We start from the raw sequence: 229784 nt of genomic DNA, 5'->3' as shown, positions 1-229784 counted from the left end.
TGCTCACGGAGGCATGCCATGGGTCCGCGACTGGCATTCGACACGTTCGACGACATACGCGGCCGGTGCGACATCGCGCCGGTCCGGCACACCCGTGACGTACCCGGATACGACGACGGCGCTCTCCTCCCCGACGACGACTGGACACTCCTCACCGCGCTCGACGCCGCGACGCTGCGCGCCGATGACACCACACCGGACAGCGTTCTGATCGAACTCGTCCGCCCACCGCTGCCCACCCTCTCCCCGGACGAACTCAACGGCCGCCTCGAACTCGCCGCCGGTCTCGACCCCCTCAACGGCCGCTGGCCGACTCGTCTCCTGGGATGCACAATCAGCCCCGCCCATCGCGCCACCACCACCGAGGACTTCACCACCGGCCGCCGCATCGGCCTGCACATCGACAACTTCGACCGCCTGCCGTACGCCCGCCGCCACGAGAGCCGCCGACGGCTCTGCCTCAACCTCGGCCCCGGGCCGCGCTACCTGCTCATCGGCGACCGCGACATCCAACAGATCTGCCGCACCCTCCACACCGGCACCGCACTGGAACGGCACTACCCCCACACCGACGACGTCCGCCGCTACGCTGCCGCAGGACACCCTCTGCGCTGCCTGCGTATCCGCCTCGAATCCGGCGACGGGTACATCGCCCCGACCGAACTCCTGCCGCACGACGGTTCCACCACCGGAACCGACATGCCGTCGGTCGCCGCCTTCTGGCTGGGCCAGCCACCGAGCGTTACCTGAGCGCAGGCGTTCCTGCTCTCTGTCGCTCGGCGTTCGGCGCCAGCCGGGTGAGCTCTTCTCGCAGACGTACGACGCCGGGAGCGGCCGGTGGAGATTTATCCGTCTCATGGGAACCCGGTCCGGTGCACCACCCTCTCTTCGCTTGATTCGTTTCACTCTCGACCGTGAGAACCCTGTGATGACACGCTCGATCAGCCGCCGCTTACTTCTGGCCGGTGCGACCGCCACGGCACTGCTGACCCTCGGAGCCTTCGCCGGCAGCGCCAGCGCGTCTGCCGCCCCCGCCGCCACCACCTCCACGTCGGCCTCGGCCGCAGACTCCGGCTCCCTGTCCCCCGCCGATGTCGTCAGTCATCCGTTCGTGTTCTACATCAACGGTGTCTTCGCCGAGTACCTCGCGAACATCTCGGCGAGCGGCAACTATCTGACCGTGACACGCGGTGGTGGTGGTCAGGCGTTCACCGACTGGATCAACGTGAACAAGGTCGTGCGCAACCCGAAGAACATCAGCGTCGTGCTGCATGACTACGCCGACAACCCGGTCAGGACGTACAACTTCTACGCCGCGTATCCCGTCAGCACCGCCGGTACCCAAGTCACCCTCTATTTTTCGGCGTCCAGCGTGTCGTAGGCAGGCGGGGAGCGTCACTCCTTGACTTCAAGTGTGGTTGAGCTTCTAGCGTGTTCTTCGGTTGATCGACTGACGACGGGAGAAGGCGCGCATGATCCTCGTGACGGGGGCCACCGGGAACATAGGCGGGGCTCTGGTGAAGGAGCTGCACGGGTACGGTGCCGGGGCGGTTCGGGGACTTACTCGTGAGGTGGCGCGGGCCGCGTTTCCCGAGGGGGTCGAGGCCGTTGAGGGGGACTTCGGTGAGGTCGCTTCCCTGAAGCCGGCGTTGGAGGGGGTGCGCGCGCTGTTTCTCGTGTCGCGTATCGGCTCGGACGCCGACATCCTCGCCGCCGCCCGGCAGGCCGGTGTGGAGCACGTGGTGCTGGTGTCGTCCATCACCGTCCAGACCCACCCCCACCTCGGCCCCGCCGGGGAGAACCTGGACGTCGAGCTGCTGCTCAAGGGCAGCGGCATGGCCTGGACGATTCTGCGGCCGACTCAGTTCGCCTCGAACGCCCTGTGGTGGGCCGCGGCGATCCGCGAGGGCCAAACGGTCCTGGCGCCGCATCCGGGCATCGGCATCCCCACGATCCACCCCGCGGACATCGCGTCCGTGGCGCGCGTGGCGCTGACCGAGCCCGGTCACCAAGGCCGGACGTACGCCCTGACCGGTCCCGAGCTCGTGACCGCCCGGCAGCAGGCGGAGGCCATCGCGGTCGCCCTCGGGCGCGAGGTGCCCTTCGCCGAGATCAGCCGCGAGCAGGCCCACCGGGACCTGGCCGTGTTCATGGGTGACGAGGCCGCTGACGCGGTGCTCGACGTGACGGGCGGGGACGTCAACGACGAGTTGGTGAAGGTACGCGACACGGTTTCGCGGGTCACCGGCTCCCCGGCCCGGCCGTTCCACCAGTGGGTCTCGGAGAACGTCGCCGCCTTCCGCTGAGGCGTTCCCGTGTCTACAGCAGGTGGTCGGCCTTGCCGGCCTTGATGTCGGTGATCAGGGTGCGGAGGGCTTCGCGGGTGTCGGTGAGGGGACGGTCTTCTTGGCCGTTGACGGCTATGTAGCCGTTGCCGTCGGCGTCGGTGCCGAGGCGGAAGCAGGAGCTGCCTTCGCCGCAGAAGGGGGCTTCCCAGGTGATGTCGGGCATCGGGTCTGATCTCCTCAGAGCTGGTGCGCGATCTCGCGGATGAGGTCGCGGGACCGGTCGGCGGACACGGACAACTCTTCCAACAGGTCGAGTTGCGCTCGGTATTTCGCGAGTTGCGCCTCGGCGTGGAGGAAGACCGGTCCGTGGGAGCTGTCGACCTGCACGGTGTCGAGCTGGCTCACGGCGCCTTCGGCGTAGACGACGGTGTGACCCGCGCCGGGGAAGGCCCCGTGGGCGAAGGGGAGGACCAGCACGGTGACGTTGTCCCGCTCGGAGACCTCCAGCAGGTAGTCCAGTTGGGCGCGCGCCACGTCAGGTCCCCCGAACTGCATGCGCAGCGCGGCTTCGTGGATCACCGCGACGTACGGGAGCGTGCTGGTGCCGGTGACCAGTTGCTGGCGCTCCGATCGGTGGGCGAGGCGCAGGGCGACCTCATGCTCCGGGAGCTTGGGCACCACGGCGCGGAAGATGGCTATGGCGTGGTCGGACGTCTGGAGCATGCCCGGGATGTGGACCGTGTTGGCGCCGCGCAGCCGTAACGCGCCTGCCTCCATTTCGGAGATGTCCAGGAACCCCTGGGGCAGGCTGCCCCGATAACGCTCCCACCATCCGGTGCCGCTCGGTTCGGCCATCGCGGCCAAGGCGTTGACGTACCGCTCGTCCGTGCATTCGCAGTTGACGGCCAGCTTGCGCACGCGCTCCGCGCTGATCGCCCGAAGTCCCGACTCCATGTTGGAGATTCGGCTCCGGTCGACGCCCAGGAGTCCCGCCGCGCTCTCGGCGGACATGCCCGCCGCCGTGCGCAGCCTGCGCAACTCGCTTCCCACACGCTTCTGTCGCTCGGTGAGGACCGTCCTCGTCGGCATGCCCTTCCTCCCTGTGCGTGTCTCGACCGCCTGCCACGGTGAGCATAGGCGCATGGCCGGGAGGCCATTTATTTGAAGCGCCTGGCAAAAGTGGCCCCATCCCCCTACCGTAGTAGCGCGCAGCTACGCACAACTACGTCGGAAGCGCACCGCGAGTGACGGCGGCATGCCACCGGCGAACCCTCAAGACGCCACAAGACCCCTTCGACGCAACGGAGTTCGTCATGCCTGAAATCCCCCGCTTACCAGCACTCTGGCGCTTCCCGGCGCGGCCGGAGTCCGTGCGCCGGGCGCGGCACGCCGTCGCGGAGGCGCTCCCTCGTGGAGTGGAGCCCCAACTGGCCGCGGATCTCGGGTTGGTGACCAGTGAGCTGGTCACGAACGCCGTGCGGCACGGGGACCGGTGCGAGGAGGACGCGGTCATCGAGCTGGTGCTGTGGCCCGCCGACGGGCACTACTGGGTGGCGGTGTCCGACGGCGGGCCGGAGAAGCCGGAGTTGGCCGAGGCCGGGCCGGAGAGCGAGGGCGGAAGGGGGCTGGTGCTCATCGACGCGCTCGCGGAGGTCTGGGGAGTCGTGCCGCGCCCGGTGCGCGGGAAGTCGGTGGTCGCCGGGCTCAGCGACGTCAGCCGGTCGAGGCCGGGCGGGGTTCGGACAGGCGGTTGGCCTGGTGGGTGAGCGCGCGGCGCAGGATCGGCGTCAGGGGGCGTTCGACCAGGCGGTAGATGAGGTAGGCGAGCAGCAGCATCGAGCCGATCGCGAGGGCGAGCACGCCGTAGTTCGGTATGCCGGTGTGGGCCTTCAGCTTCTCGATGACGAGCGTGCCCAGGATCTCGTGGACCAGGTAGAAGGGGTACGTCAGGGCGCCCGCCGTGGTCAGCCAGCGCCAGTCGACGTCGGCGACGCGGCGCACGAGCGTCACCGCGGCGATGGCGGCGAAGCCCGCGGCGACTAGGGCGATGACGACGGTCGGCGAGCGGTGGAAGGTGACGGCCACACCGGGCTTGGGGACGAGGCCCAGGACCGCGTAGTGCTGGCCGAGCAGGAAGCCGGTCGCGACGACGCCCCAGGTCAGCAGGTCGTGGCCGAAGCGGCGCAGCAGGTAGAGGCCGATGCCGCCGATGAAGAAGGGCGCGTACTCGGGCATCAGGGCCAGCTTGAGGAACTCCTGGCCGGAGGAGTCCGCGTACAGGGCGCCGATCGTCCACAGGGCGCAGAAGGCCAGGACGCGCTTGCGGGTGGCGCCGCGCCACAGGACGGTGACGGCGAAGAGCACGTAGAAGCGCATCTCGGCCCACAGCGTCCATGAGACGCCCAGGACGCGCTCGGAGCCCGCCGGGGTCTGGAGCATCGTGAAGTTGGTGAGCAGGTCGGTGCGCGAGACGGTCTTGTAGCCGAGGACGAACAGGACGACGGTCACCAGGATCAGCGCCGCCCAGTAGGCCGGGTACAGGCGGCTGATCCGGGAGATCGCGAACGCCTTGACGCTGCGGCCCCAGCCGCTCATGCAGATCACGAAGCCGCTGATGATGAAGAAGAACTGCACGCCCAGCGGTCCGTACGCGGCGGCGTGCGACAGGTGCGGGAAGATCTCCAGCGGCTGTCCGCGCCAGGCTCCGCTGCCCCGGAAGGCCAGGTGGTAGATCGCCACCATGAGCGCGGCCAGCAGCCGCAGCCCGTCCAGCGCCCGCAACCGGCCCTTCCCGCCGCCGCGCGGTGCCGGTGCGGCGGACACCGCCGGTACGTGGCCGGGCGACGTCGGGTCGCCGGGCGCGGTCGGGTCGCCGGGCGACGTCGGATCGTCCGTGGGTGCGGGGAGTTTCAGGCTCATCCCAGTGCTGCCTTTTCGCCGGCGTGAGTGTCAGGGCGCGCGGTCGGCCGTACGATCGCCCGTCACGTAGGCGTTCAGGCTAGGTGGAGGCACCGGCCCCACGGGGCGTTGGAGCGGGCCCAACCGCTCTGTGCGACCAGTGTTTTCCTCCGTTTCACGGCCGGTTCACACGACCGTGACGGATTCGCGTCCGCGGCCGACCCCGCCCCCCGCCGGGCGGTCACCCGATCGACGGGCTCGTCGCCTCGTACAGCTCGAACCAGATGGATTTGCCGTCGCCGCGCGGGTCGACGCCCCAGGCGTCGGCGAGCTCCTCGATGAGCATCAGGCCGCGGCCTGAGGAGGCCATCTCGCCGGGGGAGCGGCGGTGCGGCATGTCGTCGGAGCGGTCGCCGACCTCGACGTGGAGGCGGCGGGTGCCGGGCATGCCGGTGACCATGGCGGTCAGTACGGCGTCCTCGTCGGTGTGCACCAGCACGTTGGTGACGAGTTCGGAGACGAGCAGGACGGCGGACTCGACCTGGTCGGCCGAGGTCCAGTCGTGCAGCAGGGCGCGGATGTCGTCGCGGGTGGCGCGGATGCGGCCCGGGTCGGTCTGCGAGACGGTCAGCACCGCGCGGCGGACCGGGACCGCGCAGGTCGGGCCGTCGGGGTCGCGGCGCAGCAGGACCAGCGCGATGTCGTCCTCGCGGCGGTCGGCCAGCGGCCCGGTGGTGTGGTGGGAGGCGGGCCCGTGCACCGCGCGGATCAGGGAGTCGGCCAGCTCCTCCAGATCGCCCGCGGGCCCGGCCTCCAGCACATCGCGCAGCCGTTGCCAGCCGGTCTCCAGGTCGTGGCCGCCGGTCTCGATCAGGCCGTCGGTGCACAGCAGCAGCACCTCGCCGGGCTCCAGGACCAGCCGGGTCGTCGGGTAGTCGGTGTCCGGCTCGATGCCCAGCGGCAGGCCGCCCGCCGTACGCCGGACGATCGTCGTACCGTCGCCGAGCCGGATCGCGGGCTCCGGGTGCCCGGCGCGCACCACGTCGAGCGTGCCGGTCAGCGGGTCGGCCTCCAGATAGAGGCAGGTCGCGAAGCGTACGTCGGCGGACTCGTCGGCGCTCAGCCCCTCGTGCAGGCCGTCGCGCAGCCCGTCCGCCGGCCCGTCGGGGAGCCCGTCGTGCAGCCCGGCCAGAAAGCGGGAGGTGCGCGAGAGCACCGCGTCCGGGTGGTGGCCCTCGGCCGCGTAGGCGCGCAGCGCGATCCGCAGCTGGCCCATGATCCCCGCGGCCCGTACGTCGTGGCCCTGGACGTCGCCGATGACGATCGCGGTTCGGCCCGACGGCAGCCCGATCACGTCGTACCAGTCGCCGCCGACCTGGAGGCCGCCGCCGGTCGGCACATACCGGGCGGCCACCGCCATGCCCTCGATGCCGGGCCTGCGCGCGGGCAGCATCGTGCGCTGGAGGCCGTCGGTCAGGGCGCGCTCCGACTCGTGCAGATGCGCGCGGGACAGCGCCTGCGCGAGCATCCGGGCCACGGTGGTGAGCACCGAGCGCTCGTCGGGCGTGAAGGCCACCGGGTCGCGGAAGGCCGCCATCCAGGCGCCGATCGTGGACCCGGCCACGACCAGCGGGAGATACGCCCAGGAGGAGCGGCCGAACGGTTTCACCAGCGGCCAGGTGACCGGGAAGCGGTCCTCGTACGCGGCCGGCGACGGCAGATAGACCGCCTGGCCGGTACGGACCACCAGCGCGGCCGGGTAGTCGGTGTCCAGCGGCATGTCGAGGAAGGGGTCCTCGGTGCCCGCCGCCTGCCCGTGGTGCCCGATCACCGACAGCCGGTCGCCGTCCGTGCCGAAGACGGCGAGGCCGTCGGGCGAGAAACCCGGCATCGACAAGGTGGCCGCCACCCGCAGCACCTCGGCGGTGGAGTCGGCCTCGGCCAGCGCGCGCCCCGCGTCCAGCAGGAACGCCTCCCTGGCCCGCCGCCAGCCGCCGCCCGCCTGCGCCGCCGCCCGTGAGGGGCCGCCGCGCACCTCGTGCAGCGTGCCCGCCATCACCGTGCCCTGCGGGCGCACCCTGGCCCGTACCGTCCGCAGGGTCGCGCCGTCGTCGCCCACCACCCGCACCAGCGCCTCGGCGACCGTGCCCTCCGAGTAGGCCAGCGAGACCGCGCCGGCCAGCGACACGTAATCGGCGGCGTGCAGGCACGCCCGAACGGCGGACGTCCGGTGCTCGGCCGGGCCGCCGGACAGCCCGAGCAGGCGCGCGGCGCGGGCGTCGACCGTCACGGTGCCGGTGGCCTCGTGCCACTGCCACAGCCCGGTACCGACTGCGGCCAGGACGTCCTCGGTGCGCATTGTGCCAGTTTATGAGAATTGGGAGTTTATGGCCCAGTAGGGCGGCCTTCGTGGCCTTACGCCCCACCGAATCCGGAGTGAGGCCGGTGTGCGGGCGCCGGTAAGCTGTGCTGGGCCGCTGGCCCGGCCACCCACCCAACATCCAGCGTCGAGGACGAATGATGCACCGGTACCGGTCCCACACCTGCGGCGAGCTGCGCGCCACCGACGTCGACACCGACGTCCGCCTGTCCGGCTGGCTGCACAATCGCCGCGACCTGGGCGGCATCCTCTTCGTCGACCTGCGTGACCACTACGGCTTCACCCAGCTCGTCGTCCGCCCCGGCTCCCCGGTGTACGACCAGCTCAGCGGCCAGTCCAAGGAGTCCGTCGTCCGCGTCGACGGCCGCGTCCTGGCCCGCTCCGCGGAGAACGTCAACCCGGAGCTGCCGACCGGCGAGGTCGAGGTCGACGTGACCGCCCTGGAGGTGCTGGGCGCGGCCGACCCGCTGCCCTTCCCGGTCTTCCCCGAGGACAACGCGAACGAGGAGATGCGGCTCACCAACCGCTTCCTCGACCTGCGCCGCCAGCGCATGCACCGCAACATCATGCTGCGCACCCAGGTCATCTCCTTCCTGCGCCGCGAGATGACCGCGCTCGGCTTCAACGAGATGGCCACCCCGATCCTGTCGGCCACCTCCCCCGAGGGCGCCCGTGACTTCCTGGTGCCCTCCCGCGTGCACGCCGGGAAGTTCTACGCGCTGCCGCAGGCCCCGCAGCAGTTCAAGCAGCTCCTGATGATCTCCGGCTTCGACCGCTACTTCCAGATCGCGCCCTGCTTCCGCGACGAGGACTCGCGCGCCGACCGCTCGCCCGGCGAGTTCTACCAGCTCGACGTCGAGATGAGCTTCGTCGAGCAGGAGGACGTCTTCGGTGTCATCGAGAAGGTCATGACCGACCTCTTCACCGAGCTGGGCGGCGGACGCACGGTCACCTCGCCGTTCCCCCGCATCCCCTTCCGCGAGTCGATGCTCAAGTACGGCAACGACAAGCCGGACCTGCGCACCACGCTCGAACTGGTCGACGTCTCCGACGTGTTCGCCGGGAGCGGCTTCAAGGCGTTCGCCGGCAAGCACGTACGCGCGCTCGCCGTGCCCGACACCGCCGAGCAGCCGCGCAAGTTCTTCGACCAGCTCGGCGAGTACGCGGTCTCGCTCGGCGCCAAGGGTCTGGCCTGGGTCCGGGTCGGCGACGGCAACGCGTTGACCGGCCCGATCGCCAAATTCCTCACCCCCGAGGACGTCACCGCGCTGCTCGCCGCCGTCGGCGCGAAGCCCGGCACCGCCATCTTCTTCGGCGCCGGTGAGTTCGACGAGGTCTCCAAGATCATGGGCCCGGTCCGGGTCGAGGCCGCCAAGCGCACCGGCCAGTTCGAGGAGAACGTCTTCCGCTTCTGCTGGATCGTCGACTTCCCGATGTTCGAGCGCAACGAGGACACCGGGGCCGTGGAGTTCTCGCACAACCCCTTCTCCATGCCGCAGGGCGGCCTCGAAGCCCTCAACACCAAGGACCCGCTGGACATCCTGGCCTGGCAGTACGACATCGTCTGCAACGGCATCGAGCTGTCCTCCGGAGCCATCCGTAACCACGAACCCGCCGTCATGTACCGCGCGTTCGAGATCGCGGGCTACACCCGCGAGACGGTGGAGGCCGAGTTCGGCGGCATGCTCCGCGCCTTCCACTTCGGCGCGCCGCCGCACGGTGGCATCGCGCCGGGCGTCGACCGTATGGTCATGCTCCTCGCCGATGAGCCCAACATCCGCGAGACGATCGCGTTTCCGCTCAACCAGAACGCCCAGGACCTGCTCATGGGCGCGCCCTCCGAGGTCGAGGAGGCGCGGCTGCGCGAGCTCCACATCCAGCTCCGCCCTTCGGCAGGGCGCCCTTCCGCGGGCCGCTAGGACCGCGTCTCGGGAGGGGCGAGCCGGGGGGCAACCCCGGAGGCGGGTCACCGCGTTGAAGGGGTGTGGAGAGGAACAACGGTGTCGCACCCCGGTTTCGAGGAGTTCGTGGCGGCCCGCGGCCCCAGACTGCTGCGGGTCGCGTGGCTGCTGACCGGCGACCCGCACCTCGCAGAGGACCTGCTCCAGACGGTGCTGGCCAGGGTGTGGCCGAAGTGGCACCGGATCGCGGGCGACAGCCCGGAGGCGTACGTACGCAAGGCGCTGGTGCACACCCACGCCTCGTGGTGGCGGCGGCGCTGGCGCGGCGAGGTGCCGCACGGCGAGCTGCCCGACCGCCCGCAGCCGGCGGACCCGTACGGGGACGTGGACCTGGAGCAGGCGCTGGCCGCGGCGATACGGGAACTGCCGGTACGCCAGCGCGCGGTGGTCGTGCTGCGCTACTTCGAGGACCTGAGCGTGGCCGACACCGCGGATGTCCTCGGCTGCACGGAGGGCACCGTCAAGAGCCAGGCGTCCAAGGCGCTGCGGGCGCTGCGCGGACGGCTGCCCGAAGCGGTCGACACGGGCGTCGGAGGTGAACACCATGCCGGATGAGCGTTTCGCGGAGGACGAGCTGCGCGACTTGCTGGAGCGCGCGGTGCCCCAACTGCCCGCCCCCGTACAGCGGTTGGAGCGGGTCAAGGAGCGTGCGCTGCGCCGTCGCAGGCGCCGCGCGGTCGGGATGTCCGCCACCGTCGTGGTGGCGGTCGCGGCGGCCGGGACGGTGCTGCCCGGTCTCGGCGGCGCGGCGAGCGCCCCGGCGCCGCCCGCCGTCGTCACCTCGCTCGCGCCGCCCGCGTCCGGCAGCGGCGGCCCGACGGCGAGCGCTCCGACGGCGACCGGCCCGGTGGACAGCGGTCCGAGCCCGACCCCGAGCCCCGGACAGACCACCCGCGCGACCGAGTCGGCGTCCGCCGCGTCGGCGGCGGTCACGTACCACTTCCCCGAACTGGCCGGTCTCGACCTGCGGTTGCCGCCCGGCTGGACGACGGTCGTCGCGCCCAAGACGGGTGACGTCTTCGCCTCCTCGCAGGCGCTCGGCCTGCCCACCGACGGCTGCGTCAAGCCGCTGGACGGCTTCTGCACCCCGCTGGTCCGCACCCTGACCCGCGGCGGGGCGCTGATGATGCTGACGCTCCGGCACAGCAAGACGACGGTGGACAAGCTCAACGCCGACGGCCACCCGGTGACCTCGTCCGTCGTCGTCAGCGCCTGCCGGGCGGTCGGCGGCACCGCGCAGACCAAGGCCCTGCTCACCGACGCGTCCGGCTCCGACGTCCTGATCGAGGTCTCGGTGTGCCTGGCCGACGCCACCGACGCGCAGCAGTCCCAGATCAACGACGCGCTGAAGAACGCCGTCTTCTCGTGAAGGCTCCCGTGAAAGGCCCCCGCCACGTCATGCGCACCACCCGCCGCCCCCGCCGTCTCCTGGCCGCCGCCGTCCTGACCGCGCTGGCCGCCGCCCCGCTGGTGTCCGGCTGCGTGGCCGGTGGCACGGGCGTGCGGGCGTCGAAGGTCGGCGACGAGGGGCCGCTGAGCACGGTGGTGAGCGGTCCCGCGGGCCGGGCGGGCAGGTCCGCGCCCGAGCCGGTGCGCACGACACCCGCGCCGCCCGCCCAACTGCCGGGCCTGGGGCCGAAGACGCGCTCGCAGATCCCCGCCGACGCGCGGCAGGCCGTCCTGGTCACCGGCGCCGGCCCCGACTCGCCCGACGCGAAGGTCACCTTCTACACCCGCGAGAACACGGCCGGTTGGCGGCCCTCGGGTCCGGTGTGGGCCGCGCACAACGCGCTGCGCGGCTGGACCGACACGCACCGCACCGGCGATCTGCGCTCACCGATCGGCGTCTTCGGCCTCACCGACGCGGGCGGCCACCTCCCCGACCCCGGCACCGAACTCCCCTACGACCACGCGCCGATCGGCTTCAGCGTCTCCGGCACCGGCTTCAGGGGCGAGCCGCTGGCGGGCTCCTTCGACTACGTCATCGCCATCAACTACAACCACCTGCCCGGCACGTCACCGCGCGACTGGACGCGTCCGCTGGGCGCCTCGCGCGGCGGCGGCATCTGGCTGCACGTGGACCACGGCGGCCCGACCCAGGGCTGTGTCTCGCTGCCGCAGCAGGCCATGCGGACGCTGCTGCGCACCCTGGACCCGAAGCTGCACCCGGTGGTGGTGATGGGCGACGGGGCCGCGCTGGCGCGCTGAACGGCCGTACGCACGGCCCCGATCGCGTTCCTCAGGCGGCCGGCGCGTCCGGGTCGCCGCCGAACCGCTCGATGTACGACGCCAGGTCCTCGTCGGAGATCTTCGCGAAGAGCACCGGCGGCACCGTGAAGGGGGTGCCCGCGGGCACCGAGTCCAGCGCGCGGGCCTCGTCGGCGGTGACCCAGCGGGCGTCGTCGGCGGGCAGCGCGAAGGCGGCCCGCATGGCGGCGGCCGAGGCCGGGATGAACGGCTCGGACACCACCGCGTAGAGGTGGATGAGATTCATCGCGGTACGCAGCGTGAGCGCGGCGCCGTCCTGGTCGGTCTTGATCTCCATCCAGGGGGCCTTCTCCTCCAGGTAGGAGTTGCCCGCACTCCACAGCGCCCGCAACGACTGCGCGGCCTTGCGGAATTGCAGCGTCTCCATGTGGCCCTCGTATTCGGCGAGCAGCGCGGCGATCTGCTCGCCGAGCTTCGCCTCGGCGGCGCCGGCCGCCGAACCCGCGGGCACTTCGTCGCCGAATCGCTTGCGCGAGAAGGACAGGACGCGGTTGACGAAATTGCCGAGGGTGTCGGCGAGGTCCTTGTTGACGCCCGCCGCGAACAGCTCCCAGGTGAAGGAGGTGTCGTCGGACTCCGGCGCGTTCGCGATGAGGAAGTAGCGCCAGTAGTCGGCGGGCAGCAACTCGAGGGCGGCGTCGGTGAAGACACCGCGGCGCTGCGAGGTGGAGAACTTGCCGCCGTAGTAGTTCAGCCAGTTGAAAGCCTTGACGTAGTCGACCTTCTTCCACGGTTCACGGGTGCCCAGTTGGGTCGCCGGGAACATCACGGTGTGGAAGGGCACATTGTCCTTGGCCATGAACTCGGTGTAACGGACCGTGTCGTCGGCCTCGTACCACCACGACTTCCAGTCCCGTACTTCACCCTCGGACGCGGCGTCGGCCCACTCCTTGGTGGAACCGATGTACTCGATGGGTGCGTCGAACCAGACGTAGAACACCTTTCCGTCCGCGGCCAGCTCCGGCCAGGTGTCGGCCGGTACGGGAACGCCCCAATCCAGGTCACGGGTGATCGCCCGGTCCTGGAGTCCCTCGGTGAGCCATTTCCGCGCGATGGACGAGGCCAGGGTGGGCCAGTCGGCGCCGTTCGCGTCGATCCACGCCTCGACCTCGCCGGCGAGCTTGGACTGGAGGAGGAACAGGTGCTTGGTCTCGCGGACCTCCAGCGCGCTGCTGCCGCTGATCGCGGAGCGCGCGTCGATGAGGTCGGTCGGGTCGAGCACCCGCGTGCAGTTCTCGCACTGGTCGCCGCGGGCCTTGTCGTACCCGCAGTACGGGCACGTGCCGACGATGTAGCGGTCGGGCAGGAAGCGTTCGTCGGCGAGCGAGTAGACCTGCCGGACGGCCCGCTCCTCGATGAAGCCGTTCTCGTTGAGCCTGCGCGCGAAGTGCTGGGTGATGTCGCGGTTCTCCGCCGAGGAGCTGCGGCCGAAGTGGTCGAAGGACAGCTCGAAGCCGTCGTAGATCGCCTTCTGCGCGAGGTGTGCCTGGCCGCAGAAGACGTCGACCGGCAGGCCCGCCTCCTTGGCGGCCAGCTCGGCGGGGGTGCCGTGCTCGTCGGTGGCGCAGATGTAGAGGACGTCGTGGCCGCGCTGCCGCAGATACCGCGAGTAGACGTCGGCCGGGAGCATGGACCCCACCATGTTGCCCAGATGCTTGATCCCGTTGATATAGGGGAGGGCTGAGGTGATGAGGTGACGCGCCATTGCGGGCTGCTCCCAATTCGTTGCGGGGAGTGAGTAATTCCTCTACGGACGGTCAATATCGTATCGGACGACCGGGGGGCATCCGCCGCCCCTTTTCCGGGTAGCCGGGCTGTGAAGGGCTGTGAACAGCCCCGGGGGGTCGAGCCCTGAAGATCACAGCGAGTGACTGCACGTGCACATGCACGTGCACATGCACGTGCCTGCCCAACGAGTTATGATCTGCCGTACCAGACATGGCACTTATGGGGAGTGGCTGATGCGCCGGACGCACAACGGAATGGCTGCAGAAGACCTACGTGGAGTGGTCTGGCAGAAGAGCCGTCACAGTAATGCCAATGGAACGTGCGTCGAGTTCGCCGCCCTGCCCGACGGCGAGGTCGCCGTACGGAATTCGCGCTTCCCCGAGGGTCCGGCGCTGATATACACACGTGCGGAGATCGAATCGATGATCATCGGCGTGAAAGCCGGTGAATTCGACCACCTGGTCCCGTAATGCGCCGGTTGCGCCGCGACCCGCGTGGAACCGGCGGAACTAACAGGGTCCGCCCGGTGTGAGAAAAAGCGCCCAGACGACCTTTCCCGTGCCGCTCAGCGGGTGCCATCCCCAGTTCTCGCTGAACGAGTCCACCAGATGAAGTCCGCGGCCGGTCTCGGCCACGAAATCAGGGTCCTTGGCGACGGGCGCCACCCCGCTGGGGTCACGCACCGCACACACCACGCGCGAGGTCCAGCGCACCAGGCTCAGCCGTACCGGGGCGCCGGGCGCGCCGATCGGCACCGCGTACCGCAGCGCGTTGGTCACCAGCTCGGACGCGACCAGTTCGACCGAGTCGCGGAGCGTGGACAGATCCCATCGTTGGAGCGTCGCGCGCGTGAAGTGACGTGCCTCACCCACTGACTCCAGGGCGGCGGGCAGCTCACAGGTGGCTCCGTTACCCGAGGCCACGCGCTCAGGCGCGAGCACTCCCTGCCATAACGGCTCCAGCACGGCGACTGCCTCTGCCTTCATACGTGCCCCCGGGGTATCTGCACGTCCACCATGCTCATGGATCAGCACCCTCCGATGCAAGAGCGTCTGCACGTGCATCTGCAAGGAATTGATGCACGTGTCGGTGGAGAGTGACCGAACGGGTACACCGCGCAGTCCGTTAGTGGCAGACTGCTGATGAACCAAGGGCGGAGCGTGACCTATGAGCGCAGGGCAGCCGGGAGGCGGGTCCATCGTGCGACGAATGCTGCTCGGAGCGCAGCTGCGGCGGCTGCGTGAGTCCAAGGGCATCACCCGCGAGCTGGCGGGCTACTCGATCCGGGCCTCCGAATCGAAGATCAGCCGCATGGAGCTGGGAAGAGTCAGTTTCAAGGAGCGTGACGTCGCCGATCTGCTGACCCTCTACGAGGTCACGGACGAAGCCGAGCGGGCGGCCATGCTGGGCCTGGTCCGCGAGGCCAACGCGGCCGGCTGGTGGCACGGATACGGCGAGGTCATGCCGACGTGGTTCCAGACGTACGTGGGCCTGGAGGAGTCGGCCGCGCTGATCCGCACCTTCGAAGTGCAGTTCGTGCACGGCCTGTTGCAGACCGAGGACTACATAAGATCGGTGATCCGGCTTGGTCACCCCGAGGCAGCCGTGCCCTGGGTGGAAAGACGAGTCGGTCTACGCCTGGAGCGGCAAAAGCTTCTCGTCTCCGAGCAGGCGCCCCACTTCGTCGCCGTCATGGACGAGGGCGCGCTGCGCCGTCCGTTCGGCGGCCGGCAGGTGATGATCGACCAGGTGCGGCACATCCTGGAAGCCGCCGAGCGGCCCAACGTCGACGTCCGCATCCTGCCGTTCGCCACGGGCGGGCACGCGGCGGGCGGCGGCGCCTTCACGCTGCTGAGCTTCCCGGAGTCCGATCTGCCGGACCTGGTCTACCTGGAGCAGCTCACCGGGGCGCTCTACATCGACAAGCCCGACGAAGTGGTCGAGTACCAGAAGGCGATGAACGCGCTGAGTGATGTCGCGCTGACGCCCACCGCTTCCCTGGACTGGCTGAACTCCTTCCAGCGCGAACTGTGAGTCGTGCGCCCGGGGCCGACTTCCGCCGATGACGGCGGGAGCCGGCCCTTCGCGTGCGCCCCGGCCCTTTGCGTGCGCCCCGAGCCCTTCGCGTGCGCGCCGCGCCACGGACAGCCGCGGATGCGGAGCTTCCGCTCCCGATTCCGTCACCCTCCCCGCATTGACGATTACCGAAATGCGCACCACGTACAGTGTCTCGCCGGGCAATTCCCCCGAGGCGGAGCCGGTGTGACGCGCGTCATACGAGCGGGATGGTTCAAGTGGTAAACGTTGGGGCTTCGTCGTGTGCGTGCGAGCCACCGGACTGAAGGTGTGGGAATGGGCGTTCGTGGGCGCAAGCGAGAACCCAAGCGCAGTCGCAAGCGCTGGATCATCGCGATATCCGTCGCCTTCGTGGTGCTGCTGGCCGGCGGCGCCGGCGCGATCTACCTGAAGCTCAACGCCAATATCTCGACGTTCGACTCGGCGGGGCTGAGCAAGAACCGGCCCAAGGCCGGGCCCGCGGACGCCAACGGCCACACCGCCGTCAACGTCCTGCTGATCGGCTCCGACACCCGCTCCGGCGCGAACGGCAAGCTGGGCGGCTCCGCCTCCGGCGACATCGGCCGCTCGGACACCACGATCCTGCTGCACGTCTACCCCGACCACAAACACGCGGTGGGCATCTCCGTACCGCGTGACTCGATGGTCGACATACCCCCGTGCCTGCTGCCCGACGGCAAGTGGTCGCCGGACCAGCCCAGGGCGCAGTTCAACTCGGCGTTCTCGATGGGCGACACGGCCAAGGGCAATCCGGCGTGTACGCAGAACACCATCGAGAAGCTGTCCGGGCTGCGCGTGGACCACACCATGGTGGTCGACTTCGAGGGCTTCGCGTCCATGACCTCCGCCGTGCACGGCGTCGAGGTCTGCGTGCCGAACAAGATCTACCAGGGGGACATGAACCCCAACCGCGGCAGCAAGGGCAAGGTCGTCCTCGACGCGGGCATGCAGAATCTCCAGGGCCAGCAGGCACTGGACTACGTCCGCGTACGGCACGGGGTCGGCGACAACTCCGACGTCGGCCGCATGCTGCGGCAGCAGGCGTTCCTGTCCGCCCTGATCGCCAAGATCAAGGGGCAGGGCATGAACCCGACGACGCTGCTGCCGCTGGCCGACGCCGCCACCAAGTCGCTCACCGTGGACCCGGGGCTCGGCAGCGCCACCAAGCTGATGTCCTTCGGGCTGTCGCTGAAGAACATCGACCTCAAGAACATCCAGTTCATCACCGCGCCGTGGAAGTACGACGGGCCGCGCATCGACCTCGTCCACCCCGACGTGGACGACCTCTTCGCGGAGCTGCGGGCCAACCGGACCCTGGAAGGCGTCGACGCCTCGGGCAAGCCGAAGTCGACGGCCTCCCCGACGCCCGCCGCCACGGTCGACGGCACCGGCGTCTCGGTCGGCGTCTTCAACGGCACCACCGTGGACGGGCTCGGCGGCAAGGCCGCCGACAAGCTCAAGGGCTCCGGCTACACCGTCACCGGGACCTCCACCGCCAAGTCCCAGGACCACGCCACCACCCGTATCGAGTACGGGCCCGCCGACAAGGCGCACGCCACCGAGCTCGCCAAGCTCTTTCCCGGCGCGGAGCTCGCTCCGCTCGCCATCTCGGGCATCAATCTCGTCGTCGGCCAGGATTTCGCCTCGGCGGCGAGCAAGCCGAAGCCGTTGCCGACCAATCTCACGCAGCAGGCTCGCGCCGCGGACACCGACCCCTGCAAAAAACTCTCCTACGGCTAGCCCCCCGCCGGGCCCCTCCCGGGCAGGGGCGCTCTTCCAGGGGCCCGACCCCTGGGCGGTTCCTCTGCGCTGGTCGGCACGCCGATTTTTTTAGGGGCGCGGCCCCTGGGCGGTTCCTTTGCGCTGGTCGGCACGCCGATTTTTTAGGGGCGCGGGGAACTGCGCGCTCAGCCACGGCGGTGGTGCGCCGTGAAAACCGGCCCCAGTGGGGCAGATGCGGTTGTTTTCGGGCTGAAAGCCCGGTGGGGGCTGGTCGCGCAGTTCCCCGCGCCCCTAAAAAGATCGGCCCACCGTCCGGGCCAGGTGCGGGCACGGGGGCCGGGCCCCGGAAAAGATCCGGCCCACCGTCCCGGCCAGGTGCGGGGGCCGGGGCGGCGCCCCGGGAAAGATCGGCCCACCGTCCGGGCCAGGTGCGGGGACGGGGGCGGGGCCCGGGAAAGATCGGCTCACCGTCCTGGGTGGGGGCGGGGCCCGGGGGCTAGTCGGCTACGGCGGCTTGGGCCGTGACACGGTTGATGCGGCCACGGACGAGATATTCACCGGGAACGGCGTTGCGGGCACCGAATTCGGCCCCCCGGGCGGAGCCCATGTAGCGGGAACCGATCTTGGTGGACCAGTGAAGCAGGGCGGCGGGGTCCTCGACGAGCTCGGCGGTGCACTCGAAGAGGACGTAGGAGTAGGGCGGCTCCTGATCGTCCACGCAGAGCGCGAAGCGGGCGTCGCGGCGCAGGGCCTTGCCCTTGAGCGAGTCGCTGCCGGTGTTGAAGACGACGCGGATGTCGGAGGGGTCGGTGTCGTCGAGCAGGAACCAGACGGGCGTGACGTGGGGACCGCCGTCCTTGCGCTGGACGGCGAGCTTCCCCGTGCGGGTACCGGTGGAGGCGAAGGCGCGCCATTCGGCCTCGGTCATGTGCTGCATGGGGTCAGGTTAGGGCCGGGCGGGTCCGGGGGTCAGGCCGCCCCGCCGTGGGCGCGGGCGGCGGCGCCGCGTACCTCCAGGCCGTCGAGGAGGTCGGCGGTGGCCGCGGCGACGGCGGCCACGGCGGCGTCGAAGACCTCCCGGTTGTGCGCGGCGGGCGCACGGAAACCGGAGATCTTGCGGACGTACTGGAGCGCCGCCGCTTCGATGTCGTCCTCGTCCGGATCGGGCGTCATCGGCGGTCGCAGGGTCTTGATGCTTCTGCACATGCCTCCAGTGTCGCGCGGGGGTACGACATCGCGACCCGAACTCGGTCGCGGCGGCCCCTTGGCGTGCGGCCGTCGCAGTGCTTCAATGCTCTCCATTGGTTAGGAACCTTTCCTAACTGCACAGCAGGCCCCCGCAGTTGGCCGTTCCTCCGACGGCCGGAAACGGAGACGCACGTGCACCGATCCCCCCACTCGCACCGCTCGAACCGGCGCCCCAGCCGCCGGATAGCCATGATCGCCGCCGTCGGCGTACTGGCGGGCGGCGGCGCCTCGCTGGCCCTGGCCACGGCGGGCAACGCGGCCACCGCGCCCGGCGCGCACGCCGCCGCCGTCGCGCCCAAGGCGGCGGCAGCCGGTCTCGCCGACCCGCACAAGAAGGAAATCGCGATGGAGCTGGTCTCCAGCGCGGAGAACTCCTCGCTGGACTGGAAGGCCCAGTACAAGTACATCGAGGACATCGGCGACGGCCGCGGCTACACCGCGGGCATCATCGGCTTCTGTTCCGGCACCGGCGACATGCTGGACCTGGTCAAGCACTACAACGACCTCAAGCCCGGCAACGTCCTGGCCAAGTACCTCCCCGCGCTGGAGAGCGTCAACGGCTCCGACTCGCACTCCGGCCTCGGCTCGGCCTTCGTGAGCGCGTGGAAGACCGCCGCCAAGGACACCGTCTTCCAGACCGCGCAGAACGACGAGCGCGACCGCGTCTACTTCAACCCGTCGGTCAACCAGGCCAAGACGGACGGCCTCGGCACCCTCGGCCAGTTCATCTACTACGACGCCATCGTGATGCACGGCCCCGGCGACGACTCCGTCAGCTTCGGCGGCATCCGCAAGACCGCCATGAAGAAGGCCAAGACCCCGGCCCAGGGCGGCAACGAGACCACGTACCTCAACGCCTTCCTCGACGCCCGCAAGGCCGCGATGAAGACCGAGGACGCCCACGACGACACCAGCCGCGTCGACACCGAGCAGCGCGTCTTCCTCAACGCGGGCAACCTCAACCTGGACCCGCCGCTGAAGTGGAAGACGTACGGGGACTCGTACCAGATCCTGACGCTTCCGTAGCGCCCGACGCTTCCCGCCCCCGGCCCGCCGACCCTTGTGTCGGCGGGCCGGGTACGCTCCCGGGGTCGGATGCAGAGATCGGATGTATCGAAGGAGCCGCCGCCCATGCTGCGCTACGGACTGACCCACCCCGCGATCCTCGCCGCGCTCGCCGCCGCGGGCCACGGCTCCCGCGTCCTGATCAGCGACGGCCACTATCCGCACACCACGGGCGCCAACCCGGCCGCCGAGCGCGTCTACCTCAACCTCAGCCCCGACCGGCTGCTGGTCACCGAGGTACTGGACGCCCTGGTCGACGCGATCCCGATCGAGGCGGCGGCCGTCATGACCCCGCCGCCTGACCGTGACGACACTTCCGAGACGTCCGACACTTCCGACCTTTCCGCGCCGGAGATCTTCGCGGAGTTCCGTGCCGCCCTCCCCGGCCTCACCCTCGACGGCCTCGACCGCTTCGCCTTCTACGACGCGGCCCGCGGCCCCGACACCGCCCTCGTGGTGGCCACCGGCGACCGGCGTACGTACGCCAATCTGCTGCTCACGATCGGAGTGCGGTCGGAGGACCGCTGAGCGGCGGACGGCCTTCGCCCCCTGCCGTCCCGGCCGGGTGGCGGCTTACGCTGGGGCCCACACGCTGTGCACGCTCGACACGGGGGTTCCTTCCGTATGAACTGGCTCTGGTGGGTGATCGCCCTCTTCGCGGTCGGCGGTTTCACCTCGATCGCCGACACCGTCCGCACCGCGCTGCGCACCCGGCACGAGCGCACGATGGAGCGCCTTGAGGCGGACCGCAAGGAGCGCCGCGAGCTGGAGGCGGCGGGGCGCGGCCCCGAGCCGGTCTGCGGCTGCACCCACCACCTGGCCAAGCACGACAAGTCCGGCCGCTGCCACGAGACCGTCGAGGTCCCCACGGCCTGGGACGCGGACAAGAAGCCCACGCACTACGAGCCGGGCACGTGCAACTGCCAGCAGTACGTGGGTCCGCAGCCGCTCACCACGCTCTACGCCCAGGAGATCACCGACCTCTGACGACGCGTCAGCGCGGCTCCCGCGTGACGGTCGGCAGCGCGCGGGCCAGGGCGCGGGCGGTGCGCGCGGCGCGGGACTCCGCGCGGGCGACGGCGTCCGGCGCCGGGCCGAGCAGACCCTCCGCGAGGAAGAGGACCAGGCCGTGCGCGGCCGAGGAGACGTCCAGTATCAACTCCACCGCGCGGTCGCCCGAGGTGAGGCGGCGGGCCGTCGGGAGCACGGCGGTCAGCACCTGGTCGCCCGCCGAAGCCAGGCTCGAATAGCGGGACTTGTCGAGTCCCGCGCTGAACGTGATGTCGAACAGGGCCCGTTCCTCCACCGCGAACCGGACGTAGGCGGCGGCGAAGTCCGCCAACTGCTCGACCGGGTCCGCGGATTGACGGACGGCGGCCGAGAACCGGCGGTGCTGCTCGCGGTACCCGCGCTCGGCCAGCGCCGCCAGCAGCGCGTCCCGGTCGGCGAAGTGCTTGTACGGCGCCGCCGCGCTGACCCCCGCCCGCCGACTGGCCTCCGCGAGCGTGAAGCCGTGCGGCCCGCGCTCGGCGACGAGGCCGAGGGCGGCCCGCTCCAGGGCGTTGCGGAGGTCGCCGTGGTGCTGTCCACTGCGGCGGGCCGGTGCGGTGCGCTCGGCGGGAGGCGTCATATCCGCAGGTTAACACCCGTCACCACAAGGTGAATCGCCGTAACCTCAGGCGTTCATGACCGGCGAGGGGCGCACCATGAACACGTCGACCGCGTCCTCCGTCTCCAGGACGAAGCCCCACCGTTCGTAGAGCCGCCGGGCGGCGCTGCCCTGGAGGACGTTCAGCCGTACGTCCTCGCCGCGCGCGTCGGCGCGGCCCAGCAGTTCCCGCAGCACGGCCGAGCCCAACCCGCGCCCCTGGTAACGGGGTTCCAGATAGAAGTGTTCGAGCAGAGCGCCGCCGGTCTCGGCGGGCCGCAGCGTCACGCACCCGGCGAAGTCCCCCTCGACGGTGACGACCGAGGTGTACCGCGTCGAGAACGAGTCCCGCAGCCGCTGCCGTACCCGGTGCCCGTCGTACCGCCCGAGCCGTTCCAGATCCGCCCGCATCACGACGGCCCGCAGCTCGGCTATCGGCTCCACGTCCCCCGCGACGGCCGCGCGCAGCGCCCACCGCAGGTCAGCGCTCTGTACCGCCCCATTCGTCCGCATCCCCCAAGTATCCGCGAGCGCCCGCGCCGCCCCGCCCCGGCCCCCCTCGCGCCACCGCCCCGGCGGCAGACCGCGGGGCCACCGCCCCGGCAGCAGGGCTCGGGAGAGTCGTCCGCGCCGTCTTCCGCGAGGCGTACGGAGGCGCGGGTCAGGTGCCGGGGGTCCCGACGGGGCTGAGCGCCTGGGTGCCGACGACGCCGAGCAGGGTGAGGCGTTCGGCGTCCTCGGTGCCGGGCTCGGCGGTGTAGACCATGATCCGCAGATCGCTTCCGGCGACGCTGAGGATGTCGCAGTCCAGGGTCAGCGGGCCGACCACCGGGTGGTCGATCGTCTTGCGGGAGGCGTCGTGCCGGGTGACCTCGCCGGATTCCCACAGCTCGGCGAAGCGCGGGCTGCGGGCGCGCAGCTCGGCGACCAGGCGGCGCAGGCGCTGGTCGGCGGGGTAGCGGTTGGCGGTGGCGCGCAACTGGGCGACCTGGGAGATCTCCAGCAGCCGCAGCGACTCGGGGGTGTGGCGGACCCGGGAGCCGGAGCCGAGGAAATTGCGCCAGATCGCGTTGCGGTCGTTGCCCTGCTGCTGCCCCATCAGGGCCACGTACAGGGGGTTGGCCAGCAGCAGCGTCCACGCGGCGTCGCTGACGGCGACCGGCGTCCCGGTCAGCCGGTCGAGCATGCGCTGCACGCTCGGCGTGATGTACGCGGGGACGGTGCCCTGCCCCGGAGGGACGAGTCCGGCGACGTGGAAGAGGTGCTCGCGCTCGGCGGTGGTCAGCCGCAGCGCGCGGCCGAGCGCTTCGACGACCTGCTCGGAGGGGTTGGCCGCGCGGCCCTGTTCGAGCCGGGTGACGTAGTCGACGGAGATCCCGGCGAGCAGGGCCAGCTCCTCGCGGCGCAGCCCGGCCGCCCGCCGGTGGCCCCCGGCGGGCAGCCCGGCCGCCTCGGGGGAGACCCGGTCGCGCCAGCGCCGTACCGTGTGCCCGAACTCCGTGGTCGCCATGGTTCCACTGTGCACCGTGCGGCCCGCGCCGTCCTGGTACCGGCAGTCCCAGGAAGACCGGGCCACTGGCTGCCCCGGCGGGCCTGCCGCACCGTGGACGTATGACAACGACACTGATCACCGGAGCGAACAAGGGCCTCGGCTTCGAGACCGCCCGCCGCCTGCTGGCCGCGGGGCACACCGTCTACGTGGGCAGCCGGGACGCCGACCGCGGGCGGGAGGCCGTCGAGCGGCTGGGCGCGGGCGCGCGGGCGGTCCGGCTCGACGTCACCGACGACGCGTCCGTCGGGGCCGCGGCCGAGGCGATCGCGGCGGACGGCGGCCTCGACGTCCTGGTCAACAACGCGGGCATCGAGAGCAGGACCGCCGAAAACGGCGTCGTCGGCGCCGCCGACCTGACCGCCGACGTCATGCGGGAGACGTTCGAGACGAACGTCTTCGGCCTGGTGCGCGTCACCCACGCGTTCCTGCCGCTGCTGCGCCGCTCGGCCGCGCCGGTCGTGGTCAACCTCAGCAGCGGGCTGGCCTCGCTGTCCCGGCTCAGCGCCCCCGGCACCCCCGCCTACGCGTATCCGGGCGTCGCGTACCCGGCGTCGAAGACCACCGTGAACATGATCACGGTGCAGTACGCGAAGGCGTTCCCCGAGATGCGGATCAACGCCGTCGAGCCCGGTTTCACCAAGACCGATCTGAACGGGAACACCGGGGTCCAGACGGTCGAGCAGGGCGCCGAGATCATCGTCCGGATGGCGCAGGTGCCGGCCGACGGCCCGACCGGCGGGTACTTCGACGCCGAGGGGCCGCTGCCCTGGTAGCCGCGGCCCCTGACGGGGCGGCCCCGACGGCCCCTGTACGCCGGGGCCGCGGGTGCCGCCCGGCTGGGTCTCAGCCGAACATGCCCGGCTCGTAGTCCCCCGCCGGCTGCTGAATGATCACGTTCAGCCGGTTGAAGGCGTTGATCAGGGCGATGCCCGTGACAAGGGCGGCCAGCTCCTCCTCGTTGTAGTGCTTGGCGGCGTTCGCCCACACCTCGTCCGCGACGCCCCCGGCCGCGTCGGCGATACGGGTGCCCTGCTCGGCCAGCTCCAGGGCCGCGCGCTCGGCGTCGGTGAAGACCTTGGCCTCGCGCCACGCGGCCACCAGATTGAGCCGCTGCTGCGTCTCCCCGGCCGCCGCCGCGTCCTTGGTGTGCATGTCGGTGCAGAATCCGCAGCCGTTGATCTGGCTGGCGCGCAGCCGTACCAGTTCCTGGGTGGCGAGCGGCACCGTCGAGTCCGCCAGCACTTTGCCGGCCGCGGTGAGGTGCCGCAGCGACTTCGCGGCGAGCGGGCTCTCGAAAAGGTTCAGACGGGCTTCCATGGCGTTACTACTCCTCGGGCTCGTGCGTTTCCGCGCCGCCGCCGCCCTTCCACGACGTCCCCGGCGCACGCACCTCCCTGACGCCCCGCCCCACCCCGATGTGACCGCCCCCCGAAGTGACCCCCGTCTCCCCTCCGGGGGCGGGGGCGGGCGGGAGGGCGGTTATGTCGCTGAGGGGGAGGCGGGCGGGCGGGTGGGGAGGAGGGGTTTGCAGGTGGTGTAGGCCTTGGCCGTCTTCGGGTCGGAGGTGTTGAGGTCGCCGAAGCCGAAGCCGCCGCGGCGGGTGGTGGGGGAGCCGGAGGCGTTGGGGGAGGGGGTGGGGAGGGTGACGCCGTGGTCCTTGAGGCAGCTCGTGAACGCCTGGAAGGCGGAGCTGTCGCCGCCGGGGCCGCCGCCGCGCTGGCCGTTGAACTGGGGGCGCAGCGAGGCGCATGCCTCCATGGCCTTCTGGGTGGCCGGGTCGGCGGACTCGCCGCCGAAACCGCCGAAGCCGCCTGAGCCCCCGCCGAATCCGCCGCTCGGGCGGCCCGAGGGACGGCCCGAGGGACGGCCCGAGGGGCGGCCGGACGCGCGGTCGGAGGGGCGGCCGGAGAAGGACGGCAGCTTCACGCCGTGCTGGGAGAGGCAGTCGCGGTAGGCCGCCATGTCCTGCGCGCCGCCGGAGGCGCCCTTGGCGGAGGACGACGGCGAGGAGGAGGACGACGCCTTCGCGTCGGCGGACGCCGAGCCCGAGGAGCCCGACGACGAGCAGGCGGTGAGCAGCAGCGCGCCCGAGGCGAGGACGGCGACGCACGCGCCCGCCCGCAGCGCGGAGCGGCGCGCGGACTGCCGGGTGGTGGTCAGGGTCATGACCGTGGTCTCCTCGGATGCGGGGGCGGGGGGCGCCGCTCACCCACGCGCACGCGCGGGACACGAGCACCCATGAGTGGCGGCGCATGAGTGAACCGCCGCGAGTTAGGCACAGCCAGGGCGCGAGCTGTGAGTTCCCGGGGAGCCGGGGCGCGCGAATCGGCCGTCGCGACCCGTACGGGCCCGCCGTACGGTCCGGTTGAGACGTAAAGCGACCGCTTCGTGCCGTGGCGGGGCGGCCTCGCGCACGGCGCCGTTCCCAGGAAACTCCCAGCCTTCTCCCAGGCCATCAAAGGCGTCGGCGGCCAGGATGCGCGCCATGAAGGTGCTCCCACGGCGGCGCAGGGCCGTCCTGATCAACTCGGTGCTCGGCGTGGTGGTCCTCGCGGGCGCAGGCGGCGCCTACGCGGCGGTCAACAACGGTGACAGCGGCAACACCCGTGGTACGGGCGCGCGCGTGGTGACGGTGTCCAAGGGCACGGTGCTGGCGACCGTGTCCGGCTCCGGCACGCTCGCCTCGCCCAGTGACGCCGGTGTGGACTTCACCACGGGCGGCACGCTCACCGAGGTCGACGTGAAGCCGGGCGACAAGGTCACCAAGGGCCAGGTGCTGGCGAAGGTCGATCCGACCGACGCCAAGGAGACGTTGCAGCAGGACCAGGCGACGCTGACGGCGGCGCGGGCCAACCTCACCAAGGTCGAGGCGGGCGAGCTGGTCACCTCCGCCACCGGCTCCGGCACGGGCTCCAACACCGGCTCCGGCGGCTCGCGGGACGCCGCCTCGACGCCCACGCCGTCCCCCACCTACACCGTCGACCCGGCCCAACTCGCCCAGGCGCAGGCCCAGTTGACCCAGGCCCAGAACGCCGTGGACGCCGACCAGCGCGCGGTGGACGGCACCACGCTCAAGGCCCCGGTGTCCGGCACGGTCGCCTCGGTCTCGGCCGCCAAGGGCCAGACGGTGTCGGGCACCGGCGGCACCGGCAGCGGCTCGGGCGGCCAGGGCTCGAACTCCAGCAGCTCCAACTCCACGTCGAGCAGCAGCGGTTCCAGCACCCCGTCCGGCTTCGTCGTCCTGACCAACCCCACCGGCATGCAGGTGACGGCGAACTTCTCCGAGGCCGACTCGCTGAAGGTCAAGGCGGGCCAGCCCGCCACCGTCACCCTCAACGCGCAGTCGAGCACGGTGCTCAACGCCAAGGTGCTGTCGGTCAGTTCGCTCCCGGTGAGCAGCGGAAGCGGCAGCGGCGGCGGGAGCAGCAGCGCCGTGCAGTACGCGGCCACGCTCGCCATCACCAGCCCCACCGCGGATCTGCGGACCGGCCTGAGCGCCAGTATCCAGGTGATCACCGGCTCGGCGTCCGGCGCGCTGAACGTGCCGACCGCCGCGGTCTCCGGTACCGGCGCCAACCGTACGGTCACGGTGGTCAACTCCGACGGCAGCACCACCCGTACGTCCGTGACCGTCGGCGTCGAGGGCGACACCGCCGACCAGATCACCAGCGGTCTGAAGGAGGGCCAGCAGGTGCAGATCGCCACGGTCGCGTCCTCCGGCAACGGCGGTTTCCCGAGCGGCGCCTTCCCCGGCGGCCTCGGCGGCGGCGCGAACCGGATCGGCGGCGGGGGCGGCGGTTTCCGTACCGGCGGTGGCGGCGGTGCCGGCGGTGGCCGCGGATGAGGCCCGCCCTGCGGCAGCGCCTCGGCGGCCTGCGGCCCGGCGCCCGTACCGGTGACGCCGAAGAGAGTCCGGGCGCGGAAGAGACCTCGGGCGCCGAGCAGACCTCGGGCGTCGAGCAGATCTCGGGCCGCGAGGAAACCGCGGGTGTCGGAGAGGACGACGACAGCCCCTGGGGCCGCCCGCCGGTCATCGAGGTGCGGTCGCTGCTGAAGACGTACGGGCACGGCGACGCCGCCGTGCGCGCGCTCGGCGGCGACCCCGACCCCGTCACCGGCGTCTCGCCCGGCGTGAATCTGCTGGTCGAACAGGGCGACATGGTGGCCGTGATGGGCAGTTCCGGGTCCGGCAAGTCGACCCTGATGAACATCCTCGGCTGCCTCGACATCCCCACCGAGGGCCGCTATCTGCTCGACGGCATCGACGTCGGCGGCCTGGACGAGCACCAGCTCTCGCTCGTCCGCAACCGTAAGATCGGCTTCGTCTTCCAGTCGTTCAACCTCGTGCCGCGCACCCCCGCGCTCGCGCAGGTCGAACTCCCCCTGGCCTACGCGGGTGTGCGGTCCGCCGAGCGCAGGAGGCGCGCGCTGGCGGCGCTCGCGCTGGTCGGCCTCGCCGACCGCGTCGACCACCGGCCGAACGAACTCTCCGGCGGCCAGCAGCAACGCGTCGCCGTGGCAAGGGCGTTGGTCACCGCACCGGCCATGCTGCTCGCCGACGAGCCGACCGGAAACCTGGACAGCCACAGCACCGAGGAAGTGCTCGCCATCGTCGACCGGCTCAACGCCTCCGGGCGCACCGTCGTACTGATCACGCACGAGGACGAGGTCGCCCGGCACGCCAAGCGGGTGATCACGCTGGTCGACGGCCAGGTGGTCGAGGACCGGCGCCAGGCACCGGCCGACGGCCCGCCGCCCGCGCTGCGCGACCCTGCGTCCTTCGCCGCGCACCACCCGCAGGACCCGGTAACCGGCGGCCGGCGTCAGGCCCTCACCGGAAGCCGCCACGGCAACGGCAGGACGGGCATTGGCGGTACGGGCAGCGGCGGCACAGGCAACGGCGGTACGGGCGTAGGCAATACGGGCAACGGCTTCGGAAGCGGGGGCACCGCGTGAACCCCTTCGAGACCCTCCGCTTCGCCTTCGGCGGCCTCGCCGCCAACAAGGTCCGCTCCGGACTGACCATGCTCGGCGTCCTGATCGGCGTCGCCGCCGTCATCATCCTGCTCGCGGTCGGCAACGGCTCCTCGCAGTCCGTCAAGGACTCCATCGAGAAGCTGGGCACCAACTCGCTGACCATCTCCTCCGGCGCCGGATTCGGCGGCGGTTCGTCCTCGTCGGCGACCACCGTCAAGCCGCTGACCGTGGACGACGCGCGGGCGCTCGCCGACCCGACGGCCGCGCCCAGCATCGAGTCCGTCGCCCCCGAGGTGACCACGTCCTCGCAGACCGCGCTGTACGAGGGCACCTCGCACGACGTCGCGCAGGTCGTCGGCACCTACCCCGCGTACTTCAAGGCGTCCAACAGCAAGGTCGCCAAGGGCGACTACTTCAGCGCCGACGACGTCCTCAACTCCCGCAAGGTGGCGGTGATCGGCTCGACCACGGCCACCGACCTGTTCGGCACGGCCGACCCGGTCGGCAAGAAGGTGGTGCTCGGCGGGACGCCGTTCACGGTCGTCGGCGTGCTGGAGACCAAGGGCGGCACCGGCTTCCAGGACCCGGACGACATCCTGGTCGCGCCGCTGCCGACCGTGCAGAACGCCTTCACCGGCTTCGGCTCGGTCAACCAGATCCTGGTGGAGGCCACGTCGGCCGACGCGACGACCCCGGCGCAGAACGAGATCACCACGATCCTGATGGGCACGCACGGCATCAAGGACGCCAACGCGCTGGACTTCCGGGTCAGCAGCCAGCAGTCGCTGCTCAGCACCCAGTCCGACACCAACAGGACGTTCACGGTGCTGCTCGGCGCGGTCGCGGCGATCTCGCTGCTGGTCGGCGGGATCGGCATCACCAACATCATGCTGGTGACGGTCACCGAGCGGACCCGCGAGATCGGCATCCGCAAGGCGATCGGCGCGCCCAAGGGCGTCATCCTCGGGCAGTTCCTCGCCGAGTCGACCCTGTTGTCGCTGGTCGGCGGCGGGCTCGGGGTGGTGGCGGGACTGATCGGCTCGCGCTTCACGATCGTCGGCATCAAACCGGTGATCATCCCGGAGTCGGTGTGGGGCGCCTTCGCCATCGCGGTCGCCATCGGCCTGTTCTTCGGCGGCTACCCCGCCAACCGGGCCGCCGCCCTGCGGCCGATCGAGGCCCTGCGCCATGAGTAGGCCGTCCACCACCACACCGCACGACGTACGAGGGACGAGGGAGAACCGGACATGGCGCGACGCCGCACCGAACTCGTGAAGGCCGACGCCGACACGGAGCTGCTGCCGCTCACCGACACGTTCGGCGAGGTGGAGATCGTCGAGCGGCCCGGCGAGGCGGTGCTCACCGAACGGCCGGAGGACGTCCTGTCCGAGCCGCCGGACGCCCGTGACATCTCGGCCGAGCTGGCCGCCCCGCCGCGCCGCAAACTGCCCTGGCTGACGCTGCTGCTGTCCGCGGGCGTCGTCGCCGCGGCGGCCTTCGCGGGCGGCGCGCTGGTGGAGAAGAACCACCTCAACGGCCGTTCGTCCGGCGGCGGTTCGGCAGCGGCCCGCGACTTCGCCTCGGCCTTCGCGGGCGCCAACGGCCGTACGGGCACGGGCTCCGGTACGGGTACGGGCTCCGGTACGGCGCCGGGCGCGGCTCCCGGCGCGGGCGGCGGCACAGGCACCGGCGGCACCGGCTCCGGCGTCACCGTCGGCACCGTCAAGCTGGTGGACGGCGACACCATCTACGTCACCGACGCCCAGGGCAGCATTGTCAAGGTCACCACCGGCGGCTCCACGAAGGTCACCGTCACCAAGGACGGCAAGACCTCGGATCTCCAGCCCGGCCAGAGTGTGACCGTACGCGGCAGCGCGAACTCCTCAGGCGACATCGCCGCCACCACCGTCACCGAGGGCGCGGCCACCGCGGGCGGCTTCGGCGGCGGCTTCGGAGGCTTCGGCGGCCGTGGCGGTGCCGGAGGTGCCGGAGGCGCGGGCGGCGGTACGGGTACGGCGGGCGGCTCGGGCGGCTCGGGCGGCTCGGGCGGCGGTACGGGCAACTGACCCCGCCTTCACAGGACGGGAGCGTACGGTGCGAAACCGCACCGTACGACGGGGGCCAGGAGGACTCCATGGACACGACGCCCGAGGCCAGCCTGCTGGTCGTCGACGACGAGCCCAACATCAGGGAACTGCTCTCCGCGTCCCTGCGCTTCGTCGGCTTCAAGGTGGTCTCCGCCGCCTCGGGCGCCGACGCGCTGGCCGCCGTCGCCCGTGAGCGCCCCGACCTGGTCGTCCTCGACGTGATGCTGCCCGACATGACCGGTTTCGCGGTCGTCCGGCACCTGCGCGAGGAGTCGGGGCCGCACGCGCGCCCCGGCAGCGGTGCCGCCGACCGGCTCCCCGTGCTGTTCCTGACCGCCAAGGACGGCGTGGACGACAAGATCAGCGGCCTGACGGCGGGCGGCGACGACTACGTCACCAAGCCGTTCAGCCTGGAGGAGCTGATCGCCCGCATCCGCGCGATCCTGCGCCGCACCGGCGGCCCCACCGACGAGGGGCGGCTGGTCGCGGGCGACCTGGAGCTGGACCCGGTCGGCCACCAGGTGCTGCGCGCCGGCCGCCCGGTCTCCCTCTCACCCACAGAGTTCAAACTGCTCGCCTACCTCATGGCCAACGCCGACCGCGTCGTGTCCAAGCTCCAGATCCTCGACCACGTGTGGGCGTACGACTTCGGCGGCGACCTCAGCATCGTCGAGTCGTACATCTCGTACGTGCGCCGCAAGGTCGACTCCGGCGCCGACGGCACGGTCAAGCTGATCCATACGGTGCGCGGCGTCGGGTACGTGCTGCGCCGACCGCAGGGCTGACGCCGTGCGCACCGTGCGGTCCCTCAGCTCCCTCAGGTCCCTCCGCTCGTTGCGGCTCTCCGCGCTCTCGCTGCGCTCCCGGCTGGTGCTGCTCTGCCTGGTCCTCGTCCTGCTCGGCCTCGCCGTCAGCGACACCGTCGTCCTCGGCACGGTCCGCGGCCAGCAGGTGCGGCGCGTCGACCAGCAGCTCCAGCGGTACGGCGAACCGCTCGCGCGGCGGCTCGGCACCGACGGGGTGCCCGCGCCGCGCTACGTACGGCCGGGGCCCGGCGCGCCGCGGCCGTGGCTGCCCAGCCAGTTCGTGGTGGCCTTCGCCGCGGCGGACGGGCGGGTCTCCGACCAGTTCCGGCTGCCGGTCTCGGCCGGGGACCCGCGCCCGCTGTGGCCGACGATGGACGCGGGGTCGCTGCGCGAGCGGCTGGGCAAGCCGTTCGACGTCGCCAGCGACCACGGCGGCGGGCGGTGGCGGGTGCTGATCGAACCGGTCGCCGCGGGCACGGCCGCCCCCTCCGCCGACCTGCCCGCGGGCGTCGTGGTCGCCGCGTCCCTGGACGAGGTGTCCTCCACGGCCTCCCACCTGCGCACCGCGTTCCTGCTGATCGGCGCGGTGGTCGCGGCGCTGCTCGGGGTGGCGGGCTGGTTCGCGGTACGGGCCGGGCTGCGGCCGCTGCGGCAGATCGAGGCCACCGCCGCCGAGATAGCCGCCGGGCGCCCGCTGTCGCACCGTATGCCCGCCGCGTCCCCGCGCACCGAGGCCGGGCGGCTGTCCGCCGCGCTCAACGGGATGCTCGCGCAGATCGAGTCGGCCTTCGCGGCGCGCGCGGAGTCCGAGAAGCAGATGCGCCGGTTCGTCGCCGACGCCAGCCACGAACTGCGCACTCCGCTGGCCGGTATCCGGGGCTTCGCGGAGCTGTACCGCATGGGCGCGCTGCCCGACGAGGCCGACGTGAAGCGGACGATGACGCGGATCGAGAGCGAGGCCGTACGGCTCGGCGGCCTGGTCGAGGATCTGCTGACGCTGGTGCGGATGGACGAGCAGCGGCCCGTGCAGCTCGCCCCGATGGACCTGCGCACCCTGGCCGTGGACGCCCTGCACGACACGACCGCCCTCGATCCGTCCCGGCCGGTCTCCCTCACCGGGCCGGGTGGGTCAGGGTCCGGCTCCGGCTCCGGTCCCGGTCCCGGTCCCGCACCCGTGCTCGGTGACGAGGCCCGGCTGCGGCAGGTCGTCGCCAATCTCGTCGGCAACGCCGTCGCCCATACGCCTCCCGGCACGCCCGTCCGGATCGGCGTCGGCACCGTCGGCGGACACGGGGTCCTCGAAGTCGCCGACGCCGGGCCCGGGCTCGGGCCCGACCAGGCCGCGCGGGTCTTCGAACGCTTCTACCGCGTGGACGCCTCCCGCAGCCGGGGCGCCGGGGGCGGCGCCGGTCTCGGGCTCTCCATCTGTGCCGCGTTCGCTGCCGCTCACGGTGGGTACATCGAGCTCGACACGGCTCCCGGCCAAGGCGCCCTCTTCCGCCTCCGCCTCCCCTCCGCTTCCCCGCCCCCACCGGCCGGTGGCCCGGACACCACCGAACTGCCCCTCCGGGGCGGGCGGTGACCTGCGCGGCCAGCCCCCACCGGCCCGGTGGTCCGGGGACAGCCGATCTGCCCCGCTGGGGCGGGTGGTGACCTGCGGCAGCGTCGTGGCTGGTGGCGCAGTTCCCCGCGCCCCTTAAAGGATCGGCTCGCCGCCCGGGCGAAAGACGGTGGGCCCCGTTAGGGGCGCGGTGACCTGCGCGGCCAGCCCCCACCGGCCCGGTGGTCCGGACACCACCGAACTGCCCCGCTGGGGCGGGTGGTGACCTGCGGCAGCGTCGTGGCTGGTGGCGCAGTTCCCCGCGCCCCTTTAAAGATCGGCTCGCCGCCCGGACGAAAGACGGTGCGCCCCTAACGGCACGTGGCTGAGCGCGCCCACGCGGCGGCAGCCGCAGATCAGGAACAGTCCCGCGCCCCTTAAAGGATCGGCTCGCCGTCCGGGCGAAAGGGGGTGGGCCCCGTTAGGGGCGCGGGGAACTGCGCGAGCAACCCACCACCGGCCGGTGGTCCGGGGACAACCGGTCTGCCCCGCTGGGGCGGGTGGTGAGGTGCGGGAGCGTCGTGGCTGGTGGCGCAGTTCCCCGCGCCCCTAAAGGCACGTGGCTGAGCCGCCCGGGCGGCGGCGGCCGGGGCTACCAGGCGAAGGCTTCGGGGGAAGGGCCGGGGCCCGGGAAGATGGCGTCGAGGGCGGCGAGAAGGTCCACGGAGAGGTGGAGATCGAGGGCGCGGAGGGCGCCGTCGAGGTGGGCGGGGGTGCGGGGCCCGATGATGGGCCCGGTCACGGCGGGCCGGGTGAGGAGCCAGGCGAGGGCCACCTCCCCGGGGTCGAGCTCGTGCTCGGCGAGCAGATCCTCGTAGCGCTGAACCTGGTCGCGGACCACCGGATCGGCCAGGCCCCGCGCCGAGCGCCCGGCGTGGGTGCGGGAGCCGCCCCCCTCACGGGACTTGCGGATGGCGCCGCCCAACAGCCCCTGGTGCAGCGGGGACCAGGGCACGACACCGAGCCCGTACGCCTCGGCGGCCGGGAGGACGTCCATCTCGGCGGTGCGCTCGAAGAGGTTGTACAGGCACTGCTCGCTGACGAGCCCGAGCGAACCGCGCCGCGCCGCCGCCTCGTTGGCCTGCGCGATGTGCCAGCCGGCGAAGTTGCTGGAGGCGGCGTAGAGCACCTTGCCCTGCTGGATCAGGACGTCGATCGCCTGCCAGATCTCGTCCCAGGGCGTGGCCCGGTCGATGTGGTGGAACTGGTAGACGTCGATGTGGTCGGTGCCCAGCCGCTTCAGGCTGGCCTCCACCTCGCGGCGGATGTTGAGGGCGCTCAGCCGCTGGTGGTTCGGCCAGGGCTCCTCCTGCCAGGGGTTGCCCTGCGTCATGTTCCCGTACAGCTTGGTGGCCAGCACCACCTTGTCGCGGCGGTCGCCGCCCTGGGCGAACCAGCTTCCGAGGATCTCCTCGGTGCGGCCCTTGCGCTCGTCCACGCCGTAGATGTTCGCCGTGTCGAAGAAGTTGATGCCCGCGTCCAGCGCGGTGTCCATGATCGCGTGGCTGCCGGGCTCGTCGGTCTGCCCGCCGAAGTTCATGGTGCCGAGGACGAGACGGCTGACTTTGAGGCCGGTGCGGCCGAGCTGGGTGTACTTCATGGCTCCACAGCCAACACCTTGGAGTGCGCTCTATCGCAAGGGGCGGGTCTCAGTGATGGACGAGCCTCGGCCGGTCCGGCGGGACGTTCTCGTCGACCGGGCCCGTACGGGCGTCGGGGCCGGTGTCCGGTTCCGCGTGGCCCGCGCCGTCGGTGGCCGTGTCCCCGGCCACGCGGTCGAAGAAGCGCAGGATCTCGACCGGGAACGGCATCACGAGGGTGCTGTTCTTCTCGGCGGAGACGTCCACCACGGTTTGCAGCAGCCGCAGTTGGAGGGCGCCCGGAGTGTTGGCCATCGTGGCGGCGGCATCGGTCAGGCGCTGCGACGCCTGGAATTCGCCCTCGGCCGCGATGACACGGGCCCGCCGTTCACGTTCGGCCTCCGCCTGCTTGGACATCGACCGCATCATCGACTCCGGCAGCGCGATGTCCTTGATCTCCACGCGCTCGATCCGCAGGCCCCAGGGCTCCTCGGTCGGCTCGTCCATCACCGTCTTCAGCTCGGCGTTGACGTGGTCGCGGTCGGACAGCAGCGTGTCGAGGTCGGCGCGGCCGATGACCGACCGGAGCGAGGTCTGCGCGATCTGGGAGACGGCGCTGGGGTAGTCGTGCACGTTGACCAGGGCCTTGACCGGGTCCAGGACCCGGAAGTAGACGACGGCGTCGACGGTCACGGTCACGTTGTCGCCGGTGATGGCGCCCTGCGCCGGGACGCCGAGCACCTCGGTCTGGATGGAGACCTTGCGCATCCGGTCGACGATCGGGCGGATCGTCCGCAGGCCCGGCTGCCGCAGGTTCGGCAGCAGACGTCCGAAGCGGAAGACGACGCCCCGCTCGTACTGCTGCACATCGTGCAGGCTCATGGCGAGCAGGATCAGTCCGATCAGGACGACCACCACCAGCACAGTGATCAGAGCAACCATCGATCTCACGACCTTTCGGCGTGGCCGAAGACAGGCGCGCGCCGCACAGGCACGTGCCGCACCGCCACGCTCACCTGCACTTTCAGCCTACTCCGGCAGCCGCTTCCGGGGGCTGTCACCGGTCGCGGGCCGACTCCTCGGCCGACTGTCGGCCGACTCGAACTTCTGGGGGCCAGGACGTGAGCCGGGTGGTCAGGCCGCCCACGGCGGTACCGGGTCGTGCAGGTGCCGCGCCCGCTCGACGAATTCCACCAGCGCCACGCGCTGCCCCGGGCTCAGCTCCCCCGCGAGCCCCGACTCGCGGATGTGCGCCCGCACCAGCAGGTAGTGGCTGTCGAACATCCCCATGCCCGGCAGCGCCCGCAGCAGCGCCTCCACCCGGATGCCCGCCGCGTCCTCGTCGCCCGCCGCCGCCCTGCGCAGCACTCGCGACAGCCCCACCATCCCCTCCGCCGCCACCTCGCTCAGCACCAGGGCCCTGCGGTGACTGGCCTCCCAATCCTCAGGGTCCGTGGTCCCACGGTGACGCGACCCCATGATCGTCATGGCCACCACCTCGCTCCCTTTAGTCCCTTTTATCCCTCTCCCCGGACGAGCGTACGCCCGTCCCCCCGCCCCGCAAACGGCTCACTCCCCGTGACCGTACCGGGCCCCTGCGTGGGTTTTCCCAAGGCCGGGTCACCGGCGGCGGCCGTCGGTTACTGTGCGCGAATGTCTTACGCGCGGATGGACGGCGGGCGGAGCGCGCGGGGCGGCCCCGCCGGGCAGGGCGGATACGGCGCGTACGGCGGCTATCGGACGGGCCTGCTGTGGCTGGGCGCGGGCGCGGCCTTCGCGGTGCTCGCACTGGGCCTCGCGGTCGCACTGTTCGGCATGATGGAGTTCGACGAGCGGTGCGCGCAGGGGATGACGAAGGGCCCCGGCCCGCTGGTGCGCACCCGGAACCAGGCGTTTCCGCCCGCCACCGTCTGCGAGTTCCGCGACGGCGACGTGACCTCCGTCGGCGGCGGCGCGCTGCTCACCGGACTGCTCTGGGCCGCCTTGCTGTTCATGACCGCGTGCGTGTTCCTCGCGCTGCTCGCCGAGTGCTTCGAGCCGCCGCTTCGCGGAGCCTTCGCCAGCGAGCTGGTCGTGCCGATGTCGCGGGACGAGAAGGTCCGCCGTACGGGGGCGGCGTTCTTCGTCACCGGCTCCTTCTTCCTGATGATCTACGCGCTGGCGGGCTGGAAACTGCTGGCCGGGCCGTCCTCCGCGTGCTCGGCGGGCGCCGACTGGGGCAGCGGCCCGCCGCGCACCGTGACGTACAGCTTCTTTCCGCCGCAGGCCACCTGCCAGTACACCAGCGGCATGACCGACCGGATCAACCCCGACTGGCTGGCCTCGCTGACGGCCGAGATGATCGCCCCCGCGCTCCTGGCGGGGCTCGGGTTCTTCCTCGCGTGCCGCCGCAGGAGCGCGGAGCGCCGGACCGGGCGACCGGCCGGGCGACCGACGGGGCGACCGGCCGGGCGACCGACGGGGCGACCGGCCGGGCGACCGGCGGACGCCACGAGCGCCGACCGGACACCGGCGACGTAGCATCGCCGCATGGAGCAGCGGATTCTTGGCAGGACGGGCCGGAAGGTGTCCGTCGTCGGGCTCGGGACATGGCAGTTGGGTGCCGACTGGGGCGAGGTGCGCGAGGCGGACGCCTTCGCCGTGCTGGACGCGGCCGTCGCCTCGGGCGTGACCTTCTTCGACACGGCCGACGTGTACGGGGACGGCCGCAGCGAGCAGTTCATCGGGCGGTATCTCAAGCAGCGCCCGGACGCCGGGGTGTTCGTGGCCACCAAGATGGGCCGCAGGGCCGAGCAGGTGCCCGAGAACTACGTACTGGCCAACTTCCTCGCCTGGAACGACCGTTCGCGCGCGAACCTCGGCGTCGACACCCTCGACCTGGTGCAGCTCCACTGCCCGCCCACGGCCGTCTACTCCTCGGACGAGATGTACGACGCCCTGGACACGCTGGTGGCGCGGGGGCGCGTCGCGGCGTACGCGGTGAGCGTCGAGACGTGCGAGCAGGCGCTGACCGCCATCGCGCGGCCCGGCGTCGCGAGCGTGCAGATCATCCTGAACCCCTTCCGCCTCAAGCCGCTTGAGGCGGTGCTGCCCGCGGCGGCCGAGGCGGGCGTCGGCATCGTCGCGCGGGTGCCGCTGGCCTCGGGGCTGCTCACCGGCAAGTACACCCGCGACACCGTCTTCGCCGCCGACGACCACCGTACGTACAACCGGCACGGCGAGGCGTTCGACCAGGGCGAGACCTTCTCCGGCGTGGACTTCGAGACCGGCCTCGACGCCGCCGCCGAATTCGCCGCGCTCGCGCCCGAGGGCGCCACGCCCGCGCAGACGGCGCTGCGCTGGATCATCCAGCAGCCGGGCGTCAGCAGCGTCATCCCCGGCGCGCGCGATGTCGCCCAGGCGCGGGCCAACGCCGCCGCTGCCGCGCTGCCGCCGCTGACCGACGCCACGCTGGACGCGGTGCGCGAGCTGTACGACCGCCGCATCAGGGCGCAGGTGCACGGCCGTTGGTGAGGCACGGCTGAGGCACGGCTGAGGCGCGGCTGAGGCGCGGCTGAGGCACGGCTGAGGCACGGGTGCGCCGCCGGGCGGTTCGTGACCGACGGGTGCCGACCCGCTCGCCGGGCCGCCGCCCGCAGGGCCTACCGTCTTGCGGATGACTGCGAATGCTGCCAATGCTGAATTCCCCGGCGCCAGCGGGCCGTACGCCACCACCGAGGCGGAGCCGCGCGAGGTGGGCCGGGTGCGGACGTCGTACGCGCCGGATCACGACGGTGACCCCGACCCCGGGGAAATCGTCTGGACCTGGGTGCCGTTCGAGGAGAACGACGGGCGCGGCAAGGACCGGCCGGTGCTGGTCGTGGCGCGCGAGGCGGGCGGCACGGTGCTCGCCGTCCAGCTCTCCAGCAAGCGCCACGACAACGACCACGAGTGGGTGCCGATCGGCACCGGGCCCTGGGACCGTGAGGGCCGCGAGTCCTGGGTCGCCGTCGACCGCGTCCTGCGCCTGCACGACCAGGGCATGCGGCGCGAGGCGTGCGCCCTGGACCGGGGCAGGTTCAACCTCGTCGTGAACCGGCTCAAGGAGTTGTACGGCTGGGCGTGAGCCCCCGGTCGCGCATGACGCGTCGGGCTGACGCGTCGGGCTGACGCGTCGGGCTGACGCGTCGGGCTGACGCGTCGGGCTGACGCGTCGGGCAGCCGCGTCCACCTCCGCGGCGGTGGACGCGGCTGCCCGTACGTCGACGCGTACGCCGTACGAATGCCGGCCGCGTCGTACGGTTACGGCTGCTCGTTCGACGGACGGGTGCCGCCGCCGAGCTGGTCGTTCAGCTTGTCCTGGACCTGGTCGACCTGGCCGCTGTACTTGTCGCCGGTCTTCTTGTCGACCATGTCACCGGCCTTTTCGACGCCTTGGTGCGCCTGGTCCTCGTGACCCTTCAGCAGGCCCTTGAGCTTGTCGAGCATGGACATGGCTGCCCTCCTTGGGGGAACGCCTTGCTCTCCCCGTTGCCCTCCCAGCATCGGGGCCCCCGAAGGTTTTCGCATTCCGGACAGGTCCGGACGAGTTCGTACGCTCTCCGGGGACGCCTTCCGGAGCGTTTCCGCGGCGTACGGTCCGGTGAACGTATCCGCGTACCGGCGTATTGGCGTGTTGGCTTACTGAAGTACCGGCGTACGGCTCAGGCGGCCTCGGCGGTCGCGCCGTCCAGCGCGGCCAGCAGCCAGTCGTGCGTGCTGCCCGGGGTCGGCTCCGCCGGGCCGAACAGCTCCCCGGCGAGCTGCCAGTAGCGGTCGATCCGGGGGTCCGCGCCGAGCACCCCGCCGAGGCGGCGGCGGAAGGCCGGGGTGTCGCGGGCGCCGCGCGAGCGGGCGTACGCGGCGACGAAGCAGTCCAGCGCCTCGCCCTCTTGCGGTCGCCGCCCGGCCCGCAGGTGCGGGGCGGCGAGCCCGTACGCCTCGATGAGGCCGTCGTACAGGACGGCCGGGCGGTAGCCCTCCTCGGGCCGGTGCGCGGCGGGCTGGGTGGGGTCGCGGCCGTCGCCGGGGCTCGTGCCGGAGGCTTTTCCGGAGATCTTTCCCGCACCGTCGCAGCTCCCCGACACCAGCGCGTGCAGGCGCGCGAAGGCCAGGGCCTGCGCCGGGGTCGGCGCCTCGGGGAGCTGCGGAATCGTCCCGTCGAGGATGGCCGAGACCAGCCGGGCGGGCATCCGCGGCGGCAGCCAGCGCCGCCAGAAGCGGGCCATGGCGGCGGTGCTGGGCGGGCTCGGCAGCGCGCCGACCAGCAGCAGCCGCTCGGCGCGCTCCCCGGGGCCGCAGTCCTGGAGCGCCTGGAGCGCGGCCTCGCGCCAGCGCAGGGCGGCCAGGCCCGCGCCGACCTCGCGCAGTTGCCCGGCGATCAGGCCGTCGAGCACGTCGGCCGCCGCGTCGGCCCCGGCCGCGCTCGCGCGGTCGTCCTCGTCGAGGACCCGGTGGACGTCGGGGACCGCGAGGCCGAGGCCGCGCAGGGAGCGGATCGTGCGGAGCCGGTCGAGCGCGGCGGGGCCGTACCTGCGGTGGCCCCCGCTGCTGCGGCGCGCCTCGGGGAGCAGGCCGCGGTCGGAGTAGTAGCGGACGGTCTTGACGGTGACGCCCGCGCGTTCGGCGAGTTCCCCGATGGTCCACAAACGGTCAGGCGGCACGGCTTGAACCTCCCTCAGGGGGAGTTCCTACGGTACCCGCGGCCGGGAAAGCGGCCGTTCCGCAGGGTGACCGAGGAGATCTCATGACGGCGTACGTACTGGTGGCAGGCGCTCACACCGGCGGCTGGATCTGGCGGGAGACCGCGCGGGCGCTGCGGGAAGCGGGCGCGCGGGCGTATCCGGTGACGCTCACCGGCATGGGCGACGGCGGCCGTCCTGCCGGGCCCGACACCGATCTGGAGACGCACATCCGGGACGTGCTGGAGGTGATCGACGCGGTGGCCGCCGCCGAGGGGCCGGTGGTGCTCGTCGGGCACGACTACGGCATCCACCCGGTGGTCGGCGCCGCCGACCGCCGCCCGGCGCGTACCGCCCGCGTCGTCCATCTGGACACCGGTATCCCGCGGGACGGCGATCCGCCGCTCGCGCTCTACCGCGACCAGGAGCTGCGGGACCGCGCGCAGGAGGGTGACGGGCCGGTCCCGCCGCCGTCCGGCCCTGAGGAGTGGGCACGGCACGGCAGTACGGCCGGGGTCCCGGCGGACGCGCTGGCCCGGCTGACCGACCGCGCCGCTCCGCAGCCGCGCGCCACCCTCACCCGGCCGCTGCGCCTGACGGGCGCGGTCGCGGCGCTGCCGGTGACGGGCGTCTTCTGTACGGCGAACGGTTCGAGCATCGCGCTGGTCGAGACGCTGGTCGGGCTCGGCGACCCCCGGCTCGCCGTGCTCACCGAACCGCGGGTGACCTTCTTCGACCTCGGCACCGGGCACTGGCCGATGCTGTCCGCTCCGCGCGGGCTGGCGGACGTCCTGCTGCGGGCGGTCGCGGGGGAGGGGCGACGGCTCGCGCCCAGGGGTGAACAGGCCCCCCGGCAGCGGCCGTTCCCCCTCCCCGTCCCCGAACTCCCCCGCGAGCGGCACGGTCGCGTCGACCTCCACCTTCCCCGTGCCGAACGCCCGTCCCCCGCCGTCGTGTTCGTCCACGGCGGCCCCGTATCGCCGGACGTCCGCCCGACTCCGCGCGACTGGCCGGCCTTCCTGGGCTACGCCCAACTCCTGTCCTCCCAGGGCGTGGTGGCCGCCACCGTCGACCACCGCTTCCACGACCTCACCGACTTCGACCGCGCGGCCCACGACGTGGCCGAGGCCGTCGCCCTCGTCCGGGCCGACCCCCGCGTGGACCCCGACCGTGTCGCCCTCTGGTTCTTCTCGGCGGGCGGCCTGCTCTGCGCCGACTGGCTCGCGGCCCCGCCGCCGTGGCTGCGCTGCGTCGCCCTGAGCTACCCCGTCCTCGCCCCCCTCCCCAACTGGGGCCTGTACGCCACCCGCTTCCACCCCGCCCCCGCCGCCCTCCCCACCGTCCTCACCCGCGTGGCCCTCGAGGTCCCCGAAATCGCCGCCACGGTCGACCGGTTCATCGCCTCGGCCGCCTCCTCCGGCGCGCCCCTGGAGGTCGTCGAAGCCCCCGAGGCCCACCACGCCTTCGAATCCCGCGACCCCGCCCGCGTCTCCACCCCGCCCCTGCGCGCCGCCGTCTCCGCCGTCCTCGGCCACCTCACGGCGTGAGCGCGGCTCGGAATCCCGGACGCCGGACGCGGGGCATCGCAGTGGCGGTCGCCGGGACGGCCCCGAGCCGAGCTTATTGACAACGACAACCGTTTTCGTATAGTGGACGTCATGGCACGCAACGAAGTACGTCCCGTGATCAAGCTCCGGTCCACCGCCGGTACCGGATTCACCTACGTCACCCGCAAGAACCGTCGCAACGACCCCGACCGCATGGTGCTGCGCAAGTACGACCCGGCGGCGGGCCGGCACGTGGAGTTCCGCGAGGAGCGCTAGGCCCTGACGGGGTCAGAAGAAGGTCGGCTCGCGAGGGGTGTAGGGGGCCTCGAGGGAGTCGACCTCCTCCCGGGTGAGCGTGAGGTCGAGCGCGGCGGCGGCGTCGGCGAGGTGGTGGGGCTTGGTCGCGCCGACGATGGGGGCGGAGACGACCGGGTTCTTCAGCACCCAGGCCATCGCGACCTGGGCCATGGGGACGCCTCGGTTCCGGGCGATCTCCTGGACGGCGTCGACGATGGCCCGGTCGGCGTCGAGGAAGATCGGGCGGTCCTGCGGGTCGACGGTCCGGTTGACGGCCGCGCGCGGCGTGGAGCGCTCGCCCCAGGGCCGGGTGACCAGCCCGCCGGACAGGGGACTCCAGGGGATGCTTCCCACGCCCTGGTGGGCGAGGAGGCCGAACATCTCGCGCTCCTCCTCGCGGTGGAGCAGGCTGTACTGGTCCTGCATGGACACGAACCGGGTCCAGCCGTGGAACTGCGCGGTGTGCTGCATTGTGGCGAACTGCCAGGCCCACATCGACGAGGCGCCGATGTAGCGGACCTTGCCCGCCTTGACCACGTCGTGCAGCGCCTCCATCGTCTCCTCGACCGGCGTCTGGGGGTCGAACCGGTGGATCTGGTACAGGTCGACGTAGTCGGTGTCCAGGCGCCGCAGCGAGGCGTCGATCTGCTCCATGACGGCCCTGCGGGACAGACCGGAACCGCCCGGGCCCTGGTGCATCGGCGCCCACAGCTTGGTGGCCAGGACGATGTCGTCACGCCGGGTGTACTTGCGCAGCGCCCGCCCGACGATCTCCTCCGAGGTGCCCAGGCCGTAGATGTTCGCGGTGTCCCAGAAGGTGATGCCGAGCTCGACGGCCCGGCGGAAGACCGGCTCGGCCGCGTCGTCGTCGAGGGACCAGGTCAGTCTGGTGGCGGGGTCGCCGAAGCTCATACAGCCCAGGGCGATCCGGCTGACCCTGAGCCCTGACGTTCCCAGTCGCGTGTACTCCATGGCCTGTTCCTCCTCGGTGACGCGGAGCCGCTCGCCTGCTCCGGGACGGCGGATCGCCTTCCCTTCCCACCGTGGCATGAACCGCTGCCCATGGCCTCTCACCAGGGGATTCCTGCTGTTACAGGTACTGACGGAGCCTGTCAGGCGGGCGAAAACAGCCGTACGGTTGGACGCATGGACGCCCGCACCGAATTCCGCGACTTCCTCACCTCGCGCCGCGCCGGGATCACCCCGGAACAAGCCGGCCTGCCGGTCGGCGGCGGATTCCGCCGGGTGACCGGGCTGCGCCGCGAGGAGGTCGCGCTGCTGGCGGGCGTCAGCGCCGACTACTACATCAAGCTGGAGCGCGGCAACGCCCGCGGCGTCTCCGACGGCGTCCTGGAAGCCCTCGCGCGCGCCCTCCGCCTCGACGAGGCCGAACGCGCCCACCTGTTCGACCTGGCCCGCGCCGCCGGTTCCGGAGCGCGGACACCCGCCCGCGCCCCGAAGCCTCATGTGCGCCCCAGCATCCAGCGCATCCTGGACTCCATGTCCACGACGACCCCGGCCTACGTACGCGACCGCCGCCTGGACATCCTGGCCACGAACCGACTCGGCAGGGCGCTCCTCGGCCCGGTCCTCGCGACCCCGGGGCGACCGCCCAACGTGGCCCGCTTCATGTTCCTGGACCCCGCGGCCACCGACTTCTACCGCGACTGGGAGCGGATGGCGGCGGGCACCGTCGCGATCCTGCGCGCCGAAGCCGGGCGCGACCCCCACGACAGGGCCCTGAGCGACCTGGTCGGAGAACTCGCCACCCGGAGCGACCTGTTCCGCACCCGCTGGGCCACCCACGACGTCCACCTGCACCGCGGCGGAGTCAAACGCCTCAACCACCCCGTCGTCGGCGAACTCACCCTCGCCTACGACGCCTTGGAGCTGCCCGCCGACACCGGGCTGACCATCATGGCCTACAGCGCGGAACCCGGCACGCCCGCGCGTGACGCCCTTGATCTGCTGGCCAGTTGGGCCGCGACCAACGACCGCGAGGCCGCCGATCACGCGGTCTGAGGCACGCGGGCTGACGCACGCTGACAAACCCGCGCGGTCTGCCCGCGCGGACTAACCCACGTGGACGCGGGGGCGGCGGGAGCGGTCGGGCTCGGCTTCGCGCAGGACCTCGCGGGTGACCGGGGCGACCTCGCCGTGGCCGAAGAGGAAGAAGCGGAGGAAGTTGGTGAAGGGGCTGCCCTCGGTCCACTCGAAGTAGATGTGCGGCTTGGTGCCGGTGGTGTCGCGGACGTGGAGGAGGAGGGCGGCCAGCGCGTTGGGGACGGACGAGCTCTCCAGGGACAGCACGCGGTAACGGCCGTGCAGGACATGCCCGGTGACGCGCAGGGCGGACTCGAACTCGGAGGCGTCGAGGACGGTGACCTCGACGAAGACGAGGTCGTCCTCGGGCGGGATGTCGTTGTCGGCGCGGATCTGGTGCACCTTGTCGCGGTACTCGGCCGCGTCGCGCAGCCCCGGCTCGTTGGCGATGAAGCGAATGCGGCGGCTGGCGATGTCGCGGACGAACCGCGTGGCCATGTCGTCCAACTCCACGCTGGTGACGCGTAGTTCGAAGGCGCGGGCGAGCCGGGACAGCAGCGAGACGAGGATGATCCCGGCGATGAAGCAGGCGCCGATCTTGACGCCGTCGGGCCGCTCCACGACGTTGACGACCGTCGTGTAGAGGAAGACCACCGAGATCACGGCGAAGACGACCGTCCAGCGCCGCTGCCCCGCCTTGCGGGCGGCGATCGTGACGGCCAGCGCGGCCGAGCTCATCAGGACGAGGACGCCGGTCGCGTACGCGCCGCCCTGCTTGTCGACGCTGGCGTCGAAGATCCAGGTGACGAGGAAGGCGACGAGCGTGAAGACCAGCACCATCGGCCGCACCGCGCGCGCCCAGTGCGGGGCCATGCCGTACCGCGGAAGGTAGCGCGGCATCAGGTTGAGCAGGCCCGCCATCGCGGAGGCGCCCGCGAACCAGAGGATGGCGATGGTGGAGAAGTCGTAGACCGTGCCGAAGACCGACCCCAGGTACTCGTGGGCGAGATACGCCAGCGCGCGGCCGTTGGCCTTGCCGCCGGTCTCGAACTCCTTCTTCGGGATCAGCACGGTGGTGATGAAGCTGGTGCAGATCAGGAAGACGCTCATGATCAGCGCGGCCGTCGTGAGCAGCTTCTTCGTGTCGCGAATCCGGCCGACCGGCCGCTCCTCGGTGTCACCGGGGTCGCCCGCGACGTTCGGCATGACGGCGACGCCGGTCTCGAAGCCGGACATGCCGAGCGCGAGCTTGGGGAAGATCAGCAGGGACACGCCGATCATGACGAAGACGTTGCCGCGCTCGGCGGTCAGCGCGTGCGACCAGTCGGTGACGACGTGCCCGGCGGTCGCGACGTGCCAGAAGCCGGCGATGACGACCACCACGTTGAGCGCCAGATAGAGCCCGACCAGGACGACGGCGATCCCGATGGCCTCCAGGAAGCCCTTGAGGAACACCGCGCCCAGCAGCGCGACCAGGACCAGCGTGATCACCATCTGGTGGCTGTGCAGCGCCGTGGCGAAGTGCGGATTCTCCACCAGGTGGGTGGAGGCGTCGGCGGCCGAAAGGGTGATGGTGATCAGGAAGTCGGTGGCGGCGAAGCCCAGCAGCGTCAGGACGAAGAGCTTGCCCTTCCAGAACGACAGCAGCCGCTCCAGCATCGCGATGGAGCCCGCGCCGTGCGGGCTCTCCTCGGCGACCCGCCGGTAGACGGGCAGCGCGCCCGCCAGCGTGACCAGGACCAGCACGACCGTCGCGATCGGCGACAGCAGCCCGGCCGCGAGCGCCGCGATGCCGGGCTGGTAGCCGAGGGTGGAGAAGTAGTCCACGCCGGTCAGGCACATCACCCGCCACCAGCGCTGGCCCTTGTGGGCGGGCGCGGCTTCCCGCTCCGCCGCCCCGCCGCCGCCCGACTGGTGCTTGCCCATGTCGGAGAGACCTTCGAGCAGCCAGGCCCTGAAGCGGCTGCGCGGGGGCGTCGAGGACCGCTCGGGCGGGACGGTCGTGGTCATCCGGAGGGCTCCTGGGGTGCGGCGGATCGGTCGGGCCATCGCGGATGACGGCCCGGCCAGCGTACGCACCCCTGCCCCGCTGACACATGATCGGCCGCCCGGGGTGTTCCGGGCGGCCGACCAGGCATTTCATCGGGACGGTGGGGGCTTTGCCGGGGTCTGTCCCGGCGCGCCGGCCACCGCGGCCCGCGAGTCTTAACGCTTTCTTAGCGGCCCCGCGCGAAACCTGTACGGATCTCCGTATGGACTTCGCGCGAGGCGCTTGTCACGAGGTGTCGCTCAGCGCGCGCTTCTCACCGCGCGCTCCTCACCGCGCGCTCCTCGAAGGGCAGCCGTCACCACGCCGACGGAGCCGGCGGTGCCACGACCGGCGGGCGGTCGTCGCAGGTGATCGTGTTCGGCAGCTCCCACGACGCGAACCACGGCCCGGTCGTACCGCCGCCGGTGTTGCCGCCGAGGTCGGTCAGGGAGAACTCCGAGCCCGCGGGCGTGAAGTTGAAGGAACCGCAGTTGTTGACACCGACGGCGCCGACATTGCGCGCGACCACGTTCTCGAAGGACGCGGAGCCCGCCACCCGGCCGCTGACCACCGAGGTGCCGGTGCCGTCGACCTTGATGTCCTTGAAGTGGACGTTGGTGACCGAGTACAGGTCCTTCACCGGCCAGTCGGCGACGAGCATGATCGCGTTGTACGTGTTGTCGAGGAAGTTGTCCCCGGTCACCCGGATGTCCGCGTCGATGTTCTTCTCCAGCGCGTAGAACCAGATCGCGCCGAGCCCGATGTTCCAGTTCAGTTCGTACGTGCCCGCCCTGACCGTGGTGTTGTCCGTGATCCACAGGTGGCCGGTGAACGCCTCGGAGCCGAAGCGGGAGCCGACCTGGATGGCGCTGCCCTCGCGGATCGGGTCGGCGATCAGGTTGTTGGAGACGGTGTTGTCCGTGCCGCCGTAGAGCGCGATGCCGTTGGCGAGCACCGGCGTCTGCACGGTGTTGTGGTCGATGGTGTTGCGCGCGTCCTCGGTCTTCTCCGACCACAGCGCGAGCGCGTCGTCACCGGTGTTGCGCAGGAAGTTGTTGGAGACCGTCGAATTCGTCACGCCGGTGTGGAAGTTGATGCCGTCGGCGATCTGGTCGACGATCACGTTGTTGGTGATCCTCAGGTTGCTCATCGGCCCGTCGAACCACATGCCGACCTTGGTGTGCTGGATGTACAGGCCGTCGATGGTCGAGTTGCTCAGCGAGCCGCCGATGCCGTTGACCTGGTCGGTGTCGATGCGCTCCCGGACGTCGCCCTGGATCGCGAAGCCGGACAGGTGGACGTTCGAACTCCCGCCCTTCGACGCGTCCTTGCCGTAGAAGCCGACACCGGTGTGGACGCTTCCGTCGGGCGCCGGGGTGGCGAGGTCGACTTGGCGGCCCTTGATGATCGTGTACCAGCTACCCGCGCCCTCGATCGTCACGTTGTCGACGACGATGTGCCGGTTCACCTGGTACGTGCCCGGCGGGATGTACACCTTCAGGTGCGCGAGCTTCGCGAAGGCGATGGCCTTGTCGATGGCGTTCGCCGAGTCGCGGCGGCCGGTCGGATCGGCGCCGAAGGCGAGGACGTTGGCCGCGATCAGGTCGATCTTCGGCGGCGCGACGAGCTGCGAGTCCAGCAGGTCGATCGTGGTGGTCGCGGCGGTGGCGCCCGCCGGGACCTGGAGCCGCACCTTGTCGCCCGCGCGGTACGTCTTCCCCAGCGACAGCCGCTGCTCGTCGTAGAAGTGGTTGGGGCGGAACGGCTTGGCGAACACCGGTGCGGGCGTGGTGTCCTGGGGCACGCAGGCGCACTCGGTCACCCAGTAGTCGGGGTGCAGGACGTCGGCGCCCGGGTCGTTCGAGAACGGGTACAGGTTGTAGAGCCACGCGTACTGCGAGGTGAGCGTCAGGGCCTTGCGGTCCTTGCCGTTCACCGTCACGTCGAGCGGCGAGGTGATGCCGCCGCCGGTCGGCGCGTCCGGGATGCTGTACCGCACGTTGATCGCGTTGGCGGCACTCGGAAGGGTGAACTCGACGTACTGGCCCGGCTTCAGCGACACCGCCTTGCGGCCCGACGCCTCGGCGGGCAGCGTGTACGCGTCCCGGCCGGGGCCGATGACCGTGCCGTTCGTCGCGGCGTTCTCCGCCTCCTGCTCCGCGAAGCCGACGTTCGCGCCGCGGCCGGCGACGAGCGAGGGGTCGAGCGCGGCCCGCGTCACCACCGGGGCCGTACCGCCGCCTGTTCCGCCCGATCCCGTACCCGCCAGGGCGGTCGTACCACCGGCCATGATGCTGAACCCGACGGCTACCGCGGTCGCCGTCGCGACCACGACCGCGGCTCTTCGCCGCGGTCTGCCCGACCACTCCACCACAGCGCCTGTGCTGCTCCGTGACATCGAAAGCTCGTTTCTGTCGAGACCTGCCGAGAGGGTGAGGTGACATTAGGGCGCGCGCGTCCGGTTCCACAAGGCTCATGCGAAATGATTTCGTAACCCTGCTGTCGAACTACGTCTGTTGGTTGACTTCTTGCAATCACCTGCAACTCCTGTTGCAGGCGTCCCCGCCTCCGCGCCGGAGCGATTGCCGGGAAGCGGCCCCGGCGGGGGTGCCAACAGGGGCGGAATCGGGGGGACTTCGGCGCCGCGCGGACGCGCGGGCGCGCAGGCACGAAGAGCGGCACCCGGGGGAGGCGACGAGGCGTGGGGCGGCGACTTGCTCCGCTGATCGCTCCGTACGAGCACGAGCACGAGCACGAGGGCGCGGGGCTGCGGCAGTTGGCCGCGCCGGGGCACGACGCGGAAGCCCTCGTCCTGCTCTACTTCACCGGCCACGGCCTCACGGACGACGCCGGACGGCTGCGCCTGGCGACGGTCGACACCCGCCGCGACCAGGGCCCTGCCGGTGGCGCGTCTCCGTCGGCACCTCGCTCAACGCGTCGCCCGCGGTGGCGTACGGCGCCGGGTACGTCGGCGGTATGCGGTGCCCCGCGCCGGAGGGTGGGAACCGGCGCCGGAGGGTGGGAACCGGCGCCGTCCACGACGGTACGGCTACGCCTCGGCGTCCTCGGTGGCCTTGGCCTTCTTCTCGGCGGCCTTCTCCGTGGCGTCGGCCGTGTCGGTCGTGTCGGCCTCCTCGACCTCTTCCACGTCGTCCGTGGCGTCGGCCGCGTCCGGCTTGTCGTCCTCGAAGTACGTGTCCAGCACCGCGTCCAGCTCGGCCGCCCAGGTCTTGAGCAGCGGCTTGGAGGGCGCCTCGACGTCGGTGTCGAACCAGCGGCGGGTCGAGGTGTAGACGGTGACGGAGAAGCGGCGGCCGAAGCGCGGGGTGTCGATCTCGACGGCGCCGATCTCGTCCCAGCCGAAGTCGGCGGTCTCGCCGTCCAGTTTGAAGGTGATGCCGGTGCGGTCGGCGGTGATCGAGCCGCGGCGGTCGGAGACCGAGAACACCGGGCCGGTGTCCTCCTCCGTCGCGTCCTCGTCGTCCGCCGCGCCCGTGTCCTCGGCCACGGCCTCGACGGCGGCTTGGGGCACGGGCTCGGGCGCCGGTTCCGGCTCGGCCTCGGGCGCGGCCGGGGGCGCGTCCTCCGGGGCGTCGTCGTCCACCACGGGCGCGGGCGCCTCGGCGGCGGACCGCGCGGGGGGCGTCAGGCCGGGTATGTACGCCGGGTCGACTCCGGCGGGCGGTATCGGCGGGGTGTTCGGACCTGTTTTCTGCTCCACGGCGCGAAGTATGGCCGATGAACCTGTGCCCGCGACAGCCGTAACGGCCCCTGGGACCGGGATACGGGCGCGATCGTGATGCGCGCGCGCCCGGCCGCCCCCGCGCCCGGGCGAGGGGCCGACGACACCCCGACGACACCCCCGTCGGCACCCCGACGACACCCCGTGGGGCGCGCCGGGGCGGGGTGTGACGCGTTTTACCCGGCGAAAATCTGGTTCCGTGGTACCGTTGTTTTCAGTTGCAGTTGTGGTTCCCAAAGACTTACAAGTGCTCCTTCATCGGCATACGTGCCGATAGGTGCACTTTTGTATTTCCGCTGTTCTTTCCTGAACGGGGCAATCATTGCGGCGACACGGGGTCCGTAATCCGCGGGCTTCGATGTACTGCCCCTGAAGGAGATTAATATGGCTTCCGGTACCGTGAAGTGGTTCAACGCTGAAAAGGGCTTCGGCTTCATCGAGCAGGACGGCGGCGGCGCCGACGTCTTCGCCCACTACTCGAACATCGCCGCCCAGGGCTTCCGTGAGCTCCAGGAAGGCCAGAAGGTGACCTTCGACGTCACCCAGGGCCAGAAGGGCCCGCAGGCCGAGAACATCGTTCCCGCCTGACGCGTCTGAATACGCCTGACACGTTCAGCGATATAGCTGGGGCCCGCGCCTTGGGGTGCGGGTCCCGGCTTGTTGCGTTGTACGGATTTCCACCGCGTTCCGCCGTTTTCCACGGCTTTTTCATGGCGCGGAAATGTCGAAGCCACGGGAGGAAATGTCCCGACCGGCTTCGTTTCGCTTTTTATCCGGCTCGTTCTTGCGATTGTCCCCGCCGCCTCACGGCCGCCGGGAAATCCTCGATACGTGTCGCATCGAGGAAGGGTTCCTTTGAACCGCACATCTCGCACGAACGACCGTTTCAGCCGCACCCGAACGGGTGGTTCCTCCCGTACGGGCGGCTCCGGCTCGGGCTCCGGCCGCTCCGGCGGCCAGTCCCGTAGCGGCGGCGGCTCCCGCTCCGGCGGCTACGGACGGCGGCCCTCCGCGCCGCAGGGCGAGTTCGCCCTGCCGGTGACGGTCACCCCGCCGCTGCCCGCCGTCGAGTCCTTCGCCGAACTCGACCTGCCCGACGCCGTGTTGAACGCGCTGACCGTACAGGGCGTCACCGTACCGTTCCCGATCCAGGCCGCCACGCTGCCCAACACCCTCGCGGGACGTGACGTGTTGGGCCGCGGGCGCACCGGCTCCGGCAAGACGCTCGCCTTCGGCCTGGCGATGCTGGCCCGTACCGCGGGGCAGCGCGCCGAGTCCCGGCAGCCGCTCGCGCTGGTCCTGGTCCCGACCAGGGAACTCGCCCAGCAGGTCACCGACGCCCTCACCCCGTACGCCCGCACGCTGCGGCTGCGGCTGGCCACCGTCGTGGGCGGCATGTCCATCGGCCGCCAGGCCAGCGCGCTGCGCGGCGGCGCGGAGATCGTCGTGGCGACGCCCGGACGGCTCAAGGACCTCATCGACCGCGGCGAGTGCCGGCTGGACCGGGTCGCGATCACCGTGCTGGACGAGGCCGACCAGATGGCCGACATGGGCTTCATGCCGCAGGTCACCGAGCTGCTCGACCAGGTGCGGCCCGGCGGCCAGCGGATGCTCTTCTCCGCCACGCTCGACCGCAACATCGACCAGCTCGTGCGGCGCTACCTCTCCGACCCGGTGGTCCACTCCGTCGACCCGTCGGCGGGCACGGTCACCGCGATGGAGCACCACGTGCTGCACGTCCACGACGCCGACAAGTACGCGACCGTCACCGAGATCGCGGCGCGCGACGGCCGGGTGCTGATGTTCCTCGACACCAAGCACGCCGTCGACAAGCTCACCCAGCACCTGCTCAAGAGCGGTGTACGGGCGGCGGCGCTGCACGGCGGCAAGTCGCAGCCGCAGCGCACCCGTACCCTCGCGCAGTTCAAGACCGGGCATGTGACGGTGCTGGTCGCCACGAACGTGGCGGCCCGCGGCATCCACGTCGACAACCTCGACCTCGTCGTGAACGTCGACCCGCCGAGCGACCACAAGGACTATCTGCACCGCGGCGGGCGTACCGCGCGGGCGGGCGAGTCCGGCCGGGTCGTCACGCTCGTGGTGCCCAGCCAGCGCCGTGAGATGACCCGTCTGATGGCCAACGCGGGGATCGCGCCGCAGGTGGCCCAGGTGCGGTCGGGCGAGGCCGAGCTGACCCGGATCACCGGCGCCCAGGCGCCGTCCGGCATCCCGGTCACCATCACCAACCCGGTCGCCGACCGCCCGCAGCGCTCCGGCGCGCCGTCCTCCCGCGCCCGCCGCGGCCGTCCGACGTCGCAGTCCCGCCGCCGCTCGTCCCCGATGCGCGGCGCCGCGTAACCCCTCAGGGGCGCGCGACCAGCACGACCGGCGCCACCAGCACGACCGGCACCACACGTACGACGAGGGCCCGAGCCGTTCGACACGGCTCGGGCCCTCGTGCGTCCTGGCCGCGTTCGTCCTCGCGGCCGTGGTGCGCGCGCGTTCGTCGGCGGCGCGCGGAGGACTACTGCCTGGTGCCCGTGCGGGCGCCCACCGGACCCAGGGGGCCCGGCGGGAGCGGGTCGGGGGCCGGGTAGAGGTAGGCGGGGCGGCCGAGCAGCAGGCGCTGGATGAGGAAGCCCAGGGCCAGGGTGAGGGCGCCCGCCACGGCGTCGGCGAGGAAGTGGTTGCCGGTGGCGAGGATGACGGTGAAGGTGAAGAAGGGGTACAGGAAGCCCAGGACCCTGACCCACGTTCTGCGGGCCAGCGCCGCGACCGTCAGACCGCTCCAGGCCGACCACACGATGTGGACGGACGGCATCGCCGCGTACTGGTTCGACAGCGACGACACGTCGTCGTTGTCCCACGAGCCCCACGTATGGTGCGTGACCACCGTGTCGATGAAGCCCTGGCCCTCCATCAGGCGCGGCGGCGCCAGCGCGAAGAAGGTGAAGCCGATCAGGGCCACGAAGGTCGCCGCGTACAGCGCGGTGCGCGCGCTGCGGTAGCTGGCGGGGTGGCGGGCGTAGAGCCAGATCAGGACGCCGAGGGTCACGATGAAGTGCAGCGTCGCGTAGTAGTAGTTCATGCCGACGATCAGCCAGTCGATCTTGTCGATCGCGTGGTTGATCGTCAGCTCGATGTTCACGTGCAGCTTGCGCTCGGCGTTGAGGATGTCCGTGGCGCGGTGCAGCGCGGCCTCGTGGTGCTCGGGCGCGGCGCGGCGGGTCAGCGAGTACGTCTTGTACAGCACCACGCTGAAGACCAGTTCGACCAGCAGGTGCGGGCGGCCGAGGCGGCGCAGCCGGGCGGGCAGGAGCGGGCCGAGGCGGCGGAATCTGCTCCTGGGGGCCTCGGCGGGCGCGGACCCGGACTCGGGCCCGGCCTCGGGCTCCGGGGCCGCGTCCTTGCGGAGGATGTCGGTGCGGGGCTCGTCGCCACGGGGTCCGTCCGCACGGGGTCCGTCCGTCCGCGCGCCGTCCGTACGCGGCGCGTTGCGCGTCGGGGACGTCATCGGCCGCCCTCCGGCGCGGCTGCGGGCAGGACCCGTCCCGGGTGCCGGGCACCTTGTGCGGGACTCGGGGGATACGCCAGCAGCATGAAGGTTTTCACTCTCGCCGTACGGTCCGGCCGTGGCCGGCGGACTCGGACGAGATTACATCGGACACCGAAGTTTCCGTCGTCCGGGTGGCGCCGAAGTGACGAGTCACCGCCCGCCGCGACGGGGTCCCGTCCCGCTCCTGAGAGGCCGCGGACAGGTGGTCCGTGACATGCCAGGGCCTACGCTCAAGGGCATGTCCCCGCACCACCCCGCGGTTTCCCCGCCGCGACCGCTCAGCAAGTCCGCCGACGCCCGGCTGCTCACCGAGGCCGTCACCCGGCTCCGCCGTGCCCTTCGGGTGTCCGTCGGCGGCGACGACCCGTGGGAGGCGCTGCCCATGGCCCAGGTGGAATTGTTGCAGGTCCTGGGCGAGCACTCGCCCGCCCGCATCGGTGATCTGGCCGTCCGGCGACGGCTCGCCGCCAGCACCGTCAGCGGGCTCATCGGGCCCATGATCGCCGCCGGGCTCGTCGCCCGGCAGACCGATCCCGCCGACCGGCGCGCCTCGGTCGTCACGCTCACCGCTGCCGGGCGGGAGCGGCTCGCCGCGTGGACGCTGGCGCACGAGCGGCGGATGGACGCCGCGCTTGAAGCTTTGCCCGATGCTGACCTTCGGGCGGTGCGCGCGGCCCTTCCCGCCCTCTTCCGGCTCGCCGAATTCCTCGACGGCCCCGCCCCCGCCCGGGACGGCTCGCCCCTGTAGGGCCCCGGGCCCGGTCCGTTCACCGTGCGCGGGCGGGCGCTTTGAGGACCGCCGGGCTCACCCACCCGCCTGGAGCCGACACACAGGGGGCCCGGCCCGGAAAAGACCGGGGGACGGGCACGTGGGAACGGGGGCAGCGGCGGGGGCCCTGGAAGGATCAGGGGGTGCCCGCCAGGGCGAACGGTGGGAGAGGCGGCGTGGAGTGGTGAGCGGACCGGTCGAGGGGGAGGCGGAGGGCACGGACGGGGGCCGGTTCGGGGTGGCGGAGGGCACGGACGGGGGCCGGTTCGGGGTGGCGGAGGAGGCGGTCGAGGCCATCGGAAGCACCCTGGACGAGCAGACGACCTGCGCGGAGCTGGTCGGCTTCCTGTGCCGCCGGGTGAGCGACGCGGCGGCCGTGGACCTGCTGCCCGAGGACGTACCGGCGGACCGGCGGCCGGAGGAGCCGGCGCTGACGCGGACGGCGGCGGCGGGCAGGTCGGAGCTGCTGGAGCCGAGGACGCCGCTGAGCGCGCGGTCCCTGTCGGTGCGGGCGCTGGACGAGGGGCATCCGATCACGGCGACGGCGGACGCGGACGGGAGTCTGCCGCGTACGGCGGTGTCGATGCCGCTGCTGGCGCACGGGCGGCTGTACGGCGCGCTGTTGGCGGTACGGGCGGGCCGGCGGGGGTTCACGGCGGAGGAGACGGCGGCCGTGCACTACGCGGCGCGCCTGGCGGCCGTGCACCTGAGCCACGCGCGGCAGCACACGGCGGCGCACAGCACGGCGCTGAATCTCCAGCGGGCGCTGCTGGCCGAGCCCCGGCGCCCGCACCCGAACCTGGACATCGCGACCCGCTATCTCCCGGCGGGCGGCGGGAGCCTGGTGGGCGGCGACTGGTTCGAGACGGTACGGCTCAGCTTCGGCCGGACGCTGCTGGTGATCGGTGACGTGATGGGCCACGGCCTGGACGCGGCCGTGGACATGAACGCGTACCGCTCGATGCTGCGGTACGTGGCCTCGGCGGATCTGCCGCCGCACCGCGTGCTGCGCCAGCTCGACGCGGCCGTGGCCGAGGACGGCACCCGCCGCCCGGCGACATGTCTGCTGGTCCGGGTCGACCCGGCGCGGGGCAGCGTGGCACTGGTCAGCGCGGGACACCTGCCGCCGGTGCTGTTCTCGGCGGACGGCGCGGGCAGCCTGCTGCACCTGCCCGTGGGGCCGCCGCTGGGCACGGGCGTCGGCGGCTACGAGCTGACCACCCGTGACATCACCCCCGACCAGACGCTGGTGATGTTCACCGACGGCCTGGTCGAGCGGCGCAAGGAGGACATCGACGTCTCCCTGGCCCGCCTCGCCGATCTGCGGCTCCCGCCGGGCGCCGCGATCCAGGCCGTCCTGGACGAAGTCCTCACCCGACTGGACGCCACCCGCGCCGAGGACGACGTCGCCGTGCTCGCCGCCCGCCTCCACCCCCGCGCGCGCCGCCTGCCGTCCTGACCCGGTGGCCCCGGGCCCCGCCGCTGTTACAGAACTGTGGCGGTCCCGCCCTCGGGCGGTCCACAACCGGCCTTAGCTTCCGGGGGTGTTGGGGAAAAAGTGGCTGAAGTTAAGGCGGTTGGGCCGAGGCGCGGTACGCGCGGTACGCGTGACCCGTGCGAAACGCGTGGCCCGTGTGTTGCGGCCGCGCTATCCACGGCCGGGGCGGCGCGGGATACGGCGGTGGGTGCCGTCGCTGCGCCAGGCGTCGCTGCTGGCGCTGTGGGTGCTGGTGACGCTGACCGCCGTGGTGGGAGTGGCGTACGCGCGGACCCGGATACCCACCGACCTCAATGAATTCGCCACGCAGCAGGACAACGTCTACTACTGGGCCGACGGCACCGAGATGGCGCGGGTGGGCCCGGTGGACCGGCAGGCGATGCCGCTGGACCGGATACCCACGAGCGTGCAGTGGGCGGTGCTGGCCGCCGAGAACGCCTCCTTCTACTCCGACCACGGCGTCTCGCCGAAGGGCATCGGCCGGGCCGTCGCCACCATGGTGACCGGCGGCGACACCCAGGGCGGCTCCACCATCACCCAGCAGTACGTGAAGAACGTCTACCTCAACCAGAACCAGACGCTCTCCCGCAAGATCACCGAGATGTTCATCTCGGTGAAGCTGGACCAGAAGATGAGCAAGAGGCAGATCCTCGACGGCTACCTCAACACCGCCTGGTTCGGGCGCGGTACGTACGGCGTGCAGCGCGCCGCGAAGGCGTACTACGGCAAGGACGTCTCCCAGCTCAACGCCGGCGAGGGGGCCTTCCTGGCCACGCTGCTCAAGGGCGCCGCGCTCTACGACCCCGCGATCAGCCCGGCCAACCACCAACGGGCGGTGGCCCGTTGGAAGTGGGTGCTGGACCGGATGGTGAAGACCGGTCAGCTCTCGCGCGCCGAGCGCGCCGCGTACACCGTCTTCCCCGAGCCCAAGGCGCCGCCGAAACCCGTGGGGCTGAGCGGGCAGACCGGCTATCTCGTCGACACCGCGCGGGCGTACGTGTCCGCGCACAGCGACATCTCCGACGCGCGCTTCGACCTGGGCGGCTACCAGATCTACACGACCTTCGAGCGCCCGCGCGTCGACGCCCTGGCCGAGGCCGTGCGGCACGAGACCGCGGGCCTCGCACCGAAGGCGAGGACCGCCGACCGGAACGTCCGCGTCGGCGCCGCGTCCGTCGCCACCGACGGCCGGATCGTCGCGCTCTACGGCGGCCCCGACTACATCGAGCAGGGCTTCGACGACGCCAACATCACGATCGTGCCGGTCGGTACGGCCTACGCGCCGTTCGTCTACGCGGCCGGACTGCGGGACGGCGCGCTGCTCACCCGCGGCGCGCCGCGTACGCCCGTCACCCCCGACTCGGTCTACGACGGCGACGACAAGGTGCCGATACGGACGCCCGAGGGGCCGTACTGGAGCCGGGACGGCACGATCGTGAAGAGCCGCAACGACGGCGGGAAGTCCTGGGGGCGGATCAGCCTGCGGCAGGCGGTGGCGGACTCCGTCAACGGCCCGATCACCCAACTCGGCATGGACGTCGGCCTGGACCGGGTGCGGAAGGCGTCCGTCGACGCCGGGCTGCTGCCGCGCGGTTTCGGCGAGCAGGTGCCCGCCTTCGCCACCGGCACCGGCGTCACCCCGAGCCCGATCCGGGTGGCGAGCGCGTACGGCACCTTCGCCGCCGCCGGCGCGCACACCGATCCGTACTCCGTGCTCAAGGTCACCCGCGACGGGCAGCGCGTGGACATCGAACAGCCCGCTGTCACGCACCCGTTCACGCCGAAGGTCGCGGGCGAGGTGGACGACGCGCTCAAGGACGCGGTGACCGGCGGGACCGCGCGCCGCGCGGTGAGGGCGGGCGGCGGGCTCGCGGGCAGGACGGAGCTGGCGGGCAAGACGGGCACGGTGGCCGGGGACCTGTCGGCCTGGTACGTCGGCTACCCACCGAGGGGGGCGCGGGCCGCGGCGGTGGCGACGTCGGTCGCCGTCTTCCGACTCGACCCGAAGACGCAGGAGTTGCTGCCGCTGACCGGGACCGGCGGGCCGTCGAAGGCCACGAAGGAGTTCGGCAGCACGTATCCCGTCGACATCTGGACGCGGTACGTGGCGGCGGCCGGCTGAGCGGGCCGGGCCCCTCGGCGCGGGGCCCGGCCGCCGGTTCCCTGATCTCTCCGCCAGGACCGGCTACTTGGCGGGAAACGTCGTCCAGTCCGGCGACTCGCTCGGGTCGAGGCCGCGCAATTCGGCCAGCACCGCCGGGTCCTGGACGTCCAGCCAGTCGGACAGCTCCTTGAACGACACGCAGCGCACCCCGTCCCGGTGGCAGACGTCCTTCACCACGTCCTCGACGGCCTGCATGTAGATGCCGCCGTTCCACGTCTCGAAGTGGTTGCCGATGAACAGCGGCGCCCGGTTGCCGTTGTAGACGCGCTCGAAGCCGTTCAGATAGCCCTGCCGGGTCTCGCGCTCCCAGGCCGGGAACTTCGCCGGGTCGCCCTGGGTCTGCTCGCCGCCCGACTGGTTGTAGAGGAAGTTGAAGTCCATCGACAGGACCTGGAAGTCCTTGCCGGGGTAGGGCATCAGCTCCAGCGGGAAGTTCCACACCCCGCCCGACTTGGCGGGCCAGAGCTGGAAGTCGCCGGGCGAACTGGCGTCGTACCGCCAGCCCAGCGCCTTGGCTGCGGGCAGCAGATTCTTCTGCCCCTCCAGGCACGGCGCGCGCCCGCCGACCAGCTCACGGCCGTAGTCGAAGGGCAGCGGCGGGAGGTCGGTGAAGCCGGTGTTCGTCTTCCAGTGCTCCACGAACGAGTACGCCTGGGCGATCTCCTTGCGCCAGTCCGCGGTGCTCCACGTGCCGCCGCCGCCCGCGTCGGGCGCGCAGAAGTGCCCGTTGAAGTGCGTCCCGATCTCGTCCCCGTCCTGCCAGGCCAGCCGCAGTTGCTCCAGCGTCTCCTTGATGTGCGCGTCGGTCGGGAAGTCGATCGCGGACGTCCCGGCCGCGTGCCGGGGCGGGTGGTAGAGCGACCGCTTCGCGTCCGGGACCAGGTAGATGCCGGACAGGAAGAACGTCATGTTCGCGTTGTTCTCCTTGGCCAACTCCCGGAAGCGCGAGAACAGATGGTCGTCGTTCTCCAGCGCGCCGTCCCAGGAGAACACCACGAACTGCGGCGGTTTCTCGCCCGGCTTGAGCTTCTCCGGCTTCGGCTGGTGCGGCTGCGGGCCGGTGTACGCGGTGGACCCGTCGCCGATCGGACCCTTCGTCTCGGTGACGGTCGGCGTCGGTGTCGGCGTCCCCGTCGGTGGCCGCGCCGTCCTCGGGCTCGGCGCGCGGCTGGTCGGCGTCGCCCGCGACCGCGCCGCCGCGTCGTCCGCCTTGCCGCCGCCGTCCCCGCCTGCGCCTGCGCCTCCGCCGGTCAGCGTCGCGACCAGCGCGACCGCCACTCCCGCGGCGCCCACCGCCGACGCCCCCGCCACCGCCGCCTTCGGCCGCTGCCTGACCCACGACCGCATCGCCGCTAATTTCACCGTCGCCCCTTGCTCCCCACCGGCACCGCACACGTCCGGCGCCAGTATTGACCGCCTTGCTGTGTAGGCAGACGCGCGTTCGGGGCGTCCTGTCACAGCCGATACGGCGGAATCGGCGGCGGCGGGGAATGCCGAAGGGCCCGGCGGAGGGTCGCTCCGCCGGGCCCTTCGGGAGATCGGTCAGCGGTGGCCGAAGGAGCGGAGGTAGGACAGGGTCGGGGAGCCGACACCGGTCGCGTTGTCGAAGCCGCGGACCGCGTTGAGCGAGGTGTCCTCGCCGAAGGCGGCGAGGCGCACGGCGAGGGTGCCGTTGACCAGGCCGAAGTCGGCGACGTTGCTCAGCGGGGCCTTGTGGTGGTGGGCGGCGTTCTGGTCCACGACGTCCTTGAACAGCCCGGCGCGGGCGTAGATCGCCGGGTTGGCGAAGCCGATGGCGTGGTGCCTGGCCTGGATGGCGTCGGCCTGGACCGCGGCGAATTCCGGCGCCGAGACGCTGGTGCCGCCGTAGCCGCCCTCGCTGTACGGGGCGCCGTCGGAGATGCCGACGAGGACCGAGGTGTACAGGTCACCGTTCATCGAGACGTCCGGCGTGACGCGCTGGGCCGTACGGCTCTTCGCGCCGGTCATCAGCGTGTGCGACAGCGAGCCGGGCACGACGCCGCGCTGGTACGCGGGCTGTGCGAAGTCCTCGCTGGTGCCGCCGCCACCGCCGAAGTAGAACGGGGCCGGGGGAGCGGGGGTCCAGCTCTTGCCGTCGGCCGACAGGTTGGAGCGCAGCGTGCCCATGTCGGTCTCGAAGCCGTACGAGCCGCTCTTGTCCTTCAGACCGAGCGCGGTGCCGCCGACCGAGGTCACCCACGGGTCGGAGTCGGGCCAGTTGGCCTGCGCGCGCGAGGTGTCGGGCTGGCAGTTGACGCCGGTCGCGGCGGCCAGCGGGCTGCTGTCGCCGCAGTCGCCCGCGGAGAAGCCGATGGTGATGCCCTCGACGGCGGCCTGCTTGAAGACCTGCTCGTAGGCGGCGATCAGCGACGAGGTGACGTCGGCGTCGTCCGTGGTGTGCATGATCTCGCCCCACGAGTTGGAGACGACATCGGCCAGGTGGTTGTCGACGATGGTGCTGATGGCGCCCAGCAGGTCGTTGTCGTCGCAGGAGTTGGCGCCCACGTAGACGACCTTGGCGTCGGGCGCGAGGCCGTGCGCCATCTCGACGTCCAGCGCCTCTTCCGGCGCCCAGCCCTCGGGGCCGCCGCACAGGTCCTGGTTGGTCCACTGCGACGGGTCGACGACCTCGCTGTACTGGCCGGACCTGAACGCCTTGTCACCGTGCGCGGTCGCGTACTGGTTGGCGTCCGCCAGCATGGTGGAGCTGCCGTACGCGTCCACGATCGCGATCGTCGCGCCCTTGCCGGTCAGTCCCGAGGCGGTGATGCCGTACGCCTTGCGGAGCTGCGAGGGGTAGAACGAGCACTGGTCGAACGGCACGTCGGACGTGGTGTATCCGGCCGGCGCGCCCTTGGCGATCTTCTGGCCCCAGTAGTCGGAGCAGGTCGCGGTCGTCGGCAGTCCGGCGTCGGGCTTGCCGCTCCTTGCCGGGGTCGCGGCGGAGCGGGCCGCGGTGTCGTCGACGCGGTGCGAGTTCGGCTTGGCGACGTTGGCGCCGGGCGTGGTGAAGCCCGTCACGCCAAGGATCGCGGAGGAGACGGACGCGGGGACCACGACGTCACGGGCCGGGGCGTGCCGCAGCGTGCCCGAGACGCGGTACTGGTGGATGCCGGTGCCGAACGCCTTGGTGACCGCCGCGTTGGTGCCCTTGACGGTGATCGCGTGGTCGGAGGTGCTCACGACCTTCAGGCCGGAGTCGGCCGCCCACTTCCGGACCGCGGAGACCTGCGCCTTGGTGGCGCCGAAGCGCGCCTTGTACGCGGCCGGGCTCAGGAACTCGCCGTAGCTCGCGTTGCTCGGGTCGGACACGGCCGTCGCGTACTTCGTCAGGCCCGCGGCGTCCTGGCCCGCCAGGTACACGGTGCCGGTGATCTCGGTGTTCGCCGCGACCGAGCCCTGGTCGGCGGAGGCGGTGGCCCAGTCCGGGTGGCTCTGCGCGATGGTCTTGGCCGCGGGCGCGGGGCCGCTGGCCTGCGAGGGCATGGCGAGGATCAGGGACCCGGACACCATGGCCAGCGAGGCCGCCGCGACCACCGCTGCGCGGGCCCGTGCGACACGGGGTTTTTGTATGTCGTTGATGACGACTCCAACGTGAGGTCAGGAACAGGACAAGGACGAGACCTGGATCGTGGTGCGATAGCTGCGTGTTGCACGCTTTTGACGGGCGACGGCTGTAGTGTGCACGCCACTTCCGGACGCTGGGAATGCCGAACAGCCGTCCTTAGCTGGACCTTTAACCACCGGGCGGGGATTTCGGCGGGCTTAGGTCATATGCCGGGTCTCGGGCCGCATAAGGGCTGGCGCGATCACGTCGGACGGCCGGGGTATACGCGCGTCCGGCCCGCGGCCCCGCGGGTCCCGGTGCGGCGCGGGTGCGTTCCGCCGTCCCTGTCATCTGTCAGGAGCGGGCCCGCCGGGCCGTGCCTACGGTGGTGGGCGTCCGGCCGGACCCGTCCGCACGGGGGAGCCCCCGCGCCCGAACTCGGCCGTCTCGCCGGGGCCGAGCCGCAGCAGCCTCGGGCGCCGCCCGGCCGGTTCCTCTCCCCACCGTGCCTCGGATTCCTCGGGCAACTGCACAATCACCGTGTCCACGCCCGACCCCCTTCCCACCCCAAGCGTCACACCTGTTGCGCAGGAGGGGACGCCCTTCGGGAAGAGCCGGTTGCGTGACCACCCCAGGATGACCGAGAAGCGTTCACTCGTTCGGGTGATGCCGGGGTCACGTTCCGTGCCCGTCCCCGAGCCGGCGGGGCGGTCCCCTCAGCCCTCCTCGCGGACGACCACGGCGCTCGCGGGCGGCAGGACGGCGCCCTCGGAAGGAAGGGCGCGGGATCTCAGGAGATCGTGGCCCCGCACGGGGACGCGGACCTCGGCCGGGGAGTGGTTGAGGAGGAAGAGGTACGCGCGGCCGTCGTCGCTGTGGCGGCGGACCGCCTCGACGCCCGCCGGAAGACCGGGGAGTTCGGGCTCCGCGCCGCAGGCCCGTATCAAGCCGCCGATCAGCGCGGTGTACGAGGCGGGGGACAGCCGGGTGGAGGCGTACCAGGCGGTGCCCCGGCCGTGGGCGTGCCGGGTGACGGCGGCCCGGCCGGTCAACGGCCCTTCCGCGTAACCGATTTCGGCCGTCGCGCCCTCCAGCAGCAGCGCCTCGGTCCAGGTGGTGCCGGCGCCGCCGTCGGTCAGGGGGACGGCAGCGCCGGACGGCAGGGGGCGGAACTCCTCGGCGCGCAGGCCGAGCAGTGGCCGCAGCGGGCCCGGCGCCCCGCCGGGCCACGCGCGGTAGTGGGGGTCGACGGCGCCGCTGAAGCACTCGACCAGCAGGGTGCCGCCGCCCTCGACGTAGGCGGTGAGCGCGGCGGCGGACTCCTCGGAGACCAGGTGCAGGCTGGGGGCGAGAACGAGCCGGTACGCGGACAGGTCGGCGGACGGGTGCGCGAAGTCGGTGGTGATCCCGGCGTCCCACAGGGCGCGGTGGGCGCGCTTGAGTGCGGGCAGGTACGGGAGTTCCGGCGTGGGCAGGACGGGGGTGTCCAGCGCCCACCACACGTCCGGGTCGTGCAGGACGGCCGCCCGCGCCCGTACGGTCGAGCCGGTCACCTCGGCCAGCGCGGCCACGGCGCGGCCGGTTTCGACGGTCTCGCGGAAGATCCGGGTGTCCGGCCCCGCGTGCGGGACCATCGCGGAGTGCCAGATCTCGGCCCCGGCCGGTGACTGCCGCCACTGGAAGAACAGCACGCCCTCCGAGCCGCGCGCGATGTGGCTCAGCGAGTGCCGCAGGATGTCGCCCGGCTCCTTGGGCAGGACGAGGTCGCCCGCGTAGACGGTGCTGGTGGCCTGCTCGATCAGCAGCCACGGCCTGCCGCCGCCGAAGGAGCGCGCCCGGTCCGCGCCGAAGGCGGTGTCTGCGGCGGCGTCCAGGCCCGGCGCGTCCGGGTAGTGGTCCACGCCCACCAGGTCGACCTCGCGGCCGAACGCCCACAGGTCGAGCACCTGGTAGCCGGGCAGCATCACGTTGGTGGTGACCGGCACCCGGCTGTGCGCCCGGATCGCGTCGCGCTGCTCGCGGTAGGCGGTCAGCGCGAGGTCCGACCAGAACCGCCGGAAGTCCAGCACCTGGCCGGGGTTGGGCCGCCACTGCGTGGCGCGCGGCGGCTGGATCTGCTCCCACGCGCCGTAGCGCTGGCTCCAAAAGGCGGTGCCCCAGGCCCGGTTGACGGCCTCCAGGGTGCCGTACCGCTCGCGCAGCCAGCGCCGGAAGGCGTCGGCGGCGTGCTCGCAGTGGCAGACGGTCGCGTACTCGTTGTGCACGTGCCACAGCGCGACCGCCGGGTGCTCGCCGTACCGGGCCGCCAAAGCCTCGGCGACGGCGCGGGCGGCCTGCCGGTAGGCGGGCGCGGCCAGGCAGTACGTGTCGCGGCTGCCGTGGGTCAGCCGGGTGCCGTCGGGGGTGACGGGCAGCGCGTCGGGGTGCGCGAGGCCGAACCACGGCGGCGGCTGCGCGGTGGGCGTGGCCAGGTCCACGGCCACGCCCGCGGCGTGCAGCCGCTCCAGCCGGGCGTCCAGCGGCGCGAAGTCGTAGCGCCCCGGCTCCGGTTCGAGCTCCGCCCAGCCGAAGACGTTCAGCGTCACCAGATTCACCCCGGCCCGCCGCATCAGCTCCTCGTCCTCGCGCCGTACGGCCGGGTCGTCGGCGAACTGCTCGGGGTTGTAGTCGCCGCCGAAGGCGGGGCCGCCGAGCCGGGCGGTCAGCCAACCGGCCGGATCGGCGCGGGAGTCGGGGACGGTGTTCATGGAAGGGCTCACCTCGGCTCCGCGATCGGCAGCCGCGCGCCGTCCCGCAGGAACAGCGGAATGCGGTCGAGCGGCGCCGCGGCCGTCACCGTACGGCCGCCGTCGTGCTCCTCGCCCGTCCACGCGTCCGTCCACCGCGCGCCCGCCGGGAGGTAGACCTCCCGCGTGACCGCGCCCGCCTCGGTGACCGGCGCCACCAGCAGGTCGGGCCCGAGCAGGAAGGCGTCGCGGATGCCCCACGCGTCCTGGTCGTCGGGGAACTCCAGCAGCAGCGGCCGCATCGGCGGCACCCCGCTGCGGGCCGTCACCCGCATCTGCTCGGCGATGTACGGCCGCAGCCGCTCGCGCAGCCGCAGATACGACGCCAGGACCGCGTACGCCCGCCCGCCGTAGGACCAGACCTCGTTGGGCAGACCGGTCATGCCCGGCTCCAGGACCTGTTCCGGGCCGCGGAAGCCGTGCAGGCGGAACAGCGGGCAGAAGGCGCCGTACTGGAACCAGCGGACCAGCACCTCGCGGTAGGCGGGGTCGTCGGGGTCGCCGCCGTGGAAGCCGCCGATGTCGGTGGTCCACCAGGGGATGCCGGAGAGCATCACATTGAGCCCGGCGGTGATCTGGGCGCGCAGCGACGCGAAGTCGGTGCCGATGTCGCCCGACCACAGGGCGGCGCCGTAGCGCTGGGCGCCCGCCCACGACGAGCGGTTGAGGGTCAGCACCTCGCTGTGCCCGGCCGCGCGCAGCCCGTCGTGCACCATGCGCGCGTGCTCGCGTGGGTAGAGGTTGGCGACTTCGAGCCCGGGCCCCGCGTGGAAGCGCAGATTGGCGGGGTAGTTGGGCTTCAGCTCCGGTTCGTCGGCGTCCAGCCAGAACACCGAGACGCCGTGCGCCAGGTAGTTGGCGGCCAGCTTCTCCCACACGTACGCGCGGGCCTCGGGGTGCGTGGCGTCGTAGAAGGCGACCTGCGCCGCGTACGCGCCGAGGCCCTTGTCCGGCCAGTCGGCGTGCGCGAGCGGGCCGTACTCGGTGCCGATCAGCAGCCCGCGGTCCCACATCGGCGCGTGGTTCTCGCTGGCCGGGCTGACCGACGGCCACACCGAGACCATCAACTTCACGCCCATGGAGTCGAGTTCGCGGACCATCGCGGCCGGGTCCGGCCACTCCGCCGGGTCGAAGCGCCAGTCGCCCAGGTGCGTCCAGTGGAAGAAGTCGCAGACGATGACGGACAGCGGCAGCTCGCGGCGGCGGTACTCGCGGGCGACCTCCAGCAGCTCCTCCTGTGTGCGGTAGCGCAGCTTGCACTGCCAGAAACCCGTGGCCCAGTCCGGGAGTTCGGGACTGTGGCCAGTGGCGTCGGCGTACCGGCGCAGGATCGCGCCGGGGTCGCCCGCGGTGAACCAGTAGTCGATCTGCCGGGCGCTGTCGGCGACCCAGCGGGTGCCGGTGACGCCCAGCTCGACCCGGCCGACCGCCGGGGAGTTCCACAGCAGGCCGTAGCCGCGGCTGGAGATCAGCAGCGGCACGGTCACCTCGCCGTTGCGCTGCACGAGGTCGAGGACCGCGCCCTTCTGGTCGAAGAGTCCGTGTCCGTGCTGGCCCAGGCCGTAGCAGCGCTCGTCCGCGTACGCGCGGAAGCGCTGCTCCAGGCGGTGGTAGCCGTTGCCGGTGGCCGTGTAGAGGCGCGGGCCCGGCCACCAGAAGTGCGGCGGCTCCTCGGCCAGCAGCTCTCCGCCGTCGTCGGTGCGCTCAAAGGTCAACCGGCCCGCCGCGGCGGGCAGTTCCGGGGTCAGCCGGCCCTCGGCGCAGGCGTCGATCCGTACGGTCAGCGCGCCGTTGACGAGGGTCGCCGAGTCGCCGTGCACGGTGATCGCGGTGGTGGCGCCGGGCGGCGGCGCGTCCAGCGCGCCGGGCAGATCCTCGACGATCTCCCCGGCGGGCGCGGACCGCACCCGGACCGCGTCCGGGCCCCACGCCTCGACCCGCAACGTCTCACCCCTGGCCCGCCATTCGAGGGCGTGCTCGCGGATGCGGAAGTGCTCTGCCATGCGGTGGCTCTCCTGACGTGTCTGTACGAGGGCGGAAACGGGCGTGCGGGGGTAGGGAAGCGGCGCTACTGGGAGGAAGCGGGGGGTAGGGAAAGCGGCGCTACTGGGAGGAAGCGGAGGTAGGGAAGCGGCGCTATTGGGGGAAGCGGGGCTCAGTCGCGGTGCGGGGCCGGGCCCGTGCTCTCGCGTGTGGTCAACAGAGGTGTGAGCAGGGCGACTTCGTCGGCGTCCGCGCCCTCGATCCGCCGCATGACCAGCTCCACCGCGCGCCGCCCCAGATCCTGCGCGGGCCCGGTGACGGCGGTCAGCCGCGGCGAGTACTGGTCGGCCAGCGGCTCGGGGCACAGCGCCACCACCGAGGCGTCCTCGGGCACGATCCGCCCGGCCGCCCGCAGCAGGCTCAGCAACGGCCCGATCGCGCCCTCGTTCTGCACGACGAAGCCGGTGGTCTCCGGCCGGTCGGCGAGGACGCGGGTGAAGGCGCCCGCCGTGCTCTCGTACGTCCCGTCGCACGGCCGGTGCACGATCCGCAGCCCGCGCTCGGCCGACCTCGTACGGAAGCCGGTCAGCGTCCGCTCCGCGTAACCGGCGTGCCGCCGGTAGACCGCCGGGCTGTAGCCGATGAAGGCCACGTCGCGGTGGCCGAGGTCGGCCAGGTGGTCGGCGCACAGCGCGCCCGCCGCCGCGAAGTCGTGGTCCACGCACGACAGTCCGGTGGCGTCGGCGGGCAGTCCGATCAGCGCGGCGTGCGTGTTCTGCGCCCGCAGGACGGGGATGCGGTCGTCGTCCAGCTCGACGTCCATCAGAATCACGCCGTCGGCCAGGCCGCTGGCCGCGACCCGCCGCACCCCGTCCGGGCCCTCGTCGTTGGTGATCAGCAGCACGTCGTAGCCGAAGCCGCGCGCGGCCATGGTCACCGCGATGGCGATCTCCATCATGATCGGCACGTAGACGTCGGTGTGCAGCGGCACCATCAGCGCGATGATGTGCGACCGCTTGCCCGCCAGCGCCCGCGCGCCCGCGTTGGGGTGGTAGCCCAACTCCCTGATGGCCGCCTCGACCCGGCGCCTGGTCGCCTCGGAGATCGAGCGCTTGCCGCTGATGACATAGCTGACCGTGCTCGACGACACCCCGGCGTGCTTGGCCACTTCGGCGATGGTCACGGCGGAGGTGCTTCCCATCATGCTGTGCTGCTCCTGTCGTGGTGGCGGCCCCGCGGTCCCCTGCGTACGTTCACCCGTGCCCCGACCGCTCATCCCGTGCCCGCTCATCCCGTGACTGTCCGTCCCCCGACCGCTCATCCCTTGACCGCTCCGGTCAGCACGCCGGTCTTGAAGTGCTTCTGCATGAAGGGGTAGACCATCAGGATCGGTACGAGGGTGAGCACCACGACGGCCATCTGGAGCGACAGCGGCGCGGTCTGCGCGTGCGCGGTGCCGAAGCCGCTGTTCACCGAACCCGGCATGTTCATCCCGTAGTTGACGTACTCCAGCAGCACGTACTGCAACGGCCACTTGGGGCTGTCCGTGGGCATGTAGAGCATGACATTGAAGAAGGAGTTCCAGTATCCGACCGCGTAGAAGAGCGTGACGACGGCGGTCACGGCCCGCGAGGTGGGCAGCACGACCGACCACAGGATGCGCCAGTCGTTCGCGCCGTCCATCCGCGCCGCGTCGATGAGTTCCGCGGAGGTGCCGGAGTAGAAGGCGCGCAGCACGAGGATGTTGAACACGGAGATCGCGCTGGGCAGGATCAGCGCCCAGTACTGGCCGTAGCCGCCGAGGCCGGTGACGACGAGGTACGTCGGGATCAGGCCGCCGCTGACGAACATGGTGACGATCAGCACCATCAGGATCGCCCGGTGGCCGAGCGACCCGGAGCGCGACAGGCCGTACGCGCACAGCACGGAGACCACCATCGAGATCGCGGTGCCGACGCCCGTGACGCCGAGGCTGACCAGCAGGGCGCGGGTGACCGCGCCGTTCTCCAGCATCAGCCGGTAGGCGTTGAGCGTCACCCCGTCCGGCCAGATCACCAGGCCGCCCGCGCGGCCGATCGCGCCCGGCGTGGAGAGGCTGGTCAGCGCCACGATCCACAGCGGCACCAGGACGGCCGCCACGACCAGGGCCAAGGTGGCGCCCTTGAAGGTCTGCCCGGCGACGCCCGGCGCCTCCTCCCACGACGGGCGCTGCGGGCCCTTGCGCGCACGGGGGTTCCGCGTACGGCCGGCGCGGTCGCCGCCCACGGTCAGTGTGTCGGTCATCTGCGGTACAACCCGTCCTCGCCGAAGGAGTGCGCCAGCCGGTTCGCGCCCCAGATCAGCAGCAGCGAGATGACGCTCTTGAACAGACCGGCGGCGGCGCCGTAGCTGTAGTTGTTGGTGGCGATGCCGTAATAGAAGGAGAAGGTGTCCAGGACGTCGGCCGCGTCGTGGCCGACCGCGCCGCGCTGGATCAGGAACTGCTCGAAGCCGACGGTCAGCGCGTTGCCGAGCCGCAGCACGAGCATCAGCACGATCACCCCGCGCATGCCGGGCAGCGTGATGTGCCACATCCGGCGCCACCGGCCCGCGCCGTCGACGGCCGCGGCCTCGTACTGGTTCTGGTCGATGGCCGCGAGCGCCGCGAGGAAGACGATGATGCCCCAGCCCGCCTCCTTCCACACCGCCTGCGAGGTGATGAGCAGCGCGAAGGTGTGCGGGTCGGTCATCACGTCCCAGGTGCCGATCGAGTGCCGGCGCAGGAACTGGTTGAGCACGCCCGCGCCGCCGAGCATCTGCTGGAAGACGGTGATCGTCAGCACCCAGGAGAAGAAGTGCGGCAGATAGACGATGGACTGCACGAAATTCCGCAGCCGTTCGCTGATCACGGTGTTGAGCATCAGGGCGAGCGCGATCGGCACCGGGAAGAAGAGGACGATCTGGACGGAGCTGAGGAAGAGCGTGTTGCGCAACGCGCCCCAGAACAGCGGGTCGTGGAAGAGCTGCCGGAACTGCTCCAGGCCCGCGAAGTCGCTGTTGCGGACGCCGACCAGCGGGTCGTAGTACTCGAAGGCGGTGACCAGGCCGAACAGCGGCGCGTAGTTGAAGACCAGCAGCAGCGCGACGGCCGGAAGGGTCATCAGCAGCAGCGACTTGTCGCGGCGCAGCCGCACGCGCCAGGTCAGGCCGCCGTGCGCCGTGCTCTCGGCTTCGCGTGAGCCCTTCTTGCCGTCGCGTGCGCCCTTGCCGGTGTCCCCGTCCGCGGCGCCCGGCTTCCCCGGTGTCCCGTCCGCCTTCCCGGTGATGATCGCGGCCACCGCCTACTGCCCCGAGCCGTACTTGTCGAGCACGTTCGTCTGCATCCACGTCGTCAACCGCGTGCCGCCGCTGCTCTTCCACGAGGAGATCGCGGCCTGCACGTCGGAGACCTTCTTCTTGCCGTGGTAGCAGTCCTTGATGGTGTCCTCGACGGCCTGGCCCGCGTCGGCGGTCGCGAAGCGCTGCGGCACGGTGATGTTCATGTTCCAGAACACCGGCTTGTACGCGGTCGCCGCCGCTGCCGCCTGCCAGGCCGCGTAGTCCTTGGTCACCTGCGGGGCGCCCGGATTGCTGATCACCGCGGAGCAGGTGGCCAGGAACGGGTACGTCTGCTGCTGGACGTCCTTCTTGCCCTCGTCGGTGAAGGTGGGCGTGCCGTTGTCCATCGTGTAGTGGACGCCCTCGGCGCCGTAGTTCACCATCGTGTACTCGGCGGAACCGTAGGGCGCGGCCAGGTAGTTGGCGACCGCCAGCAGCTCCTTGATCCGGTCCTTCGACAGCTTGATGTTCAGATAGCTCATCAGGCTGGTGGAGTTGCCGAGGAAGATGCCGGGCTTCGACGTGCCGTCGGCGGCGAAGACCTTGAACGCGCCGCGCCGGTACTTCGGATCGGCCGCCGTGCCCGCCTGCGCGTCGGCGAGGTTCCACGCGCCGGTGCCGTCACCGGTGACGACGACCTTGCCCGCGTAGAAGCGGTTCTTGCCGTCGTTGGTGTTGCCCGCGAGCGCGTCCGGGTGCATGTAGCCGGACTTGGCGAGCTTGTAGTGCCAGTCCAGCGCCTCCAGCAGCTCCTGGCCCTCGTACTTGTGGACCAGCTTGCCGTCCTTGACCGTCCACTTGTTGGGCACGCCCCAGAACGGGGAGAGATACGTCCACAGGTCGTCGAAGGCCCACACGCCGCCCTTGGCGTTCGTCAACTCCTTGCCGAGCGCGAGGAGATCGGCGGCGGAGGAGATCTCGTCCGGGTTGATGCCCTTGGCCTGGAGGATGTCGGCCCGGTGATAGGTGGTGCCCGCGACGACGAAGCCGCTGGAGAAGGACGGGATGCCGTAGAGCTTGTCCTCCCACACCCCGGCCTGCCAGGCGCCGGTCGGGATCGCGGCGAGGTTCGGGTAGTCCTTGACCGCGTCGCCCGCCAGGTACGGCGTGAGGTCGGCCAGTTGGGTGCCGGCCAGCTTGCCGACGTTGAAGTTGGCGTTCCACCAGGTGGGGAGCTGGATCCAGTCCGGCAGCTTCTTGGCCGCCGTCATCGTGGGGATGGCGGTGTCGTAGTGGTTGCCGTCGGCGGGCTTCATCGTCAGCGTCACGCCGAGGGCCTTGCTCATGGCCTGGTAGAAGGAGTTGCCCGGCTCCGGGATGGTGCCCCACAGCGGGGTGACGGCGGTGTAGCTGCCGCCCTTGCCCGGCACGCCGTCGACCGTCTTCACCGGGTTCGCCGGGTAGGTCAGGAAGCCGGGGTCGGTGGCGGTGCCCGCGGCGCCCGGCACCGCCGGGATGTCCGCCGTGACCGAGCGGCTCGCGGTGAACTGCGGCAGCGCCGCCTTCAGTCCGCTCTTGCTGCTGGTGCCCCCCTTGCTGCTCGACCCGCTTCCGCAGGCGGTCAGCAGCGGGGACAGCGCCGCGGCTCCGGCTGTCGCCGCCGCCGCGCTCACAAAGGTTCTGCGGTTCAACTGGCTGGTCATGGTGGGTCCTTCGCCGTGTGGGGTGGTCCGATCCGGGGGGACGCCGAGGGTGCGTGCCGTGGGTGCCGTTTTGCCGTGCCGGTGCCGCGTGGAGGGGGCGAGACGCCGGGGAGCGTGTCGAAGAGGACTGTCGAAGCGCTTCGATGTGTCGGCGACAGTAACCACGTGTTTCGGTTCCGACAAGAGTTCTGACGCGACTGTCCGGCGGGCGGATTCCGGCCTCGTACGGTCCTGCGGACATCATCGCCGCCCTGGTCAGGGCGTTCGATGAATTCGACAGCGGTGCGCCGGACGGAGGTTGTGCGCGACCCGTTGACACCCTCGTCGGCGGCGTGTCAGCTTCAGCGAAGCGCTTCACCACGTCACCGGCCCAAGGGGTTTGCCTCAGTGAGTACGACGCCCGTGCACGACCGGCCGTCCTTCCGCGACGCGGAACTGCCGCTGCGCGAACGGGTCGAGGACCTGCTCGGCAGGCTCACCCCCGACGAACGCGTGGCGCTGCTGCACCAGTACGCCCCGGCCGTGCCCCGGCTGGGCATCGCCGCCTTCCGCACCGGCACCGAGGCGCTGCACGGCGTCGCGTGGCTCGGCACCGCCACCACCTTTCCGCAGGCCGTGGGCCTGGGCGCCACCTGGGACGAGGAGCTGACGCACGCGGTCGCGACGGCCGTCTCCGTCGAGCAGCGCGCCTTCCACCACCACAGGGCCGCACCCATCGGCGCCGGGCCGATCAGCCTCCAGGCGTGGGCGCCGGTGGTGAATCTGCTCCGCGACCCGCGCTGGGGGCGCAACGAGGAGGGCTACGCGGAGGACCCGCTGCTCACCGCGCGCCTGGGCGACGCCTACTGCCGGGGCATGGCGGGCGACGACCCCGAGCACCTGCGCACGGCGCCGATCCTCAAGCACTTCCTCGCCTACAACAACGAGGACGACCGCTGCGTCACCTCCTCGGGGCTGCGCCCGCGCGTGCTGCACGAGTACGACCTCGCCGCCTTCCGCCCAGCCGTCGCCTCGGGCGCCGCGACCGGCGCGATGCTCGCGTACAACCTGGTCAACGGCCGTCCCTGCCACGTCAGTCCGCTGATCGAGTCGGAGCTGCGGCGCTGGGCAGCGCCCACCGGGCACGAGCTGTTCGTGGTCAGCGACGCCGAGGCGCCGAGCAATCTGGTCGACCCCGAGCACTACTTCACCGACCACGCCGAGTCGCACGCGGCGGCGCTGCGCGCCGGGGTCGACAGTTTCACCGACCACGGCGAGGACTCCGCCGTCACCGTCGGCCGCCTCCAGGAGGCGCTGCGGCGCGGGCTGATCGACGAGGACGACGTGACGCGCGCGGTACGGCGGCAGCTCGCGATCCGCTTCCGGCTCGGCGAGTTCGACCCGGAGCGCGACCCGTACGCGGCCATCGGCTGGGACGCCGTCGACTCGCCCGCGCACCGCGAACTCGCCCTGCGCGCGGCCACGGAGGCGGTGGTGCTGCTGAAGAACGACGGGACGCTGCCGCTGGAGCCGGTCGCGGGGGTACGGCACAAGGTCGCGGTGATCGGGCCGCTAGCGGGCACCCTCTTCGAGGACTGGTACAGCGGCACGATGCCGTACCGGATCACGGCCGCCGACGGGCTGACGGCCGCGCTGGCCGCGCGCGGCGACGAGGTGACCGCCGTGGTCGAGGGCGTCGACCGGATCGCCCTGCACGCCACCTCGTCGGACGGCGCGCTGTCGGTGCCCGCCGCCGACCCGGCGGGCCCGCTGCTGCTCGCGGCCCCGGCGGCCGAAGTCCCGGCCGACGACTTCTGCTTCGACGTCTTCGACTGGGGCGGCGGTGTGCTGACCCTGCGCAGCGCCCGCACCGGCCGCTATCTGACCGCGCGCGACGGAGGTGTTCCCAGCGACGGCGACGAAAACGCTTCCGAGCAAAGAGTGTTGACGGCGGATCAGACGCTGCCCAACGGCTGGGACGTCCAGGAGACCTTCCGCATCGAGGAGCGGGCGGACGGTACGGAGCTGCTGCGGCATATGCACAGCGGCCGGTACGCGGCCGTGGACGGGGCGACCGGGCGCGTGACGGTGAGCGCCGACACCCCCGCGGAGGCAGAGAGTTGGCGCCGTACGGTCGTACGCGACGGGATCGCGCAGGCGCGGGCCGCCGCCGCGGCGGCCGACACCGCCGTCGTCGTCCTCGGCAACGACCCGCTGATCAACGGCCGTGAGACGCAGGACCGCCCCGACACCGACCTGCCGCCCGCCCAGGACGCGCTGCTGCGGGCGGTCGCCGCCGCGCAGCCGCGCACCGTACTGGTCGTGACCAGCAGTTATCCGTACGCGCTCGACTGGGCGCAGGAGCGGGTGCCCGCGGTGCTGTGGACCGCGCACGGCGGGCAGGAGAGCGGCCGGGCGCTGGCGGCGGTGCTGCTCGGCGCGAGCGAGCCGACCGGGCGGCTGCCGCAGACCTGGTACCGCGGCGGCGACCCGCTCCCGCCGCCGCTGGACTACGACATCATCACGGCGGGCTGGACGTACCAGTACCACCGGGCGCCCGCGCTCTACGGGTTCGGGCACGGCCTGTCGTACACCACGTTCGGCTACGAGGACCTGCGGCTGTCGGCGGCGCGGATCGCGCCGGGCGAGCCGGTGACGGCGACGGTGACCGTCGTCAACACCGGGGAGCGCGCGGGCACCGAGACCGTGCAGCTCTACACCCGTGCGGTGGACGCCCGTTACGACGCGCCGCTGCTGCGGCTCGCCGCCTTCCGCAAGGTGCGGCTCGCGCCGGGCGAGCGGCGCGAGGTGAGCGTCGAGGTGCCCGCCGACGCGCTCGCGCACTGGGACGTCGGGACCGGCGCCTTCACCGTGGACCCGGGCGCGTACGACGTCCTCGTGGCGCGCGGGGTCCAAGACGTCGCCGCGACCGCCCGGCTGGAGGTCACCGGCCCGACTCCCGCTCCCCGTACGGCGGTCGGAGTGCGCGTGGCGGCCGTGGACTTCGACGCCTGTACGGGGCTGCGGCTGCTGGACGCGGGCCCCGTCTCCGGTGACGCGGTCGGCCCCGCGGCGCCGGGGGAACCGGCCACCGCCGTCTTCCGGGACGTCGGCCTGACCGGGGCGCGTACGGTCGCGGTCGAGGTCAGCCGTCCGGCGGCCGAGGGCGGGTCCTGCGCCGTACCGTCCCGGATCGAGCTGCGCTGCGACGGCGCGCCGCTGGCCGCCTTCACCCCGCCGCCGACCGCCGACCGGCACACCTGGACGGAGCTGACCGCGCCGCTGTCCGCCCCGCCCGGCCCCGGCCCGCACACGCTGACCTGGACACTGACCGGAGACGCGCTGCTGGCCGGGTTCACCTTCGCGGAATGAGCCACGGCGCGCATTGAACGGCCGCGCTTCTTAATTCGTTCGCTTTCTTCTATTGGACGACTGCCCGCCCGACGGGTGAAGCTGGAGGTCCGTTGTCGTCGTAGGTGGAATGAGAGAGGCGCGAAACCATGCAGAGCCGTCGTATCGGTGCCGTCGAGGTCAGCGCGATCGGGCTGGGCGGGATGCCCATGTCGATCGAGGGGCGCCCGGAGGAGGCACGTTCCGTCGCGACGATCCACGCGGCGCTCGACGCCGGGGTGACCCTGATCGACACCGCGGACGCGTACCACTGGCACGCCGACGAGGTCGGGCACAACGAGTCGCTGATCGCGAAGGCGCTGGCCTCGTACGGCGGCGACAGCGACGGCGTGCTGGTCGCGACCAAGGGCGGCCACCTGCGGCCGGGCGACGGTTCGTGGACGCTGGACGGCAGGCCCGAGCACATCAAGGCGGCCTGCGAGGCGTCGCTGCGGCGGCTCGGGGTCGAGGCGATCGGCCTCTACCAGTTCCACCGGCCCGACCCCGCCGTGCCGTACGAGGAGTCGGTGGGCGCGCTCGCCGAGCTGCTGGACGCGGGCAAGATCCGGATGGCGGGCATCTCCAACGCGAGCCCGGACCGTATCCGGCTGTCCCAGGAGATCCTGGGCGGGCGCCTGGTGTCGGTGCAGAACCAGTTCTCGCCCGCGTATCGCTCCAGCGAGCCGGAGTTGACGCTCTGCGACGAGCTGGGCATCGCCTTCCTGCCGTGGAGCCCGCTCGGCGGTATCGCCCACGCCGGTGAACTCGGCTCCTCCTACGGGGAGTTCGCCAAGGTCGCCGCCGCGCACGGCGTCAGCCCGCAGCAGGTCTGCCTGGCCTGGCTGCTCGCGCTGTCCCCGGTCGTCGTCCCGATCCCCGGCTCCAGCCGCCCCGAGACCATCCGCGACTCGGTCGCCGCCGCCGAACTCACCCTGGACGCCGACGAGATCGCCCGGCTCAGCGCCGCCGGCTGACGGTCCGCCCGCGCCTTCGCATTCCGCAACCCGAGAAGAGGAAGTCTGTGCGTTACCGCGAACTGGGCCGCAGCGGCCTGTCCGTGTCGGAGATCGGCTACGGCGCCTGGGGCATCGGCGAGGGGGCGTGGGTGGGCGCGACCGAGGACGAGTCGGTGCGCGCCCTGCACCGGGCCGTCGACCTCGGCGTGAACCTCATCGACACCGCCCGCGGCTACGGCGAGAGCGAGCGCATCGTCGGCCGGGTCGTCCGCGAGCGGGCGGCGGCCGGTGACGAGATCCTGGTCGCCACCAAGGTCCCGCCGGGCAACGGCACATGGCCCGCGCCCGCCGGGGTGACCGCGGAAGAGGCGTTCTCCGGCGAGCACATCCGCGCCAGCCTGGAGACCAGCCTGCGCGCCAGCGGCCTCGACCACTTCGACGTGCTCCAGTTCCACGTCTGGCGGGACGAGTGGGTCGGCAGGGGCGACTGGCTGGAGACCGTCGCCGACCTCAAGCAGCAGGGCAAGATCCGGCTGTTCGGCGTCTCGATCAACGACCACGAGACGGACAACTCGCTGGCGCTGGTCCGCAGCGGTGTCGTGGACACCGTCCAGGTCATCTACAACATCTTCGAGCAGACGCCCGCCGAATCGCTGCTGCCCGCCTGCCAGGAGCACGGCGTCGGCGTGATCGTCCGCGTCGCGCTCGACGAGGGCGGTCTGACCGGCGCGGTCACGGCCGGTACGACCTTCCCCGAGGGCGACTTCCGCAACCGCTACTTCCGCGGCGACCGCCCGGCCCAGGTCGAGCAGCGCGTCCGGGCGATCGTGGACGACCTGGGCATCGCCCCCGACGCCATCGCCGAGACCGCCCTGCGCTACGTCCTCAGCGCGCCGGCCGTCTCCACCGTCATCCCCGGCATGCGGTCGGTGCGCAATGTCGAGCGCAACACCGCGGTCAGCGACGGGACGCCGCTGACCGACGAGCAGCTCGCGATCCTCGCCAAGCACCGCTGGCAGCGGAACTTCTACGCGTCGTAGCGGGCTGTCGCCTCACCACGGCGAGCCACCGCGAGCCACGGCGAGCAACCGTGAACCCCGGCGAGCCACCGCGACACACTGCTCATCACCGCTCACCGACTGCTCACCACTCCTCGGCGCCCCGCGCCGCTTCGCGCGCCGCCGTATGCGACGCTGCATGCGTCGCCGTATGCGCCGCCTCCTGGGCGTCGAGGAGTTCGTCGCCGTGGTCGAGGGCCCAGCGGCCGAGCGCCCGCATCGGGCCGTCGACCAGGCTCTCGCCCAGCGCGGTCAGCCCGTACTCGACGCGCGGCGGCGCCTCCGCGTACGCCCGGCGGCCCACCAGGCCGTTCCCGAGCAGTCGGTGCAGCGTCTCGGTCAGGACCTTGTCGCTGATCCCGCCGATCGCGGCGCGCAGCGCGCGGCGGCGGCGCGGGCCCGTGCGCAGCGCCGCGAGCACGACCGGGTCCCAGGTGTGGGCGAACAGGTCGGTGGCCGCGCGCAGCCGGCAGTCGGCGACCCGTTCGTAGCAGTGCGCGCCGGGGCTCTCGCGCGTCTCGTCGGGGCTCTCGTGAGGGCTCATCGCGCCACCCATCATGGTCCGTCCCTCGCGCACCGGCCGGTGCGTATCGGCTTCCCTACCGTATCCGTCAGACGATCGCCGCTGGTCACGGCGCCGGGCGGGGACTGGTCGCAGCGCGGGTCAAGGCGCTGGTCACGGCACAGGCCACGGGCGCGGCGCGGGCCACGGCACAGGGCACGGGCGAGGGAGCGAAGGATGCGGATCGGGATTCTCGGTACGGGAACGCTGGCGCGGGCGCTGGGCGAGGGCTGGCTGCGCGCCGGGCACGAGGTGGTGGTCGCGGGGCGCTCGACGGCCAAGGCGGCGGCGCTCGCCGAGGCGCTGGGCCGCGGCACGCGGGCCGTCGCGCCCCGGACGGCCGTCAGCGGGCGGGACGCGGTGCTGCTCGCCGTCGCCTGGGACGGCGCGGAGGACATGCTGGGCGCGGCGGGCGCGGACGAGGGACTGCTGGCCGGGACGCCGCTGATCGACCCCACGAACGCGGTGGCGCACGGCGCCGGAGTCCTGCTCACGGGGCCCGCCGAGTCCATGGCCGGGCGCGTCGCCGCCCGCGCCCCCGGCGCGCATGTGGTCAAGGCGTTCCACCTCTTCCCCTCCACCCAGTGGACCGACCCCGTCGGGCCCACCGTCACCGTCCCGATCTGCGGCGACGACCCGGCCGCGCTGGACGTGGTCGCCCGCCTCGTCCGGGACGTGGCCGCGACCCCGGCCGTCCTCGGCGGACTGGACCGGGCCCGCCAGGCCGAGGAGGTCGCGGGCTTCGTCATCACCCTGGCCTTCGCGGGCCACGACCCCAACGCGGCCGTCCCGGTCGTCCCGTCCCCGGTCGCGTAACGCCCGCCGAATCCGCGTCCGAAGTGCCCTGATCCTTCTACCAGTTGGTGAAGGCGCCGTCCGGCGTGCGCAGATGGGGCCGCTCGGTCGTCGTGGCGCGGTGGGCGCGGGCGGCGTCGCGGTCGAGGGTGACGCCGAGGCCCGGCGCGTCGGTCGGCGTGACGCGGCCGGGGGAGATGGCCGGGCGGCTGGGGAAGAGCGCGGCGATGGCGGGCTCGGGGTCCGTCTGGTGCTCCTGGATCGCCACATTCGGGCAGGCCAGGTTGAGTTGGAGCGAGGACGCGGCGGTGACCGGGCCCAGCGGATTGTGGGTGGCGAGCTTGATGTGGTGGGTCTCCGCCATCGCGGCGATCTTCTTCGCCTCGGTCAGCCCGGCCGCCACCCCGATGTCGACGCGGGCGTAGTCGATCAGCTCCTCCTCGATCAGGGTCCTGAACTCCCATTTGGAGCCGTACTGTTCGCCCGCCGCCAGCGGTACGCCGGTCCGCGCGCGCAGCATCCGGTAGCTCTCGGGGTTCTCGCTGCGCAGCGGGTCCTCGACGAAGTACGGGCGGGCCGCCTCGATCTCGCGGCACAGGGTGACCGCCTCCGGCGGGTCGAGCCGGGTGTGCACGTCCAGGATCAGCTCGATCTCGTCGCCGAGCGCGTCCCGCACCGCGTGGAACAGGCTCACCGAATCGCGCAGGCAGCGCCGGGCGTCGAGGACGTCGTCCACGTCGTGCGGCGCGGAGAAGCGCACATGCCGCCAGCCCTCGGCGACCAACTCCCGGCAGCGGTCGAGGAATCGCTCGCGGTCGTGGTAGTCGTCGCCGACGTGCACGTACGCCGGGACCCAGTCCCGTACGCGTCCGCCGAGCAGGTCGTGCACCGGCACGCCGAGCGCCTTGCCGCGGATGTCCCACAGGGCGACGTCCACGGCGGCGATGGCGGCGCCGATGATGCGGTCGGCGGGGAAGAAGCCGCGGCGGAACATCACCTGCCACAGGTGCTCTATGCGCCGCGGGTCCTCGCCGACGATCAGCTCCGCGAGGTGTTCGAGGCCGCCCGCGACCGCCCGCTGCCGGGATCTGATGCCGACCTCGCCCAGGCCGTGGATGCCCTCGTCGGTGTCGACCACCACCAGCATCATGCTGTCGCCGTGGTCGGGGAGGGTCAGCACTTCCAGGCCGGTGATCTTCATCCCGCTCCTCCGTGAGTGAGGCCCCCGCGAGTGAGGCACTGTGCGCGGCGCCGTCCGCGGCCGGTGAGCCGCTATGAAAACGTTCCCGCAACTTCATCATGCTTGCTGAGAACGCATCATCCGCAAGGACCGCCCTGATCCGCAAGACCCTGCTGCACTGGAGATTTTCATTGCGGTAACACTCTTGACACCTCCGGGAACGTTCGCAAGGATCCACGGCATCCGGCAGCAGCGACGCGAGGAGGCGGTCCGTGGCAATCACGATCCGGGAGGTGGCGAGCGCCGCGGGCGTATCGGTGTCGACGGTCTCCCGCGCCTTCACGGCGCCCGACCAGGTGCAGCCGAAGACCCGGCAGCGCATCCTGGAGGCCGCGGCGAAGCTCGGTTACGCGCCGAACCCGGCGGCGCGCAGCCTGCGCGGCGGCGGCACGGGCACGCTCGGGCTGATCATCCCCGACATCGCCAACCCGTTCTTCCCGCCGATCGTCAAGGCGATGCAGGCCCGCGCCCGGCGGCTCGGCTACACCGTGCTGGTCGCCGACAGCGACGAGCGCGAGGCCGATGAGCTGGAGACGATCGCGGCGGTCTCCAAGCGGGTCGACGGCCTGGTGCTGTGGGCGTCCACGCTCACCGAGGACCGGCTGGGCGAACTGGCCGACCAGATGCCGCTGGTGGTCGTCAACCGCCATGTGCCCGGCATCCCCGAGGTACGGATCTCGCTGTCGGCCGGGATCGCGCAGGCCGTGGAGCACCTGCGCGCGTACGGCCACCGCCGGTGCGTGTTCATCAACGCCTCACGGGACGAGCTGAGCCGCGGCAAGTCCATCCACGAGTCCTTCGAGGCGCAGGACGTCTCCTTCGTCGAACTCGGGCCCTACGAGCCGCGGTTCGAGACCGGCGTGCTGGCCGCCACGCTGGTCGCCGCGCACGGCGCGACGGCCGTGCTCGCCCACAACGACCTGGTCGCCCTCGGCGTCCTGCACCAGATGGCGAGCCTCGGCGTGAGCGTGCCCGGTGACGTCAGCGTCATCGGCATCGACGACACCCTGCTCGCGTCCGTCTCCACCCCCAGCCTCACCACCATCAGGATCGACCCGGAGGAGGTCGCCACCCGGGCGGCCGACCTGCTCCTGGAGACCATCGCGGGCCACGGCGCGGCGCGTGCCGACGTGCCCGCCGACCCGCGGGCCACCCCCTTCGTGGAGATCGGCTCCCGGCTGGTCCCCCGCGCCTCCACCGGGCCCGCGCCGGGCCGCTGAGTCACCCGCCGTACCCGCGGCCACCGGCCGCCACGGCGCACATCGGCGCGACCCGCCCCGGGAACCGCGTCCCCCCATTCACAGCAAGGCACCCCGCACCGACCTCACCCTGCCCTCCGTGGAGACGAAATGTCCAGACAATCCCGTAACGCGGCCCTGCTCGGCTGCACCGCCATAGCCGTGTCCGTGGCCCTCACGGCCTGTTCCGCCGTCACCCCGAGCAAGTCCGGCGGCGGCGACGGCGGCGACCTCACCCTCCGCGTCCAGGGCATGCCGCCCGCCACCGATAAGGCCGCGCTGACCCTCTTCAAGCAGCAGGTCGCCGACTTCGAGAAGGCCAACCCCGGCATCAAGGTCAAGGGCTCCACCACCGTCTTCGACCCGCTGACCTTCTCCGCCAAGCTCGCCGGCGGCAACGTCGAGGACGTCATCAAGGTCCCGCTCACCGAGCCGCAGCGGCTGATCCAGCAGAAGCAGGTGCAGTCGATCAGCGGCCAGCTCCAGTCGTGGGACCACTTCAAGGAGTTCAACCCGCAGGTCCTCAAGCCGCTGAGCGACAGCGCGGGCCAGGTCTACGGCGTACCGCAGAATCCTTACGCCCAGGGCCTGGTCTACAACCGCGCGCTGTTCAAGGCCGCCGGGCTCGACCCCGACAAGCCGCCCACGACGTGGGACGAGGTCCGCGCCGACGCCAAGGCGATCGCCGCGAAGACCGGCAGGGCGGGCTTCGTCCAGGAGTCCAAGGACAACCAGGGCGGCTGGCAACTCGCCATGCTCTCCTACGCGTTCGGCGGCGACCTCGAACAGCGGCAGGGCGACACGTACACCGCGACCCTCACCGGCGAGGCCACGAAGAAGGCGCTCGGCCTGCTCAAGGACATGCGCTGGAGCGACAATTCGCTCGGCCGGAATCTGCTGAACAACCAGAACGACGTCATCAAGCAGTTCGCGGCCGGACAGGTCGGGATGTTCATGGGCAGCCCCGGCACCTACCGGCTGGCCAAGACGCAGTTCGGCATGGAGAACACCGACGACTTCGGCGTCGCCTCGATGCCGCAGTCCGGCGGCAACGCGACCCTGACCGGCGGCGACATCTACATGGTGCCCAAGTCCGCCGACACCAAGCACGCGGCGGCCGCCGTGAAGTGGCTGACCTTCGCCTACGCCGAGCCGCAGTACAGCACCGAAGCCGCCGCGGGCCAGGCCAAGGCGCTGGCGGCCGACCCCAAGTCGGCGGTCGGCGTACCGACGTTGCCGGTCTTCGACACCGCGCGGCAGACCGAGATCAACGCGGCGATCAAGCCGTACGTGAACGTCGAGCTCGACAACTTCGCGCCGTACACCCAGGGGCTGGGCACGCTCGACCTCAAGCCCGAGCCGCCGTACGAGGCGCAGACGCTGTACACCGCGCTCGACCCGGTCGTGCAGGCGGTGCTCACCGACCGCGGCGCGGACGTCGACGCGCTGCTCGCGAAGGCGGAGAAGGACGTCAACGCCAAGCTCGCCACCGACCAGTCCACCCAGAAGTAGCCGTTCATGAGCCTGCTCACCCACTCCCGGCGCGCCGCGCCCGCACCCGTCGCCCCCGCCAAGGGGAGCGCGGGCCGCCGCCGCGGCGGGACCGCCGCGCGCAAGCAGATCACGGCCTGGCTGTTCCTGCTCCCGGCCGTGCTGGTCTTCGGGCTGTTCGCCTGGTGGCCGATCGTCCGCAGCCTGCTGCTGAGCTTCCAGCGGACCAATCTCGTCGATCCCGCCGTCTGGGTCGGCTTCGACAACTTCCGCGCGGTCTTCGACGATCCGCTGCTCGGCACCGCCGTCGGCAACACCCTGTTCTTCGTCGGCCTCGGTCTGCTGATCGGGTTCCCCGCGCCGCTGATCCTGGCCGCGGTGATGTCGACGGTACGGCGCGGCGCGGGGGTGTACCGCTTCCTGGTCTATCTGCCGGTCGTCATCCCGCCCGTGGTCGCGATCCTGCTGTGGAAGTGGTTCTACGACCCGGGCAGCGGCCTGTTCAATACCGCGCTCGGCAAGGTCGGCCTCGGCCCGTACACCTGGCTGGAGTCCTCCGACACCGCGATGCTCTCGCTGGTCCTGGAGGCCACCTGGGCCGGGATGGGCGGCGCCGTGCTGATCTACCTGGCCGCGATGGTCGGCATCCCCGGCGAGCTGTACGAGGCCGCCGAGGTGGACGGCGCGGGCGTCTGGCGCCGGATCTGGCACATCATGCTGCCCCAACTGCGCTCGGTCATCGGCCTGTTGCTGCTGGTCCAGCTCATCAACACCGTGCAGGTCTTCACCGAGCCGTACGTCTTCACCGGCGGCGGCCCCGACAACGCGACGCTGACCGTACTGCTGCTGATCTTCCGCTACGCCTTCCAGGACGGCGAGTACGGCCAGGCCGCCGCGCTCTCCTTCCTGATGGTGCTCGCGCTGGGCCTGCTGTCCGGGGTGTATCTGCGCGCCACCCGCGGCTGGAGCACGTCATGACCCTGCTGAGCGAATCCCTCACCACCTTCGTCTCCGCCCACGACCGGCGGCGGCCCGGCGTACGGGCGGCCGTCCGCTCCGTCCAGGCGCTAACACTGATCCTGCTGCTGCTCATCGGCATCGGACCGCTGTACTGGATGGTCAAGGGCGCGGTGTCCGCGCCCACCGAACTCACCAACCACCCGCTGGCGTTGTGGCCCGACCGGCCGCGGCCGGGCAACTTCGCCACCGCGTACACCGACCTGAGCGTCGGCCGCTATCTGATGAACACCTTCCTGGTGGTCGGCGGATCGTGGTTCGTACAGCTCTTCGTCTCCGCGACGGCGGGCTTCGCGCTGTCGGTCCTCAAGCCGCGCTTCGGCAAGGCCGTCTACGGCGCGATCCTGGCCACGATGTTCGTGCCGTACACGGTGAACATGGTCAGCCTCTTCATGACCGTCATCGACCTGCCGCTGCTGCACCTCAACCTCGGCGACACGTACTGGGCGATCTGGCTGCCCGCCGGGACCAACGGCTTCACGGTGCTGCTCGCCAAGCAGTTCTTCGACGCGCTGCCGAAGGAACTCTTCGACGCGGCACGGGTCGACGGGGCCAACACCTGGCAACTGCTCACCAGGATCGTGCTGCCGATGAGCAGGCCGGTGCTCGCCGTGATCAGCCTCCTCGCGGTCATGCACAGTTGGAAGGACTTCATCTGGCCGCTGGTCGCGCTCACCGATCCGGAGAAGCAGCCGATCAGCGTCGCCCTCGCCCAACTCGCCACCCAGGCACCGCAGGACCAGCTCATCGCGGCCATGGTGCTCGCCGTCGCGCCGCCGATCCTGTTCTTCGCCGTCGGCCAGAAGTACATCGTCGCCGGGCTCGGCTTCACCGGCGTCAAGGGCTGAGTAGGCCCGCACCCCCCCCGCTTCATCCACGCACCTTCTCTTCGGGACAAGAGAGAGGCACCTCCATGCCAGTCGCACGCCGTACATTCCTCCAGGGCACGGCCGTCGCCACCGGGGCTGCGCTGCTCCCGGCCGTCGCCGCCCAGAACGCGCACGCCGCGGGCGCGGTCACCGTCTCCGCCGACGGCATCACGCTCGTCGGCCAGAGCGACGGCAGCGTCCTGATCAGCGACGGCTCGGGCACCGCCCGCGTCCTGATCAGCCACTTCATGATCAAGGACAGCGTCCTCGGCCAGCAGCGCACCTACGGCGGCACGCCGACGCAGGTCACGCTGCCCGACGGCCGCCCCGCCGTGCGGATCACGTACACCATGGGCAGCGGCGCGTCCGGCGTCACGGTGCGCGGCACCTTCGACGTCACCGCGCACAAGGCCCACATGTCCTGGGAGGTCGGCGGCTCCACCACCCTGACGCCCACCGGCTTCATGGTCGCCCGCACCGTCCAGACGCCGAGCGCGGCCGAGTCGTACGAGGCGCTGACCACCTGGACGAAGGACCCGCGCGGCGGCATCCCGTACGAGGTCAACGCGGGCGCCGCGTACACCGAGACCTGGTCCGACACCCGGGGCTCCTTCTGCCTGGACGCCAGCAACTCCACCTATACGACGGCCACATGGCTGCACACCCCCGGCGCCGCTACGGGCACGGACACCGCCGCCACGACGGTGGACTTCGTCCTCGGCGGGCTGCGCCCGCGCGGCGCCGGGGTGCTGGCGGCGGGCAGGCCGCTGGGCGTGGAGGTGTGGACCGACCAGCCGTTCAACCTCTACAAGACCGCCGGGCAGACGATGACGCTCAAGGCGCAGGTGGTCAACGGCGGTTCGGCGGCCAAGCCGGTCACCGTGACGTGGTGGGCGCGGGACTTCGCGGGCACGCAGATCGCCGGCGGCACCGTCTCGCAGACCGTCGCCGCGGGCACCGCCTGGGACGCCTCCTTCCCGGTCGCCGCCCCCGCGCACGGCATCGTCTTCACCGAGGTCAGCGCCGTGAGCGGCGCCGACTCCGCGCTCGCCAGGACCAACCTGTCGGTGCTGCCCGACTTCGCCTACCAGGCGGGCGGCGAGTCGATGTTCGGCCTCGCCAACTACCCCTGGCTGCTCAAGCCGAGCCAGGCCGACGTGCTGGCGCTGCTGAAGCTGATCGGCGTGAAGCGGATCAGGATCGCCTACGCGGGCGCGCCCGGCATTGACACCGCGACCCTCGACGCCCACGGCATCCACCACAACGTGGAGCTGAGCGGTATCCCGATCGGCGGCAGCGCGGACCAGATCGCCGCCTGGGCCGACACCAACACCGCGAAGGCGACCGCCGCCGCCGCGGAGTACTTCGAGGTCGGCAACGAGGTGAACGCCCCCTGGATGGAGGGCCGGGGCGTCGAGGCGTACATCAGCGACGGGCTGAAGCAGGTCACCGACCGGCTGGCGGCGGCCGGTTCCACGATGAAGGTCATGAACGCGGGCCTCGGCGGCATGGACTACGTGTGGACCGAGAAGTTCCAGCAGGCGGGCGGCTGGGACCTCATCGACGCCTTCGCCTTCCACCCGGGGCGCGGCAACTTCACCCCCGACTACGCCCCTTCGCCCGACGACTGGGTGGAGGGCACCACCGGCACCTACTGGAACTTCCTCGGCGCGCTGCGCAAGGCCAAGGAGATCATCGCCGAGTACGGGCCGAAGGAGCTGTGGATGTCCGAGGCGTACGCCCCCACCAAGCCCAACTCCTGGTGGCAGGACACCTACCGGCACGCCGCCGAGAACGTGCTGCTGAGCCTGGCGCTGGCCAAGTCCGAGGGCGTGCGCGGCGTCAACTGGTACCAGTTGCACGACTCGACGATCCACCACCCGCAGGAGGCCGACCCGGACAACGTCGAGTTCCACTGCGGCATGATGCACCGCGACACCAGCGCCAAGCCGTCGCTGCTGGCGTACGCGACGGCCGCGCGCGTCCTCGACCAGGCCACGTACGTACGGCCGTTGGTCTTCGCCGACGCGGACGTGAAGGGGCTGCTGTTCACCACGCCCTCGGGCCCGGTGTCGATCCTGTGGACCCGCAAGGACGGCTACGTCCTCAACGCCGACCACGGCGCCGACTCCTGGTACGCCTCGCCCGAGCCGTGGACCGACCCGTGGCCGACGAAGACGCAGGTCGTCGCGCACTCCGGGACCGTGGCCGGGACGGTGCGGGAACTCAACTGCGTCGGCGAGGAGCGGACGTTGAACGCGGCCGGCGGGAAGGTCACGCTCACCCTGGACGGAGCGCCGCGCGTCTACTACGGCCTCGCCGCCAACCCCGACTGGAAGTAAGCACGTCATGAGGGGCCGAGAAGAGTCATGAGGACGTCATGAGGAACGACACCGCACGGCACGACATCACCGTCGTCGGCGGCGGCCTGGCCGGGGTCTGCGCGGCCGTCGCCGCCGCCCGGCTGGGCCGGACCGTGGCGCTGGTCAACAACAGGCCGGTGCTCGGCGGCAATTCGAGCAGCGAGGTCCGCGTGTGGGTCTGCGGTGCCACCGGGCACGGCAAGAACCACCACGCCCGCGAGGGCGGCATCATGGGCGAGCTGTTCGTCGAGAACCAGTACCGCAACCCGGACGGGAACCCGTACTACTGGGACACCGTGGTGCTCGACGCCGTGCGCGCCGAGCCCAACATCACGCTGTACCTCAACACCGATGTGCGCGAGGTCGACGCCGAGGGTCCCGACGACGCGCGCCGGATCACCGCGCTGACCGGCTGGACCATGGGCTCCGAGCGGCGCGTCCGCTTCGAGAGCGAGGTGTTCCTCGACTGCACCGGCGACGGCCTGATCGGCTACCTGGCCGGGGCCAGGCACCGCATCGGCCGCGAGGCGCGCGCGGAGTACGACGAGCCGTGGGCGCCCGAGACCGCCGACGACATCACGCTCGGCTCGACGCTGCTGTTCTACACCAAGGACGCCGGCCGCCCCGTCAAGTACGTGCCGCCGGACTTCGCCAAGGACATCACCACGACGTCCATCCCGCAGCGCCGCATCATCAAGGCGGGCGACAACGGCTGCGCGTACTGGTGGATCGAGTTCGGCGGCGAACTGGACACCGTCCACGACAACGAGCGCATCCGCGACGAGCTGTGGTCGGTCATCTACGGCATCTGGGACCACATCAAGAACTCCGGCGAGTTCGACGCCGAGACCATGACGCTGGAGTGGGTCGGCTCGCTGCCCGGCAAGCGCGAATACCGCCGCTTCCTCGGCGACTACGTCCTCCACCAGGGCGACATCCTCGGCCAGACCGAATTCGCCGACCGCGTCGCCTTCGGCGGCTGGTCCATCGACCTGCACCCGCCGCAGGGCATGTACGCCACCGAGGCGGGCGCCAAACAGCGCTACGCGGACGGCATTTACCACATCCCGTACCGCAGCCTGTACTCGGTGAACACCGCCAATCTGCTCTTCGCCGGGCGGAACATCTCCGCCAGCCACGTGGCCTTCGGCTCGACGCGGGTGATGGCCACCTGCGCGACGATCGGGCAGGCGGCGGGCACGGCGGCGGCGCTGTGCGCGGACGCCGGGATCTCCCCGCGCGAGCTGGAAGTGGCGTCGCTGCACCGAGCGTTGCTCCGCGAGGACGCCTCGGTGATCGGGCTGGCCTCCGACGACCCGGACGACCTGGCGCTGCGGGCGACGACGACGGCGTCCAGCACCCTGGCGGACCTGACCGTCGAGACCTCCGACGCCACCTGGCCGCTGACCGCCGACGCGGGCCTCGTCCTCCCGGCCGACCCCGCGCTCACCGGCCTCGAACTGCTGCTGGACGCCGAGCGCGACACCGTGCTGACCGTCGAGCTGTACGACCCGGAGCTGGGGCAGAACTATGTGCCGCGCCGCCTGGTCGGCTCGGTGTCGGTCCCGGTCGCCGCCGGGCGCGGCCAGTGGGTCAAGACCGGCCTGGAGTGGGCGCCGGACACCCCGCGCAACGCCTTCGTCGTCGTCCGCGCCGACCCGGCGCTCGCGCTGCGCGTCGCCGACCGGCCGACGCCCGGCGTGCTGTGCTTCACGCGGGTGCCGCTGCGACCGCAGGACGAGTCGCCGCAGCCGCTGCGCGAGTGGACGGACTCCGGCCTGCTGCGGCGGACCTTCTGCCTGCGGGCGGGGGAGACGGCCGCGTTCGCGCCCGCCAAGGCGGTCGACGGATACGCCCGGCCGTACGCGGGCCCGCACCTGTGGGTCTCGGAGCCGGTGCGCGAAGGCGCGCGGGAATGGCTGGAGTTGGCGTGGGACGAGCCGGTCGCGCTGCGCCGGATCGAGGTCGTCGCGGACGACGACGTCAACGAGGACCTGATCAATCTGCACCACCACAGGACCCCCTTCGACACGCTCCCGACGCTGGTACGGGACTATCGGGTGGAGGTGCGCGACGCGGCCGGGGCCGACTGGCGGGTGGTGGACCGCGTGACGGCCAACCGGCGCCGCCGTCGGGTCCACGTCCTGGAGGAGCCGGTCACCGCCCGCGCGGTACGGATCGTCGTCGAGGCGACCAACGGCGCCGCGTCCGCGCACGTCGTCGCCGTACGGGCCTACAGGTAAGGGAGTTGGCGGTGGTCACAAGGGTGCTGGTCACCGGGGCGGCCGGGCGGATCGGGCGGGCGGTCCTCGCGCTGCTCGCCGAGCGCGGCGTCGAGGCGAACGCGCTGGTCCTCGACGACCCCGGCGACCTGGGCCGGCTCGGCGCGCGGCTGGTCGTGACCGGCGACGCGGCCGACCCGGAGACCGTCCGCAGGTCCCTGGACGGCGCCGACGCGGTCGTCCACCTGGCGGCGATCCCGACGCCCGAACGCAACACGCCGCAGGAGGTGTTCAGCGGCAACACGCTCGCCACCTTCTCCGTACTGGAGGAGGCCGGGCGGGCCGGGGTGCGGCACGTGGCACTGGCCAGTTCGTGGGGGGTCACGGGACTGCCCTGGACCGGCGACCCCGCCCCGCACCCGCCGTACGTCCCCGTGGACGCCGCCATGCCCGGCCAGGTCGAGGACCCGTACGGGCTGTCCAAGCAGGTGGACGAGGTGACCGCCGCCATGATGGCGCGTCGGCACGCCATGAGCGTGGTCTGCCTGCGCTACCCGTACGTCGGCGGCTTCGAGGAGCGGCTGCGGGCGCACGCGGCGCTGGTCACCGAGCAACCGGCGTACGGCGCGCGGGACTTGTGGACGTATCTGGAGGTCGGCGACGCGGCGCGGGCCGCGCTGCTGGCCCTGCGGGTGACGCAACCCGGCGCGCATGTCGTGCACGTGTGCGCGCCCGAGATCCTGGTGCCCTTCCCCACCGAGGAGTTGATGCGCCGCTTCCACCCGACGACCCGCGTACTGCGTCCGCTGCCCGGCCGTACGGCACCGGTCGACACGGCGGCGGCGCGGCGGCTGTTCGGGTTCACGGCGGAACGCCTGATCGACGGGTGAGGTGACACCGGCCGGACGGCCCCCGGGCGGCCCCCGGGCGGCGCCCGGTCGGCCCCGCGGTTGACGGCTGGTGAGGCGGAGGCCGCGCGGGCCGCTACCTTGGCCCGTACAACGCTGCCGTCTGGCCGGAGGAAAAGCACGTGAGCCGTCGCTTCGAGGAGATCGACTGGCGTCCGACGCCGATGGGCGAGATCAGCCTGCGGCGACGGCGGGACGTGGCGACCGGCGAGGACGTGCACGAGGTCAAACTCGGCGACGAGTTCCTGATGTCGAGCCTGTTCACCGCCGGTGAGATCGCGCTGTCCCGGCTCGGCCTGGCCGAACTCCCGGACGGGGACGGGGATGGGGACGGGGACGATGGAGGGGACTCGTACGCGGATGTCGCCGTCGGCGGGCTCGGCCTCGGCTACACCGCGCGCGCGGCGCTGGAGGACGCGCGCGTACGGTCGCTGGTCGTCATCGACGCGCTCGCCGAGGTGATCGGCTGGCACCGGGAGCATCTGGTCCCGCTGGGCGCGGAGTTGACGGCCGACCCGCGCTGCCGCTTCGTGCACGGCGACTTCTTCGCCCTGGCCGCCGACGCCGACGGGCTCGACCCCGAGACGCCCGGCCGCCGCTTCCACGCCGTGCTCCTGGACGTCGACCACTCGCCCGCCCACGTCCTCCACCCCCGGCACGCCGCCCTCTACCGCCCGGACGGCCTGCGGCGGCTGGCCGCCCACCTCCGCCCCGGCGGCGTCTTCGCCCTGTGGTCCAACGACCCGCCGGACGACCCCTTCACCGCCACCCTCCGTGAGACCTTCGCCACGGCCGAGGCCCACGTCGTCACCTTCCCCAACCCGCTCCAGGACGGCGAGGCGACCAACACGATCTACGTGGCGCGCACGGCGTCCTGACGTCGGCGCCGTGCTGACGGACCGTCAAGTGGGCACCGTGGTCGGGAAAGCGCGGGTCTCGGCGACCACACGGTCCTGGAACTCCGGCTCGCGCACCTGCGCGGACCGACGTGCGGGCGCTACGACCTCGGCACCCGCAGAATCCGCAGCATCGTCGTCCGTAGCGCTTCCCCCAGCTCCTCGTCGGAGAGGTCGGCGAGGAGCGGCAGGGTCTCCGGGGCGAGGAGGGCGGTGCTGTAGGCGATGCGTTCGGCGGGTGTCGGCTGCTCGCCGTAGAAGAGGGTGAGGCCGCGCCGGTGCAGTGCGGCCACCTCTTCGTGGTTCTTGGTGGTGTGCCGCGCGTCCGGATCGGTGGAGGCCATCACGGCGTAGTGCCGGTTGGTGACGAGGAATTCTGCGAAGCCGTTGACCACGTGCTCGATGCGCGCCCGCCGGCCGCGCATCGCGTCGGCGTCGTCCAGCAGCGTCTCCATCCGGCGCATGCCGGGCTGCATCGCCGCGTGCAGGATGTCGCCCTTCGCGCGGAAGTGGTAGTAGACGGCGGCCTTCGTCAGGCCCAGCTCGTCGGCGATCATCTGGAGCGAGGTGGCGTTGTAGCCGAGTTCGAGGAAGAGCCGCTGGGCGGTGTCCAGGATCTGCTGCCTGGTCTGCTCGGCCTGCGCCGCACGGGTGGACATGCCCTTGGCAGGCGTCGGCATGGTTCTTGCTCCTCCTTCGTGGGCCGCGAGGACCGCACCGCAGCATACAAGCCGCCGGGGGCCCGGAAGCCGGTCGTCCGGCGGGTCACGGGCCCCTCGCGGGCCGGTCGCGGGCCGGTCGTGGGCGGCCCGTCTCACCGGCCGGGGGCTGGGTCGCGGGCGTGCCGTATCACCGGCCGAGGCCCGGTCACTCGCCAGCCAAAGACTAGTGACTCACCTGCCGATGTCCAGCGACTCACCTTACGTTGGCAAGCGATTTACTTGACCTGCGGCTAGTGAATGCTTAACGTCAGGCTCGGCGTGCGCTACCCGAACCGGCCGTGGAGATATGTACCCATGTCAAGCTATTTGTACCGACTCGCCCGGCTCGCCTTCCGGCGCCGACGGCTGGTCCTGGCGTTGTGGCTGGTGGCGGCCGTGGTCGCCATCGCCGCCGCCCAGATCAGCGGCGGGAAGACCAACGACAACTTCACGATCCCTGGCACCGAGGCGCAGAACGCGTCCGACGTCCTGTCCGCCAAGCTGCCCGCCTTCAGCGGCGGCCAGAGCACGATCGTCTTCGCGACGACCCAGGGCAGCAGGAAGGTCACCGACCCGGCCACCATGAAGGTGATCGAGTCGGCCATGACCAAGCTGCGGACGGTCCCTCAGGTCTCCAACGTCGTCGACCCGTTCCAGGGCAAGCTCGTCTCGCAGGACGACAAGATCGCGCTCGGCCAGGTGCAGTGGTCGGCGGCGGCCACCGACGTCAAGGACGCCAACCTCGACCTGTTCAACGACGCGATGAAGCCCGTACGGGCGGACGGCGTCCAGGTCGAGTACAACGGCAGCGTCTATCCGGGCTGGCGGCAGGTGATCTCCGAGCTGCCCGAACTCATCGGCCTGATCGTCGCCTTCTTCATCCTGATGATCACCTTCGGGGCGTTCGCCGCGGCGGGCATGCCGATCCTGGGCGCGATCATCGGCGTCGTCACCACGCTGATGGCCATCACGGCCGTCGCGTCCGTGGTCACCATCGCCTCGGCCTCCACCACCGTCGCGCTGATGCTCGGGCTCTCCTGCGGCATCGACTACGGCCTGTTCATCCTGTCCCGGCACCGTACGAACCTGCTCAACGGCATGACGCCCGAGGAGTCCGTGCCGCTGGCCATGGGCACGGCGGGCAGCTCCGTCGTCTTCGCCGCGCTCACCGTGATCATCGCGCTGTGCGGGCTCACCGTCGTCGGCATCCCGTTCCTCACCGTCATGGGTCTGGCCGCCGCCGCCTCGGTCGCCGTCGCGCTGCTCATCGCGCTGACCCTGCTGCCCGCGATGCTCGGCTTCGCCGGGACCAAGGTCGCCACATTCACCCGGCTGCCCTGGCTCGGCGCCCGCGCGGAGCGGGTCGCCCGCCGTTCGGCCGCCGACCCGGACAGCCCCAACGGCGCCCGCTGGGCCCGCTTCGTCGTACGCCACCGCATCCTCGTACTGATCGGCGGCGTCGCCCTGCTCGGCGTGCTGGCCATCCCCGCCCTCGACATCCGGCTCGGCCTGCCCAGCAGCGCCTCCCAGCCGAAGAGCACCACACAGCGCAAGGCGTACGACCTCACCACCGAGGGCTTCGGCGCCGGTTTCAACGGCGCGCTGCTGATCGTCGCGCAGAACACCAGCAGCCCGGCGGACACCGCGGCCATCGCGGCGCGGCTCACCAAGGTGCCGGGCGTCGTCAAGGTGACGCCGCTGGCCTCCAAGAACGGGGTCTCGCTGATCCGCGTGATCCCCAAGACCGGGCCGAACGACCCCGCCACCGCCGACCTCGTGCACACCCTGCGCGACGACCGGCAGCAGCTCGAAGGTCAGACCGGCACCGACATCCTCGTCGGCGGCACCACGGCCTCCAACATCGACGTCTCGGCCAAACTGTCCAGCGCGCTGCCGGTCTTCCTGATCGTCGTGGTCGGCCTGGCCTTCATCCTGCTGACCTTCGCCTTCCGCACCATCCTGGTGCCGATCAAGTCCATCCTCGGCTTCCTGCTGTCGATGGCCGCGGCCCTCGGCGCCCAGGTGGCGACCTTCCAATGGGGCTGGGGCCAGCGGATCTTCGGCATCACGCCGACCGAGACGATCAGCTTCCTGCCGATCATCATGCTGGCCATCATCTTCGGCCTGTCCAGCGACTACGAGGTCTTCGTCGTCTCCCGCATCAAGGAGGAGTACACGAAGAACGGCGACGCCCGCCGGGCCGTGCAGCGCGGCACCGGCCTGTCCGCCCGCGTCGTCACCGCCGCGGCCCTCATCATGTTCTTCATCTTCGTCGCCTTCATGTTCACCGACGACCCCACCATCAAGGCCATCGGCTTCAGCTTCGCCGCGGGCGTCTTCCTCGACGCCTTCGTCGTCCGCCTCACCCTCGTCCCCGCCGTCCTCGCCATCGTCCGCTCCAAGGTCTGGTACCACCCCCAGTGGTTCTCCACATACATCCCCGACCCCGACATCGAGGGCCAACGCCTCGAACACGAACTGAAATCCGGCCGCCTGACCTGACCTGACCCTCCCTGACCTGACCTGACCCGCCCTGACCTGGCCCGCCCTGACCCCGGCCGCTCCGCGGTTCAGACCGAGCCGACGGCCGGCTCACCCCACACCGTCGTCCCGAGCGAAACGCCGAGCCCGCGTTCCCGCCGCAGTGCCGAGCAGCGCCTGATACCGCAAGTTGCTCGGCCGCGCGGCGTCGGGTCCGAGACGTGCTTCCCAGTCCCGGCAGACGCCCGCGACGAGCGCGGCCACGGCCACGGGGTCGGCGCTCCGCCAGGACGGGAACCGCCCGGCCCAGGCCACAGCGGCCTCGTCCGGCCAACCGGCTTCCATCAACCGCACCGCGGTGAGCGCCACGTCCACCCAGGCGGGCCCGGAAGCGACCATGGCCCAGTCCACGACGCGCGCGCCGCTCGCGCCGATCAGCAGATTGTGGGGATTGGTATCCGTGTGCAGCAACGCGTCCCCGGCCAGCAGCAGTTGCTCGTCATCCGACAGAACGTGCGCGTAGCGGTCACCCAACCGCGGCGCCAAGCCGTCCGCGGTCACCTCCTGCATACGCGCCAGCGCCCGCGCGACCAGTGCCGTGTCGGCGGAGCCCGGGGTGAGGTCGGCGTGCCGACCGTCGATGTACTCGAATACCAGCACATCCCACCCGGCGACCGTCACCCGGGCCAGCAACAACGGTGCCACCCCGGCGACCAGCGGATTCGCCGCGACTTCCCAGTCCTGGCCGACAACCCCGTCCGTGTCCGAGACCGGAACGCCCTTGACGAACACCCGCCCGTCCGCGGTGGCCAGTACGGCGGCGGTCTGGCACGTCAGCCCCTCCGCCACCGGCACCCAACCCGTCACCGCCCCCACGTACCCGCCCACCGCTACCCGTACGGCGGACGGCAGCGCGTCCCATTCGGTACGTGGCATCCGGGCACCTCCGACGAAAGGTCCCCGAGGCGACCGCTTCGGGGCCGAACACGCTACTGCGTCGCCCCGCACTTCCGGCAGCGAATCTTGCCCGACCATCCGACCCACTCGTGATCGCAATTCGGCACGACGGTGGGCGGCCTGGTCGCGGTCGCCGGGATCTGCGCGTACGACTCCGACGCGCAGGGCCTCGCGCAGCGGTACTTCCACCAAGCGCTCCGCCTCGCAAAAGCCTCCGGTGACGGCGCCGGCATGTCGCCCGCGCTGGCGACCGACCTGTACGCGATGCAGGCCAAGGCGTTCTCCCGCATGGGCGACCAGGCAGCCTCATCAGCCTGCGCGACTGGACCCCGGCCCGGACCTACGCTGCCGAAGCCGTACGCGCCCAGGCGCACGCGCGCGGTTCCGTGCACCGTCCGGCCACGCTCGCCACCGCCGACCTCGGCCGTGGCAACCCCGAGCAGGCCGCCGCCCACAGCGTCACTGCCCTCACCCTCGCCCGGGGCCAGGAATCACAGCGCCTGCCCGGCCGTCATCTCGATCATTACCTCATCCGCCAACGCCCGGTCGCCCTGGCCACCACCGTCAACGAAGCAGGCGAAGCCCTCCTGCTGTGGCGCCACCGCTTCATCACCGACAGCTGGGGCTGGGAACTGGCCGCCGGTGTCGTCGAGCACGGTGAGGACGTCGAAGCCGCGGCCGCCCGCGAAATGCTCGAGGAAACCGGCTGGCGCCCCGGCCCCCTCCGCCACCTGCTGACCGTCGAGCCCTCCAACGGCCTCACCGACGGCCGCCACCACGTCTACTGGTCCACCACCGCCGAACACATCGGCCACCCCGAGGACGACTTCGAGTCCGAGCGCCGCGAATGGGTCCCCCTGTCCTCGGTCCCGACCCTGATCGAACGCGGCGAGATCCACTCGGCGAACGCCGTCGCCGCTCTCCTTCTGCTCCACCACATGCACGCCACCGCGTGAGTCCGGCACCGCCGGTCAGACCGAGCCGAGGTCGATCTCCGCGGCGAAGGGGACCACGGCCTTCACGGTGCCGGTGAACACGGCGGTCTGTTCGACCCTCCGGTCCCGCCAGGGGGTGCCGGGGAACCCCGGCCGCAGTAATCTGCGTCGACGCCTACGAGCGCGCGTGAGCGCGGCGACGGCCGCCGGGGGGCGGGCAGGGGCGGATGAGGGGGACGGCACACGATGGACGGAAACGACGGCTCCGGCAGACCGGCGTACGACCCGGCCAAGGGCTACGGCGGCACGCCCGCGAGCGGCGGCGGTACGGGCCACAGCGGCACGGGCCACAGCGGCACGGGCCACGGCGGCGGGGGCGGGGACGGGCTGTGGAGCGTGCCCGGGTACAGACACGAACGTGACCTCGGGGCGGGCGCGTCCGGCCGGGTCGTGCTGGCCACGCACGTCGCCACGGGAACGGCGGTGGCGGTCAAGTACCTCGCGGGACCCCTCGGCGGCGACCCGCGCTTTCGCACCGCCTTCCGCGCCGAGGCGGAACTCCTCGGCGGCCTGCACTCGCCGTACATCGCGCGCTTCTACGAGTACGTGGAGGACGGCGGGAACGCCGCGATCGTGATGGAGCTGGTCGACGGCATCGCGCTGCACGCGCTGCTGCGGCAGGAGGGCGCGACCGATCCGGAACCGGCGCTCGCGGTGCTGAAGGGCTCGCTGCTCGGCCTGGCCGCCGCGCACGCGGCGGGGGTGGTGCACCGCGACTACAAGCCCGCGAACGTGCTGGTCACCACGGACGGCGTGTCCAAGCTGGTGGACTTCGGCGTCGCGGTGCGCAGCGGCGAGACGGGCGCGGTCGCGGGCACGCCGTCGTACATGGCGCCCGAGCAGTGGGCGGGCGGCCCCGCCACCCCGGCGACCGACGTGTACGCGGCCACCGCGACCTTCTACGAGTGCCTGACCGGCAGCAAGCCGTACTCCGGCTCGACGATGTTCGAACTGGCCGTGCAGCACGCCGAAGCGCCCATCCCCGACGAGCGGGTGCCGGAGCCGGTGCGCGGTCTGGTCACCCGCGGCCTGGGCAAGACCCCGCAGGAACGCCCGCAGAGCGCGGCCGAATTCGTCGCGGAACTCCAGGCGGTGGCGGGCGCCGCGTACGGCGAGGACTGGGAGGAGCGCGGGCAGCGCAAACTCGCCGCGCTCGTGGCCCTGTTGCCGCTGCTGCTGCCGTTCGGCGGCGGCAGCGCCGCCTCGGGGACGACGGCCTTCGCGCACACGCAGCTCGGGCAGGGGGCGGGCGTCGCCTCGGGCGCGGCCCCCGCGCCGACTCCGGGCGCGGCGGCACCGGGCGACGCCCTGGTCGCGCTGGAGCGGCACCGCCCGGTACGCCCGGCCCGCTTCGGGCGGCGCGCCAAACTGGTGGCGGGCGCGGTCGCGGCCGTCCTGATATCCACCGGGCTCGTCGTGACCGCGGTGGCCACCGGCGGCGACGGTCCCTCCGACGAGGTCACCGCCGCCTCGACCCCCTCGGCCCTGACCTCCCTGGTCTCAGGCCAGCCCGTCGCCCCCGCGACCGGCACCCCGACGTCCGGTTCCCCGTCCGCGTCCCCCTCGGCATCGGGGTCCGCGTTCCCGTCCCCGTCCGCCTCGGACAGCGCCTCACCGAGCGGTACGACGACGACGGCGCCGGTCGATCCCCCGACGACATCGGCGCCGACATCGACGCCCCCCACCACGGCGCCCACGACGCCGCCGACGACACCGCCGACCACGACGACGCCACCCGCGCTGGTCGTGGACTCGGTCGCCATCGTGCGGTTCATCTGTAGCGCGGGCGCCGGACACACGGCGGTCGCGGCGGTCACCGTGCAGGGCAACGGAGCCGACGACGGCACCTTGGTCCTCACCTGGGCGCACACCACGGCGTCGGGACTCGTGTCGGGAGCGGTCACCGAGTCGTACCCGATCCCCAAGGGCGAGACGTCCTCCACCCAGTCCTACACTCACGCGTTCGGCGTCAGCCGCTTCCCCGGCTGGACGCTCACCGTCTCCTCGACGCCCGCCGCGGGCAAGGGGAACGGCTCCTCACAGACGATCGACGCCTGCTGACCCGCACTTCGGCCCTCCGCCAAGGAACCCGCCCATGCCGCACGACCGTGACCGCGACCAGAGCCGTGACCCACGCCTGCACTTCAGCACCCGGCCGCAGGCCGCCCCCGCCCCCGCCCCCGCCGCGCCGGACGACGGCACCTTCCGGCTCAGCGACCTCGGCTTCGGCGGCGCGAGCGATACGGACGGCGCGAGCGTCGGGGGCGGTACGGGCGCCGGGGGCGGTGCGGGCGGCACCGAGGAGCCGGACGGCGCGACCGTACTCGACCCCGACTCCTGGTCCAGCGAGGTCCCGGAGGCGGAGACCTTCGCGTCCGGGCTGCGCCGCTTCGGGCCCGGGGTGCCCGAAGGGCCCGAGCCGTCGGTCGGTACGGAGCGGACCGCCGCCGTGTGGCACGGCACCGTGCGGCCGGGGGAGCCGGTGCTGCCGCCCGAAGAGCCGCGCCGGAAACGGGCGTTGGGCGGCTGGCTGCTCGCGCTGCTGGTACTGCTCGGGGTGGTGGCCTATCTGCTGTGGCAGCACTGGCCGGGCTCGGTGAAGGTCGACGGCGTCAGCGTCCGCAACGACACCGCCGTCCAGGGCTGCCACAGTACGGCGAAGGTGGTGGGCACGCTGCGGACCAGCGGGGACGCGGGAACGGTGCGCTACCGGTGGCGGCGCAGCGACGGCACGCTGTCCGACGAGTTGCGGCAGCGGGTGGCGAAGGGGCGGCGCAGCACCGACGTCGTGCTGCTGTGGTCCTTCGACGGCCGCGGCACGCTCCAGGCGACCGCGACCCTCGAAGTGCTCTCCCCGCAGCGGCAGTCGGGGTCGTACACCTTCACCTACCGCTGCTCCTGAGGCCGTTGACGCGCGCGGTCAGCCGATCCGCGCCTCCCCGTACGGGAGCAGCCGCACCGGACCGACCAGGCCGTACGGCTGGCGCGGCGATCCGCCATAGACGCCCGGATCGCTGACGCGCAGCCGGTTGCCGAGGGTGGTGGCGACCTCGACCTCGATGGTGTTGTCGCCCTGGCGCAGCCAACCGCCCAGGTCCACCACGGGGTTGATGTGGTCGACGGGGTCGAGGCGGTGGCCGTTGACCGTCACGCGGCAGGTGTCGTAGACCGTGCCGAGGTCGAGCAGGGCGCCGTGGCCGCCGGTCCAGGCGCGGCCGAGGCGGACGGTGGTGCGGTAGCGGCCGATGCCGGAGACGTCGGCGAGCGCGGGGATGTCGGGCCAGGCGGCGAGCGCGTCGAGGGTGAGCGCGCGGCGCACGACCCTCGTCTCGGTGGCGGTGGCGCCCGGCTGCCAGTCCTCGACGTCCAGCCGCCAGCCCGTGAGTTGGGTGGGCTGCGGCACGCCGGAGATCCGGCTGCGCACCGTGCGGCGGCCTTGGGACAGCTCGGTGACGTACTCGCCGTCGGCGGAGCCGCGTACGGTCAGCCGCCCGTCGGCGAAGAGCACGGTGTCCGCGGTGGTGGACACCGCGTGCGGGCCGCTGCCCGTGCGGTCGCCGAACAGGCCGGGCACGCCGAGCGCGACGACCATGGTCTCGCCGGGCTGGAGCGCGACGCGCAGCGTGACCGTGTCGCCGGTCTCGGTGTACGTGCCGATCCGCCGCACGCGTCCGGTCCACAGGTCCAGCAGGTACGGGACGTGGCGGGTGCTGCCCCGGCGCAGGGTCACCTCGTGGTCGACGGCGGCGACCGGCGGCTTGACCGTCTCGGCGTGCTTGCCGTTGCAGAAGTAGAAGTAGTCGACGCCGTCCGCGTACCGGTGGGCGTTGAGCAGCGTGGAACTGGTCGCGTACGAGACGAGCGGTGTCACGCCGAGGTCGGCGAGCGCGGCGCCCACCGCGGTCTTGTCGGTGATCTGCCGGACGCGCGGCTGGGCCAGCAACTGGGCCAGCACCGCGCGCAGTCGGGCGTCCTGCCCGCCGGTGTCCAGGCCGGGGACGGTCGCGGTGCTCCAGTCGCCGACCAGCATGATCGGCAGCCCGGCCTTGGTGAACGCCAGGAATTTCTCGGCGACTTCGACCGGCAGCGTGCAGGTGGACCCGGCGAAGAAGTCGGCCTCCACGAACAGGGCGCGGTACGCGGGTCCGCCCGCCGCCAGCACCCCGTTGGTCACCCGCGCCGACGGCAGGCTCAGCAGCGGCTCGCTGATGAACTGGTGGTTCCAGCCGAGCGGTATGCCGGTCGAGGTGAACCAGGACGCGCCGATGCCGGTCGCGGTGTAGCCGGTCTGCCGGAAGATCGCCACGTCCTGGCGCGGCTTCCCCGCTTGCAGGACCTGGTGCACACGGGCCAAGTAGCCCGACATGTCGGTGATGTGACGCCACGTCGGATGCCGCGGTCCCCACGACTCCCCGTAGCCGACACCGCCGTGGTAAGGGGTGAAGGCCGCGTATCCCGGCCAGGCCACACCGGGCAGGGCCGCGTACGAGAAGCCGTGGATCACGGTCTGGTTGACCCCGGCCGCGTACGCGCCGCCCATCGTGCGCAGGAACTTCTGCCAGGTGGTGCTGTACGCGCCGCCGGTGTACGCGCCCGACTCGCAGGACAGAATGGTGCTGCCCGCCATGTCCCGCCCGCCGGCCAGGCACCGGTAGTCGTCCAGGTTCTTGAAGCCCAGCGACTCGCCCTCGGGGATGTCCAGGAGCGCGGCGGTCGCGATGGCGTCGGTCTGGAGCCCGTACGGCTGCGCGCGCAGCTTCAGTCCGAAGGTGCTCGCCCACTTCTTGATCGCGGTGACGTGGTGGGTGTTGTACAGCTCCGAGACCGTCTGCCAGAAGTCGTGGCGTACGCGGACGGTCAGCGCGGCGCCGTACGCGTAGACCTGGTTGCTCTTGTTGAGCAGCAGCGCGGGCAGGTACGGCAGCAGGTCGTAGCCGCGGCGGCGGGCGAATTCGGCGGGCAGCGCCGGGGTCCACAGCAGGGCGCGCGACTCCAGCTCGATGGAGTCCTCGAAGAGGGCGCCGCCCGCGCGGGCGATCAGCCGGCGCACCGGGCGGGTCAGCAGGTCCGACTCCCAGAAGTCGGTGATCGCGCGGGTGCCGGCGGGGCTGAAGTGGTCCACGACGTACGCGGTCGGCGCGGTGTGCGGCCCCGCCTCGGGGGTCTGGCCGGTGCCGCGCAGCCAGTGGGCGAAGAGCAGCCAGGACCCGCCGTCGTCGGGCGCGGTCCAGGTGACGGCGCCGTTGGTGACCGTGCGCGTGAGGTCCACCAGGGTGGCCGGGTCGAGGCCGGTCTCCTTGCGGGTGCTGTTGGCGGTGTCGACGCGGACCGCCTGCACGGCGAGCAGCGTGGCCTTCGCGGCGGCCGGGTCGGCGGCGACGACGGGGGCGGGGACGGGTCCCTCGTAACGGGCCCCGGCGGCCAACGCGGCGACACCGTAGGCGAGTTCCTGTACGGCGGCCGGGCTGTCCGGGGTGATCGTGGGGACGGCGGTCGGCCAGGCGGGGCCCGCGGTGAGGTCGACGGTCAGGCCGCGGCGGTCGGCCTGCTCCAGCGCGGCCTCCATCCCGGCGACCCAGCTCGCGCTGCCCCAGCCGTGGTGCGCGGTGTCCAGGACGGCCGGGTCGTCCACGCTGTGGTGGACCGCGGCGATCTCGACGCCGCCGAAACCGGCGTCCGCGATCTGGTCGATCTCGCGGCGGATCTCGGCGGGCTCGACCAGCCCGTCCGGCCACCACCAGCGGAATTTGGGCCGGACGGGGGCGGGCGGGGCGCTGAACCAGGAGGCGGAGCCGGGGGCGCCGGGTCGGCACGGGGCCGGGTGCGCGGAGGCGCTGCCCGCCGCTCTCGCCCCTTCGGCCGCGTGCGCGGTGCCGGTGGCCGCGCCCCACGTGAGGGCCGCGCCCGCGGCGGCTCCGGCCTGGAGGACGCGGCGGCGGGCGACACCGGTGTCCGGGCGGCTGTCGTCGGCGTGGCTGGCGTCGTCGGTCATGGTGCGCGTCTCCTCGTATGAAACGTTTTAAGTTCCGGGCGGACGCTATGGCCGAGAATCGTCAGACGTCAAGGGGGTGAACTTGCCGGATCCATTGAACAGATTCAATCGAGCGGGGAAATGCATGCCGCGGGGCCGAGGGCGGCACCCGTGGCGCGCGCCCGTCCGCCCCGCGCCCCGCCCCGTGTCCGCCCCGCGCCCGGCACCGTGTCCGCCCCGCGCCCGGCGCCGCGTCACGCTCCGCCGTATGGAGGAAAGTTTCATCCGCACTCTGTTCTGCGGTGGTTACTTGGCATTAAGTTCCAACGGCAGCTGCCCGCACGGAATTTGACGCTCTCCCTCACCCCCACCACGGGAGCACACATGTCGGTCCCTGAGCACTTCGCCATGCCCCGCACCGCCCAGTCCCGCGCCGCCCTGTCCCCCGCCGCCGAGTCCGGCACGGACGAGTCCCGCGCCGCCCTGTCCCGCCGCCGCTTCCTCGCCTCGGCCGCCGTGCTCGGCGCGAGCGCGGGAGCCGTGATCGTCGGCGCCGCGCCCGCCTCCGCCTCCGCCGCGCGGATCGTCCCCGAGCCCAACATGTTCGACACCACGGCGTGGGGCGCCCGCCCGCCGTCCTCCCCGGTCAGCCTGGCCGGGAACAACCCCAACAAGATCGTCGTGCACCACACCGCGTTCGCGAACACCGCCGACTCCGGCACGTCCGGCTCGTTCGCCATCGCGCACGAGATCCAGGACCTGCACATGGACACCAACGGCTGGATCGACACCGGCAACCACTTCACCATCAGCCGGACCGGCATCATCATGGAGGGCCGCCACCGCAGCCTGGAACGGCTGCTCGCGGGCAGCAACATGGTCGTCGGCGCCCACACCGTCGGCCAGAACACGCAGGGCATCGGCGTCGAGAACAACGGCACGTACACCTCGGTCGCGCCGCCGTCGATCCTCTACGCCAGCCTCGTCAGCCTCTGCTCGTACATCTGCTACAAGTACGGCCTCGCGCCGACGCAGATCTTCGGGCACCGGGACTTCAACGTCACCGAGTGCCCCGGCGACAAGCTCTACGCGATGCTGCCGCAGCTCCGGTCGGACGTGGCGTCCCGGATGTAGCGGCGGGTCCGCCGGGTGCGGCGCCGGGCCCGCGCGGGTTCGGCGCCGCACCGTGCGGACCTCCGGGTTCGGCGCCGCGCCGGGCCCGCGCGGACGCCAAGGAGGCCGCCGAGTCCCTCGACACCTGGCAGTCCGCCCACGCGTCCCGTATCGCGGCCCTGCTGTCGAGGCACGGCTACGAGGACTGAGCCGGGCGCCAGCCCAGGGCCGGGCCCAGGGCGCCGGCGAGGTCGGTGAGGATCTGGGCGTAGTCCTCGTGGGCGAAGGTGAAGGGCAGGGCGAAGGCGACCTCGTCGATCTCGCGGAAGGCGGCGTGGGCGTGGAGGCGTTCGGCGAGCTGGGCCGAGGGGCCGACGAAGTCGGGGGAGAAGAGCATGCGCGCCGGGCCCTGCGGAGCCGTGGTGCGCGGGAGGCGCTTGCGGGCGTACTCCTCGTAGCGGGCGCGCTGCGCGGGCGTGGCGCTGTCGGTCGGGATGACGACGAGGCCCTGCGAGACGCGGGCGCGGTCGCCGTCGGGGTGGTGGGCGCGGAAGGTCCTGATGTGGGAGAGCTGGATGTCGGCGAAGTCCGGCGCCGGGCCCGTCACCGCCGCTTCGGCCGCCTCGGCCTCTGCCGCCTTCTCCGACTCCGCCGCCTTCTCCCGATACTCCGGCTCCTCCGCCTTGACGACGCTGCTCGTCAGGAAATTCATGCCGTTCTCGCCCGCCCACCGCGCCGACCGCAGGCTCGCGCCGCCGTACCAGAGACGGCCGCCGAGGCCGGGGGAGTGCGGCTGGACGCGGTCGGAGAAGACCTCGATGCCCTCGACGCCGCTGAAGTCGGTGGCGCGCTCGCCGCGTACGAAGTCCAGCAGCCGCCGGACGCGCGGGTAGCCGAAGTCCTCGGCGTCGGCGGTGTCCGGGTAGAGCGCGGGCCCGACCTGCTCGAAGTGCGTGGGCGGCCCGACGCTGACGCCGGGGTTGAGCCGTCCGCCGGACAGGATGTCGACCGTCGCCAGATCCTCGGCCAGCCGCAGCGGATTCTCCCAGCCCAGCGGGATGACGGCGGTGCCCAGCTCGATCCTGCGGGTGCGCTGGCTCGCCGCCGCCAGCACGGCGACCGGCGAGGAGATCCCGTACTGGAGGTGCCGGTGCCGCACCCACGCGCTGTCGAAGCCGAGCCGTTCGCCCAGCTCGATGATCTCCAGCGTCGACTCGTGCCCCCGCCGGGGATCGGCCTCGTCGAACAGCCCGATGGTCAGGAAGCCCAGCTTCCGCAACGGCTCGGATTCCAGCGGCACAGCACGCCTCCCACGTTTCCGTCCATACTCACGCCCGCCCGCCGCCCCCGCACTCCGTACCCACCGCGACCTGAGTACGAGCACGGATGATTCGGACACATCCGCGCGGCCACACTGGTCCAGGAGCGAAGATCACCTACGCGAGAGGCGGCAGCGCCGTGCAGACCAACCATCCCCGTCGGCCCCGGATTCCCGCCGGCCCCCGGCTCACCCTGATCGGACTGTCCCTCGCGGGCGTCGCCTTCATGGGGCTCGGCTCGGCGTGCAGCATGCAGGACGCGATGTGCTCGGGCGGGGAGTACCCGGTGGCGTCGGTCGGGCCCCCGGCGGGCGGCGGGGCCTGCGTGTCGGACAAGGAGGAGCCGCCGAAGGGCTTCGTGCGCTACCCGAAGGGCAAGGTCCCCCGGCACGTGGACGACAAGTGGGACAAGTACTGGCAGGAGCACTCCCTGGACGCCGAAGGCAACGAGGTGAAGTGAGGCCCCGCCGCGGGGGGCGGGACCTCACAAGGCGTGCCGGGCCCGCGTACGGATCGGCGTACGCGGGTACGTAGCGGCTACTTCAGCGTCACCGTCGCCGACGCCGTCAGGCCGCCCGAGGCGACCGTCACCGTGACCGTGCCGCGCCGCAGCGCGGTGAGCGTGGCGGTCGTCGGGTCCAGGACCGCGAGGGTCCCGGGACGGCGCTTGGCGGCCTTGGCCTCGGAGGGCGAGTCGGTGACCAGGACGCCCGCGGACCCCGACCAGACCACCGTGGCGGGGTAGCGCAGCGGAAAGCGCAGCCCGAACTCGCTGGTGATGCCGGTGGCCGCCAGAGCGGCCGACGTGCCGACGGGCACGGGACCGTCCGCCGTCAGCTCGATCCCGTCGATGACCGGGCGGCTCTCGGCCCGCAGCCACTCGCGGGTCCGCGGGCTCGGCTGCCCGGCCCGGACGCGCGCGGGCCTGGGGTCGACGCCGACGTGCATCCAGCCGAAGAAGCCGCCCTGGTCGGGCGAGCTGTAGGGCGTCTTGCCCACGGCCGGGGTGGTGACCTCCAGGACGCCGTCGGTCCGCGTGACCGACGCGGTGTGCGCGTGGCCGGTGAAGAGCGCGACCGGTTTGCCGGAGGTCTCCCGGAAGTCGGCCAGCCACTTCTGGAGGAGCCCGGCCTCCAGCTGGTCGGCGAGCTGTGAGGCGCCCGCGCCCGAGGGGTCCCGCAAGGGGTGGTGGAAGGACAGCACGACACCGGTCACCGACCGGTCCCTGGCCGCCTTCGCCAACTCGGCCTGGAGCAACGGCACTTGGTCCCAGTCCGAGGTCCGCATGTCGCCGGTGTGCGAGTCCAGCAGGATGAAACGGGTCCCCTTGTGGTCGAAGACCTGCCGGTTGGGGCGGCCGGTCACGGCGAGGAACGCGTCGAGGCCGCCGGTCGCGGACAGCCCCGCCTCGTGGTTGCCGGGCGTCCAGTACACCGGCAGCCCGGCCGGTACGTGGTCGCGCAGCAGCCCGTTGGCGAGTGCGAAGTCCTCGGGGTTGTTGTTGTCCACGAAGTCGCCGTTGATCAGCAGGAAGTCCGGCCGGGTCGCGACGGCCTGGCCGAGCGCGGTCACCGCCTGCCGCCCGGAGAAGGAGTCGAGCCCGGCCGCCGCGCTGACGTGCAGGTCGGACAGGACCGCGAAGGTCCACCGCCGGTCCGGCAGTCCGCCCTGCTCGACGACGTACGGGTCGGGCTGCGGGGCCTGCGAGGTGTCCGGCTGCTGCCCGACCTGCGCGGCGAGCCCGTCGAAGTCGAGCCGCCCCGCGTTCTTGTTGGTCTGCGACGTCTCCGCGATGTAGATCCGCAGCAGCGTGACCGGCTCCGAGTACCCGGCGGGGAGGTCCCCGACGACCCGCCGCCACCCCGTCCAGTCCACGGTCAGCGCGAGCGTGAACGGCACATTGGTGGTGCCCTGCGAGTACATCATGCAGCGCAGCCAGTGGTTGTTGCCGTCGCCGTTGACCCACAGCGCGATCCGCTTCGTGCCCGTGGGCAGCGTGATCGGACCGCCGCCGGCCACCGCGTACGCCGCCGACGTACTCGTCTGCCCGGTGAAGTCGTACGTGAGCCGCAGCGCGTGGTTGTCGGCCGCCGCGCCCGGCCGGTCGGGGGCGGCGACGAAGGCGACCGACGCCGTGCCCCGCGCGGCCAGCGCCGTCCAGTTCTCGGCCGGCTCGAACTCGGCCAGCGACACGTCGACCAGGCCGACCGTCACCGGCAGCCGTGCCGTCACATCCCCCACGGTCGCCGTCAGGACGGTGGCCTTGCCGACCGCGCCCGCGTCACCGGTGATCCGGAGGCTGCCGTCGGGCTGCGCGGCCACCGTGATCAGGGCCTTGTCGTAGGCGAGTCGGACGTCACGCGGCGCGACGGGCGCGTCGAAACCGTCCGCGTCGTATCCGGTCAGGCTGACCGACGCGGTCGCGCCGGGGTCGATGGTGACGGCCCGCTCGGTGAACGCCAGCCGGTGCAGGTCGCCGAGGACCCGCAGTTCGTGCGCGCCGTCCGCGTCCCCGGTACGGGCGCGCAGCGTTCCCGCGCCGGGCTTCCTGGCGCGGAAGACGCCGTCGCGCGCGGTGCCGAGGGAGCCGGGCGAGGCCGACCACCGTACGGGGTCGCGGTGTTCGTCGATCGGCACCGGCGCCCACGTCTCGTCGTAGCCCGCCGCCGCGACGTCCACGGTCAGCCCCGGCACGACGCGGTCGGCGCGCGGGCGTACGTCGAGGCCGCGCAGCCGTCCCGAGCCCTTGCGGGCGGCGAAGAGGCCGACGCCGTTGGGCACGGGCCGCTCGCCGCCGTCCGAGGGGGTGTTGACGACTCCGGCCCCGGTGTCGCCGGGCCTGCGGGCGACGATCTCGGTGGAGCCGCCGCCGTCGAGCATGAACGCCTCGGTGGCGCCGAGCCGCACCAGCAGCTTGGCGGTGTCGTCGAAGCTGAGCCCGGCGGAGAAGTTGGCCGAGCCGTCGATTGCGACGAGCAGCAGGCGGTGGCCGCCGTCCAGCCACGCGATGGCGGTGCGCGGCTTGGCCGCGTCGTTGCCGGTGCTCGGCGGGAAGTCGATCGCCGTGCCGCCGCGCACCAGCACCTCGCCGCTGCCGAGCGCGGTGCGCAGCGCGACGGGCGCGTTCGTCCGCGGCGCGAAGTCGACGGTGACGGCGTCACCGGGCTTGGCGGCGGCCAGTTGGGCCGCCGCCGCGCCCCGGCCGAGCACGACGAGGCCGCCGTCCGGCACCGCGGTGTCGGTGAGTTGGGCGTTGACGGCGGTGATCTTCCCGCCCGCGACGACGAGTTCGGTGTACGGGCCCGCGTCCTGGATGAGCGTGCGGCGCCCGGCGCCCCACTTCGGGGTGTACGCGGCGACGCCGTCGGCGGGCACCGAGGGCGAGTTGAGGGCGGCGAGCGGCCGTCGCGTCCCGGCGACCGTGACCGTACCGGTGAGCACCAGGTCGGCCAGCCGGGCCACCCGGTCGGCGCCGATCGCCGCGACGGTCGCCGTCTTGTTCGTGCCCTTGCGGAGCGTGCCGTCCTGGATTTCCGGGCCCTCGGCCGCGAAGGTCTCGGTGATGTCGAAATAGTCGCCGTTGACGGCGGCCACGGCGTGCTGCGCGTTCGCCGCCTGGGCGAGCGGACGCGGATCGCTCACCTTGTCCGCGACGAGGTCCACGCCGACCGACGCGTTGCCGAGATCGGCGTTGAGCACATGGACCCGCGTCCAGCCGGTGCGGCCGAATGTGTCGAAGGAGGTGAGGACGATACCCGGCGCGACCGGGTAGTCCGCGCGGCCCGCCACGAGGGATTCCCCCGGAACGGCCAACTGGTAATTCGGCGGCTTGTATTCGGCGTAACCGGGGTATTTCGCCGATTCCGGCGGAGTGAACGCCGGTGTGCTCCCGGCCTGTCCCGATGTGCCCTGTCGGCTCGTTTGCGCGCTCGCGGTTCCGGCGGTCGCGGTGAGTCCGGCGGCGACGGCGCCGACGATGAGGCCGCGTCGCGTTATCCCCGAGGCGGCGCTGGTTTGCTGATTCTCCATGGCGCATCACGCTATGGGTTTTTGCCGTCGATGAGATGAACGAAAACGTAGGTGAGGACATCGGGTTGCCGGTGCGCGGGCGGATTGCGCCCGAACGGCACCGTGGGCGGCGCCGCCTGCCGCACTTCACGTCGTTGACGCGGGTGCGGAACGTCCGCATTTGGCGGGCACGTCGGGATATTGCCGCCCAGGAGGCGGCGCGGCTTTTCAAAAAACACACAGGTCGCTTGCAACCCCTCCCGTTACAGCTGTTAGTTTCGGTCGGGCTGCCCCTTCGCGGGGGACGTGGACATCCCTGCGGCCCACCCTCGGCCGCGAAGCCAGCGGAGAAAGACCACGAATGGATTACTGCTACACGTGCCGCCGCTCCGTCAACGGGGCGCTGGTGTGCCCGGGTTGCGGCGCCTACGCGCCGGAGACGGACGCGGCACCGGTCTCGTACGCGGACCCGGCGTCGTACCCGGCTCCGGTCTCGTACGCGGACCCGGCTCCGTACGAGCCCGCCGCGTACATACCGGAGCCCTCCGTCTTCCCGGCCGCCCCTGTGGCTTCGGCTTCGGCTGACGAGGAGAGGACGGCGTCCGTCGTCGGGCCCTCCTCGCTCGTGCCCCGCTTGCAGGGCGGACGCGCCGCCCGGCGGCGGCAGTTGGAGCGGTGGAAGAAGAACCGGCGCCGTGCGGGCGTCGCCACGGCGGTGGCCCTCTTCGGCGGCGGCGTGACCGTCGCGTCCATGCAGAACCACGGCTCCGGCCGGGGCACGACGGCGTCCTCGTCGTACGACACCGTGACGCCGGTGACGCTGCGTACCGACAACGCGCAGGCCACGGACCCGACGTCGGGCCCGCACGCCGCCGCGCCCGCTACCCAGCGGCACACCCGTACCCCGGCGCTCCCCACGGCCCAGGCGACCCACCCGGCCGCCACCAACGCCGGTACGGCCCCGCTGCCCGCCACTTCCCCGGCCACCGGCCCGGCCCCGTCCGCCTCGACGGCTCCTTCGACGCCCCCGTCGACCGGCACGCAAGCCGTGAACACCGGCACCGGCACCGCCGCCGACACCCCCGCGGACCCCGGCACGACGACGACGGCGCCCCCGGCCACCACCCCCGCCGACCCCGCGTCGCCGAGCACGTCCCCGACGACGCCGCCCGCGCACCAGGGCCTGTGCATCCTGATCCTCTGCCTGCCGTAAGACCCCGGCCGGGACGTGCCCCGTAGGGGCGTTGGCTCCGCCCCGACGGCGGCCCCAACGCCCCTAAAAGATCAGGTGCACCGCACCCGTATGGCGCGGGTTAACAGAATGCCTCGCGGACCGACCCGCCGACCGCGGCGCACCACGTGCTCAGGTCGACCTTGCCGTTGGGGCGCAGGCCGTGCAGCCGCTGGAGGTCCTGGACGGCCTTCTGGGTGGCGTGGTCGAAGGTGCCGTTGACCGTGACACCGGCGAAGCCCTTGAGGGCCAGGATCGACTGGAGGCCGCTCACCGGCAGCCCGGTGGCGTGCTTGTCGAGTACGGGCGCCAGCGCTTCCCACGTTGCGGTGTCGAAAGTGGCGTCGGGCGTGACCGGAATGCCGTGCGTGGTCTGGAAGTCGGCGACCACGGCGTTCATGTCGGTGCCGAAGACGCCGTTGGGCGTCAGCGCGGTGTACCCGGCGTTGTTGAGCAGGTACTGCGCGACCCCGACGACCTGGCTGTCCACGAACCGCCAGATGTCCGGCCAGCGGCGCGCGGGGATGTCCCGCCGGGGCGTGCGCATCTGGGTCAGGACGCGCGAGCGGATCGTCGGGAACTGCGCGTAGAAGGCGGCGCCGGGACACTCGGTGCCGAGCCGGAAGTCCCAGTGCCCGAAGATGTCCCAGGCGTGCAGGTCGAACTGCCGGCACACGGCGACGCACAGCTCCACCAGGGAGTCGAGCAGCGCGCGCGGCGGCGTCTCCGTGATGTACGTGCCCTCGTTCTCGATGCCGATCGCGTTGCCGTTCTCACCGGGGCAGTGCGCGGCCGTGACCTGGTGTTCCCCGGTGACCAGCGTCTCCAGGCTGCGGTGCCTGCCCTCCATGACGTAGCCGCCGCGGCTGACGGTGAAGTGCTGGCCGGTGTCGGCCCAGCCGTTGGTGTCCATGTGCAGGTCCTGGCAGTCCTTGGCGAGCTGGACCGCGTGGGCGCGCGAGTAGTCCGTGACGTTGGGGAACGCCATGTGGTGCAGGATGATCTTGTTCGTGGTGTTGCCCGTGATCTGGATCGGGCTGGACGGCGGCCGGGCGCCCCACGTGTCGCAGTCGATGATCCACGGGAATTGCGGCGACGGCGCGGCGACGGCCGCTCCGGGCAAGGCCAGTTCGGTACCGACGACGGCGGCGACCGCTCCGCCCAGGCCGACTCTGAACAACGTGCGACGGTCGACCTCGTGCTCGTGTATGGCCAATGCATGCTCCCCGAGGAACGTGGCAGTCACTGTTAACTGCCGTGCACCCGGAGACTATTGAGCCTTCTGATGTCTGACCAGAATTGTTTCAAGATCGTGATGCTCGGTGTGGAACCGAAGGCTCACCTGGCGTTCGCCCGCGGTTCGCCCGCCATTCGCCGGGCTGCCGGAGGCTTCGCGGGACCCCTGCTCATTTCCCGCCGTGCCGACCGAAGAGGGACCCACAGCCTTGCAAATCTTGCATAAGAGATGGCGTGCGTCAATCACTCTGGGCGTCGCGTTCCTGACCGCGATTCCCTTTTTCCTCGCGTCCTCGTCCGCCGCCTCGGCGGTTTCGCCGGCCGGTTCGCCGACCGTTTCACCGACTGTTTCGCCGACGGCCGACGCGGCGCCTTCCGCCGTGAAAATCAATGAGGTCGAGTCCAATGGCGGAACGCCGGGCGACTGGGTCGAGTTGGTCAATTCGGGTGCGATTGCTGTTGATGTGTCGGGTTGGCTCGTCAAGGACAATGACGACTCCCATGTGTTCACGATCGCCGCCGGTACGTCGATCGCGCCCGGCGGTTTTCTCGCGCTCGACGTCGACCCCGTCTTCGGGCTGGGAAGCGCGGATTCCGCGCGGCTTTTCCTGCCCGACGGCGTGACCTTGGTGGACGCGTACTCCTGGACCGCCCACGCGGCGACCACGTACGGCCGTTGCCCCGACGGCACCGGCGCTTTCGTCACCACGACCGCCTCCACCAAGGGCGCCGCGAACGACTGCGGAGCGCCCTCGTCGGCCGTGAGAATCAATGAGGTCGAGTCCAATGGCGGAACGCCCGGCGACTGGGTCGAGTTGACCAACACAAGTCCCGTGTCCGTGGACATATCGGGCTGGCTCGTCAAGGACAACGACGACTCCCACGTCTTCACGGTCCCCGCCGGTACGTCGGTCGCGCCGGGCGGTTTCCTCGCCCTCGACGTCGAGTCGGCCTTCGGTCTCGGCGGCGCCGACTCCGCCCGCCTCTTCCTGCCGGACGGCACGACGCTGATCGACGCGTACTCCTGGACCGCCCACGCGGCGACCACGTACGGGCGTTGCCCCGACGGCACGGGCGACTTCGCGACGACGGCCGCCTCCACGAAGGGCGCGGCCAACGCGTGCGCCGGTCAGGTCGCGGCCTCCCCGTGGCCGGGCGGCTCCTCGGTGACCACGGTCGACGACGCGAACGTCTTCGGTACGAACCTGAGCGGCCTGGCGTACGAGGGCTCAGGCGGGCCGACTCCCGGTGTGCTGTGGGCCGTCAGGAACGGCCCCTCCACGCTGTACCGGCTGGAGTGGGACGGCGCCAAGTGGGCGCCGGACACCGCCGACGGGTGGAGCGCGGGCAAGGCGCTGCGCTACCCGGACGGGACCGGTGACCCCGACGCCGAGGGGGTCGCCCTGACGGGCGCGGGCCCTTCCGGCGGCGTCTTCGTCTCGACCGAGCGCGACAACGCGGTCAGCGGCGTGAGCCGTCCCGAGGTGCTGCGCTTCGACCCGCCCGGCACGGGGTCCGGCGCGCTGCGCGCCACCCGCGAGTGGAATCTGACGGCGGACCTGCCGCCGGTCGGCGCCAACAGCGGCCTCGAGGGCATCACTTGGGTGCCCGACAGCTACCTGACCTCGCACGGCTTCCGCGACCAGCACACGGGCGCCGCGTACTCCCCGGCCGCCTACCCCGACCACGGTGACGGCCTCTTCTTCGTCGGCCTCGAAGGCAACGGCAGCGTCTACGCGTACGCCCTCGACCAGTCCGGCAGCGGCTTCACCCGCGTCGCCGCCTTCGCCAGCGGCTTCCCGAGCGTCATGGAGCTCCAGTTCGACGCCGAGGCCGACCAGTTGTGGGCCGTGTGCGACGACACCTGCAACGGCCGTACGGCGACCTTCGCCGTGGGCGCCAACGGCGACTTCGCCGCCACCGGCCTCTACGAGCGTCCGGCCGCGATGCCCAACCTCAACAACGAGGGCTTCGCCTTCGCCCCGCGCTCCGAGTGCGTCGACGGCCGCAAGCCGGTCTTCTGGTCCGACGACAGCGACGACGGCGGGCACGCGTTGCGCGGCGGCACGATCGCCTGCGCGGCGGGCGGCGCCTTCCTGCCCCTGAACGGCTTCTCCGACGTGGCCCTCGGCGGCACCACCTCCGGCCGTGTCGTCGCCACCGGCGGCCGTACGGTCCTGGTCTCCGACGCCCGCGACCCCGCGGGCGTACTGGTGTACGTCGGCCCTGGATCCGCCCCCGCCCAGGTCCAGTTGACCGGCGGCGCGGCCACGCTCTCCCTCGGGCGCGGCTCCTACGAGATCACCGGCTCCGGCCGCACGACCACCGTGCGTACGGTCGACGGCGAGCCCGCCGTCCTCGCCCCGGTCCCCGCGACCGTCGCCCGCGGCGCCTCCCTCACCTACACCGAGACCCCCACCGGCCTCACCGGCATCCGCCACACCGGCTCCGTCACCTTCGGCCCCTGCACCGGCGTCGACATCCAGAACGTCATCCTCGGCACCCCCGGCAACGACCGCCTCACCGGCACCCCCGGCAACGACCTCATCCTCGGCCGCGGCGGCAACGACACCGTCGACGGCGGCGGCGGAAGCGACTGCGTCCTGACCGGCGCGGGCAACGACCGCATCTCCCTCCCGGGCACCGGCCCTTCGTACACCGACGCGGGCGGCGGCAACAACGTCGTCTCCACGGGCGACGGCGCCAATGTGGTCCTCGCGGGCAGCGGCAACGACCAGATCACGACGGGTGGGGGCGACGACCGCGTGGACGCGGGCGGCGGCAACAACGTCGTCTCGGCGGGCGGCGGCTCCGACACCGTCCGGTCCACCACCGGCAACGACACCCTCGACTGCGGCCCCGGCCTCGACACCGCCCACCCCGGCACCGGCAACAACACCAACGTCGGTGGCCGTTGCGAGACCTTCCTGTCCTGACCCCCGCCAAGAGAGGCCGGGCCCCCCGCCCGGCCTCTCCCGACCCCCACACGCGGCGCCACCCCGCCGTACCCTGTACCCAGCCCCGGCACGCACTCCCACCGCGTGGCGGTTCGCCCCATCTGCCCGATCCTTGATGGTTGGTTCCATCCGCCTCCCCCCACTGCTGAACATGCACGTCAGCGAGACCGCCCCCCGCGCGTGCGGGGATGACCCCCCAGCCCGTGCCAGCTACGCGGGCCACAGCATCTGCCCCCCCCGCGCGTGCGGGGATGACCCCCGGTCCAGCAGTTCGCCGATGCTGTCACCGAACTGCCCCCCCGCGCGTGCGGGGATGAGCCCATGTGCTTGGTGACGGTCTTCTCCAGGGCGTCGTGCACCCCGCGGCGTGCGGGGATGGCCCCGGGGGCTACTTGGCGCTGTGCCCCGCGCATGGCGGCCCCCCGCGCGTGCGGGGATGACGTGTTTGCTCAGGGCGCGGCCCCGCCGAGGGCTATTCGAGGGCCGCGACGGCGGCAAGGATCTCGGCGGGTTCCGACCGCGTCGTGTAATCGGGGTGGACGTCGATCCAGCGGATGGAGCCGTCGGCGCCGACGAGGACGGTCGTGGCGAGCGGGAGAGCGGCAGACCCGTCGGCGTTGACGTCGGTGAGGCGGACGCCGAGGGACGCCTGGGCGTCCTGCGCGCTGTCGGCGAGGGTGAAGACGATGCCGAGCTGCGCGGCGATCCGGTTCCCCGGGTCCGACAGTACGGCGTACGACAGGCCGAGCTTCTCGGTCATCGTCAGCGAGCCGTCCGGCTTCTGCGGGCTGAGCGCGATCAGGGCGACGCCCCGCGCTCGGAGTTGGTCGACCAGGGCCTCCTGGTAGGTGCGCAAGGTCAGGTTGCAGTACGGGCACCAGGCGCCCCGGTAGAAGACGACGACGGCCGGGCGCCCCGCCCGTACGGCCGAAAGGCTCGTCGGCCGACCGGTCGCGTCCAGAAGGTCGCCGTCGGGCATGGCGGTGCCCGGACCGGCGACGCCGTCCGGGACACCGGCCGCCATCAGCCGCCGCCTCTCGTTCTCGAAGGCGGTTCCGACCTCGGCGGGCAGCCGCCCGGCGGCCTGCGCCTGGACCTCGGCGGCCCGGTCGGCGACCGGGGTTGCGATGTCGTTCATGAGAGCGCCCCTTGCGTGCTGCGAATCGTGCTGCGATGGGCCCAGTGATTTCTGGGTCGCAGATTCCACTCTCGCGTCCAAAAAATGGGTTCTCAAGTCCAAAACGGTGTTAGCGTGGCGTCATGGCTACCGATACGCGCCCGACGGCCAAGCTCACGCCCAAGGGGCTGCGGACCCGGGCCCGTATCGTCGACGCCGCCGCCGAACTCGTTCACGAACGCGGGGTCGCGGGCGCCACCCTCGAAGACGTCAAGGCCGCGGCCCAGGTCAGCGGCTCGCAGCTCTACCACTACTTCGCCGACAAGGAAGCGCTCGTGCAGGCGGTGATCGACCGCCAGGCCGACGCCATCGTCACCACCACCGAGCAGGCGGGGCTCGACACGGTCGAGGGGCTGCGCGCCTGGCGCGACCTCGTCGTCGCCGAGGCCGGACGCCTCGACGGCCGGGGCGGCTGCCCGCTCGGGTCCCTCGGCGGTCAGCTCGCCGAGAGCGACGCGCGGGCCCGCGCTCGGGTCTCGGTCGGGTTCGGCCGCTGGTCCACCGTCATCGGCCAAGGGCTGGCCGCCCTGCACGCCGCCGGGCGCCTCCGGCCCGGCATCGATCCGGACGACCTCGCGGTCACCCTCCTCTGCGCCTTGCAGGGCGCACTCCTGCTCGCCCAGATCCAGCGGGACAGCCTTCCGCTGGAGACCGCACTCGACACCGTCCTGGCCCTGAGCCTCAGCCCTGGCGTTACCTTCGGCCAGCGCGCCGGATGACGTCCGACGGAACTCCGGGCGCCGCCGCCGCGCCCCCTCGGTGCGGCGGAACTAACTGCGGTTCACCGCACGCTGGTTGCTTGGACCCAGCCCCCGTGAGTCGCCCGCACCCACGTCTTGGCGCTCGGTCCAGCCTTGGCCCCTGCGGCCGCCTGCCGCGGCCATATCCTGTGCTCGGGGCCGTGCGGCCCGCCTTCAGGAGCCGCTTGCCCTATTCGCCCGATCCTCGACAGTTGGTTCAATCGGCCCCTGCCCCCTGATAACCCCGCACGTCAGCGAGCCTGCTCCCCGCGCAAGCGGGGATGACCCCGTCGTCGTGCACCGCGGCCGGCGGCGGTGCGGCTGCTCCCCGCGCAAGCGGGGATGACCCCTGGTCAAAAGTCATCTCGGTCGGCATGAACGGCTGCTCCCCGCGCGAGCGGGGATGACCCCCGCCCACGACCGCCGCCCGCCGAACATGCGGCCTGCTCCCCGCGCGTGCGGGGATGACCCCTCTTCCCGTCTGGCTATAACGCCGTTATAGGTCTGCTCCCCGCGCGTGCGGGGATAGCCCCGGCCCGCAGGCCGTGCGTTGGGGGAACGGCGATGCGTGTCCGGACGTGGGCGACCGTGGAGGTCGATCGTCCTGCGACCCTTACGGTCCTTACGGCCGGGGCGGCGACGGCGGCAGCGTAGAACGTGCGACGCGGAACCCCACGTCGTCGATTCCGAACGTCGGATGGCTGCGGCGCCGCACGGACGCGCGGCAGCTCCAGTGCTCGTCGGCCCAGCCGCCGCCGCGCAGCACCCGGTAGGTCCCGTACACCTCGGCGTCGTAGACGTCCCAGCACCAGTTCCACACGTTGCCCAACATGTCGTACAGGCCGAAGGCGTTGGGCTCCTTGCCGCCGACGGGGTGCGTACGCCCGTCCGAGTTCCCCTGGTGCCAGGCGACGGCGTCGAGCTGCCCGTACCTCGGCCCCGTCGTCCCCGCCCGGCAGGCGTACTCCCACTCGGCCTCGGTCGGCAGCCGGTAACCGTCCGCCGCCGCGTCCCACTCCGCCCGCTCGGCCTCACGGTCCAACGCGTACGCGGGCGTCAGCCCCTCCCGCCGCGACAGGGCGTCGCAGAACTCCGCCGCGTCCCACCACGAAACCCCCTCCACCGGCAGCCGCCCGCCCTCCACACTGCTCGGCCTCCGGCCGGTGACCTCCGCGTACGCCTCCTGCGTCACCGGCACCGCCGCCATCTCGAACGCCGCGACCTCGACCTGCCAGCTCTTCTGCGTCCGCCGGTCCGACACCGTCACCCGTCCCGCCGGGACCCCCACCATGTCCTCCACAGCCGGCCACCCTACCGACCACCCCGAATACGCCCCCACGGCCCGCCGGCACCGTCCCCCACCAGGCGGCCACCTGCCCCATTCGCCCGCCCCCGCCACCTCGCCGAATCCACCCCCACCCGCCGACAACCCCCCAGGTCAGCCCCTCCGCCGCCCTCGCGTAATGCGGGGAAGACCCCCTCCGTGGAAGTCGAGGTATTCGCGGTCGGCCCTCGTCCGCGTCGGCCGCGATTGTCCGAGGTGCGCGTTACGGTCCTGTCATGGCAGCAAGAATCGATCTGACCCTTGATTGCGCGGACGCGAAACTCCTCGCCACGTTCTGGAAGACGGCCCTGGGGTATGTGGACGAGCCGCCGCCCGCTCCGTTCACGACCCGTGAGGAGTGGCTGGCGCAGTTCGACCTTCCGGAGGACGACTCCGCGGACGACGGCGCGTGGCTCTGCGATCCCGACGGCGTCGGCCCCCGGTTCTGCATCCTCAAGGTCCCCGAGCCGAAGACCGCCAAGAACCGGCTCCACATCGACGTCCGGGTGCCGGGACACGGCAGCCCCGACGAGCGGTGGGCAAGGATCGAGGCGGAGTCCGAGCGGCTGGTGAAGGCGGGCGGGGTCGTCCTGGAGGAGTTCGAGGGGCACCATGTGGTGATGGCCGACCCCGAGGGCAATGAGTTCTGCGTTGCCGCGGCCTCGGCGGGAGGCTGACCGGGGACGGCATCCGCCCGCCCCTCACGTGGGGAGGGGCGGCGATGGAGCAGGGCACCCGTGGGGAGCTCATCGATCGGCTGGCGGAGGCGGTCGGGGCGGCCGGGGCGGTCACGGCCGGGGCAGCCGGGGTGGCCGGGGCGGTCACGGCCGGGGCGGTCACGACAAGGCACCCGGTGCGGGTCGCGGTCGACGGGCCGCCGGCCGCGGGGAAGACGACCCTGGCCGACGAACTCGCCGTCGTGCTGCGGGCGCGGGGCCGCGAGGTCATCCGGGCGACGGTGGACGACTTCCTCGTCCCGCGCGCACAGCGCTACCGGCGCGGCCGGTACACCGCCGAAGGCTGCTACTTCGACGCCCACGACCGCGCCGCGCTGTGCCGGTTCCTGCTCGACCCGCTGGGACCTGGCGGAGACCGGAGGTTCCGAACGACGGCCTACGACGCGCAGACCGACACCGCGCTGTCGCCACCGGCCGCGACCGCCCCGGCGGACGCCGTACTCCTCTTCGACGGCGTCTTCCTCCTGCGCCCCGAACTCCTCGACCGGTGGGACCTGCGCGTCCTCGTGTCCGTCCCCTTCGAGCAGACGGTGGACCGGGCCCGGAGCCGGGACGCGGCGCTGACGGCCGCCGCCCGGAACCGAGACGCGGCGCCGACGGCCGCCGCCGAGATCGAACGGTCCTGGCGCGACCGCTACCTCCCCGCCCAGCGGCTCTACGCCGCCACGGCGCACCCCGCCGACCACGCCGACATCACCGTCCACAACACCCCCCTCCAGAACCCGACTTGGGAGGTCAGGCAGGGCTGACCGGGACTCGGCGCCTCAGCGGAAGGCGGCGATGTTACGGGTGACCCAGTCGCGGAAGGGGCGCGGGGCGCGGCCGAGGACGCGCTGGACGTCCGGGCTGATGGCCAACTCGGCCGGACGCGGGGCGGAGAGGATGTCGAGGGTGTCGTCGGCGAGTTCGGCCGGTACGAAGCGGGTCATCGCCAACCGGGCCTCTTCGCGGGTGAGTTCGTGGAACCGTACGGGCGAGTCGAGCGCGGCGGCGATGGCAGCGGCCTGCTGACGTGGAGTGATGACCTCGGGGCCGGTCAGCTCGTACACCCCGCCGTTGTGCCGGTCGTCCAGGAGGCAGGCCGCCGCGACCTCGGCGATGTCGGCCGGGTCGACGACCGGAACCCCCACGTCGCCGAAGGGCGCGGCGACCGTCCGCTCCGTACGCACGGACTCCGCCCAGGCCAGGGCGTTGGACGCGAAGCCGCCCGGTCGTACGATCGCCCAGTCCAGGCCGGAGCCCCGCAATGCGTCCTCCACCGCGCGCACTGCGACCCGCGACGGGTCGAGCGGCCTGGTCGACACGCCCTGCGAGGACAGCAGGACGACCCGGCGTACGCCGTGGGCAGCGGCGAGGCCGATGAGGTCGGCGGGCCTGGCTTCGGGGGCGTGCAAGTCGCCGGACAGGAGCAGGAACAGCGCCTTCGCTCCGTCCAACGCCGCTGCGAGGCTTGCCGGTTCGGCCAGGTCGGCCGACAAGTGGCTTACGCCGTGCGGCAGTTGCGCCGAGCCGGTCGGGGGTCGCCGCGACACCGCCGTCACCTGCTCGCCCGCCTCGGCCAGTGCCTGCGTCAAAGGCCGGCCCACGTTTCCGGTCGCACCGGTCACCACGATCATGTTCGGCTCCTCGTTCCTGCTGCGTTATCCGTTGTGGCTACGGGGATTGACGCTAGGAGCCGGGCTTACTTTCCGTAAGGACATACCCCGAGGTAAGCTCCGGACATGGAGGAAGGCGTGCAGCTGAAGCCGGTCGTGGCGGACCCTCGGTATGAGGTGTTTCACACCGACTGCCCCGCGCGCGACATGGTCGACCACGTGACCAGCCGGTGGGGCATCTGGGTGCTGATCTCCTTGCGGACCAACGACCTGCGGTTCTACGAGCTGCGCGACAGCATCCGGGGCATCAGCGAGAAGATGCTGGCGCAGACCTTGCGCGCCCTGGTCCAGGACGGCCTGATCTGGCGTGCGGTCGAGCCGACGACTCCTCCCCAAGTCACCTACGGCCTCACCGACTTCGGCCGCGACATCGGCGAGCCCCTCACCGACCTCTTCGACCGCATCACCCGCCGCCTCCCGCCGCCCTCGCCCGTCCCCGAAGGCGGTTCCACCCCGTCCTGGTCCCCTCGCCACTGACCGCCGACACCTCTGCGAGCAGCCCCCCACGACACCCTACGGCCCCCCCCGCGCCTGCGGGGATGTCCCCAAGGGCCTGTCGTACGCCGACGGCGGCATCCGCTGCTCCCCGCGCGTGCGGGGAAGGGCGGGATTCGGCGCGCGCATGCGCCCGGGCGGGGGCGGGGCGGCCCGGTCAGAGGAGGGCGGCGGCCAGGAAGGCGAAGGCGGCGATGATGACGGCGACGCGGACGTAGTGAAAGCGGTCCCAGCGATTCATCTGCTGCTTCCAGTCGGCGGGCCGATTCTCGGGGGTCCAGGTCTTGCTCTGGTTGTTGATGGGGACGAGCAGCAGGATCGACATGATCACGCTGACGATCAGCAGCGCGGCACCGGTGATGACGAGGCCGACACCGTCGTGGTGCCGCCCGGCGACGGCCCAGACGGCGGCGAGGACGAGCGAGCCGATGTACCAGAACGGCATCACGGCGCCGAGCATGCGACCCCCGTGGGCGCGGGCGAGCTGGCCGCTGTCGTCGGGCAGCGCGTTGAAGATCGGGTTCATGACGAAGGCGACGGAGAACTCCACCCCCACCATCACGCCGACGACCACGGTGGTGATGACCTCAAGTGCGTTGAGCATGGTGATCCTCCCGGAGATCAGGATCTAGCGTTGCTAGCCGTTGGTTCAACGCTAGACCTGCTACCGCTCGATTGTCTAGCGGTGCTAGAATCGAGTCATGTCGGTACAGGAACGCAAGGAGCGCGAACGGGCGGGCCGCGAACGCCTCATCGTGGCCACGGCCCGCGAACTCGCCGAGCGCCAGGGCTGGGACGCGGTCACCACGCGCCGCCTCGCCGAGCGCATCGAGTACAGCCAGCCCGTCCTCTACAGCCACTTCCGGGGGAAGCGCGAGATCATCGGCGCCGTCGCCCTCCAGGGCGCCGCCGAGATGGCCGTGGCGATACGGGCCGCGACCTCCGCCGTGGACGACCCGCGCGCCCGGGTCACCACCCTCGCCCGCACCTACCTGGACTTCGCCGAACGCAACCCGGCGGTCTACGACGCCATGTTCAACCTCGACGGCGGCCTCGCCTTCGCGCACGAGGACACGCCGGAGCCGCTGAAGGACGCCTTCGCCGCTCTGCTGGAGACCCTCGGCGAGGTGGCCGGGGACGGCGTCCACCCGGGGCTGTTCACCGAGCTGTTCTGGGCGTCCCTGCACGGACTCGCCACCCTGACCCGTGCCGGGCGGCTCCCGCCGGGGGACACCGAACGCAGAACCGAGCTGCTGGTCGACCGCCTCGCCGTCCTCTGACGCCCCGGCCCCGCCCCCGCCCCCGGCCTCGCGCCGGGGCGGACCGCTAGGCGGTGGGGAGTTGGCCGGACTTCACGGCGTCGATGAAGGCGGACCAGGAGGCGGTGGGGAAGGTGAGGGCGGGGCCGTGAGGGTCTTTGGAGTCGCGTACGGGGACGGTGCCGGGGAAGTTGTCGGCGACCTCAATGCAACTGTCCGGCTCCGCCCCGCCGCTGTAGGACGACTTGCGCCACGCGGCGGCGCTCAGATTCAGACCGGTGCTTGGCATGATCACTGGTCCTCGGACGTTCAGACGGTGGGGAGTTGGCCGGACTTCACGGCGTCGATGAAGGCGGACCAGGAGGCGGTGGGGAAGGTGAGGGCGGGGCCGTGGGGGTCTTTGGAGTCGCGTACGGGGACGGTGCCGGGGAAGTTGTCGGCGACCTCAATGCAACTGTCCGGCTCCGCGCCGCCGCTGTAGGACGACTTGCGCCACGCGGCGGCGCTCAGATTCAGACCGGTGCTCTGCATGACTAGTGGTCCTCCAGTGCGGATCGGAGTATGTCCAAGGACTCGGTGGGCGACAGCGCGGAGTCCCGAAGTCGATCGTAGGACAAGCGCAGGTGGTCCACCTCCTCCGTTTCCTCTACGAGGTGGCCGGTCCAACTGCTCTCCACGTAGGCGACCGTCCGCCCGCTGGGGAGCCAGAGAAGCTGAAGCGGACTGGTCAGGAGGTTGTGCAGTCCGACGGAGAACGGCACCACTTGCAGAACGATGTTCGGCTGTTCGGCGGCCGACACCAGACGCTCCAACTGCTCGGTCCACACGCCCGCGTCACGGGGTGGCCTTCGAAGGACCGACTCGTCAAGCAAGCCCCGGTAGTTCAGTGGCTTCGCATCGATGAGACGGTCCTGCCGGGCGATGCGGGCGGTGACCTGTTGCGTCAGCAACTCTTCGCTCTTCGGCCCGCGCGTGCGCAGCAGCGCCTCGGCGTATCCAGGGGTCTGTAGGAGCCCGGGAACCGTGCTGACGGCGAACTCCTGGATGCTCGTCGCCTCCGCCTCCAAGTCCACAAAGCCCTGGAACCGGCTCTGCCCCGCCTCGCGCTTGGCGGCACGCCACAACTTGCTGAGCAGGTCACCGGTTCCGTACAGCCGGTCGAGCGCGTCGATGGCGTCGAGGGAGCCGAGCCGGACGCCCTTCTCCAGCCGTTGGAGATAGGACGGGTCGTACTTGGAACGATCGGCGAGTTCGGCCAGCGTCCAACCGGCGCGCTCCCGCTGTCTGGTGAGTTCGGCCGCGAGCATCGCGCGTGGGCTGAGTTCGTCCTCGGCTCCGTCGATCATCCGAGCGCCCGTTCCTTTCGCCTTGCCTCCGTCGTGGGCAACGAGCCTGTGGCCAGCGCCGATTGGCGGCTCCGCCTGCGGGTTTCGCGGCGGCGGCCACGTAACCGGGCCCGTACCCCTTGCTGTTCGCGGGGTCAACGGCCGACCCCTGGCGATCGTATGGCTCCCGCCTCACGCTTGTGTACGGAAAGTGAGAATTCGATCACGCACGGAGAGACGGTAAGGCGCTATGTCGGGAGTTGCCGTAGAGGCGAAGGGCGGTGGCGCGCCGCCGCCCCCGCAGCCGTACACCGATCCACAAGAGCTGTGGCCCCCAACGGCGTTGGGAGTACGGCGCGCCCGTCACTCGCTGATGCGAACCCTTGCCGCGTGGCGGGCCGAACGCGACGTGGCCGAGGCCGCCTGCCTCGTCCTCGCCGAACTCGCCGCCAACGCACAGCGCCACGGGCACGTTCCCGGCAAGCAGTTCGGCGTCAGCGCCCATCGGCTCGCCGACGGGCTGCTCCTCGAAGTCCACGACGCCGCCGGCGGTTCCTTACCCGTCCTTCTCGACGCCCCCACCCCTGATCTTGCCGCCGAACGCGGGCGCGGGCTCCTCCTCGTGGACGCCGTCACCCACGGCCGCTGGGGTGTCGCCCCGCGCGCGGGCGCCACCGGCAAGGTCGTCTGGGCCCTCGTCCCGGCCCCTGCGTCTGCGTCTGCGCCGTGGGGCGACTCTGCGGTGCCGGGCCCCGCCCGCTGAGTCCTCGCCGCATCCTCGGCCCTACCCTGTACGCGGGCGGCCTCGTCGCGACGCGGTTCGCCGCCTCTGCCTGACCCTTTGCACCTGGTTCAACCCTGGCTCTGCGCCCGGCAACTCCGCACGTCGGCAAGCCAGTTCCCCGCGCACGCGGGGATGACCCCCGCACGCGGGCCAGCGGCCGGGGCGCGTCCTGCCGCTCCCCGCGCACGCGGGGATGATCCCGGGGTGGTCGTCCACCACACCGTGACCCAGGGGTGGTCCCCGCGCCTGCGGGGATGACCGCTCGTCGGGACTCACCGACGCTGGACGGGGCGTAGGGCCTCCCGATTCTCCGACCGGGCGGTGCGGGGCGTACGGCGGGAGCTGCGGTCGCGGAGGGAGCGGGGGCACGTCGGAAGGCTCGACTGCGTGCGTTGAGGTCGCTGACGTTCGATACGGGGTGGGCGCGGACGAAAGGGCGCCCCGTGTGATGCTGGCGGCATGAGTGATCAACCTGAGGTCGCCGTCGTCCGGTGGCCGGACCAGGCACCTTCGGCCGGGGACGGGCTGGCCGGGCTGGCCGGGCTGCTGGCGGCCTACCACCTGCGGACCGAGGCCGAGAAGGGGGAGGCGGTCGCGGGGGTGGACGGGCTGCCGGATCGATACCGGGCGGAGATCACCGACCCTCGGAGCGCGTTCGCCGACGATGTCGTGCTGGTGGCGCTCGTGCGGGACGCCGCCGTGGGCTGCGTGGTGGTGACGCGTCCGGACCACGGGCACTCCGAGGTCAAGAGGCTCTGGACCGAAGCCGGGTTCCGTGGCCGGGGCGTCGCGTCCGCTCTGCTCGGCGCGGCGTTCGAGCAGGCGGCGGAGAACGGCGCGGATACGGTCCGGCTCTCGGTGTGGAAGTGGCGGACCGGGGCCATCGCGCTGTACGAACGGCTCGGCTTCACCGTCACCGACTCGTGGGACGAGCGGGAGCAACTGGTCTGCATGCGGCGCGCCTTGTGAGCGGTCGCCGTCACCCGCTGACGGCCGCGCCATCGCGTATCGCGCGGCGACGGCACGGCGCGTCGTCACCCCGCGTCAGCCGGGACGGCGGCTGCCGAGGCGCGCCTCGCCCCGGGCCCCGGGCCCGCTCCACGAACCTCGTGACGACCTCAGCCGCTCCCCGCCCACGCCGTAGGGGCGGGTCACTCGCCTCAGCTCTACGCTGTACGCGGACCACGCGGGGATGACCCCTTCTGTGACCGCACGTCGTAGACAGTCTGGTGCTGCCCCCCGCGCACGCGGGGATGACCCCAGGCGGCGCCACGTCTCCGGCCCCACGAGACCCTGCCCCCGCGCACGGGGGGATGACCCCAGTTCATCCGCGGCCTGGGCGGCGCCCAGTTGCTGCCCCCGCGCACGCGGGGATGCCCCCGTCCAGGTGGCCGTCACCACCGCGAAGCTCCTCCCCCCCCCCCCGCGCGGATGCCCCCGGGGCGCCGCCGCGACGGCCCACCGTCGCCGACCTCGCCCCGCCGTCCCGGCCCCCCTCCGCCACGGCCCCCCCGCCGTCCCGGCGCGCCCCCGCCCGGGCCCGCCGCCCCCGCTGGCGAGGGCAAGGCGAAGCGCACCCCCCCCGCCGGGGCGGCGTTATTGGTCGCGGCGGGGGACCGTCAGGAGGACGAGGAGGGCGGGGGCGGCGGCCCAGGCGGCGAAGGTGAGCCAGGCGCCGGGGATGGTGGAGGGGTAGGGGGCGTGGAGGATGGCGATGGGGAGGGTGAGGCGGTACCAGGCGTTGAAGGGGAGCGCGTGGGTGAGGGTGGCGCTGAGGTGGGTGCGGTCGGTGATGGAGACGGGGAGGATGAAGGCGAGAAGGAACAGCGTGACCATGGTGGCGACGCTGTGGCGGATGACGGCGCCGAGGCCGAGGCCGATGAGGGCGCCGAGCGGGGCGAGGACGGCGGAGGCGGCGGTGATGCGGAGGGCGACGGGGTCGGTGAGGGGGACGCCGGTGTAACGGCCGTACAAAATGGCCGCGTCGCACCAGACGGAGGCGGCGACGGTGAGGACGCCGAAGACGGCGGCGACCGCCGTCACGACCAGGACCTTGGCGGTCATGACCTCCCGGCGGGCGGGGACGGCGCAGAACGTCGTACGGAGCAGGCCCGTGGTCTGTTCGCTGAGGATCGCGATGGCGCCCACCGCGCCCATGGCCAGCAGGACCCAGGCGGCGGCGGGACGGCTGAACGCCTCTTGCAGGGCGCCGTGCGCGGTGAACGGGGGCGGCCCTGAGTGCCAGTGCGCGCGGGCGGCGCGCGCGGCGTTGGCGTTCACGCCGACCGCGGCCAGGGCGCTGAGCAGCACGAACCACGGGATGGACCGCAGCGACCACAGTTTGATCCACTCCGCCGCCAGCAAGTCCCAGAAGCGGGGCGCGGGTTCGAGAAGGCCGGATTCCGTACTCATGACCGCTCTCCCGACTCCGCCGCGTACTCCACGCTCGTACCTGTCAGTTCCATGAACGCCTGCTCCAACGAGCCGTTCCGCGTCGTCAGTTGATGGACGAGGATGCCGTGCTCCACGGCGATCCCCGCGATCCGTACGGCGTCCATCCCGGAGCCTTCGGCAGCCGTCACCGTGAGCAGGCCGTCCGGCGCCTGCGTCACCCGGGCGCCCGCTCGCGTGAGCGCGGTCACCAGCCCCGCCGGGTCGTCGGCGCGGACCTCGACGACCTGCCCGCGCTGCCGCGCGCCGCGCGCGGCGAAGGCGGAAACGCTCTCGTCGGCGAGGAGTCGACCCCGGCCGAGGACGACGAGCCGGTCGGCGGTGTGCTCCATCTCCGTCATGAGGTGGCTGCTGACGAAGACGGTGCGCCCGTCGGCGGCCAGCCGTCTGAACAGCGCACGGACGAAGAGCACGCCCTCGGGGTCGAGCCCGTTCAGCGGCTCGTCGAAGAGCAGCACCGGCGGATCGCCGAGCAACGCGCCCGCGATGCCGAGCCGTTGCCGCATGCCGAGCGAGAAACCGCCGATGCGCCGGCCGGCGGCGTCGCCGAGCCCGACCTCGCGCAGGACGGTGTCGATCCGGCCGCGCGGAACGGCGTTGCTGCGGGCCAGGAAGCGGAGATGGTCGTACGCGGTGCGCCCGCCGTGCGCGTCGCCCGCGTCGAGCAGCGCGCCGACGTGGCGCAGGCCCCGGCGGCGGGTACGGAAGTCGTGGCCGTTGATCGTCGCGGTGCCGCCAGTGGGGGCGTGCAGGCCGACGAGCATCCGCAAAGTGGTGCTCTTGCCCGAGCCGTTGGGGCCGAGGAAGCCGGTGACGTGGCCGGGGCGGACGGTGAAGGACAGGTCGTTGACGGCGGTGGTCCGGCCGTAGCGCTTGGTGAGATGGCTGACTTCGATCACGGGACCACGCTGCCGTCCGGAGCGGCGCGGGGTCATCGGCCGCCGGAGGACGTCCCCCTGTCCGCCGGTCGCGGAACGGTCCGCCCCGCCGTACGCCCACGGGCTTACGTCCCCGGGTGAATGCCCAGGTGGGGGACGGTCGTTACGCTCGGAGCATGGACCTGGGCAGGGAGCTGAGCATGGACTTCACCCACTCACCGCTCAAACGCCTCTCCCGCGTACGGCCGGGTACGTGGATGGCGCTGATCTGGTTCGCGGTCACCGCGTACACCGTCTTCGAGCAGACGCAGACCCGCGGCCTCAGCGTCCTCGACCTGAGCCTCGGCAACCAGTTGGACGAAGTCCTCGCGGCCGTCCTCGTCCTGGCCGCCGCGCGCCGCGAGCGCCGCCCGCTCCCCGCCCTGTGCCTGCTGCTCACCGGGACCGTCTGCTCGGTGTTGGCCATGGCGGTGGGGGACATCCCGCTGTTGCAGTTCCTCGCGGTGGACGTGGCGGTCTGCTATCTGGCGGCGACGCAGCCGCTGCGCACGTCGGCGACGGCGGGCGTGCTGGCGCTGGCCACGCTGGTCGGCTACTCGGGCGGTCGCGCGCTGCTCGGCTACGAGACCGACGCGACGACGACGCTGACGGCCGCGCTCACGACGGCGATCGTGTGGCTGGTCGGCAACGCGGTGTGGCAGCGCCACGCGCACGCGGAGGCGTTGCGCGCGGAGGCGACGGAACGGGCGATCACCTCCGAACGCCTGCGGATCGCGCGGGAGTTGCACGACATGGTCGCGCACACCATCGGGATCGTCGCGCTCCAGGCCGGTGCGGCGCGGCAGGTCTTCGACACCCAGCCGGACCGCGCCCGCGCCGCGCTCGGCGAGATCGAGACGGCGGGGCGGGAGACGCTGACCGGGCTGCGCCGCATGCTCGGCGCCCTGCGCGAGGCGGACGGGAACGGCGCGGACGGGAACGGCTCTGACGGGAGCGGCACGGACGGCAATGGCGCGGACGCGAACAGCGCGCAGGGGAACGGCTCTGCCGGGACGGTCGCGACCGGGCGCGGCGCGCAGGCGGGCGGCGCCCACGCGGGCGGAGACGGTACGCGCGAGGCCGTACGGCCCGCCCCCGCGCCGGGAATCGCCGACGTGCCCCGGCTCGCCGAGACCACGACCGCCGCGGGCGTGCGCGTGGACGTGACCTGGTCCGGCGTACGGCGCCAACTCCCGCCGGAGATCGAGCTGTCGGCGTACCGCATCGTCCAGGAGGCGGTGACGAACGTCGTACGGCACGCGGGCGCGCGGTCCTGCGCGGTGACCATCGAGTTCCGCGCGGCGGAGCTGGCCGTCGAGGTCAGCAACCCGGGCGCGGACCCGGAGCCGCACCCGGCGCGTACGACGACGCACGCCGTACGGGCCCCGGCCCGCGGCGGCTACGGCATCGTCGGCATGCGCGAGCGCGTCGGACTGCTGCACGGCGACTTCTCGGCGCAGCCGCGCCCGGACGGCGGCTTCCGCGTGACGGCCCGGCTGCCGGTGCCGCCCCAGGAGGCCCAACCAGCTCCCGACGCGGGGACGTTCACGTGTATGCCGGTCACGGAGCCCGTCCGATGACCGTCGACGCCGCCGGACCTGCGGTCCCCGTGCGCGTCCTCCTCGTCGACGACCAGCCCCTCGTCCGCGCCTCCCTCGACATGATCATCACCGACGCGCCGGACCTCGCGGTGGTCGGCGAGGCGGGTACAGGCGCGGACGCCGTTCGGCTGAGCGCCGAACTGCGGCCGGACGTCGTCGTCATGGACATCCGCATGCCCGGCATGGACGGCATCGAGGCGACGCGCCGGATCACCGAGGACCCGGTGTACGCGACCGGGGCCCCGCGCGTCCTCGTGCTGACGACCTTCGACCAGGACGACCACGTCTACGGGGCGTTGCGCGCGGGGGCGTCCGGGTTCCTGGTCAAGGACATGGCGCTGGACGACATCTTGGCCGCGATCCGCGTCGTGGCGGCGGGCGACGGCCTCATCGCCCCGGCCGTCACGCGCCGCCTGATCGCGCACTTCGCCCAACAGCCGCCGCCCGCGGGGCCGGTGGACGCACACGCTCCCGCGCGGCTGGCCGCCGTCACCGACCGCGAGCGCCAGATCCTCACCCTCGTGGGCCTCGGCCGCGCCAACGCCGAGATCGCCGCCGAGCTCTTCATCAGCGGCGCGACCGTCAAGACGTACATCTCCCGCCTGCTCACGAAGCTGGACGCCCGCGACCGGGTCCAGTTGGTCATCATCGCGTACGAGTCGGGCCTCGTCGGCACGGCCTGAGCGCTGCCTGAGCACGGAGTCGGCGCCCCGGCTCAAAGACCCCGGTTCAAGGCCCCGGCTCAGCGCCCCCGGCTCAGGGCGCCGTGAACAGCGTCGGGAAGCGCGGCGCGAGCCAGGGCCTGCGGCCCCAGGCCAGGATCGCGCCGCGCGCGAGCGCGCTCGTGGCGGTGCGGCGGCCGAGGGCGATGAGGAGGAAGGTGACGGGCTCGGTGACGATCGTGCAGTCGGGGCGGCGCGGCGGGGCGTCGGTCACGGCGAGGGCCCCGTCGGTGAAGGTGGCCGTGAAGCGGGGGCCGCCGCGCAGGCGGAGGTCGTAGCAGGCGGTGTGCCCGGCGGCGGTGCGGGGTTCGACGACGCGGGGCATGGCCGTCATGAGGAACGGGACGGTGAGCAGGGCCCGTTGGGGGCTGACCATGTGGGGGCGGCGGAGGGCCACGGCGATGTCGTAGCCGTGTCCGAGCATGTGGGCGAGCAGATACGCGCCGAGGTGGCCGAGGTCCATGGGGCCCATCGGGGTGGCCAGTTGGGCGCCCGGCTCCCTGGACGGCGCCGTGTCCGTGAACGCCCGCGCGTGCCGGACGATCCCGGCCGCCAGGATCGCCGGGTCGCGCTCGGTAAAGGCTTCCAGGGACGCGGTGTTGGCAGCGGCCAGGCCGCCCGGCGTCCCGTCGCCGTACGGCCGCTCGCGCCCGGCGGCGAGGTCCGCCATCAGGGCGTTGGCCAGCATCAGATGCGCCGCCGCCTCCCCAACCGTCCACCGCGCGCCGGGAATCGGCACGGCCATGTCCGAGGGCGACCGCAGCAGCGCCGCGATCCGCTCGGCGACGGCCGGGACGGCCACGGACAGCGGCGAGTCCGCGCTGACCAGGGGGCTGGGTACCGTCATGGTGCAGAAGAGTGACCGAGCCCGCCGCTTCTGTCCAGGGTGCGCGTCGCGCGACGCGGCCCACGACCGCCGCTCCCTGCTCCCCGCTCGCGCCCGGCCCCCCGGCGGACACGCCCTAGAGCCGGGGCAGCGGTGTGCGGTGGACCCAGGCGGTGAAGAGCGGGTCGAGCGAGTCGGCGCTGTAGCGCGCCGCGTGCGCGGCGAGGTCGGCCGTGACCACCGTCGAGTGGCGGTTTATGGTCGCCCACGCCTTGAGCATCCGGAAGAACGCGCCCTCGCCGAGGGCCAGTCGCAGGGCGTGGACGGTGAGGCCGCCGCGCTGGTAGAGGCGGTCGTCGAACATCAGACGGCGTCCCGGGTCGCCCAGGCGCAGATCCTGCGGGAGCCGGGAGAGGCGGTCGTGGGCGGTGGCGGCGTGCGCGGCGGCGAGCGGGCCGCCGGTGTGCTCCGACCACAGCCACTCGGCGTATTTGGCGAAGCCCTCATTGAGCCAGATGTGCCGCCAGTCGCCGATGGACAGGCTGTTGCCGAACCACTGGTGGGCCAGCTCGTGGGCGACCAGCCGTTCCCAATGCCGCCTGCCGCCCAGGTGGTTGGTGCCGAAGGTGGCCATGCCCTGGGCCTCCACCGGCACGTCCAGCTCCTCGTCGGCGACGACCACCGCGTACTCGCCGAACGGATACGGACCGAAGACGTCCTCGAAGAAGTCCATCATGCGGGTCTGCCGCTCGAAGTCGACGGCGAATTCACCGCGCAGCCCCGCCGGTACGTAACCGGTCTGCGGTACCGGGCGGCGCGGTGCGAACAGCGAGGCGCCGCCGGTGAGCTGGACCGTCTCGTAGCGGCCGATCGACACCGTCACCAGATAGCTGGACGTGGGCGCCGCCTGCTCGTAGACCCACGTGGTGCTGCTGGCCTTGGTGGTCCTGGACAGCAGCCGCCCGCCGACGACCACGGTGTACGCGGACGGCGCGGTGACCGCGATCTGGTACGACGCCTTGTCCGCGGGCCGGTCGTTGCACGGGTACCAGGACGGCGCGCCGACCGGCTGGCTCGCCACCAGCGCGCCGTCGGTCAGCTCCTCCCAGCCCAGGCCGCCCCACTGGCTGTTGATGGGCTGCGGGTTGCCGGTGTAGGCCACCTCGACGGTGAAGGCCGCGCCCGCCTCGACCGGCTTCGCGGGCCGTACGCGCAGCCGTCCCGCCCGGTGCGTGTAGTGCGCGGGCCGACCGTCGACCACGACCCGCTGGAGCCTGAAGTCGGCCAGGTCCAGGGCGAATTCACGCAGCGGCGCGCCGCCCGCGACCGCGCTGAGCCGCGCCGTGCCGCGCAGCCGGTTGGACGCGGGCCGGTAGTCCAGGGCCAGTTCGTACCGGTGGACGCCGTAACGGCTGTCGCCGTGCGCGGGGAAGTACGGGTCCGCCGCCCCCGGCCCGGCTGCTCGCTTCTGGCTCAACGGTTCCTCGCTCATCGTTCCCACCGGGCCGCACCCCCGTACGGCCTGGTCGTTCCCCCGGACGGGCCGGGCACACGTGCCGGCGCGCCGGCACGTGGCGCGCCGCCCGACGGACCGCGTCCGCCCCCGGCCGGCCGCGGGCGACCTCTCACGCCTCGCCCCGCCGCGCGGGCGGCTCCTCCTCGAACCACACCTCGGCCGGATTCCCCAGCCAGCGGCTGTCCGCGGGGATGGACTCGGCGCGCATCACCAGGGACGCGGGCCCCAGGGTGCTGCGGGCGCCGATCTCGCTGCCGGGCAGCACGATGCCACCGGGACCGAGGGTCGCGCCCGTGCGGAGCACCACCGTATCCATGCGCATGATCCGGTCGTGGAAGAGGTGGGTCTGAAGGACGCAGCCGCGGTTGACGCTGACGCCGTCCTCCAGGGTGACGAGGTCGGCCTCGGGCAGCCAGTAGCTCTCGCACCACACGCCCCGGCCGATGTGCGCGCCGAGGCCGCGCAGCCACAGGCTCATCACGGCGGTGCCGGGCACCGCGCCGACCAGCCACGGCACGGCCAGCACCTCCACGAAGGTGTCGGCCAGCTCGTTGCGCCACACGAAACCGCTCCACAGCGGGCGCTCGACCGCCCGGAAGCGGCCCACGAGCAGCCACTTCGCGGCGATCGACACCAGCGCGGCGGCGCCGCCCGCGGCCAGCAGCACCGGCCCCGACAGCAGCGCCACCGCCAGGACGCCCGCGTCGCGGGCCAGCCGGGCCAGCACGGCCAGGACGAGTACGGCCAGCGCGGCGGAGGCCAGCACCGGCACCAGGCGGCAGACCTCGACCAGCCCGCGCGCCCACACCAGCCGTACCGGCGGCGCGTACGTCAGGCTCTGGTCGGCGTCGTCAGCCGTGCGCGGCAGCCGTACCGGCGGCATGCCCAGGTACGAGCGGCCCTCCTTGGCCTTCTTCGGCGTCGCCGACAGCACCCCGACCAGGCCGCGGTCCGGGACGGCGCGCCCCGGCGCCGTCATCCCCGAATTGCCGAGGAACGCGCGCTCGCCGATCTCGGCCGCGCCGATCCGCAGCCAGCCGCCGCCGAGCTGGTACGGGGCGACGAGGACGTCGTCGGCGAGGAACGCGCCGTCGCCGACGGTGGTGAGGCTCGGCATCGCCAGCACCGTGGAGACCTCGGCGCCGCTGCCGACCTTCATGCCGAGCGCCCGCAGCCACACGGGCGTGATCAGGCCCGCGTACAGCGGGAAGAGCTTGTCGCGGGCGGCGTCCATGAGCTGGATGACCGTCCAGGACTGCCAGCCGACGCGGCTGTGCAGCGGGTGCCAGCCGGGCCGCAGGCCCAGGCTCAGCAGCCGGACGGCGGCGATCAGCAGCGCCGCGTACACCAGCGCGAAGGCGAGGGTGGCGGGGACGAGCGCGATGAGCGCGCCCCGCGCGGCGGCGCCGAGACCGCTGTGGGCGGGCACCAGGCAGGCCGCGACGGCCAGCGCCGCGAGCCCGGCGATCAGCGGCAGCAGCGTCACGCCGACGCCGCTCGCGCCGTACGCCGCCGCCCAGCGGGTACGGCGCGCGGGCCGCTGCTTGGGCCAGCGCCGCTCGGCCTTGCCGACCTTGACGGCGGGCGCGCCCGCCCAGCTCTGCCCGGTCGGCACCTGCCCGGTGACGCTGGACCCGGCCGTGATCTGCGCGCGCTTGCCGATCCTGGCGCCCGGCAGGAGTGTGCTGCGGGTGCCGACGACGGCGCCGGAGCCGACCTTCACCGGGCCGACCTCGAGCCGGTCGCCGTCCAGCCAGTACCCGGCGAGGTCGACCTCGGCCTCGACCGCGCAGCCCCGGCCGAGCTTGAGCATGCCGGTGACCGGCGGCAGCGAGTGCAGGTCCACGTCCGGCCCGATCCGGGCGCCGAGCGCCCGGCCGTACCGGATCAGCCAGGCCCCGGACAGCGAGGTCGCGCCGGTCGCCTCGGCCAGCCGCTCGGCCGCCCACAGCCGCAGGTGGACGCCGCCGCCGCGCGGATAGCTGCCGGGGGTCAGCCCGCGCAGCAGCAGCCGGGCACCGGCCGCGGCCAGCGCGAGGCGGCCGGGCGGGCTGAAGAGCAGGACGGCCCCGGCGGCGACCAGCCACCAGGACGCGGTGGGCGCCCACGGGTAGTGGCCGGTCCAGGCCAGCGTGTTGCCCAGCGCCAGCAGCCCGGTCGTCCAGCGCAGCCCGGTCAGCGCGAACAGCGGCAGCAGCGCGAGCAGTTGGACGGCCTTGGCGCGGCCGGGCACCGGCGCGATCTCGCGGGCCGGGCGGTCGTCCCGTACGGAACGGTCCAGCATCCTGGCCAGCTTGCGCACGGTCGGCGCCTGGTAGATGTCGACGACGGCCACCGACGGGAAGCGGGTCCGCAGCAGCGTCGTGAGCTGGGCCGCGGCCAGACTGCCGCCGCCGATCGCGAAGAAGTCGTCGCGCGCCTCGACCACCGGCACACCGAGGACTTCGGTCCACTGCTCGGCCACCCACGCCTCGGTGCCGCGCAGCGGCTCGGCGGCCTCCTCGCCGGGCGCGGGGCCCGCCGACTCCGGCAGCGGCCAGGGCAGCGCGGCCCTGTCCACCTTCCCCGAGGTGCGGGTCGGCAGGCCGGGGACGGTCGCCAGCAGCGGTACGAGGGCGGCGGGCAGCTTCGTGGACAGCTCCGCGACGGCCGCGGCCCGGTCCCAGCCCTCGCCCGCCACCACGTAACCGACCAGCAGCTGATTGCCGCGCCTGGTCGTGCGTACGGCGGCGGCTGCCCCCGCTACGCCCGGCAGCGCCTGGAGCGCCGCGTCCACCTCGCCCAGCTCGATCCGGCGCCCGCCGAGCTTGACCTGCTCGTCGGCGCGGCCCAGGAACAGCAGCCCCTCGGGCTCGGCGCGCACGAGGTCCCCGCTGCGGTACGCGCGCGCCCAGCCCATCGACTCCAGCGGCGCGTACTTCTCCGCGTCCTTCTCGGCGTCGAGATACCGGGCCAGGCCGACGCCGCCGATGATGAGCTGGCCGCTGCCGCCCATCGGCACCGGCTCGCCCGCCTCGTCCACCACGGCCAGCTCCCAGCCATCCAGCGGCAGCCCGATCCGTACCGGGCCCTCGCCGGTCAGCAGCGCCGCGCAGGCGACGACGGTGGCCTCGGTCGGGCCGTAGGTGTTCCAGACCTCGCGGCCCTCGGTGACCAGCCGCTCGACCAGCTCCGGCGGGCACGCCTCGCCGCCGAAGATCAGCAGCCGCACCTCGTTCAGCGCCTCGGCGGGCCACAGCGCGGCCAGCGTCGGCACCGTCGAGACCACCGTGATCTCCTGCTCGGCCAGCCACGGCCCGAGGTCGCTGCCGCCGCGCACCTGCGAGCGGGGGACCGGGACCAGGCAGGCGCCGTTGCGCCAGGCCAGCCACATCTCCTCGCACGAGGCGTCGAAGGCCACCGACAGGCTCGCCATCACGCGGTCGCCGGGACCGATCGGCTCGTCCTGGAGGAACAGCGCGGCTTCGGCGTCCACGAACGCCGCCGCGTTGCGGTGCGTGACCGCGACGCCCTTGGGGCGGCCGGTCGAGCCCGAGGTGAAGATGATCCAGGCGTCGTCGTCGGGGGAGGGGCGGCGCGGGGCTTTCGACGCGGGCGTGTCGTTCGGCGCGTGACGGGTGCCGGTCACGGTGGTGGCGTGAGGGGGGCCGGGGCGGGCGGTGGTGTGAGGGGTGCCGGTCCGGGCGGTGGCGTGAGGGGTGCCTGTCGGCGCGTGAGTGGTGCCGGTCAGGGTGAGGGCGCGGTCCGCGCCCAGTACGGCGGCCACCCGCGCCTCGCCGAAGACCAGCTCGGCCCGCTCGTCCGGGTCCTCGGCGTCCACCGGGACGTAGGCGGCGCCCGCCGCGAGCACGGCCAGGATGCTGACGTACAGGTCGTTGCTGCCCGAGGGCACCCGGACACCGACCCGGTCGCCCGGCCCGATCCCGGCCGCCGCGAGCCCGCGCCGCAGCGTGTCGACCTCGGCGGCCAGCGCGCGGTACGTCAGCGCGGTGCGCCCGTCGTCCAGCGCGGGCTCCTGCGGGTGCGCGAGGACGGTCGCGTCGAGCACGTCCAGCAGCGTCCGCGCCCCGGCGGCCGTACCTCCCGCGAAGTGGGCGTGCGGAAGGCTCGGCCGTTCGGCCGCGTCCAGCACTCCCAGCAGCAGGTCCACATCCCGCAGCGGGTCGCTCTCCACGCTCAGATCCATGCGCTCCTCGTCCCTCGTCCCCCGTCCGGGGGCCCGGCACCCTGCTCAGGCGTACAAAGCAAGACAAGCCGACCAATCTTACGGGCGGCCTTTCCGCGCCGCCTCCCGAGCGACCCCGCGCCCACCCGCGTTTCGAACGCGTTTCCGCCCCCTCTCGTGCCCCCTCTGACCTGCGCGGCGACCGTCCCTTCCGCCCCGCCCGCCGACGCCCGGCCGGCGCGGCCGAACGTGCCGCAACACACACGAGGAGCCGCCAAGAGATGGCCGCGCGATGTCATCACGGCGAACGTGCGGTGTACGGGAGATGTACGGCTGGGGTCAGACCGTTCTCCGGCTCGCCGACGGTCGCGCGAGGACCGCGACGAGCACGGCGAGATCGGCGGCTCCCGCCGCGTCGTCCGCGTAACGCGCGACCGTGAGCGGACCCACCTCGCGCAGGACGACGCCTTCGCGGGCGAGCACATACGTCAACGCCAGCAGCGCGGAACGGGCGTTGCCGTCGGCGAAGGGGTGGAAGAAGGCCACGTCCAGATACGTCCGGGCGGCGCGCGCGGCCAACGGTACGGCGGTGTCCGCGCTTTGGGCCAGGCACTCCGCGAAGTCCGCCGGGGTGCGCGAGTTCAGCCCGTACCGTTCCCGGCCGCCCTTCGCGTACGCGTCCCCGGTCCTGAACGCCGCCTCGTCCGCACCGAGCACGGTCCGCTGCCACCCGGCCAACAGGCCGAACGTCAGGGGCACTTCGCGTACGGCGTCGGCGCGGGCCGCCTCGTACGCGGCCAGCAGGCGGCGGGCGCGGGCGGGGTCGCGGCGCCGGACGGGGCCCGCGCACCAGGCGGTGAAGCCGTCGACGGCCGGGGTGGTCCGGCCTGCCGTCACGTCGTCGGCGCCGGTGGCCGTCCAGTCGACCCGCCGCCGGGCCGCGCACCAGGCCGCCAGCGCGTCGGGGCCGGTCCCGTACGCGCTCGCGGGAACGGCCGAGTCCCCGCGCGGCTGCGGCGCGGTGGACGTCATCCGCCGTCGTGCCGCTCTTCGAGGTGGCTGTACTCGCGGTGGTCGCGGTAGGGGAGGCGGCCGGTCAGGGCGACGGCCAGATCCTCGCCGACCGAGTCGACGAGCGTGGACGGCGGGGCGACCCAGCTCGTGAAGCGTCCGCCGATGGCGCTGTCGACCACGGCCGTGGCCTCGGCGTCACCCATTCCGCAGGAGGTGAGGTACCACCCCAGCACCAGTCGGCACGTTCCGTACCAGCCGCTCTCCGCCTGCGTACGGTCCACGACGCGGGTGACCAGCCGGACCGCCGCGCGTTCCAGGTGCCAACTGCGCTGCTCGGGGGAGGCGTCCGGTGCCGGGGCCAACTCCCGGAAGCGCTCGGCCAGTTCCTCCAGCCAGTCCCGCCACTCGGTCAGCGCGGCGACGGCCTTGGCCGCGGTCGCGTCCGGTGTCGTCACCGAGTGCGCCCCGCAGCACCAACTGCCGACCACACCGCCGTCGTTGTCGCCCTCGCCGACGCTCCAGTTCCACTCCCGCGCCCAGGATCCGTACCGCTCGACGAAGAGCGCGGTGATCCGCGGCACGCAGCGGCGCTCCCGCGCCCACTTGCCCGCCATGCCGGACCGCACCTGCGGCACCAACTCCCTGACCAGCGCCTCGACTCGCGCCTTCTCGGCGTCGTCCCAGGCGAACGGGTGGCGCTCCGGGTCGAGTTCTGGCCAGGTGGGGACGCGGTACGGGGGCGGTGGCGCGGGCTGCTCGGCCGGTGTGGCGGGTTGCTCGGCGGGCGTGGCGGGTTGCTCGGCCGGTGTGGCGGGTTGCTCGGCGGGCGTGGCGGGCTCCGGGGGTGCGGGTGCGGGCGGGGATGCGGACAGCCGTCCAGTGTCGCGGCCCGCGCCCGTGTCCGCCTCCGGTTTTCCGGCCGCCGGGGGCCTACTGACCGGCGGTGGCGGCGAAGCGCCGGGCGAGGGTCGCGAAGGCGTCCTTGAGCGCGGGCGGCCCGATGACCTCGACGGCGGTGTCGAACTGGGCGAGGGCGGCGGCGAGCGCGGGCCAGGACCAGGAGCCGAGGGTGAGGCGGCAGCGGTCGGCGGTGAGGGGTTCGACGAGGCCGTCGCGGGCGTAGGGGGCGACGGCGGAGGCGGGCAGGTCGAGCACGACGACACCGCGGCAGGGCCAGTCGGCCGCGCCCCGCGCGGGGGCCTCGGCGCCGCGGAAACGGGCGGTGACGAAGGCGGCCACATCGCCGCCGGGCAGGTCGCGGGGGGTGAAGCGGGGTCCCGTGGGGGTGCGGGGCCGAATCCGGTCGGCGCGGAAGGTGCGCCAGTCGGCGCGGTCGAGGTCCCAGGCCAGGAGGTACCAGCGCCCGCCCCGCGCGACGAGGTGGTGGGGCTCGACGCGGCGGGGAGCGGCGGGGGAATCGGGCCCCTGTGTGCGGGGGGCGGCGGCGGAGCCGGGCTCGTGTGTGCGGGGTGCGGCGGCGGCACCGAGCTCCTGCGCGGCGGGAGCGGCAGGGGCCCCGGCCTCGGGCTCCGGCGGGCCCGCGTAGTCGAAGCGCAGCACCTCGCGGGCGTGGACGGCGGCGCCCAGCGCGGTCAGGACGCCGCTGTCGGCGGTCGCGGCGCCGGGCGGCGGGACGGCCGTCACCTCCAGGGCGTCGATCCGGTGCCGCAGCCGCGCCGGCATCACCTGCCGTACGGTCGCCAGCGCGCGGGCGGCTGCCTCCTCGATGCCCGCGCCCGCCCCCGTGGCCATCCGCAGGGCGATGGCCAGGGCCACGGCCTGGTCGTCGTCGAAGAGCAGCGGCGGTAGCCGCGCCCCGGAGTCGAGCCGGTACCCGCCGTCGGGGCCCTTGGAGGCCGCGATGGGATAGCCCAGCTCGCGCAGCCGGTCCACGTCCCGGCGGACCGTACGGGCGCTGACGTCCAGGCGTTCCGCCAGCTCGCCGCCCGGCCAGTCCCTGCGGGTCTGGAGCAGGGACAGGAGGGAGAGCAGCCGGGCCGACGTTTTCTGCATACGTCCGATTCTCTCCCGAGTACAGGACAGAAACTGTCCTGTACGGGTGCGAGGGTGGGTCACAGACCGGGAAACACGCAGGTAACGAAGGTTCGAACCCGACAGCGCAAGGAGCCACCCATGTCCGTCACGACCGCCACCCACCTGAATTTCCGGGGCGAGGCCCGCGCGGCGCTCGACTTCTACGCGTCCGTCTTCGGCGGGCGCCTCACCGCCGTCACGTACAAGGACGCCGGCGCCGTACAGGCCGAGAGCGAGGCCGACTGGATCATGTGGGGCGAGGTCGTGTCCGACGACGGCTTCCACGTCATGGCGTACGACGTCCCGTCGCACCTGCCCTGGGACCAGGGCCGTAACGCCTTCTTCGTCTCGGTGCGCGGCGACAGCGCCGAGGAGATCACCGCGCTCTGGGAGAAGCTGGCGGACGGCTCGACGGTCGCGCAGCCGCTCGCGCCCGCGCAGTGGGCGCCGCTGTACGGCATGCTCACCGACCGCTTCGGGGTCGTGTGGGTCCTGGACGTCACTGCCCCGTACGGCGGCTGACGCCGCGTCATGCCGCACGTGACGCCGTACGTGACGCCGCCGCTCGACAGCCGCGCCCTGAACCGGGCGACCCTGGCCCGACAACTCCTGCTGGAGCGCTCGGACCTGCCGGTTCTGGACGCCGTCGCGCACCTCGGCGGCGTCCAGGCGCAGGAACCGCAGGAGCCGTTCACCGGGCTCTGGTCACGGCTGCGCGGCTTCCAACCCGCCGTGCTGGACGGCCTGTTGACCGGGCGCGAGGTGGTGCGCACCCATCTGATGCGCCGTACCGTCCATCTCGTCACCGCCGAGGACGCGCTCGCCTGGCGGGCCCGCCACGATCCGATGCTGCGGCAGCGCGTCCTGGGCACGTACCGCGACGAGTTGGCCGGGATCGACCTGGCCGCGCTGGCGGCGGCGGCCCGCGCCGTCGTGGCCGACGGCGAGGCCCGCACGATGGCCGAGATCGTCGCGGCGCTCGCGGACCGCTGGCCGGGCCCGCCCCGGCGCGTCCTCGGCGAACTCGTCGTCGCCGCCCTGCTCCCCATGGCGCAGCGGCCCCCGCGCGGCCTGTGGCGTACGAAGTCGGGCGTCCGCAACGTCCTGCTCTCGTCGTGGCTGGGCCGCGACATCGACCCGCCGCCCGCGGACGACGCGGCGGAGGACCTCGTCGGACAGGCGCTCGTACGCCGCTACCTCGCCGCGTACGGCCCCGCCGCCACCGCCGACCTGCGCGCCTGGTCCGGCCTCGCGGGGCTCCCCGCCGCGGTCGCCGCCGTACGCCCCGAACTCGTCGCCTTCCGCGACACCCAGGGCCGTGAACTGCTCGACCTCCCCGACGCCCCGCGCCCCGACCCGAGCACCCCCGCGCCCGTACGCTTCCTGCCTGCCTTCGACAACGCCCTTCTCGGCTACGCCGACCGGACCAGGATCGTGGACGACGCCCACCGCGGCCTGTCCGTCGCCGGTCAGCGCGTCGTCCTGGTCGACGGCCGCGTCGCCGCCACGTGGACGGCGGAGGCGCGGGGCGTCACCGTCACCCCGCTCCGGCCGCTGCGGCGGGCGGAGCGCGACGCGGTCATGGACGAGGGCCGGGCCCTGGCGGCCTTCCTCACGGACGGGGAGAGCGACCTGGTCCGCACCGCGTAGGCGCGGCTTGAACGCGCCCTTGGTCTACGGCTGTTGGGGTCCGTACGTCTCCTCGCGCGTCGGCCACGCGTCGGCGCGCGCGAGGTCGAGGACGAGGGCGCCGATGTTCCAGGCGTCGTCCTCGCCCCGGTGGTGCCGCCCTTCGAGCGGCAGCCCGGCCACGCGCAGCGCCTCCGCCATCCCCGGCCGCTTGCGCAGCCCGTACCCTTGCGTGAACACCGCCTTCGCGTTCACATGCGACCTGCCGAAGGGGTACGTGACCTGCGTCGCCCGGCACTGCCGCGTGAACTGGTGCCGGTCGTAGTCCCCCCAACTCGCCCACACCCGCGCCCCCGCCAGGTGCTCCCGCGCCAACTCCCCGCAGGCGTCGGCGAACGACACCCCGCGGTCCACCTCCGCCTGCGTCAGCCCCGTCAACTCCGTGCAGAACGCGCTCACCCGCGACCGCACCGGCCGCACCACCCACCGGTGCCGCCCCACCCGCTCCCCGGCCGCCAAGTCCACCACGGTCAGCCCGATCTCGATGATCTCGCTCACCGCCCCCGGCGGCGGCTGCCCGTCCCAGCACGTCGCCTCGACATCCACGACATTCAGCAACTCCCCGCCCCAATTCATCCGTCGAGCATAGGAAGCCAGCCGCCGGACGCCGAACCATTTCCCGACCAGCCTTCGGCCGGGAGGTACGGGGACGCGTCGGCGTCTTCTACCGCGTCCGCGTCACTGGCGGCCGCCTCCGCCCCCAACAGGCCACGTGCCCCCGGTCCTGACCGGGGGCCTGATCCAGGACGGACCCCAAAGCGGACGTTCCCGGGAGGGTGCTTCGGGCGGCGGATCCAGGGGGGTGGCCGGACGTCCGGCGTAGGGACCGGGCAACTGGGGTGTCAGCAGGGGCCGTTGTCGGTCCAGACGGCCCAGGAGGAGGGGTCGGTGGGGACGGCGTTGGTGGAGTAGTAAGTCGCCGTGAATTTGTGGTCGTTGTAGGAGACGGCGTTGCCGGGGACGTAGGAGGTGGACGGGCTCCAGGGGGCGGGGCAGGCGGGGGTGCCGCTGCCGCCGCCGGTGGTGGTGGCGGACAGGGGGGCCGAGGTGGGGCTGACGGTGCCGGAGGCGGTGGCGGCGGCGACCGTGTAGGTGTAGGCGGTGCCCGCGGCGAGGCCGGTGTCGGTGAAGGACGTGCCTCCGGTGGTGCCGACCTGGGCGCCGCCGCGGTAGACGGTGTACGAGGCCGCGCCGGAGACGCCGGTCCAGGACAGGGCGACCGAGGTGTCGGTGGTGGCGGTCGCGTGCAGGCCGGTGGGCGCGGCGAGCGGCGGGGGAGTGCCGTTCGAGGAGACGAACTGCCAGGTGATGCCGGTGACGACACCCGTCCCGAGCGGCGCGAACTCCGCGAACGCGGGCTGGCTCAGGTCGATGTGCGTCGCGTCGCACGTCGGGCACTTGTCGGCCACCGGCACCGTGAGCGTCTTGCCGTTGTACGTGACCTGGACCGAAATCCCGCCGCACAGAGGGTCGTTGTTGGGGTTGGCCGAGGTCCACCACTGGTACGACACCGCGACCAGATACTGCGTGGACGCGTCGATACGCGTCCCGCACGCGCCGTACCCGACGTCGTTGTAGTACGTCATCGACCCGCTCATCGGCTGCCCGACCGGCACGGCGGCCACGGCAGGTCCGCCGGCGAGCAGCACGAGCGCCGAGGCACCCGCCAGGGCGCCGAGCCAGGGCGTGACGCGGCGCGTGACCCGTCGGCCGATCCGTCGCCTGACGCTTCGCCTGATACCTCGCCTGACACCTCGCGGAGCGCGCAATGTACCTCTCCTCTACGTCTGTTCAGAGTGGGGGGAGCCTGAGCAAGGCGTTGAGCACGGGGCGTACTTGGCGTACGGGGCGTACGGGGCTGACAGTACGCGAACAAGCCGCCGTACGGTGGCGAGGCGGCGGCACACCGAACGGTTCAGGACGTCGTTGTCATGCCCTCCCACCGGGCACGGGTCACGCGCCCCCGCCCGGCCCCCGAGCCCCCGGCGCGCCCGCCGCGAGCAACCCGTCCACGAACGTCCGCAGCCCGTCGCGATACGTGTCCCGTAGGGCCAGTTCGTGCCACCGGCCGCTGACGGCCGCCAGGTGCGGCACCTTCTCCGCGTCGAACGTCTCGCGGAATACGGGCGGTTCGCCGCCGCTCGGCCACCGTACGGAGTGCGCGCGCACCAGGATCTCGCCGACCGTGTAGTACCAGATGCTGCGGAAGACGTGCACGGACTGCTCCTGCGTACAGCCGTGTTCGTCCGCCCCGGACACGATGCCCTCGACCATCCACAGCGCCGATTCGTCGAGCAGCCCGACGAAACCGTCCGTGGTCAGCACCTCCGCCGCCCACGGCCACGCGGCGAGCGCGTCGTGCAGCGCGGTGGCGGACGCGATGACGCGGTCGCGCGGGTCGGCGGGGAGTTCGGGGCGTTCGAGCTGGCTGATGTGGTGTTCGAGCAACTGGACGAGCAGGTCTTCCTTGTCCCGGATGTGGTGGTAGAGCGTCGTCGGCCCGATGCCCAGCTCGGCGGCCAGCCGCCGGATCGTCAGCTTCTCCCAGCCGTCGCGGTCGATGAGCCGACGGGTCGCCGTGAGGATCTCCGCGCGGGAGGTCACGGGCGGGCGGCCGGTGCGGCCGTTCGGCGCGGGGGCGGCGCTTGCGCGCTTGGACGGCTGGGGCTCCGCGGGCTGCTTGGACGGCGCGGGCTGCTCGGGCTGCTCGGACGGCTGGGGCGACGCGGGCTGTGTGGGCGGTCGGGGCATGGGCCCATCATGCCGCGCCGCCGCGCGCGGGCCGTACGACGTACGCCGTGACCTGCGCGAGGGTCCGTCCGTACCCGTGAAGCGCGCCCCGGCCGCGTACGGCCGCCGTGCCCGCCCCGCGTACCCCCGCCCCCCTCCCGATTCCCATCCGGTCCATCCGGTGCTACTTTCGGAACACGTTCCTAAAGTCGGGACGGCAGAGAGCGGCGGCGCGCGCCGGCGCCGAGAACGGGGAGTCCGCGATGCGGAAGAGGCTGAGGAAGAGTCCGAGCAGCAGCCCGATCGAACCGGGGGGTCCGGGCCGGGGTCCCGGCGGGGGTCCCGGTGGAGGCACCGGCATCCCGGCGCCCCCGACAGCCCCGCCGAGCGGGGCCCCGGCGGCCGTCCGCCCGGGGCTGACCCTCGCGGTCGTCGCCGTCGTCCAGTTCATGGTGTCGCTCGACGTGTCCGTCGTGAACGTCGGACTGCCCCAGATCGCGTCCGGCCTCGGCTTCGGCCCGGTCGGCCTGACATGGGTGATCCACGCGTACGCCCTCACGTACGGCGGCCTGCTCCTGCTCGGCGGCAAGGCGGCCGACCGCTATGGCCGCAAGCGGGTGCTGCTGCTCGGGCTCGCCCTGTTCGGCCTGGCCTCCCTCGGCGGCGGCCTCGCCCAGAACCCCGCCCAACTCGTCGCCGCTCGCACGGTCCAGGGCATCGGCGCCGCCGCCCTCGCCCCCGCCGCGCTGGCGCTGCTGACCGGGACGTTCCCCGAAGGCCGGGCGCGCGTCAGGGCGTTCGGCATCTGGAGCGCGGTCAACGCGGCGGGCGGCGCCTTCGGCGTCGTGATCGGCGGTGTCCTCACGCAGTACGCGAGCTGGCGCTGGGTCATGCTGGTCAACGTGCCAATGGCCGTGTGCGCGCTGGCACTTGCCTGGCGCGGGGTCACCGCGACCGCGCCGAACGCGCGCGCCGGCCGCCCCGACGTCCTCGGCGCCGTACTCGCCACCGCGGGCATGACGCTCCTGGTCTTCGGCGTCGTCCGCACCGACCGGCACGGCTGGACCTCGGGCGCCACCCTCTCGACGCTCGCCGTCGCCGTCGTCCTGCTGGCCGCCTTCCTCTCCGTCGAGCGGACCACGGCCCGCGAACCCCTCATCCGGCTCGGCCTGTTCGCCAACCGCTCGGTCTCCGGCGCGAACGCGTTCAACCTCCTGGTCGGTGCCGCCATGACCCCGTCCTTCTACTTCGTCTCCCTCTACCTCCAGGACATCCTCGGCAAGGGGCCCGCGCTGACCGGCGCGATGTTCCTGCCCTTCACCTTCGGCCTGATCGGCGGCTCCGTGCTCGCCATCAAGTTGGGCTACCGCTTCCCGCCGCGCACCCTGCTCGTCACCGGCGGCATCCTGACGGCCGTCGGGCTCGGCTGGTTCGGCATGATCAGCGCCGACGGGTCCTTCGCCGCCGACATCCTCGGCCCCTCGATCGTCGCCAGCGTCGGCTTCGGCCTCTGCCTCGGCCCGGTCGTCTCCACCGCCACGGCGGGCGTCGCGCCCCACGAGACCGGCACCGCCTCCGGCCTGCTCAACAGCTCCCGCCAGATCGGCGCCTCCCTCGGCCTCGCCGCCCTGGGCACCGCCGCGCAGCACCGCACGGGCGGACGCGCGACGCTCGGTGCGCTCTCCGACGGGTACGGGTTCGGCCTGACGCTGGGCGCGGCGCTGCTGGTCGCGGCCGTGGCCGTCGCCCTGACGGTGCTGCGGCGGACCGGGGCGGCGGGGCGTGAATCCCCTTCCGTGGAGCGGGACTTGGTGCCGACGGGGGACTGAGGGGGGACTGAGGGGGCGGTACGGCCGGACGGGGGCGGGTCGTACGGGGTCCGGTTGTACGGGTACGGCCACGCGGTGGCTCGGCTGTACGGGGGCGGGCTCTTTCCCGCCACCGTACGGTCAACTACCGGCCGAAGACGGCTCTTTCGGGTCGGGTCAGGTTGTCATGGGCATGACCTCATGCGTAACGCGAGCCCCATGCACCACCCGGCCCTCCGAGAGGATCGCATCAGCGTGAGAAGTCCGAGAAGCCTCGTGAGCAGTCTGAAGCCGAAATCGACGGCGACCGTTTTCGTGACCGCGGCGGCGCTGGCCCTGGGCTGCGGCCTGGGCACGGCCGCGGCGGCCCCTTCGTCCCCCGCGCCGTCCCTCGCGCCGTCCCCCGTGGCCGCCGCCGCCCCCGCGTGCGGCTCGGCGACGGTCTCCGGCCGTACCGTCAGCGGGGCGCTGCCCGCGGCCGAGGTCCACCGCCAGCTCAACTCACTGGCGCGGCAACACCGTTCGCAGTACGGGACGCCGTCCGGGATCGCGGCCAAGGGCCCGCTCGGTACGGCCTCCCCGGCCACGGGCACCGTCGTACGGCCGCTGCTCGACATCCACCCGGCGCAGGGCACGGCGTTCAAGTCGCTGTCCGGCTCGGACGGTTCGTGCGCCACCCAGTCCGTCTCGACCCAGCTCACGGTGCACGACAGCGGCACCACCATCTACACCCCGACGATGTACCCGGCGGGCGGCTCCTGCGTCGAACTCGTCACCGTCTACACGCGGACCGTCCGCTCGGTCTCCGCCTGGGACTGGTGCCGCAGCGTCAACTTCGCCGCCTCCGTCACCATCAACAGCTCCTTCCTCACCACCTACACCGGCGCCACCGGCTCCTACACCGGCCGCGTCGTCAAGACCTCCGCCGCCTCCAACACCTGGTCCGCGGACCTCTACAACTACTCGACCGGCCAGTGGGACACCCTCTTCGCCCAGTCCGGCGCCAACCAGTCCGGCCGCACCGACGGCTGGGACATCGAAGAGCTCTACTCCACGGTCGGCACCTCCGGACAGGCGTCCTCCTGCGCCGACATGGCCAACCTCACCTTCGAGTCCGCCAACATCGCCGTCCGCACCAACGGCACGTGGTCCCCCGCCTCCACCGCCAACGCCGACACCCACTACGACTCCCCCGCCGGCTCCTTCTACTGCCCCACCCGCACCTTCCAGATGCTCACCCCTTACACCCACTGGAAAGCCACCGGCTGACCCTCGCCGCCCCGGCCCGACCCCGGCGCGGCCCACCCCCGCCCGGCCGGGCCCCGGCCCCCGTACCCTCTCCCCCGTCAGCCCCTGGCCGCCCGCCGGGACCGTTCAACCCGCTCTGACTGTTCCCCCACTCTCGCCAAACCCCGCCACCGCCCGGAACACCCCCGCAGGCCGATCAACTGTGCCCCGCACACGCGGGGATGACCCCGTCATCCGGCCAGTGCCGCAGGCGGGTATCTGCCGCGCCCCGCACACGCGGGGACGGTGGCCCCCGCTGTGGCCAACTCCCCGTCCGGCGGGGACGGGCTCCCGTCCCCGGGTGGCTCTGGCCCGAAGGGCCCTGGCCTGCCGCGCCGGGCGGGCGGGCCGCCCAGGGGTCGGGCGGGGCCCGGCTAGGGTGGGGTGATGGCGGCGATTCGGCAGATCCAGGTGACCTTCGACTGCGCGGAGCCCGAGCGGGTCGCTCGGTTCTGGTGCGAGGTGTTGGGGTACGTGGTGCCGGCGCCGCCGGAGGGATTCGGGACGTGGGGGGAGTACGACGCCGCGCAGCCTCCGGAGGAGCGGGGGTCGTGGTTCGCGTGCGTGGACCCCTCGGGGGCGGGGCCCCGGCTGTACTTCCAGCGCGTCCCCGAGGGGAAGGCCGTCAAGAACCGGGTGCACCTCGACGTACGGGTGGGCACCGGCCTGGCGGGGGAGGAGCGGCTGGCCGCCCTGGAGGCCGAGTGCGCGCGGCTGATCCCGCTCGGCGCGGTGCGCGTACGGCTGCTGTACGACGGCGGCAGCGACTCGTGCATCGTGATGCAGGACATCGAGGGCAACGAGTTCTGCCTCGACTGACGCGCTCGCGGGGACCAGCGCCGGAGGCGTCGGCCCGGAGATCGACGACCCGGAGCGCAGGGACGCGGTACTCGTCCGGCTCGATGATCGAGGACGAGAGGCACCCTCGGAGGTGGCAGGACCCGGGTGCGGGGCGGACGGTCTGGGTCTTGATCCGGCGGGATGCCGGTCAGTGGGGGTACGTGCGGGGCGGGCGTTGACGGGGGAGGGTGTCGCGGAACTGCTCGATGGCGGAGCTGATCTGGCGGGTGAGGTGGGTGTCCTCGATGCGGTCGAGGTAGAGGTTGCGGCGGGCGAGGCCGACGGCGTCGACGCAGAAGTAGAGGGACATGAGGGGGTTGATGAAGAGTTCGCTGCGCTTGGTGCGGTCGGTGAACTGGACGTCGCCGAAGTCGCCGCGGGTGGCGGCGGCGATGGAGCCGTGGACGATGCTCGGGTACTCGGGCGTGGACGCCTGGGCGTGGGCGACGGCGTCGAGGTAGAGGGCGCCCTCGCGGCTGGCGGGGGAGAGGGAGAAGGCCCCGAGGTAGGCGCCGTCGCGCTCCAGAGCGGCCAGATTCTCCAGTACGAGGGCGTGGTTGACCCCGTGGTACGCGTCCACGCCGAAGCCGAGGCAGGCGACGAGCCGTTGGGGGACCTCGTCCAGCGCGCGGACGGCGGCGAGGCTGGCCATGTCCTCCTCGGGGGTGCCGAGTCCGCTCTCGTCGCCGCGCATGAGGATGTCGGTGCCGCCGTCGACGAGGACGATCGCGTCGACGCCGCCGAGGTGGGCGATCAGCGCGCGGTACGCGGCTCGCAGCGGCTGGACTCCCGTCCGGTCGAAGGCGTGGACGGTGGACGGGAGGCCCTGCCCCTCCAGCCAGCGCGCCAGCGTCCGCTCGGGGAAGTAGTCACCCCTGGCCACGGTGTCGGGCCCGATGACGGCCACGTTGTGGTCCAGCCACACGCCCAGGTCCAGGCCGTGCAGATCGGCGAACGACAGATTCGCCAGGTGCACTTCCTTGCCCTCGGCGCGCAGCGCGAGCGCCAGCGGCAGTCCGGCGTAGACGTCGAAGCCGCCGCCCGCGCCGGCGACGAGCACGCGCCGCGCGTCGCGCAGCCGCGTGAACAGGGCAGGCTCATGAAGGGAGTACACCCAGGGACGGTAACAGGAGCGCGGCACACGGCCGTTGAGGACATCCGCGGGTCATGACCCGACACCGCGCCCCGCACCGCGCGACGGGCCGAATCCCCGACGCGTCAAGTCAGTTGCCGCTGGCGCAGCATCGCGTGGTGCGACAGCGACGGCCCTCCCCGAGGGCGCTCCCCGCACTACGCTCGTCGCCTGACCGAGAGGCACTGGGGCGGGGGTCACGGGCGTGAAGCGCATCGTCGGGGTGCACGGGATCGGGCAGTCCAGGACGTCCAAGGAGCAGTTGACGCGCGACTGGTCGGGGGCGCTCGACCGTGGCCTCGGCGCGGCGGGCGCGCCCACACTGTCGCCCGGCACCCTCGAACTGCCGCACTGGACACGGCTCCTGGCCCGTCCGGGCAAGCACCTCGGCCCGGACGACGATCCCTTCGACAGCGAAGTCCCCCTGGGCGACGGCGAGGCCGACTTCGTCACCCGGGCGCTGGAGGACGTCGTTCCCCGCGAAGACCTCGACCGGATCGGGGAGTCGGAGTCGCAGACGCTCGGGCCGCCGCAGCTCTGGCCCGCGCGCCTCACCCGCCTGGTGATGGCGTACGACCTGCGCTTCCCCCGAGGCGGCGGCAGGCTCTTCGTGAGCGCGATGCGCGAGGTGCGCTTCTACCTGTACGAGCCCGGTCTCGCGGCCCGGGTCCGGGCCCTGGTCGCGGAAGCGTTCGACGCGGACACCGCCGTGGTCGTGGGGCACTCGCTGGGCAGCGTGATCGCCTACGACCTGCTGCGCCGGGAGGAGATCGCACCCGACCGCGCGTCCGGGGTGCGTACGCTCCTGACGTGCGGCTCCCCCTTGGCCGTTCCCTCGGTACGGCGCGGACTGGGCATCGCCGACGGTGAGCCCATGGGGCTGCCCGGCGGTACGGGGTGGGTCAATGTCTTCGACCCGGGGGACGTGGTCACCGGCGGCGGCGGACTCGGTGGTCTGGGGCCCGGGATCGCCGACGAAAGGGTGAACAACGGCATCGGAGACCCGCACAGCGCCGCCCGCTACCTCCAATCCGGCCCCGTGGCACGCGTGATCGCGGACGGCTGCCGGTGAACCGGAGCGCGGCTCCGCGAACGGCCCGGCGATCGCTGATCGAGATCGCCGAATCGGAGCGGGACGACGACCCCGAATTCCGTGAAGGGATCGCCGCCCAAGTCGCCGTCGTACGGGAGTGGTGGGCCGAGAGACCGCCGAGCGAGAGCCGCTTCGAACGGCGCGGCCCGAAACGGCTCGACACGGTTTACGACCTGCGCGAATTCCTGGACGACGCGCGGCCGGAGGAGGCCGCCCACGATCACGCGCTCGTGGTCTACGTCACCGGCCACGGGGTCACCCGACCGTCGCACGACCACTTCCTCCTGCTGCGCGACTCCGACGAAAGACGTCTCCCGGCGACCGCGTTCCAGACCGGCGACCTGATCGCGCGCGTCCTGGACTCCGACTCCGACCACATCCTGGTGATGGTCGACTCCTGCTACTCCGGTGTCCTCCGCAAAGACCTGCAACGCCGGCTCGAAGCCTTGAACAGCGCACGGCGGAACCTGAACTCCCTCGTGGTCATCTCGTCCGCCAACGAGACGGGGACCCCGCGTCCGCAGCAGTTCACGCGCCTCCTGCAAGCCGTCTCCTCGTACTTCAAGGAAAAAGAGGCGGGGTTCGCGAACGCGCACCTGAGCTTCGCGGAGTTCTTCGAAGCGATGCGCGTTCTGCGCAAGCGGGATGTCTCGCTCGATGTGCAGTTCCTCTGGCCCAACTACGCGCTGATCAGCAGCGACGACCATCAGGACCTCAGCCCCTGCCTCCCGAACCCCGGTTACGCGCCCGAACGCGTCGTCGTCGGCCCCGCGCGCGGCGCCGTCGCCTGGAGCGCCGCCGACCTCGACGCGTACTGGCTCTCCCGCGCCTCCGGCCGGCCGTCGGACGGCGGCCCCGGCTGGCACTTCACGGGCAGAAGCGGGCTCGTACGGCGCTTGAACCGGTTCCTGACGGGAGACGCGAGCACGCTCGTCGTCACCGGAGAGGCCGGATCGGGGAAGTCCGCGCTGCTCGCCCGGGCCGTGACGCTCAGCGACCCGGGGTTCCGGGCGGACCCGGCGTACGCGCCCCTCATCGAGGACATTCCGCCCGGTCTCCTGGTGCCCGTGGGGGCGGTCGACGCTGCGGTGCTCGCGCGGAACGCGGACGCCGACGAGTTGGCGGCGGCGCTCTACGCGGCGCTCACCGGCACGGTGCCGACCGGGGTTTCGGGGGTCGGCGTCCTGGACGACCTGCTGGATCACGTACTGGTCACCGCCCGTCGGGAGGGCCGTCCGCTGACGATCGTCATCGACGGCATCGACGAGGCCAAGCACCCCGCGAGGATCGTCACCGACCTCGTCCGCCGCCTGGCGCATCAGTGGACCGACGACGAACTGCCCGCGGTACGACTGCTCTTGGGCGTGCGCAGCGCGCGCCCCGACACGGGCGGCGACGGCCCCCGGCCGCCGGTGGACCGGTCGGCGGATCTGCTGAGTCTGCTCGTTCGGTCCACGGACGCCGGGGAACCGCTGCGGACGGACACCGACGCCGACACCGTCGAGGACATCGCGGCGTACGTGGGCGCGCTGTTGAAGGCCCGGTTCACCACAGGTCCCGGCCCCTCGGCGCCCCCGGCCCCCCGTGCTCCGGTCCCCCGTGCTCCGGACCCCCGCGCCCTGGAACGGCTCGCCCTCGCGGTCGCGGAGGAAGTGACGCCCTCCTTCCTGGACGCGCGCCTCGCCGCCGAAGCCCTGCTCGCGGCGCCGGACCGGCTGCCCCGCCCCGACGACGCCGACTGGCGGCGCGGTCTGCGCCGGGGCACCCAGGAACTGCTGCGACAGGATCTCAGGGCGGTCGAGCGCGCCACGGGCGTACCGGCCCGGTCCGCCGTGCACGTCCTGCGCGCGACCGCGTTCGCCCAAGGGGACGGCCTTCCGTGGGGCGAGGTGTGGCCGTGCGCCGTACAGGCGTTGGCGCGAGGCGAGGTCGCGGCGCCCGAGGCGCTGGTCAGGCGGGTGCAGGAAGGTCCGCTCCAGGGATATCTGGCCAAGGGGGTGGAGGACGGCAAGTACGTCTACCGGCCGGTCCACGAGCGCATCAGCGAGGTGCTGCGCGGGGACCCGCGCCTGCTGCTCTCCGGGGAAGCGGAACCCGGCACGTCCGAGGAGGCGGAGGCGGGCGTCAGGGCGGCCCACCGCCAACTGGCCACCGCCTTCAGCGCGCTTCACGCGCGGAAGACCGGGCTGCCGTACCCGTACGTGTGCCGCCACCTGGTGCAACACGCGGCGGCCGGAGGCGTACTGAACGACCGGGTCGTCACCGACGGCTTTCTGCCGCACGAGACGAGCGGGAACGTACGGGGCGCTCTCGGGCTGCTCGCGGAGCACGCCCCGGACACCGAGCGGCTGTTCGCGTGGGCACGGATCGAGCCGTTCCTGGCCGACGCGCCTCCGCTCGCGCGCGCGGACAGCCTGCGCTTCTCCCTGCTGGAGGGCAGGGAACCGGCGGCGGTACGGGACAGCGGCGGCCCGGCCGCCGACCGTGTCGTGCCAGTGTGGAACCACCTCGCGGTGCCGGGCAACGTCCTGGCGAGGCAGGACGCGGACCTCTGCTCCCTGGTGTCCTTCACCCTCCGGGACGGGACACCGCTGATCGCCGTGGGCGACGCCGACGGGGCCATACGGGTCTGGGACCCGGCCACGGTGACCCCGGTCGGTCCGCCGATCCCGGGACACGGCCGCTTCGCGCGGGCGCTGACCGTCGTGAGCGATACCGAAGAGCCATCAGCCGAGCTGCAATTGGCGGTCGGCTGCGATGAAGGCGTCTGGATCTGTGACCCGTTGAGCGGCACCACGCGACAACTTCCGGTCACCTCGGCCGTCCAGGCCATGGTGTCCTTCAGCGACGTGTACGGGTCGCCCCGACTGGCGATCGGTACGGCCAGGGGGCTCGTGCTGTGCGATCCGCTCACCGGAGGGCCGCGCGGCGGCGAATGGGCGTACGGGGACGACTCGTTGACCTCGGTACTCGGGCTCGCGGCCTTGGCGCTCACCGATGGCACCACACTCCTGGCCGTTCAACGGGCGGGCCGCGTCGAGATCGTCCAGGCCGCCGCGCAAGGCTTCCCCACCCGCCCGGTGTGCACCGTGCGGGTCGATGACGACGAGATCGCCGCGCTGGCCCTGATCGGGGACCGGACGGGCGAGAGCCCCTTCCTGGCACTGGCCTCCCGGACGCGCGGGACGGTCGGCTTGTGGGACGCGCTGACCGGCGCCGGATTCGGGGACCGCACGGTCAGGCGCTCCGCGACCGTGCTCGCGCCGTACCTCCGCGCCGGCTCGGAGCCGCTGCTCGCGCTCGGCACCGACGACGGCGCCGTCCACCTGTGGAATCCCGAGACGGGGGAGGAGGCACGCCGGTTCCCCGCCGACCACACGGACGGGGTGACGGGCCTGGCCGTCGTGCCCGGTCGGGACGGCGTGCCGCTTCTGGTCTCCGCCTCCGGTGACCGGACCGTGCGCGTGTGGAACCCCGAGGCGTGGGCGCGGCACCCGGAGCGGTTCGCGCGGTCCGTCCGGCGCGCCGACGGGACACTCCTCGCGGTACTGCCCGGCCCCGGCGACGCTCCCGAGACCGTCGAGGTCGGCCCGGAACGGAACCTGACCGTGAGATCGGCGGCCACGGGGGCGGTCATCCGGTCGATCGACCTTCCCAGGACCGGACTTGACGGTCCGGTGACGGCCTTGGCCGTCCACGCGCCGCCCGGCGGTTCCCCGATGGTCTTCGCCGGACTGCCGGACGGTGCCATCGGCGTCTGGAGCGAGGGCAGTTGGCGCATGATGAACGCGTGGATCTTCGGGGACGACCACGCCACCGCCTTCGCCGCCTTCGCCGACAGCGGGCGGACCGTGCTGGCCGTGGGGACGCGCCATGGGTCGGTCGTGTACTGCGACCCGGCGAACGGACAGGTGCTGGGGTGGCTCCACATCGGCGAAGACACCGGGTCCGTCCACGCGTTGACGTACGTGCCGCTGCCGTCGGGCGGCGTCCTCGCCCTGGCCTCCGAGGACGGCGGCGTGCGCCTGTGCCGCCCGTTCAGCGAACCGCACGCCGAATGGCCGGGAGACATCGGCACCGTGGAGTGCCTGGCGGTCCTTCCGGCATACGGGGAAGGGGAGTTGCTGCTGGCGGCCGGTGGTTCCGACGGCTGCGTACGGCTGTGGACGGGTGATCCGGAGCGGGAACCGTTCACGCTGCCGACCCGGCACGACGGTCCCGTATCCGCCCTCCACGCCGTACGGTCGCCCGGCTCCCGCCGCCTGCTGGTGAGCACCGGCCGCACGGACACGACCGTGCGGCTCTGGGACCCGGCCGCCGGGGAAGAGGTCACGCGCCTGGTCACCGCGGCGGCCCTGACGTCCCTCGGCGTCGTGCCGTCCACCGACAGCCCGGCCCCTCGCCAGCCCGTGATCGTCTTCGGCGGCCCGGCCGGAATCGGCGCGGTGACGCCGAGCGCGGCGCGGCCCGAGGGGTAGTCGCAGCACGTGCCGTTCAGGCCACCCGCATACGGGCGACCGCCTCGCGCGCGCGGCGCCGGGCCCGCTCCGACAGCACCTCCCGACTGTCGTGGGGCGACCCGAAGCCGCCGCAAGTGTCGCTCAGGGCAAGGGCGTTGCTCTGCGAGACCAGGCGGCCGAAAGCCGTCAGGCGCACGGGATCGGCCGGCCGGATCAGCCGCGCCAGCTCCGTCCGCGCGCCGAGGCCCGCATCGCGGGCGACGTCGTCCGCCAGCGCGCACCTGACCGTGTCCCAGGCGGGTCCGCCGGTCGCCCGGTACGCCTTGGCGACGGTGTCGGAGTGCAGGACGTCGGCGCCGTGCCGGTTCAGCGCGTACGCGGCCACGTACAGGCCCTGGTGGTCGCGGTCGCGGCACTGCTCGCCGTCGACGTGATCGGCGCAGTCGCAGCCGGTCAGCCGGGGCAGCACCGCCGCCGTGACGTGCTCCGGATCGGCCCGGCGGCTCGGGGCCCCGGGCGGCGGCAGGGGAAGTCCCGCCTCCAGGGCCCGGGTCCGCCAGGCCGCGCGCGCCGCGTCGAGGGCCGCCGAGGGCCGCTGCCCCGCGCCGAACGAGGCCATCCGTGAAGGGTTGGCGTGACCGAGGCGGCTCACCCCCGCCAGGAAGGCGGCGGCCGTACGGGCGCTCCGCGCGTCGTCGGCCGCGAACGCGTCCGTGAGCTCGGCCCGTTGGCGCTCGCTCAGTACCCGGTCCCAGAGTTCGAGCATCACGCAGGCCGCGGTGGCCAGTTCGGCGACGAGCGGATTCCACCCGTGCGGCTCCGAGAGATCGACCGTGCCCCAACACCATTGATGTGCAATGTTGTTGAGTTCTCCTGGTTGGCCCACGTTGCCCTCATCCAGCGTGCTAGCGTCCTGCCGCATCTCATCAGACACAGCGGAGAGCGGAGCACGGATCAGGTGTCGTTGGCCGAATTACGACCGTCCCCGGGGCCGTCACGTCCCCGCTGGGACCCCAGAAGGCAGGCGTGCGTACCGGTGCTGACCGCCCGGGGGCACGGCACTCGCGTCACCCTCGTCCACGCACTGCGGCACGCGGACGGTCTGCGCGCCGTCTCGGCGAAGACCGCAGGGGAGACCGTCGCCCTGCTGGAGTACCTCCTCGCCGTCTGCTACGCCTCCACCCGCTGCCCGACGACCCGTGACGAGTGGCTCGGCTGGGTCCGCGACGGCACGCCGCTGACCGGGGCCGCCGACTGGCTGGACGGCCGCCCCGACGAGCACTGGGACCTCTTCCACCCGACAGAACCGCTGGGGCAGAACGCCCTCCTCGCCCCGTACCTCGACGAACACGGCGCGGGACCGGCCCAGTTGGTGATCGAGCACGCGGGGGACTACAACCAGTTCTTCGACCACCACCACCTCGAACACCCCACTCCGCTCCCCGCCGACGCCGCCTTCCGCGCGATGCTCACCCAGCACGCGTACGGACCCGGCGGCCGGGCCCGTATGCCCGGCAAGGAAACCCTCGGTCCCACGCTCACCAACCTGGCCGCAGGACGCCTCAGCACCCGTATCCGGGTCGTCGCGCTGGGGACGACGCTCGGCGACACCCTGCGGCTCAATCTCGTGCCGACCGCCGAGGACCCCGGCCGCTTCAACCGGACCTGGACGGTGGCGCCGGAGCCCCGGCGGGGCTTCCTGACCAAGCCGTCGGGGCGGCGGGTCGACGGACCGGCCGACCTGAACACCGTTCTGGGACGCTCGATCCTCCTGCGGCCGACCGTCACCGAGGACGGGACTCCCGCTGTCGACCGCGTCCTGATGGCGGCCGGTGAACTCCTCGAACCACTGGCCCACCACCGCACGCAGGACGCGGTCTACGACGGGGAGGGCGCGGGGAGCGCCGACGCCAAGCCGCTGCGGCCCTCCGCGACCAAGGCGTTGTGGCGCGAGGCGCACGCCCTGTACGCGGCCGTCGCCGACCGGACGCACGGACCCGACCTCTACGACCGCCTCGCCCTGCTGCGGGGCCGTCGACTCAGCCTCTGGGCCGTCGGGTTGATAGCGAAGCAGACCACGGTCGTCACCTGGGTGTCGGACACGTTCCCCTTCGTGCCGGGCCGCGAGCGGGACATGAGATACGCGGCCGAGCGGGGTTCGCTCATCGCCGACCATGTGGCGGCCTGGCTCTTCAAAGCGGCTTACGTCGCCTGGACGGTGACGTACCCCAACCCGAAGCCGGGCGACAAGGACCGTCAGATCGCCCGGTTCGACGCGCGGCCCGAGCACTGGGCCCACACGGCCGAGCCCTTCCACACGCTGCTGGACGAGACGACGGCGGCCGGGACCGAGGAGCGGGTCGACGCGGCGCTCGTCGCCTACGCGGCCGAACTCGCGGACTGCGCACGTCGGTTCCTGGGCAACCGGCTCGACTCGCTGCCCGCCAACTCGCGCGGGATGCGGGCACGGGCGCAGGCGGTCCGGTGCCTGGAGAGCGGCCTGACCGGACGCACCGCCCCCGACGAACTGAAGGAGGACCGCGAGTGACCGCCGACATACCGGGCACCGCGTACCGCGACGGCGCCGAGCGCGCCGCCGGTACGGAGGCGCGCGACCGCGCGCGGAGCGAACAGCTCACCCGCTGGCTGGTCGGCCTGGTGCGGAGCCGCGACAACGGCACGCTCGCCGAACTGCGCCGCCCCACGGTCAGCCAGAACGCCCACATCGAGGCGGGCTGGTTCGACCCGTCGCGCCGCGCGGTGTTCGAGCAGGTGGCCTTCCTCTTCGCCGTCTACCACCGGGGCGCCGTCGAACCGTCGTGGGGATACGGGAGCCTGGGCACCGCGGCCCGCAGGATCGGCACCAGCCTCGGGTACGGGCCGGACGACGCGGGCGCCGGCAGGCTGATGGACCGCGTCGTCTCCAGCCGCCGGCCCCCTCTGCGGCACCTTCAGCACACCGTCGCCCGGCTGCGCTCGTGCGGCAAGCCGCCGCCGTCCTGGGCACAGCTCGCGGACGACCTCGCCCGCTGGTCCGACCGGCAGGCCCGTATCCGGTACCACTGGGCCGTCGACTTCCACGCGCCGTCGCCCGGCACCGCCGCCAGGAGCAGCAGAACCACCAGGACCGTCACGACGAAGGAACTGCCCACGTGAGTAACCCCGTCGCCCTCACCGGGCGCCAATTCCTCTCCCTGCACCTGCTGGAGACGCTGGTCGCGGTCCTCCCCGTCAGGGACGAGAACGGCGCGCCCAAGTCGATCGTCTACGGCGGTGTGGAACGGCACATGATCACCAGTCAGGCGCGCCGCCGCGCCGAGCGGGTGTACTCCCGCGACCGGGCGAACGCCCAGGAAGGGCCGCTCGCCGGGCACGCCATGGGCGTCCGTACCCGCGAATGGGCCCTGGTGACCGCCCGAGCCCTGGAGTCCCGGCACGGCTGGACGAGGGAGGAGGCGCTGCCCACGGCGCGGGCCGTCCTCCAGGCCGTCGGCCTCAACTTCGGCGATCCCGCCAAGCCCACGGTCGCCGACCTGACCAAGGTGCTGCTCTTCGCGCCCGCTGACGCGGGTGACCGGATCGCCGACCACATCCACACCGACCGGGCGGCGGTCGGCGCGTGGGCGGAGCGGTACCTCGCCCAGTCTCAGGCGGCAGCGGCCAAGAAGCCCAAGGGACGGCGCGGGAGCGGTCAGCCGGAGGAGGCGGGCGCGGACGAAGCGGGCACGGACGGGACGGCTCCTGACGAGGCGGGCGCCGCCGGAGGCAAGCTGCCCGCGCTTCCCAAGGCCACCAGGACCGCGGTCCTGACCGCGCTGGCCCCCCGCGACGCGATCGACATCGCGCTCTACGGCCGCTTCCTGGCCGAGATCCCGGACTCGCCGAACGTCGACGGCGCGATCCAGAGCGGCCACGCCTTCACCGTCCACGAGGCCGAGTTGACCGACGACTTCTACGCCGCCGCCGATGACGCCAAGCTCGCCCGCAAGAGCAACGCGCTCGACTTCCTCGACTCGGCGGACGACTCGGGGGCGGGCATGACCGGCTACCAGTCGCTGATCTCGGGCACGTTCTACCGGCACGCCGTCCTCGACCGGCGCAGACTGCGGCAGAACCTGCGCGCGGCGGGCATGTCGGAGCAGGACGCGGAGACCGCGTCCGTCGCCGCGGAAGCGGAGTTCGTCAGCGCCTTCGTCAACGCCTTCCCGCAGGCCAAGAAGAACTCGACCGCGTCCACCGGGTCGTTGCCCGCCCTGGTGCTCGCCTTCGACGGCGACCGGCCGTTCAACTACGCGTCGGCCTTCCAGCGGCCTGTCGACGAACTCGCCGAGGGCGGGCCCGCCGGGGAACTGGCCGTACGCCGCCTCCTCGCCCACCACGCGTTCGTCCTCCGGCGGCGCGACGACATCACGGCGGGCCGCGTCCTCACGTACGACCCGGCCGTGCACGCCGTGCTCCAGGAACTGGGCGTCACGGATGTCGACTCCGTCGAGAAGCTGACGGAGCTGACGGAGCTGACGGAGTCGTCGGCGCAGTCGCAGTCGGCGGAGCTGCCGGGGTGAGCCGCCACGTCCTGCTCATCCGCCTCGCGGCTCCGCTCCAGTCCTGGGGAGTGGTCTCCTGGTTCTCCCGGCGTGACACCCACAGCCGCCCCACGAAGTCCGGCGTGATCGGTCTGTGCGCCGCGGCCCTCGGCCACGAACGCGCCGACGACCTGGGCGAGTTCCACGCCGTCCGGTTCGGCGTCCGCGCCGATCACCCCGGCACCCCGGTACGCGACTACCACGTCGTCGGATCCGGCCGGTATCCCGTCCGCCCGCGGGACGTCATCACCGACCACCGCAGGGCCGCCGCGCTGTCGCCCTCCATGGCGGAGGCCGGGGGCACCGCCTTCGGCCACCACGAACTCGCCGACTGGTACGGGGCGCCGAAATACGTCACCACCGATCCGTCATCGGGTGCCCTGGTCTCCCGGCAGCTCTCCCGGGGCGCGCTCATCACCGAGCGCTGGTACGTGTCGGACGCCGCTTTCGTGGCCGCGCTCCAGCATCACGACCGAGCCTTCCTCGCGACGGTCGCGACGGCGCTGGAGAGCCCGGAACGCCTGCTGTGGCTGGGCCGCAAGTCGTGCCCGCCGTCCGGCACACTGGCCGGGCCGCTGCTCGCCGGGACCGTCGAGGAGGCCTTCGCGTCCGTCGCGCTGCTGCCTTCGCAGGGCGTCGGGGCGCCGCCGTCGCCGCGGCCCTGGGCATGGATCGAGGCGGTGGACCCGGACGGTACGGCGACTCCCGTACAGGACCAGCCGGTCACCTTCGACGCGGACCGTCGCGCGCACACCACGCGGTGGGAGACCCGTACCCGCGTCACCATCGACGAGAACGCCACCGAATGGGACGTCATCCCGTGACCAATCCGCCCGCCGCCGCCCGATTCGTCGCCACGCACAGCGTCCTGACCATGGACGCCCGGCACCCGTACACCGCCAAGTCGCTGGTGGACGCCCAGGACATGCACCGCACCGTGATGAGCGGCTTCCGCGGCTGGGTCGCGGACGGCGACCCCGACGCCCGCGCCCAGACAGGGGTGTTGTCGACCTGGTCCGTCGATCTCAAGGCAGCGGCGCTCGTGCTGGTGGTGCAGTCCAGGGTCCCGGGGGACTGGGCGGGCGTGCCCCGCGACGCGCTCACCGGGACACCGCGGGTGATCACCGTCGACCGCACCATCCGCGCCGGGGACTCCCTGACCTTCCGCACCGTCGTCAACCCCACTCAGAGTCGTCCGACCGGGCCGCCCACCCCCGAGCGCCGCCGAGGTCAACGCACCGCCCACACCCGGCCCGACCACGTACGGCACTGGTTCGCCCGGCGGTTCCAGCAGCCGGGCGAACCCCGCAGGGCCCCCGACGGCGTCGCCCGGATCGGCGCCACCGCCGAGGAGGAGTCCCTGGCCGTCCGCATGCTTCCCACGGTCACAAGTCCCGCCCCTCACAAGGGCCTTCGCATCGCCCGCGCGGAGATCCGCGGCACCCTGACCGTCACCGACCCGGCCGCCCTGGTCGACGCGATGACCCAAGGCATCGGCCACGCGCGCGCGTACGGCTGCGGGCTGCTGCTGACGCGGTGAGCGCACCGAAGTTCAGGCCAACGGACCTTACGAGCACGGCCGTTGGTAGGGAATGCCGGGGAAGTGGGCGGTCCACACCGCGTCGGTGAGGACGTTGGCGGTGGCGGCGCAGACGCGGGCCGCGGCGGTGTCGGGGGCGAGGGGCCAGAGACGGAGGGTGCCCGCGACGGAGGAGGTGATGAGGGTGCGGCCGTCGTGGGTGGGGGCGAGGGGGCCCGCGCCGGGGGCGGGCAGGGGGCGGCCCTTGGGCGCGGGGTGGTGGAGGTCGGAGACGTCCCAGAGGCGGACGGTGTTGTCGGCGCTCGCGCTGGCCAGCAGCGAGGTGTGGGGGACGAAGGCCAGGGACTCGATCCGGTCGCCGTGTCCGGTCATCGGGCCGCCGAGGGCGGCGGGCCTGTGCGGGTCGGAGACGTCCCACAGGCGCAGGGTGCGGTCGTGGGAGAGGGCGAGCGTGCGGCCGTCGGCGGAGAAGGCGGCGGCCGACGCGCCGTAGCGGGAGTCCCCGTAGGCGCTGGTGGGGATGGCGGCGAGCGCGGCCGGGCGGGTGGCGTCGCGGGTGTCCCAGAGCTGGTAGGGCTCGGGGGTGTTCTCGGTCAGGGTGAGGCGCCCGTCGGCGCCGAGGGCCAGCAGGTTCCCCCGGAGCGGTGAGTCGGCGACCAGGGGGCGGGGGCCGGCCGGGCCCGAGATGTCCCAGAGGCTGCTGTGGAGCGCGGTGGTGGACCACAGGCGCTTGCCGTCCGCCGTGAACGACAGCTTGCGGATCGACGCTCCGGAGGGCTCGCCGAAGGGCTCGCCCAGCGGCGCGGGGCGGGCCGGGTCGGCGAGGCTCCACAGCGCGATCGTGGTCCCGTCCGCGGCGACGTCCATGTCGCCCACGGCCGTCGCCAGGGTGCGCCCGTCGGGGCTGACGGCGAAGACCGAGGTCCGGCCGTCGGGTCCGGGCGTCGGCCGGCCGGCCGGCGTCGGACCGCGGGCGTTCGTCAGATTCCACAGCCCGACGGCGGAGTGCGGGACGGAGGAGTTGTCGTCGACTCCGGCGACGAGCGTCCTGTCGCCGGGCAGGACGGTGATCGAGTCGACGGCGCCGCCCGGGGTCGCGACCGCGGGCGGAAGGTCCCAGACCCGGACGGTGGAGCCGTCGCCGCTGGCCAGGGCGGACCCGTCCGGGGAGAACGCCAAGGCGTCCACGGTCTCGGTGTGTCCGCCCAGCGGCGCGTACATCGCGACGAGCGGATGCGGGAACTCCTCCTCCAGCGAGGACGACGCCAGGCCGGTGTCGGCGACGCGCCAGAGCGTGACCGTACGGTCGTCCCCTGCGGTCGCGAGCACCTGGCCGTCCGGCCGCATGGCCATGGACAGAGCCGCCCCGCGCGGGAGTTGGTGCTCGTTGTGCAGGGCGGGCCGGGTCCGGACGGTCAGGTCCCAGACGCGCAGCGTCTCCGGGGACAGGGTGCTCGGCTCCCCGTTGCCGCCGGGGTCGCCCGCGGTGGCCAGCCACCGGCCGTCCGCGGAGAAGGCGACGTCGGGCGTCAGCGTGGCGCCCACTTGCAGGCCCTGCGGCAGCAGCTCCTCGAAGCGGCCGGGCGCGGAGACGTCGACGAGTTGCAGGGTGTTGCCGTCCTCCCACACCGCGAGGGTGCGTCCGTCGTGGCTCAACGCGACGGCCGCGCCCGGCCGTTCGGCGCCGGGCTGCGGGCGGGCGGGGTCGGTGAGGCTCCACAGCGTCGTGGTCCCGCCGTTGACGCCCACGTCGGCGGTGATGAACTCCCGTCCGTCCGGGGTGAACGCGACCATGCGGGTGTCCTCGGTGCCCGTCATGCTGCCGGTGCGGCGGAAGTGCGCCGGGTCGGACACGTCCCACAGGTCGAGTACGGGGTGCGGGGCGGAGCTGTCGGCCGTCGTCCCGTCCGAGCCCTCGGTCGCGTCGCGGGCGAGCGGCGCGTACACCGCCAGCCGTCGCCCGTCCCGGCTCAACCGCACGTCGGCGGCGCTCTTCAGGCCCGGTACGGGCCGCCCGACGCGGCGCGGGTGCGAGGGGTCGCGGCTGTCCCACACCGTCACCGAGCCGTCCGCGGCCCTGGTCGCCATCCGCCTGCCGTCCCCGCTGAAGGCCGGCGCGCCCGTCGCCCCCGGCACCAGGGCCGCCAGCGGGCCGTTCGCCCAGGACAGGAGGTTGGTGTACTTGTCGTCGTCCGGCCGCATCCGGTACGAGGCCAGGTCGAGCAGGGCGGCGAGCGACGGGTCGCTGGTGCGGACGCGGTCGGCCTCGATCGCGACCTGGCCCGCGATGGCGGTGTCCCGCTCCTTGCGCGCGGTGTCCCGCTGCGTCTGCGCGGTCGCGCGCTGCTGGAAGGCGAAGACGGCGGTGCCGGAGGCGATCAGCACCAGGGCGGTGAGCACGGCGATGACATTGCGCCGTAATCGCGCGGCCCGCGCCGCCTGTTGGGTCGAGGCGGCGAGGAAGTTCCGTGCCGCCGGGCTCAGATGGTCGGGGGCGGAGGTCGCGGCGGTGGTCGCGCGCTCCAGCCGACTGCCCCGGAACAGCAGGGCGTTGTCGGAGCCGCCGTGCTCGCTCCACGCCCGTGCCGCCTCCTCCAGCTCCTGGCGCACCAGGATGTCCGCCCGGCCGCGGTCGATCCAGCGGCGCAGGCGGGGCCAGGCGCGGATCAGCGCCTCGTGGGTGATCTGGACGGTGACGCGGGCCGCGGCGCGGCTCTCGTCCTCGGGCCCGTCGCCGTGCGGCCCGTCGCCGTGCGGCTCGCCGCCTTCCGGGGCGCCGTCCAGGGTGAGCAGCCGGGCCCGGCTGAACGCGGTCAGCGCGGCGGCCGTGGCCGAGGCCGCGGAGCCGTCGGTGGCCAACTCGCCCAGTGACGCGCGCCGCCGGGTGTCCTCGGCGCCGTGCCCGATGCGCACGAGCCGCAGGAACAGCGCCTCCGCCGCCTGTCGGGCGGCCATGTCCAGTCCGGCGTAGGCGCGTTCGGCCGACGTGGAGATCGCCTGCCGGATTCCGCCGGTGGCCTGGTAGTCCGCCACGGTCAGCGCACTGCGGCTGCGCCGTATCCACGTCATGTGCAACGCGTGGGCCAGCAGCGGCAGTCGGCCCGCGGTGAACCACGCGTCGGGGTCGGGGTCACCGACCGTCGGGTCGTCGGGGAAGACGCCGAGGTCCCGCAACAGCAGCTCTTCCAGGCCCGGTTCCATCGTCAGCCCGGTCGCCTCGGCGGGCGCGACGATCGCGGCGCGCAACTCGTCCTCGGTCATCGGCCCGACCAGGACCTGGCGGCCCCTGAGCACCGCGCGCAGTCGCGGGTGGGCGATGGCGTGGCCGTAGAAATCGGCGCGGAGGCCGAGGACGAGCAGGACCGGGGGCGGCGTCCCGTGGGGCGCGGGGCCCGGCTCAGGGCTCGGCACGGGGCCCGGCACGTGGCTCGGCGCGGGCTCCTGCGCCATACGGCTGACGGCGTCGATGAAGGCGCGGCGCTCGGTGTCGTCGGTGCAAAGGGTGAACAGTTCTTCGAGCTGGTCCACGATCACGACGAGGCGGGGCGCCGGTGCGCCGGTCGCCCCGGCCCGCGCGGCCAGGGCGACGCTGAGCCGGTCGGTGTAGCCGCCGGGGTCGGTCCGTAACGCCTGCTGTACGGCGGCGGCCTCTTCGCCGGTCGCGGCGGCCAGCTGCCCGGCCAGTGCCGCGAGCGGGTGCGCCGTGGGCGTCAGGACGAGCTGCGGCCAGTCCCGCGAACCCTCCACCGGAAAGCGGTTGCCGCTCAGCGCGGGCCGTAGACCCGCCATGAGCAGCGACGACTTGCCCGACCCCGAAGGGCCGACCACCGCCAGCGGTCCGCCCGCCTCCAGTTGCGCGACGACCTCGGTGATCAGGGGATCGCGCCCGAAGTACCACTGCGCCTGGTCGACGCCGAAGGGGGCCAGGCCGGGGTACGGGCACCGGTCGTCGTCGCCCGCGGGCCCGTCGGCGCGCCGGTCGGTCCGGCCGCGGGCGCCGTACATGAACAAGTCGCGGGCGGCGTAGTAGATATCGCCGCCCGCCTGGTTGATCCGGCTGTCGCCGGACGCCGTCGCGGTCTGTTCCAGCGAACGGGCGTCCGCTCGGCCGCCGACCGCGGGAGTGCCGGCCGGTCGGGCCGGGTCAGGCGTCGGGGGCATCGGTGAGGTGGATGCTGCCGCCCGCCTGGAAGACGCGGTTGCCGCGGCCGGAGACGGTGGCGCGCTGGGTGACCGTCGTCCCGGGAGTCGTCGGGGCCGCGGCCGGGCTCAACTCGTCCAGCACGCGGCGCAGTTCGGCGGCCAGCGCCGGGTCCGCGTCCAGCATGCGCTGCAATCTGCGTTGCCAGTCCGCGGCGAGCTGCGTCTCCGTCTCGGCGTCCCCGCTGTCCCGCGCGGCCAGCACATCCGTCCGGACCTCGGCCAACTCGGCCTCCACGGTGGCCACTCGCTCGGGATGCACGCGCCGCCACAGCGCCAGCGCGGTCGCCCGCGCGTCCTCCCAGGCGTCACTGGCCATCGCACTCACCAGCGTCGTTCCCGCCGCCAACACCAACGGATCCACCCCGCCCGCCCCCCACCGACCCCGGCCGCCTCACGGACCGTCATCGTATCGGCACATCCCGTTCGGCCAAGGGAGAACGCCGGGCTCCGCTTGGGCCGTTCGTCCGACCGCCGACCGTTCGTCCGGCCGCCGGGCCGCCGGGCCGCCCGCTCTGCCCGAGCGGGCGGCCCGAGGGCGTACGGGCGTATGGGCGTATGCCGGTGCGGGTCAGCGCACGCGGACGGTCACCGTCACGGTCTTGAGGACCGCGGGGAGCTTGGTGGTGTCGACCTTCAGGATCTCGCCGTTATCGGACTTGGACGTGGGCGGGAGGACCTTCTGGTGGACGGTCCAGGTGCCGTCCGGGTCCACGGCGATGGTGTCGATGCCGAAGTCGTCGTCGTTGGAGAGGTAGAGGGTCCGGCCGGCGTCGGCGGTGGCGACGCCCTCGACCTTGTCGTGGGCGAAGAAGGCACCGGTGGGGTCGAGTTGGCTGACCAGGGTGCCGACGTTGAGATAGGGCTGCTTCTGGGCGACGTTGACGCCCGCGGCCGTGAGCGCGGTGAGGGCCGCGTTGGTGCCGCCCGTACCGACCAGTGCCTCGGGGGACTTGCCGCCGAGGGTCAGGCCGCTGACGTCGGTGGCCCCGTTGATGTCGACCTGGAAGAGCGTCTTGGAGGCGAACGGCTCGTAGTTCCCGTCCCGTTCGTCGACGAGGAACGTGGTGTTCGACAGCGCGGTGATCTCGCTGTTCGCGGCGCCGGTCGTCGCCGGGTTGTCGAGCAGGTAGAGGTACTGCTTGGTCTTGTAGTTACGGAGGTCGACGGTGATGATCCGGGTCGCCGCCACATTCCCGGCCTTGGTACCGCCGAGGTCGGGCTGCTGGAGCGCGGACTGCATGACGCCCACCAGCTTCGAGCCGTCCGGCGTGACCGTCAGCCCCTCCATGCCCTTGTTCTTGACGCGGTACGCGAGTTCGGCCGGCAGGTAGCCGACGATCTTGTGGAACGCGTTGTCGGCGCTGTCGCGGTACGGGGTCAGCCGCCCCAACTCGTAACCGTCGGCGTCGAAGTGGGTGATGTACGGGCCGTACTCGTCGGAGACCCAGAAGGTGCCGTCGCGCAGCGCGACCAGGCCCTCGGAGTCGTAGCCGTACGGGTCCCTGGCGACGGGAACGGGCTTGCCGCCGTTGGCGTTCGTCGCGTTGACGTCGTCGATCGTCTCGCTCGTGTCGTGCGGCGGACGGCCGCTGTAGGGGACGCCGCCCCGGCTCTTCGGGCCCTTCAGCGTGACCTGCTTGAGGAGCTTCGCCTTGCCGTCCACGAGCTGGAACTCGCCGATCTGCGGCGTGAAGTCGAGCAGCATCTCGGACTTGTTGCCGTCGGGGGCGTCGGCGTTCGGACCGCGGTCGGTCAGGCCGTAGAAGTGCCCGGGCCTGCCCGGCACCGGCGCGAGCGAGGAGCCGTAGCCCTCACCGGAGATGCGCGTGGTCGTGCCGCCGGGCCCCGCTACCGTGGCGAGCGGCGGCAGCGCCGACCCGTCGCGCCGCGTGTCCTTGAAGAGCCGCACGGCGTCGGTCGTCGTGTACGTGAAGGTGTCCGTGCCCGTGAAGCCGGGGCGCGGGGTGTACGTGAACGAGCCGTCCGCGTCGACCGTCGCCGTACCGTCCTTCGGGTCCGTGTGCCGTACGACCGCGGTCGCGCCGACGTCGTTCCGCAGCACATTGCCGGTGACCTGGCCGTGGCCGGAGAAGGTGTCGGCGGTCGCGCCGAAGTCGTGCGAGGGGGCCGAGATCCAGCCCGCGGTGTGGGCGGCGGCCGTGCCCGTACCCACCACGACGAGCGTGGCGCCGATCGCGACGACGATCCGGGTGCGCTTGCGGGAGAAGCGTCCTGAAGTGCGTGATGTCATGGTCCTGAACCTGTCGGTCACCGGTGAACTGCGCGCCGACGTCAGGTGAATGCCGGGTTCACGCCTCGGTGCGCGCTCGCGCCGGACGAGAGGTCCCCGCCCGGCGCGAACGCCCTCACATCAGGAGCCACTTCCGTGCCGGGCCGCGCCCGCGTCAGGCGGTACCAGAGAAAGACCGCCCCGGCGTCAGGCCGCGCGGGGACCGTGCCGCGGCAGCGTCACGCCGCGCCCGCCGCCTGATACGTCGTCAGGGCCTCGTCGCCCAAATACGGGTGGTACTCGTTGTTGCCCGAGCTGACGCTGATGTTGCCGACCAGGTACCCCGTGCCCGCGCCCGTGTCGAAGTTGGACAGGAAGCCGCCGCCGCTGGAGCCGCCGGTCTGCACGCAGTCGATGCCCCACATCGTGGAGTCGCCGCGCCCGGCGTCCGGATACTCCGTGCCCTCGCAGTGGTTGAGCTGCTCGCCGTTGCCCTCGGCGTCCGAGCCGCCGTAGCCGAAGGAGTGCACGTGCTGGCCGGTCGGCGAGTTGAAGGCGATGCCCTCGGCGCCCACGGTGTCCACCAGCGAACGGCCGTTGACGGTGTTCACCACCGCGTAGGCGAAGTCCCAGTTGGCGTTGCCCGCCGTCGAGACATAGCCGGACCACCAGTACAGGACGCGGGCGGAGAAGGTGCCGAACGGGCGGTTGCCGTGGTTGTAGCCGGGGATGAAGACCCAGTTCTGGTAGGACTCGCCGGTGCCCGCGTTGACGATGCAGTGGCCCGCGGTGAGGACCACCGACTTGTTGTCGGCGTTGGCGACGGTCGCGGAACAGGCGAAGGTGCCGCCCGAGGAGTTCTGGAAGAACACCTTGCCCGCGGTCGTGCTGATCAGGCCGCCGCCGTTCCACGCGGTGGGCGAGGACATCGGGGTGACCCAGCCGCCCGCCGTCGTGCGCGGCCCCGCGACCGGCGGGACCGCCACGCGGGAACCCGAGGCGGCGGGCGCCGCCGTCGTACGGGCGCCGGCCGTGCCCGTGGCGGCGGGCAGATCGGTCACGTCCTTCGCGCCGCGCAGGCGCTCGGGTGTCCAGAAACGCTCCGCCGCGCTCTGCTGCGCGGCGGAGACGGACGTCTGACGGACGCCCGCGGGCGAGGCCGGCGCGGCGTGCGCCGTGCCCGCCGTCCAGGCGGTCGCGGCGAGTGCTAACGCGCCGAGGAGAGCAGCCGATCGCTTCATAGCGACAACTCCAAGTCCTTTTGGGGGAAGGGGGGAGTGCGTGGTGGGGCCGGTGGTGCCGGAATCGACCCGAGTCCCGCCTCGACAACGTTGTCCAACTGCGCCTGCGTAACGTCGCCGACACGTGAGCGGGTGCCACGCTAACTCCGCGAGAGTGTCGTGTCCATGGCATCTTCAGCCGAATGTGAGTGGCTGGTGGTGCGCGTGGGGCGACGGGCCGTGACCGTGCGCCGTGCGAAGGAGCGTGCGCGGGGCCAATCGAGGGAGTGCGCGCGGAAGGGTGCGCGGGGGAGCCGCGAGGGGGATGTGCGCCGACCCGCCCGCGCGCGTACGGAGACCACCCGGGTGGGTGTACACGGACGGGCGTACGCGGACGGGTGTACGCGGGTGTACGTGGACGGGTGTACGCGGACACACGCGCGCCCCCCGGGAGGTGATCCTCCTGGGGGGCGCGAGGGGCGAGGCGGGGGCTTCAGCCCTCAGTCGTCGCTCTTGTTGCTGTGGAAGACGTCCTTGGCGGCGTCCTTGACCTTCTCGCCGGCCTGACGGACATCGCCCTTGGCCTGGTCGGCACGGCCCTCGGCCTCAAGGCTCTCGTTGCCGACGGCGTGACCGACGGTCTCCTTGGCCTTGCCCTTCACCTGGTCGACCTTGGCCTTCGCCTTGTCGCTGTCGCTCATGATGAATTCCTCTTTCCTGGCTCTGTGCCGTGCCGTTTTTTCTGGGTGCTTTTCCTGTTTCGCTTGGCTTCCTGGTCGTTTACCAGCGGTACCAGCGGCCACGAGTGCCGCTCGGGCCGGTCGAGCGCAGCAGGAATCCCAGCGCCCACAGGACCAGTACCACGATACCGATCCACAAAAGCAGTTTCACGGCGAAGCCTGCGCCGATGAGAACCAGCGCCAGTAGAAGAACGATGAGCAACGCTGCCATGACGATCAACCTCCTGAAGTGTCTTCTGCCCCCGGATTCAGCGGCCAATCAGCGGGCCGCGAGCGCCTGGGGCTCAGGCGCGGCGTCGATCCGTCACGACGCGGTAGATCACCAGCAGGATCAGCGAGCCGACGATGGCCGCGATCCACGTGGACAGATGGAAGAAGCCCTTGATCGAGTGGACGTGGAAGATGACCTTGCCCAGCCAGCCGCCGAGCAGTCCTCCGAGAATGCCGATGACCATCGTCACGATGACACCGCCCGGGTCGCGCCCCGGCATCAGTGCCTTGGCGATAGCCCCGGCCAGCAATCCGATGATGATCCATGCGAGAATTCCCACGACGCCCTCTTCCCCTTCTGTCCCCCGGAAAGTCCCTGTCGACAACCGCCTTTACCGGCCCGCGCCTTTCAAACATGCGTACCCACGGGAGATCTCGCGCGCGGACGCGAGAGCGGGACCGACCGGCCGGTCGGCCCCGCTGAATACGCGTTGTCCGCGCGGGCCGGTTCCCGGGAATCAGGGCGTGATGGAGAGCCGTGACGGAGAGCGCCGCGCGGTTGCCGCCCGACGCGCCGGGGTCGGCGGTGGCGGTGAAGCGGAAGAGCTCGGTGCCGGTGTCGTAGCCGACGGCGCTGACGTAGCCGACGGAGCCGGTGGTGGCGGCCACGGCGGGCTTGCGGGGGCGTAGCCGTGGAGGGTGACGGGCGCCTCGCCCGGCGCGAAGGCGACCGTGGCGCGGACGGTGCCGTCGTCGCTGAGGTGCTCGACGCGCCGGTCGCCGTGCGAGACGAAATTCCCCGCGTGCATGAACCGCCGCGCGACCCGCGTCGCGCCCGGCCACCGCCCCGGACGGGGGCGTGCGAACCATTGACAGTGGGGGCGGTCGCCCGCATTGTGGGAGCGCTCCCACGCGTACGCGGCACGACCCCCCACATCCCGCCTCCCGAAGGTGAGTACGCCGTGCGTCTTGTCATGCCCCCCGGCCCCCAGCCCTTACGCGGGCGCCGCCGCCCGCTCGTGGCCGCGGCCTCCGCCGCCGCGCTCCTCGGCACGCTGCTGCTCGGCGGCGCCACCGCGCGGGCCGACGACCCGCCCGCGGCGCCCGCGGACGTCACCGTCAACGCCAACGAGGGCCTGGGGACGATCCCCGGCACGGCGTACGGCCTCAACAGCGCCGTGTGGGACGCGCAGATGAACGAGCCGCAGGTCCAGGACCTGCTCCAGGCCGCCGACGTCGGAATGCTGCGCTACCCCGGCGGCTCGTACGGCGACATCTACCACTGGCGGACGAACACCGCGCCCGGCGGATACGTGGCGCCCGGCACGGACTTCGACGCGTTCATGGGCACGGTCAAGAAGATCGGCGCCCAGCCGATGCTCATCGCCAACTACGGCTCCGGCACACCGCAGGAGGCCGCGGACTGGGTGCGGTACGCCAACGTCACCAAGGGGTACGGCGCGAAGTTCTGGGAGGTGGGCAACGAGCTGTACGGGAACGGGCATTACGGCTCCGGCTGGGAGCAGGACGACCACGCCGACAAGTCGCCCGCCGCGTACGCGAACAACGTGCTCCAGTACGTGTCGGCGATGAAGGCCGTGGACCCGACGGTGAAGGTCGGGGCGGTGCTGACCATGCCGGGCAACTGGCCGGACGGCGTGATGGCCGACGGCGAGAGCGCCGACTGGAACCACACGGTCATCCCGCTGATCGCGGGCAAGGCCGACTTCGTGATCGTGCACTGGTACCCGAGCACGTCGGACACCGCGCAGATGCTCAACACGCCCTCGCAGCTCGCCGGTGAACTCGGCCAGTTGAAGGACCAGTTGACCGCGGCGGGCGCGGGCGACACCCCCATCGCGCTCACCGAGGTCAACGGCGGCCGGGACGTGGACACGCAGCCGAACGCGCTGTTCGGCGCCGACGCGTATCTGACCGCCCTTCAGAACGGGGTGTTCACCGTCGACTGGTGGGACACGCACAACGGCGCCCAGCAGATCTCGACGTCGCCCAACGGCGCGACCGATTACGGCGATTGGGGAGTGCTGTCCAGCGCCAACTGCGTCGGCACGGTGTGCGAGCCCGCGCTCAACACGCCGTTCCCGCCGTACTACGCGATCCAGATGCTGAGCCGGCTCGGGCGGCCGGGGGACCGGATGGTCGGCGCGGGCAGCGGTGCCGCGACGGTCGCGGCGCACGCCGTGCGCCGTGCGAACGGCGACCTGAGCGTGCTGCTGATCAACAAGGACCCGTCGGCGGCGCGGACCGTGGCCCTGCACTACACCGGCTTCACCCCCGACACGTCGGCAGGGGTGACCGTGGATACCTACCGCGACCAGGCCGCCGCGATCGACACCGTCACGTCGGCCTACAGCGCCCAACAGACGCTGCCGCCCTACTCGTTGACCACCGTCACCCTGCACCCCAAGGCCGGTACGGGCTCGGCCCTGACCGCGCCCGGCGCGCCGAAGGTGACCGCGGCCGGGGACACCACCGCCACCGTGAGCTGGACGCCGTCGACCGGCGGCGCGGTGACCCGTTACGAGGTCTACCGGCAGGTCGGCACGGTCAGCGAGCTGCTGGCTGACAGCACGGGCACCTCCGCGACCGTCCACAACCTCACGCCCGGTACGACCTTCACCTGGAACGTCCTGGCGCGGGACGCCAACGGCCGCCTGTCGCCGCCGTCCGACCCGGTGACCGTACGCACCGGCACCCCCGCGCACTCGACCTGCCAGGTCGGCTACCGCACCACCGCGGGCTGGGGCAACGGCTTCAACGCCGAGGTGACCGTCACCAACACCGGCCCGAGCCCGATCACCGGCTGGACGCTCGCCTTCGCCTTCCCCAGCGCGGGCGAGTCCGTGTCCGGCTTCTGGAACTCCAAGGTCACGCAGAACGGCAGGCAGGTCGTGGCCACTCCGGTCGACTGGAACGCGACGCTCGCCGCCAACGGCGGCAACTCCGCCTCCTTCGGCTTCACCGGGGCCAACGACGGCGCGGCGCCCCCGCCGACCGTCTTCACCCTCAACGGCACGGTCTGCACGACGACGTGAGCTCCCGGTCCCGTACGGCTTCCGCTACGGCTTCCGGTACGGCTTCCGGTCACGCCAGCGCGAAGTAGCGCAGCCACAGATAGAGGGCCGATACGGCGACGGTGGCGGCGGTGACGACCAGGCCGTAGCGGGTGAACTGCCAGAAGGAGATGGGCTGTCGGGCGCGTTCGGCGATGCCGAGCACGACGACGTTGGCCGAGGCGCCGATCGCGGTGGCATTGCCGCCGAGGTCGGCGCCGAGGGTCAGCGCCCACCACATGACGTGGTCGGGGTCGCCGCCCAGGTGACGGACGAGGTCGGCGGCGACGGGCGCCATCGTGGCGACGTACGGGATGTTGTCGACGACGCCGGACAGGACGGCGGACGCGCCGAGCATCAGCATGGAGCCGCCGAGTTCCCGGTCGCCGACGGCGTTGGCGAGGGCGTCGGAGACCTCGCCGATGACACCGGTGTCGATCAGGCCGCCGATCATGACGAACAGCCCGGCGAAGAAGGCGAGGGTGGGCCACTCGACCTCGGTCAGCACCTCGCCGGTGTTCGCCCGGGACACCGCGACGAGCAGTCCCGCGCCGAGCAGGGCCACGACGCTCGGTTCGAGGTGCAGCACCGGGTGCAGGACGAAACCCGCGATGACGAGGGCGAGTACGGCCAGGCCCTGCCGGAGCATCCGCGGGTCGCGTATCGCCTCGCGCTCGTCCAGCGCCATGACCGCCAGCGCGCGGTCGGCGTCCCCGTCGAACGCCGAGCGGAACATCACGCGTGACAGGCCGATCAGCACGAGCACCAACACCACGGCCAGCGGTGCCAGATGGACGAGGAAGTCGTTGAAGGTCAGGCCCGCGCGGCTGGCGATGATGATGTTGGGCGGGTCGCCGACGAGCGTCGCGACCCCGCCGATGTTCGCGGCGAAGACCTCCGCGATCAGGAACGGCGCGGACGGCAGGGCGAGGCGTTCGCAGACCAGCAGGGTGACGGGCGCGACGAGCAGCACCGTCGTCACGTTGTCCAGCAGCGCGGAGGCGGTGGCGGTGACGACGATGAGCATCACCATCACGCGGAACGGTTTGGCCCGCGCCCGCTTCACCGACCAGATCGCCAGGTACTCGAAGAGGCCGGTGCGCTTGAGCACGCCGACGATCATCATCATGCCCAGCAGCAGGAAGATGACGTTCCAGTCGATGCCGGAGTCTTCGGAGTAGAAGGCGGAGACGTCGTCGGTCGCGCCGATCGCGAGCATCAGTCCGGCGCCGCCGAGAGCGGCAGCCACCCGGTGGACGCGTTCGCTGATGATCAGCGCGTAGGTCCCGAAGAAGACGGCGACGGCCGCCCACGCGTGCCAGTCACTCATCCGGCACCGCGTGTTCCGCCCGCGTCCACGTCACGATTACCACGGACGGTGCCCCCGATCAGCGAAGAGAGTTCTCTCGTATTCGCCGACCAGACTTCCCGGCACACCAGCGACCAATTTACACGTCTCATACGACTTCTTGACGCGGATGCGGTGATTCCGGGAGTCCGGGGGGTCGGGGGTCCGTCACGGGCGGAGGGCGGTGGTCGGTGGGCGTGGGCGGTCGGCGGGGGAACGGGGCCCCGCGGCGGCCTAGTTCAGTCGAACCAGGCCGGATCGCCGGTCTCTATCAGGTGCTTGAGGACCGCCTTGTCGGTCAGGGCCTCCTTGAGCAGGGCGCCCAGGGCCTGGAGCGCTTCGGGGTCCGTGCCGTAGGCGACGAACATGCCCGCTTCGGGGTCGAAGGAGACGCGGTCGAGGAGTTCGGGCGCGCGGGAGCGGATGGCCGAGCGGGCGACGCCCGTCCAGCCGTAGCCGCTGCCGTACTGCTCGCACTCCTCGAAGACGTCCATGAAGGGGACCATGTCGGTGTCGCTGAGCAGCAGGCAGTAGTTGCCCGGGTCGTGGTCGTACTCGAAGAACGTGAGCGGGTCCAGCGTCGAGGTTTCGGTCATGGGCTGACGCTATAGGGAGCCACTGACAGGCTCAGGCGGCCCGCGTCGTGGTGACTTTGCCCTTGCGGAGGGTGAGGGTGCGGTCGGAGCGGGCGGCGAGGGTCTGGCTGTGGGTCACGACGATGACGCACTTGTGCTGGATGTGCGCCAGGTCGCGGAAGATGTCGATGATGCTGTCGGCGGTGTCCTCGTCGAGGTTGCCCGTGGGTTCGTCGGCGAAGAGGATGTCGACGTCGCAGGCCAGGGCCCGGGCGATGGCGACGCGCTGCTGCTGCCCGCCGGAGAGCTTGAGCACATTGCGGTGCGCGGCGTCGGGGTCGAGGCCGACGCCGGCCAGGATGTCGAGCGCGCGGGCTTTGCGCCGCCCGGTGGCGGGCCTGGCGCCGGTGATCTCCATCGCGGTGACGACGTTCTGAAGGGCCGTCATGTACGGCAGCAGGTTGTACTGCTGGAAGACCGTGGCGGCGTGCTTGTTGCGGTAGCGGCCGAGGCCGATGGACGCGATGTCCCGCCCGTCGAAGCGGACGGTGCCCGTGGTGGGGCTGTCCAGGCCGCTGGCCAGGCTGAGCAGGGTGGTCTTGCCGCTGCCCGAGGGGCCGAGGATGGTGGAGAACGTGCCCCGCTCGAAGGACACGTCGATCTGCCGGAGCACGGTGGTCTTGCGCCGCTGGCCCTGGTAGGTGTGGCTGACGGCGGAGAGTTGGAGGACGGGGGGAGCGGCGGGGACGGGGTCGGAGGTGGCGTCGGAGGCGGCGTCGGGGGTCGCGCCTGCCGCCGCAGCGGCGTCCCGGGACTCGCGCGGAGTCCGTGAGGTGCCCGAATTCCGTTTCATAAGAGGTCACTTGCCCTTCGTGAGGATCGTGCGCGGGGTGAGCCGGAGTACGGCGGCGCCGGGGACGGCGGTGGCGAGCAGACCGATGCCGAGGCCGACACCCGCGACGGTGGCGAGGTCGGACGGCGACAGCCGTACCGTGATCGAGTCGATGGGGACGGCGCCCTCGACCGGCTTGTCGTTCATGTCGATGCCTTCCTTGAGGCCGGTGGAGCCGGGGGGCGGCGGCTGCCAGGCGTCGATCTTCCGCTGGGCGGAGGCCGCTTCGCCGCTGAGCAGCGAGTCGCCCGCCTTCTGCGTCAGGCTCTGGGCGAACAGCGCGCTGAGCCCGACGGCGAGCGCGGCGGCCACGGTGATCTCCACGGCCTGCTGGGCGACGAGCTTCCACTTCCTCTCGCCCATCGCGAGCAGCACGCCGAACTCCCGTTGCCGCTGCCGGACCGCGAGGGTGGCGAGCAGGCCGAGGACGAGCGCCCCGGCCACCCCGATCAGCCACATCGCCGCCGTCGCGGAGGACGTGATGCTCCGCAGCGGGCCGGTCATCTGCCGCAGCGCCTTGTCGTTGAGGTCGAAGGCGAGGCCGTGCAGCGCGTCGCCCGCCGTCCGCTCCGCCTGCGCGCGGAAGGCGTCGTACGTCGCCGGGTCCTTCAACCGGAAGGTGGCGCCCTGGAGTTGCGGCGCTCCGCCGCTGCCGTCGGAGTTGAGCCTGCTCAGCGCGGCGGCCGGGACGATCAGCCGGTCGCCGGGCGCGATGCCGTACTCGCTGTCGACGGTGTCGGACGGGTCGCGGTAGACGCCCTTCACGGTGAAGACGGCCTTGCGCTTGCCCTTCGGGTCGTTCTCGCCGAGCGTGAGCGTGCCGCCGGGCGCGAGGCCGTTCTTCTTCGCCAGGCGCTCCTCGACGAGGACGCTGTCGTCCTCGCGGTCGGCCGCCGTGATCGGCTGCCCCGACAGCAACGTCCAGGTGCCGTCGCTGAAGTGCGGCATCAGCGTCGAGTCCAGGACGCCGAAGGCGAGTGTCGAGTTCGCGGGGTAGTCCGGGGCGAGGGGCTTGCCGGTGGCGGTTCTCCCGCCGTTCAACAGCCGTGTGCCGTCGAAGGAGTTGTACGTGTACTTCTCCACCAGCGGGGACGCGCCGATCCGGTCCACGACGTCCGCGCCGATGGTCGGTGCCTGTCCGGTGAACGGCGCGTCCATGTCCGCCCCGAGCGTGACCTCGGCGCCGAGCCGCTGCCTGGCGGCTTCTGTCGCCCGCGCGGTGCCGGACTTGATGAGGACGCCGCCGAGCACCATGGCGGAGACGACGAGGAAGGTGCCCAGGGTGATCAGGGTCTTGCCTTTGCGGGACCACAGGCTCAGGCCCGCGCGTTTGACGAAGTTCATGACAGTCGGCCTCTTGGGGGGTCGGTGGTGGTGCGCATGGGTGAGGGCGTGCGCATGGGCGGGGGCGTGGGTGTGGGCGTGGGCGTCGGGATTTCGCGGTGCGGCTATTCGGTGTCGGTGAGGATCGAGCGGGGGTGCAGGCGCAGGATTCCGACGCCGGGCACGACCGTGGAGACGAGCGCGATGCCGAGGCCGATTCCGGCGACCTTGCCGAGGTCGCCCGCGCTCACGCGGATGTCGGGTACGGCGGGGGTGTCGTCGAGGGCGGCGGCTTCGTGGGGCGCGGTGCCGGGGTGGGACGCGGCGCCGCCGTACTGCTCGCGGGCCAGCAGCGTCTCGCCCGCCCGGTGCGCGAGGGACTGCCCGGCCAGCGCGGCCACCCCGAGCGCGGGCACGAGCAGCACGGTCACCTCGACGGTGTGCTGGCCGATGAGCTTCCACTTCCGCTCGCCCAGCGCCAGCAGCATGCCCAGTTCGGCCCGCCGCTCCTTGACCGTCAGCAGGACGACCAGCCCGAGGATCGCCGCGCCGCACAGCGCGATCAGCCAGACCAGCGCCCCCGCGAACGCCCCGACCCGCCGCAGCGGCAGCACCTGGTCGCGGTACGGCTTGTCGTTGACGTCGAAGCGGAAGCCCTTCGGGCCCAGCAGCCGTACCGCCTCCGCGTGCAGCCGTTCCGCCAGGTCGGGCGAACCGATCGTGAAGACCGCTTCCGTGGGCTTCACCCCGAGCCCCAGCGCGGTGACGGCGGCGACCGGCACGTACACCTGGTTCGCGCCCAGGTCGGCGGCGGACGTCCACTGCGGCGGGTCCTGGCGCGTGTCCCGGTAGAGCCCCACGACCTCGAACGGCTCCCGCCGCCCGCCCGCGCCGCCCAGCTCGACGGTGTCGCCCACCGCGAGCCCGTGCTTCGCGGCCAGCCGCCGTTCGAGGAGGATCACCTTGCGGCGGGCGTCCGCCACGGTGATGCCCCGGCCCGCCACGACACGGACCCGGCCGGTGGCGAAGTCGAGGAGCGTGTCCGACGCGCGGACGCCGTTCAGCGTGAGCCCGTCCTTGCCGCCGCCGCCCGGGGTCCCCTCCGGCACCACGGCCGCCAGGCCCGGCGGCGGGACCGTCACCGCGCGCAGCAGCTCGTTGTACCGCTCGACCAGCGGATACGTCCCCAGCCGCCCGACCACCGCCGAGGTCAGCCCGTCCCCGCGCACGGTGACGTCCACCCCCACCCGCCGCTGCGTCTCCGCCTCCCGCCGCTCCGTCGCCCCCCTGAGAAGGAACCCCCCGAGCAGCAGCGCGCAGATCACCCCGAACACGCCCAGCAACAGCGCGGCCTTCCCCGCCCGTGCCACCAGACTGAACGCTGCCCGCTTGACGAAGTTCATGCGCCGAGCACACCAGCCGCCCCCGCGCAGCGGCATAAACCCGGTTACGTTCCCATAAGCCCCCGGCCAAGACCCCCAGAGCCGCAGCCGTACAAGATCCCCACCTGGGGCGCTCCCGCCCACGCCCCACGTCGGCGGCCGTCTGCCGACGTCCGGCAGGCGGCGGACCTGGCCCCGTATCGCCTTCGGCCCTGCGTCGCCGACCGCCGCGCGCACGGCGTACGGCGACTGCCGACTCCCGTCGTCCGGCCGGTCGGGCGCAGCGGTGGCCCGGCTGGCCGCCTTCGGCAGGACGCGCGGGCCCTCGTCCGGCAGGCGGCCACCGGCCGCACGTACCGCGTAGCGCCTACGGCTCCCGCGCCCGGCGGGCCGCCGCCGGCCACGTACCGGCACCGGCTGACACGTACCGGCACCGCCGGCCACGTACCGGTGCCGCCGGTCGAGCCCCTCCGGCGCCCGCCGGTTCTTCGGCGACCCGTCCGGAGGACGCACGCTTATCTCCGCGTACGGCCCCCCGTGTTTCCCTGGCCCGCATGAGAGTTCTGGTGGCCGAGGATCATCACGTGTTGGGGCGGACGATCGTGATCGGGCTGCGGCGGCAGTCGATGGCGGTGGACCTGGCGGTGTCGGGGGACGCCGCCGAGCGGATGTGCGGGGTCACGGAGTACGACGTGCTCGTGCTCGACCGGGATCTGCCGGTGCTGAGCGGGGACGAGGTGTGCCGGAGGGTGCGGGGGATGGCGGCGCCGCCGCGGATCTTGATGCTGACGGCGGCGGGCGGGGTCGAGGACAGGGTGTACGGGCTGGAGCGGCTGGGGGCGGACGACTACCTGGCCAAGCCGTTCGACTTCGCCGAACTGGTCGCGCGGATCAGGGCGTTGAGCCGCCGGGCGCTGAAGGCGCCGCCGGTCGTGGTGGCGTACGAGGGCATCACGGTGGACGCCGCCAGGCGCGAGGCGCGGATCGACGGGCGGGCGGTCGAGCTGACGCCGAAGGAGTTCGCGGTGCTGCACGTGTTGGTCGGCGCGGGCGGCGAGGCCGTCACGCAGGAGGAGTTGGTGCGGTCCGTGTGGGACGAGCACCTGGACCCGCGGACCAGCGCCGTGCGCGCCACCGTCAGCCGCCTGCGCGGCAAGCTCGGCCCGCCCGACGTGATCGTGGCGGACGCCGGAGAGGGGTACCGGCTGTGCCGCTGAGCAGGCCCCCGCGCCCGCACCTGACGTTCCGGGCCCGGCTGGCCGCCGCCTTCGCCGGGCTCTTCCTCCTCTCGGGGACGGCGCTGCTGGCGTTCGTCGTGGTGCTGGCGCGCTACGGGACGACACGGCAGGTGCAGGGCATCGGGGTCAGCCGCGCCACTGGGGGACCGACGGACGCGGCGACGTACGCCCCCACCGGCCGCACCGGACCCGTCGTACCCCACGGCGGCTCCGGCGGCACGGGCGCCATCGATGGCGCGGGCGGCACGGGCGACGGCGTCTCGATCCGCGCGCTGCACTGGACCGTGGGCGCCGTGCAGGACGCGGCGCTGCACCAGATGATCCTGTGGTCGGCGATCGGCCTGGTGCTCGTGACGGTGCTGGCCGCCGCCACCGGCTGGTGGCTCGCGGGGCGGGCGCTGCGCCCGGTCGCGGCCGTGACGGACGCCGCCCGCCGGATCAGCGAGCAGAACCTGCACGAACGGCTCGCGTTGAGCGGCCCGGCCGACGAACTCCAGCGCCTGGCCGACACGTTCGACACGATGCTCGACCGGCTGGAGAAGTCCTTCGAGGGCCAGCGCCGCTTCGTGGCCAACGCCTCCCACGAACTGCGCACCCCGCTGGCCGTCCAGCGCGCCTGCCTCGAAGTCGGCCTCGCCGACCCGCTTCCCGACGGCCTCGCGGACGTGCGCGACGACCTCCTCACCGTCAACCGCGACGCCGAGCGGCTGATCGACGCGCTGCTGCTGCTCGCCCGCAGCGACCGCGGCCTCGAACGTACCGAGCAGGTCGACCTCGTACCGCTGGCGCGTCAACTGACCGGCGAGCTGCGCCACTTGGCGCAGGAGAAGGACGTCCGGCTCACCGTGACCGCCGACCGGCCGCTGCGCGTCGAGGGCGACCCGGTCCTGCTGCGGCACCTCCTGTTCAACCTGATCCGCAACGCCGTCCAGTACAACCACCCCGGCGGCGCCGTCTCCCTCGACCTCGCCGACGACACCCTCACGGTCACCAACACCGGCGATCCGGTGCCCGCCGACCGCGTGCCCGACCTCTTCGAGCCCTTCCGCCGTCTCGCCCCCGACCGCACCAGCGGCTCACCCGCGTCCGGCCACGGACTCGGCCTCGCGATCGTCCGCTCCATCGCCACCGCCCACCACGCCACGCTCACCGCTTGCCCCACCCACCCCGGCGGCCTGGCCGTCACCGTCACCTTCGCCCGCGCCGACCGTACGATCGCGGCGTGACGATCACCTACGAGTGGCGCGGCCACGTCGACAACGAAGCCCTCAACTCCCTTCACGCCGACGGTTTCGGCGGCCCGCCCGCCCGCACCGACTGGCGCGCCCGCCTCGAACGCCACAGCCTCGGCTGGGTCTGCGCCCACGACGACACCCGCCTCATCGGCTTCGTCAACGTCATCTGGGACGGCGGCGCCCACGCGTTCCTCCTGGACACCGTCGTCTCCCGGCCCCACCGCTCGAAGGGCGTCGGCGCCCACCTCGTCGCCACCGCCGCCCACCACGCCCGCGCCGCCCACTGCGAATGGCTCCACGTCGACTTCGAGCCCCACCTCCGCCCCTTCTACCTCGACACCTGCGGCTTCCGCCCCACCCCAGCGGGCCTGATCGCCCTGTGACTCCGGATGCCGGCACCGCAGCCGTCGTGTTCCCCGCGCAGTGACGCGATCGTGACGCGCTGAGCGCGGGAGCACTCTCGAACCTCACGCGTTCTCTTCGCTACCGTGGGTGGCGGATACGGGGGGTCAGGCGTGCGGGGTCCGAGGGGGCCTTTTCGCCGACGCCCCGAACGGTGCCCACGGACAACCGATCGGGAGACTTCGACCATGCGAGCCCGCTCAGCATTTCCCGTCGCGGCTCTCGCGGCGACCGCCGCGTTGACGCTCTCCGCCTGCGGCGGCGGCTCAGGTGGCGGCGACAGCAAGATTTCCCCGACCACGGCGCCCCCGGCCACAGCGACGGCGACCGCGACATCGGCGCAACCGACGGCGACGGGTGGGGTGTTGACCGTCGACCCGGCGCTCGCGCTCCCCGCGGACCTGAAGCTCGACTTCGACTGGCGGCTTCCGGCGGACGACGCCGAGGCCGGGGTCCTGACCGCGTCGGCCGACTTCATGCAGTCGATGACGCACGGCGTGGTCGAGCAGAGCGTGAAGGGCGGGGCCCTGAACACGTACGCGGAAGGCGACGCGTACAGCTACGCGAAGCAGTACGTCCAGATGCACATCGACGCGAAGAAGACGGTGACCGGTACCGACCGCTTCTTCCGGCCCGCCGTCAAGCTCCTCGCCAAGAACTCGGCGGCCGAAGTCACCTTCTGCGAGGACCAGTCGAAGCTGTTCAGCAAGGAGATCGGGACCGGGAAGGTGCACGTCACCGGCGCTGACGACCGCAACTACGTGTCGTACCAACTGGTGCTCAGCCTGTTCCGGCCCGGCACGCAGCTCTGGCGAGCACAGTCGATCACCACCAAGGAAAGGGCGTTGGAGTGCAAGCAATGACGGGTACGGGGTCACTCCGCCGCGCGCTGCCCCTCGCGGCGCTCATCGTGTTACTCGCGGCGGCACCGGGTTACGCCTTCGACGACACCGGTTTGCCGCCGTCGGGTGGAAAGGGTTCGGGTGGAAAGGGATCGGGGGACAGCGGCGGAAACCTGGAGGCCATCGCCCAGGGGTACCGGCTGACGTATCCCACGGGCAGGCCGAGCGGCGCGAGCCGACCGTTGGCGTCGGTCAACGTCAACTGGGCGCCGCCGCCTTGCTGGTTCGGGCCGAAGTACACCCCCGAGCAGTTCAAGGCGGAGTACACGAAGAACTTCAACGACGAACTGCCCCAGGTGCACGGCACTTTCCGTACCGCCATGGGGATGGACCGGGACCACTACCAGAACGGGCTGGACTACCCCGGCGGGGACAAGGGCTACAAGGACTTCAACAGCGCCGAGGCCGGCAAGGGAATGTGGTGGCTGGTGACTGTCAATCCGGACGCCGACCCGTCGGCGCAGATGGGCTGCAACGACCAGACGCCGAGGTGGGTGCCCAACGGCCAGATGCCGCCGGCCGGGACCGGGCATGTGATCACCCCGGAAATGCTCTCCAAGCTCGCCTTCGCCCACACCCACGTACCCGGCGTGAGGATCGTGACCAATCCCGCGGGCCCGCAGACGGTCAACATCCCCACCTGGGTGACCCTGCGACAGGCGTACACGCCGGTGAAGGTGCGGGCGTCGGTGGACCTGGGCGGCGGCCGGGAGATCTGGGCCGAGACCACCGCGGAGCCGTCCGCCGTGCACATCACCCCCGGCACCTCCGACGCCACCGTCTTCCCGTCCTCCGGCGACTGCCCGATCGGACCCGACGGCAAGGTCGGCGCCGCCTACAACGGCGACCCGAAGGCAGCCCCTCCCTGCGGCGTGACGTACCTGCGCTCGACGCAGAACACCCCGCCGTACCAGCTCGACGTCTCCGTCAACTGGCATGTGAGCTGGACGGGTTCGAACGGCGGCCCCTACGCCCTGCCCGACGGCAGGGTCGGCGACCCGCGAGAGGTGACGGTCCGGGAGATCCAGACCATCAACAACTGACCGTCCGCGGCGGGTGGTTCAGCCGGGCGGACCAGACCATGGCTCGTCCGGCGGACCGGGATGCGCGGGATCCGGACGGACTCGCGCCGCCGCGGGGTCCTCAGGTTGTTGATGTTGCCGGGTCGCTAGTGCTGGGGGTGCCGGTTTCCACGTGGGCGGCGAAGCGGCGGAGGTAGGCGGGGTCGGTGGTGGTGGTGACGGTGATGTCGTACCAGTGGTTGCCGGCCGGGACGCCCCAGGCGGGGACGGTGCGGGAGGCGCCGGCGGCCACGGTGTAGGTGTAGTGGGCGGTGGGGGCGTAGGCGTCGGTGGCGTTGAAGGTGACGGGGGCGCCGGTGGGGTTGCTGAAGACGAGGGTGACCTGGCCGGTGGCGGGGGTGTGGCGGGCGGTCACCTCGGGGCCGATGGAGCCCGCGGTGCCGGCCATGCGGCGCAGGAAGCCGTTGGGGCCGTGGACGGAGAAGTCGTAGCGGTCGGAGGCGGCGGGCATCAGCCAGGTGTCGACCAGGGATTTGCCCGCCTCGACGGTGTACGGCCACGGGCCGTCGGAGCGGACCGCGGAGGTGACGAGGAAGGCGGCGCCCGCCGTGCCGAAGTTGCGGAAGGTGAACTGGAAGCGTCCGCCCGCGGGTTGGGTGTCGGCGGCCAGGTCGTACGGCAGCGGGCGGGCGTTGCGCAGGCCCGGTTCCTGGCGCGGGACGGCGCCGGTGGCGGGCGGGGTGGGAACGTAGTCGCCGGGGTTGTTGTGGTTCGGCGGTACGTAGCCGCCGGTGCCGGGGAGCGCGGGCGCGGCGGCGTTGCTGCGGGTGAAGTCGAAGGCGGCGGTGAGGTCGCCGCAGACCGCGCGGCGCCAGGGCGAGACGTTCGGGTTGCGCACACCGAAGCGCTTCTCGATGAACTGCACGATCGAGGTGTGGTCGAAGGTCTGCGAGCAGACCCAGCCGCCCGTGCTCCAGGGCGAGAGCACCAGCATCGGCACGCGCGGCCCGAGCCCGTACGGCCCGGCCGCGTAACCGGAGAGCCCGCCGGTGTAGAGGTCCTGGGTGACGTCGGCGGTGGACAGCCCGCGCGCGGCGGAGGCGGGCGGGAAGGGCGGCACGACGTGGTCGAAGAAGCCGTCGTTCTCGTCGTACGTGAGGAAGACGGCGGTACGGCTCCACACGTCGGGGTCGGCGGTGAGCGCGTCCAGCACCTGGGAGATGTACCAAGCGCCGTAATTGGCGGGCCAGTTGGGGTGTTCGCAGAACGCCTCGGGGGCGGCGATCCAGGAGACCTGGGGGAGTTTGCCGCCCACGACGTCGGCCCTGAGCCGGTCGAAGTAGCCGTCGCCGTTGCGGGCCGAGGTGCCGGTGCGGGCCTTGTCGTACAGGGCGCTGCCGGACTGGGCGTTGCGGTACTGGTTGAAGTACAGCAGGGAGTTGTCGCCGTAGTTGCCGATGAAGGGGTCGCTCGTCCAGCCCCAGCCGCCGCCGGAGTTCAGGCCGGTGCCGGTGTCCTGGTAGACCTTCCAGGAGACGCCCGCCCGCTCCAGGATCTCGGGGAAGGTGGTCCAGCCGTACCCGGCCTCCTCGTTGCCCAGCACGGGGCCGCCGCCCTTGCCGTCGTTGCCCGAGTAACCGGTGTACATGTAGTACCGGTTGGGGTCGGTGGAGCTGAGCATCGAGCAGTGGTAGGCGTCGCAGATGGTGAACGCGTCGGCGAGCGCGTAGTGGTACGGGATGTCCTGGCGGGTGAGGTGCGCCATCGTCGTGGTGGTCTTGGCCGGGATCCAGCGGTCGTAGTTGCCGCCGTTCCACGCCTGGTGGGTGCCGTACCAACTGTGGTCGAGGTCGCGGAGGAACTGGAGGCCGAGGTTGTCGATGTTCGGCCGGAAGGGGAGCGTCTCGTGCCCGGCGGCGTCCGCCTGGTGGAAGACGGACTTGCCGCTGGGCAGGGTGGCCGGGCGGGGGTCGCCGAAGCCGCGCACGCCGCGCAGGGTGCCGAAGTAGTGGTCGAAGGAGCGGTTCTCCTGCATCAGGACGACGATGTGCTCGACGTCCTGGAGGGTGCCGGTTCCCGCGGCGGCCGGGATCGAGGCGGCCTTGGCGATGCCGCCGGTGAGGACGGACGCGGCGGCGGTGGCTCCGGCGAGTTGCAGGAACCTTCGGCGGTCGACGTTGGGCACGGGGCTTCTCCTGACGGTCCGGTGGGGGCGGGCCGTGCTGCCGGTGGCGCTCTGGGCGTGCTCTGGCGGTGCCCCGGCAGGGCGGGTCCGGCTGCGCGGTGGTGCGTGCGGAGGGGCATTTGCGGCATACGCGAACACGTGTGGCGTGCACATGATGGTGATCCGGGGCGGATGGTGTCAATGGGGCGCGGGGGAGTACGGGTTGACCGGCCGAGTCGTACCGCCTTGGGTGATTGACATGCCCACGGTCACTCGCGATGCTGTTGGAACGTGCTACCACCGGTGTTGACCCTTGTGCGGGAGCGGTGGAAATGGTGGGATTCAAGCGGTCAGAGCGCCAAGTTCCCCCCTCCGATGCGGTTCTGACCGGACGTCGTCCCTCGGCGGGCGCTCCACCGCCCGCCCGGCGTCGAAGCGGAGGCCCGACCATGGAACGGGACTATGAAGCTTCTGCGAAGTCTCCACAGTGCCTTGGCAGGCGGCGGCCGGGGCGGTTCGTCCGGCGGTTCGTCCGGCGGGGACCCGGCCGGTTCGTCCGGCACCGGCCGGGGTGCCCTGGCCGGCCCAGTGTGCGCAGCCCTCGTGGCCGTACTCGCCCTGCTGGCCGTGCTGTGTTCCGCGCCCGCCCAGGCGTCCCAGACCACCATCCACAACGCCGACCCGAGCGTGATCCGGGTCGGCAGCACGTACATCTCGGCCGAGACGTCGGGCGGCGGCATCGCCGTACGGAAGGCGTCGTCGCCCGACGCCCTCGGCGCGGCGGCCTCCCGCAAGGTCTGGTCGGACACCAAGGGCCGCGGCGAGGTGTGGGCCCCGGAGATCGTGGTGGACGGCGGCCGGTACTACATCTACTTCACCTCGGGCGCCGGAGCCGCGCACCGGATGTACGTCATCAGCTCGGCGACGGCCGACAGCGGCTACGGCGCCGAGACCCAACTGGCCCTGCCCAACGACAAATGGGCCATCGACGGGAACCTCTTCACCTTCAACGGGCAGCGCTGGTTCGTCTGGTCGGGCTGGGCGGGCGACACGAACGTCGAACAGAACCTGTACATCGTCCGGATGAGCAGCCCCACCACGCCGACCGGCGCGCGCTACATCATCTCCCAGCCGCGCGAGAGCTGGGAGCGCGTCGTCGGCAACCCGTACATCAACGAGGCGCCCGCCGCCGTCAAGGACCCCAACGGGCAGCTCCACATCGTCTATTCGGCCAACGGGAGCTGGAGCGACCAGTACTGCATGGCCGATCTGCGGCTGCGCTCCGGCGGTGACCCGACGTACGTCTGGGACTGGTACAAGTCCAACGGCTGCCTGTTCGGCGCGCACGCCGCCACCATGATGTCCGGCTGGGACCCCACCCTCTACGTCAACGGCCCCGGCTCCCACAGCTTCGTCCTCCTCAACGGCGACATCGGCACCAGCCCGCCCGCCGGCCCCCGCTTCCCCCTCATGTTCACCGCCGTCCCCAAGGGCACCCCCTACTCCTGGTCCAACCGCTACTGGTTCACCGGCACCTTCTGCTGGTGGGGCAACACCACCTACTCCCGCGCCAACGTCCCCGGCCCCACCTCCAACACCGGCTTCAGCCTGAAGTTCTTCGAATAACCCCCACCGGTCCCGGTTCGGGGTGCTGGCGGGGGCGGGGGGAGGGGGATGGCGTACGGGGTGGGCCCCTGCCCCCGGCGGTTGTCCGAACGCACGGTTTGAGCAGGTGAGGGCTTTGACGCAGCACCCCCATGAGCGGATTCCGGCGAGCGGCGCGCTGGGCGCGTACGAGCTGGGCGGGTACGAACGGCACGCGGACGCGCTGTTCTCGCTGGCGCTGTTGCTGTGCCGCGATCCGGAGCGGGCGGTCGACGCGGTCGCGGCGGCGGTGGCGCTGTCGCACCGGGGGGCCGGCGTCCGCGGCGGCCGGGGAACTGCGGTCGGTACTGCGCCGTGCCGCCGACCTCCCGGCCGGGCGCACGGTGTGACGTCAGGGTGCCCGCGGACACCCGGGAGGTAGGGTGGAAGGAGCGTCCCTGCCCCTGGCGCAGTCGGTTGAGTGCGATGCCGCCACCGGGGCCGCGGATCTCCCGCGGACCACCTCGCCGTGACGGGCGGAACCCACAACCGCTGAACGGATGACCGTTCACCCTTACGCGAACGCGATGACCGCGTGACCGGTCTCCGTCCGTCGTTCCTTCCGCGCTCGGGGAATCGAGGCCATGTGAGGCCGTATGCGGTGGTGCCCGATGGCGGCTGAGCGCCTGGCGGAGGCACTGCGTCTGCTCCAGGACGGCCAGGGGTCGCCCGCGGTGGCCGTGGCGGGCGCCGCGGCCCTTGAGGTGGACGGCGTCGCCGTCTCGCTGGGGAACGAGCCGGGCAGGACCGAGGTGCTGTGGTGTTCCGACGACGTGTCGCGCGGCTTCGAAGACCTCCAGCTCACACTGGGGCAGGGCCCGGGACCCGACTGCATGGTGGGCGGTACGACGGTACGGGTGCCGGATCTGGCCCGCGTCCGCCACGACCGCTGGCCCGAGCTGGTCATGGAGGCGCCCGGCCTGGCGGCGCGCGCGGTCTTCTGCTTCCCGCTGCGCATGGGCGGGATCGGACTCGGGGTGCTGACCGCGGTACGGCGCGCGCCGGGGCCGTTGACCAGCGGGCAGAGCGCCGACGCGGCGATTCTGGCCGCCGCCCTGACCAGGTACTTCCTGGAGGGTGCCGGTCGGGCGCGCCAAGAGGCGGATCGTGTGCGGCCTCAGGACCCTGTGAACCCGCAGAACCCTGTGAACCGGCGGGGCCCGATGAACCCGCAGGACCCCGCGGACCCGCCGGACCCCCTCCCCTTCCTCCATCACGCCGTGGTCCACCAGGCGACCGGCATGGTCAGCGTCCAGCTCGCCGTCTCCCTCGCCGACGCCCTGCTGCGGCTGCGGGCCCACGCGTACGGCAGCGGGCGCACCGTGACGGACGTGTCCCACGACGTCGTGGCCAGGCGACTGCGGCTGGCCCCCGACGCCGAACCCCTCCCGCCCGCCGCAGACAAGGACTGACGCCATGCCCACCCGAGAACAGCAGGTCATCGAGGTCTTCGTCGAGGCGGCCGACTCCCTGACCGCCGACTTCGACGTCATCGACTTCCTCCAGAAGCTCTCCGTACGCTGCCTGGATCTGCTCGACGTGTCCGCGGTCGGCGTCCTGCTCGCCGACCAGTACGACGCCCTGCACCTGCTGGCCGCCTCCGACGAACGCACCCGGCTGCTGGAGCTGTTCGCCCTCCAGTACGACCAGGGCCCGTGCGTCGACTGCTACCGCGACGGGCGGCCCCGTACGAACGTCGACCTCACCGGGGACGAGGCCGTCGAGCGCTGGCCGCTGTTCGGCCGCGGCGCCCACGAGAGTGGGTTCGCCGCCACCAGCGCGCTGCCGCTGCGGCTGCGCGGCCGGGTGATCGGCGCGCTGAGCCTGTTCAGGACCGACCCCGCGCCCCTGGGACCGGAGGACATCGTCCTCGGCCAGGCCCTCGCCGACGTGGCCACCATCGCGATCCTCCAGCAGCGGACCCTCGCGCACGCCGAGGCGGAACGCGACCAGCTCCAGTACGCGCTCCACAGCCGGATCATCGTCGAACAGGCCAAGGGCATCCTCGCCGAGCGCTGGAACATGTCCCTCGACTTGGCCTTCGCCACCTTGCGCTCCTTCGCCCGAGCGCGTCAGCACAAGATCTCGCACCTGGCCCGCCTGATCACCGAGGGCGGCTTCGACACCGACGTCATCGCGCACGGCGTCAAGGAAACCAATCGCGCGGAACCGGGCGGCCCCGTGGCCGGTAGGGAGACATCCTGATGGACCAGCACGACACCCCGCACAACCCCGAGCAGCACACCGATGACCCGCACACCGACGAGCAGCACACCGACACCCCGCACACCGAACTTCCCGAGCACGCCGATCCGCTCCAGGCGCCCGGCACCGACGAGGAGCAGTGGCGCGTCTGGGACGGCTGGGCGCACCTGGCCGGCACCGAACTGCCCACCGCCGGACGGGTGGTGGTCGTGGCCGCGCACCCCGACGACGAGGTGCTGGGGGTGGGCGGCAGCATCGCGCTGCTCGCCGCGGCCGGTGTGGCGGTCACCGTCGTGTCGGTGACCGACGGCGAACTGTCCCACGCCGACAGCACGGCCATCACGTCCCATCAGCTCGTCGGCATCCGGGCCGCGGAATTGCGCGAGGCCCTGGCCGAACTCGGCGCCGACGCACAGGACATCGTCCGGCTGAGAGTGGCGGACACCGAGGTGGCGGGCCATGAGGACGAGGTCGCCGCGGCCCTGGTGCCGCTGCTGTCCGACGCCGACCTGTGCCTGGCGCCGTGGACCGGTGACGTCCACAGCGACCACGAGGCCGCGGGCCGCGCCGCGCTGACCGCCGCCCGTAAGGCGTCGGTGCCCTGCCTGCTCTATCCCGTGTGGATGTGGCACTGGGCGCGCCCCGGCGACCCCCGCGTGCCGTGGGCGTCGGCGTCCCTCGTCCGGCTGCCGGAAGAGGTGGCCGCCCGTAAGCGGGCCGCTGTCCAGCGGTTCGTCAGCCAGGCCAGGTCCCTCGGCAGCTCGCCGGATGACGCGGCCGTCCTGCCGCCCGGCGAAATCGCCCACCACGTCCGGGACTTCGAGGTCGTGTTCACACCGGCCTGAGCGTCCCAGGGCCTGAGCGCACCGGTGCCTGGGCGCCCCAGGGCCTGGGCGTCCCGGTGCCTGAGTGTCCCGCTCCTACGCGCCCGTCCGCGGCGCGCGCGTCGGAAAGGTGCGGATGGTCTCCGTGGCCTGCGTGCCGTCGGCGATCTCGCGGGCCAGGTCGGAGAGTTTGCGGCCGTGGGCGTGGGCGTAGGAGCGGAAGACGCTGAACGCCTCGTCGACGCCCAGGTGCCAGCGCTCGGCGAGGATGCCCTTGACCTGTTCAATGGTGATGCGGGCGTTGAGGGCGTACTGGAGCTGGTCGCGTTCGGCCTCGGCGTGGGCGAGCGTGCGCTGTTGGAGGATCGCGATGGTGGCGACGTCGGCGAGGGCCTGGGCGAGGGTCACGTCCTGGTCCGTCAGCGGCTCCGGGTCGGTCTGGAAGAGGCTCAGCGCGCCGATCACCCGGCCGCGCAGCCGCAGCGGCAGCGCGTTGGTGGCGACGAATCCGGTGGCCTCGGCCCCGGTGGTGAACTGGGGCCAGGCGGCGGCCACTTCGGGAGCGCCGAGGTCGACGTTGGTCCGCGGCTCACCGTCGTGGTAGCAGTCGACGCAGGGACCCTGGTCGTGCTGGAGCGCGAACAGCTCCAGCAGCCTGGTGTGTTCGTCGGAGGCCGCGAGTACGTGCAGGACACCGTTCTCGTCGGCGAGCAGGACGCCGACGGCGGCGACGTCCAGCAGCTCCATGCAGCGCACCGACAGCTTCTGGAGGAAGTCGATCACGTCGAAGTCGTCGATCAGGAAGTCGGCCACCTCGACGAAGACCTCGGTGACTTGCTGTTCGCGGGTCGTCATGGCGTCAGTCCTTGTCTGCTGCAAGTGAAGGCGGGTTCGGATCGGGGCTCGGGCCGCGGCCCGGTTCGGTGCTCGTACCGGTGCTCTGATCGGTGCCAGGATCGTTGCTCGTACCTGGGCTCTGACCGGGGCTCGGGTTGGGGACCATCCTCAGCCGTCTGGCCACGACGTCCCGGGCCACGTCGGCCAGAGGACGCTCGTTGCCGTACGCGTAGGCGCGCAGCCGCAGCAGCGCTTCCGCCAGCGGCACGGCGAGCTGGACGCTGACCATGCCGGTCGCCTGGTGCAGCACGGCCTGGTGCAGGGCGGGGGCGGGCAGAGCGGGGCCGGGCATACCGGGAGCGGACAGAGCGGGACGGCCGCTGGACGGCGTCCACGCGTCCCCGGGGTCGAGGAAACGCCGGGTCAGCAGGCCCGCGAGGACACCCGCGTCACCGTCCTGTTCGGGGGTCAGGCGGCCGGGCGCGTCCCTGACCAGCGTCAGCACGCCCAGCGTGATCGCGCCGACGCGCAACGCGAAACAGAACACCGCCCGTACGCTGAGCGCGGGCGTCTCCCGCAGCAGGGCGGGCCAGCGGCCGGCCGGCGTGAGCCCCAGGTCGGGGACGCGTACCGCGGTGCCGCCGGCCAGGCAGTCGGGTCCCGGGCCCTGACCGACCGTGAGCTGGAGATCCTCGAAGGCGCGCGCTCCGGCACCGGAGGACCACAGGACCTCCGACGCGCCGGGCCGGCTGCCCGCGCTGATCGCGATGCCGTCCACGCCGAGCGTCTCGGCGACTCCACCGGCGACGTCCGGCCAGTCCGAGGTCTGGAGCGCCCGCAGGATCTCGGCCATGCGGTCGCTGATCACGCGGCACCGCTCGACGGCCGCCGTACGACCGGCGCCCCACGGGCAGGGGGAACCGCGTAGAGGTCGATCTCGCCCTCCCAGCAGACGGCCGCCCGGATGTCGCACCGGAACAGCATCATCGTACGCACACCCCCCACGCCTGCCCCGCGCTTCCCCGTACGCACTCCCCGCCCTGCGCCCCGTGCCCCGCGCTTCCCCGAACCCCGCCGCGGCCGGTCCACAGGCTGTGGACACCGCTGGGGAACGCCCGGCACGTCACCGCACGGGAACGTCACCGCACGGGCACGTCACCGCACCGGAAGGCGTACGCGTACGCGGAACGAGAACCCGGCCGGTTCAGACGCGCGGCGGGACCCGCAGCGCGAGCAGCGCGGTGTCGTCGCTGGCCCAGCCGCCGTGGTAGTCGCTGAGCGTGTCGGCGATGTACTCGATGGTGTCGGCGGCGCCCATGGTGTGGGTGTCGCCGAGGGTACGGGCGAGGGCGGCCTCGTCGAACATCGGCCGGCGCGGCTCCGCGCCGCGCGGGTCGGGCCGCGCCTCGCAGGCGCCGTCGGTGTAGAGCAGCAGCAGGTCGCCGGGGGTCAGCCGGAAGCGGACGTCGGAGAGGTGTACCGGGTCGACCACGCCGAGGAGGGTGCCGGGGGTGCCGGCCTGCCGGACGCGGCCGTCGGCGCGGCGGATCAGGGCGGGCGGGTGTCCCGCCAGGCACAGCCGCCCCGACACCCCGGACCCGCTGGCGCGGAAGGTGGTCTGGACGGCGGTCAGGAAGCGGGGGGCGCCCTGCGCGAGCATGGCGGTGTTCAGCCGGTCGAGCACCGCCGCGGGCGACAGGTGCTCACCGGCGTCCGCGCGCAGGGTGTAGCGGGCCAGCGCGGTCACCTTGGCCGCCTCGGTGCCCTTGCCGCACACATCGCCCATGACCGCGGTCCACCAAGCCCCGCGGGCCTGGAACAGGTCGTAGAAGTCGCCCACCACGCTGATGCCGCCGCTCGCCGGGATGTACAGCGCGGCGGTGTCCACGCCCGGCACCGGGCGCAGGGCCGGGGGCAGCAGGCTGTCCTGGAGGCTGCGGGCCAGTTCGCGGGAGGCGGCCAGCGCGCCCTGCGCGGTCGACAGCGCGTTCTCGGCGGTCTGGAGCGCGGTGTGCACACGGTCGAGCGACATCCGCACGTTGATCTCGTTCGACACCGCGCGCGCCAGGACCGACATCGTCTCCAGCTCCTGCGGTGTCCACACCCGAGGGTTGGCGTCGATCACGCACATGGTGCCGATCGGCTGGCCGTCGGTGGTCACGATCGGGAATCCGGCCCACGCGCCCACGCTCCACGGCCCGATCGCCGGATGGCCCGCCGTCCGCGGGTCCTTCTCCGCGTCCTCCACCACGAACGGCCCGTTCTCACCGACGGCGAAGTAGCAGAAGCTGTCGCCCACCGCGTTCTGCCAGCTCTCCACGTCCCCGTAGGGCAGGTGCGGTACCGACTTCCAGTACGTACGGGACTCGCCGACGAAGGTGATCGCGGAGATCGCGGCGCCGGTCACCGACACCGCCAGCCTGGTCAGATCGTCGAAGACCCGTTCCGGAGCGGAGCCGACCATGCCGCTGGCGTCGAGCGCCGCCAGCCGGCCGGGGTCGGACAGTACGGCCGGCAACCCGTCCGCCCGTACGCCGCCCGGGTACTCAATCGCTCCCGCCACAACCTTGCCCGTTCCGTCAGACGGCGTTTTCGCGCGCCAGCCAACCACGCGTTCCGGCCCCTGTCAGCTTCCCGCCACAACGATCCGAACACCTGTCCCCGAACCAGTATGAGGGCCCGCCCCCCGGGTCGCGCGGGCGAACGGCGGGCCACAGCGCCGACGACCGCGTCCCGGCGGTTTTCGTGGGTGCGGTCCGCGGTGGCGTGGGAGCCTTGGCCGCGTATGGGAACGGTCTGCGAGGGAAGCTCACCATTTATGAACGGTACGGGTGGCGGTACGAGCGGCGGTACGGGTGGCAGCGCGGTCAGCGGTACGAGCGGCAGCGCGGTCGGCGGTACGGGTGGCGGCGATACGAGCGGTGACCCGGGTCAAGGCGCGGACGTGCGGGAACTCCTCATCCGCGCGGGCAAGGGCGACCGCGACGCCTTCGACCGGCTCTATCCGCTGCTGGCCCCCGCCGCCTACGGCCTCGCGCACTGCATGACGGGCGACGCGGCGCGGGCCGAGGAGCTGTCCCGCGAGGCGCTGGTCGACGTCTGGCGCACGGCGCCCCGCTTCGACCCCGCCCACGCCGACGCCCTGACCTGGGCGGTCACCCGCGTCCACCGAAGCCTGGTCGGCCTGCTCAGGTCCGGGCGGGACGCGGAGGCCGTACGGACCGACGTCGGCCCGACCCTGGACGCGATCCTCGGGCGGCTGCGGGAGATCCGCGCCGACCCGCGGGTACGGACGGACCTCAAGCGGCTGACGCCCCGGCAGCGCGAGGCGGTGGTCCTGGCGGGCCTCGGCGGACACGCCTGTCCCGCGACGGCCGTCGACCACGGCGATCCGGCGGCCACGAGACGGCCGGTCGATCTGCGCGACGGCCTGATCCGGCTGCGGGACTGGCTGCCCGGGCGCTGAGCCGGGCTGAGCCGGGCAGAGCCGAGCCGCGCACAGCTCGGCCGCCGAGCGGATCGCTGTCCGGTCGGCGGCCGTGGTGCTCTGAGTCGCGGGGCTGTCCTGCTGTCCGGTCGGCGGCTACTTGTCGGTGAGCATCCCGGCCCGCAGCTTGGCCAGGGTCCGGCTGAGCAGCCGGGACACGTGCATCTGGGAGTAGCCCAGCTCCGCGCCGATGTCGGCCTGGGTCAGCTCCTGGCCGAAGCGCATCCGCAGGATGCTGCGCTCGCGGTCGTCCAGCTTCGCCAGCAGCGGAGCCAGCGCCTGGAAGTCCTCGACGAGTTCCATCGCCGGGTCGGCCGCGCCGATGGTGTCGGCGTACGAGCGTCCGGCGTCCTCGCCGTCGTCACCGGCGGGCAGGTCGATGGAGCCCGCGGTGTAGCCGTTGGCGGCCACCAGGCCCTCGACGACCTCGTCCTCGGTGATCTCCAGGTAGGCGGCCAGCTCGGCGAGGGTCGGCGGCGCGTCCAGGACGGCGGTCAGGTGGTCGCGGGCCTTGGCCAGCTCGACCCGCAGCTCCTGGAGGCGGCGCGGTACGTGGACGGCCCAGGACGTGTCGCGGAAGAACCGCTTCATCTCGCCGACGATGTACGGGATGGCGAAGGTGGTGAACTCCGTCTCCCGCGACAGGTCGAACCGGTCTATCGCCTTGATGAGGCCGATCGTGCCGACCTGGACGATGTCCTCCCACTCCTGCGGGCCGCGGCTGCGGAACCTGCGGGCGGAGAAGCGGACGAGGGACATGTTCATCTCGATCAGCGTGCCGCGCGCGCGGCTGTACTCCTCGGTGCCCTCCTCCAGCGACTGGAGGCGGTCGAAGTACAGCTTCGACAGCTCGCGGGCGTCCTTCGGCGAGACCTTCGCCGGGTCCGCGACCTGCGGCACCTCACCCACGGCCGGAACGCTCCGGCCGACTCCGGTCGGCAGTGCGGTGGTTCCCGCGTCGTGCGTGATCGCCGTCATGTGTTCGCCCAACGTCGTCGGCTGTGACCCCAGGCACGTACCCCCTCTCACGCGTCGCACGCACGAAGACTCAGGAATTTCTTTTCCGGCCCCCACCCGTCACCCACCGTGCCCCCGGTCCGCCGCCCACCCGTCACCCACCGTGCCCCCGGTCCGCCGTCCACCCGTCACCCACTGTGCCCCCGGTCCGCCGTCCACCCGTCACCCGCGGTCCCGCGCTCCGCCGTCCACGCCTCGACCGCCGCGTCCGCGCTCGGCGCCGCGGTGAAAACCTGGTCGAGTCCCGTGACGCGGAAGACCCGGTCGAACCGCTCGGGGACCGCGGCCAGGACGGTGTGGGCGTGGGCCTCTTCCGCCCGGTGGTGGGCGGCGAGCAGCGTGCTGAGACCGCTGGAGTCGATGAAGTCCAGCCCGCCCATGTCCACGACGAGCTGTCGGCCGGGCGCGAGGGCGAGGCGTTCGACGGCCTCGCGGACCTGCGGCGCGGTGGAGTAGTCGAGCGCTCCGGCGAGTGCGACGACCGCGCCCGCGGGGGTGGCGCGGACGTCGACGGTCAGGAGTCCCATGGCACTCCTCTCGCGGACTGGCCTCATACGTGAGGTAGTTCGGAGCCGAGGTGCCCGCGGATTGGTGTTCGTACGATAAAAGTTCAGGCGCGCCGCTCTTCCGTCCGGTCCAGCGCGTCCCGCAGCGCCGCCCGCGAGGTGATGCCCAACTTCGGGAAGAGCTGGTGGAGATGGGTCGAGACGGTCCGCGGCGACAGCAGCAGCCGCTCCCCGATCTGCTTGTTGGTCAGGCCGGTGGCCGCCAGCCGGGCGACCTCCCACTGCTGCGGTGTCAGGGCGGGGCCCCCGGGCGGGAAGCGCGCGGCGACCGGGATGCCGCAGGCGCGCAGCTCCTTGTTGGCCCGGTCGGCCCAGGGGCGGGCGCCGAGCCGTTCGAAGCCGGCCGCGGCGGCGCCGAGCAGGTGCCCGGCCCGGCCGGGTGCCTTGCTCCGGCGCAGGCGTTCACCCAGGTAGAGCTGGACGCGGGCGTGGTCGAAGGGCCAGCGCTCGGCGCCCTCGACGGCCAGCGCCTGGCCGAAACCCCGTACGGCCTCGTCGTCGCGGTCCGCCGTCAGCGCGGCCGACGCGAGCAGCACCATCGCCAACCGCGGTGACACCGCGTCCAGTCCGGCCTCGCGCGCGGCCCGTACGTGCGCGGCGGCCTCGTCCCGCCGCCCGGTCCGTACCGTCGCCTCGACCTGGTCGAGGACCGCCCACACCGCGTGCCCGGCGAACGGCGCGAAGGTCCCGGGCGGCGTGATCCGGGAGGCGTGGCGGTACGCCTCGTCGAAGTCGCCGAGCGACAGGGCGGTCAGCGTCCGCGCGTGGGCGGCGTAGCAGCCGACGGCGTAGCCCCTGCGGGAACCCGCCCACTGGTCCATCCGGTCCGCGAGCCGCCGGGCCCGCGCGTACTCGCCGCAGGCCGCGTGCAGGCAGGCGAGGACGAATGTGCCGGTCCAGGAGCGCAGCGGATAGGCCATCTCCTCGCACCACCGCAGACCCTGCTCCGCGACCTGCCGCGCCTCGGCCCACTGGCCGGTGAACCAGGCGTGGCTGCTCCACAGGAACGACGCCTGGATGGCGGGGAAGACGTTCTGCCCGTCCAGGCCGCCGCGGGCGGTGAGCCGCAGCGGCGCCTCCATCGCGTGCAGGCGGTCGCCGTACGCGGCGGCGGTGGCGATCCGGACGATCCGCACCGGGTCCGCCGTGCCGGGCAGGGTCCGGATCGCGGTGTCGAGCCGCGCCCAGTCGGCCGGGCGGGCGCGGGCCGGGTCGCCGAAGGTGGTCCGCAGCAGGTACAGGGTGTCGGGGACGGCGGCGCACTTCGCCAGCGCCGCGTCGAGCTCCGACCACAGCTCGCGCCGGCCGCCGTGCACGCACACCATCAGCAGCGTGGTCAGGGCCTCCACGAGCGTGGCGTCCGTGAGGTCGTACGGCTCGGGCTGGAGCGCGACGGCGCCGGACAGCAGGCGGTGCGCGGTGTCGATGTCCCCGTAGCTGTTGAGCAGGTACAGCGCGGCGGCCACCGCGACGGCCGGGGAGTCCGCGTCCGGCGACGCCTGCCGCGCGTCGTGCAGGAGGCGCGGTACGTCGCGTACGTCGCCGGTGAGATTCGCGCCGACGTACGCCGCCTTGGCCAGCCGCCGGGCGTACGCGTCGCCCGCGGGGCTCAGCTCGGCCGAACGGACCAGCGCGGCAACGGCGTTGGGCCCGTCGCCGCGGCGTGTGCCGACGTCGGCGGCCTCCTCCAGGAGCGCGGCGATCGACTCGTCCGGCTCGTCGGCGGCCTGGGCCAGGTGCCAGGCGCGCCGTTCGGGGACCGCGGCCCACGCCGCCGCGAGCGCGCGGTGGACGCCCCGGCGCTGGTCGCTGGTCGACAGCTCCACGACGGCGGAGCGGATGAGGGAGTGCCGGAAGTGCACGCGCCCCATGTCGTCGTCCACGCGCACGAGTCGCAGGCGCTCCGCCGGGGCCAGGTGCTTCGGATCGCACCGGCCGGCCACCGCGCGGCGCACGATCATCATGGTGCCGCTGCCCTCCAGCGCGGCGACGAGCAGCAGGTGCCGGGTGGCCGGTGGCAGCGTCCTGATGCGCGAGGCGAAGGTCGACTGGAGCCGCTGCGGCAGCGGCAGCCGCTTGGGCAGGGCCTGGGAGGCGCGCCGCTGGGGCTCGGTGAGGGCGGCGGGCAGCTCCAGCAGCGCCAGGGGGTTGCCCTCGGCCTCGGCGATCACGCGCCGCCGCACCCGCGAGGCGAGCGTCGGGAAGCGGCGGCGCAGCAGCTCGTCGGCGGCGGCCTCCGGGAGCGGCCCCAACTCGTGCAGGGGAAGGCCGTTGTGGTCGAAGAAGCTCTCCTCGCCGAGCCTGACCGCGCACACCAGACCGGTGGCCGTGCCCGGCAGGCGACGGGCGACGTGCCCCAGGACGACGGCACTCGACCGGTCAAGCCACTGCGCGTCGTCCAGCACCAGCAGGGCGGGGCGGTCGCGGGACAGCGCGGCGGCCAGCGCCGCCGCGGCCTCCACGACCGTCCGGTGGCCGGGCGCCGCGTCGTGCTCCAGGCCCAGGACACCGGCCAGGGGCGGCAGTTCGGCCGCGCGGGCGCGGACCTCGGGCACCGACGTCAGCAACTGCCGCAGCGCGCCGTAACTCAACTGCGCCCGGTACTGCACACCGTCCGCGCGCAGCACCCGCATCCCGGCGGCCTCGGCGCTCCCGGCGACGGCGGCGAGCAGCGCCGACTTGCCGACGCCCGGCTCGCCCACCAGCGCCAACGACCCTCCGCGGCGCGGGACTTCGGCCAGGAACGCGCCGAGCCTGCCGAGGTCGGCGTCCCTGCCGACCAGCAGCCCGTCCCTCGCGTCGCCGGCTCCGTCGCTCATCACTGCCCCCTGCCGCGCCCCGGCCGACCGCCGTCACCCGACTACGTCATATGACGGAATCGGGCAGGCCCGCCAGGCTCCTAGTGTGCATCCCACGACCTCGTCCGTCCGAGGGAACCGGCAGGTGGCGGGGGAAACCCGCCGGGTGACGGGGAGCACGCGGAACGCCGCACCCTCGGACGACGCCGGCCGGCGGCCGGGGAGGGACACCTCGGCTCCGCAGCTGAGGGGAGTGGTGCGCCATCACCGGACGTACGGGCTTCGGCGAGGTGCTGCGCGGCCATCGCCGCGCGGCGCGGCTGACCCTCGAGCGACTGGCCGAGGCGTCCGGTGTCAGTGCCCGGACCCTGTCGGACATGGAGCGCGGCCGGAGCCGCGGACCCCAGCAGCGGACCGTGACCGCGCTGGCCGACGCCCTCGCCCTGGAAGGCGCCGCGCGCGCGGAGTTGCTCGACCTGGCGCGGGACGGCCGCCTGCGCGGCCACTGGACGCGTCCGAGCGGCCTGTGCGAACTGCCGGGCGCCGTACCGGACTTCACCGGCCGCGCCGCCGAACTGGTCTGGATGAGCGAGCTGGTGTACGCCGAGAGCGCGCCGGGCGTCGGGGTGGTCGGTCTCGTCACCGGCGCCGCGGGTCTGGGCAAGACCACCTTCGCCGTCCGGGCCGCCCACGCCGTACGGCCGAGCTTCCCCGAAGGGGTGTACTTCCTGGACCTGCTCGGCATGTCGCAGCGGCCCGTGACCGCGGACGAGGCGCTGCGGCACGTCCTGCGCGCGCTGGGCGTCGGCGACCAGGACATCCCGGCCGCCACCGAGGGCCGCGCCTCCCTGTACCGGTCGGTCCTGCGCGACCGGCGCGTCCTGGTCGTCCTCGACAACGCCGCGTCGGAGGAGCAGGTGCGCCCGCTGCTCCCGGCCGGGGGAGCGGGCCGGGCCATGATCACCACCCGGCGGCTGCTGGCAGGACTCGAAGGCGTCCGCAGGCTGGTGCTCGGCCCGCTGCCGCTCCCGGAGGCCACGCACCTGCTGACCGGGATCATCGGCGAACGCGCGGCCACCGACGAGGAGTCCGACCTGACCAGGCTCGCCGAGCTGTGCGGCGGTCTCCCGCTCGCACTGCGGATCATCGGGAACCGGCTGGCCAGCAGGCCCGGTTGGGCGGCCGGTGAACTCGCCGCCCGGCTCGCGGACGAGGAGCGGCGGCTGGACCAGCTCACGGCCGGTGACCTCAAGATCGCCAACGCCTTCGGGATGTCGTACGAACAACTCGCCGCGCCCGCGCGGGCGTTGTTCCGGCGGCTGGCCGCCGTGCCGGGGCCGGACGTCGACGCGGACCTGGCGGCCGTCGCGGGCCGGATGCCGGTCAAGGAGACCTGGGACGCGCTCGACGACCTCGTCGACCTCGGCCTGCTCCAGGACAGCACCGCCGGGCGGTACCGCTTCCACGACCTGGTCCGCCTCTTCGCGCGCGAGCGGCTGCGGGAGGAGGAGAGCCCGGCGCGGCGCGCGGAGTTGGCGGACCGGGTGACGGCCTGGCTGCTGCGGACGGCCACCCTGGCCGGGCGGTGGTTCGAACCCGGCTACGGCCGTCCCGACCGGCCCGACCCCGAACTGCCGAGGCTGGCCTCGGAAGAAGAGGCCGAACGCTGGCTGCGGGCGAACGTGGACAACTGGCTCGGCGCGATGCGGGCCGCCGCGGCCCGCGGCCGGTACGCGCCCGTGCTGGACTGCGCCGAGTCCATGCACTGGTTCTCCGACCGGTGGGCGCACGGCCCGCACTGGCGGGAGGTGTTCACGCTCGGCGCCGAGGCCGCCGCGGCCCTCGGCGACCTGGCCCAGCAGGCGGCCCAGCTCAACTATCTGGCCTGGGTCCACTGGGTGCCGTCCCGCGACCCGCGGGCGGTGCTGCGGTACGCGCGTGAGGCGCTGGAGCTGGCCGAACGCGGCGGCGCCACCGCGCAGATCGCCTGGTCCCACCAGTACGCCGCCGGGGCCGCGCGCCTGCTCGGCCGCCCCGGCGAGGCGATCGCGTCCGCGTCCCGGGCGGCGGAGACGTTCCGGGCCCTCGGCGACATGGACTCCTATGTGCAGTCCCTCGCCTCGATCGGCAACTCGCTGCGGGAGGAGGGCCGTTACACCGAGGCGCTGCGGCAGTTCCGTACCGCTCTCGCCGTCATCGACGACGAGGAGCCGCGGATGGCGCCGACCGTCGTGGCGCACTGCCGCCCGCTGGGCCTGATCCGCATCGGCCAGTGCCTGGGGCACCTCGGCCGCCGTCCTGAGGCGATCGCCGCGCTCACCGCGGCGATCGCCTCCCTGGACGCGCAGCGCCTGACCGGCTTCCGGCTCGCCGAGGGACTGGAGACGCTGGGCGCCCTGCTGGCCGACGAGGACAGGACCGACGGGAGCCGGCGCGCCTACGCACGGGCCGCCGAGGTGTTCGCGGAGGTCGGGGACACGGAGGCGGCCGACCGGTGCCGCCCGCTGTCCGCGCAGCCCTGACCCGCCTCACGGCGGGCCGGGCGGCGGGGCGGGCCGGGGTCAGAAACCGCCGTTGGCGCCCTGGGCGGCCTGCGCGATGACGGCGGCCACGACGGCGGGCCGGGACACGTACACGGCGTGGCTGCCGGGCGTCTCGGAGACGGTGGCCTTGGCCCGCTCGGACATGGCGCGCTGCGCGGGCGGCGGGATCATCCGGTCGTCGGTCGCGACCAGGTACCACGACGGCTTCGTCCGCCACGCGGGCTCGGAGACCGTACCGGCCAGGGCCTCCACGCCCCACGGGACCTGCGCGTCGGCCATGAAGGCGGCCACGTTCGCGGGCACGTCGGCCGCGAAGGACGCCGCGAACTTCTCCCGGTCGAGGAAGAGGAACCCGTCCTGCGGCGGCAGGATCGGCGGCACCGGCGCACCGGGCGGCGGGTCGGCGATCAGCGTGTTGACGGACTCACCCGCGTCCGGCGCGAAGGCCGTGATGTACGCGAGCGCGGCCACGTTGGGGTGGTTGCCCGCCTCGGTGATGACGGCGCCGCCGTACGAGTGCCCCACGAGCACCGCGGGACCGTCCAGACCGTCCAGCACCCGCCGCGTGACCGCCACGTCGTCGGCGAGCGACAGCGTCGGATTCTGCACGACCGCCACCCGGTAGCCGTCGGCCGTCAGATGGTCGTACACCCCCTGCCAGCCCGCCCCGTCCACGAATCCGCCGTGCACCAGCACGACATTCCCGATCGCCGTCATGACCTCTCCTGACCTGGTGGTCCGCGGCCCCGACGGCCGCCGCCCCACCGCCGAGTCAAGTCCTCGGCACCGGCCGGGACCACGCAGAACAGCACGCAGAAGTACGGCGGCGCGGGGGGCGGCCGAGGGGCCCTGATGCAGCCGGGGTGAATTTCATACGGTCATCTCCTTGCGGGCTGCCCAGCGCTGGATGACAACCTGCTGAACCGTTCCCGATCCCGGCCCGCGGGCCTGGTTTCGCGCCGAGCGACCGCCCTACGTTGAAGTGCTCCGGAGCGCGCGGGAGAGCGCGGACGGAAGCCCTGACCACGGACCCGAACTGGCGGAATCAGCACATGAGGCATGCGGGCGGCGGCTCCGGCGACGACTGGCCGGGGGGCCGCGGCGGCCCGGCGGCCGGCGGGGTGCTGCGGACCGAGGAACGCCCCGCCGCCGAGGCGCTGCCCGCGCCGGGACCCCTGGCCGTACCGGCCCCGCCCGCGCGCCGCCCCCGGCTGTACGTGATCGACGCGCTGCGGCTGTGCGCCGCGCTGATGGTCGCGCTCCACCACTACGTGGGCACCAACCGCGTGAACCAGCCGCACAATCCGGTCTGGGACCGCCCGGCCTCCCACGTTTTCCCGGCCGTCTTCCGCGTGTCGTCCTACGGCTGGATCGGCGTCGAGATCTTCTTCGTCATCAGCGGATTCGTGATCTGCATGTCGTGCTGGGGGCGCGGACCGCGGGACTTCTTCGTCTCCCGGGTGATCCGGCTCTACCCCGCGTACTGGTTCGGCGTGCTGTTCACCGCCGCCGTGCTCACGCTGTGGCCCGCGGTCTTCAAGGCGCCCGCCTCCGCGCGCGACACGCTCTTCAACCTCTCGATGCTGCAACAGGGTTCGCGCATCGCCGACGTCGACGGCGTCTACTGGACCCTCTGGTCGGAGCTGCGCTTCTACCTGATCTTCCTGCTCGTCGTGGCCACCGGTCTGACCTACCGCAAGGTCGTCGTCTTCTGCTGCGTGTGGGGCGTCGCCGCCGCCCTCGCCCCCGTCGCCGGGACGCCCGCGCTGACGCTGCTCGCCAACCCGGACGCCGCCTGGTACTTCATCGCGGGCCTCGCCCTGTACCTGATGCACCGCTTCGGCCAGGACCTGCTGCTGTGGGGCATCCTCGGGATGTCCTGGCTGATGGCCCAGAGCGAGATCGCCCAGCGCGTCGACACCGTCGAGCACGTCTCGAGTTGGCGCGGCGCGCTCCTGCTCTACACCGTCTTCCTGCTCTTCATGGTCGGCGTCGCCGTCGGTCTCACCGACCGCCTCCAGTGGAGGTGGCTCGCCACCGCGGGCTCCCTGACCTACCCCTTCTACCTGGTCCACTACGCCGCGGGCACCACCGCCATCCACTACCTGCGCGACCGCGCCGACCCGCGCCTGCTGGTCGCCGCGCTCATCGGCGCGATGCTGCTGCTGAGCTACCTCGTGCACCGGCTGGTGGAACGCCCGCTGTCCGCGCTCCTCAAGCGCGGTCTCACCCGCTCCTTCGCCCGCCTCGGACCGCCGCCGGTCCGCCGGACCCCGTAGCCGTACCGGGCCGCCGAGGAATAGGGCGGGCGGCCCGAGCGCTTGCCGGTGCATGACGCTGGTGGATGGGTCGGCCGCGCCCCTCGGCGGTGTGCGCGGTGTGCCGACGTGGGACATGGTGGCCGTGACGGTCCGCCGACTGGGCCCGGGAGAGCGGCTGGACGGCGGCGACGGCGCGATCTGGGCGCTGGTCCTGGACGGCGACGCGCGGCTGGAGACGGCGGCGGGCGCCGAGGCGCTGTGTGCCGGGGACGCCTTCCACGTGGACGCCAGGACCACGTACCGGCTCGTCGCGCCGACCCGCGCGGAGGTGGCCGTCGGCACTCTGCGGGCGGTGCCGCCGATGCCGAGTCCGCTGGTGGCGCGGGACTTCGCGGGGCGCAACCGCGGCATCGTGGAGCTGGTGCGGATGTGCCCGCTGGACCCGAGGCACGGGCATCCGCTCTTCGCCGCGAGCTACGGCGGGCTGATCCAGGCCGCCATGGTGCAGGCCGTCGAGGAGAGCGCGCGGCAGCGCTCGGACCCGCGCCTGACCGCGCTGGTGTCGGCGCTCGACGCGCATCCCGGGCGGGCCTGGACGGTGGACAGCATGGCGCGCTTCGCGCACCTGTCCCGCTCGTCCCTGAGCGAGCGCTTCCGCCGCGAGCTGGGCCGCAGCCCCGCGCAGGTGCTCCGCGAGGTACGCATGCGGCACGCCCGCGAACTCCTCGCCGGTACGGACAAGCCGGTCGAACGGATCGCCCTCACCGTGGGCTACGGCTCCGCCGCCGCCTTCAGCCGCGCCTTCTCCGCCGACCACGGCCGACCGCCCCAGTCCTGGCGCTCCCACCCGGGGTCCGCGCGGCCCCCCGAAGCCGATGCCGCCTGCGGCGGCGGCTCCGTGGAGTAGCCGGGGTCGCGTACCGGCCGTTCAGGCCCGGGGCCTGGCGAGGAGGCCGAAGCCGGTACGGCCTGCGGCGGCGGCTCCGTGGAGTAGCGGGGGGCCGCGTACCGGCCGTTCAGGCCCGGGGTCTGGCGAGGAGGCCGAAGCCGATGCTGCCCGCGAGTGCGGCGGCGGCTCCGACCAGGAGGGCGCCGCGTACGCCGCCGTTGTCGACCACGGCGCCGCCGATCGCGGAGCCGGCCGTGATGGCCACCTGGAAGGCGGTCACCTGCAAGGAGAGGGCGGATTCGACGCGCTTCGGCTCGGCGCGGGTGACCCACAACTGGGTGGCGACCGGGACCATGTTGAAGCCGAAGCCCCAGACGACGATCGCCACGACCGCGACGGGGAGCCCGGAGGTCGTGCCCAGCACGAGCAGGCTCGCGCCGAGCAGGAGGGGCGCGACGACGACGGCGAGCCCGAGGCGGCGGGAGAGCGCTCCGGCGGCGAGGTTGCCCGCGAGGCCGCCCACACCCCAGCCGAGCAGCAGCCAGACCGTCGTACCCGAGGTGACCCGTTCGATCGCGAGCCGGATGTACGGGTAGGCGGCGAAGTTGCCGAAGGCCAGCAGCACGATGCAGCCCACCCCGGCCATCAGCCGCCGGTTGGCCAGCGCCTGCCGGAGCATGCCGAGCCCCGCCCCCGGCTGGGCGGGCACCGGCGGCAGCGTCGCCACCACGGCGGCCAGCGCCAGCAGGCTCAGGCCCGCGGCGGCCCAGAACACCGGCCGCCAGCCCACCGCGTCGCCGAGGACCGAGGAGAGCGGTACGCCGACGATGGTGGCCGCGCTCACGCCCAGCGCCAGGCTGGTGGACACGACGTGGTCGCGCCCCGGCGCTGCGCTCGTCCCCGCCCCGAGCGCGAACGACCAGAAGCCCGCGATGGCCACGCCCAGCAGCAGGCGGCCCGCGAGCAGCAGCGGGAAGTTCGGCGTCACCGCCACCACCGCGTTGGACAGCACGGCGGCGGCGAGCAGGCCGATCAGTACGGTCCTGCGGTCGGTGCGCGGCAGCAGCACGGCGATGGTGGGCGCGGTGAGCGCGCCCGCGATCGCCGTGGCCGCGACGGCCAGCCCCGCCGTGCCCTCGCTGACGCCGACGTCCGACGCCATGGCGGGCAGCACGCTCGCGGGCAGGAATTCGCTGCCCACCAGGGCCCCGATCCCCAGCGTGAGCGCCGCGACCGGGGCCCAGGAGGCCGCGCCGGGTCCGCCGCCCGCGGCGGCCTCCACGGACGGGTCGTCCGTGCCGCGGACCGCCGCCGGCTCGGTACTGGTCGCATAGCTCTCTGAGGTCATGCGCCCAGTCTCACGGGCGCGGCCCGCCGCGGCTTGACCGTTCGGCCGCACTCCTTGATGGCGCGGCCGGACCCCCGTGGCCGGAACCCGCGGCCGGACCCCGTGGCTGGACCCCCGTGGCGCGGCCCGCTCAGCAGCAGGCCGCCGGGCCCTCCTGCGCCACTGCCGCCGGTGCCCCGGCGCCGAGCTGGACGAGTCGCGGCGTCGGGGCGCAACAGCCGCCGCCCTGACCGGCGTTGGCGTCGGCTTCGGCACCGGCCTCGTCGTAGAGGCCCGCGCCGCCGCAGACTCCGGTGTCGGGGAGGGTGAGTTCGACGCGGTCGGCGGCTTCGAGGTCTCCGGCGACGGCGGCGGCCACCGAGCGGACCTGCTCGTAACCGGTCATGGCGAGGAAGGTGGGCGCGCGGCCGTAGGACTTCATTCCGACGAGGTAGACGCCGCTCTCGGGGTGGGCCAGTTCGCGGTGTCCGTGGGGGTAGATCGTGCCGCAGGAGTGCTGGTTGGGGTCGATGAGCGGGGCGAGCGCGACCGGTGCCTGGAGGCGTTCGTCCAGGCCGAGGCGGAGTTCGGACAGGAACGACAGGTCGGGGCGCAGGCCGGTGAGCACGACGACCTCGTCCACCGGGTCCAGGCGGCGGCCGTCGTCGCCGACCAGGACGACGCGGCCGTCGGCGGCGGGCTCGACGGCGTCGGTGCGGAAGCCGGTGACGGCGTCCGCGTGCCCGTCGTCCACGGCGGCCTTCGCGGCGAGGCCGAGGGCGCCGCGCGCGGGGAGCTGGTCGGCGGTCCCGCCGCCGAAGGTCGAGCCGGACAGGCCGCGGCGCAGCACCCATACCGCGTGCGTGCCCGTACCGCCGTCGGCCTCGGCCAGGTCGGCCAGTGCGGCGAGCGCGGTGAAGGCGGAGGCGCCGGAGCCGATGACGGCGGTGCGTTTCCCCGCGTAACGGGCCCGTACGGAAGGGTCGTTGAGGTCCGGTACGCGGTAGGCGACACGGTCGGCCGCCGCGCGCTCGCCGAGGGCCGGGAGCCCGTTGGCGCCCGCGGGGGAGGGCAGGGTCCAGGTGCCGGAGGCGTCGATGACGGCGGAGGCGAGGACGCGCTCCTCACGTCCGTCGGCGAGGACGTAGTCGACGGTGAAGGGCTGCCGCTCGCGGTCGGCGTCCACGATCCGGTCCCGGCCGACGCGGGACACGCCGGTCACCGTGGCGCCGTAGCGGACGGCGTCGCCGAGGACGTCGGCGAGCGGCTGGAGGTAGCGCTCGGCCCAGTCGCCGCCGGTCGGGTACGCCGCCGGGTCGGGCCTGGTCCAGCCGGTGGGGGCGAGCAGCTCCTCGGCGGCGGGGTCGGTCAGCTCGGCCCAGGTGGAGAAGAGCCGTACGTGCGCCCAGCCGCGTACGGCGTGGGCGGCGCGGGGCCCGGCCTCCAGTACCAGGACGGCCTGACCGCGCGCGGTCAGGTGGGCGGCGGCGGCGAGGCCGGTCGGACCGGCTCCGATCACGACGGCGGGCGGGGCGGTGGTGGACGCGCTCACGGTGCTTCCCCTCTGAGGTTTCTGGCTCCCGGAGTCCCGGAGTCCCGGAGTCCCGGAGTCCCGGAGTTCCGGAGTTCCGGAGTTCCGGAGTCCCGGACGCTCGGGAGTCTCGGACGCCCGGACTCTCTGATTCGACATCTGTCGATGTCCTGTGCCGCCAGCGTGGCACCTGAATCGATAACCGTCAAATTAGATGTCCGTCGAATCCGTCGCTCCCGACGTCCGGGCCGCCGCCCTGATTCGACATGTGTCAACATAGACGCATGTCGAAAACCGAGCCGCTCCCCGCGCCTGCGGCGGACACCGCGCCCTGCTGCCCGCCGCTGAGCGAGCGCGCCCTGACGGCCGAGGAGGCCGAGCGGACCGCGGCGATGTTCAAGGCGCTCGGCGACCCCGTACGGCTGCGGCTCTTCTCGCTCATCGCCTCGCACGACGGCGGCGAGGCGTGCGTGTGCGACATCTCCGACGTCGGCGTCTCCCAGCCCACGGTCTCCCACCACCTCAAGAAGCTCCGCGAGGCCGGACTGCTCACCTCCGAGCGGCGCGGGACCTGGGTCTACTACAAGGTCGCGCCGTCCGTCGTGGCGGGCATGGGCAGTCTCCTCGGCCCGCCCGGTGCCGCGCGCCGGTAAGGGCTACGGCCGAGGCCCGCGCCGGGCCGCAGCGGCGGTCAGACGACGATGGAGGTCATGGCGGCCCACAGCAGGGGCGAGTGCTCGACGCGGCCGGTGGCGCGCCAGCGGGTGAGCCGTTCGCGCTGCCAGCCGGTGAAGTGGCGTACGGGGTCCGGGTCTTCGTGGGCGGCGTCCACGGCGAGGACCGCGTCGGTCAGGGGGCGTACGGACTCGGGCAGGCCGCCGAGGCGGTGGAAGGCGAAGCTGGTCGGGAGCGGCCAGCGCGCGGCGGTGACCAGCTCCGCGCCGTTGTGGAGCATCGCGGTCGCCAGCCCGAACGACTCGGCGAAGCGCAGGTCGCCGCCGCTCTCGCAGCCGATGAGGGCGACGCGCGGCGGCGCGGGCCAGATGCGGGCGCCCGGCTCGCCGTCCGCGCGCAGGGGGAGCGTGCCGAGCAGCAGGTCCTTGGCGGACAGCGGCCGGTGGGTGCGGACCGGCTCGGCGAGGCCGTCGGTGCCGGGCCCGCAGCACAGATGCAGGGTGCCGTCCTCGCTCTGGCCGCCCTCGACCGGCGCGCCGCTCACGTGCCCGACGTACATCAGCCGCCGTGGCCGCTTCCGCAGCGCCCCGCTCAGCCAGTCCCGGTCGAGGTCGGTACGGCGGAACGCCTCGGCGGGCGCGGCCACGGACGGTACGACCGCGCCCGCGTCGAGGCGGCGCCGGACGAGGGACAGCAACTCCGGGTCGGAGCCGGGCGGTCCGAGGACCGAGCCGAGCGGGGAGTCGGCCCGGAAGCCGGGCACGCGGGGGTCGAGGACGAGGACGACGGCGCCGGTTTCGCCGTGGGGCACGGCGACGGGGGCGTCGGCGTCCCGAGCGTCGTCGTCCCGAGCGTCGGCGCCCGCGTCGGCGCCCGCGCCGGTGACCCGCGTCCGCCGCAACGACGCCGGTGCGGTCGTCACGACGTCCGCCAGCTCGATGAGCCGTACGTCGCCGGTGTCGTCGACGGCCAGCAGTTCCCAGGGGACCTGCGCCACCCTCGGCGACGGCTGGATACGGATCAGCGGACGGCCCGCCCGCGCCGCGACCTGCCGGATCTGCTCCGTCAGCCCCTCGGGCCACAGCGCCCGGGCCAGCTCCCGCGCGAGCCGGTGCTCGGCCTCGCGGTCGGTCAGCGCGCCCGTGGCGAAGGCGCGCCGCATTCCCTCCGCCCCGTCGCCCGCCCCCGGCAGCGCGGCGGCCAACGCGCCCACCGCGCGGTCGACTTCGTCGGCGGGCCCGTGGCCCGTGCCGAAACCGCGCACTCCGCCGGCCCACGTCCAGGCCATGAACAGGTCGTCGGCGTCGGCCAGCCGGATCTGGACCACCGGGCGGGCCGTGAGGCCGTCGGTGACCCAGAACGGCACCTCCTCCTCGTCCACGATCCGCCGCTGATAGCGGAACTCGGCCGCGGCGACGTACTCCTGGAGCGCGACGCGGCCGGACTCCGCCGACATCCGCACCTTCGGCGGCGGCGCGACGCGCAGTCCCGCGGAGGCGGCGGCGTCCGCCGCCACACCGCCGAGCGTGGGCGCGGAGCCGTCGCGCCCGCCGGGCCCGTAGACCTTCACGGCCGCGCCGGGGAAGACGGCGGGCCCGGCGGCCCCGGTGCGCGTGGCCGACGCCGTCGTACGGTCCAGGGCCAGGGAGGCGCCCGCGCAGCGGTGCTCCACCAGCTCGAACAGGAGCCCCTGGTCCTGGCGTCGTACGGCGAGCCGGAAGGCCAACGCCATGGCGTCGTCGGCGAGTTGGAGCCATTGGCTGCGGGCGTGGGCGGTGGCGAAGTCGTAGCGCGCGGCCTCCAGGGCGAGTGCGGCGGGAAGCGCGAGGGAGAGCGCGGTGCCGACGGACTCCGGCTCGCGGGCGCCGTGGTCCGTGACGTTCAGATTGTGCTCCAGGGTCTTCGCGAGCAGGAGATCGACCTGCGCGCACCGCTCGTACACCTCCCGCGCCTGGTACGCGTCGCGGGCCTGCTGGGCCAGCCGCTTCATCTCGGTGATGTCGCCCCGGTCGTACGCCTGTTGGGCGCCCAGCAGCATGGTGTCGGCGGCGGCGATGACGGCGCCGAGGCGTTCGAAGCGGGCCAGGCTCGACTCCAGCAGGTCTGCGGCGCGGGTGGCGTCGCCCCGCAGACCGGCGAGGTACCCGCGGGCCTGTTCGCAGACCGCCAGGTCACCGAAGCGCTCCTGTTGGGCGAAGACCGCCGCCGCCTCGGCGAACAGCCGCTCCGCGAGGTCCGGTTCGCCCCGGTGCATCGCGGTGTACGCGCGGTGGACGACCAGCGTCCGCTGCTCCCCGACGTCCCCCAGCGCGCGGAAACCGTCCTCCGCGCGGGTGAAGTAGTCCTCGGCCAGGTCGTACCGCCCGGTCGAGGAGCAGATCAGACCGAGGGCGGTCAGGAGGCGGGGCACGGTTTCCAGTACGGGACGTGCGGCGGCCTGCGCTCCGGGTTCCGTCGCGGCCTCCGCTCCGACCTCCGCCCCGGGTTCCGTCGCGGCCTCCTTAGCGGTCTCCGCCACGGTCTCCGGCATCGTGGACAGCAGGGCCGAGGCGTGCTCCTCGGCTCTTCCCCACTCGCCGCGCTCCATCAGCAAGTGGACCCGGTTCAGGCCGAGTTCGGACGCGCGCAGCCCCTCGACGTCCTCGAATTCGGGCAGCCGGAGCGCCGCTTCGTCCAGAGACGCCAGCGCCTCGTCCAGGCGCCCGGACCTGCGCAGCAGGTCGGCCCCGCAGAGCAGCGTCTTCAGCAGCACCTCCAGCCACAGTTGACGGCCGCGCGGTCCCATCGGCTCGGACGCGATGCCGTCCAGGAGGCGGCGGGACCGTTCGACGGCGTCCTGCGCACCGGTCAGGTCGGTGGCGGTGAGCCGGACGCTCGCGAGGTCGGAGAGCAGATGCGCCCGGAGGAACCGCACGTCGGGCGAGTCCTCGACGGACTCGGCCAGCGCGAGCAGTTGCTCGTACACGCCGGACGCGGCCCCGTGATCCGCGGCCAGTTGGTGCTCCTGCGCCAGCGCGAAGCCGGAGTCGAACGGCTCCCCGTAGAGCTGTATCACCTCCGCGTCCGGCCCGGCGCTCCCCTCGTCACCTGTCGTCATGCGTCAGTAGTCCTCACCCGTGGTGGTGGCGGCGACGATCTCGGCGAGGAAGGGGGCCGAGGGCGTGACGCGGGCCGACGCGTCGTACGGCGCCGTGCCCTCGGCCGGTCGGGCCGCCGCGCTCACGAGGCGGTCCCGGACCAGCGCGCGGACCGCCTCACGGTCGGCGTGGCCTTCCGGGCCCGGACCGGGGTCGAAGCCCGGCAGCAGTACGGCGACCTCGAAGCGCGGCGTCAACTCCCCTGTGGACAGGCCCGGTTCCAGATCCGCGCGGCCGGTCCACACGTCGTCCCGCCGGGTGAGGGGCGCGCGGACCGGGAGCCCGCCGTTGACCCGTACCTCCGCGACGAGGGGCGCACCGCCGACGGGCGCCGCGATGTGCGCGACGACCTCGACCTCGATCCGGCGCCGCCCGCCGAGCGCGCGCGCCGTCCAGGACACCGCCGACTCGGCGGCGTCCACGAACCCGGGCGGGTAGCGGCGCCAGTCGTTGGTCCCGGTGCCCCGGGCGATCACCCGGCCGCCGACGGCGAGGGGTTCGCCCGCCGCGAGGGTGTAGCCGAGGCGGGAGGCGAAGAGCGCGCCGGGGGTGAGGGGCGCGGGTGCCGTACGGTCCGCGTCCAGGTCCGCAACCTGGTCCTGGTCCTGGTCCGCAACCTGGTCCTGGTCCGCGTCCAGCTCTGCGCGGAGGCGGCGCAGCTCCGGTCCGTCGAGACCGGCGCCGTCGGCCGCGCCGTCGATCAGCCGCAGCACGCTCTCCAGGTGACGCGCGGTGTGCCCGGACCGCGGCTCCGCGCGCCACCACCGCACGAGCGGGTCGAGAGCGGCCTGATGGTCCTCGATCAGTTCCGCCACGCAGTCGTCCGGCTGGTCCCCGCGGTCGTCGAACAGCTCCTGGCACCGGTGGGTGAGCGCGGCCAACTCCAGCCCGAGGACGTCCGGTTCGAGCGCCGGAATCCCGTCCGCGTACGACGCCGGCCACCACCGGGAGGCCCAGTGCCCGAAGGCGAGGCGGGCGGCGGCGTCCGCCAGAGCGGTTCCGTCGCCGGTCACCCGCGCTGGTGCCGGGCCCGCGACCGTGTCCCCGGCCGCCTCGCCTGTCGTCTCCCCGGCCCCCTCTCCGCCCGCGCAGGACCGCACGGCAGCGGCGGCGCGCTCGCCGTACACCGCCCAGAGCCACTGCTGCGCGCGCTCCACGTCGTCCACCTCGGCCACCGGCAGGACCGGGTCCCCGAGGACGGGCCAGAGCAGGACCGCGCCCGCGACGTCGAGGACGGCTTCGGTGAAGCCGGGGCCGGGGCTGGGGCTGGGGTCCGGGCCGAGCGGGTCGCCGCCGTTACCGGCAGGGGAGCCGTCGGGAGGGCTGGGGGAAGGGCCGGGACCGGCGGTGATCCGTACCGCCCCGTCCTCGCCCCGCGTGACGTAGAGGTCCGCGCCTGCCGCCATCACGCGCTCCTCGGCTCGGCCGCTTCCGCGGCGGCGCCCGCCGACAGGCTCCGCAGCGCCGACCTCACCCTCGCGCGGTGGTCCATCATCACCGAGCGCGCGACCCCGTCGAGCACCGCCCAGGCCGCTCCGGCGTCCGCCAGCGGCGCCCCGTGGACGTCCCGGCCGTGCAGCCGTACCCACAGCCGCCGCATGTACGCGGCCCACGGCGCGCGGAGGTCGTGCGCGAGGGCGTCCAGGACCCCGCCGTCCGGGTCGGGCCGAGGGGAGACCGTCATCCTGCGGGCGCGCAGGACCGAAGCCTCGCGCCGCCAGCGGCTGTTGACGGCCCGGTGCGCGGCCGTCCGCCCCAGCGCGGATTCGCCGCTGCCCAGCGGGTCGAGGCCGACGGCGAGCCGCCCGCCCAGGACCACGGCGACCCGCAGGCTCTCGTCGTACAGACCGAGCGGGGCGCAACCGCGGCCGACCTCCCGGTCCACGAGGTCCGGCACAGCGGGTAGTTCGTCGCGCCGGGCCGACGACTGGAGGACGACGAAGAGCCGTTCGAAGAGCGTACGGTCCAGCGGCGCGGGAAGCGTGGCCGTCGAAGCGCCCCGTCCCACCTCGGGACACGGCGGCGACTGCCGTGCGGTGAGCCCGAGATGAGGCGGCAGATCGGCCCGGCCCCACACCCCGTCGCCCGCGTCCGCCGCCCACAGCGCCCGGCCGAAGGACGCGCCGTGGCCCGCCTCGACCATGGCCGCGTACGGCGCCGAATTCCGCGACCGGTCAGGGGCGTTGCTGCTGCCGTTGCCGATGCCGCCGGACTCCAGCACCTCGGCCGCCGCGACGGCCGCCGTGAACGCGTCGGCGGCGGGGGCCGGTTGACCGCTTTTCCAGCGGGCGGCCAACTCCCTTTCGAGGCGGGCGCGTCGGACGCCGTCCGCCAGGTGCTCCTTCAGCGCCTCCACCGTGCGTCCGCCGGCCGTGTCGGCCACGTCCTCCACGACGTCCCTGGCCACCGCGTCCGCACCGGCCGCGGGCGGCCCGTGTTCCGTGGCCAGTTCGAAGCAGCGCTGGAAGTACAGGTCCTGGGGGTTGCCGGCCACGACGCCCAGCGCCCTGCGGGTCCTCTTGAGCAGCGTGAACCACCGCGCCGTCGCCTCCAGCCGCCCGCCGGACTCCCGGATCAGCGCCTCCAGCCGCGCGGCCTGCTCCGGCAGGAGGAAGTCCGCCGCGAATTCGGGGTGCAGCGCCGGCCGGACGATCAGCGGCAGCACGATCAGCTTGACCGTCCTGGTCAACGGCGCCCCGCCGGGGCCGCTCAGCGATTCCAGCCCGGGCCCGAGGGCACGCCACGCCCGGTCGATGACCATGGCGCGCGCTCGGGCCGGGGCGCCGGTCGGCTGGCTGGCAGGCGGCATGTGAGGAGCGTACGTCGTACGGAATCGGGCTGGCGAACCTGGGATCGGTAGGTGTTCCCGGCCGCCTAGCGTCCCTGTCGTCAGCCCGTCGACCCCCGTCTCCGTACCGCACCGGGTGCGCGTCGGGCGTGCACAGGCCGTGCACAGGGCGTGCGCCGGGCGGCACGGGACCGGGCATCACCAGAAGGAGCAGCCGTCATGGGAATCTTCAGGAAGCGCCGCCAGAGCCGCGAGGAGCGGGCGGCCGAGATCGCCGGCAAGGTGGCCAGCGGCAAGGGCTTCTACGGCCGTACCACCCGCGCGTTCCTCGGCGAGGAGGACTTCAGCCGGGTCCAGCAGTCCATCGGGGCGTACAACTCCGGCCTCGACGTACAGCAGTTGCTCGCGGCCGGGGCGCCGACCACCCCCGCCGTGGTCGTGTCGATCACCGACACCGGCAGGCTCGTCAACTTCGACCCGGTGGTCGACCTGGTCCTCCAGCCGAACGGGACCGCCGACCGGATCGCGCTCCAGACCATCGTCTCCAAGCTGCGGATTCCGCGCGCCGGGGACCAGGTGCTGCTGGTGGCGGACCCCGCCCGGCCCGGCGGCTACCTGTACGCCGGGGACGGGGTCACGCCGTGAGGGCCGCTCGTACTCCGGCGCCGTGCCCCGTCCCGGTCCCGACGCCGACGCGCCCGCCGACGTCCGCGTCCGCGCCAGCATCCGCGTCCGTGTTCGTGTCCGCGTAGGAAACTCTCCGGGGAGGGGCACATGCGGAGCTACGCCGGTGCGTTCATCGGCAATCTCCTCTTCACCGCGGTCTGCTGCATCGCGGGCCCGTTCTTCCTGCTGATGGGGCTCCAGATATGGCACGGCGGGACCGACCGGGGCGCCGCGCTGGTCTGCCTCGGCGTCGGCCTGGCCGGCACGGTCACGATTCCCGTCGCGGCCTACACGTCCACGCGGCAGGGGTTCCCCCGGATCACGCGCCGGGACCGGGCGAAGGACGCGAGTGTCCGCTACGACGACGACACTCTCGTGATGCTGTCGCCGGAGTCCCCCAAAGGCCCGGCGCGGGCGTGGCTGGCGCGGGCCGACGTCCTGGAGGCGTCATTGGTGCGCTACAGCCCCGACGGCGAGGCCACCTTCACGAAGCACTTCGGCAACTACACGCCCGACGAGTTCACGCCGCTGATCCGGCTGGGGCTGCGGGTGCACGGCGTCGAGGGCGCCGACCCGTTCGAGGTCACGCGGGAGTGGCGGGTGCCGTCCATGTGCCTGTCCGCCGTGACGGCCGGGCGCCTGGTCGTCCTCGTCCACCCGGCCCCTTCCACCGGACCTGCCGCCGGACCTCCCGGCTCCTCGGACGCCGTCCCCGGCACAGCCTCGGACGCCGCCCCGGCCACCCCCGGCGAGATCACCCCCCAGTGGCCGCGCAGCCTGCTGCTCGCGGGGACGAGGACCAGCCGGATGCTCGACCTCGACGGCCACCGCACCGACGTCACCCGGCGCCCCGGCCGCCTGCTGGAGCAGATGCGGATCTCACGGGCGGCCGGAGGAGTCGTGATGACCGGCGACACCATCGACCTCCGGCGACTGGACCCGCACACGGCCGGTCGCTACACCGCCCTGGCCGAGCGAATCCGCGCCCACCCCGAGGACCGCGCACCGGTCACGGAACCGGGGGAGGAGTCCCGCTGGATCGTGGACGAACTGCCCGGCCCCACGGGCGAGTTCGGCTCCTCGGGCCGCCGCTGGTCCCGCCGTGGCGGCCACCTGATCCGCGCCCGCTTCGTCGAACTGCGCGGCACGACCACCTTCCAGGACCACGGCCCGGTCCTCGACACCGTCGTCCGCGTCCAGCCGGAGGACGGCACGCCCCCGTTCGACGCCGCCCGCCGCCTGACCCTCCCGATGAACTACCTCGCCGTCCTCCACCGCACCCGGGACGTCGTCCTGTGCGTCGCCCCGCGCGGCACGTCCTACGTCGTCGACTGGCCCCGCACCAACCTCCTCGCGGGCGTCACCCCCGCCAAGGTCATCACCCCCGACTCGGCCGAACTCCCCCTCACCGGCCGCCCCGACCTCATCTGGCCCCTGATGACCCTCCTCGCCGCCCACGGCCTGTCCGCCCCCGCCCCCACCCTCGACCTCCGCCGCCGCCGTATGGCCCCCATCGCGCCGTTCGCCCTGCGGATACTGGACTCGGCACCTCCCCGCTGACCCCGGAAGCCGAGACCCGCCGAGTGTCCGGCCCGCGTCGGCGGCCGAGGTCGAGAAGGCGGGCGAAGTCGGCGCGGGCCTCCCACCGCGCCGCCTCCGCCGAGGCAACCGCCCCTGCCGGAAACAGCCGTTAGAGGCGGCGGCCCAGCAAGTGGGCGTCGAGGAAGCCCCGTTCGGAGACCGGGTCGTGGACCAGCCGGGCGAGGTTGAACAGCCCCGCCCCGGCGAGGAGTTCGGCGAAGCGGTCCACCGGCCAGCTGTAGGCGGGCGAGACCTTGTGGTCGAAGCGGACCGGCTCCGGCCCTTCGGTGGCGAAGAAGGAGGCCATGAGCAGGCCGCCCGGGGCCAGGACGCGTACCTGTTCCGCGAGGAGCGCGGGCACTTCCTCCGGCGGGGTGTGGATCATCGAGTAGTGCGCCAGCACGCCGCCCAGTGCCCCGTCCTCGACCGGCAGCGCCTCCATCCGCGCCTCGTCGAACCGCAGCGCCGGATGAGCGCGCCGGGCGTGGCCGACCATGCCGGGTGAGAGGTCGAGCCCGAAGGCGTCCAGCCCCAGGTCGTGCAGCATGGCCGTCATGTGCCCCGGCCCGCAGCCGAGGTCGGCCGTCCGCACGTTCCCCGTCCCGCGCACCAACTCGGCGAAGGTGCCGAGCATGCCCCGCGCGAACGGCTGCGTCTCCAGCCGGTCGGCGAACAACGACGCGTACAGCTCGACGACCCCGTCGTAGGCCGCCCTGGTCCCGTCCTGGTGTTCCGCCACGCGAAGGAAGCTAACACCTCCGCCACCGCCGCCGCCCCCGGGTGACAGGCCCCGCCCGGCGCTCACGGACGGCCCCGCCCGGCGCTCACGGACGGCCCCGCCCGGGGCTCAGGGGCGGCCCCGCCCCACCCCGTCCACCTGGACTTTTACGGGCCTGGGGCCGTTCGACTGGGCCGCTCACCACAACGGCCGAACCTGGCCCCGTCGGTCACGGTTCGTGTCCGCCGCCGGCCCGATCCTGGCGGCGGACCGCATCTGCCCAGGCCGTGGGCAGGGGGCCATCTCGCCGACCCATCTCCCGAAGGGGAACGATGAAGCGCATTCTCACGCTCACTCACGCCGCCTGGACCGCCGCAGCAGTGGCGGGCTCCATGGCGGTGTTCGCCCTCCCGTCCGCGTCGGCGGCGGCGTCGCCCGCCCCGTATCCCAGCGGTTCCGAGGGTCCGGTGTTCGTCCAGACGGACAACACCGCCCACAACGAGGTCGTCGCCTACCACCGCGCCCCCGACGGCTCCCTCAGCCGACGCGGCACCTTCGCCACCGGCGGCAAGGGCGGTGTCCTCGACGGCTCGGTCGTCGACCACCTCGCCTCGCAGGGCTCGCTCGTCCACGACTGCGCGCACCACCTGCTCTTCGCCGTCAACGCGGGCAGCGACACCGTCACCGTCTTCTCGGTCGACGGCGAGAGGCTCCACCGCGAGCAGGTCATCACCTCCGGCGGACGTTTCCCCGTCAGCCTCACCGTCCACAACGACCGGGTCTACGTCCTCAACGCCCGCGACGGCGGCTCCGTCCAGGGCTACCGGATCGCCGGGGGCAAGAGGCTGGAGCGCGTCGGCGGGTGGAGGCGGGAGCTCCACCTCGACACCACGACGGCGCCGGAGTTCACCCACACCCCCGGCCAGGTGTCCTTCACCCCCGACGGGTCCCGACTGATCGTCACCACGAAGGCCGGCGGCAGCAGCGTCGACGTCTTCCGCGTGAGCCCGTCCGGCGCCCCGTCCGCCCGTCCCGTCGTGAACGTGGAGAACGGGGCGGTCCCCTTCGGCTTCACCTTCGACAGCCGTGGCCGCCTGGTCGTCACCGACGCGGGGACCAACGCCGTGCTGACCTTCGCGGTCCGCGAGGACGGCCACGTCGTCCGGCTCGACAAGGTGCTCACCGGCGAGCAGGCCACCTGTTGGATCTCCCGCGCCGGGGACCGCTTCTACGCCTCCAACGCCGGCAGCAACGCGGTCTCCGGCTTCCGGCAGACCCGCCGGGCGACGCTCGAACCGCTCGGCACCACCGCGACCGGCGCGGGTTCCACGGACTCCGCCGTCACCCCCGACGAGCACTTCCTGTACGTCCAGACCGGCGGTACGGGCGGTGTCGACGCCTTCCGCGTCGAGCGGGACGGCTCGCTCCACAAGGTCGGCACCGTCATCGTCCCGGACGCCGTCGGAGGCGAGGGAATCGTCGCCCTGTAGAGCCCGGGACCGCCTGTAAGACCCGGGACCGCCCGGAGAGTCACCGCCGGGCGGCACCCGAACCGGAGCGCGCCGCGCGGAGCACTCCGCGCGCCGCGCGGCACGGGCCCGCCGAAGCGGCTTTTCGGCGGGCCCCACGGCGTTCTCGGCGGTGACGACCGCCCGCCGCCGCCCGGGGGGGGTCTTGACAAGGCCCGCCACCTGGCACGTACGTTCATTCCGCACCGTCAACCCGCATCACGCGGCCGGAGCGTTCTCCCGGCCGCGTCGCTGTGCCCGGCTTTCACGGCCGGGCCGATCGGAGTCGTCGTGAAGGGATCGCGCGCCGTATCGGTCGGGGCCGCCCTTCTGCGGCCCGGCCGGACGAAGCGTCGGCACGTCGATCTGTGCCGGATCCACACCACGCTCTGTCGCTGACGATCCGCCGTCCACGACGGCTTTCTCCCCCTCTTCTCCGGGTACCGCCGCGCGTTGTCGCGCGCCTCCGCACCTCGCGGCAGCACGTCCGCACCCCGCGGCAGCACGTCCGCGCACAGGGGCGGGCACCCGCGCCGTCCGTCGGCTCGCGCCGGAGAAGACCCCGATCCTCAGCCACATGACGCACCGGTGCCGTCGCCGCCGGTGAGAAGGGACGACCTGTGAGCGCGCAGCCTCCGAGGACGCTGAAGACCGTGACCGGGGCCGGCGGTGTGTCGGAGACGTACGACCTGGCCGTCGACCCGGAGCGGTCCACCCTGGACACCGCCGTGCGGGTCGCGGCGCTCGCCGAGGCGGCGCGGATCGACGCGCTGTTCACCGCCGACCTGCTGAGCTTCGGTGCGCAGGGCGCGATCGGCTCGCAGGAGCCGCTGGTGTTCGTGTCGGCCCTGAGCCAGGCCACGTCGCGGATCGGCCTGATCGCGACCGTGTCGAGCACCTTCCACCACCCGTACAACCTGGCGCGCCTGTTCGGCACGCTCGACCACGTCAGCAACGGCCGGGCCGCGTGGAATCTGGTGACCTCCTCACTCGGCGAGGAGAACTTCGGACCCGGCGCGCTGCCCAGCCCCGAGGAGCGTTACGCGCGCGCCGCGGAGACGCTCGAGGTCGTCAACGCGCTGTGGGACAGCTGGAAACCGGGCGCGCTGACGCGCGGGCCGGACGGCGCGGCGGTGCTGGACCCCGCCAAGGTCCGGCCCGTCGACCACCGCGGCCCGTACTTCTCGGTGGCCGGTCCGCTGAACATCCCGCCGCTGCCGCAGCGCCGCCCGGTGCAGTTCCAGGCCGGGCAGTCCGAAGCGGGCCGGGCACTGGGCGCGCGGTACGCCGAGGTGGTGTTCACCTCGCTGCCCACGCTGGACGTCGCGCTGGACTTCACCCGCCGCATCCGCGCCCAGGCGGCGGAGTTCGGCCGCCCCGGCGGACTGCCGCTGATCTTCAGCTCCTTCCACGCCACCTACGGCGCGACGGAGGAGGAAGCGCGCCGACTGGTGCGCGAGCGGCGCGAGTCGATCGACTTCGAGCGCGGCCGGGCGCAGGTGGCCGACATGCTCGGCGGCGGCGTCGACCTCTCGGAACTGCCCCTGGACGCGAAGCTGCCGGACAGCCTGCTGCCGGACGTCACGTCGGTGAACCGGCGGCGCGGCCGGGTCGACATCTTCGTCGGATACGCCCGACAGGGCTACACGCTGCGGGAGTTGATCGTCGCCGCGCAGGACACCGGCCACTGGGCCGCCGCGGGCACGCCGGAGCAACTGGCCGACGCGGTCGAGGAGCGCTTCCGGGCCGGAGTGCTGGACGTCATCACGCTCGGCGGCCTCGCCGACCCGCGCGAGCACGACTTCGTCGTCAACGGCCTGCTGCACGAGCTGCGCAAGCGGAAGGTCGTCGCCGAGGACTACGCCGGGAGGACGTTGCGCGAGAACTTGGGGCTCGAACTGCCCTCGTGAGACGCCCGGTTCGCCTTCCGCTCCCACCGACTGTCACCGCTTGTCACCGAATTTGACCATCTGCCACCGCCCGTCCACCCCGACGAAAGGCCCTGCCGTGCCCGTTGAATTCCTCGGTATCGCCGCCACGAACGACGGCTCCGAGACCACACCGCGCAGCGGCGCGTCCTTCGACAAGGACTACACGCTGCGACTCGCCCGCGCCCACGAGGACCACGGCTGGGACCGGGTGCTGTTCGCGTACAGCTCCGCCTCGCCGGAGCCCGGTACGGCCGCGGCGTACATCGCCGCGCGCACCGAACGCCTGGAGATCCTGCTCGCGCACCGCCCCAACGTGTCGTATCCGACCTTCGCCGCACGGGAGTTCGCGACCCTCGACGCGATCAGCGACGGCCGGCTCGCCGTGCACTTCATCACCGGGGGCAGCGACCACGAGCAGCAGCGCGAGGGCGACGTCCTGAGCAAGGACGAGCGGTACGCGCGCACCCGTGAGTACATCGAGATCGTCAAACGCGTGTGGACCGAGCACGAGGCGTTCGACCACGAGGGCGCGCACTACCGCTTCCGCGACTACGTCTCCGACGTGTTCCCGGTGCGGCAGCCGCACCCGGACGTCTCCTTCGGCGGTTCGTCGCCCGCCGCGTACGCCGCCGGTGGCGCCGTCGCCGACATCTACGCGCTGTGGGGCGAGCCGCTGGCCGAGACCGCCCAGCAGATCGAGGCGGTGAAGGCCGCCGCGCTGGCCGCGGGGCGCGGCACCCCGCCGCGTATCCAGGTCGCCTTCCGGCCGATCATCGCGCCCACCGAGGAACTGGCCTGGGAGAAGGCGCACCGCACGGTCGCCGCCATCGAGCAGCGCCGGGCGGCGGGCGCGTGGCGGCGGCGCGGCGGCGACGCCCCGCAGAACACCGGTTCGCAGCGGCTGATCGGCATCGCGGAGCAGGGCGAGCGCTACGACCGCGCGCTGTGGACCCGCACCGCGGCGGTCACCGGGGGAGCGGGCAACTCCAACGCCCTGGTCGGCACGCCGGAGACCGTCGCGCGGGCGCTGCTCGACTACATCGACCTCGGCGTCGATATCATCTCCGCGCGCGGCTACGACCTGCTGGGCGACGCCATCGACTTCGGCCGCCACGTCATTCCGCTGGTACGGGCGGAGGTCGCCCGGCGCGACGCCGAGCGGGCGGCGGGGCCGGTGCCGGCGGGGCGGTGACGGCACGGCTGTGACGGCGGGGCGGTGACGGCAGGCACCGGGCGGATCGGCGTACGGGTGCGCGGGCCGTGCCGCTGACCCCGCTCCCGGGGTGCGCGGTCCGTGCCGCCGACCCCGCTCCCGCCACCTCCCGGCGCCCACCACTCAAGGAGATCGCATGGCCAGATACGAGTCGGTGCTCGACGCCATCGGCGGGACACCGTTGATCCGCCTCACCCGCGCCGCCGAAGGACTGCGCCCGCGCGTGTACGTCAAACCGGAGTGGCACAACCCCGGCGGCAGCGTGAAGGACCGGGCCGCGCTGTCGATGCTCCGCAGGGCGGAGGCGGACGGCTCGTTGCGTCCGGGAGGCACCGTGGTGGAGGTGACCAGCGGCAACACCGGCATCGGCCTGGCGCTGGCCGCCGCCCACCTCGGCTACCGGACGGTGGTCTTCACCGGCTCCGCGACCTCGCGCGAGAAGCGGGACCAACTCGCCGCCTACGGAGCCGAGGTGCGGCTGGTCGACGCCTTCGTCCCGCGCGACCACCCGGACAGCATGCGCTCGCAGGGCACGCGGTTCGCCGCCGGGACGCCGGGCGCCTGGTTCGTCGACCAGTACGACAACCCGGCCAATCCGGCCGCCCATTACGCCACCACCGGCCCCGAGATCTGGACGGACACCGAGGGCGCGGTCACCCACTTCGTCGCCACCGTCGGCACCGGCGGCACGATCTCCGGGACCGGCCGTTACCTCAGGGAGGTGAGCGGAGGCCGGGTCCGGGTGATCGGCGCGGACCCCGTCACCTCGATGTACGCGGGCGGCGACGGCAGCCAGAAGTACATCGAGGGCGCGGGCCACTTCCTGCACCCCGAGGCCACGGCCGACGTCTGGCCGCTCGCCCTCGACTCCGCCGTGATCGACCGCTACCTCGCCGTCGGGGACCAGGACGCGATCGACGCCGTGCGGCGGCTGGCCCGTACCGAGGGCATCCTCGCGGGCGGCTCGTCGGGCGTCGCGCTCGCGGCGGCCCTGCGGGTGGCCGAACACCTCACCGAGGACGACACCGTGGTGGCCCTGCTGCCGGACTCGGGCCGGGCCTACCTGTCGACGTACTTCAACGACGACTGGCTCACCGCCAACGGCTTCCGAGGCGCGGCCCCGGCCGACGGCCCGACCGTCGGCGACCACGCCACCCCGGCGCCGGTGGTGGAGCGGGACGAGGACCCGGCCGACGCCGTACGGCGGCTCACCGCGGACGGCCTCGGCGACGACGACGTGGTGCTGGTCGCGTACCGCCGCGACCGTCGCCTGCTGGCCCCCCACCCCACCGACCTCCTCGGCTGGACCACCCCCGCCCGCCTCCGCACCGCCCCGACCGTCGCCGAATCCGCCCAACCCCTCGCCCCCCGCCTCGGCGCCGCCCTCCCCCTCACCGCCCCCGCCGTCACCGCCTGGCCCCCCTCCGCCGCCCCCATCGCCCCCGTCCTCACCCAAGGCCGCGCCACCCACACCGTCCCCCGGCACTCTCTGCGCACCCCATCCGAACCCGCCCCGTCATTTGATCTGAGCGGATGAGTGAGGAGTCGCCACCACAGGTGTTCTCCAACCGCTGGGCCGACGCGGCCGGTCCGAGCGGGCCCGGTCCGTCCCGCGACCGATGCGGGTGCATCGAGCGGACCGGTACGGGACCGCGGCGGCCCGCCCCCAGTTGCCGCCGTCGCGGTAATTGCTCGGACCGGAGCCGCCTACTTCACGCGGACGTAGGTCTCCGGGCCGTTGGAGTCGATGTGGCGGCTGTCGGAGGTGAACCACACGACGACCCAGGTGCCGCTGCGAGTCGACTTGCCGCGCAGGTGGTAGGCGCCTTTGGAGTCGGTCTTCACGCGGGTGACGTAGTGCCAGGTCTTGCTGCCCGCGGGCCGGAATTCCAGGTACGCGTAACTGCGGGAGATTCCGGACCACTTGCCGGAGGTGCTCCGCTGCTGGAGGTGGCCGCCGAAGGTGACGTAGGTGTTCTTGCGCACCGTGGTGCGGCTGGGCTTGCCGCCGGTGACGCGGGTCGGGGTGCGGTAGATCTTGACGGCCGCGCTGTAGGAGGGCGAGAAGTCCGGGGTGCCGGGGAAGTACGCCCGCCAGTAGCCGTTCGCCTGGCCGCCGTAGGTCGCGTAGGTCATGAACTCGTCGCCGGGGAGGCCCTGGCGGCCGATCCGGGTGGTGCCGACGGTGTGCCAGGACTTGCCGTTGGACGAGTACTGGATCGTCATGGAGTGCGTGTTGTTCGCGAACTCCGATCCGTACAGGTCGAGATGGCCGTCGATCACCGCCTCGCCGTACTCGTCCTCGCTGACGCGGAACGGGGTGACGCGGCTGGGCGTCGGGATGTGCACGTGGACCGGCGTCGTGCTGTTGTCGGTGGGCAGGAGGAAGGGGTCGTAGTTCCAGTAGTTGCAGAAGTAGTACGAGCCCGCGGTGCCGGTCGTGACGGTGAAGGTGCCGTCGGCCCTGGTCCTGGCCGTGGCGTCGAAGTACGCCGGTCCCTGGGTGTAGATCTTCTGGCCCGGCGTGCCCACCCACGCGGACCCGGCCTTCCGCTCGTACACGCCCGTGATCGTGGTCCGGCCGCCCCGGGGGACGTTGACGTCGGTCTTGCTCAGGACGCGGATCCGGGTGGTCTCCGCCTTCGCCCGCACGGTGAGCGGGGTCTGGTCGCTGCCGTCGAGGAAGTACGGGTAGCCCGCGGTGGCGGTGCCGTCGGCGCCCGCCGTCCGGTAGGTGACGTCGCCCTTCACCGTGACCGGCGCGCTGACCCGCCCGTCCGCCCGCGCGGTGGCGACGGCGACCGTATCCACCCCGCCCCCGAGGTCCGGGTTGGTCAGGTCGACCGACACACCGGCCGGGTCGAGCGCCGCGCCCGTGCTGGGGTCGGTGACGGTGACCGGGGCCGAGACGGCGTACGAGCGGTGCTCGTAGTCCACCGAGCCGCGGTCGGCCGAGAGCTTCCCGACGGACACTTGCGCCGCGTACGTGAACTGGCCCGCGTCCGGGAAGTGTTCGACCTCTCCCCGGCTGTCCGTGATGTCCACGGAGATGTCGTAGACGCCCATCGCGGGAAGGGCGATGCGCTGCGCCGCCGTCCGGTCGTTGTAGAGGTACGGACTGGTCACGAAGGCCGATGTCGTACCGGCGTCCGGCGCGTCCGCGGGCGCACCGTGCGGACGGTAGTGCGCGGTGATGCCCGCGACCGCCGAGGTGTCGCTGTACACGGACACCGAGAGTTTCCAGTGGTCGGACCAGGAGTTGCCGACTCTGTACACCTGGAAGCGGTGCGGGGGCGGGGTGGTCTCGGCCGGGTCGGGCGTCCCGCTCCCTGACGGCTCCGGACTCGCGGTGTCCGTGGGCGTGGGTGTGGGCGCGTCCGTGGGCGGGTCCGTAGGCCCAGGCGGGTCCGTGGGCGTGTCGCCGACGGTGCCGGTGGGCGTGCCGGTGCCTGTGCCGGTGGGCGTGCCGGTCGCGGTGGCGGTCGGCGTGTCCGTCGGACCGGGGCTCGCCGCGCCGGACGGGCTCGCGGTGGCACCCGGCACCGCGTCGTACGGCGCCGCCGTCCCGGAGTCGGCGGCGGTCGCCGGAAGCGCGAGCGCGGCCGTCAGCAGTGCGCCGGCCGTCACGGCAGGCAGAAGAGCGCGAAGTCTCACTCGGTGTATCCCCCCAAGGAAAACGAGTACCCCTGCCGCCCGCGCCATCCCGGCGCCGATAGCGGACATGTACGGGTCAGCCAATCCTAGAGCCGGCCCCCGGCACCGCCGCGCACTGGGTCCGGGGCACGCCGATGACGGCGGGCGCGACGCATCTGCACATCAGCGCCGCGTACCCGGTGTACGGACAGATCATGGTGCAGGCGCAGTTGGTGGACGGTGCGACCGGCAAGGACATCGCGGGCTCCTCCACCAACCGCTCGACGAGCGACCTGATCGTGAATCAGCCGTATTTCAAGCCCAGTTGGACCGATGGGGGCGTCACCTCGTACAGCGCGAGCCCGCAGATCGCCACCGGGGCGCCGCACGCCGTGACCGAGCGGCTGAACATCCGGATCGTCTGGTTGAGCCCGGCGTCCGCGCACACGACGAGCACCCAAGTGGTCTTTACGGCAGCCCAGATCGCCGCAGCCGGATACCCGCCCGAGCAGCTCGAGAACGCCGTTGCGGTCCGGTCCAGCGCCGACGGACAGAACTACGCGGTCAAGCCCTGGACGCCGGGTGCCGACGGGTCGTTGAGCATCGACCTTCCGCCGGTCGACTGGCGCGCCGACGTCACCCAGTCGCAGTACCTGAGCTTCAAGGTGGCCTGGGGCCTGCCCGCGGGCAGGCTCGTCGGCACGATCGAGGTCCGCGACCCGCAAGGGTGGCAGTACGTCGGCGCCACGCAGACCCTGCGCCCCACTGCCGACGTGCGGCCCGCGGAACTCGTCCCCAGCGTCTTCGGGCGGGACGCCAAAGGCGATCTGTGGCTCATCCCCGGTGCCAGGGGGCCGGTTCGTCCGCGTACTACGACGCCCGCAGTCTGGTCGGCGGCGGCTGGGGCGGCAACACCGCGCTGACCTCATCGCCCGTGACGCAGCAGGGGAGTTGTGGCTCTACGCCGGTACGGGCAACGCCGCCGACCCGTACGCGCGGCGCGTCCCGGTCGGCCCCGGCTGGAACGCCTACACCCGCCTCCTCGGCACCGGCGACCTCCGCCTCGACGGCCACGACGACCTCATCGCCACCGGCCCCACCGGCCTCTTGGTACTACGAAGGCACCGGCAACCCCGCCGCCCCCTTCAAGCCCCGCCTCAAGATCAGCGACGGGTGGCAGGCGCACAACACCCTCCTCTGACCGGCCCTTTAACCGCTGCGCGGGGTACGGACGGGGCGATGGCGACGTCGGCGGGGAGTTCCGCGCCGAGCGTCTGGCCAGGGTGCCGATCCGGTCGGCCCGCCGGGGGTTCGGGTTCTACCGGCCTCGGGCCTGTTCCATGTTGGCCCGGTGAGGACGGGAGAGCCAGTCCGCGTGCGGGCCCAGGCGCGCGTCGACCGGGTCGTCTCCTCGCCGGAGCGCGTCGATGTAGGCACGCTCGGCGGCGAAGCGGGCCGCCACCTCGCGGCCTTCGGCAACGGAGCCGTGGCCGGGGACCACGACGTCGGCCTGCCCGGCAGCCTCGGCCAGCCGGTCGAGAGCGCTTTCGTAGGCTCCCACCTGATCGTCCTGGCGAGCGTCGAAGAGCGGGATCAGGACGTCGGAGAGCATGTCGCCGACGAGCAGGACGCCGCGGTCCGCCAGCAGGACCGAGGCGTGGCCGACAGCGTGCGCCTGGTGCTCGATGACCTGGCCCGGCACCGCTCCGCCGTCGGCGGGCAGCGGGGTGACGAGCGCGACGAGGTCGAGGGGTACGCCGGACGCGCTCTCCGCCGCCATCGCCTGCGCCCGCTCCCGGGCCTGACCGGCAACGGCGGCGGCGGCGGTGGTCGCGTAGCGCGGCACATCACCGAACCGGGAGTGCCACAGCAGATGGTCCCAGTGCGGATGGGTGCAGAACCCGGCCACCACCGGAATGCCGAGCCCGTCCACATCATCGGCGAGCTGGTCCAACTCGGAACCGTCGATGCCGGGATCGATCAGGACCAGCCCGTCCTCGCCGCGCACCACGATCGAATTGGACCAGACCCAGTCGCTCTGCCGCACCCAGACACCGTCGGCCACCTGCTTCAGCTTGCCCATCTCTGCTCCCATCGCTTGCCTGCACCACTGAGACTGCTGCCCGCGGCCGAACTCATCGCTCCCATCGCCGCCCGCCGCGACGGATTCAGCGCGAATGGCCCCAGCTCCTCGACCTGGCGCTTATCAAGGGAGCGGACTGCTCCTCGTCCTGGCCGACCGCCGCGCCGGTCATGCGCCGTACGGCGAAGCTCGGGATCGGCGAGGACGGCACGGTCGTCAGCAGGACGGACTTCGTCTGGGGCGGTACGTACGCGACTGGCCGAGCAGATCGTCTCCACCGGCTACGGCCACGGCTCCGGCTCCGGCTACGGCACGGTCGCCGTCACGACCTGGGACGCCCTGCCCGGCAGTCATCGACCGGTCGGCCATGCCGAGCGTGTTCAGGGACTCGACGGCGCGGCGCGGCTGCGCGGCGCCGGTGAGCCCTGGCCGCTGGAAATGCGTCGCGCTCACGCACGCCGGGTCACCGATCACGTATGGCTGCACGTCCTCGACGACGCGACCACCGAAGAGGCATGCTCGGCTACATGCCGACCGACTACCAGCCGGAGGCCGCCGCCGCGGCCGTCGCCGAATGGAGCGCCCGCGAATGCGGCTTTCCGCCCCCGGCCGTCGAAGTGACCTTCCACCGGGAGGGACCGGCGGCGGAGGGGTCGGCCTTCAGAACGCGTATCTGACCCGTAGCCAAGGGGCGTGCGTCGCGATCAGCTCCCGGAGCCGGACGACGGCGCCGTGCTTGACGTCGCGCGCGTAGCGGACATTGAGCGCGCCGTTCTCCGAGCGTTTGACCTCCTGGGCGTCCGGCTGCCACAGGAGGTCCTCCGCGCGCGGGTGCCAGCCGAGGTTGACCTCGTGCAACTGCTGGTTGTGGGTCAGCAGGATGACCTCGGCGGCAGCCTGCCGCTTCACCCGGACGGGCAGGACATCGTCGAGGTGGGCGAGCAGATCGGCCCAGTCCCGCTGCCAGCCGGGCCGCAGTACGACCGGTGAGAGGTTGAAGTGGACCTCGTAGCCCGCGTCGAGGAAGTCCGCGGCCGCGGCGACGCGTTCCGCGACCGGGCTGGTGCGGATGTCCAACAGGCGTGAGTCGCGTTCGGGCATCAGCGAGAAACGCACCCGGGTACGGCCCCGCGGGTCCAGCGCCAGGAGGTCGGGGTTGACGAACTTCGTGGCGAATGACGCCTTGGCGGTGGGCAGGGCGCGGAAAGCGGCGATGAAGTCGGCGGTGTTGTCGCAGACCAGGGCATCGACCGAGCAGTCGCCGTTCTCGCCGATGTCGTAGACCCACGAGTGGGCGTCGCACTGGTTCGGCTCCCGCTTGGGGCCCTGCGTCCGCACATGTCGCCGGACGTGGGCGATGATCGCCTCGACGTTGGTGAACAGCGTGATCGGGTTGGAGTATCCCTTGCGGCGCGGTACGTAGCAGTAGGCGCAGGCCATCGCGCACCCGTTGGAGGCGCCGGGGGCGATCCAGTCGGCCGATCTGCCGTTGGGGCGCGTCTCCAGGGTGCGCTTCACGCCCAGGACGAGTGTCTCTGTCTTGACGCGCACCCAGCGGGAGACGTTTCCCTCGTTGCCGTGCAGGGCGGGGATGCGCCAGTGGCCCGCCACCTCGGTGACGGGGACGCCGGGGAGCCGCGCCATGATCTGCCGGCCACGCGGGGAGGCGAGCGCGGCCGGCTCGGCGTACACCTGCCGTACGTCCAGCATTCGTCGGGCCCGCGGGCTGTCCCGGAATCCGCCGTCGTCGGGCGGGGCGGCGGACGGTGTGTCCTCCCACCCGAAGAGGGTCTGCTGCTCGGGAGCGCCGGGAGCGCCGGGAGCGCCGGGAGCGCCTGGAGCGTCGGCCGTATCGGGCCGGTGCGGCAGGTCCGGCCGGTGGTGGGACGAGTCGGCCGGGGGCTGTGGCACGGCGCTCCTCCTGCCCTCGGCCTGATCCGTATCCGTATCCGTATCCGTATCCGTATCCGTATCCGTGTCCGTGTCCGTATCGGCCGTTCGAACGGTACGCGCGGGGGCGGGCCCGCGCCGCATGTGGTCGGCGGCGCGTCCGGCGGACATCGCGGCGGACATCGCGGCGGACATCGCGGCGGACGGACACGTCCGAGCCTACGGGCCCGAGTCCAGGGGCGGTCGTCAGGGCCGAGTCCGGCGGGGCGGTGAGGAGCGACCCGGTGGCGTACGTCTCGGCCCTCCGGAGTCCGGCCGCGCCGGAGTGTCGGCGCGCAGGACCCGCGCGGAGGCTGGCAGCATCGGCCGAAGGGACGGTCCGTGCGTCGGCGCGGCCTCATTGACCCGAGCTCGCTGTCGTGGGAACCGGCCCGGGCGTACGAAGGTTCCGCGCCCGTCGGCTCCGCGTCGGTCCGGCGTGCAGCACCGGCCCGCCGGCCGGCGTGGAGCACCGGCCCGCCGCGGGAAGCGCAGACCCGTGGAGCACCGACCTGTGGAGCACCGACCCGCCGCGCGGAGCACCCGGGCGCCTCGAGAGGAGACCCCCATGGAACCGCGACCCCACTGGCTGTTCGGCGACCAGCTCGGCCCCCACTTCCTCGATCCCCGGCACGGCGGCCCCGACGCCCAGGCGCCGGTGATCATGATCGAGGCCCGTTCGGTGCTGCGCCGCCGCCGGTTCCACCGCGCCAAGGCGCATCTGGTGCTGTCCGCGATGCGGCACCGCGCGGCCGAACTGGGCGACCGGGTGACGTACGTACGCGCCGCGACGTATACGGAGGCGCTGGCCCAGGTGCCGGGCGGCGGCAGGAACCGGCTCACGGTCTGCCACCCCACCTCGCGCGCCGCGCTGGCCCTGGTCACGTCGCTGGAGCGGGTGGACGTGCTGCCCGCGAAGGGCTTCCTGGTGCCTCGGGCCGAATTCGCGGAGTGGGCCGGACGCCGAGACGGTCGCAGCCTGCGGATGGAGGGCTTCTACCGCTGGGTGCGCGAGCGGCACGACCTCCTCATGGACGGGGACGGGCCGGCGGGCGGCCGGTGGAATCTCGACCACGACAACCGTGAGCCGCCGCCGCGCGGCCAGGACACCCTGACGGTGGCCGGTCCCTCGCGGCCGGAGGAGGACGAGATCGACGACGAGGTCCGCCACGACCTCGACCGGTGGGAGCGCGACGGCCAGGTGTCCTTCGTCGGACGCGACAGCCCCCGGCTCTTCCCCGCCACCCGCCGCGAAGCCCTGTCGGCGCTGCGCCGCTTTCTCACGCACCGGCTGCCGGACTTCGGACGGTACGAGGACGCCATGCTGGCCGCCGATCCGGTGATGAGCCACAGCCTGCTGTCCGCACCGCTCAACCTCGGACTCCTCGACCCGGCCGAGTGCGTCGAGCGGGCCGAGGCCGCGTACCGCGCGGGTGACGCGCCGCTCAACAGCGTCGAGGGCTTCGTCCGGCAGATCGCCGGCTGGCGGGAGTACGTATGGCAGCTGTACTGGCACTTCGGCGAGGACTACCGGCACCGCAACGCGCTGCGCCACCACGCCCCGCTCCCCGACTGGTTCCTCGAACTGGACGCCGACGCCGTCACCGCCAACTGCCTGTCCACCGTCCTCGCCCAGGTCCGGGACACCGGCTGGACCCACCACATCCCCCGGCTCATGGTGCTCGGCAGCCGCGCCCTCCAGGACGGCTGGGTTCCGGCGGCCGTCACCGACTGGTTCCACCGCTGCTTCGTCGACGGTTACGACTGGGTCATGCTGCCCAACGTCGTCGGCATGTCGCAGTACGCCGACGGCGGGCTGATGACCACCAAGCCGTACACCTCCGGCGGCGCGTACCTCCACAAGATGAGCGACCTGTGCGGGCCGTGCGCCTACCGCCCCACCGACCGCGTGGGCGACCACGCGTGCCCCTACAGCACCGGCTACTGGGCCTTCCTCCACCGCCACCGGGCCCGGCTGTCCGCCAATCACCGCACGGCCCGCGCCGTCCAGGGCCTCGACCGGCTCAAAGACCTTCCCGAACTCCTGGACCAAGCCGCCGCCCGCGGCGCCCAGGCGCCGTGACCCCTCCGCCCCCTCCGCCCCCTCCGGCGGCTCGACGGACCCGACACCTCACGTGCGGCAGGTCCGCCCCGGACAACCAGGACCGCGGTGATGCCGATGAGAACGGCGCCCGGTCCGGCGAGCACGGTGGAGAGTGCGCCGCCGACGGACCGTACCGTCTGGCCGCCACGCGCGAGGTGCGCGGTTCGCCAGGCGCGCCGGGTCCCTTCCGCTGTGAATCGGCCCCGGCGGACACGACAGCCGGAACGGCAAGCGAGCGGCGACCGGTGCCGGGTCCGCGGCCGACCGAGCGGACTCCGCGGCACCGGTCTCTGTCGGTGTACGGGTGCTGCCCCGCAGCGACGCCGAGGCCGCGGGCGTCAACGGCGTTCTGCTCTCCCTGACCTGGTATTACGACGACGGACCGCTGACGCTCGCCAACGAGCGGACCTGGAACCAGTTCCGCGGCTTCCAGGGCATGAAGGTCACCACCGGCAACGCGCCCGACCCGGTGACCGAGAGCGACTACACGTACTTCCGCGGCATGGACGGTGACACCCTGCCGAACAAGGGCACCCGCTCGGCCACGATCACCGACTCGCGCGGCGAGCCCGCGGTCACCGATCTCGACCAGTACGCCGGCATGGCGTACGAAACCGTCCAGTACGACGGCGCCGGCAGCGGCAAGGTGATCACCGACACCGTCACCGACCCGTGGACCTCGGCCTCCCGGGCGACCCACAGCCTGGGCGACACGCTGCCCGCCCAGAACTCCTATCTCACCGGTCAGAGCAGGGAACGCGTCTACACCCCCTACTCCGACGGCCGAACCGGCGAGACCGAGACCGACTACACCCACGACTCGTACGGCCGGGTCACCAGGACCGACGACCTCGGTGACGTGACCACGGCGGCCGACGACCAGTGCGTCACCACGACATACGCCGACAGCACCAGTGCCTGGATCCTCGACGCCCCGGACGAGAACACCACCGTCGCCGTCAAGTGCGCCACGACGCCCGTCCTCCCACGCGACTCCGTCTCCGACACCCGTACCTACTACGACGGTTCAACCGCCTTCGGCACGGCGCCGACGGCGGGCTCCGTGACCATGAAGCAGAACGCCGCCTCGTACAGCGGCTCCACGCCGTCGTTCGTCACCATGTCCAGCAGCACCGTCGACGAATACGGCCGGACGCTGAAACGACCACGGACCACGACTTCACGGCCCTGACGATCGCGCCGTCGAAGCCGGCGGCCGCGCCGAAGTCGGCGTCGGGGGCGGCCCGGAAGACCGCGACGACCGCGGCGGTGGCCGTCCTCACCACCACCTGGCACCACCCCTTCTG

Annotated in this window: 189 protein-coding genes (1 of these 189 only partly in view); 99 read left to right on the top strand and 90 right to left on the bottom strand. The window is 72.7% G+C overall.

The annotated features are described in order from the left end of the window. Window positions 1-18 precede the first annotated feature (18 nt). The 3 genes from ACFZAM_RS01390 to ACFZAM_RS01380 all read left to right on the top strand — a co-directional run bounded on the left by ACFZAM_RS01390 (window position 19) and on the right by ACFZAM_RS01380 (window position 2306). Window positions 19-750, top strand: coding sequence for a hypothetical protein (locus tag ACFZAM_RS01390; protein WP_391041876.1), 732 nt, complete (start codon window positions 19-21; stop codon window positions 748-750). Between the two features lie 178 nt (window positions 751-928). Continuing rightward, window positions 929-1381 (top strand): hypothetical protein, encoded by a 453-nt coding sequence (locus ACFZAM_RS01385; RefSeq protein ID WP_391041874.1) that lies wholly within the window; start codon window positions 929-931, stop codon window positions 1379-1381. A 91-nt stretch (window positions 1382-1472) separates the two neighbouring features. Further along, window positions 1473-2306: an NAD(P)H-binding protein gene (locus ACFZAM_RS01380; RefSeq protein ID WP_391041872.1), complete on the top strand. Its 834-nt coding sequence runs from the start codon at window positions 1473-1475 to the stop codon at window positions 2304-2306. A gap of 13 nt (window positions 2307-2319) precedes the next feature. Here the strand turns inward: ACFZAM_RS01380 and ACFZAM_RS01375 are convergent, their stop codons facing one another. Then, the gene (locus ACFZAM_RS01375) at window positions 2320-2511 is read right to left on the bottom strand and encodes a hypothetical protein (RefSeq protein ID WP_391041870.1); all 192 of its coding nucleotides are present in this window, start codon (window positions 2509-2511) and stop codon (window positions 2320-2322) included. Between the two features lie 14 nt (window positions 2512-2525). After that, window positions 2526-3377: a Scr1 family TA system antitoxin-like transcriptional regulator gene (locus ACFZAM_RS01370; RefSeq protein ID WP_391041868.1), complete on the bottom strand. Its 852-nt coding sequence runs from the start codon at window positions 3375-3377 to the stop codon at window positions 2526-2528. A 224-nt stretch (window positions 3378-3601) separates the two neighbouring features. Between ACFZAM_RS01370 and ACFZAM_RS01365 the strand changes: the two genes are divergently transcribed. Further along, a complete protein-coding gene (locus tag ACFZAM_RS01365; RefSeq protein ID WP_391041866.1) occupies window positions 3602-4054 on the top strand; it encodes an ATP-binding protein in 453 nt (150 codons plus the stop codon). Here ACFZAM_RS01365 and ACFZAM_RS01360 read toward each other — a convergent pair. Both ACFZAM_RS01360 and ACFZAM_RS01355 read right to left on the bottom strand, forming a co-directional pair. After that, a complete protein-coding gene (locus tag ACFZAM_RS01360) occupies window positions 4002-5207 on the bottom strand; it encodes an acyltransferase family protein (protein ID WP_391041864.1) in 1206 nt (401 codons plus the stop codon). The two genes, ACFZAM_RS01365 and ACFZAM_RS01360, sit on opposite strands and share 53 nt — an antisense overlap. A 220-nt stretch (window positions 5208-5427) precedes the next feature. Further along, the gene (locus ACFZAM_RS01355) at window positions 5428-7545 is read right to left on the bottom strand and encodes a SpoIIE family protein phosphatase (protein ID WP_355339615.1); all 2118 of its coding nucleotides are present in this window, start codon (window positions 7543-7545) and stop codon (window positions 5428-5430) included. A gap of 161 nt (window positions 7546-7706) precedes the next feature. On the opposite strand from ACFZAM_RS01355, the gene aspS reads away from it, so the two are divergent. The 4 genes from aspS to ACFZAM_RS01335 all read left to right on the top strand — a co-directional run bounded on the left by aspS (window position 7707) and on the right by ACFZAM_RS01335 (window position 11735). Continuing rightward, window positions 7707-9485 carry an aspartate--tRNA ligase gene (gene aspS, locus ACFZAM_RS01350; RefSeq protein ID WP_355339618.1) on the top strand — a complete coding sequence of 593 codons (1779 nt, stop codon included), beginning with the start codon at window positions 7707-7709 and terminating at the stop codon, window positions 9483-9485. A gap of 81 nt (window positions 9486-9566) precedes the next feature. Beyond that, window positions 9567-10082, top strand: coding sequence for a SigE family RNA polymerase sigma factor (locus tag ACFZAM_RS01345; RefSeq protein ID WP_355339621.1), 516 nt, complete (start codon window positions 9567-9569; stop codon window positions 10080-10082). Next, on the top strand, window positions 10072-10896 hold the full coding sequence (locus ACFZAM_RS01340; RefSeq protein WP_391041863.1) for a hypothetical protein: 825 nt from the start codon (window positions 10072-10074) through the stop codon (window positions 10894-10896). Before ACFZAM_RS01345 ends, ACFZAM_RS01340 begins: the two co-directional genes overlap by 11 nt. 29 nt (window positions 10897-10925) lie before the next feature. Then, window positions 10926-11735 carry a hypothetical protein gene (locus ACFZAM_RS01335; protein WP_391041861.1) on the top strand — a complete coding sequence of 270 codons (810 nt, stop codon included), beginning with the start codon at window positions 10926-10928 and terminating at the stop codon, window positions 11733-11735. Window positions 11736-11766: 31 nt separating this feature from the next. Here ACFZAM_RS01335 and metG read toward each other — a convergent pair whose 3' ends face one another. Then, window positions 11767-13500, bottom strand: a complete 1734-nt coding sequence (gene metG, locus ACFZAM_RS01330) for a methionine--tRNA ligase (protein WP_355339630.1) — start codon at window positions 13498-13500, stop codon at window positions 11767-11769. A 256-nt stretch (window positions 13501-13756) separates the two neighbouring features. Between metG and ACFZAM_RS01325 the strand changes: the two genes are divergently transcribed. Beyond that, on the top strand, window positions 13757-13993 hold the full coding sequence (locus ACFZAM_RS01325; protein WP_355339633.1) for a DUF397 domain-containing protein: 237 nt from the start codon (window positions 13757-13759) through the stop codon (window positions 13991-13993). A gap of 39 nt (window positions 13994-14032) precedes the next feature. Here the strand turns inward: ACFZAM_RS01325 and ACFZAM_RS01320 are convergent, their stop codons facing one another. Then, a complete protein-coding gene (locus ACFZAM_RS01320) occupies window positions 14033-14509 on the bottom strand; it encodes an ATP-binding protein (protein WP_355339636.1) in 477 nt (158 codons plus the stop codon). Between the two features lie 181 nt (window positions 14510-14690). Between ACFZAM_RS01320 and ACFZAM_RS01315 the strand changes: the two genes are divergently transcribed. Both ACFZAM_RS01315 and ACFZAM_RS01310 read left to right on the top strand, forming a co-directional pair. After that, window positions 14691-15557 carry a helix-turn-helix transcriptional regulator gene (locus ACFZAM_RS01315; protein WP_355339639.1) on the top strand — a complete coding sequence of 289 codons (867 nt, stop codon included), beginning with the start codon at window positions 14691-14693 and terminating at the stop codon, window positions 15555-15557. Window positions 15558-15875: 318 nt separating this feature from the next. Then, a complete protein-coding gene (locus ACFZAM_RS01310) occupies window positions 15876-17339 on the top strand; it encodes an LCP family protein (protein WP_391041857.1) in 1464 nt (487 codons plus the stop codon). Window positions 17340-17817: 478 nt separating this feature from the next. Here the strand turns inward: ACFZAM_RS01310 and ACFZAM_RS01305 are convergent, their stop codons facing one another. Next, the gene (locus tag ACFZAM_RS01305) at window positions 17818-18258 is read right to left on the bottom strand and encodes a PPOX class F420-dependent oxidoreductase (RefSeq protein WP_355339645.1); all 441 of its coding nucleotides are present in this window, start codon (window positions 18256-18258) and stop codon (window positions 17818-17820) included. A 32-nt stretch (window positions 18259-18290) separates the two neighbouring features. After that, window positions 18291-18527, bottom strand: a complete 237-nt coding sequence (locus tag ACFZAM_RS01300; protein ID WP_355339648.1) for a DUF2277 domain-containing protein — start codon at window positions 18525-18527, stop codon at window positions 18291-18293. A 231-nt stretch (window positions 18528-18758) separates the two neighbouring features. Here ACFZAM_RS01300 and ACFZAM_RS01295 point away from each other — a divergent pair, with 231 nt between their 5' ends. From ACFZAM_RS01295 to ACFZAM_RS01285, 3 genes are all read left to right on the top strand, one after another. Next, window positions 18759-19595 carry a chitosanase gene (locus tag ACFZAM_RS01295; RefSeq protein WP_355340133.1) on the top strand — a complete coding sequence of 279 codons (837 nt, stop codon included), beginning with the start codon at window positions 18759-18761 and terminating at the stop codon, window positions 19593-19595. A 105-nt stretch (window positions 19596-19700) separates the two neighbouring features. Then, a complete protein-coding gene (locus ACFZAM_RS01290) occupies window positions 19701-20162 on the top strand; it encodes an RbsD/FucU domain-containing protein (protein ID WP_391041855.1) in 462 nt (153 codons plus the stop codon). A gap of 96 nt (window positions 20163-20258) precedes the next feature. After that, entirely contained in the window at window positions 20259-20621 is a 363-nt protein-coding gene (locus tag ACFZAM_RS01285; RefSeq protein WP_355339653.1) for a hypothetical protein, read from the top strand. 7 nt (window positions 20622-20628) lie between these two features. On the opposite strand, the gene ACFZAM_RS01280 is transcribed toward ACFZAM_RS01285, so the two are convergent. The 3 genes from ACFZAM_RS01280 to ACFZAM_RS01270 form a co-directional block, all read right to left on the bottom strand. Then, entirely contained in the window at window positions 20629-21264 is a 636-nt protein-coding gene (locus ACFZAM_RS01280; protein ID WP_391041852.1) for a TetR family transcriptional regulator, read from the bottom strand. Window positions 21265-21309: 45 nt separating this feature from the next. Then, a complete protein-coding gene (locus tag ACFZAM_RS01275; protein ID WP_391041850.1) occupies window positions 21310-21795 on the bottom strand; it encodes a GNAT family N-acetyltransferase in 486 nt (161 codons plus the stop codon). A 148-nt stretch (window positions 21796-21943) separates the two neighbouring features. Continuing rightward, window positions 21944-22792 carry a helix-turn-helix domain-containing protein gene (locus tag ACFZAM_RS01270; protein ID WP_391041848.1) on the bottom strand — a complete coding sequence of 283 codons (849 nt, stop codon included), beginning with the start codon at window positions 22790-22792 and terminating at the stop codon, window positions 21944-21946. Between the two features lie 101 nt (window positions 22793-22893). On the opposite strand from ACFZAM_RS01270, the gene ACFZAM_RS01265 reads away from it, so the two are divergent. Next, complete coding sequence (locus ACFZAM_RS01265) at window positions 22894-23607, top strand: SDR family NAD(P)-dependent oxidoreductase (RefSeq protein WP_391041847.1); 714 nt, start codon at window positions 22894-22896, stop codon at window positions 23605-23607. Between the two features lie 70 nt (window positions 23608-23677). On the opposite strand, the gene ACFZAM_RS01260 is transcribed toward ACFZAM_RS01265, so the two are convergent. Together ACFZAM_RS01260 and ACFZAM_RS01255 are read right to left on the bottom strand one after the other, a co-directional pair. Next, the gene (locus ACFZAM_RS01260; protein ID WP_355339668.1) at window positions 23678-24151 is read right to left on the bottom strand and encodes a carboxymuconolactone decarboxylase family protein; all 474 of its coding nucleotides are present in this window, start codon (window positions 24149-24151) and stop codon (window positions 23678-23680) included. Between the two features lie 162 nt (window positions 24152-24313). Beyond that, window positions 24314-25000, bottom strand: a complete 687-nt coding sequence (locus tag ACFZAM_RS01255; RefSeq protein ID WP_391041845.1) for a hypothetical protein — start codon at window positions 24998-25000, stop codon at window positions 24314-24316. 319 nt (window positions 25001-25319) lie between these two features. On the opposite strand from ACFZAM_RS01255, the gene ACFZAM_RS01250 reads away from it, so the two are divergent. From ACFZAM_RS01250 to ACFZAM_RS01225, 6 genes are all read left to right on the top strand, one after another. Beyond that, window positions 25320-26678: an HlyD family efflux transporter periplasmic adaptor subunit gene (locus tag ACFZAM_RS01250; RefSeq protein WP_391041843.1), complete on the top strand. Its 1359-nt coding sequence runs from the start codon at window positions 25320-25322 to the stop codon at window positions 26676-26678. Next, window positions 26675-27790 (top strand): ATP-binding cassette domain-containing protein, encoded by a 1116-nt coding sequence (locus ACFZAM_RS01245; RefSeq protein ID WP_391041841.1) that lies wholly within the window; start codon window positions 26675-26677, stop codon window positions 27788-27790. The genes ACFZAM_RS01250 and ACFZAM_RS01245 overlap by 4 nt, the downstream gene beginning before the upstream one ends. Continuing rightward, entirely contained in the window at window positions 27787-29007 is a 1221-nt protein-coding gene (locus ACFZAM_RS01240; protein WP_391041839.1) for an ABC transporter permease, read from the top strand. Before ACFZAM_RS01245 ends, ACFZAM_RS01240 begins: the two co-directional genes overlap by 4 nt. Before the next feature lie 51 nt (window positions 29008-29058). Next, complete coding sequence (locus ACFZAM_RS01235; protein WP_391041837.1) at window positions 29059-29877, top strand: hypothetical protein; 819 nt, start codon at window positions 29059-29061, stop codon at window positions 29875-29877. A 68-nt stretch (window positions 29878-29945) separates the two neighbouring features. Then, on the top strand, window positions 29946-30683 hold the full coding sequence (locus ACFZAM_RS01230) for a response regulator transcription factor (RefSeq protein ID WP_355339686.1): 738 nt from the start codon (window positions 29946-29948) through the stop codon (window positions 30681-30683). Window positions 30684-30687: 4 nt separating this feature from the next. Continuing rightward, window positions 30688-32286: an ATP-binding protein gene (locus ACFZAM_RS01225; protein ID WP_391041835.1), complete on the top strand. Its 1599-nt coding sequence runs from the start codon at window positions 30688-30690 to the stop codon at window positions 32284-32286. Between the two features lie 610 nt (window positions 32287-32896). On the opposite strand, the gene ACFZAM_RS01220 is transcribed toward ACFZAM_RS01225, so the two are convergent. From ACFZAM_RS01220 to ACFZAM_RS01210, 3 genes are all read right to left on the bottom strand, one after another. Continuing rightward, the gene (locus ACFZAM_RS01220; protein ID WP_355339692.1) at window positions 32897-33904 is read right to left on the bottom strand and encodes an aldo/keto reductase; all 1008 of its coding nucleotides are present in this window, start codon (window positions 33902-33904) and stop codon (window positions 32897-32899) included. Between the two features lie 49 nt (window positions 33905-33953). Further along, window positions 33954-34826: a slipin family protein gene (locus ACFZAM_RS01215; RefSeq protein WP_355339695.1), complete on the bottom strand. Its 873-nt coding sequence runs from the start codon at window positions 34824-34826 to the stop codon at window positions 33954-33956. Between the two features lie 192 nt (window positions 34827-35018). Beyond that, window positions 35019-35372, bottom strand: coding sequence for a hypothetical protein (locus ACFZAM_RS01210; protein WP_355339698.1), 354 nt, complete (start codon window positions 35370-35372; stop codon window positions 35019-35021). Window positions 35373-35537: 165 nt separating this feature from the next. On the opposite strand from ACFZAM_RS01210, the gene ACFZAM_RS01205 reads away from it, so the two are divergent. The 3 genes from ACFZAM_RS01205 (at window position 35538) to ACFZAM_RS01195 (ending at window position 37989) form a co-directional block, all read left to right on the top strand. After that, the gene (locus ACFZAM_RS01205; RefSeq protein WP_391041832.1) at window positions 35538-36404 is read left to right on the top strand and encodes a hypothetical protein; all 867 of its coding nucleotides are present in this window, start codon (window positions 35538-35540) and stop codon (window positions 36402-36404) included. Window positions 36405-36413: 9 nt separating this feature from the next. Continuing rightward, the gene (locus ACFZAM_RS01200; protein ID WP_391041830.1) at window positions 36414-37397 is read left to right on the top strand and encodes an aldo/keto reductase; all 984 of its coding nucleotides are present in this window, start codon (window positions 36414-36416) and stop codon (window positions 37395-37397) included. Between the two features lie 142 nt (window positions 37398-37539). Beyond that, window positions 37540-37989, top strand: a complete 450-nt coding sequence (locus ACFZAM_RS01195; protein ID WP_355339707.1) for a type II toxin-antitoxin system PemK/MazF family toxin — start codon at window positions 37540-37542, stop codon at window positions 37987-37989. 176 nt (window positions 37990-38165) lie between these two features. On the opposite strand, the gene ACFZAM_RS01190 is transcribed toward ACFZAM_RS01195, so the two are convergent. Together ACFZAM_RS01190 and ACFZAM_RS01185 are read right to left on the bottom strand one after the other, a co-directional pair. Continuing rightward, window positions 38166-38357, bottom strand: a complete 192-nt coding sequence (locus ACFZAM_RS01190; protein ID WP_355339710.1) for an antitoxin — start codon at window positions 38355-38357, stop codon at window positions 38166-38168. Between the two features lie 209 nt (window positions 38358-38566). Continuing rightward, window positions 38567-39565, bottom strand: coding sequence for a MerR family transcriptional regulator (locus ACFZAM_RS01185; RefSeq protein WP_391041828.1), 999 nt, complete (start codon window positions 39563-39565; stop codon window positions 38567-38569). An 83-nt stretch (window positions 39566-39648) separates the two neighbouring features. Between ACFZAM_RS01185 and ACFZAM_RS01180 the strand changes: the two genes are divergently transcribed. Continuing rightward, window positions 39649-41130 carry an alpha/beta fold hydrolase gene (locus ACFZAM_RS01180; RefSeq protein ID WP_391041826.1) on the top strand — a complete coding sequence of 494 codons (1482 nt, stop codon included), beginning with the start codon at window positions 39649-39651 and terminating at the stop codon, window positions 41128-41130. Between the two features lie 111 nt (window positions 41131-41241). Next, window positions 41242-41406: a 50S ribosomal protein L33 gene (gene rpmG / locus ACFZAM_RS01175; protein ID WP_355339719.1), complete on the top strand. Its 165-nt coding sequence runs from the start codon at window positions 41242-41244 to the stop codon at window positions 41404-41406. A 12-nt stretch (window positions 41407-41418) separates the two neighbouring features. Here rpmG and ACFZAM_RS01170 read toward each other — a convergent pair whose 3' ends face one another. Continuing rightward, window positions 41419-42399, bottom strand: a complete 981-nt coding sequence (locus ACFZAM_RS01170; protein WP_391041824.1) for an aldo/keto reductase — start codon at window positions 42397-42399, stop codon at window positions 41419-41421. 174 nt (window positions 42400-42573) lie between these two features. On the opposite strand from ACFZAM_RS01170, the gene ACFZAM_RS01165 reads away from it, so the two are divergent. Next, a complete protein-coding gene (locus tag ACFZAM_RS01165; protein WP_391041822.1) occupies window positions 42574-43449 on the top strand; it encodes a helix-turn-helix domain-containing protein in 876 nt (291 codons plus the stop codon). A gap of 51 nt (window positions 43450-43500) precedes the next feature. On the opposite strand, the gene ACFZAM_RS01160 is transcribed toward ACFZAM_RS01165, so the two are convergent. From ACFZAM_RS01160 to ACFZAM_RS01150, 3 genes are all read right to left on the bottom strand, one after another. Beyond that, window positions 43501-45480 carry an amino acid transporter gene (locus ACFZAM_RS01160; protein WP_355339728.1) on the bottom strand — a complete coding sequence of 660 codons (1980 nt, stop codon included), beginning with the start codon at window positions 45478-45480 and terminating at the stop codon, window positions 43501-43503. A 335-nt stretch (window positions 45481-45815) separates the two neighbouring features. Beyond that, window positions 45816-47897: a glycosyl hydrolase family 28-related protein gene (locus ACFZAM_RS01155; RefSeq protein WP_391041820.1), complete on the bottom strand. Its 2082-nt coding sequence runs from the start codon at window positions 47895-47897 to the stop codon at window positions 45816-45818. A gap of 651 nt (window positions 47898-48548) precedes the next feature. Next, on the bottom strand, window positions 48549-49220 hold the full coding sequence (locus ACFZAM_RS01150) for a hypothetical protein (RefSeq protein ID WP_391041818.1): 672 nt from the start codon (window positions 49218-49220) through the stop codon (window positions 48549-48551). 405 nt (window positions 49221-49625) lie between these two features. Here ACFZAM_RS01150 and ACFZAM_RS01145 point away from each other — a divergent pair, with 405 nt between their 5' ends. Both ACFZAM_RS01145 and ACFZAM_RS01140 read left to right on the top strand, forming a co-directional pair. Next, on the top strand, window positions 49626-49829 hold the full coding sequence (locus tag ACFZAM_RS01145; RefSeq protein ID WP_161307368.1) for a cold-shock protein: 204 nt from the start codon (window positions 49626-49628) through the stop codon (window positions 49827-49829). A gap of 267 nt (window positions 49830-50096) precedes the next feature. Continuing rightward, a complete protein-coding gene (locus tag ACFZAM_RS01140; protein WP_391041817.1) occupies window positions 50097-51599 on the top strand; it encodes a DEAD/DEAH box helicase in 1503 nt (500 codons plus the stop codon). Between the two features lie 166 nt (window positions 51600-51765). Here the strand turns inward: ACFZAM_RS01140 and ACFZAM_RS01135 are convergent, their stop codons facing one another. Beyond that, window positions 51766-52755, bottom strand: coding sequence for a phosphatase PAP2 family protein (locus ACFZAM_RS01135; protein ID WP_391041815.1), 990 nt, complete (start codon window positions 52753-52755; stop codon window positions 51766-51768). A gap of 280 nt (window positions 52756-53035) precedes the next feature. Between ACFZAM_RS01135 and ACFZAM_RS01130 the strand changes: the two genes are divergently transcribed. From ACFZAM_RS01130 to ACFZAM_RS01120, 3 genes are all read left to right on the top strand, one after another. Then, window positions 53036-53545 (top strand): MarR family winged helix-turn-helix transcriptional regulator, encoded by a 510-nt coding sequence (locus ACFZAM_RS01130; RefSeq protein WP_355339742.1) that lies wholly within the window; start codon window positions 53036-53038, stop codon window positions 53543-53545. Between the two features lie 205 nt (window positions 53546-53750). Then, window positions 53751-55025 (top strand): SpoIIE family protein phosphatase, encoded by a 1275-nt coding sequence (locus ACFZAM_RS01125; protein ID WP_391041812.1) that lies wholly within the window; start codon window positions 53751-53753, stop codon window positions 55023-55025. Window positions 55026-55251: 226 nt separating this feature from the next. Then, complete coding sequence (locus ACFZAM_RS01120) at window positions 55252-57186, top strand: transglycosylase domain-containing protein (protein ID WP_391041810.1); 1935 nt, start codon at window positions 55252-55254, stop codon at window positions 57184-57186. 63 nt (window positions 57187-57249) lie between these two features. Here the strand turns inward: ACFZAM_RS01120 and ACFZAM_RS01115 are convergent, their stop codons facing one another. The 8 genes from ACFZAM_RS01115 to ACFZAM_RS01080 all read right to left on the bottom strand — a co-directional run bounded on the left by ACFZAM_RS01115 (window position 57250) and on the right by ACFZAM_RS01080 (window position 70565). Then, window positions 57250-58575, bottom strand: coding sequence for a hypothetical protein (locus tag ACFZAM_RS01115; protein WP_391041808.1), 1326 nt, complete (start codon window positions 58573-58575; stop codon window positions 57250-57252). A gap of 195 nt (window positions 58576-58770) precedes the next feature. Further along, window positions 58771-60786: a protease pro-enzyme activation domain-containing protein gene (locus ACFZAM_RS01110; protein ID WP_391041806.1), complete on the bottom strand. Its 2016-nt coding sequence runs from the start codon at window positions 60784-60786 to the stop codon at window positions 58771-58773. 726 nt (window positions 60787-61512) lie between these two features. Beyond that, entirely contained in the window at window positions 61513-63543 is a 2031-nt protein-coding gene (locus ACFZAM_RS01105; RefSeq protein ID WP_391041804.1) for a beta-galactosidase, read from the bottom strand. Window positions 63544-63551: 8 nt separating this feature from the next. Then, window positions 63552-65585 (bottom strand): TIM-barrel domain-containing protein, encoded by a 2034-nt coding sequence (locus ACFZAM_RS01100; RefSeq protein WP_391041803.1) that lies wholly within the window; start codon window positions 65583-65585, stop codon window positions 63552-63554. Between the two features lie 152 nt (window positions 65586-65737). After that, window positions 65738-66769, bottom strand: a complete 1032-nt coding sequence (locus ACFZAM_RS01095; protein WP_355339763.1) for a LacI family DNA-binding transcriptional regulator — start codon at window positions 66767-66769, stop codon at window positions 65738-65740. A gap of 113 nt (window positions 66770-66882) precedes the next feature. Beyond that, entirely contained in the window at window positions 66883-67848 is a 966-nt protein-coding gene (locus tag ACFZAM_RS01090; RefSeq protein WP_355339766.1) for a carbohydrate ABC transporter permease, read from the bottom strand. Further along, the gene (locus ACFZAM_RS01085; RefSeq protein ID WP_391041800.1) at window positions 67845-68882 is read right to left on the bottom strand and encodes an ABC transporter permease subunit; all 1038 of its coding nucleotides are present in this window, start codon (window positions 68880-68882) and stop codon (window positions 67845-67847) included. The genes ACFZAM_RS01090 and ACFZAM_RS01085 overlap by 4 nt, the downstream gene beginning before the upstream one ends. A gap of 3 nt (window positions 68883-68885) precedes the next feature. Then, window positions 68886-70565, bottom strand: coding sequence for an ABC transporter substrate-binding protein (locus tag ACFZAM_RS01080; protein ID WP_391041798.1), 1680 nt, complete (start codon window positions 70563-70565; stop codon window positions 68886-68888). Window positions 70566-70952: 387 nt separating this feature from the next. Between ACFZAM_RS01080 and ACFZAM_RS01075 the strand changes: the two genes are divergently transcribed. The 3 genes from ACFZAM_RS01075 (at window position 70953) to ACFZAM_RS01065 (ending at window position 75930) form a co-directional block, all read left to right on the top strand. Further along, window positions 70953-73916 carry a glycoside hydrolase family 3 C-terminal domain-containing protein gene (locus ACFZAM_RS01075; RefSeq protein WP_391041796.1) on the top strand — a complete coding sequence of 988 codons (2964 nt, stop codon included), beginning with the start codon at window positions 70953-70955 and terminating at the stop codon, window positions 73914-73916. A gap of 128 nt (window positions 73917-74044) precedes the next feature. Further along, window positions 74045-74908, top strand: a complete 864-nt coding sequence (locus ACFZAM_RS01070) for an aldo/keto reductase (RefSeq protein ID WP_355339778.1) — start codon at window positions 74045-74047, stop codon at window positions 74906-74908. A 47-nt stretch (window positions 74909-74955) separates the two neighbouring features. After that, window positions 74956-75930 (top strand): aldo/keto reductase, encoded by a 975-nt coding sequence (locus ACFZAM_RS01065; protein ID WP_391041793.1) that lies wholly within the window; start codon window positions 74956-74958, stop codon window positions 75928-75930. A gap of 103 nt (window positions 75931-76033) precedes the next feature. Here ACFZAM_RS01065 and ACFZAM_RS01060 read toward each other — a convergent pair whose 3' ends face one another. Then, entirely contained in the window at window positions 76034-76492 is a 459-nt protein-coding gene (locus tag ACFZAM_RS01060; RefSeq protein ID WP_391041792.1) for a winged helix-turn-helix transcriptional regulator, read from the bottom strand. A gap of 195 nt (window positions 76493-76687) precedes the next feature. On the opposite strand from ACFZAM_RS01060, the gene ACFZAM_RS01055 reads away from it, so the two are divergent. After that, window positions 76688-77326 carry an NAD(P)-binding domain-containing protein gene (locus ACFZAM_RS01055; protein ID WP_391041790.1) on the top strand — a complete coding sequence of 213 codons (639 nt, stop codon included), beginning with the start codon at window positions 76688-76690 and terminating at the stop codon, window positions 77324-77326. A gap of 37 nt (window positions 77327-77363) precedes the next feature. Here the strand turns inward: ACFZAM_RS01055 and ACFZAM_RS01050 are convergent, their stop codons facing one another. Beyond that, complete coding sequence (locus ACFZAM_RS01050; RefSeq protein WP_391041789.1) at window positions 77364-78506, bottom strand: enolase C-terminal domain-like protein; 1143 nt, start codon at window positions 78504-78506, stop codon at window positions 77364-77366. Window positions 78507-78757: 251 nt separating this feature from the next. Here ACFZAM_RS01050 and ACFZAM_RS01045 point away from each other — a divergent pair, with 251 nt between their 5' ends. The 8 genes from ACFZAM_RS01045 to ACFZAM_RS01010 all read left to right on the top strand — a co-directional run bounded on the left by ACFZAM_RS01045 (window position 78758) and on the right by ACFZAM_RS01010 (window position 89531). Next, a complete protein-coding gene (locus ACFZAM_RS01045) occupies window positions 78758-79765 on the top strand; it encodes a substrate-binding domain-containing protein (protein WP_391041788.1) in 1008 nt (335 codons plus the stop codon). Between the two features lie 129 nt (window positions 79766-79894). Beyond that, window positions 79895-81295: an extracellular solute-binding protein gene (locus tag ACFZAM_RS01040; protein WP_391041786.1), complete on the top strand. Its 1401-nt coding sequence runs from the start codon at window positions 79895-79897 to the stop codon at window positions 81293-81295. Window positions 81296-81301: 6 nt separating this feature from the next. Continuing rightward, window positions 81302-82252: an ABC transporter permease subunit gene (locus tag ACFZAM_RS01035; protein ID WP_391041784.1), complete on the top strand. Its 951-nt coding sequence runs from the start codon at window positions 81302-81304 to the stop codon at window positions 82250-82252. Next, on the top strand, window positions 82249-83139 hold the full coding sequence (locus tag ACFZAM_RS01030; RefSeq protein ID WP_355339801.1) for a carbohydrate ABC transporter permease: 891 nt from the start codon (window positions 82249-82251) through the stop codon (window positions 83137-83139). Before ACFZAM_RS01035 ends, ACFZAM_RS01030 begins: the two co-directional genes overlap by 4 nt. A 65-nt stretch (window positions 83140-83204) precedes the next feature. Then, complete coding sequence (locus ACFZAM_RS01025; protein WP_391041782.1) at window positions 83205-85502, top strand: hypothetical protein; 2298 nt, start codon at window positions 83205-83207, stop codon at window positions 85500-85502. Window positions 85503-85540: 38 nt separating this feature from the next. Then, the gene (locus ACFZAM_RS01020) at window positions 85541-87766 is read left to right on the top strand and encodes an FAD-dependent oxidoreductase (protein WP_391041780.1); all 2226 of its coding nucleotides are present in this window, start codon (window positions 85541-85543) and stop codon (window positions 87764-87766) included. A gap of 11 nt (window positions 87767-87777) precedes the next feature. Then, on the top strand, window positions 87778-88635 hold the full coding sequence (locus ACFZAM_RS01015; RefSeq protein WP_355339810.1) for an NAD(P)-dependent oxidoreductase: 858 nt from the start codon (window positions 87778-87780) through the stop codon (window positions 88633-88635). Window positions 88636-88775: 140 nt separating this feature from the next. Beyond that, window positions 88776-89531, top strand: coding sequence for a spermidine synthase (locus ACFZAM_RS01010; protein ID WP_391041778.1), 756 nt, complete (start codon window positions 88776-88778; stop codon window positions 89529-89531). Between the two features lie 119 nt (window positions 89532-89650). Here the strand turns inward: ACFZAM_RS01010 and ACFZAM_RS01005 are convergent, their stop codons facing one another. Continuing rightward, window positions 89651-90229: a TetR family transcriptional regulator gene (locus tag ACFZAM_RS01005; RefSeq protein WP_391041776.1), complete on the bottom strand. Its 579-nt coding sequence runs from the start codon at window positions 90227-90229 to the stop codon at window positions 89651-89653. Window positions 90230-90565: 336 nt separating this feature from the next. On the opposite strand from ACFZAM_RS01005, the gene ACFZAM_RS01000 reads away from it, so the two are divergent. Continuing rightward, window positions 90566-92752 carry an MMPL family transporter gene (locus tag ACFZAM_RS01000; protein ID WP_355339819.1) on the top strand — a complete coding sequence of 729 codons (2187 nt, stop codon included), beginning with the start codon at window positions 90566-90568 and terminating at the stop codon, window positions 92750-92752. A 90-nt stretch (window positions 92753-92842) separates the two neighbouring features. On the opposite strand, the gene ACFZAM_RS00995 is transcribed toward ACFZAM_RS01000, so the two are convergent. Continuing rightward, entirely contained in the window at window positions 92843-93667 is an 825-nt protein-coding gene (locus ACFZAM_RS00995; RefSeq protein ID WP_391041775.1) for a phosphotransferase, read from the bottom strand. A gap of 521 nt (window positions 93668-94188) precedes the next feature. Here ACFZAM_RS00995 and ACFZAM_RS00990 point away from each other — a divergent pair. From ACFZAM_RS00990 to ACFZAM_RS00980, 3 genes are all read left to right on the top strand, one after another. Continuing rightward, the gene (locus ACFZAM_RS00990) at window positions 94189-94644 is read left to right on the top strand and encodes an NUDIX domain-containing protein (RefSeq protein ID WP_391043466.1); all 456 of its coding nucleotides are present in this window, start codon (window positions 94189-94191) and stop codon (window positions 94642-94644) included. Between the two features lie 225 nt (window positions 94645-94869). Continuing rightward, a complete protein-coding gene (locus ACFZAM_RS00985) occupies window positions 94870-96744 on the top strand; it encodes a protein kinase (protein ID WP_391041774.1) in 1875 nt (624 codons plus the stop codon). 34 nt (window positions 96745-96778) lie between these two features. Further along, a complete protein-coding gene (locus ACFZAM_RS00980) occupies window positions 96779-97585 on the top strand; it encodes a hypothetical protein (RefSeq protein ID WP_391041772.1) in 807 nt (268 codons plus the stop codon). Between the two features lie 18 nt (window positions 97586-97603). On the opposite strand, the gene ACFZAM_RS00975 is transcribed toward ACFZAM_RS00980, so the two are convergent. Next, window positions 97604-100675, bottom strand: a complete 3072-nt coding sequence (locus ACFZAM_RS00975; protein WP_391041771.1) for a glycosyl hydrolase — start codon at window positions 100673-100675, stop codon at window positions 97604-97606. 363 nt (window positions 100676-101038) lie between these two features. Between ACFZAM_RS00975 and ACFZAM_RS00970 the strand changes: the two genes are divergently transcribed. Further along, complete coding sequence (locus tag ACFZAM_RS00970; protein WP_391041769.1) at window positions 101039-101788, top strand: N-acetylmuramoyl-L-alanine amidase; 750 nt, start codon at window positions 101039-101041, stop codon at window positions 101786-101788. A 175-nt stretch (window positions 101789-101963) separates the two neighbouring features. Here the strand turns inward: ACFZAM_RS00970 and ACFZAM_RS00965 are convergent, their stop codons facing one another. Beyond that, entirely contained in the window at window positions 101964-103067 is a 1104-nt protein-coding gene (locus ACFZAM_RS00965) for an LLM class flavin-dependent oxidoreductase (RefSeq protein WP_391041768.1), read from the bottom strand. Window positions 103068-103225: 158 nt separating this feature from the next. Here ACFZAM_RS00965 and ACFZAM_RS00960 point away from each other — a divergent pair, with 158 nt between their 5' ends. Then, window positions 103226-103546, top strand: coding sequence for an SCO0607 family lipoprotein (locus ACFZAM_RS00960; protein WP_391041766.1), 321 nt, complete (start codon window positions 103226-103228; stop codon window positions 103544-103546). 77 nt (window positions 103547-103623) lie between these two features. Here ACFZAM_RS00960 and ACFZAM_RS00955 read toward each other — a convergent pair whose 3' ends face one another. Then, window positions 103624-107115 (bottom strand): phosphodiester glycosidase family protein, encoded by a 3492-nt coding sequence (locus ACFZAM_RS00955; protein ID WP_391041765.1) that lies wholly within the window; start codon window positions 107113-107115, stop codon window positions 103624-103626. Window positions 107116-107455: 340 nt separating this feature from the next. On the opposite strand from ACFZAM_RS00955, the gene ACFZAM_RS00950 reads away from it, so the two are divergent. Beyond that, window positions 107456-108307 carry a hypothetical protein gene (locus ACFZAM_RS00950; protein ID WP_391041763.1) on the top strand — a complete coding sequence of 284 codons (852 nt, stop codon included), beginning with the start codon at window positions 107456-107458 and terminating at the stop codon, window positions 108305-108307. 100 nt (window positions 108308-108407) lie between these two features. Here ACFZAM_RS00950 and ACFZAM_RS00945 read toward each other — a convergent pair whose 3' ends face one another. Continuing rightward, complete coding sequence (locus ACFZAM_RS00945; RefSeq protein WP_355339846.1) at window positions 108408-109541, bottom strand: N-acetylmuramoyl-L-alanine amidase; 1134 nt, start codon at window positions 109539-109541, stop codon at window positions 108408-108410. A gap of 54 nt (window positions 109542-109595) precedes the next feature. Then, complete coding sequence (locus ACFZAM_RS00940; protein WP_391043598.1) at window positions 109596-110045, bottom strand: hypothetical protein; 450 nt, start codon at window positions 110043-110045, stop codon at window positions 109596-109598. On the opposite strand from ACFZAM_RS00940, the gene ACFZAM_RS00935 reads away from it, so the two are divergent. Continuing rightward, window positions 109942-112497, top strand: coding sequence for a lamin tail domain-containing protein (locus ACFZAM_RS00935; protein ID WP_391041761.1), 2556 nt, complete (start codon window positions 109942-109944; stop codon window positions 112495-112497). The two genes, ACFZAM_RS00940 and ACFZAM_RS00935, sit on opposite strands and share 104 nt — an antisense overlap. A gap of 493 nt (window positions 112498-112990) precedes the next feature. Here the strand turns inward: ACFZAM_RS00935 and ACFZAM_RS00930 are convergent, their stop codons facing one another. Continuing rightward, complete coding sequence (locus tag ACFZAM_RS00930; protein WP_391041760.1) at window positions 112991-113656, bottom strand: redoxin domain-containing protein; 666 nt, start codon at window positions 113654-113656, stop codon at window positions 112991-112993. A gap of 122 nt (window positions 113657-113778) precedes the next feature. Between ACFZAM_RS00930 and ACFZAM_RS00925 the strand changes: the two genes are divergently transcribed. Continuing rightward, window positions 113779-114414 (top strand): TetR/AcrR family transcriptional regulator, encoded by a 636-nt coding sequence (locus tag ACFZAM_RS00925; RefSeq protein ID WP_355339855.1) that lies wholly within the window; start codon window positions 113779-113781, stop codon window positions 114412-114414. A gap of 643 nt (window positions 114415-115057) precedes the next feature. Here the strand turns inward: ACFZAM_RS00925 and ACFZAM_RS00920 are convergent. After that, window positions 115058-115726 carry an SUMF1/EgtB/PvdO family nonheme iron enzyme gene (locus ACFZAM_RS00920; protein ID WP_391043463.1) on the bottom strand — a complete coding sequence of 223 codons (669 nt, stop codon included), beginning with the start codon at window positions 115724-115726 and terminating at the stop codon, window positions 115058-115060. Window positions 115727-115995: 269 nt separating this feature from the next. Between ACFZAM_RS00920 and ACFZAM_RS00915 the strand changes: the two genes are divergently transcribed. Then, window positions 115996-116436 (top strand): VOC family protein, encoded by a 441-nt coding sequence (locus ACFZAM_RS00915; RefSeq protein ID WP_391041758.1) that lies wholly within the window; start codon window positions 115996-115998, stop codon window positions 116434-116436. Between the two features lie 44 nt (window positions 116437-116480). Continuing rightward, a complete protein-coding gene (locus ACFZAM_RS00910; RefSeq protein ID WP_391041757.1) occupies window positions 116481-117245 on the top strand; it encodes a cytidylate kinase family protein in 765 nt (254 codons plus the stop codon). Window positions 117246-117260: 15 nt separating this feature from the next. On the opposite strand, the gene ACFZAM_RS00905 is transcribed toward ACFZAM_RS00910, so the two are convergent. Further along, on the bottom strand, window positions 117261-118112 hold the full coding sequence (locus ACFZAM_RS00905; RefSeq protein WP_391041755.1) for an NAD(P)H-binding protein: 852 nt from the start codon (window positions 118110-118112) through the stop codon (window positions 117261-117263). A gap of 105 nt (window positions 118113-118217) precedes the next feature. Here ACFZAM_RS00905 and ACFZAM_RS00900 point away from each other — a divergent pair, with 105 nt between their 5' ends. Continuing rightward, complete coding sequence (locus ACFZAM_RS00900) at window positions 118218-118628, top strand: winged helix-turn-helix transcriptional regulator (RefSeq protein WP_391041753.1); 411 nt, start codon at window positions 118218-118220, stop codon at window positions 118626-118628. Between the two features lie 175 nt (window positions 118629-118803). On the opposite strand, the gene ACFZAM_RS00895 is transcribed toward ACFZAM_RS00900, so the two are convergent. Beyond that, window positions 118804-119250 carry a DUF1772 domain-containing protein gene (locus tag ACFZAM_RS00895; RefSeq protein WP_355339867.1) on the bottom strand — a complete coding sequence of 149 codons (447 nt, stop codon included), beginning with the start codon at window positions 119248-119250 and terminating at the stop codon, window positions 118804-118806. 97 nt (window positions 119251-119347) lie between these two features. On the opposite strand from ACFZAM_RS00895, the gene ACFZAM_RS00890 reads away from it, so the two are divergent. Continuing rightward, window positions 119348-119926 carry a WHG domain-containing protein gene (locus ACFZAM_RS00890; protein WP_391041751.1) on the top strand — a complete coding sequence of 193 codons (579 nt, stop codon included), beginning with the start codon at window positions 119348-119350 and terminating at the stop codon, window positions 119924-119926. A gap of 46 nt (window positions 119927-119972) precedes the next feature. Here the strand turns inward: ACFZAM_RS00890 and ACFZAM_RS00885 are convergent, their stop codons facing one another. From ACFZAM_RS00885 to ACFZAM_RS00875, 3 genes are read right to left on the bottom strand one after another with little or no spacing between them, the layout of a single operon-like run. Further along, window positions 119973-120194, bottom strand: coding sequence for a DUF397 domain-containing protein (locus ACFZAM_RS00885; protein ID WP_391041749.1), 222 nt, complete (start codon window positions 120192-120194; stop codon window positions 119973-119975). Between the two features lie 20 nt (window positions 120195-120214). Then, window positions 120215-120436 (bottom strand): DUF397 domain-containing protein, encoded by a 222-nt coding sequence (locus ACFZAM_RS00880; RefSeq protein WP_391041747.1) that lies wholly within the window; start codon window positions 120434-120436, stop codon window positions 120215-120217. A gap of 2 nt (window positions 120437-120438) precedes the next feature. After that, window positions 120439-121251 (bottom strand): helix-turn-helix transcriptional regulator, encoded by an 813-nt coding sequence (locus tag ACFZAM_RS00875; RefSeq protein WP_355339879.1) that lies wholly within the window; start codon window positions 121249-121251, stop codon window positions 120439-120441. 229 nt (window positions 121252-121480) lie between these two features. Between ACFZAM_RS00875 and ACFZAM_RS00870 the strand changes: the two genes are divergently transcribed. Further along, window positions 121481-121993: an ATP-binding protein gene (locus ACFZAM_RS00870; RefSeq protein WP_391041745.1), complete on the top strand. Its 513-nt coding sequence runs from the start codon at window positions 121481-121483 to the stop codon at window positions 121991-121993. Window positions 121994-122473: 480 nt separating this feature from the next. Further along, the gene (locus ACFZAM_RS00865) at window positions 122474-122983 is read left to right on the top strand and encodes a GNAT family N-acetyltransferase (RefSeq protein ID WP_391041744.1); all 510 of its coding nucleotides are present in this window, start codon (window positions 122474-122476) and stop codon (window positions 122981-122983) included. A 627-nt stretch (window positions 122984-123610) separates the two neighbouring features. Here the strand turns inward: ACFZAM_RS00865 and ACFZAM_RS00860 are convergent. Together ACFZAM_RS00860 and ACFZAM_RS00855 are read right to left on the bottom strand one after the other, a co-directional pair. Further along, window positions 123611-124426 carry an ABC transporter permease gene (locus ACFZAM_RS00860; RefSeq protein WP_391041743.1) on the bottom strand — a complete coding sequence of 272 codons (816 nt, stop codon included), beginning with the start codon at window positions 124424-124426 and terminating at the stop codon, window positions 123611-123613. After that, on the bottom strand, window positions 124423-125364 hold the full coding sequence (locus ACFZAM_RS00855) for an ATP-binding cassette domain-containing protein (RefSeq protein ID WP_391041742.1): 942 nt from the start codon (window positions 125362-125364) through the stop codon (window positions 124423-124425). The genes ACFZAM_RS00860 and ACFZAM_RS00855 overlap by 4 nt, the downstream gene beginning before the upstream one ends. Window positions 125365-125519: 155 nt before the next feature. Between ACFZAM_RS00855 and ACFZAM_RS00850 the strand changes: the two genes are divergently transcribed. Together ACFZAM_RS00850 and ACFZAM_RS00845 are read left to right on the top strand one after the other, a co-directional pair. Beyond that, a complete protein-coding gene (locus ACFZAM_RS00850) occupies window positions 125520-126962 on the top strand; it encodes a histidine kinase (RefSeq protein ID WP_391041740.1) in 1443 nt (480 codons plus the stop codon). Further along, a complete protein-coding gene (locus ACFZAM_RS00845; RefSeq protein WP_391041738.1) occupies window positions 126959-127666 on the top strand; it encodes a response regulator in 708 nt (235 codons plus the stop codon). The genes ACFZAM_RS00850 and ACFZAM_RS00845 overlap by 4 nt, the downstream gene beginning before the upstream one ends. A gap of 73 nt (window positions 127667-127739) precedes the next feature. On the opposite strand, the gene ACFZAM_RS00840 is transcribed toward ACFZAM_RS00845, so the two are convergent. The 6 genes from ACFZAM_RS00840 to ACFZAM_RS00815 all read right to left on the bottom strand — a co-directional run bounded on the left by ACFZAM_RS00840 (window position 127740) and on the right by ACFZAM_RS00815 (window position 137239). After that, a complete protein-coding gene (locus ACFZAM_RS00840; RefSeq protein ID WP_391041736.1) occupies window positions 127740-128552 on the bottom strand; it encodes a maleylpyruvate isomerase family mycothiol-dependent enzyme in 813 nt (270 codons plus the stop codon). Between the two features lie 115 nt (window positions 128553-128667). Further along, on the bottom strand, window positions 128668-130023 hold the full coding sequence (locus tag ACFZAM_RS00835) for a M1 family aminopeptidase (protein ID WP_391041734.1): 1356 nt from the start codon (window positions 130021-130023) through the stop codon (window positions 128668-128670). A 133-nt stretch (window positions 130024-130156) separates the two neighbouring features. Next, the gene (locus ACFZAM_RS00830) at window positions 130157-134233 is read right to left on the bottom strand and encodes a Pls/PosA family non-ribosomal peptide synthetase (RefSeq protein WP_391041732.1); all 4077 of its coding nucleotides are present in this window, start codon (window positions 134231-134233) and stop codon (window positions 130157-130159) included. 318 nt (window positions 134234-134551) lie between these two features. Further along, the gene (locus ACFZAM_RS00825) at window positions 134552-135244 is read right to left on the bottom strand and encodes a Fic family protein (RefSeq protein ID WP_391041730.1); all 693 of its coding nucleotides are present in this window, start codon (window positions 135242-135244) and stop codon (window positions 134552-134554) included. Next, window positions 135241-135861, bottom strand: coding sequence for a hypothetical protein (locus tag ACFZAM_RS00820; RefSeq protein ID WP_366823642.1), 621 nt, complete (start codon window positions 135859-135861; stop codon window positions 135241-135243). The genes ACFZAM_RS00825 and ACFZAM_RS00820 overlap by 4 nt, the downstream gene beginning before the upstream one ends. Window positions 135862-136156: 295 nt before the next feature. After that, window positions 136157-137239, bottom strand: coding sequence for a WYL domain-containing protein (locus ACFZAM_RS00815; protein WP_391041728.1), 1083 nt, complete (start codon window positions 137237-137239; stop codon window positions 136157-136159). A 120-nt stretch (window positions 137240-137359) separates the two neighbouring features. On the opposite strand from ACFZAM_RS00815, the gene ACFZAM_RS00810 reads away from it, so the two are divergent. Then, window positions 137360-137782: a VOC family protein gene (locus ACFZAM_RS00810; protein WP_355339918.1), complete on the top strand. Its 423-nt coding sequence runs from the start codon at window positions 137360-137362 to the stop codon at window positions 137780-137782. A gap of 9 nt (window positions 137783-137791) precedes the next feature. After that, a complete protein-coding gene (locus tag ACFZAM_RS00805) occupies window positions 137792-138910 on the top strand; it encodes a DNA glycosylase AlkZ-like family protein (protein ID WP_391041725.1) in 1119 nt (372 codons plus the stop codon). A gap of 24 nt (window positions 138911-138934) precedes the next feature. On the opposite strand, the gene ACFZAM_RS00800 is transcribed toward ACFZAM_RS00805, so the two are convergent. The 3 genes from ACFZAM_RS00800 to ACFZAM_RS00790 all read right to left on the bottom strand — a co-directional run bounded on the left by ACFZAM_RS00800 (window position 138935) and on the right by ACFZAM_RS00790 (window position 141700). Beyond that, window positions 138935-139525: an exonuclease domain-containing protein gene (locus ACFZAM_RS00800; protein ID WP_391041723.1), complete on the bottom strand. Its 591-nt coding sequence runs from the start codon at window positions 139523-139525 to the stop codon at window positions 138935-138937. A gap of 266 nt (window positions 139526-139791) precedes the next feature. Beyond that, window positions 139792-140718: a cysteine/serine endopeptidase inhibitor gene (locus ACFZAM_RS00795; protein ID WP_391041721.1), complete on the bottom strand. Its 927-nt coding sequence runs from the start codon at window positions 140716-140718 to the stop codon at window positions 139792-139794. Window positions 140719-140902: 184 nt separating this feature from the next. Further along, on the bottom strand, window positions 140903-141700 hold the full coding sequence (locus tag ACFZAM_RS00790) for a TetR family transcriptional regulator (protein WP_391041719.1): 798 nt from the start codon (window positions 141698-141700) through the stop codon (window positions 140903-140905). A gap of 242 nt (window positions 141701-141942) precedes the next feature. Between ACFZAM_RS00790 and ACFZAM_RS00785 the strand changes: the two genes are divergently transcribed. The 3 genes from ACFZAM_RS00785 to ACFZAM_RS00775 all read left to right on the top strand — a co-directional run bounded on the left by ACFZAM_RS00785 (window position 141943) and on the right by ACFZAM_RS00775 (window position 145593). Next, complete coding sequence (locus ACFZAM_RS00785; protein ID WP_391041718.1) at window positions 141943-143508, top strand: MFS transporter; 1566 nt, start codon at window positions 141943-141945, stop codon at window positions 143506-143508. A 255-nt stretch (window positions 143509-143763) separates the two neighbouring features. Next, a complete protein-coding gene (locus ACFZAM_RS00780; protein ID WP_391041716.1) occupies window positions 143764-144756 on the top strand; it encodes a hypothetical protein in 993 nt (330 codons plus the stop codon). Between the two features lie 405 nt (window positions 144757-145161). Continuing rightward, window positions 145162-145593, top strand: coding sequence for a VOC family protein (locus ACFZAM_RS00775; protein WP_355339936.1), 432 nt, complete (start codon window positions 145162-145164; stop codon window positions 145591-145593). Between the two features lie 169 nt (window positions 145594-145762). On the opposite strand, the gene ACFZAM_RS00770 is transcribed toward ACFZAM_RS00775, so the two are convergent. Then, entirely contained in the window at window positions 145763-146728 is a 966-nt protein-coding gene (locus ACFZAM_RS00770; RefSeq protein WP_391041714.1) for a DUF1152 domain-containing protein, read from the bottom strand. A 223-nt stretch (window positions 146729-146951) separates the two neighbouring features. On the opposite strand from ACFZAM_RS00770, the gene ACFZAM_RS00765 reads away from it, so the two are divergent. Together ACFZAM_RS00765 and ACFZAM_RS00760 are read left to right on the top strand one after the other, a co-directional pair. Further along, window positions 146952-147818 (top strand): alpha/beta fold hydrolase, encoded by an 867-nt coding sequence (locus ACFZAM_RS00765; RefSeq protein ID WP_391041713.1) that lies wholly within the window; start codon window positions 146952-146954, stop codon window positions 147816-147818. Further along, a complete protein-coding gene (locus tag ACFZAM_RS00760; RefSeq protein WP_391041711.1) occupies window positions 147815-152317 on the top strand; it encodes an AAA family ATPase in 4503 nt (1500 codons plus the stop codon). The genes ACFZAM_RS00765 and ACFZAM_RS00760 overlap by 4 nt, the downstream gene beginning before the upstream one ends. A 16-nt stretch (window positions 152318-152333) precedes the next feature. On the opposite strand, the gene ACFZAM_RS00755 is transcribed toward ACFZAM_RS00760, so the two are convergent. Further along, window positions 152334-153185, bottom strand: a complete 852-nt coding sequence (locus tag ACFZAM_RS00755; protein WP_391041709.1) for an HD domain-containing protein — start codon at window positions 153183-153185, stop codon at window positions 152334-152336. 150 nt (window positions 153186-153335) lie between these two features. Here ACFZAM_RS00755 and ACFZAM_RS00750 point away from each other — a divergent pair, with 150 nt between their 5' ends. Genes ACFZAM_RS00750 through cas6e form a run of 5 tightly spaced genes read left to right on the top strand, consistent with a single transcriptional unit; the run spans window position 153336 to window position 158422 of the window. Then, a complete protein-coding gene (locus tag ACFZAM_RS00750) occupies window positions 153336-154847 on the top strand; it encodes a type I-E CRISPR-associated protein Cse1/CasA (protein ID WP_391041707.1) in 1512 nt (503 codons plus the stop codon). After that, a complete protein-coding gene (casB, locus tag ACFZAM_RS00745) occupies window positions 154844-155455 on the top strand; it encodes a type I-E CRISPR-associated protein Cse2/CasB (RefSeq protein WP_355339954.1) in 612 nt (203 codons plus the stop codon). The genes ACFZAM_RS00750 and casB overlap by 4 nt, the downstream gene beginning before the upstream one ends. Then, on the top strand, window positions 155452-156861 hold the full coding sequence (locus ACFZAM_RS00740; protein ID WP_391041704.1) for a type I-E CRISPR-associated protein Cas7/Cse4/CasC: 1410 nt from the start codon (window positions 155452-155454) through the stop codon (window positions 156859-156861). Before casB ends, ACFZAM_RS00740 begins: the two co-directional genes overlap by 4 nt. Continuing rightward, the gene (gene cas5e, locus ACFZAM_RS00735) at window positions 156858-157706 is read left to right on the top strand and encodes a type I-E CRISPR-associated protein Cas5/CasD (RefSeq protein ID WP_391041702.1); all 849 of its coding nucleotides are present in this window, start codon (window positions 156858-156860) and stop codon (window positions 157704-157706) included. The genes ACFZAM_RS00740 and cas5e overlap by 4 nt, the downstream gene beginning before the upstream one ends. Further along, window positions 157703-158422, top strand: coding sequence for a type I-E CRISPR-associated protein Cas6/Cse3/CasE (gene cas6e / locus ACFZAM_RS00730; protein WP_391041700.1), 720 nt, complete (start codon window positions 157703-157705; stop codon window positions 158420-158422). Before cas5e ends, cas6e begins: the two co-directional genes overlap by 4 nt. Window positions 158423-158449: 27 nt before the next feature. Here the strand turns inward: cas6e and ACFZAM_RS00725 are convergent, their stop codons facing one another. The 7 genes from ACFZAM_RS00725 to ACFZAM_RS00695 all read right to left on the bottom strand — a co-directional run bounded on the left by ACFZAM_RS00725 (window position 158450) and on the right by ACFZAM_RS00695 (window position 167366). Beyond that, complete coding sequence (locus ACFZAM_RS00725) at window positions 158450-162583, bottom strand: AAA family ATPase (RefSeq protein ID WP_391041698.1); 4134 nt, start codon at window positions 162581-162583, stop codon at window positions 158450-158452. After that, window positions 162567-162941: a hypothetical protein gene (locus ACFZAM_RS00720; RefSeq protein WP_391041696.1), complete on the bottom strand. Its 375-nt coding sequence runs from the start codon at window positions 162939-162941 to the stop codon at window positions 162567-162569. Before ACFZAM_RS00720 ends, ACFZAM_RS00725 begins: the two co-directional genes overlap by 17 nt. A 252-nt stretch (window positions 162942-163193) precedes the next feature. Continuing rightward, window positions 163194-164876: an esterase-like activity of phytase family protein gene (locus tag ACFZAM_RS00715; RefSeq protein WP_391041695.1), complete on the bottom strand. Its 1683-nt coding sequence runs from the start codon at window positions 164874-164876 to the stop codon at window positions 163194-163196. A gap of 218 nt (window positions 164877-165094) precedes the next feature. Beyond that, window positions 165095-166096, bottom strand: a complete 1002-nt coding sequence (locus ACFZAM_RS00710) for a hypothetical protein (protein ID WP_391041693.1) — start codon at window positions 166094-166096, stop codon at window positions 165095-165097. Window positions 166097-166575: 479 nt separating this feature from the next. Beyond that, window positions 166576-166776, bottom strand: a complete 201-nt coding sequence (locus tag ACFZAM_RS00705) for a CsbD family protein (protein WP_355339978.1) — start codon at window positions 166774-166776, stop codon at window positions 166576-166578. 79 nt (window positions 166777-166855) lie between these two features. Then, a complete protein-coding gene (locus tag ACFZAM_RS00700; protein WP_355339981.1) occupies window positions 166856-167026 on the bottom strand; it encodes a hydrophobic protein in 171 nt (56 codons plus the stop codon). A 73-nt stretch (window positions 167027-167099) separates the two neighbouring features. Then, window positions 167100-167366 (bottom strand): GlsB/YeaQ/YmgE family stress response membrane protein, encoded by a 267-nt coding sequence (locus tag ACFZAM_RS00695; protein WP_355339983.1) that lies wholly within the window; start codon window positions 167364-167366, stop codon window positions 167100-167102. Between the two features lie 621 nt (window positions 167367-167987). Here ACFZAM_RS00695 and ACFZAM_RS00690 point away from each other — a divergent pair. Beyond that, complete coding sequence (locus ACFZAM_RS00690) at window positions 167988-170081, top strand: cellulose binding domain-containing protein (protein ID WP_391041691.1); 2094 nt, start codon at window positions 167988-167990, stop codon at window positions 170079-170081. Window positions 170082-170130: 49 nt separating this feature from the next. On the opposite strand, the gene ACFZAM_RS00685 is transcribed toward ACFZAM_RS00690, so the two are convergent. From ACFZAM_RS00685 to ACFZAM_RS00665, 5 genes are all read right to left on the bottom strand, one after another. Then, entirely contained in the window at window positions 170131-171429 is a 1299-nt protein-coding gene (locus ACFZAM_RS00685) for an SLC13 family permease (protein ID WP_391041689.1), read from the bottom strand. Window positions 171430-171686: 257 nt separating this feature from the next. Further along, window positions 171687-172043 (bottom strand): Imm51 family immunity protein, encoded by a 357-nt coding sequence (locus tag ACFZAM_RS00680; RefSeq protein ID WP_391041687.1) that lies wholly within the window; start codon window positions 172041-172043, stop codon window positions 171687-171689. A gap of 31 nt (window positions 172044-172074) precedes the next feature. After that, complete coding sequence (locus tag ACFZAM_RS00675) at window positions 172075-172875, bottom strand: ATP-binding cassette domain-containing protein (RefSeq protein ID WP_391041685.1); 801 nt, start codon at window positions 172873-172875, stop codon at window positions 172075-172077. 6 nt (window positions 172876-172881) lie between these two features. After that, window positions 172882-174258 carry an FtsX-like permease family protein gene (locus tag ACFZAM_RS00670; protein ID WP_391041684.1) on the bottom strand — a complete coding sequence of 459 codons (1377 nt, stop codon included), beginning with the start codon at window positions 174256-174258 and terminating at the stop codon, window positions 172882-172884. A gap of 104 nt (window positions 174259-174362) precedes the next feature. After that, window positions 174363-175640: an ABC transporter permease gene (locus ACFZAM_RS00665; RefSeq protein ID WP_391041682.1), complete on the bottom strand. Its 1278-nt coding sequence runs from the start codon at window positions 175638-175640 to the stop codon at window positions 174363-174365. Between the two features lie 533 nt (window positions 175641-176173). On the opposite strand from ACFZAM_RS00665, the gene ACFZAM_RS00660 reads away from it, so the two are divergent. The 5 genes from ACFZAM_RS00660 (at window position 176174) to ACFZAM_RS00640 (ending at window position 180439) form a co-directional block, all read left to right on the top strand. Next, window positions 176174-176836, top strand: coding sequence for a response regulator (locus tag ACFZAM_RS00660; protein WP_391041681.1), 663 nt, complete (start codon window positions 176174-176176; stop codon window positions 176834-176836). Further along, on the top strand, window positions 176827-178083 hold the full coding sequence (locus ACFZAM_RS00655; RefSeq protein WP_391041679.1) for an ATP-binding protein: 1257 nt from the start codon (window positions 176827-176829) through the stop codon (window positions 178081-178083). Before ACFZAM_RS00660 ends, ACFZAM_RS00655 begins: the two co-directional genes overlap by 10 nt. Further along, a complete protein-coding gene (locus tag ACFZAM_RS00650; RefSeq protein WP_355340012.1) occupies window positions 178080-178475 on the top strand; it encodes a GNAT family N-acetyltransferase in 396 nt (131 codons plus the stop codon). Before ACFZAM_RS00655 ends, ACFZAM_RS00650 begins: the two co-directional genes overlap by 4 nt. A 207-nt stretch (window positions 178476-178682) precedes the next feature. Next, window positions 178683-179357 carry a hypothetical protein gene (locus ACFZAM_RS00645; protein WP_391041676.1) on the top strand — a complete coding sequence of 225 codons (675 nt, stop codon included), beginning with the start codon at window positions 178683-178685 and terminating at the stop codon, window positions 179355-179357. Further along, a complete protein-coding gene (locus ACFZAM_RS00640; protein ID WP_391041674.1) occupies window positions 179354-180439 on the top strand; it encodes a hypothetical protein in 1086 nt (361 codons plus the stop codon). Before ACFZAM_RS00645 ends, ACFZAM_RS00640 begins: the two co-directional genes overlap by 4 nt. Window positions 180440-180539: 100 nt before the next feature. On the opposite strand, the gene ACFZAM_RS00635 is transcribed toward ACFZAM_RS00640, so the two are convergent. Then, on the bottom strand, window positions 180540-182603 hold the full coding sequence (locus ACFZAM_RS00635) for a phosphocholine-specific phospholipase C (RefSeq protein ID WP_391041672.1): 2064 nt from the start codon (window positions 182601-182603) through the stop codon (window positions 180540-180542). A gap of 567 nt (window positions 182604-183170) precedes the next feature. Here ACFZAM_RS00635 and ACFZAM_RS00630 point away from each other — a divergent pair. From ACFZAM_RS00630 to ACFZAM_RS00615, 4 genes are all read left to right on the top strand, one after another. Next, window positions 183171-184208 carry a family 43 glycosylhydrolase gene (locus ACFZAM_RS00630; RefSeq protein ID WP_391041671.1) on the top strand — a complete coding sequence of 346 codons (1038 nt, stop codon included), beginning with the start codon at window positions 183171-183173 and terminating at the stop codon, window positions 184206-184208. 629 nt (window positions 184209-184837) lie between these two features. Further along, window positions 184838-185638: a GAF domain-containing protein gene (locus ACFZAM_RS00625; protein WP_391041670.1), complete on the top strand. Its 801-nt coding sequence runs from the start codon at window positions 184838-184840 to the stop codon at window positions 185636-185638. 4 nt (window positions 185639-185642) lie between these two features. Beyond that, window positions 185643-186431 carry a GAF and ANTAR domain-containing protein gene (locus tag ACFZAM_RS00620; protein WP_355340032.1) on the top strand — a complete coding sequence of 263 codons (789 nt, stop codon included), beginning with the start codon at window positions 185643-185645 and terminating at the stop codon, window positions 186429-186431. After that, on the top strand, window positions 186431-187276 hold the full coding sequence (locus ACFZAM_RS00615; RefSeq protein ID WP_391041668.1) for a PIG-L family deacetylase: 846 nt from the start codon (window positions 186431-186433) through the stop codon (window positions 187274-187276). Before ACFZAM_RS00620 ends, ACFZAM_RS00615 begins: the two co-directional genes overlap by 1 nt. Before the next feature lie 75 nt (window positions 187277-187351). Here ACFZAM_RS00615 and ACFZAM_RS00610 read toward each other — a convergent pair whose 3' ends face one another. The 3 genes from ACFZAM_RS00610 to ACFZAM_RS00600 all read right to left on the bottom strand — a co-directional run bounded on the left by ACFZAM_RS00610 (window position 187352) and on the right by ACFZAM_RS00600 (window position 190655). Continuing rightward, the gene (locus ACFZAM_RS00610; RefSeq protein ID WP_391041667.1) at window positions 187352-188110 is read right to left on the bottom strand and encodes an ANTAR domain-containing protein; all 759 of its coding nucleotides are present in this window, start codon (window positions 188108-188110) and stop codon (window positions 187352-187354) included. 4 nt (window positions 188111-188114) lie between these two features. After that, window positions 188115-188960: a GAF and ANTAR domain-containing protein gene (locus ACFZAM_RS00605; RefSeq protein ID WP_391041666.1), complete on the bottom strand. Its 846-nt coding sequence runs from the start codon at window positions 188958-188960 to the stop codon at window positions 188115-188117. A gap of 336 nt (window positions 188961-189296) precedes the next feature. Continuing rightward, complete coding sequence (locus ACFZAM_RS00600) at window positions 189297-190655, bottom strand: SpoIIE family protein phosphatase (protein WP_391041664.1); 1359 nt, start codon at window positions 190653-190655, stop codon at window positions 189297-189299. Window positions 190656-190910: 255 nt separating this feature from the next. Between ACFZAM_RS00600 and ACFZAM_RS00595 the strand changes: the two genes are divergently transcribed. Beyond that, complete coding sequence (locus ACFZAM_RS00595) at window positions 190911-191558, top strand: sigma factor (RefSeq protein ID WP_391041662.1); 648 nt, start codon at window positions 190911-190913, stop codon at window positions 191556-191558. A 117-nt stretch (window positions 191559-191675) separates the two neighbouring features. Here ACFZAM_RS00595 and ACFZAM_RS00590 read toward each other — a convergent pair whose 3' ends face one another. The 3 genes from ACFZAM_RS00590 to ACFZAM_RS00580 form a co-directional block, all read right to left on the bottom strand. After that, the gene (locus ACFZAM_RS00590; RefSeq protein ID WP_355340050.1) at window positions 191676-192557 is read right to left on the bottom strand and encodes a SigB/SigF/SigG family RNA polymerase sigma factor; all 882 of its coding nucleotides are present in this window, start codon (window positions 192555-192557) and stop codon (window positions 191676-191678) included. Window positions 192558-192724: 167 nt separating this feature from the next. Beyond that, window positions 192725-193123 carry an anti-sigma factor antagonist gene (locus tag ACFZAM_RS00585; protein ID WP_391041660.1) on the bottom strand — a complete coding sequence of 133 codons (399 nt, stop codon included), beginning with the start codon at window positions 193121-193123 and terminating at the stop codon, window positions 192725-192727. 83 nt (window positions 193124-193206) lie between these two features. Next, window positions 193207-195981 carry an AAA family ATPase gene (locus ACFZAM_RS00580; RefSeq protein WP_391041658.1) on the bottom strand — a complete coding sequence of 925 codons (2775 nt, stop codon included), beginning with the start codon at window positions 195979-195981 and terminating at the stop codon, window positions 193207-193209. Between the two features lie 269 nt (window positions 195982-196250). Between ACFZAM_RS00580 and ACFZAM_RS00575 the strand changes: the two genes are divergently transcribed. Further along, window positions 196251-198482 (top strand): NB-ARC domain-containing protein, encoded by a 2232-nt coding sequence (locus ACFZAM_RS00575; protein WP_391041656.1) that lies wholly within the window; start codon window positions 196251-196253, stop codon window positions 198480-198482. A gap of 39 nt (window positions 198483-198521) precedes the next feature. Here the strand turns inward: ACFZAM_RS00575 and ACFZAM_RS00570 are convergent, their stop codons facing one another. Next, complete coding sequence (locus tag ACFZAM_RS00570) at window positions 198522-199220, bottom strand: alpha/beta hydrolase (RefSeq protein WP_355340061.1); 699 nt, start codon at window positions 199218-199220, stop codon at window positions 198522-198524. A gap of 335 nt (window positions 199221-199555) precedes the next feature. On the opposite strand from ACFZAM_RS00570, the gene ACFZAM_RS00565 reads away from it, so the two are divergent. Together ACFZAM_RS00565 and ACFZAM_RS00560 are read left to right on the top strand one after the other, a co-directional pair. Beyond that, the gene (locus tag ACFZAM_RS00565) at window positions 199556-200782 is read left to right on the top strand and encodes an acyltransferase family protein (RefSeq protein ID WP_391041655.1); all 1227 of its coding nucleotides are present in this window, start codon (window positions 199556-199558) and stop codon (window positions 200780-200782) included. Between the two features lie 52 nt (window positions 200783-200834). After that, window positions 200835-201671: a helix-turn-helix domain-containing protein gene (locus ACFZAM_RS00560; RefSeq protein ID WP_391041653.1), complete on the top strand. Its 837-nt coding sequence runs from the start codon at window positions 200835-200837 to the stop codon at window positions 201669-201671. 109 nt (window positions 201672-201780) lie between these two features. On the opposite strand, the gene ACFZAM_RS00555 is transcribed toward ACFZAM_RS00560, so the two are convergent. Further along, a complete protein-coding gene (locus ACFZAM_RS00555; RefSeq protein ID WP_391041651.1) occupies window positions 201781-203001 on the bottom strand; it encodes an MFS transporter in 1221 nt (406 codons plus the stop codon). A 130-nt stretch (window positions 203002-203131) separates the two neighbouring features. Next, window positions 203132-204532: an FAD-dependent oxidoreductase gene (locus ACFZAM_RS00550; RefSeq protein WP_391041649.1), complete on the bottom strand. Its 1401-nt coding sequence runs from the start codon at window positions 204530-204532 to the stop codon at window positions 203132-203134. 263 nt (window positions 204533-204795) lie between these two features. On the opposite strand from ACFZAM_RS00550, the gene ACFZAM_RS00545 reads away from it, so the two are divergent. Next, on the top strand, window positions 204796-205164 hold the full coding sequence (locus tag ACFZAM_RS00545) for a metalloregulator ArsR/SmtB family transcription factor (protein WP_391041647.1): 369 nt from the start codon (window positions 204796-204798) through the stop codon (window positions 205162-205164). Between the two features lie 38 nt (window positions 205165-205202). Here the strand turns inward: ACFZAM_RS00545 and ACFZAM_RS00540 are convergent, their stop codons facing one another. From ACFZAM_RS00540 to ACFZAM_RS00530, 3 genes are read right to left on the bottom strand one after another with little or no spacing between them, the layout of a single operon-like run. Further along, window positions 205203-208283, bottom strand: coding sequence for a hypothetical protein (locus tag ACFZAM_RS00540; RefSeq protein ID WP_391041645.1), 3081 nt, complete (start codon window positions 208281-208283; stop codon window positions 205203-205205). A gap of 3 nt (window positions 208284-208286) precedes the next feature. Further along, window positions 208287-209729 carry a hypothetical protein gene (locus ACFZAM_RS00535; protein ID WP_391041643.1) on the bottom strand — a complete coding sequence of 481 codons (1443 nt, stop codon included), beginning with the start codon at window positions 209727-209729 and terminating at the stop codon, window positions 208287-208289. Beyond that, window positions 209729-211132 carry a hypothetical protein gene (locus tag ACFZAM_RS00530; protein WP_391041641.1) on the bottom strand — a complete coding sequence of 468 codons (1404 nt, stop codon included), beginning with the start codon at window positions 211130-211132 and terminating at the stop codon, window positions 209729-209731. The genes ACFZAM_RS00535 and ACFZAM_RS00530 overlap by 1 nt, the downstream gene beginning before the upstream one ends. A 198-nt stretch (window positions 211133-211330) precedes the next feature. Here ACFZAM_RS00530 and ACFZAM_RS00525 point away from each other — a divergent pair, with 198 nt between their 5' ends. Both ACFZAM_RS00525 and ACFZAM_RS00520 read left to right on the top strand, forming a co-directional pair. Then, a complete protein-coding gene (locus tag ACFZAM_RS00525; protein ID WP_355340088.1) occupies window positions 211331-211756 on the top strand; it encodes a hypothetical protein in 426 nt (141 codons plus the stop codon). A gap of 129 nt (window positions 211757-211885) precedes the next feature. After that, complete coding sequence (locus ACFZAM_RS00520) at window positions 211886-213337, top strand: hypothetical protein (protein ID WP_391041639.1); 1452 nt, start codon at window positions 211886-211888, stop codon at window positions 213335-213337. A gap of 130 nt (window positions 213338-213467) precedes the next feature. Here the strand turns inward: ACFZAM_RS00520 and ACFZAM_RS00515 are convergent, their stop codons facing one another. Further along, window positions 213468-214097 (bottom strand): methyltransferase domain-containing protein, encoded by a 630-nt coding sequence (locus ACFZAM_RS00515; protein ID WP_391041637.1) that lies wholly within the window; start codon window positions 214095-214097, stop codon window positions 213468-213470. Window positions 214098-214408: 311 nt separating this feature from the next. Between ACFZAM_RS00515 and ACFZAM_RS00510 the strand changes: the two genes are divergently transcribed. From ACFZAM_RS00510 to ACFZAM_RS00495, 4 genes are all read left to right on the top strand, one after another. After that, window positions 214409-215566 (top strand): lactonase family protein, encoded by a 1158-nt coding sequence (locus ACFZAM_RS00510; RefSeq protein ID WP_391041636.1) that lies wholly within the window; start codon window positions 214409-214411, stop codon window positions 215564-215566. Between the two features lie 671 nt (window positions 215567-216237). After that, a complete protein-coding gene (locus ACFZAM_RS00505) occupies window positions 216238-217494 on the top strand; it encodes an NtaA/DmoA family FMN-dependent monooxygenase (protein ID WP_391041634.1) in 1257 nt (418 codons plus the stop codon). A gap of 97 nt (window positions 217495-217591) precedes the next feature. After that, window positions 217592-218707: an LLM class flavin-dependent oxidoreductase gene (locus ACFZAM_RS00500; protein ID WP_391041632.1), complete on the top strand. Its 1116-nt coding sequence runs from the start codon at window positions 217592-217594 to the stop codon at window positions 218705-218707. Between the two features lie 157 nt (window positions 218708-218864). Next, the gene (locus ACFZAM_RS00495) at window positions 218865-220265 is read left to right on the top strand and encodes a pyridoxal-phosphate dependent enzyme (protein ID WP_391041630.1); all 1401 of its coding nucleotides are present in this window, start codon (window positions 218865-218867) and stop codon (window positions 220263-220265) included. Between the two features lie 170 nt (window positions 220266-220435). On the opposite strand, the gene ACFZAM_RS00490 is transcribed toward ACFZAM_RS00495, so the two are convergent. Further along, a complete protein-coding gene (locus ACFZAM_RS00490) occupies window positions 220436-222355 on the bottom strand; it encodes a hypothetical protein (protein ID WP_391041628.1) in 1920 nt (639 codons plus the stop codon). 161 nt (window positions 222356-222516) lie between these two features. Here ACFZAM_RS00490 and ACFZAM_RS00485 point away from each other — a divergent pair, with 161 nt between their 5' ends. Beyond that, window positions 222517-223284, top strand: coding sequence for a hypothetical protein (locus tag ACFZAM_RS00485; protein WP_391041626.1), 768 nt, complete (start codon window positions 222517-222519; stop codon window positions 223282-223284). Between the two features lie 395 nt (window positions 223285-223679). Here ACFZAM_RS00485 and ACFZAM_RS00480 read toward each other — a convergent pair whose 3' ends face one another. Next, the gene (locus ACFZAM_RS00480) at window positions 223680-224444 is read right to left on the bottom strand and encodes an MBL fold metallo-hydrolase (RefSeq protein ID WP_391041624.1); all 765 of its coding nucleotides are present in this window, start codon (window positions 224442-224444) and stop codon (window positions 223680-223682) included. 216 nt (window positions 224445-224660) lie between these two features. After that, window positions 224661-224897 (bottom strand): hypothetical protein, encoded by a 237-nt coding sequence (locus ACFZAM_RS00475; protein WP_391041622.1) that lies wholly within the window; start codon window positions 224895-224897, stop codon window positions 224661-224663. 23 nt (window positions 224898-224920) lie between these two features. Between ACFZAM_RS00475 and ACFZAM_RS00470 the strand changes: the two genes are divergently transcribed. Further along, window positions 224921-225121: a hypothetical protein gene (locus ACFZAM_RS00470; RefSeq protein WP_391041621.1), complete on the top strand. Its 201-nt coding sequence runs from the start codon at window positions 224921-224923 to the stop codon at window positions 225119-225121. Here ACFZAM_RS00470 and ACFZAM_RS00465 read toward each other — a convergent pair. Beyond that, entirely contained in the window at window positions 225105-226313 is a 1209-nt protein-coding gene (locus ACFZAM_RS00465) for a spore photoproduct lyase family protein (RefSeq protein WP_391043460.1), read from the bottom strand. The genes ACFZAM_RS00470 and ACFZAM_RS00465 overlap by 17 nt on opposite strands. Window positions 226314-226941: 628 nt before the next feature. Here ACFZAM_RS00465 and ACFZAM_RS00460 point away from each other — a divergent pair. From ACFZAM_RS00460 to ACFZAM_RS00450, 3 genes are all read left to right on the top strand, one after another. Then, window positions 226942-228456, top strand: coding sequence for a cryptochrome/photolyase family protein (locus ACFZAM_RS00460; RefSeq protein WP_391041619.1), 1515 nt, complete (start codon window positions 226942-226944; stop codon window positions 228454-228456). A gap of 325 nt (window positions 228457-228781) precedes the next feature. After that, window positions 228782-229669 (top strand): hypothetical protein, encoded by an 888-nt coding sequence (locus ACFZAM_RS00455; protein ID WP_391041617.1) that lies wholly within the window; start codon window positions 228782-228784, stop codon window positions 229667-229669. Between the two features lie 77 nt (window positions 229670-229746). After that, window positions 229747-229784 carry the beginning of a polymorphic toxin-type HINT domain-containing protein gene (locus tag ACFZAM_RS00450; protein WP_391041615.1) on the top strand. 532 nt of this gene lie beyond the right edge of the window, so the window shows 38 of its 570 coding nt (coding positions 1-38); it begins with the start codon at window positions 229747-229749; the stop codon falls past the right edge of the window.

Source organism: Streptomyces sp. NPDC008079, assembly GCF_042957385.1.
GTDB lineage: Bacteria > Actinomycetota > Actinomycetes > Streptomycetales > Streptomycetaceae > Actinacidiphila.
This window is presented reverse-complemented; position numbering and strand designations above follow the sequence as displayed.

Excerpts from the sequence above, each read along its gene's own strand:
- metG (WP_355339630.1), bottom strand. The coding sequence starts at position 13,500 with ATGGCGCGTCACCTCATCACCTCAGCCCTCCCCTATATCAACGGGATC.
- ACFZAM_RS00615 (WP_391041668.1), top strand. The coding sequence starts at position 186,431 with ATGGACCAGCACGACACCCCGCACAACCCCGAGCAGCACACCGATGAC.
- ACFZAM_RS01250 (WP_391041843.1), top strand. The coding sequence starts at position 25,320 with ATGAAGGTGCTCCCACGGCGGCGCAGGGCCGTCCTGATCAACTCGGTG.
- ACFZAM_RS01310 (WP_391041857.1), top strand. The coding sequence starts at position 15,876 with ATGGGCGTTCGTGGGCGCAAGCGAGAACCCAAGCGCAGTCGCAAGCGC.
- ACFZAM_RS01090 (WP_355339766.1), bottom strand. The coding sequence starts at position 67,848 with ATGACCGACACACTGACCGTGGGCGGCGACCGCGCCGGCCGTACGCGG.
- ACFZAM_RS01295 (WP_355340133.1), top strand. The coding sequence starts at position 18,759 with ATGATCGCCGCCGTCGGCGTACTGGCGGGCGGCGGCGCCTCGCTGGCC.
- ACFZAM_RS01145 (WP_161307368.1), top strand. The coding sequence starts at position 49,626 with ATGGCTTCCGGTACCGTGAAGTGGTTCAACGCTGAAAAGGGCTTCGGC.
- ACFZAM_RS01355 (WP_355339615.1), bottom strand. The coding sequence starts at position 7,545 with ATGCGCACCGAGGACGTCCTGGCCGCAGTCGGTACCGGGCTGTGGCAG.
- ACFZAM_RS00930 (WP_391041760.1), bottom strand. The coding sequence starts at position 113,656 with ATGAACGACATCGCAACCCCGGTCGCCGACCGGGCCGCCGAGGTCCAG.
- ACFZAM_RS00525 (WP_355340088.1), top strand. The coding sequence starts at position 211,331 with ATGGGAATCTTCAGGAAGCGCCGCCAGAGCCGCGAGGAGCGGGCGGCC.
- ACFZAM_RS00775 (WP_355339936.1), top strand. The coding sequence starts at position 145,162 with ATGGCGGCGATTCGGCAGATCCAGGTGACCTTCGACTGCGCGGAGCCC.
- ACFZAM_RS01160 (WP_355339728.1), bottom strand. The coding sequence starts at position 45,480 with ATGACCACGACCGTCCCGCCCGAGCGGTCCTCGACGCCCCCGCGCAGC.
- ACFZAM_RS01200 (WP_391041830.1), top strand. The coding sequence starts at position 36,414 with ATGGAGCAGCGGATTCTTGGCAGGACGGGCCGGAAGGTGTCCGTCGTC.
- ACFZAM_RS00700 (WP_355339981.1), bottom strand. The coding sequence starts at position 167,026 with ATGGCAGCGTTGCTCATCGTTCTTCTACTGGCGCTGGTTCTCATCGGC.
- ACFZAM_RS00460 (WP_391041619.1), top strand. The coding sequence starts at position 226,942 with ATGGAACCGCGACCCCACTGGCTGTTCGGCGACCAGCTCGGCCCCCAC.
- ACFZAM_RS01000 (WP_355339819.1), top strand. The coding sequence starts at position 90,566 with ATGTCAAGCTATTTGTACCGACTCGCCCGGCTCGCCTTCCGGCGCCGA.
- ACFZAM_RS01080 (WP_391041798.1), bottom strand. The coding sequence starts at position 70,565 with ATGACCAGCCAGTTGAACCGCAGAACCTTTGTGAGCGCGGCGGCGGCG.
- ACFZAM_RS01220 (WP_355339692.1), bottom strand. The coding sequence starts at position 33,904 with ATGAAGTACACCCAGCTCGGCCGCACCGGCCTCAAAGTCAGCCGTCTC.
- ACFZAM_RS00995 (WP_391041775.1), bottom strand. The coding sequence starts at position 93,667 with ATGCCACGTACCGAATGGGACGCGCTGCCGTCCGCCGTACGGGTAGCG.
- ACFZAM_RS01390 (WP_391041876.1), top strand. The coding sequence starts at position 19 with ATGGGTCCGCGACTGGCATTCGACACGTTCGACGACATACGCGGCCGG.
- ACFZAM_RS01070 (WP_355339778.1), top strand. The coding sequence starts at position 74,045 with ATGCAGAGCCGTCGTATCGGTGCCGTCGAGGTCAGCGCGATCGGGCTG.
- ACFZAM_RS00865 (WP_391041744.1), top strand. The coding sequence starts at position 122,474 with ATGAGTGATCAACCTGAGGTCGCCGTCGTCCGGTGGCCGGACCAGGCA.
- ACFZAM_RS00530 (WP_391041641.1), bottom strand. The coding sequence starts at position 211,132 with ATGCCGCCTGCCAGCCAGCCGACCGGCGCCCCGGCCCGAGCGCGCGCC.
- ACFZAM_RS00895 (WP_355339867.1), bottom strand. The coding sequence starts at position 119,250 with ATGCTCAACGCACTTGAGGTCATCACCACCGTGGTCGTCGGCGTGATG.
- ACFZAM_RS00880 (WP_391041747.1), bottom strand. The coding sequence starts at position 120,436 with ATGCAGAGCACCGGTCTGAATCTGAGCGCCGCCGCGTGGCGCAAGTCG.
- ACFZAM_RS01370 (WP_391041868.1), bottom strand. The coding sequence starts at position 3,377 with ATGCCGACGAGGACGGTCCTCACCGAGCGACAGAAGCGTGTGGGAAGC.
- ACFZAM_RS00955 (WP_391041765.1), bottom strand. The coding sequence starts at position 107,115 with ATGGAGAATCAGCAAACCAGCGCCGCCTCGGGGATAACGCGACGCGGC.
- ACFZAM_RS00705 (WP_355339978.1), bottom strand. The coding sequence starts at position 166,776 with ATGAGCGACAGCGACAAGGCGAAGGCCAAGGTCGACCAGGTGAAGGGC.
- ACFZAM_RS00585 (WP_391041660.1), bottom strand. The coding sequence starts at position 193,123 with ATGGGACTCCTGACCGTCGACGTCCGCGCCACCCCCGCGGGCGCGGTC.
- ACFZAM_RS01335 (WP_391041861.1), top strand. The coding sequence starts at position 10,926 with ATGCGCACCACCCGCCGCCCCCGCCGTCTCCTGGCCGCCGCCGTCCTG.
- ACFZAM_RS01055 (WP_391041790.1), top strand. The coding sequence starts at position 76,688 with ATGCGGATCGGGATTCTCGGTACGGGAACGCTGGCGCGGGCGCTGGGC.
- ACFZAM_RS01380 (WP_391041872.1), top strand. The coding sequence starts at position 1,473 with ATGATCCTCGTGACGGGGGCCACCGGGAACATAGGCGGGGCTCTGGTG.
- ACFZAM_RS01230 (WP_355339686.1), top strand. The coding sequence starts at position 29,946 with ATGGACACGACGCCCGAGGCCAGCCTGCTGGTCGTCGACGACGAGCCC.
- ACFZAM_RS00800 (WP_391041723.1), bottom strand. The coding sequence starts at position 139,525 with ATGAATTGGGGCGGGGAGTTGCTGAATGTCGTGGATGTCGAGGCGACG.
- ACFZAM_RS00485 (WP_391041626.1), top strand. The coding sequence starts at position 222,517 with ATGACGGCGGGCGCGACGCATCTGCACATCAGCGCCGCGTACCCGGTG.
- ACFZAM_RS00950 (WP_391041763.1), top strand. The coding sequence starts at position 107,456 with ATGGATTACTGCTACACGTGCCGCCGCTCCGTCAACGGGGCGCTGGTG.
- ACFZAM_RS00535 (WP_391041643.1), bottom strand. The coding sequence starts at position 209,729 with ATGGCGGCAGGCGCGGACCTCTACGTCACGCGGGGCGAGGACGGGGCG.
- ACFZAM_RS00640 (WP_391041674.1), top strand. The coding sequence starts at position 179,354 with ATGACGGGTACGGGGTCACTCCGCCGCGCGCTGCCCCTCGCGGCGCTC.
- aspS (WP_355339618.1), top strand. The coding sequence starts at position 7,707 with ATGCACCGGTACCGGTCCCACACCTGCGGCGAGCTGCGCGCCACCGAC.
- ACFZAM_RS01305 (WP_355339645.1), bottom strand. The coding sequence starts at position 18,258 with ATGCAGCACATGACCGAGGCCGAATGGCGCGCCTTCGCCTCCACCGGT.
- ACFZAM_RS00835 (WP_391041734.1), bottom strand. The coding sequence starts at position 130,023 with ATGAGCGAGGAACCGTTGAGCCAGAAGCGAGCAGCCGGGCCGGGGGCG.
- ACFZAM_RS01280 (WP_391041852.1), bottom strand. The coding sequence starts at position 21,264 with ATGACGCCTCCCGCCGAGCGCACCGCACCGGCCCGCCGCAGTGGACAG.
- ACFZAM_RS00725 (WP_391041698.1), bottom strand. The coding sequence starts at position 162,583 with ATGCCCCCGACGCCTGACCCGGCCCGACCGGCCGGCACTCCCGCGGTC.
- ACFZAM_RS01115 (WP_391041808.1), bottom strand. The coding sequence starts at position 58,575 with ATGCGGTCGTGGGTCAGGCAGCGGCCGAAGGCGGCGGTGGCGGGGGCG.
- ACFZAM_RS01320 (WP_355339636.1), bottom strand. The coding sequence starts at position 14,509 with ATGAAGGCAGAGGCAGTCGCCGTGCTGGAGCCGTTATGGCAGGGAGTG.
- ACFZAM_RS00590 (WP_355340050.1), bottom strand. The coding sequence starts at position 192,557 with ATGACGGCGATCACGCACGACGCGGGAACCACCGCACTGCCGACCGGA.
- ACFZAM_RS00815 (WP_391041728.1), bottom strand. The coding sequence starts at position 137,239 with ATGCAGAAAACGTCGGCCCGGCTGCTCTCCCTCCTGTCCCTGCTCCAG.
- ACFZAM_RS00975 (WP_391041771.1), bottom strand. The coding sequence starts at position 100,675 with ATGACCGACGACGCCAGCCACGCCGACGACAGCCGCCCGGACACCGGT.
- ACFZAM_RS01130 (WP_355339742.1), top strand. The coding sequence starts at position 53,036 with ATGTCCCCGCACCACCCCGCGGTTTCCCCGCCGCGACCGCTCAGCAAG.
- ACFZAM_RS01135 (WP_391041815.1), bottom strand. The coding sequence starts at position 52,755 with ATGACGTCCCCGACGCGCAACGCGCCGCGTACGGACGGCGCGCGGACG.
- ACFZAM_RS00825 (WP_391041730.1), bottom strand. The coding sequence starts at position 135,244 with ATGACGTCCACCGCGCCGCAGCCGCGCGGGGACTCGGCCGTTCCCGCG.
- ACFZAM_RS00685 (WP_391041689.1), bottom strand. The coding sequence starts at position 171,429 with ATGAGTGACTGGCACGCGTGGGCGGCCGTCGCCGTCTTCTTCGGGACC.
- ACFZAM_RS01095 (WP_355339763.1), bottom strand. The coding sequence starts at position 66,769 with ATGATGGGAAGCACCTCCGCCGTGACCATCGCCGAAGTGGCCAAGCAC.
- ACFZAM_RS01210 (WP_355339698.1), bottom strand. The coding sequence starts at position 35,372 with ATGACGATCATGGGGTCGCGTCACCGTGGGACCACGGACCCTGAGGAT.
- ACFZAM_RS00560 (WP_391041653.1), top strand. The coding sequence starts at position 200,835 with ATGACGCTGGTGGATGGGTCGGCCGCGCCCCTCGGCGGTGTGCGCGGT.
- ACFZAM_RS00720 (WP_391041696.1), bottom strand. The coding sequence starts at position 162,941 with ATGGCCAGTGACGCCTGGGAGGACGCGCGGGCGACCGCGCTGGCGCTG.
- ACFZAM_RS01260 (WP_355339668.1), bottom strand. The coding sequence starts at position 24,151 with ATGGAAGCCCGTCTGAACCTTTTCGAGAGCCCGCTCGCCGCGAAGTCG.
- ACFZAM_RS00970 (WP_391041769.1), top strand. The coding sequence starts at position 101,039 with ATGTCGGTCCCTGAGCACTTCGCCATGCCCCGCACCGCCCAGTCCCGC.
- ACFZAM_RS01325 (WP_355339633.1), top strand. The coding sequence starts at position 13,757 with ATGCGCCGGACGCACAACGGAATGGCTGCAGAAGACCTACGTGGAGTG.
- ACFZAM_RS01235 (WP_391041837.1), top strand. The coding sequence starts at position 29,059 with ATGGCGCGACGCCGCACCGAACTCGTGAAGGCCGACGCCGACACGGAG.
- ACFZAM_RS01270 (WP_391041848.1), bottom strand. The coding sequence starts at position 22,792 with ATGGCGACCACGGAGTTCGGGCACACGGTACGGCGCTGGCGCGACCGG.
- ACFZAM_RS01340 (WP_391041863.1), top strand. The coding sequence starts at position 10,072 with ATGCCGGATGAGCGTTTCGCGGAGGACGAGCTGCGCGACTTGCTGGAG.
- ACFZAM_RS00470 (WP_391041621.1), top strand. The coding sequence starts at position 224,921 with ATGGCTGCACGTCCTCGACGACGCGACCACCGAAGAGGCATGCTCGGC.
- ACFZAM_RS00785 (WP_391041718.1), top strand. The coding sequence starts at position 141,943 with ATGCGGAAGAGGCTGAGGAAGAGTCCGAGCAGCAGCCCGATCGAACCG.
- ACFZAM_RS01020 (WP_391041780.1), top strand. The coding sequence starts at position 85,541 with ATGAGGAACGACACCGCACGGCACGACATCACCGTCGTCGGCGGCGGC.
- ACFZAM_RS01195 (WP_355339707.1), top strand. The coding sequence starts at position 37,540 with ATGACTGCGAATGCTGCCAATGCTGAATTCCCCGGCGCCAGCGGGCCG.
- ACFZAM_RS00860 (WP_391041743.1), bottom strand. The coding sequence starts at position 124,426 with ATGAGTACGGAATCCGGCCTTCTCGAACCCGCGCCCCGCTTCTGGGAC.
- ACFZAM_RS01060 (WP_391041792.1), bottom strand. The coding sequence starts at position 76,492 with ATGAGCCCTCACGAGAGCCCCGACGAGACGCGCGAGAGCCCCGGCGCG.
- ACFZAM_RS00665 (WP_391041682.1), bottom strand. The coding sequence starts at position 175,640 with ATGAACTTCGTCAAGCGGGCAGCGTTCAGTCTGGTGGCACGGGCGGGG.
- ACFZAM_RS00910 (WP_391041757.1), top strand. The coding sequence starts at position 116,481 with ATGGAGCAGGGCACCCGTGGGGAGCTCATCGATCGGCTGGCGGAGGCG.
- ACFZAM_RS00905 (WP_391041755.1), bottom strand. The coding sequence starts at position 118,112 with ATGATCGTGGTGACCGGTGCGACCGGAAACGTGGGCCGGCCTTTGACG.
- ACFZAM_RS00890 (WP_391041751.1), top strand. The coding sequence starts at position 119,348 with ATGTCGGTACAGGAACGCAAGGAGCGCGAACGGGCGGGCCGCGAACGC.
- rpmG (WP_355339719.1), top strand. The coding sequence starts at position 41,242 with ATGGCACGCAACGAAGTACGTCCCGTGATCAAGCTCCGGTCCACCGCC.
- ACFZAM_RS01155 (WP_391041820.1), bottom strand. The coding sequence starts at position 47,897 with ATGTCACGGAGCAGCACAGGCGCTGTGGTGGAGTGGTCGGGCAGACCG.
- ACFZAM_RS01100 (WP_391041803.1), bottom strand. The coding sequence starts at position 65,585 with ATGGCAGAGCACTTCCGCATCCGCGAGCACGCCCTCGAATGGCGGGCC.
- ACFZAM_RS00915 (WP_391041758.1), top strand. The coding sequence starts at position 115,996 with ATGGCAGCAAGAATCGATCTGACCCTTGATTGCGCGGACGCGAAACTC.
- ACFZAM_RS00790 (WP_391041719.1), bottom strand. The coding sequence starts at position 141,700 with ATGCCCCGACCGCCCACACAGCCCGCGTCGCCCCAGCCGTCCGAGCAG.
- ACFZAM_RS00920 (WP_391043463.1), bottom strand. The coding sequence starts at position 115,726 with ATGGTGGGGGTCCCGGCGGGACGGGTGACGGTGTCGGACCGGCGGACG.
- ACFZAM_RS00840 (WP_391041736.1), bottom strand. The coding sequence starts at position 128,552 with ATGACGGTACCCAGCCCCCTGGTCAGCGCGGACTCGCCGCTGTCCGTG.
- ACFZAM_RS00830 (WP_391041732.1), bottom strand. The coding sequence starts at position 134,233 with ATGGATCTGAGCGTGGAGAGCGACCCGCTGCGGGATGTGGACCTGCTG.
- ACFZAM_RS01105 (WP_391041804.1), bottom strand. The coding sequence starts at position 63,543 with ATGAACACCGTCCCCGACTCCCGCGCCGATCCGGCCGGTTGGCTGACC.
- ACFZAM_RS00715 (WP_391041695.1), bottom strand. The coding sequence starts at position 164,876 with ATGACATCACGCACTTCAGGACGCTTCTCCCGCAAGCGCACCCGGATC.
- ACFZAM_RS00670 (WP_391041684.1), bottom strand. The coding sequence starts at position 174,258 with ATGAACTTCGTCAAACGCGCGGGCCTGAGCCTGTGGTCCCGCAAAGGC.
- ACFZAM_RS01265 (WP_391041847.1), top strand. The coding sequence starts at position 22,894 with ATGACAACGACACTGATCACCGGAGCGAACAAGGGCCTCGGCTTCGAG.
- ACFZAM_RS01180 (WP_391041826.1), top strand. The coding sequence starts at position 39,649 with ATGACGGCGTACGTACTGGTGGCAGGCGCTCACACCGGCGGCTGGATC.
- ACFZAM_RS00620 (WP_355340032.1), top strand. The coding sequence starts at position 185,643 with ATGCCCACCCGAGAACAGCAGGTCATCGAGGTCTTCGTCGAGGCGGCC.
- ACFZAM_RS01205 (WP_391041832.1), top strand. The coding sequence starts at position 35,538 with ATGTCTTACGCGCGGATGGACGGCGGGCGGAGCGCGCGGGGCGGCCCC.
- ACFZAM_RS01040 (WP_391041786.1), top strand. The coding sequence starts at position 79,895 with ATGTCCAGACAATCCCGTAACGCGGCCCTGCTCGGCTGCACCGCCATA.
- ACFZAM_RS00645 (WP_391041676.1), top strand. The coding sequence starts at position 178,683 with ATGCGAGCCCGCTCAGCATTTCCCGTCGCGGCTCTCGCGGCGACCGCC.
- ACFZAM_RS00805 (WP_391041725.1), top strand. The coding sequence starts at position 137,792 with ATGCCGCACGTGACGCCGTACGTGACGCCGCCGCTCGACAGCCGCGCC.
- ACFZAM_RS00540 (WP_391041645.1), bottom strand. The coding sequence starts at position 208,283 with ATGACGACAGGTGACGAGGGGAGCGCCGGGCCGGACGCGGAGGTGATA.
- ACFZAM_RS00660 (WP_391041681.1), top strand. The coding sequence starts at position 176,174 with ATGAGAGTTCTGGTGGCCGAGGATCATCACGTGTTGGGGCGGACGATC.
- ACFZAM_RS01170 (WP_391041824.1), bottom strand. The coding sequence starts at position 42,399 with ATGGAGTACACGCGACTGGGAACGTCAGGGCTCAGGGTCAGCCGGATC.
- ACFZAM_RS00480 (WP_391041624.1), bottom strand. The coding sequence starts at position 224,444 with ATGGGCAAGCTGAAGCAGGTGGCCGACGGTGTCTGGGTGCGGCAGAGC.
- ACFZAM_RS01030 (WP_355339801.1), top strand. The coding sequence starts at position 82,249 with ATGACCCTGCTGAGCGAATCCCTCACCACCTTCGTCTCCGCCCACGAC.
- ACFZAM_RS01255 (WP_391041845.1), bottom strand. The coding sequence starts at position 25,000 with ATGACCCTGACCACCACCCGGCAGTCCGCGCGCCGCTCCGCGCTGCGG.
- ACFZAM_RS00595 (WP_391041662.1), top strand. The coding sequence starts at position 190,911 with ATGAACGGTACGGGTGGCGGTACGAGCGGCGGTACGGGTGGCAGCGCG.
- ACFZAM_RS01385 (WP_391041874.1), top strand. The coding sequence starts at position 929 with ATGACACGCTCGATCAGCCGCCGCTTACTTCTGGCCGGTGCGACCGCC.
- ACFZAM_RS00875 (WP_355339879.1), bottom strand. The coding sequence starts at position 121,251 with ATGATCGACGGAGCCGAGGACGAACTCAGCCCACGCGCGATGCTCGCG.
- ACFZAM_RS01300 (WP_355339648.1), bottom strand. The coding sequence starts at position 18,527 with ATGTGCAGAAGCATCAAGACCCTGCGACCGCCGATGACGCCCGATCCG.
- ACFZAM_RS01365 (WP_391041866.1), top strand. The coding sequence starts at position 3,602 with ATGCCTGAAATCCCCCGCTTACCAGCACTCTGGCGCTTCCCGGCGCGG.
- ACFZAM_RS00710 (WP_391041693.1), bottom strand. The coding sequence starts at position 166,096 with ATGAAGCGATCGGCTGCTCTCCTCGGCGCGTTAGCACTCGCCGCGACC.
- ACFZAM_RS00885 (WP_391041749.1), bottom strand. The coding sequence starts at position 120,194 with ATGCCAAGCACCGGTCTGAATCTGAGCGCCGCCGCGTGGCGCAAGTCG.
- ACFZAM_RS01245 (WP_391041841.1), top strand. The coding sequence starts at position 26,675 with ATGAGGCCCGCCCTGCGGCAGCGCCTCGGCGGCCTGCGGCCCGGCGCC.
- ACFZAM_RS00520 (WP_391041639.1), top strand. The coding sequence starts at position 211,886 with ATGCGGAGCTACGCCGGTGCGTTCATCGGCAATCTCCTCTTCACCGCG.
- ACFZAM_RS00925 (WP_355339855.1), top strand. The coding sequence starts at position 113,779 with ATGGCTACCGATACGCGCCCGACGGCCAAGCTCACGCCCAAGGGGCTG.
- ACFZAM_RS01025 (WP_391041782.1), top strand. The coding sequence starts at position 83,205 with ATGCCAGTCGCACGCCGTACATTCCTCCAGGGCACGGCCGTCGCCACC.
- ACFZAM_RS01050 (WP_391041789.1), bottom strand. The coding sequence starts at position 78,506 with ATGAAGATCACCGGCCTGGAAGTGCTGACCCTCCCCGACCACGGCGAC.
- ACFZAM_RS01190 (WP_355339710.1), bottom strand. The coding sequence starts at position 38,357 with ATGTCCATGCTCGACAAGCTCAAGGGCCTGCTGAAGGGTCACGAGGAC.
- ACFZAM_RS01035 (WP_391041784.1), top strand. The coding sequence starts at position 81,302 with ATGAGCCTGCTCACCCACTCCCGGCGCGCCGCGCCCGCACCCGTCGCC.
- ACFZAM_RS00900 (WP_391041753.1), top strand. The coding sequence starts at position 118,218 with ATGGAGGAAGGCGTGCAGCTGAAGCCGGTCGTGGCGGACCCTCGGTAT.
- ACFZAM_RS00565 (WP_391041655.1), top strand. The coding sequence starts at position 199,556 with ATGAGGCATGCGGGCGGCGGCTCCGGCGACGACTGGCCGGGGGGCCGC.
- ACFZAM_RS00580 (WP_391041658.1), bottom strand. The coding sequence starts at position 195,981 with ATGAGCGACGGAGCCGGCGACGCGAGGGACGGGCTGCTGGTCGGCAGG.
- ACFZAM_RS00985 (WP_391041774.1), top strand. The coding sequence starts at position 94,870 with ATGGACGGAAACGACGGCTCCGGCAGACCGGCGTACGACCCGGCCAAG.
- ACFZAM_RS01275 (WP_391041850.1), bottom strand. The coding sequence starts at position 21,795 with ATGCGGACGAATGGGGCGGTACAGAGCGCTGACCTGCGGTGGGCGCTG.
- ACFZAM_RS00610 (WP_391041667.1), bottom strand. The coding sequence starts at position 188,110 with ATGACGACCCGCGAACAGCAAGTCACCGAGGTCTTCGTCGAGGTGGCC.
- ACFZAM_RS01165 (WP_391041822.1), top strand. The coding sequence starts at position 42,574 with ATGGACGCCCGCACCGAATTCCGCGACTTCCTCACCTCGCGCCGCGCC.
- ACFZAM_RS00845 (WP_391041738.1), top strand. The coding sequence starts at position 126,959 with ATGACCGTCGACGCCGCCGGACCTGCGGTCCCCGTGCGCGTCCTCCTC.
- ACFZAM_RS00810 (WP_355339918.1), top strand. The coding sequence starts at position 137,360 with ATGTCCGTCACGACCGCCACCCACCTGAATTTCCGGGGCGAGGCCCGC.
- ACFZAM_RS01285 (WP_355339653.1), top strand. The coding sequence starts at position 20,259 with ATGAACTGGCTCTGGTGGGTGATCGCCCTCTTCGCGGTCGGCGGTTTC.
- ACFZAM_RS00850 (WP_391041740.1), top strand. The coding sequence starts at position 125,520 with ATGGACCTGGGCAGGGAGCTGAGCATGGACTTCACCCACTCACCGCTC.
- ACFZAM_RS00545 (WP_391041647.1), top strand. The coding sequence starts at position 204,796 with ATGTCGAAAACCGAGCCGCTCCCCGCGCCTGCGGCGGACACCGCGCCC.
- ACFZAM_RS00570 (WP_355340061.1), bottom strand. The coding sequence starts at position 199,220 with ATGACGGCGATCGGGAATGTCGTGCTGGTGCACGGCGGATTCGTGGAC.
- ACFZAM_RS01215 (WP_355339695.1), bottom strand. The coding sequence starts at position 34,826 with ATGGTTGCTCTGATCACTGTGCTGGTGGTGGTCGTCCTGATCGGACTG.
- ACFZAM_RS01360 (WP_391041864.1), bottom strand. The coding sequence starts at position 5,207 with ATGAGCCTGAAACTCCCCGCACCCACGGACGATCCGACGTCGCCCGGC.
- ACFZAM_RS00555 (WP_391041651.1), bottom strand. The coding sequence starts at position 203,001 with ATGACCTCAGAGAGCTATGCGACCAGTACCGAGCCGGCGGCGGTCCGC.
- ACFZAM_RS01375 (WP_391041870.1), bottom strand. The coding sequence starts at position 2,511 with ATGCCCGACATCACCTGGGAAGCCCCCTTCTGCGGCGAAGGCAGCTCC.
- ACFZAM_RS01315 (WP_355339639.1), top strand. The coding sequence starts at position 14,691 with ATGAGCGCAGGGCAGCCGGGAGGCGGGTCCATCGTGCGACGAATGCTG.
- ACFZAM_RS00870 (WP_391041745.1), top strand. The coding sequence starts at position 121,481 with ATGTCGGGAGTTGCCGTAGAGGCGAAGGGCGGTGGCGCGCCGCCGCCC.
- ACFZAM_RS01005 (WP_391041776.1), bottom strand. The coding sequence starts at position 90,229 with ATGCCGACGCCTGCCAAGGGCATGTCCACCCGTGCGGCGCAGGCCGAG.
- ACFZAM_RS00680 (WP_391041687.1), bottom strand. The coding sequence starts at position 172,043 with ATGACCGAAACCTCGACGCTGGACCCGCTCACGTTCTTCGAGTACGAC.
- ACFZAM_RS00495 (WP_391041630.1), top strand. The coding sequence starts at position 218,865 with ATGGCCAGATACGAGTCGGTGCTCGACGCCATCGGCGGGACACCGTTG.
- ACFZAM_RS00510 (WP_391041636.1), top strand. The coding sequence starts at position 214,409 with ATGAAGCGCATTCTCACGCTCACTCACGCCGCCTGGACCGCCGCAGCA.
- ACFZAM_RS00675 (WP_391041685.1), bottom strand. The coding sequence starts at position 172,875 with ATGAAACGGAATTCGGGCACCTCACGGACTCCGCGCGAGTCCCGGGAC.
- ACFZAM_RS00980 (WP_391041772.1), top strand. The coding sequence starts at position 96,779 with ATGCCGCACGACCGTGACCGCGACCAGAGCCGTGACCCACGCCTGCAC.
- ACFZAM_RS01290 (WP_391041855.1), top strand. The coding sequence starts at position 19,701 with ATGCTGCGCTACGGACTGACCCACCCCGCGATCCTCGCCGCGCTCGCC.
- ACFZAM_RS00625 (WP_391041670.1), top strand. The coding sequence starts at position 184,838 with ATGGCGGCTGAGCGCCTGGCGGAGGCACTGCGTCTGCTCCAGGACGGC.